Genomic DNA, 212,472 nt, shown 5'->3' with positions numbered 1-212,472 from the left:
CACGCAACCCGTCGACCCGACGACGAGCAGCGAGCTCGTGCTCTTCCAGCAGTCCGACGACCGACGGCATCCGCAACCTCCCGGGGAGCGACGACACAACACGCCACCACTCCCACCGATTCACCGGCCCTATGCCTGACCAGCGAAAACACCGCCCTCAGATTCGGAACGACAACAGCTACTGAGAACACTGGTCGATCTGGCTGGCTATCTTCTCGACCGCTGACGGACCGGCCAAGGCAACTTCGATCCATGCCTCTCGCACCTGATATGCGGTCTCTCCGAGCCTCACCGCATAGTGATCCATGACCTCTGGATCGTCTTCAGGCTGGTCGATCAGGGACCCGGGCCGCGTGTGATGCTCCATATCCCTGGCAGCGTCGATGAATCTCTTGTAGATATCGCTTCGCGGTTCTCGCCTCTGACGCCGGTGTTCGGCCCGAGCAGTGATCTTCGCTTGCTCGCGCATGGCCCATCCGGTGGCCAAAGCAGCACCCGTCGTTGCCAAGGCGCCAGCCACCGCTCCCAGCACCGCAGCTAGCCCTGCGTCCATGGTGCCTACCTTCCGCGCGAGTGTGTCGGAGGTGTGTCGCGAACGCTGAGAGACAACGAGAGAGAGCGGGAGTCAGTGAGACTGACTCCCGCTCTTCCAAGTCGGCATTCGCGCTGGTCAGAGCTTGATTGTTGCTGGCTGACTGGCGAGTGCCCCCGGCAGGATTCGAACCTGCGCACACGGCTCCGGAGGCCGTTGCTCTATCCCCTGAGCTACGGGGGCGTGTCGGGCGCGGTGTGCGCGGCGACGGGTAGAACCCTACCAGCTTGGTCGGGGTGGTCATGAACTGGTTTTGCGGGGTGCCTGCGGTGGCTAGACCGGCCCGGTTCTGGTGCGTCGGAGGTGAAGGGGTGGCTCAGTGGCTGGGGCTGCTGGTGTTGTCTTATGGGTTTGGGGTTCTCGCGGGGGTTCGAGGGTGGGGGGTGACCTGCAAGCGGGGCTCCGCCGTTCGGGGGGTTCGGTTTGTGGAGGCTTGCGCTCCTCCTTGCGGGGTGGAAGTGGGGAAAAGCCGGACGCGGTCGCGGGTGCCGACCTACTCTCGAGTTGTGCCAGGCGCGTCCGGCCGGGTGCTTGTTGTGGACGACAACAAGGTCATCCGGCAGCTGATCAGGGTCAACCTCGAGCTGGAGGGCATCGAGGTCGTGACCGCGGCCGACGGTGCCGAATGTCTGGAAATCGTTCACCAGGTGCGGCCTGATGTGATCACCCTCGACGTGGTCATGCCTCAGCTCGACGGAGTCCGGACCGCGGCACGGTTGCGGGCCGATCAGCTGACCCGGCATCTGCCCATCGCCATCATCAGCGCCTGTAACCAGTCCGAGGTCGAGAGCGGGCTCGAGGTCGGTGTCGACGCCTTTCTCGCCAAGCCCTTCGAACCCGCCGAACTGGTGCGACTAGTACGGCAGTTGATGCAGCCGCGGGAGCGCCGCGGGAGCGGTGTTCCCTTCGGGGCGCTCGGTGGGTCCTACGGAGCCGCCGGGGAGGCCGAGCGGGCCGGGTGGGCCGGCGGGGCGGCCGGCGGCTGAGCCGCGGCGGGCCGCATGGGCTGTTTGCAGGCCGCGGGTGGCGCATGGGTAAGTGGTTGCTGGGCGGCTTTCGGGTGCGGGTGCCTGTGCCGGTACCGGGCTTGGGCTGCCGGTGATTGGTGACCGGCTTGCGGCTGCCGGTGACATTTGGGTGCCACTTCGGGTCCCACCCCGTACACGAGCCGGGCGCCGGCCAACGACCGCAGCGGGTCCAGCCGCCTCCGGCGCCATCCCAAATCCCGGAATCCAGCCCAAACCCGTTCGCTTACCCACCCCCCACCTCCCATACGCTTGTCCCGTGACCCCCGCCGAGCTCAGCCGCACCGTTCTGCACGCCGTGCGTCGGGCTGTCGCGGATGGCGAGCTGAGCGTGGTCGTGCCCGCACGGGTCGTGGTCGAGCGGCCGGGGGCCGGGGGCAGTGGGGACTACGCCAGCACCATCGCCCTGCAGCTGGCCAAGCCCGCGGGGCAGCCGCCTCGTCGTGTCGCCGAGATCCTGAGTGCCCGTATCGCCGAGGCGCCCGGTGTCGACGGCGTCGAGATCACTGGGCCCGGGTTCCTCAACATCCGGATCGCCGACGCGGGGCCCACCCTCGTCGAGGAGATCCTGACGGCCGGGGCGGGCTACGGGGCCACCGAAGCCCTCGCCGGGCAGGTCGTCCATTTGCGGATTCCGTATGACCTGCGGGCCGAGGTCGTCGCCGACGCGCTCGTCCGGATCGTCGCCACCCAGGGTGGGCGGGTGGAGGTCGACCATGCCGAGCCCGTGAACCTGCGGCCCGTACCCGCTCCGGAGGACCCTGCCCCGCTCGGCCTCGACGCCGCCCGCTGGGCCCTGCTCCACCCGGCCGCCCATGACCGGCCCCGGATCACCGCCGACCACCTCGTCAGGCGGGAGCACAATCCACTCTTCCGCGTTCAGTACGCGTACGCCCGCGCCCGCGCCCTCACCCGCAACGCCGCCTCCCTCGGATTCAGCAGTGATCCTGCTTCCGGGGGTGCTTCCGGTCGTTCCGGGGGTGCCTCCGTTCGTTCCGGGGGCGACCATTGCGTTCCCGGGGGTGTTCCCGGCCGTTCCCGTGGTGCTCCCGGCGCTTCCGGAGGTGCTCGTTGCGCTCCCGGCGCTCTCGATGAGCTGCCCGCCGGCATCGGCGAACCCGCCGGCATCGGCGAACCCATCGGCGTCCAAGAACCCATCGGCGTCGGCGGCCCCTCCGCGTCGGCTGCCGGAACCCCCGTAGAAAACGCCGCACCCGCCGGGCCCACCGGACGAGGCCTCGAGCCCCCCGCCAGGCCCGCCCGGGAGAACCCCGCTTCCGCCAGGCCCGCCCGGGAGAACCCCGCCCCCGCCAGGCCCACCCGGCAAAACCCCCCACCCCCCGAGGCCCCGCTCCTCACCGCGCTAGCCCACTACCCGGCCGTCCTCACCGTCGCCGCCAGGCGGCGTGCCCCCGACCGGCTGGCGCGGCATCTTGTCGTCGTCGCCGACGCCTTTTTCCGCTATCACGACACCGTCCGCATCCTGCCGCTCGGCGAGGAGAAACCCTCGGCCGCCCACCGGGCCCGGCTGGCGCTCGCCGAAGCCGTCGGGACGGTGCTCGCCGGTGGCCTGTTCCTGCTCGGCATCGACGCGCCCGAACACCTCTGAGAAAGCCACGTACCGACATGAGCCGTTCCGCACACCCCGCCGGGCCCCGCCACGGAGACGTCCTGCCTGAGGGGCACTACACAGCACCGCCCGCCGACCTCAACGCCCTCGACCCCAAGGTGTGGGCCCGTACCGTCACCCGCACCCCCGAGGGTGTCCTCAGCGTCGGTGGGCTCGACGTGACGCGGCTCGCCGAGGAGTTCGGCACCCCCGGTTACTTCATCGACGAGTCCGACTTCCGTGCGCGCGCCCGTGCCTGGCGCACTGCCTTCGGTCCGGACGCCGACGTCTTTTACGCCGGCAAGGCCTTCCTCTCCCGCGCCGTCGTGCGCTGGCTGCACGAGGAGGGGCTCAACCTCGATGTCTGCTCCGGGGGCGAGCTCGCCACCGCGCTGTCCGCGGGCATGCCCGCCGACCGCATCGCCTTCCACGGCAACAACAAGTCCGTCGACGAGATCCGGACCGCCGTCGAGGCGGGGGTCGGGCGGATCGTCCTCGACTCCTTCCAGGAGATCGTGCGGGTCGCCCATGTCGCCGACGGTCTCGGGAAGCGGCAGCGTGTGCAGATCCGGGTGACGGTCGGGGTGGAGGCGCACACCCACGAGTTCATCGCCACCGCGCACGAGGACCAGAAGTTCGGTATCCCGCTGGCCGGCGGGCAGGCCGCCGAGGCCGTGCGGCGGGCGTTGAAGCTCGACGGGCTGGAGCTCATCGGCATCCACTCCCACATCGGCTCGCAGATCTTCGACACCTCCGGCTTCGAGGTCGCCGCCCACCGGGTGGTCGGGCTGCTGAAGCAGATCCGCGACGAGCACGGGGTCGAACTGCCCGAGATCGACCTCGGTGGCGGGCTCGGTATCGCGTACACCAGTGACGACGACCCGCGTGAGCCGCACGAGATCGCCAAGGCGCTGAACGAGATCGTCACGCGTGAATGCGAGGCAGCCCGGCTGCGGACTCCGCGGATCTCCGTCGAGCCGGGGCGGGCCATCGTCGGGCCCACCGCGTTCACCCTCTACGAGGTGGGGACGATCAAGCCGCTGGACGGGCTGCGCACCTATGTCTCCGTCGACGGCGGGATGTCCGACAACATCCGCACCGCGCTGTACGACGCCGAGTACAGCGTCGCCCTCGCCTCGCGCACCAGCGACGCCGAGCCCATGCTCGTGCGCGTGGTCGGCAAGCACTGCGAGAGCGGTGACATCGTGGTGCGGGACGCGTTCCTGCCGGCCGACGTCGCGCCCGGCGATCTCATCGCCGTGCCCGCCACCGGTGCCTACTGCCGCTCCATGGCCAGCAACTACAACCACGCCCTGCGTCCGCCCGTCGTCGCGGTGAACGACGGTGAGGCCCGGGTGATCGTCCGCCGTGAGACGGAGGAGGACATCCTGCGCCTCGATGTCGGGTGAAGGACGATCGATCTGCGCACCGAAACGAATGATCTGCGTACGGAAACGAACGGCGGAAGATCTTCGGTCTTCTGCCGTTGAAGAAATGAAATAGACGTCTCACGATCCGGACCGGGGACTGGAAACTCCGGTCCGGTGAGTGAAACTGGCCCAACCGTATTCGGTATGAGGAAACGAGGTCGGATGATGCGTACGCGTCCGCTGAAGGTGGCGCTGCTGGGCTGTGGAGTTGTCGGCTCAGAGGTGGCGCGCATCATGACGACGCACGCCGACGACCTCGCGGCACGGATCGGAGCCCCGGTGGAGCTCGCGGGGGTGGCCGTGCGGCGGCCCTCCAAGGTGCGTGAGGGCATCTCCGCCGACCTCGTCACCACCGACGCAACCGCCCTCGTCAAACGCGGCGACATCGACGTCGTCGTCGAGGTCATCGGTGGTATCGAGCCCGCGCGCACCCTCATCACCACCGCCTTCGAGCACGGCGCCTCCGTCGTCTCCGCCAACAAGGCGCTGCTCGCGCAGGACGGGGCGGCCCTGCACGCCGCCGCCGAGGAGCACGGCCGCGACCTCTACTACGAGGCCGCCGTCGCCGGTGCCATCCCGCTGATCCGGCCGCTGCGCGAGTCCCTCGCCGGCGACAAGGTCAACCGGGTGCTCGGGATCGTCAACGGGACGACGAACTTCATCCTCGACAAGATGGACTCCACCGGGGCCGGCTACCAGGAGGCCCTCGACGAGGCCACCGCGCTCGGGTACGCGGAGGCCGATCCGACGGCCGATGTCGAGGGGTTCGACGCCGCGGCCAAGGCGGCCATCCTCGCGGGGATCGCCTTCCACACGCGCGTGCGGCTCGACGACGTCTACCGCGAGGGCATGACCGAGGTCACCGCCGCCGACTTCGCCTCCGCGAGGGAGATGGGGTGCACCATCAAGCTGCTCGCGATCTGCGAGCGGGCGGCGGACGGGGAGTCCGTAACGGCGCGCGTGCACCCGGCGATGATCCCGCTCAGCCATCCGCTGGCCTCGGTCCGGGGCGCGTACAACGCCGTGTTCGTGGAGTCGGACGCGTCCGGGCAGCTGATGTTCTACGGGCCGGGCGCCGGTGGCGCGCCCACCGCCTCCGCGGTCCTCGGCGACCTGGTGGCCGTGTGCCGCAACCGGCTCAGCGGGGCGACGGGGCCCGGCGAGTCCGCCTACGCCCAACTGCCCGTGTCCCCGATGGGGGAGGTCGTCACGTGTTATCACATCAGCCTCGACGTGGCGGACAAACCGGGTGTTCTCGCCCAGGTCGCCACCGTTTTCGCGGAGCACGGTGTCTCGATCGATACGGTGCGCCAGCAGGGCAAAGACGGCGAGGCCTCTCTTGTCGTCGTCACCCACCGCGCGTCCGACGCCGCCCTGAGCGGGACCGTCGAGGCGCTGCGCAAGCTCGACACCGTGCGGGGTGTCGCCAGCATCATGCGGGTTGAAGGAGAGTAACGAGCAATGACCCACCAGTGGCGCGGAATCATCGAGGAGTACCGGGACAGGCTGCCCGTCTCCGACAGCACGCCGGTAGTGACGCTCCGCGAGGGCGGTACGCCGCTCGTGCCCGCGCAGGTGCTCTCCGAGCGCACCGGCTGTGACGTCCACCTCAAGGTCGAGGGCGCCAACCCCACCGGGTCCTTCAAGGACCGCGGTATGACCATGGCCATCAGCAGGGCCAAGGAGGAGGGCGCCAAGGCGGTCATCTGCGCCTCGACGGGCAACACCTCCGCCTCCGCCGCCGCCTACGCCGTGAAGGCCGGCATGGTTTCCGCCGTGCTCGTGCCGCGGGGCAAGATCGCGCTGGGCAAGATGGGCCAGGCGCTGGTGCACGGCGCCAAGATCCTCCAGGTCGACGGCAACTTCGACGACTGCCTCACGCTGGCCCGCGAACTCTCCGACAACTACCCCGTGGCGCTGGTCAATTCGGTCAATCCCGTCCGGATCGAGGGTCAGAAGACGGCCTCCTTCGAAATCGTGGACATGCTCGGCGACGCGCCCGACGTCCATGTCCTCCCGGTGGGCAACGCGGGCAACATCACGGCCTATTGGAAGGGCTACAAGGAGTACGCGGCGGACGGGATTTCGTCTCGGACGCCACGCATGTGGGGCTTCCAGGCCTCCGGCAGCGCGCCCATCGTGCGCGGTGACGTGGTGAAGGACCCGCAGACCATCGCCACCGCGATTCGCATCGGCAACCCCGCCTCGTGGCAGCACGCGCTCGCCGCGCGCGATGAATCCGGCGGTTTCATCGACGAGGTGACGGACCGTGAGATCCTGCGCGCCTACCGGATGTTGGCCGCTCAGGAGGGTGTCTTCGTGGAGCCGGCCTCGGCCGCCTCGGTCGCCGGTCTGCTGAAGGCCGCCGAACAGGGCAAGGTCGATCCGGGCCAGACGATCGTCTGCACGGTGACCGGGAACGGGCTCAAGGACCCGGACTGGGCCGTCGCGGGCGCGCCGCAGCCGGTCACCGTCCCCGTCGACGCGCCCACGGCCGCGGAGCGGCTCGGCCTGTCATAGGCGGTGCGGCGCGGCGAGTCGACGCGCCGCGCACCCTCGGTGCGTACCGGCGGCGCGCGCTCCGCATGCGCAGCCGCAACGCACACGCTGGACGCGCCGGCCGCCACGTGGAGGGTGTCGCCGCGCCGTAGTTGCACCGCCGACGGCGCGATGGTGCACCGCCGACGGCGCGATGGTGCACCATCGAACGCGCGATGGTGCACTACCGACGGCACGACGGTGCGTGTCCACGGCGCGGCGGCCACCAGTGCGCGTCACCGCCGGGCGTGCGCGCCCATCGTTGCGGCACATGCGCGGGAGAGCGCTTAACCTGGCTCCAACGCGGCAACAATGACCAACAATGACAGTGGGTGCACTGGGGGCTTACGACACGCATCGTGCGCCTCCTGTGCGCCCTATGTCGCCACAGAACCTGTCTTCGATAGGCTGTGGTGAACCCGCCCCGCGCATATGCCGCCCGTGCTTATGCTGCGGTGCCGCCTTCGTCGCGGCCTTCGGGTATTTGCCCCACCTGTCGCAATTCTTTGTAGAACTCGCATAAGAACTCGCAGCTCAAGGAGAGTCATCGAGCGATGGCCGGTCCAGCGTTCCGCGCCGCCGCCGTCAGGGTGCGCGTCCCCGCCACCAGCGCCAACCTCGGCCCGGGCTTCGACGCCTTCGGGCTGTCGCTGGGGCTGTACGACGACGTCGTCGTCCGGGTCGCCGACTCCGGGCTGCACATCGACATCGCCGGTGAGGGCAGCGAAACCCTGCCGCGTGACGAGAGTCATCTCCTCGTACGCTCCCTGCGCACCGCCTTCGACCTGCTGGGCGGACAGCCGCGCGGGCTGGAGATCGTCTGCGCCAACCGCATCCCGCACGGCCGCGGCCTCGGCTCGTCGTCGGCCGCCATCTGCGCCGGAATCGTCGCCGCCCGCGCCGTGACCATAGGCGGCGACGCCAAGCTCGACGACACGGCCCTGCTGGAGCTCGCCACCGAGATCGAGGGCCACCCCGACAACGTTGCGGCCTGTCTGCTCGGCGGGTTCACGCTCTCGTGGATGGAGGGCGGCGCCGCCCGGGCGATCAGGATGGATCCCGCCGATTCCATCGTTCCGGTGGTTTTCGTTCCCGGAAAGCCAGTACTCACCGAGACCGCGCGCGGACTGCTCCCGCGCGCCGTCCCGCACGTCGACGCCGCCGCCAACGCCGGCCGGGCCGCCCTGCTCGTCGAGGCCCTGACCCGGCGCCCCGAACTGCTGCTGCCCGCCACCGAGGACCGGCTCCACCAGGAGTACCGCGCCCCGGCCATGCCGGAGAGCGCGGCGCTGGTGGAGCGGCTGCGGGCGGACGGAATTCCCGCGGTGATCTCCGGCGCGGGACCCACCGTGCTCGCGCTGGCCAAGGGCGACGCGGCCGACAAGGTCGCCCGGCTCGCGGGCGAGGGCTGGGCGGCCAACCGCCTCGCCCTCGACGCCCAGGGAGCGAGCGTGCTGCCGCTTGCGCCCTGAGACACGGTTACCGGATTTCGAGAGGGGGAATGTTTGTTGGATCCGGTAGTGTTAACCTCAAGTCTGCACCCGACCCCACCATGGCGAGGTGCTTCACGTCCCCGTCCGGGACAACACTTCTTCCGGGAGCCTCCCAAACTGCTTAGTGCCATTGCCGCGAGTGCCATGCGCTGAGCAGTGCCGAGCACGCTCCGGAACCGGCGTGACCGAGCCCTGTGACACATCAAGCCAGTGGCACGGCCGAGGGAAACGCCATCACCAGATATGTCTTCCGCCGCTGTAGGCGGACCACCGCCCCGGTCCGGTCCACACAAAAGGACCAAAGCCGGACAGCACAACCGGTCGCCGAGCCAGACAGGCCGACGTCCGCTCCAGGGAAGGACCCTTCGTGAGCGACACCACCGATCTGATGGGCGCACGTGTCGAGGAGACCGCTGCCGCGCCCGCCACGGACGCCTCAGCCGCGCCTGCCACTGGTGCCGGCTCCCGGCGGCGCCGCGGTACCGGCCTCGAGGGCATGGTGCTGGCCGAGCTGCAGCAGGTCGCATCCGGCCTCGGCATCCGGGGCACCGCGCGCATGCGCAAGAGCCAGCTGATCGAGGTCATCAAGGAAGCGCAGGCCTCCGGTGGCGCCCCGGCGAAGGCGGCAGCCACCGCCGGTGAAGCCGCCACCGAGACCAAGCCGAAGCGCCGCGCCACCTCGAAGGCGCGTACGGGCGAGGACGCCCCCGCCGAGAAGAAGGCCGAGGCGCCTGCCGAGCAGGCCGTGGCCCAGCAGCAGATCGAGATCCCGGGACAGCCGTCCCCCAAGGCCTCCGCCCCCGCCGAGCAGGGAGCCACCGTCACCGACGAGGCTTCCGTCGGCGAGCGCCGTCGGCGCCGGGCCACCGCCGAGGCGGGCAGCCCCGAGACCGTCACCGCCGAGGCGAAGAGCGAGCCCAAGGCCGAGACCCCGGTCCAGGGCGAGGCCAAGGACGCCGACGGCGGCGAGGGCCGCCAGGGCCGCCGCGACCGCCGGGACCGCGGCCGTGACCGCGGCGAGCGCGGTGACCGTGGTGACCGTGGTGACCGCCGCGGCAAGGGCGACGACCAGCAGGGCGGCCAGAGCGGTCAGCAGCAGCGCGGTCAGCAGAACCAGCAGCAGGGCGGCGGCCGGCAGGACCGCCAGCAGGACGACGGCTACGACGACGAGGGCGGCCGCCGGGGCCGTCGCGGCCGCTACCGCGACCGCCGGGGCCGTCGCGGCCGTGACGAGATCGCCGAGCCGCAGCTCGCCGAGGACGACGTCCTGATCCCGGTCGCGGGCATCCTGGACATCCTCGACAACTACGCGTTCATCCGCACGTCCGGCTACCTGCCGGGTCCGAACGACGTGTACGTCTCCCTCGCCCAGGTCCGCAAGAACGGCCTGCGCAAGGGTGACCACATCACCGGTGCGGTTCGCCAGCCCAAGGAGGGCGAGCGTCGCGAGAAGTTCAACGCGCTGGTCCGCCTGGACTCCGTCAACGGCATGGCGCCCGAACTCGGCCGTGGCCGCCCGGAGTTCAACAAGCTGACCCCGCTGTACCCGCAGGACCGGCTCCGTCTGGAGACCGACCCGGGCGTGCTGACCACCCGCATCATCGACCTGGTGTCGCCGATCGGTAAGGGCCAGCGCGGTCTGATCGTGGCCCCGCCGAAGACCGGCAAGACCATGATCATGCAGGCGGTCGCCAACGCGATCACCCACAACAACCCCGAGTGCCACCTGATGGTCGTCCTGGTCGACGAGCGTCCGGAAGAGGTCACCGACATGCAGCGGTCGGTGAAGGGCGAGGTCATCTCCTCGACCTTCGACCGCCCCGCCGAGGACCACACCACGGTCGCCGAGCTCGCCATCGAGCGCGCCAAGCGCCTCGTGGAGCTGGGCCACGACGTCGTCGTCCTGCTCGACTCGATCACGCGTCTGGGCCGTGCCTACAACCTCGCGGCACCGGCCTCCGGACGCATCCTGTCCGGTGGTGTCGACTCGACCGCGCTGTACCCGCCGAAGAGGTTCTTCGGCGCCGCGCGCAACATCGAGGACGGCGGCTCGCTGACCATCCTGGCGACCGCGCTCGTCGACACCGGGTCCCGCATGGACGAGGTGATCTTCGAGGAGTTCAAGGGCACCGGCAACATGGAGCTCAAGCTCGACCGGAAGCTCGCCGACAAGCGCATCTTCCCGGCGGTGGACGTCGACGCGTCCGGCACCCGCAAGGAGGAGATCCTGCTCTCCGGTGAGGAACTCAACATCGTCTGGAAGCTGCGCCGGGTGCTGCACGCGCTCGACCAGCAGCAGGCGATCGAGCTGCTCCTCGACAAGATGAAGCAGACCAAGTCGAACGCCGAGTTCCTGCTCCAGATCCAGAAGACGACGCCCGCGCCGGGGAACGGTGACTGAGGTTTCGTGGGGCCGGCCGGGATCCCTTAGCGGGCTCCCGTGGGGCTCGCCGTAGTACCGCAAGCAGGAACAGGGCCGCTCCCGTCGCGAAGGTGACGGGGGCGGTCCTTTTCGTGCGCTCGTCCGCTGCCCTCTTCCCGGCCCGTCCGTCGCCCTCTTCCCGGGCCTCGTCCGCGGCTTCTTCCCGGGGCTTGTCCGCAACTCCTGCCCAGGCCTCGTCCGCTGCCCTCTTCCCGGCCCGTCCGTCGCCCTCTTCCCGGGCCTCGTCCGCGGCTTCTTCCCCGGGACCGTCCGCCGCCCTTTTCCTGGGCGCGCTCGTTGCCGCGCCACGCCGGACGCAGAAATCTTCGAGATGTTCGCCACACCTGTCCGGATCGCCAACGTCGCCCGGTCCTTGGTCGACATGGCTGGAAACCGCTGGTGAACAGGGCTGTTGGCCGCGGCGGCCGTGACGCTCCGTACGCCCAATGCACACGTAACAGCCACAGGGCGACATGCAACCCTTTCCCCGATACGACCGTCTGACCGAACGAGTCGCGACAAAACAGGCCTTGCCCTGGAAGCAGGGGGTAACCGACCGACAAGGACTTGAGGAGCCGATGTCAGCCGAGAGCATGCCAGAGGATTCCAGCGCCACCGGAGCGCGTCGTCGCGGAAAGGGGCGCCGTCGCAAGCCCCCCAGCAGGGGACGCAAGGCCCTCGTCGTGACGGCCTGGGCGGCGGCGGGTGTGATCGTCCTCGGTGGTGCCGGGCTCGGGTACACGTACTTCAAGCTCAACGGCAACATCAAGAGCGTCGACATCGACCAGGCCCTCGGCAGTGACCGGCCCGAGAAGGTCGACAACGGCTCCCAGAACATCCTGGTCCTGGGTTCGGACACGCGGTCCGGCAGCAACAAGAAGCTGGGCGGTGGCACGGACGACGGCACCGCCCGCTCCGACACCGCGATGGTCGTGCACGTCTACGAGGGCCACAAGAAGGCCAGCGTGGTCTCCATACCGCGCGACACGCTGATCAACCGGCCCTCCTGCACCGACACCAAGGGCGTCAAGCACGCCGCGGCGTCCGGGGTGATGTTCAACTCCGCGTACTCGACCGGGGGAGCGGCCTGCGCCGTGAAGACCGTCGAGTCCATCAGCGGCATCCGCATGGACCACTACATCGAGGTCGACTTCAGCGGATTCCAGGAGCTGATCGACGAACTCGGCGGGGTGGACGTCACCACGACCAAGGACATCAAGGACACCGAGAGCCATCTGGACCTCAAGGCCGGGACGCACACACTGACCGGGCAGCAGGCGCTCGGACTGGTCCGCACCCGGCACGGGGTCGGTGACGGGTCCGACCTCGGCCGTATCCAGCTCCAGCAGGCCTTCATCAAGGCGCTCGTCGACCAGGTCAACCAGCTGGGAGTGCTGAGCAGCCCCAAGAAGCTGTTCGATCTCGCGGACACCGCGACCAAGTCCATCACCACCGACTCCGCACTGGCCTCGGTCAAGGATCTGGCGTCCTTCGCGGCCGGGCTGAAGGGCATCAGCTCGTCGAACATGAAGATGGTGACGATGCCGGTGCAGTACGACCCGGCGAACGCCAACCGTGTGATCGTCGAGAAGCCGAAGGCCCGGCTGGTGTGGGCGGCGATCGAGGACGACCGGGCGATTCCGGCGAGCGCGACGAAGGGTACGGCCACCGGGGAGGCGAAGGGCGTGGTGGCCTCGGGCTGAGGCGTGCCCGCGCCACCCCCTCGCTTGTCCCCGGGGGCTGCCGCCCCCGGCCCCCTGAATCGGCCTGCGGCCTCGTCCTCAGGCGCCGGACGGGCTGAAAACGCTCGGTCGCCCCGCGCCCTGCCGGCCCCTGCCCCGGAAAGCTCCATCCTCGGTAACCAGGGGCCACTCCGCCCCGGGCCCGCGCTGGCAACCCCACCTCCGGAGCAGAGCGCCACGGGGCACCCCACCCGCCGGACCGGCGCAGGCGAAGGCGGATGTGGTGAAAACCGGCGTGAGGGGGCGTGGTGGGTGGAAGGGCGGGTGCGGTGGGGAATAGAAAGCGGCAGACCCCGGTTTTGGGGGATGCGCCCAGTCCTGGCAGACTGGTACGTCGGCTCCGGTTCACGCACCGCATCCCGCGGCTGCGACCCGGCGCCCTCCCGAAACTAGGAGACACCTTGAAGCGCGACATCCACCCCGAGTACGTCGAGACGCAGGTCAGCTGCACCTGTGGCGCGTCGTTCACCACCCGTAGCACCATCTCCGGCGGCACCATCCGCGCCGAGGTCTGCTCCGAGTGCCACCCGTTCTACACGGGCAAGCAGAAGATCCTCGACACCGGTGGCCGAGTGGCCCGCTTCGAGGCCCGCTTCGGCAAGGCCGCTGCCGGCTCCAAGAAGTAGCGAGCCACCCGCGCCGGTCCTCGGGCGCCCCGCACCACGGGGTGTCCGGGGCCGGCGCTTTTGGCGTCAGAGTCTCTTTCGTAGGAAATCAGGAGCAGGAGCCCGGAGATGTTCGAGGCGGTCGAGGACCTGGTCGGCGAGCACGCCGACCTGGAGAAGAAGCTCGCGGACCCCTCAGTCCACGCGGATCAGGCCAACGCGCGCAAGCTCAACAAGCGTTACGCCGAGCTGACCCCGATCGTCGCCACGTACCGGTCCTGGAAGCAGACCGGCGACGACATCGAGACCGCGCGCGAACTCGCCGCCGACGACCCGGACTTCGCCGCCGAGGCCAAGGAACTCACCGAGCGGCGCGAGGGACTCACCGAGAAGCTGCGGCTGCTGCTGGTCCCGCGCGACCCCAGCGACGACAAGGACGTCATCCTCGAGATCAAGGCGGGCGCGGGGGGCGACGAGTCGGCCCTGTTCGCCGGGGACCTGCTGCGCATGTACCTGCGCTACGCCGAACGCGTCGGCTGGAAGACCGAGATCATCGACTCCACCGAGTCCGAGCTGGGCGGCTACAAGGACGTCCAGGTCGCGGTGAAGGCGCGCGGACAGATCGAGCCCGGTCAGGGCGTATGGGCGCGGCTGAAGTACGAGGGCGGGGTGCACCGCGTGCAGCGGGTGCCCGCGACCGAGTCCCAGGGGCGCATCCACACCTCCGCGGCCGGTGTGCTCGTCACTCCCGAGGCCGAGGAGGTGGATGTGGAGATCAACCCGAACGATCTGCGCATCGACGTGTACCGGTCCTCCGGCCCTGGTGGCCAGTCCGTCAACACCACCGACTCCGCCGTCAGGATCACGCACATCCCCACCGGTGTCGTCGCCTCCTGCCAGAACGAGAAGAGCCAGTTGCAGAACAAGGAGCAGGCGATGCGTATCCTGCGCTCCAGGCTCCTCGCCGCGGCCCAGGAGGAGGCGGAGAAGGAGGCGGCGGACGCCCGTCGCAGCCAGGTCCGCACCGTCGACCGCTCCGAGAAGATCCGTACCTACAACTTCCCGGAGAACCGAATCTCCGATCACCGCGTCGGTTTCAAGGCGTACAACCTGGACCAGGTCCTGGACGGCGACCTCGACACGGTGATCCAGGCCTGCGTCGACGCCGACTCGGCGGCGAAGCTCGCCGCCGCGTAAGCCGCGGCCCCACACAACAGCACACGACCACAGCTTTCGTCCGGAGGACCAGCGTGCAGCGACATTTTGGGGGGCGGCCCCCAAGTCCCCGCAGCGTGCTGCTCGCGGAGGTGGCCCAGGCCACCCAGCGGCTGGCCGACGCCGGTGTGCCCTCGCCACGCAACGACGCGGAGGAGCTCGCCGCTTTCGTACACGGTGTGAAGCGGGGCGAGCTCCACTCGGTCAAGGACGCCGACTTCGACGCCCGCTACTGGGAGGTCGTCGCCCGCCGCGAGGCCCGCGAGCCGCTGCAGCACATCACCGGGCGCGCCTTCTTCCGCTATCTGGAACTCCAGGTGGGGCCGGGGGTGTTCGTGCCGCGGCCGGAGACCGAGTCGGTGGTGGGCTGGGCCATAGACGCCGTGCGCGCCATGGACGTCGTGGAGCCGCTGATCGTCGATCTGTGCACCGGGTCCGGCGCGATCGCGCTCGCCCTGGCGCAGGAGGTGCCGCGCTCGCGCGTGCACGCCGTGGAACTGTCCGAGGACGCGTTGCGGTGGACCCGCAAGAACGTCGAGGGATCCCGGGTCGACCTGCGCCAGGGAGACGCCCGGGACGCCTTCCACGACCTCGACGGCCAGGTGGACCTGGTCATCTCCAACCCTCCGTACATCCCGCTCACCGAGTGGGAGTACGTGGCCCCCGAGGCCCGCGACCACGACCCGGAGATGTCCCTGTTCTCCGGTGAGGACGGGCTGGATCTCATCCGCGGCCTCGAACGCACCGCGCACCGGCTGTTGCGCCCCGGCGGCGTCGTCGTCATCGAGCACGCCGACACCCAGGGCGGCCAGGTGCCGTGGATCTTCACCGAGGAGCGGGGCTGGGCCGACGCCGCCGACCACCCCGACCTCAACAACCGGCCGCGCTTCGCCACCGCCCGCAGGGCGCTGCCGTGACCATGCGCACCAACACGCGCACCAGCACTTTCAGCCAGCAGTACGTGTACGAGGAGGCTCGTTAGATGGCTCGGCGATACGACACCAACGACGCGACCGACCGCATCACCGGTCTGCGCGAGGCAGCGTCCGCCGTCCGTCGTGGCGAGCTGGTGGTGCTGCCGACCGACACCGTCTACGGCATCGGTGCCGACGCGTTCAGCTCCGAGGCCGTCGCCGATCTGCTGGAGGCCAAGGGCCGGGGCCGCAACATGCCCACCCCCGTGCTCATCGGCTCTCCGAACACGCTGCACGGCCTGGTCACCGACTTCTCCGAGCTGGCCTGGGAACTCGTCGACGCGTTCTGGCCGGGTGCGCTGACCATCGTCGCCAAGCACCAGCCGTCCCTGCAGTGGGACCTCGGCGACACCCGGGGCACGGTCGCCGTGCGCATGCCGCTGCACCCGGTCGCCATCGAGCTGCTCACCGAGGTCGGGCCGATGGCGGTCTCGTCGGCGAACCTCACCGGCCATCCCGCGCCGGAGGACTGTGACGCCGCGCAGGAGATGCTCGGCGACGCCGTCTCGGTGTACCTGGACGGCGGCCCGACGCCCGGGAACGTGCCGTCGTCGATCGTGGACGTGACCGGCCGGGTGCCCGTACTGCTGCGTGAGGGAGCGCTCTCCCCCGACGAGCTGCGGAAGGTCGTCCCCGACCTCGAGGTGGCGAATTGACGGCCCCTGAAGCGGGGCGTGGCATAGGCAACGGGGACGAGACGGGGACCTTCACGGGGCTTCCCCGGGACACCTTCCGCATCCTCCACGTCAGCACCGGCAACGTGTGCCGCTCGCCGATCACCGAGCGGCTGACCCGTCATGCCCTGGCGGACCGGCTGGGTGATCCGCTGTGGGGCGGGCTGATCGTGGAGAGCGCGGGGACCTGGGGGCACGAGGGGGCGCCCATGGAGGCCAACGCGGAGACCGTCCTCGCGGACTTCGGGGCGGACGCCTCCGGCTTCGTCGGCCGTGAACTGCTCGACGAACACGTCATCCGGGCCGATCTGGTGCTCACGGCGACCCGTGACCACCGGGCCCAGGTCATCTCCATGGGGCACTCGGCGGGGCTGCGCACCTTCACCCTCAAGGAGTTCACGCGCCTGGTGAAGGCGATCGACCCGGCGACGCTGCCTCCGTTGGAGGACGGGGTGGTGGAACGCGCACGGGCCCTGGTGCGTGCCGCCGCGGCTCTACGCGGGTGGCTGCTGGCGCCGACCGCTGAGGCGGACGAGGTGTACGACCCGTACGGGGCGCCGCTCACCTTCTTCCGGTCCATAGGGGACGAGATCCAGCAGGCGCTGGACCCGGTGGTGACCGCGCTCACCGGGGTGCCGGCCCGCGCCTGACCTGCCGCGGGCCGCCCGGCGGCGGTGCGGCTGCGTGTCCGGCCGGATCACGAGGGCCGAAATCACACGCCTGGTGTCGCCGAAGAGGGGTAGGCGGGTCGGGCATTCCCTACAGCGAAACGTTTCCGCCCGGCGGAATGCCGGTCCCGGACAACGCCGGGCGCCCCAAACGCCACGGTCCTACGCTGGAACCCAGTGCATCCCCACCCAGGCGAGTGAGCCGAAGGGGCGACACAAGCGTCCCGGAGGCGAACCGAGCCCGAAGAAGCGCCCGGAGCCCCCATGCCGGTCACACAGACGCTTGACGCCGACGTACTGCGCCGGCAGGACCCCGAGCTCGCCGACGTCCTCCTCGGAGAGCTGACCCGTCAGTCGACGACACTGCAGCTCAGCGCCGCGGAGAACTTCACCTCTCGCGCGGTCCTCACCGCACTCGGCTCCCCGCTCGCCAACAAGTACGCCGAGGGCTACCCGGGAGCGCGCCACCACGGCGGCTGCGAGATCGCCGACGTCGCCGAACGGCTGGCCGTGGACCGCGCGACGGCCCTGTTCGGCGCCGAGCACGCCAACGTGCAGTCGCACTCCGGCTCTTCGGCCGTCCTCGCCGCGTACGCGGCCCTGCTGCGCCCCGGCGACACGGTCCTGGCGCTGGGGCTGCCGTACGGCGGCCACCTCACCCACGGCTCGCCCTCGAACTTCTCGGGCCGCTGGTTCGACTTCATCGGCTACGGCGTCGACACCGAGTCGGGGCTCATCGACTACGACCAGTTGCGCGTCCTCGCCCGCACCCACCGGCCCAAGGCGATCGTCTGCGGGTCCATCTGTTATCCGCGGCACATCGACTACGCCCTCTTCCGCGAGGTCGCCGACGAGGTCGGCGCCTATCTGATCGCCGACGCCGCCCACCCCATCGGGCTGGTCGCCGGGGGAGCGGCGCCGAACCCGGTCCCGTACGCCGACGTCGTGTGCGCCACCACGCACAAGGTGCTGCGCGGGCCCCGCGGCGGAATGATCCTCTGCGGGAGCGAACTGGCCCAGCGGGTGGACCGGGCGGTGTTCCCGTTCACCCAGGGCGGTGCGCAGATGCACACCATCGCCGCCAAGGCCGTCGCGTTCGGCGAGGCGGCCACCCCGGCCTTCGCCGAGTACGCCCAACGGGTCGTCGTCAACGCGCGGGTACTGGCGGAAGCGCTGGCCGCCGAGGGACTGAGCATCACGACCGGCGGCACCGACACCCATCTGCTGGTCGCCGACCCGGCCCCGCTCGGCGTGGACGGCCGCACCGCCCGCGGCCGGCTCAACGCCGCCGGCCTCGTGCTGGACACCTGCGCGCTGCCGCACGGGGACCGCGGACTGCGGCTGGGCACGGCCGCCCTGACCACCCAGGGCATGGGCGAGACCGAGATGGCGCGGATCGCGGTGCTCCTGGCGGGCGTGCTCAGGGATGGACCCGCGGCGCAGCAGGCGCGTCAGGAAGTACAGGAACTGGCGGAGGGATTCCCGCCGTATCCGGACTAGAGCGGGGTAGGCGCTCCCCGCTCGCGCTGCGCTCGAGCGGGGCAACCCGTCCGTTCACAGCCACTCGTGCAACCATGCTCGCTACCCGAAAGTCCCTTCCGATATGCGCGCACAGCTAGTGTGTGGGGCTGAGACGACCAGCGATACCTGTGGGGAAGCCCGTGCGTGAATACCTGCTGACGCTCTGCATCACGGCCGCGGTGACGTACCTCCTGACCGGTCCGGTAAGGAAGTTCGCCATCGTGGCCGGCGCGATGCCGGAGATCCGGGCGCGCGACGTGCACCGAGAACCCACGCCGCGGCTCGGCGGTATCGCGATGTTCTTCGGGCTGTGCGCCGGGCTGCTGGTCGCCAACCACCTGCCGAACCTCAGCGAGGTCTACGAACGGTCCAACGAGCCCCGCGCACTGCTCTCCGGAGCCGCCCTGATCTGGCTGATCGGTGTCCTGGACGACAAGTTCGAGATCGACGCGCTGATCAAGCTGGGCGCCCAGATGATCGCCGCCGGCGTCATGGTCATGCAGGGCCTGACGATCCTGTGGCTGCCCATCCCGGGCGTGGGCTCGGTCTCGCTGACCCAGGGGCAGGGCACGCTGCTGACGGTGGCGCTGGTGGTCATCACGATCAACGCGGTCAACTTCGTCGACGGTCTCGACGGTCTCGCAGCCGGAATGGTGTGCATCGCGTCCGCCGCGTTCTTCCTGTACGCGTACCGGATCTGGTACGGCTACGGGCTCGAGGCCGCGGCCCCCGCGACGCTGTTCGCGGCGATCCTGATGGGTATGTGCCTCGGCTTCCTGCCGCACAACATCCACCCGGCGCGGATCTTCATGGGCGACTCCGGCTCCATGCTGATCGGACTGGTGCTGGCCGCCGGAGCCGTGTCCATCACGGGGCAGATCGACCCGGACGCGATGAACCTCTTCACGGGTTCGACGCGCGACACCGTGCACCAGATGGTGCCCGCCTACATCCCCCTGCTGCTGCCCCTGACGATCATCGCGATCCCGGCCGCCGACCTGATCCTGGCCGTCGTGCGCCGCACCTGGCGCGGCCAGTCGCCGTTCGCGGCCGACCGCGGACATCTGCACCACCGACTGCTGGAGGTCGGGCACTCGCACAGCCGGGCGGTCCTGATCATGTACTTCTGGGCCGCGCTGATCTCCAACGGGGCCCTGACCTATTCCGCGAACTCCTCGTCCAGTGCGGCCAAGTGGGTCGTGCTCGGCATGATGATCCTGAGTGCGATCGGCCTGGTGCTTCTCCTGCTGCCCCGGTTCACCCCCCACGCACCGCGCTGGGCCGCGCGGTTCGTGCCGCCGCGCTACCGCCGTCCGGTGGCGCGGACGGATGCCGCGCCGCCCCCCGTCGACGCCGAGCCGGCGCCGGCCGCCCGCGCACCGGCCGCCGCCGTGGCCCGTCCGGCCCTCTCGAACGGTGCGGCGCGCGAGCAGGGCGGCAGGCACGCGCACGGCAGCACCGCACTGTCGGCGCTGTCGGAGAGTTCCGCGCGCTTCAGGGCGCACGAGAAGGAACGGGCGTAGGGCGAAGGGCTGTGTCGCAGGTGTCGGTGCTGCGCGCCCCGCGCTCGTCGGAAATCAGCGGCGTCAGTGACCACACACGGCCGTACGCCGCCGGGCGAGTCGGTCCGCGACCGGGGCGCTCGGTCGCGGGCTGTTGGTCCGGCTCCGAGACAGCGAGGGGCACTGTGTCCGCCGAGGGGCGACAGAGCAAACGTCGCTATACCAGACAATCGGGCCCGGATCTCGCACAGGCGTGCAGCATCACTCTCATGTGTGACGGCGGGCACACCCACTAGGTAAAGACTGCATCAAATAGTTTGTGATACGGTTCACGAGAACCCGGGATATATTTGGTGTGGCCCCAGTGATCTGGGCTGCCCGGGCGGGGCACGCCTCGCCGTCCCCGGGCTAGTGTCGTCCCCGACGACCGAAACGATCCCCCAAGATTTCGCCGGAGGAGCTGCCGCCATGCAGTCCAACGACGCCCGAACGCTCCTGCACTGCGTTCTGCCGACCGCCGCCGCGGGCGTGGTCGGAGTCGCGGTCAGTGCCGCCGTGGCCGGTGGCAAGGGTGCGCTCGGCGCCGGGTTCGGCACCGTTCTCGTCCTGGTGTTCATGTGCAGTGGCCTCTTGGTGCTGTTGCGGACCGCTCGCACGCTGCCGCACCTGTTCCAGATGATGGGGCTGCTGCTCTACACCACGCAGATCCTGCTGCTCATGGTGGTGCTGACGATCTTCCGGGGCACCTCGGCGTTCAACCCCAAGTGCTTCGCCTTCACCCTGCTCGCTGCCACCCTCGTGTGGATCGCGGCCCAGGTGCGTTCCCATATGAAGGCCAAAGTCCTTTACGTGGAGCCGGATTCCGCCCGGACTCCGTCGTGACCTGTAGGGCCGGTGTAAAAGGTCTTCCACGCACTTGCTATCGTCTCGCCACAACTGCGGCAGAGTTGGCGCGGGCGGCAGAGTTGCCTGTGACGCCTCACGGCTCGGAGCCCAGTCGCCGCCCCCATACCCGTAAGTCCAGTCCAGTGCCGTTCCGCGGTCGCAGGCCGCGCCGACACATCGAGGTTGCCGTACCCATGCGCCACGCTGAAGGAGCTCGCGGTGAGTGACGCCAAGATGCTCGCCTTCGAGACCGATTGTCATATTTTCGAAGGGTGCGGTTTCCCGACCCCCGGCCTGCACTCCTTCCTCTTCGAGCCGATGTTCACGGTCGGCGGCATCGAGTTCAACAAGCCGATACTGCTGGCCCTGTTGAGCACGGTCGTCGTTCTCGGGTTCTTCTGGGCCGCGTTCCGCAACCCGAAGTTGATCCCCGGCAAACTCCAGATGATCGGCGAGGCGGGTTACGACTTCGTCCGCCGTGGAGTCGTCTACGAGACGATCGGCAAGCGGGAGGGCGAGAAGTACGTCCCGCTCATGGTCTCGCTGTTCTTCTTCATCTGGATCATGAACCTGTGGGCGATCATCCCGCTCGCCCAGTTCCCGGTCACCTCGGTCATCGCCTTCCCGGCCGGCCTCGCCGCCCTCGTGTACATCCTGTGGGTCAGCCTGACCTTCCAACGGCACGGCTTCGTCGGGGGCTGGAAGAACATCACCGGCTACGACAGGTCGCTCGGCCCGGTCTTCCCGATGGTCATGTTCTTCGAGTTCCTGTCGAACCTGTTCATCCGGCCGTTCACGCACGCGGTCCGACTGTTCGCCAACATGTTCGCCGGGCACGTTCTGCTGCTGATCTTCACCATCGGCACCTGGTACCTGCTCAACGGCATCGGCATCGCCTACTCGGCCGTCTCGTTCCTCATGGTCATCGTGATGACGGTGTTCGAGCTGTTCATCCAGGCTCTGCAGGCCTACGTCTTCATCCTCCTGTCCTGCAGCTACATCCAGGGCGCGCTCGCCGAGCACCACTGAGCACGACCGAACCACCTCCCATAACCTCCGGTGGCCAACCCCCACCGGCCTGTGAAAAAGAAGGAAGAATCGGCATGTCCGCTCTCCAGACCCTCGCCGTGACCAACATCCAGGGCAACTTCGCAGCGATCGGCTACGGCCTGGCCGCCATCGGCCCCGGCATCGGTGTGGGCGTCATCTTCGGTAACGGCACGCAGGCCCTCGCCCGGCAGCCTGAGGCCGCCGGTCTGATCCGTCAGAACCAGATCCTCGGCTTCGTGCTCTGTGAGGCGCTCGCCCTGATCGGTCTGGTCATGGGCTTTGTCTACCCGGTGCCTTCCTGATCCGGTCCTGGCCGACGAGAAATTTCGACGGAAGGAACTGATGTGATCTCGCCCTTGGTGGTACAGCTGGCGGAGGAAGAGGCCCAGAATCCTCTGATCCCGGAGATCCCCGAGCTCGTCATCGGTCTGATCGCCTTCGCGATCGTCTTCTTCGTCCTGGGCAAGAAGCTCCTTCCGAACATCAACACGGTTCTGGAGCAGCGTCGCGAGGCCATCGAGGGCGGTATCGAGAAGGCCGAGGCAGCGCGTACCGAAGCCCAGAGCGTGCTCGAGCAGTACAAGGCCCAGCTCCAGGAAGCCCGCCACGAGGCCGCGCGACTTCGCCAGGAGGCGCAGGAGCAGGGTGCCACGCTCATCGCAGAGATGCGTGCGGAAGGCCAGCGGCAGCGTGAGGAGATCATCGCTGCCGGTCACGCCCAGATCGAGGCCGACCGCAAGGCCGCCGCGGCGGTGCTGCGCCAGGACGTCGGCAAGCTCGCCACCGACCTGGCCGGCAAGCTCGTCGGTGAGTCCCTCGAGGACCACGCCCGCCAGAGCCGCGTCATCGACCGCTTCCTCGACGAGCTCGAGGAGAAGGCCGAGGCCGCGCGATGAACGGAGCGAGCCGCGAGGCCCTGGCAGCCGCACGTGAGCGTCTCGACGCGCTGACGGACTCCACGTCCGTGGACGCGGGCGCGCTCGCCGACGAGCTGGCCGCCGTCACCGCGCTGCTCGACCGCGAGGTCGGCTTGCGTCGGGTCCTCACCGACCCGGCGCAGTCCGCCGACCGCAAGGCGGAACTGGCCGGACGGCTGCTCGGCGGCCAGGTGAGCGGCCCCGCCGTGGACCTGGTCTCCGGCATGGTCCGTTCCCGCTGGTCGCAGACGCGTGACCTGGTCGACGCCATCGAGGTGCTGGCGAGCGTCGCCGACCTCACCGGTGCCCAGCGCGCCGGGGTGCTCGACGACGTCGAGGACGAGCTGTTCCGGTTCGCCCGGATCATCTCCTCCAGCTCCGAGCTGCGCGCCGCCCTGACCAGCCGCTCCGCCGGCACCGACGCCAAGGTCGCGCTGCTGCGCAGGCTGCTCGGCGGCCGGGCCAAGGCCCAGACCGAACGACTGGTCGTGCGCCTTGTTACCGCGCCGCGGGGTCGTAGCCTGGAAGCGGGACTGGAGTCCCTGTCCAAACTGGCTGCGGAGCGTCGCAACCGGCTGGTCGCCGTCGTCACCTCGGCGGTACCGCTGAGCGACACCCAGAAGCGGCGCCTCGGTGCCGTCCTGGCGAAGGTCTACGGCCACCAGATGCACCTCAACCTCGACGTGGACCCCGAGGTCGTGGGCGGCATCCGGGTGCAGGTCGGCGACGAGGTCATCAACGGCTCCATCGCGGACCGGCTGGAAGACGCGAGCCGCCGCCTGGCGAGCTGAGCGCAGAACTCAAAACGTAGTTATACGGCCCGAGTTGGGCCGTGCAGAGGATTCACCTCGTTCAGGGGGGAGTCCCACACCCCCCGCAAGTGAAACTTCGGGCCCAACAAGGAGAGCAGGGAACCCAGATGGCGGAGCTCACGATCCGGCCGGAGGAGATCCGGGACGCGCTGGAGAACTTCGTCCAGTCGTACAAGCCGGACGCGGCCTCGCGCGAGGAGGTCGGTACGGTCACCCTTGCCGGTGACGGCATCGCGAAGGTCGAGGGCCTTCCCTCGGCCATGGCCAACGAACTGCTGAAGTTCGAGGACGGCACCCTCGGCCTCGCGCTGAACCTGGAAGAGCGCGAGATCGGCGCCATCGTCCTCGGTGAGTTCAGCGGCATCGAGGAGGGTCAGCCGGTGCAGCGCACCGGTGAGGTCCTGTCGGTCGCCGTGGGCGAGGGCTACCTCGGCCGCGTCGTCGACCCGCTCGGCACCCCGATCGACGGACTCGGCGAGATCGAGACCGACGGCCGCCGCGCCCTCGAACTGCAGGCCCCGGGCGTCATGGTCCGTAAGTCGGTGCACGAGCCGATGGAGACCGGCTACAAGGCCGTCGACGCGATGACCCCGATCGGCCGCGGCCAGCGCCAGCTGATCATCGGTGACCGTCAGACCGGCAAGACCGCCCTGGCCGTCGACACGATCATCAACCAGCGCGACAACTGGCGCTCGGGCGACCCGAACAAGCAGGTCCGCTGCATCTACGTCGCCATCGGCCAGAAGGGCTCCACCATCGCGTCCGTGCGCGGCGCCCTGGAGGAGGCCGGCGCGCTCGAGTACACGACGATCGTCGCAGCCCCGGCGTCCGACCCGGCCGGCTTCAAGTACCTGGCCCCGTACACCGGTTCGGCCATCGGCCAGCACTGGATGTACCAGGGCAAGCACGTCCTGATCATCTTCGACGACCTCTCGAAGCAGGCCGACGCCTACCGCGCCGTGTCCCTGCTGCTGCGCCGCCCGCCGGGCCGTGAGGCCTACCCGGGTGACGTCTTCTACCTGCACTCCCGTCTGCTGGAGCGTTGCGCCAAGCTGTCGGACGACATGGGTGCCGGCTCGATGACCGGTCTGCCGATCGTCGAGACCAAGGCCAACGACGTCTCGGCGTTCATCCCGACCAACGTCATCTCCATCACCGACGGCCAGTGCTTCCTGGAGTCCGACCTGTTCAACGCCGGTCAGCGCCCGGCCCTGAACGTCGGTATCTCGGTCTCCCGCGTGGGTGGTTCCGCCCAGCACAAGGCGATGCGCCAGGTGTCCGGCCGTCTGCGCGTGGACCTCGCCCAGTTCCGTGAGCTGGAGGCGTTCGCCGCCTTCGGTTCCGACCTGGACGCCGCGTCCAAGGCGCAGCTGGAGCGTGGTCAGCGCATGGTCGAGCTGCTGAAGCAGCCGCAGTACCAGCCGATGGCCACCGAGGACCAGGTCGTCTCCATCTGGGCCGGCACCAACGGCAAGATGGACGACGTCCCCGTCGCCGACATCCGCCGCTTCGAGAAGGAGCTCCACGAGTACCTGCACCGCAAGGAGCAGGGCCTCATGACCTCCATCAAGGAGGGCGGCAAGATGTCCGACGACACGATCCAGGCGATCACCGACGCCGTCGCGGAGTTCAAGAAGCAGTTCGAGACTTCGGACGGCAAGCTGCTCGGCGAGGACGTCCCGGCCGCTGCCGCCAAGTGACGTAAGGAAGGGACCTGACTCATGGGAGCTCAGCTCCGGGTCTACAAGCGTCGCATCCGATCCGTCACCGCGACCAAGAAGATCACCAAGGCGATGGAGATGATCGCCGCCTCGCGCGTCGTCAAGGCGCAGCGCAAGGTGGCGGCCTCCACGCCCTACGCGACCGAGCTGACACGCGCGGTCACGGCGGTGGGCACGGGTTCGAACACCAAGCACCCGCTGACCACGGAGGCGGACAACCCGACCCGCGCCGCGGTGCTGCTCCTCACGAGCGACCGCGGTCTGGCCGGCGCCTTCAACTCCAACGCCATCAAGGGTGCGGAGCAGCTCACCGAGCGCCTCGAGCGCGAGGGCAAGGAGGTCGACATGTACATCGTCGGCCGCCGCGGTGTCGCCCACTACAACTTCCGTGAGCGGAAGATCGCGGAACAGTGGACCGGCTTCACCGACGAGCCCACGTACGCGGACGCCAAGAAGGTTGCCGGCCCCCTGATCGAGGCCATCGAGAAGGACACGGCGGACGGCGGAGTGGACGAACTCCACATCGTCTACACCGAGTTCGTGTCGATGATGACGCAGACGGCGATCGACGCCCGTCTGCTGCCGCTCCGCCTCGAAGAGGTCGCCGAGGAGGCCCCGCCGAAGGGCGAGATTCTCCCGCTGTACGACTTCGAGCCCTCGGCGGAGGACGTCCTCGACGCCCTGCTGCCGCGGTACGTCGAGAGCCGCATCTACAACGCGCTGCTCCAGTCGGCGGCGTCGAAGCACGCCGCCACCCGGCGCGCGATGAAGTCGGCGACCGACAACGCGGGAGAGCTCATCGAGACGCTCACCCGGCTTGCCAACCAGGCCCGCCAGGCCGAAATCACCCAGGAAATCAGCGAGATCGTCGGTGGCGCGAGCGCCCTCGCCGACGCGACCGCGGGGAGTGACAGGTAATGACGACGACAGTTGAGACGGCCGTTGCCACGGGCCGCGTCGCCCGGGTCATCGGCCCGGTCGTCGACGTGGAGTTCCCCGTCGACGCGATGCCGGAGATTTACAACGCCCTTCACGTCGAGGTCTCCGACCCGGCCAAGGCGGGCGAGAAGAAGACGCTGACCCTCGAGGTCGCCCAGCACCTGGGTGACGGCCTGGTCCGCACGATCTCCATGCAGCCCACCGACGGCCTGGTACGCCAGTCCCCGGTCACCGACACCGGCACGGGAATCAGCGTCCCGGTCGGCGACTTCACCAAGGGCAAGGTGTTCAACACCCTCGGTGAGGTGCTGAACGTCGACGAGTCCTACGAGGGTGAGCGCTGGCCGATCCACCGCAAGGCCCCCGACTTCGACCAGCTCGAGTCCAAGACCGAGATGTTCGAGACCGGCCTGAAGGTCGTCGACCTTCTCACCCCCTACGTCAGGGGCGGCAAGATCGGTCTGTTCGGTGGTGCCGGCGTCGGCAAGACCGTGCTGATCCAGGAAATGATCATGCGTGTCGCCAACCTCCACGAGGGCGTCTCCGTCTTCGCGGGCGTCGGTGAGCGCACCCGTGAGGGCAACGACCTCATCGCGGAGATGGAAGAGTCCGGCGTTCTGGACAAGACCGCCCTCGTCTTCGGTCAGATGGACGAGCCCCCGGGCACCCGTCTGCGCGTCGCCCTGGCCGGCCTGACCATGGCGGAGTACTTCCGCGATGTGCAGAAGCAGGACGTGCTGTTCTTCATCGACAACATCTTCCGCTTCACCCAGGCCGGTTCCGAGGTGTCCACCCTGCTCGGCCGTATGCCGTCCGCGGTGGGATACCAGCCGAACCTGGCCGACGAGATGGGTCTCCTCCAGGAGCGCATCACCTCGACGCGCGGTCACTCGATCACCTCGATGCAGGCGATCTACGTCCCCGCCGACGACCTGACCGACCCGGCCCCGGCCACCACCTTCGCCCACCTCGACGCGACGACGGTTCTGTCCCGTCCGATCTCCGAGAAGGGCATCTACCCGGCTGTCGACCCGCTGGACTCCACGTCCCGCATCCTCGACCCGCGGTACATCTCGCAGGACCACTACGACTGCGCGATGCGGGTGAAGAACATCCTGCAGAAGAACAAGGACCTGCAGGACATCATCGCGATCCTCGGTATCGACGAGCTCGGCGAGGAGGACAAGCTCGTCGTCCACCGGGCCCGTCGCGTGGAGCGCTTCCTGTCCCAGAACACCCACGCCGCGAAGCAGTTCACCGGTGTGGACGGTTCGGACGTACCGCTGGACGAGTCGGTCGCCGCGTTCAACGCGATCTGCGACGGCGAGTACGACCACTTCCCGGAGCAGGCGTTCTTCATGTGCGGTGGTCTTGAGGACCTGAAGAAGAACGCGAAGGAGCTGGGCGTCTCCTAACGCCCCGTGTTCCGGTTCTTGACCGGAGCGCTTGACTCCAGTGAGCCTCGTGCTCTTGAAGGGGGGCGGGGTGCGTCCCGCCCCCCTTCGTACGCCTACTAGACTTTGACCCAACACCCGGTGGCCATCATCGGGTGGTGACCCGAGGAGCCCACCTTGGCTGCTGAGCTGCACGTCGAGCTCGTCGCCGCGGACCGCAGTGTCTGGTCCGGCGAGGCCACCCTGGTCGTCGCGCGCACCACGTCCGGCGACATCGGCGTCATGGCCGGACACCAGCCGCTGCTCGGTGTGCTGGAGTCGGGCCCGGTGACCATCCGTACGAGCGAGGGAGGGACGGTCGTCGCCGCGGTGCACGGCGGTTTCGTCTCGTTCGCGGACAACAAGCTGTCGCTGCTGGCCGAGATCGCCGAGCTGTCGGACGAGATCGACATCGAGCGTGCGGAGCGGGCGCTCGAGCGCGCGAAGGGGGAGGACGATGCCTCCGCCGAGCGTCGCGCGGACGTTCGTCTGCGAGCGGTGGCGGCGCGCTGAAACCGGCGCGCCCGAGGGAAGTGACTCAGCCGCGGCCAGGACCGGAGGTTCCTCCGGACCGGGTCGCGGCTGAGGCAATGCGGGTGCTGTTTTCCGTTCCGTTACCTAGGAGACGAGGAGGTCGGTGTCGATGGTCCTCGCTCTGACTGTGTGCGGCTTGGTGATCGTGCTCGTAGCGGTGGGGCTGTTCGTCTTCGGCCTGCGCCGCAGACTGATCCAGCGCTCCGGAGGCACCTTCGACTGCAGTCTGCGCTGGAACGCCCCGGAGAAGAGCGACACCAGCGGCAAGGGCTGGGGCTACGGCATCGCCCGCTACAACGGTGACCGCATCGAGTGGTTCCGGGTCTTCTCCTACGCACCCCGCCCCCGCCGCATCCTGGAACGCTCGGCCATCGAGGTGGCCGGCCGCCGGGCCCCGGAGGGCGAGGAGGAACTGGCGCTGCTCTCCGACGCGATCATCCTCGCCTGTCAGCACCGCGGCACCCGACTGGAGCTGGCGATGAGCGAGGACGCGCTGACCGGCTTCCTCGCCTGGCTGGAGGCGGCCCCGCCCGGGCAGCGAGTGAACGTGGCGTGACGTGCGGTCCCGTGCGGTGACGATGCCCGTGCGGTGACGACGAGTGGCCCAGCGGTGGCGAGCGGTCCCGTGCGGTGACGAGCGTCCTGCGATGGCAGCGCCCATACTGTGGCGAGTGCCCGTGCCATGACGAGTGCCCCGTGCGGTGGCGAGTGCCTGCGCGGTGGCGAGCGGCCCCGTGCGGTGGCGAGCAGTCCTCTTCGGTGACCGGCGATCCCGTGGCGTGACGAGCGGCACCCGCTCCGAGACATGAGACAGGGGCCCTGTCCCGGAGAGAAATCCCAGGACAGGGCCCCTGCTACTTCGTGTGACGCTTACCGGTCCGGTTACTTCACTGGTCCGGTCACTTCAGAGATCCGGTCACTTCAGTCCGGTGTTGATCGCGCTCACCAGGTCGCCGTCGCTGGTGTCACCGCTGAACTCCCAGAAGAACGCACCGCCCAGGTCCTGCGACCTGGCCCACTTCATCTTGCCGAGGATCGTGGCCGGGGTGTCGTAGGACCACCAGTCGCTGCCGCAGTGCGCGTACGCAGTGCCACCGACCGTGCCGGTCGCGGGGCAGATGGTCTCCAGGACCTTGTAGTCCTCGAAGCCGTTCTCCCAGATGCCCGTTGCCGCTCCCGTGGCCGTGCCGCCCGGCGCCGCCTGGGTGACACCCGTCCAGCCGCGGCCGTAGAAGCCGATGCCGAGCAGGAGCTTCTTCGAGGGGACGCCCTGCTTCTTGTACGCGGCGATCGCCTCGGCGGAGGTGAAGCCCTTCTGCGGGATGCCCGCGTAGGGGAAGAGCGGGGAGTGCGGGGCGGTCGGGCCTGCCGCGGCCCAGGCGCCGAAGAAGTCGTAGGTCATGACGTTGTACCAGTTGAGGTACTTGGCCGCGCCCGCGTAGTCGACGGCGCTGATCTTGCCGCCGCTGGAGGCGTCGGCGGTGACCGCGGCGGTGACGAGGTAGCGCGAACCGAACTTGGCGCGCAGGGCCTTCATCATGTCCCGGTAGGCCGTCGGACCGCTGGTGTCGCAGGTCAGACCGCAGGCGTTCGGGTACTCCCAGTCGATGTCGATGCCGTCGAACACATCGGCCCAGCGCGGGTCCTCGACCAGGTCGTAGCAGGACTGGGCGAAGGCAGCCGGGTCCTTGGCGGCCTCACCGAAACCGCCGGACCAGGTCCAACCGCCGAACGACCAGAGGATCTTGATGTTCGGGTACTTGGCCTTCAGTTCGCGAAGTTGGTTGAAGTTGCCCTTCAGTGCCTGGTCATCGGTGTCGGCGACCCCGTCCACCGAGTTCTCGGCGGAGACCGGCATCTCGTAGTCGGCCCACGAGTCGCCGATGGCGCACTTGCCGTCGGTGACGTTGCCGAACGCGTAGTTGATGTGCGTGATCTTCTCGGCGGAGCCGGAGGTCACCAGGTTCTTGACGTTGTAGTTGCGGCCGTAGACGCCCCACTCGATGAAGTAGCCGAGCTTGACCTGCTCGGACGGGGCCGGGGACACCGGGATGTCGGCGGCCGCCGCGGAGGCGGCGGACGCTGCCGGTTGGGCGCTCGCGTGGCCTGCGAGGCCGGCGAGCGGAAGCAGCAGGGTGGCGACTCCTGCCGCGACGAAATGTCTGAAGCGCATGCTGCGCCTCCTTGGGTCTCGGTGCATGCGGTGAGCGCGAGTGCGATGCATGAGCGCAGTGCGGCGAGAATAGAAAGGTCTGGACCACCGGTCAATAGGTCTGGACCAGTGAACGATGCTGATACGTGGGTTACAGGGGTAAACGGGATTGACCGGCGAGTCGCGGCCCGGGTGGCTGGTTGGCCCTATTGGGGCGGAGACATGCCTGGGCCGGGGTGCGGTCTGACGAAGGCCGCGCGTGCCGCCGTGCCTCGGTGCTGTGCATGCCTTGCGCGCTGTGGGTGCCTTGTGTGCTGCGCGTGTTGGCGCCCCGTGCGGCACGCGCCTGTGGGCCGCGCGGGCTTCTGATGGTGTGGCGGGGCGGGAACGCCGGCTCGCGGCGTGAGCTGTGATCGTGTGGCGGGGCGGGAACGCCGGCTCGCGGCGGAAGCCCCCCGTTCACGCCCGCCCCGCGCTCACACTCCCAACTCCTGTGCCAACACCGCCGCCTGCACCCGGCTGCGCAGCTCCAGCTTGCCGAGGAGCCTGCTGACATGGGTTTTCACGGTTGCCTCGGCCATGTCGAGACGAGCTGCGATCTCCGCGTTGGAGAGTCCATCGCCGAGGCACGACAGCACTTCGCGCTCGCGGCGGGTGAGGGCGTCGAGCACCGCCGGGTCCGGCCCCGGCTCCGCCACCGGCTTCGCCGCGAACTCCGCGATCAGCCGCCGGGTCACCGAGGGCGAGATCAGCCCCTCGCCACGCGCCACCGTGCGCACGGCCGTGAGCAGCTCCTTCGCCTCCGTGTTCTTCAGCAGGAACCCGGAGGCACCGGCCCGCAGTGCGCCGAAGACGTATTCGTCGAGGTCGAAGGTGGTGAGTACAAGGACATCGGCGAGTTGTTCGGCGACGACCTGGCGGGTGGCCGACACCCCGTCCAGACGCGGCATCTGAATGTCCATCAGGACGACGTCCGGTTTCAGCTCGCGGGCCAGGGTCACCGCCTGCTCGCCGTCCGCGGCCTCCCCGACCACCTCGATGTCGGGCGCACTGCGCAGGATGAGGACGAGCCCGGCGCGCACGGCGGACTGGTCCTCGGCGACGAGCACTCGGATCACGCGCTCTCTCCTTCGCTGATCGGGAGGATCGGCAGGGTCACGGACACCGTCCATACCTTGCCGTCCGGGGAGTCCTCCGGACCGGCCGTGAAGGTGCCCTGCAGCAGGGCCACCCGCTCGCGCATCCCGACCAGGCCCGCACCCGAACCGGGGGCGCGCGGGCCGGTGTCCACCACCCCGTCGAACGGACTGGTCACCCGCACGACGAGCGCGCCGTCGAGCTGGGTGAGGGCGACGGTGACCCGGCCGGGGGAGGCGTGCTTCAGGGCGTTGGTCAGGGATTCCTGCACGATGCGGTACGCGGCCAGTTCGACCGGGGCGGGCAGTGCCCCGTGTGTGCTGTCGAGTACGACGTCGAGGCCGTTGGTGCGGGCGCCGTCGACCAGGGCGCCGAGCCCGTCGAGCGTGGGTGCCGCGGCCGGCTCGAGGTCCCCACTGCCGTCCCGGAGGATCCCGATCAACCGGCGCATCTCGGCGAGTCCCTCGACGCTGTTCTCGCGGATGACCGTGAGGGCGTCCTGGGAGGTCACGGGATCGTTCAGGGAGAGCGCGGCCGTGGAGTGGATGGCGATCGCGGACAGGTGGTTGGCGACCAGGTCGTGCAACTCCCGTGCCATCCTCGCCCGTTCGGCGGTGACAGCCTGGACGCGGTCCATCTCGGCGAGCAGGGCGGTCTGTTCGGCGCGCAGCCGGGCGGCCTCGGCGGCGTCGCGGTGGTCGCGGACGATCAGGCCGGTGACGGCGGGACCGAACGTCACGGCACCGATGATCACACCGATCAGCAGCCCCTCCGGCCTCCGCGACACCGCGAACGGCACCACCGTGCCGGCCACCGTGAGCAGCCCGGTGATCCAGGGGATGCGACGCGCCGAGGCGGGCGGCCCGTACAGGACGGCCGCGTACACCAGGTCCGTGTACATCAGCAGGGTGACAAGGTTGCCCTGGGTCATGACGTCGGCGGTCAACGCCGCGGTGCCGATCAGCAGGACCGCCCGCGGCGTGGTCCGGCGCAGCACCTCGCAGCAGGCCATCACGGCGAGCGGCAGGAGGACCGGCCAGCGGCCCGGCCAGAGCACGTACGATTCCTCCGCCGGGCGCATGCCCAGGCCTATGCCCCACAGCAGCAGCCCGCCGAGCAGTCCGGCGAGCGCCGCGCACACGTCGAAGCGGTGTGGGCGGGGGAGTCGTACGGCCATGCCACCATCCAACACGGCACACGGCCCGCCTGCCTGCTCCCCGGGAAGGGTCCCGGACTGCATCTTTCGATGTACCGCGAGTTCGTCTGTGGTGACGACGCTTCACGCCCTCGTGCCCGGGAGTCTGGATGGGTGACAGAGGGGAGCGAGTCGTGATCCTGGCGTTGATCATCGCCTGCGAGGTCGGCTTCTGGGTGCTGCTGGCGCTTGGCCTGGGCGCGCGCTATCTGCTCAAGTGGCGCCGCACGAGCGTGGTCCTGCTGCTCGGCGAGCCGGTGCTGGAGCTGGTCCTGTTCGTGGTGACGGCGGTCGACCTGAAGAACGGTGCCGAGCCGAGCTGGGAGCACGGCGTGGCGGCGCTGTACATCGGTTACACGGTCGCGTACGGCCACTACACGATCCGCTGGCTCGACGGCCACGCCGCCCACCGGCTGTCGGGGGCGCCGAAACCGGTGGGACCCCCGCGCTACGGCATGGCCCGGGCCCGGCACGAGGGTCGCCTGTGGCTGCGTACGGTTCTGGCGGCAGCGGTGGCCTGCGCACTGCTGCAGGGCGCCGTCTGGTACGTCGGCGACAGCGGCGACGTCTCCTCCCTGCGGTCCTTCCAGGGGACGGCGCTGAGGGCCGCCGGGATCCACGGCCTCGTCGCCCTCGCGTACCTGATCTGGCCGAAGAAGGCACCGAAGGACGAGCCGGACCCGTCCACGGAACGGAAGGAGAGTGTCCGCCGATGAGCCGGGCGCGCAAGAACCTGCTGGAGGGCACCGTCACCCTCGCGATCGGTCTGGTGCTGTGGATGTTCACCGGCGGAGTGGAGGTCCCGGTCGTCACGCTGACGAAGGCCGGTGTGGTCCTGATGTGCGTCGGTGGCCTGCAGGTCACCGTGGGCGCGTACCAGACGGTGCGCACATCGGTACGGTAGCGCTGCTCAGCGCTCCCCGCCCGGCACCCACAGCACGTCCCCGACACCCCTGTTGGCGGTGCGGGCCAGGATGAACAGCAGGTCCGACAGCCGGTTGAGATAGGTCGCCGTCAGGGGGTTCATCGTCTCGCCGTGCACCTCCAGCGCTGCCCACGTCGAACGCTCCGCCCGCCGGACCACGGTGCACGCCTGGTGCAGCAGGGCCGCGCCGGGAGTGCCGCCGGGGAGGATGAAGGAGCGCAGCTTCTCCAACTCGGCGTTGAAGCGGTCGCAGTCCGCCTCGAGTTTGTCGATGTAGAACTGTTCGACGCGCAGCGGCGGGAACTCGGGGTTCTCGACCACGGGTGTCGACAGGTCCGCGCCCACGTCGAACAGGTCGTTCTGCACGCGGGTGAGGACCTTGACGACCTCCTCGTGGAGACTGCCCAGCGCGATCGCCGTGCCGATCACCGCGTTCGCCTCGTTGGCGTCCGCGTACGCCGTGATGCGCGGATCGGTCTTGGGGACGCGGCTCATGTCACCGAGATGGGTCGTGCCCGTGTCGCCGGTCCGCGTGTAGATGCGTGTCAGATTGACCATGTGACCAGCCTAATTAGGCTCCGGCCGTCCGGAACACCCGTGTGCCCACTGTCACCGCCAGCACCGTGAGGCCGAGCGCGACGACGACGCCGTACAGCATGCTGCTCGTCGTGTACGAACCCACGTACGCGTCCCGCACCGCGTCCACCAGGTAGCGGAACGGCATGAAGTGCGAGAGCATGTCCAGCCAGCCGGGTGCCAGCGACATCGGGAGCATCAGGCCGGACAGGAGCATCGCCGGCATGCTGACCGCGTTGATCGTCGGACCGAATTCCTGGGGCGTACGGACCTTCATGGCCAGCGCGTACGACAGCGACGCCAGCGACAGCGTCAGCAGCGCCACGAACGCGAAGCCGATGAGGATGCCGCCGAGCGGTGCGCGCAGGCCCAGGGCCACGGCGGCGAGCACCAGCAGCACCGCCTGGAAGACGAAGAGCGCGGCGTCCCGCAGCACCCGGCCGAGCAGCAGCGCGAGCCGGCTGACGGGGGTGACCCGCATCCGCTCCACGATCCCCGCGCCGTTCTCGATGATGATGCTGAAGCCCGCGAACGAGGCCCCGAACAGCCCGAGTTGGAGTAACAAGCCGGGGACGAGGACCTGCCAGGAACTGCCCCGGGCACCGAGCGGCAGATCGGTGAGCAGCGGACCGAAGAAGATCAGGTACAGCAGCGGCATCAGTACGCCGAAGAGCATCGCGAAGCGGGAGCGCAGGGTCTGGCGGGCGTAGCGCCCGAAGATGATCGCGGTGTCGTGGAGAAGCATGGGTGTCCTCGGTGTTTGGCGGGTCTGGTGCCGGGGCGAACGTTGCCTGTCGGGGCACTAGACGGCTACGGGAGTGGTGTCCGCCGGTGCCGGGCCGCGCCCGGTGACGGCGAGGAAGGTGTCCTGGAGCGTGGCGTCGATCGAACCGCCGTACCGCAGCTTGAGCGCGCTCGGCGTGCCCTCGGCCACGACGACGCCGGCATCGACGATGACGAGCCGGTCGGAGAGCGCGTCCGCCTCGTCGAGGTAGTGCGTCGTGAGGAAGACGGTCGTGCCGTGCTCGTCGCGCAGCCGTCGCACCAGGTCCCACAGGTCGGCCCGGCTGCCGGGGTCCAGACCGGTCGTGGGCTCGTCCAGGAACAGCACGCGGGGGCGGTGGGTGAGGGCCATCGCGATGTCGAGGCGGCGCCGCTGGCCGCCGGAGAGCGCGGCCGTCTTGCGGTCGAGCAGTTCGGCGAGGCCGAGGTCGTCGGCAAGTTCCAGGGCACGTTCGATGGCCTGACTCTTCGTCAGACGGTACAGCCGTCCCTGGGTCACGAGTTCCTCCCGCACGGTCACGTGCGGGTCGACGCCGCCGGACTGTGCGACGTAGCCGCTGGCGCGGCGCACCCCGGCGGGATCGGTGGCGAGGTCGTGGCCGGCGATGGTGGCCGCGCCGCCGGTGGGTTTGAGCAGGGTCGTGAGCATCCGGAGCGTGGTCGTCTTGCCCGCTCCGTTCGGGCCGAGGAAGCCGAGGATCTCGCCGGCCTCGATGGTGAGGTCGATACCGCGCACGGCCTGAACCGGGCCGTGTTTCGTCTGGAAGGTACGGGCCAGTCGGGCCGCACTGATGATTGCCATGCCGCAAGGAAAACAGAGTCACTGAAATTTTGCAACGGCACCAAAATTTGAGAGGCCCCAAGATTGGAGTCTTCGGCCTACGATGACGTCATGACAGAGGGGCTCAGGGAGCGGAAGAAGCGCGAGACGAGGCAGCGCATTTCGGACATCGCCACGAGTCTTTTTATGGAGCACGGCTTTGTGACGGTGACCATCGCCGAGGTCGCGGACGCCGCGGACGTCTCCGTCAACACGGTCTACAACTACTTCCCCGCCAAGGAAGACCTCTTCCTCGACCGCAGCAAGGGCGTCGTCGACCGGCTCGCCCGCTGGGTGCGCGGCCGCGACATCGGGGAGTCGGCCGCCGCGGCCGTCCTGCGTGAACTGCGCGACGAGGTCGAGGCCGTGTCGCCGCGCGTCGGACTGATGTCGGGGTACGACCGCTTCATGAAGGTCATCCACGAGGCGCCGCCCCTGCGCTCCCGGCTGTGGAGCATCCAGCAGGAGGTGCAGGACAACCTCGAGGCGACCCTGCGCGAGGAGACCGGTGCCACGGCCGACGACCCGATGCCCACGCTGATCGCCGGCCAGATCAACTGGCTCCACCAGACCGTGATGGCCGTCATCGGGCGCGAGATGATCGCCGGACGCGACCCCGAAGAGGTGTCGCGGGAGGTGCTGGTACTGCTCGACGAGATGGAGGGCCTGTTGAGCGAGAAGGTCGCCAACTACGCCGTCCGCCCCGCCGTGTGAGCCGCTCGATGTGATGTCCGTCAGATGAGACGTGACGCGCATTACTTACCGGTCACAGCGGGCACTCTCGGGCGCTAGTGTCCGCCGCAGGGGCGATTTGAGCGGCGTGTAAGGGGGGCGTGATGGGTGTGGTGGACCTCGTACGAGAACCTCGTCCGGCGCCGGTTGGTGCGCCGGACGGCTGACACCGGTGACATCGACGCCGGGAGCGGGCAGGGCTTTTACACGCACGACACCGTGAGCGCCAACTGGCGTGCACCCCATCGGGTGATTTCGGTATCGGTTCGCTTACAAGGAGCAACTCTGCTCCCCTTCGCGCCGTCAGACGTTGCACAGCCGTCGGCCCGCAACGGCCGGGCCGTGACGCGCGGGCGGCGCGGCCGGCGCAAACGGACAGCAGCACAGACAGCACAGACAGCACAGACAGCACAAGCAGACGCAGAGCACGTGACGCACTCACGGGGAGCGCATATGCACATCAGGGGCGACCACGCCGAACTGGTCGTCGGGGGCCGCCTCGATGTCCGCAGTGCGGCGGACGCCCGTACGGTCCTGCACTCGGCAGTCGACGACGGAGCCGGCGATCTGGTGCTCGACCTGTCCGAGCTGGACTCCTGGGACGCCACCGGACTCGGGGTGATCATGGGGGCCCACCGACGCGCCGGGCGGTGCGGCAGACGACTTGTCCTGCGCGCGGTGCCGCCGCAGATGCAACGTCTGCTGGTGGCGACCCGGTTGCACCGCATCCTGGCGATCGAAGGCGGAATCGGCGTCGAATCCCTGCCCCGCGTTTGAGTGCGCCGGGTCCGCCGGCCGTATTCGTAGACGCAGGGGTGCCTGCTGCCGCCGGACCGCCGCAGGAAACGTACGTCACGCGCAATCCTCACGAGACTGTGACGTCCAGGACGGCGCGGTACCCCGCATGTTCGGCGATACTGTGCAAAGGTTTAGGGTTCGGTCGCCCGAAGCATCACGAACCCACGACAGAGCGGGCAACCGGACCAGAAGCGACAGCGCGGTGTGCGACAAGGCCGGGAGGGGCTCGGCACACGACGCTTTTGGGGGGCTTGGATCTATGGACCCGACGAATCACGGGGCCGGCGAGTACGGTCACGACAGCGAGGAGTTGGCGCCCGCGCGCCTGTCGCGCGAAGCTCTGACTCCTGATTTCGGCCAGCACACACCCATGGTCGCCCGCACGGTTCAGCTCGTGTCCGGCGACTTCCTGCTGACCGTCAACCCCGTCGACGGCAGCGAGATAGAACCCTGCCCGCCGGGCGAACATCCGCCGCCGCCGGTCAAGTACACCGCCGCGGAGCGCGCCGAGCGGGAACGCGGCGCGCGGCCGCCGGTGCCGCCCGGACCCGCGTCGGCGCCCCTGCTGCCGCTGATCCAGCGCCAGGAGGAACGCGAGCGGCTGGTGCACCTGGTGGCGCGGGGACGTTCGGTGCGGCTCACCGGACCCGCCGGTTCCGGCCGCACCGCGCTGCTGGACGCCGTCGCCGAGGACTGCGCGGACCTCGCGCCGGACGGGGTGGTCCGGCTCACCGGCTACCGCCGTACGGCGAGCGATCTGCTGTTCGACCTCTTCTCCGCGGTTTACAAATGCGAGCTCCACCGGCCGGACGACGCCGTCATGGCGACCCTCGTCCGCGAGATCGGCGCCGTCGTCGTGGTCGACGACCTGGAACTCGGGGGCGGAGCCCTCGACGAACTCCTCGACGCCACGCCCGAATGCGCCTTCCTGCTGTCCGCGACGCCCGACGTGCCCGCCCCGTCCCCCGAGACGCACCTCGAGGAGATCTTCCTCGCGGGTCTCGACCGGGTCGGCAGCGTGCAGTTGCTGGAGTCCTGCGTCGGACGCGCTCTGACGGAGGACGAGTCGAACTGGGCGGGCGACCTGTGGTTCGAGTCCGAAGGCCTGCCCATCAGATTCATGCAGGCCGGAGCCCTGCTGCGGCAGCGCGACGAACTGCGCGCCGACCCGGACGCCTTCGACGAGTTCGGCTACTACGAAGACGCTCCCGTGGACGCGCCCCTCGATGTCGAGGACGTCCAGGACGTCCCGCTGCCCTCGCTCGCCGAGGGCGCCGCCCCCGCCGAACTGCTGGCCTCGCGCCTCAGCGAGTCGGCGCGCGTCACCCTGCGCTTCGCGGTCGCACTCGGCGGCGAGGTGCCGCACCAGGCGCATCTGCCGGCCCTGGTGGGCGACACCCACGCCGACGCGGCCCTCGCCGAACTTGCGGGCTGCTCGCTGCTCTCCCCGGTCGGTTCCCGCTACCGGCTCGCGGCCGGGATGCAGAACCAACTGCTGGACGCCGGATACGGGTCCGACGCCGAGGAGCGGGCCCTGACCGCCGCCCGGCACTACGCGTGGTGGGCCGGGCACCCGTCGGTCACCCCGGAGCGGGTCACCGCCGAGGCGGACGCCGTGCTCGCCGCGCTGACCGCCCTGGTGCCGGTCACCACGACCACCGACGGCGCGGAGCAGAGCGCGGCCGTGATGCTGGCCCGGGCCGCCGCGCCCGCGTTCGCCGCCGGACTCGACTGGAGCGCCTGGGAACGGGCCCTGCGGGCCGGTGCCGAGGCCTCCCGGATGTCCGGCGAAGTCACCGACCAGGCCTACTTCCACCATGAGCTGGGCATCCTCGCGCTTTGCGCGAGGCAGCTGGACCGGTCCCGCGCGGAGTTGGAGGCCTCCATCGGGCTGCGCGGGGCCCTCGCCGACAAGCGTGGCACGGTCGCCGGCCGACGCGCCCTCGCCCTGGTCGCCGACCGCTCCGGTGGCACCCCGCCCGGCGGACGCACCGCCGCCGGCGAGGAGGTGCCGGACGCGCGGCACGAGGAGTCGGCGTCGCCGCCCGGCGGCGTACCGTCCTTCCTCGAGCTGCCGCCCGCTGACCCCTCTCCCGTGCTCACCTACCGCCCGCCCGCCCCGGCGGGCAAGGACGGGAGCGCCCGGCGGCTGCTGCTGACCGCGGGACGGCGCAATCTGGCCGCCGCGAGCGCGGGCGTCGTCCTGGCGGCGGTGCTCGGCACGGTGGTCACGCTCGGCGCGACCTCCGACAGCAGCAACGGCAACGCCCCCTCGGACCGGGTCGGCGTCAACCCGTCGGCCAGCGCGGGCGGCGGAGAGGGCGGGCTCGGCGCGGACGCCCCGAAGCGCGACGACGGCACCGGCTCGACGGCCCGTCCGCTGGACCCCGGTCAGGACGGCATCCTGGGCACCTCGGACGACCCCGAGCCGCCGCCGAGCGACGACGAGGCGACACCCGGTGAGACCGACGACGAGGGCGGCGTCAGCGCCAAGCCGTCCGAGAGCGGCAAGCCGTCGTCGCCGAAGCCGTCGGTCAGCAAGCCGCCGACGACGGAGGAGCCGCCGCCCACGACGGAGGAGCCTCCGCCGCCCACTACGGAGGAGCCTCCGCCGCCTACGACGGAGGAGCCTCCGCCGCCCACCACGGAGGAGCCTCCGCCGCTGCCCCCCACGGACGACCCCGAGCCGCCGGCCACGGCCAGCGGCCCCGCGGACCCCGTCACCAGCGATCCGCCCCCCGCCGACCCGGTCGAGAGCACCTCGGTCGCTCCGTCGGACGCGGGCACTTCCTCGGTGATCTGACGGGAGGCGGGCAACCGCGTCCGGATACGGCACAGGGCCAGGTCCGTTCGGGACCTGGCCCTGTGCCGTATCCGAAACCGGCCGGACGGTGATGAGACAGGTTCAGAACAGCCGCAGCTTGTCGTCCTCGATACCGCGCAGGGCGTCGTAGTCGAGGACCGTGCAGCCGATGCCGCGGTCGGTGGCGAGCACCCGTGCCTGGGGCTTGATCTCCTGGGCGGCGAAGATGCCGCGCACCGGTGCGAGATGCGGGTCGCGGTTCAACAGTTCCAGGTAGCGGGTGAGTTGCTCGACTCCGTCGATCTCGCCGCGCCGTTTGATCTCCACGGCGACGGTCTGCCCCTCGGCGTCCCGGCACAGGATGTCCACCGGGCCGATCGCGGTCATGTACTCACGGCGGATCAGCGTGTAGCCCTCACCGAGCGTCTCGATGCGGTCCGCGAGCAGTTCCTGCAGGTGGGCTTCCACGCCGTCCTTGATCAGGCCGGGATCCACACCGAGGTCGTGCGAGGAGTCGTGCAGTATCTCCTCCATTGTGATGATCAGCTTTTCGCCGCCTTTGTTGACGACGGTCCAGACCCCTTCCTCGTCGCCGGAACCCTCCTTCAAAGTGCAGGGCGGCGACATCCAGTTGAGGGGCTTGTAGGCCCGGTCGTCGGCATGGATGGAGACACTGCCGTCCGCCTTCACCAGGATGAGGCGGGGCGCCGACGGGAGGTGGGCGGTGAGCCGGCCGGCGTAGTCGACGGAGCAGCGGGCGATGACGAGACGCATGGTCGGCAACGCTACTCGACACTGCTCGACGGACGCGATTCGACCTCGGGGACGCCCCTTTTTCCCTGTTAACCCCTGTTCGTTGTTGGCCGGTTGTGTGTCCAAAGAGGGGGCGCCGTGTGGCCATTCTCCTGGCACGGGTCCGTGCACTTGCCTACCGTATAAGCGGGAGGTCGCGACGCGTGCACTCTGCGTGTTCGCTGTCGAGGGCTCCCACCCCGTCCGTCAACCCCCGCGTGTCCGGGGGTGCGAGAGGAGAACCCATGTCGCTCGACGTCTCACCGGCCCTACTCGAACAGGCCGAGCGAGGCGAGGTCGACGAAGCTGCCTTCGTCGACTGCGTCCGGACCTCCCTGCCCTACGCATGGGAGATGATCAGCTCCCTGGTGGCCCAGCTGAAGGTCGACGGCGGCGCCTTCGCCGACAACCAGACGCCTCCGCCGGACGAGCAGGCACGGGGCCAGCTGCTGCGTGCGCTCGCGAGTGACGCGATACGCGGCGCGCTGCAGCGGCACTTCGGAGTGCGCCTCGCCTTCCAGAACTGCCACAGGGTGGCGGTGTTCCCGCTGGACCCCTCTGCGGACGACACCCTGACACGTTTCACTTCGGTGCGCAGCCAACTGCTGAACCAGTCACCCGAGTTCCGCGACTGCTGAAGCCCCGTTGGTTGAGGCTCGGTTCGCCTCCGGGGCGCCTCAGCCGGTGTCGAGAGCCCGATCGTGCTCGGTCCCTCGTTCGTCGGGACCTCCGCGCGTTCGGTCTCTCGACACCGACGCGCCCCTTCGGCTCACTCGCCGGTCGTGGCTTGCCGCTCTTCACCCAGGAGGTGCACATGTACTGGGGCGGCAGGCTCGCGGCCAGGCCGGTCCGGGCGGCGATGGCGACCGGTCGTGGCAGCGGGCCGCGACGGGCCGTCCGTCAGGTGAGCAACGGCAGTACTTCGGTCCCCAGCCGACGTACGTTCTCCTCCGTCGCCGCGAGGTCCCCGGACCCTTCGACGAGCAGTGCGAAGCGGGAGATGCCGGTGCGCTCCGAGGTCGCCGCGAGCCGGTCCGCGCACAGCCGGGGGGTGCCCACCGGGTGCAGCCCACAGAGGAGTTCCGTGTACGCCAGCGGGTCGCGCATCGGGCGGGGGCGGTCGTCCACCGTCATATGCGCGTCGAGTCCCTGGCGCAGCCAGCCCGGCATCGCCTTGGTCAGGGTCTCCACCGCGTCGGTGCGCCGGTCCGCGATCTGGGCGACCCCGGCCGAGACGTGCGCGGCGGTCTCGACCTCCTCGGCGGACCGGCCCGCGGCCCGGGCGCAGGTGCGCCACAGGGCGACCATCTCCGCCTTCTCCTCGTCCCCGACGTGCATTCCGAGGAGCATCGGCAGTCCCCGCTCGGCCGCCAGCCGGACGCTCGACGGTGAGGTGCAGGCGACGATCACCTCCGGTCCCGGCCCGCCGATGAGGGCCTCCGACGGCCGGGGAACCACGGGTACCTCGCGGAATATGAAGCGCTCCCCGTCACTCGACACCGAGGGCTCCGTCAGCCAGCGCACCAGCAGGTCGAGTGATTCCGGGAACCCCTGCTCGTAGGCTTCCAGGCCGGTGCCGAACACCTCCAGGTCGACCCAGGGGCCGCCGCGTCCGACCCCCAGCGAGAACCGGCCGCCGGACGTCATGTGCAGCAGCGCGGCCTGCTCGCCGAGCGCCACGGGATGCGCGGTGGGCAGGACGCTCACCGCCGTGCCCACCCGGATGCGACGGGTCCGGCCGAGCAGGAGCGCGGCGAGCGTGACGGCGGACGGGCAGGTGCCGTACGGCACGAAGTGGTGCTCGGCCAGCCACACCGAGTCCAGGCCGGCCCGCTCGGCGGCGTCGGCGGTCCGTACCGCCCGGTGCAGCGCCTCCCCGTGGCCCTGGCCCGGAAACTGGGCCGCCAGTACAAAACTTCCTACGCGCATCGCACTCCTGCCTCCCTGGCAACCGACGCGTCTCCCCCTACGTGGCAATAACGCCTGACAAGTGCCAAGGGCACGGCCTGTCATAGAGATTGGCGGATTGTCTACAGAACGGGCTCAATGTACGGGGGATTGGTGGGGGGTTGGTGAGGTACGCGTGCCCTCGACATTGCCGCGTAGGCTGGGCACGGTCCCTGTTCTTCGTATACCCAGAGGTGTGCCGTGTCCCCGCGCCGCAATCGACCCAAGGCCGCCGGCTCGTCCGGTCGCAGTGCGGACGAGGACCGCTCGGACCGGTACGGCGGCTGGCAGTCCACCGAGACCTGGCAGGGCGAGGAGTGGAGCGTGCGCCATGTGGCGGGCGCGAGTTCCGAGGGCAAGACCTACCGCTGCCCCGGGTGCGACCAGCAGATCCCCTCGGGGGTACCGCACGTGGTGGCCTGGGCACAGCACACGGGCGTCGACGACCGCAGGCACTGGCACAAGGCGTGCTGGAACGCGAAGGACCGCCGCACCACACGGGTGCAGCGGTCCCGGAACGCGCCCAGACACTGAGGTCCGCGAGTCTGAGGCCTGGGCGTCAGTACGCCTGTGCGTCTGTACGCCTGGGCGTCTGAGGCCTACACGTCGCGCCGGTCCAGCAGCAGGAAGGCCCCCGCCACGGCCGCGGCGGTGACGCCCACGAGGAAGAGCAGCTGCGGATTGCCGGTGTTGTTGTCGGAGTCGATGCCGAAGAGATACGCCAGCGCGTTGGGCGCGGCGTACTCCTGCATGGTGTTGCCGATCGATCGCAGGGTGGCCGAGAGCATCAGGAACGCGGGCAGGATCGCGGGCACCAGCACCACGGCCAGCATGGTGGCGATCGCGCCCGCCGAGTGGCGCAGCATCGCGCCGACGGCCAGCGACAGCACACCGAGCAGGGACACGTACAGCCCGCCCTTGAAGACCGTGCCGCCCCAGGAGACGCTGGACTCGCCCCCGTGCAGGCTCTGGGTGATCAGGCCCACGAGCGTGATGGCCAAGACGGAGAACGAGAAGGCGACCGCGAAGAAGACGATGAACTTCGCGGCCAGTACCCGGTGGCGCTGCGGCGAGGCGGTGAAGGTGGTGCGGATCATGCCCGTGCCGTATTCGGAGGCGATCACCAGCACGCCCAGGGTGATCAGGCAGATCTGCCCGAGGATCAGCCCGAAGAAGGCCGGGATGGTGTACGGGACGTCCCCGTACTCGGTGTCCGAGGTGTTCACGGCGACCAGGAAGCCGATCCCGACCACCAGCAACAGGAAGATGCCGAGGGTCCACATCGTGGAGCGCACCGACTTGATCTTCGTCCACTCCGAGGCGATGGCATGCCCCAGGTTGGTCTTCTTGACCGGGATCGGCGATGTGTACGCGTGCCCGGGCGGCGTCTGCCAGGTGGGAGCCGCGGCGTGCTGCGGGGGCTGGGGCGTGCTCATCGGTGGTCCTCGCTGTCGCTCTCGGTCGGGGCGGGGGCTGCCGGTGCGGCGGGGGCCTGCGCGGCCGGCTGGGCGTAGGGATTGGCCGCTGCGCCGCCCGGAGCGGCGGGGGCCGCCGGAGCCGCGTACGGGCCCGCCGGAGGCCCTCCCTGGGGCAGGCCGGGCTGCCCCGGCGGCACGGGCCCCTGCGGCATGGTGCCTGGCGGCATCGGGTAGGGCTGCCCGCCCTGCTGGGGCGGCGGCGGGGCGTACCAGCCCGGCTGGCCCTGTCCCGGCACCGGCGGCGGCGGCAGCGCGCCCGGCGGCAGCGGCTGCTGGAGCCCCGCCTTCTGGTCGGTGGACGAGCGGTAGTCCACGGCGCCCTGCGTCATCCGCATGTACGCCTCCTCCAGGGAGGCCTGGTGCGGCGAGAGCTCCCACAGCCGTACGTCGGCACCGTGCGCCAGATCGCTGATGTGCGGCAGCGGCAGCCCGGTCACGCGCAGCGCGCCGTCCGGCTCGGACATCACATGCCCGCCCGCCTCGGTCAGCGCCGCGGTCAGTTTCTCGCGCTGCTGCGGCTCGGTGTCCGGGGTGCGCACCCGGGCGAAGCCCGCGGAGTTGGCGGCGATGAAGGCCTGCACGCTCATGTCGGCGAGCAGTTGACCGCGGCCGATGACGATCAGATGGTCGGCGGTGAGCGCCATCTCGCTCATCAGGTGGGAGGAGACGAAGACCGTCCGGCCCTCCGCCGCGAGCCCCTTCATCAGATTGCGCACCCACAGGATGCCCTCGGGGTCGAGGCCGTTGACCGGCTCGTCGAAGAGCAGCACCTGGGGGTCGCCGAGCAGGGCGGCGGCGATGCCCAGCCGCTGCCCCATGCCGAGGGAGAAGCCCTTGGACCGCTTCCTCGCCACGTCCTGCAGACCGACCACGCCCAGCACCTCGTCGACCCGCCGGGCGGGGATACCGGACAGCTGGGCGAGGCACAGCAGGTGGTTGCGGGCGTGCCGGCCGCCGTGCACGGCCTTGGCGTCCAGCAACGCGCCCACCTGGCGCGGGGCGTTGGGCAGCTTGCGATAGGGGTAGCCGCCGATGGTCACCTGTCCCGCGGTGGGGTTGTCGAGCCCGAGGATCATGCGCATGGTCGTCGACTTGCCCGAACCGTTGGGCCCGAGGAAGCCGGTCACGGAACCCGGCCGCACCTGGAAGGAAAGGTTGTCCACGGCCGTTTTGTCGCCATAGCGCTTCGTCAGGCCGACTGCCTCGATCATTCGCTCCAGCCCCATCGACAGATCAGATCGTCGAGCCACGCGCCGAAACCGGTCACATGTCCCCGTAAGAGCTAGGAGGATATCCAGGCGTTGACGGTTCCGGCCAAGCAAGGGAATGTGACCCGCCGCCGAGCAGCGCCGCGCGGCACCGCGGCACGGTGGGCGTCGTCCCTGGTCAGCCCTTTGCCAGCCCGGTCGGTGCGGTGTCCGTGCGGGCGGGCCGGGGCTCGTGCACGGCGTCGGCGGCACCGCCGGTCTTCCGCAGGGCGTATCCCCGGTTGGTCAGGGTCTGGGCGCGGAAGGCGTCGGGCAGGTCGGGCATGGCCAGCAGACGGTCGCACGCCTCCAGCGAGATCTCGGGGTGGCCGGCCCAGTAGGAGCTGATCGAGTACTCGAAGAGGATGCCCCAGCGGTACACCCAGGGCTGTACGAACAGGATGTCCTCCGGCAGCGGACGGTCCAGGACGGAGTTGAGGATGGCGTGGGCCGTGCGGTGCCGGCCCAGCCGGCGCAGGCGCACCGCCATCTCGTAGCAGGCCTCGAGGCGTTCGGGACGGGTCTCCCAGGCCCGGCTGAAGGCGTCCATGGCGCCCGGCCAGTCGCCGAGGGCGTCCTTGAGCAGCCCGACCTGCAGCAGCGCGTAGTAGACCTCCTCGGCCCACTGGCCCATCGCGGCCCGCCGCTCGTACAACTCGATCGCTCTGGCCGTCTGCCCCATGTCGCGCATGGTCTGGGCGAGGTAGAAGACCGTACGGGTGTTGCGGGGGTCGCGCTCGAGGTCCTCGCCGAGCAGCCGGGCGTCGCGCTCGAGCTTGTCGGAGCGGGAGCCGCCGTCGGCGAAGTGCTCGATGGCCAGGGCGCCGAGGTTGGCCTGGGTGGTCGGGGAGTCCGCTGTCAGGTACTCGTGCGTCACGCCCTCGTAGCGCCAGTCGATGTCCGCCCTGACCAGCCGCTTGATCCAGTACTCCGGTTCGCCGACGTGCCGCAGCAGATAGGAGTCGGCCGTGAGCCGGGGCAGCGTCCCGTCGCGGCGGACGACCATGTCGGCGTCGACGAGCAGCAGGTATCCGGCCTTCCCGCGGGCGTGCCGGATGTTCAGCGACCGGTTGTGCCCGAAGTTCACCCAGGGCTCCTCGTGGAGCTCCCCGGGAATCCCTTTGAGCGTCCTGCGGATCAGGTCCTGGGTGCCGTCGGTGGATCCCGTGTCGGAGATGACCCAGTGGTCGATGAGGTCGAGCACCGAGGAGAGGCAGCGCTCGATCACCCGGGACTCGTTCTTCACGATCATGCACAGGCAGATGGACGGCTTCACGTTGTCGCTCTCTTGTTGTCTCTGTTGTTGTCTCTGTGTGGTGTCCGCCGCGGTGTCAGCGGGCGTGTTCGCTGCTGTGTCCGCACAGGCGAAAGCGGTCCGTGCCGCCCGCCCCGAGGGGCGGACGGCACGGACCGTGAGGTGGAGAAAGGCCTTCGGCCGGGGCCGAGCCGGTCGGCCGGGGCCTTCCGCGGGGATCAGGTGACGGGGGCGCAGACCGCCTGGACCGTGACGACCGCGTCGTCGGGTCCGGGGTTGGTGACGACGATGCTCCAGGTCGCCCCGGAGTCGAAGGACTCGTCGATGGTGATCTGGCCCGATCCGCCGATCTGGGTCCCACCGCCGCCGATCGCCCCGAAGTTCGGGCCGACGACAGTGGCGCACGACGGGCTCGTGAGCGTCACGGTGGCTCCGGCCGCCACCGTTTCGTCGGCGGAGATGGTCTGGATCAGCGTGGTGCCGGCCGGTCCCTCGGGTCCAGCCGGGCCTGCCGGTCCGGCCGGGCCTGCCGGTCCAGCCGGGCCTGCCGGTCCAGCCGGTCCCTCAGGGCCTGCCGGTCCAGCCGGTCCCTCAGGGCCAGCCGGTCCCTCAGGGCCTGCCGGTCCAGCCGGTCCCTCAGGGCCAGCCGGTCCCTCAGGGCCAGCCGGTCCCTCAGGGCCAGCCGGTCCAGCCGGGCCGGGGGCGCCATCAGCGCCGGCAGGTCCAGCCGGGCCCTCGGGTCCAGCCGGTCCCTCGGGTCCAGCCGGTCCTTCAGGGCCTGCCGGTCCCTCGGGGCCTGCCGGTCCCTCGGGGCCTGCCGGTCCCTCAGGCCCGGCCGGACCCTCGGGGCCCTCCGGTCCGGCCGGACCCGTGGGCCCGGTCGGCCCGGTCGGTCCGGTCGGACCGATCAACCCGAAGTCCGCGCAGTTCGGCACGGTGCCCGTCAGGGTGACCCAGCGGGCGGCGACCCAGCCGCTGCGGTTCGCCAGCTTGTACCACCTGGTGTTGCCGTCGACCGACGAGCCGGTCGTCCAGCACAGCACCTTGATCTTGTCGCCGTACCGGTAGGTGCCCAGGACCGCGGACGAGGTCGTCGGGTACTGACGGATGTTCAGGAGCTGGGCGATGACCCGTCCGTTGTACGAGCTGTTGTTGTCGCCGCCACCGCCACCGCCGCCGCGGAGCAGCTGCTCCGCCTGTGCGGCGGCCGCGCGGGCCTGCGCCTTGGCTTCGACGCCCTGTGCCTGTGCGGCCTGCGCCGGGCTGACCAGTCCCCAGGTCACTCCGAGGCTGACTGCCCCCAGAACCAGCGACGACAGGCCGCGGTTCCCGACAGTTCCATGCACCAATCCCACCACGCTTTCACGCAAATGTGGCCAATGAGGTGGTGGCAGAAAAACACATATGACGTTGGCAAACCGCGTGACACGTGTGAAATAGGCTGAAATGGGTACAAGAAGCCGCTCGCATGGCGCTCGCATGGGCTTGTGCCGGGTTCCCCGCGCGGCAGGCATGACGAAGGGGGACGCCGTCGAGGCGTCCCCCTTCGTCAGGGAGGTACTGGAGCGCTGTTCGAGGAACCCGCTCCGGTCACGCTCTGCTCAACGGGCCCTGGTGAGGGAACCCGTTGTGTTCAGCGCGACTGCTGGGCCGGAACCCCGCGCGAGATGGGCTCGTCGTCGGCCGGCGAACCGGCCGCGGCAACCGCGGCGCCCGTGAGCGTCGCGAGCATCTCGCGGACGTTCGTGAGCTGCGCGTTGATGGAGTCGCGGCGGTTGGTGAGGGCAGCCAGCTCGCGCTCGGACTCCGAACGGATGCGGTCGGCCTTGGCATTGGCGTCGGCCACGATGTCCTCGGCCTGGCGCTGGGCCGTCTCCACCGTCTGACGGGCGCGGCGCTCGGCGTCCGTGCGCAGCTTCTCCGCCTCCAGGCGCAGCTGCTCGGCGCGGTGCTCGATCTCCGCCAGCCGCTTCTCCGCCTTGGCCTGACGCGAGGCCAGGTCGCGCTCGGACTGCTCACGCCGCTTGGCGAGATTCGTCTCGAAGTCGGCGGCGGCCTGCGCGGCCTTGGCGCGGGTCTCCTCGAAGAGGGCGTCCGCCTCCTCGCGCTTGGACTGCGCGTCCTTCTGCGCCTCGGCACGCAGCTGCGAGGCGTCCGACTTGGCCTTTTCGACGATCCGTACGCCCTCGTCCTCGGCCTTGGCCTTGCGGTCGGCAGCGAACGATTCTGCGTCGTTGCGCACCTGCTGGGCGGCGGACTCGGCGAGCTCGCGGTGCTGCTCGGCCGCGCGGCGGGCCTCCTCGCGCAGATCCTTCGCCTCTTCCTCGGCGAGGCGCAGGATCTTCTCGACGCGCGCGCCGAGACCCGCGTACGACGGCTCCGCGTCGTTCACCTGAGCCTGGGCGTTCTGCGTCTCGAGGTGGAGCTCCTCGATGCGCTTTTCCAGAGCAGTGATACGGGTCAGAGCGCTGTCGCGGTCGGAGACGAGCTTGGAAATGCGTTCGTCCACCTGAGCGCGGTCGTATCCACGCCGCACAAGCTCGAAGCCGTAGGGGGAAGTGTCGCTCATGGGGTTCCTGTCGAATGAGACCGGTGAGGTGATAGGGGGAATCCTAGGGGCAGAAGCGGTGTGTCATCGAGCGGATACGGGTTTGATCTGGAGAATGACACCCCTTTTGAGTCCTCTTTGAATCCCCTACGAGTTCCCGGCCGGCGCGAAGTCGACAGCACGCCGACCGAGCCGACACGGAAGGACCCCATTAACCACACAAGTTGGTCTTCGCGCTAGCCCTCTGAGGACTTGGCACCCGAACGGGTAATCCCCGCGGCGGCCCCCGCCTTGACTCCGTCCTTGCCGCTGGATGGTGCCTCGAAGGATTCCAAAGCCTCCAGGACGTCCTGGACACGGGAGATCTCGGCGTTGATGTCCTCGCGGCGCCGGATCAGCACCTCCAGCTCGCGCTTCCCCTCCTCGACCGCGGCCCGCGCCTCGCGGATCGCCTCTGCCTTGATCTCCTCGGCCTCCTTGATGAGCGTGGCCTTCTTCTGCTCGGCCTCCTTCAGCAGCCCCTCGGCCTTCTTCACCGCGGCGATCCGGACCTTGCCCGCCTCGGAGTTGGCCTCCGACACCAGGTCCTTCGCCCTGGCCTCCGCCTCGGCCAGCTGGTCCTCGGCCGCCTTCACCAGGGCGTCGCACCGCTCGCCCGCGGCCTTCATCGTCTCCGCGGACTCCCGCCGCGCCCGCTCGTGCAGCTCCTCGATCTCGGTGGTGATGCGGTCGCGCAGTTCCTCCGCCCGCGCCCGGATCGCCGTCGCGTCCCGGCGCGCGCCGACCAGCAGGTCGTCCGCGTCCGTACGGGCCCGCTCCACCAGCGAGTTGCTGTCGACCCGCGCCTCCGACAGCAGGCGCTCGGCCTCGTTGCGTGCGGCGCCCACCATCGTGTCGGCCTGCGCCTCGGCCTCCGCGGTGGTCTTCTGTGCCTTCTGCTGCGCCTCGGTGGTGAGCTTCTCGGCCTCGTTGACCGACTCCGTGATGAGCTTGTCGACCTGCTCGGCCGCCTCGGAACGCCGTTTGTTGGCGTCCTTGCGGGCCTCGTCGAGCATGGTGTCGGCCTCGTCGCGGGCCACCGCCATCAGCCGGTCCGCCTCGGCCGCCGCCTCCGCCCTGACCCGCTCCGACTCGGTACGGATCCGCTCGGCCTGCCGCTGTGCCGAGCCGACCGTCTCCGCGGCCTCGGCACGCAGCCGCTCCGCCTCCCCGGTCGCGTCCCCGACCAGCTTCTCGGCCTTGGCGACGGACTCCGCGCGGACCCGCTCGGCCTCCGCGTTCGTCTCCGTCGTCAGGCGCTCCGCCTCGGCCGTCACCTCGGCGATCAGCGTGTCCGCCTGCGTCGCCGCGTCCGAACGCAGCCGGTTGGCGGCCTCGCGCGCGTCCGTGCGCAGCCGGTCCGCCTCTTCGATGGCCTCCGACACCGTCCGCTCGGCGAGGGCCTTGGCGGCCTCCGAGGCCTCCGCGGCCTCGCGCCGGATCCGGCTGGCGTCCTCGGAGGCCCGCTCCCGCTCCGCGTGCGCGTCGGAGCGCACCCGGTCGGCCTCCGCCTGTGCCTCCGAGCGCATCCGCTCCGCGACGTGCTCGGCCGCCGACCGCAGCCCGGCGATCTCCTCCTGCGCCTGCTCGTGCAGCCCCGCCACCGAGTCGCGCACCTGCTGCGCGGTCTGCTCGGCGCTGGTGATCATCTCGTTGGCGCGGCGGTCGGCCTCCTCGACCAGCCGTACCGCCTCCGCCTGCGCCTCCTCGACGCGGCTGCGGGCGACGGCGAGGAGTTCCTCGCTCTGCTCGCGGGCCCGCTCGCGCTCCTGGTCCGCCTCCTGGCGCGCCGAACCGAGCAGTTCCTCGGCCTCGCGGCGGCGCCGGGCGGCCTCCTCCTGGGCGGCGGCCAGCGTCTCCGTGGCCTCCGTGCTCAGCCGCTCCGCGGCGGCCTGCGCCTCCGCACGGACCCGGTCGGCGGTGTCCTGGGCCTCGGACTTCAGCCGCTCGGCCTCCGTCGCGGCTTCCGTCCTCAGGCGTACGGCGATGGCCTCGCCCTCGGCCCGGGACGCCGAGGCGTCCGAGGCGGCCTCGTTGCGCAGCCGATCGGCCTCCGCCTCCGCCTGCGCGCGCAGCGTACGCAGCCGTTCCGCGGCCTCGTTGCGCAGCCGCTCTGCTTCTTCCGCGGCCTCACGGCGGATCCGCTCCGCCTCCGCGCGGGCGTCCGCCAGCGCCTGTTCGGCCGAGGCGTGCCGCTGTTCGGCCTCCGACTGCAGCCGGGCCAGCTCCTCGGCCGCCTCCGTCTGCCGGGCCGCTATGGCGCGCTCGACGTCCTCCCGCAGCTGCCGCGCAGTCTCCTCGGCCTCGCTGCGGATGGTCTCCGCGAGCTCGACCGCCTCGGCGCGGTTCTGCTCCGCCTCGTCGCGGGTGCGCTGCAGCACCTCCTCGGCCTGCCGGCGCAGCGTCGAGGCGCGCTCGATCGCCTCGGTGCGCACCCGCTCGCTGTCGGTGGTGGCGGTGGTGCGCAGTTCGTCCGCGTCGGCCTTCGCCTTGGCCAGCAGTTCCTCGGCGGTCTTGGCCGCCTCCTCGATCTGCTGGACCGCCTCGCGGCGGGCCTCGGCGCGGATCCGCTCGCCCTCGGCGACCGCGTCCGCGCGCAGCGTCTCGGCCTCGCCGCGCAGCCGGCGGGCCTCCTCCTGCAGCTCGACCGTCTTGGCGCGGTAGTCCTTGGTGTCGTCCTTCGCCGCGCCCTTGAGCTGCTCGGCGATGTCGTGCGCCTCGGCGCGCAGCCGGTCCGCCTCGGTCTCCGCCTCGCGGCGGATCCGCTCGGCCTCCTCGGCGGCGGCCTTGGTGGTCTGCTTGGCCTCCTCCGACGCCTTGTTCAGCACGTCCTCGGCGGTCCGGGCGACCTTGGCGAGCTGGGAGGCGGTCTCCTCGGCCGTGACGCTGCGGGCCTGGTCGCCCGCCTCCGACAGGATCCGCTCGGCCTCGGCCCGGGCGTCCGCGATGACCCGCTCGGCGTCCGCCTTGGTGGCCTCGGCCTCCTTGGTGGCCTCGCTGACCAGCCGGGCGACCTGCTCCTTGGCGGTGCGGGTGCGCTGTTCGTTGGCGGACTCGGCGCTGGAGAGGGCCTTGGCCGCGGCTTCCTTGGCCTCCGCGACGACCTTGTCGGCCTCGGTGCGCGCCTCGCGCAGCGCGGCCTCCGCCTCGGCCATCCGCTGCTCGGCGGCGCGGCTGAGCTCACCCGCCTGGCGGCGCGCGGAGTCCGACTCGTTCGCGGAGGAGCTGCGCAGCCGCTCGGCGTGCTCGGTGGCCTCCTGGGCCTGGTTGGACGCCTCGTTCAGCAGCCGCTCGGCGTCGGCGCGGGCCCGGCGCAGGATCTGCTCGGCCTCCGCACGCGCCGCCTCGGCCTCGCTGCTGAGGCGCTGCCGGGCCTCGGTGACGACCCGCTCGGCCTCCGCGCGGGCCGCGGCGAGGGCCTGCTCGGCCTCGCCGCGGGACTCGTCGAGGAGTCGGCGGGCCTGCTGCTCGGAGCGGGCCCGCAGCTGTTCGGCCCAGGCCACGTTCTCGTTGACGTGAGACTCGACGGTCTGCCGGCGCTCCGACAGCTCCTGGTCGAGCTGCTGGCGGCGGGCGACGGCCTCGGCGTGCAACTCGGCCTGGAGCCGGGCGGCCTGCTCGGCGTGCTCCTGCAGCAGCCGCTGCCGCTGGGCCTGGACCTCGCGCAGCTCCCGCTCGGCGTCCTGGCGCAGCTGGTCGGCCTGCATCTGGGCGTTGCGGAGCATCTGCTCCGCCTGATAGCCGATGTCGTGACCGTCGTAGGCGGGCCGGGACATGAGGGTGCGGCGCGCCTCGTGCAGCTTGGCGCGCAGCACCTCGACCTGGTAGCCGAGGTCGTCGGCGTGCTGGATCGCCTTTTCCCGCTCGGTCTTCAGCCGCTCCATCTCGGCCTCGAACCGAGAGAGGTGGTCGACGTCAGCCGCCGGCTCTCGCTCCTGGCGTTCGTAGCCCCGCACTGCGCGGTCCCATCCGTCCCCTGGTCGCAAGCTTCTCCAAACGAGCTCCGTCCATCCGCCGAACGGTGCCCCCGGGGAATGGTGTCAGATCAACGACGGAGCACGGGCTGCCGCCCCGGCGCTCGCCCCCGAAACCTGGACCCCGGCCTCGAACTCCCGCAGCGCGGGAGCACGGACCGCCCCGATGGTGGCAGCGGCCGTCCCCAACCCTACCGGCCCAGGTATACGGGCATCAGTGCTCAGGTGACTCAACAGGTGCCGAAGTGACCAGTTCTGTCAGTACGCCGTGGCAGTCCTTGGGGTGCAGGAAGGTGATCCGGGAGCCCATCGAGCCACGTCGTGGCTCGTCGTACAGGACGCGTACGCCCTTGTCCCTGATGTCCGCGGCTTCCGTGTCCACATCCGCCGTACCGAAAGCGATGTGATGCACGCCCTCGCCGTTCTTGGCCAGCCATTTGGCGACCGTGGAGTCCTCGCGGGTGGGTTCCAGCAGTTGGAGGTAGGAGGCGCCGCCGTCGGACGTCTCGTTGATCTTGAGCATGGCCTCCCGGACGCCCTGCTCCTCGTTGACCTCGGTGTGGAACACCTCGAAGCCGTAGGTCGCGCGATAGAACTCCACGGTCTTGTCGAGGTCGAAGCAGGCGATCCCGATGTGGTCGATTCGCGTCAGCATGGAATCAGTGCAGCGCTCCTCGGATGGTTACGCAACGTGCGCGCGATCACACTCGCTGCCGGATGACGGGGTGCCGTACTGCTCAGTACATTCGAAGTAAACCCTCGTTCACTTCTCATCCAAGGGGCAGTGCCTCATGTCAGGAACGACCGGTATCACCTCAGTGATCGTCGCGGGCGCGCGTACGCCCATGGGACGGCTGCTGGGCTCCCTGAAGTCCTTCTCCGGAGCCGACCTCGGCGGCTTCGCGATCAAGGCCGCCCTCGACCGTGCGGGGATCGGTGGCGACCAGGTGCAGTACGTGATCATGGGCCAGGTTCTGCAGGCCGGGGCGGGGCAGATTCCGGCGCGCCAGGCCGCCGTCAAGGCCGGTATCCCGATGGGCGTCCCGGCCCTCACCGTCAACAAGGTCTGTCTCTCCGGGCTCGACGCCATCGCCCTCGCCGACCAGTTGATCCGCGCGGGTGAATTCGACGTGATCGTCGCGGGCGGCCAGGAGTCGATGACCAACGCTCCGCACCTGCTGCCGAAGTCCCGTGAGGGCTACAAGTACGGCGCGGTCCAGATGCTCGACGCGATGGCGTACGACGGCCTGACCGACGCCTTCGAGGGCGTCGCCATGGGTGAGTCCACGGAGAAGCACAACACGCGCCTCGCGATCGGCCGCGAGGAGCAGGACGAGATCGCCGCCCTCTCCCACCAGCGGGCCGCCGCCGCGCAGAAGAACGGGATCTTCGAGGCCGAGATCACCCCGGTGGAGATCCCGCAGCGCAAGGGCGAACCGGTTGTTTTCAGCCAGGACGAGGGGATCCGCGGCGAGACCACGGCGGAGTCCCTCGGCAAGCTGCGCCCGGCCTTCACCAAGGACGGCACGATCACCGCCGGCTCCTCCTCGCAGATCTCGGACGGTGCGGCGGCCGTGGTCGTGATGAGCAAGGCCAAGGCGGAGGAACTGGGCCTCGAGTGGATCGCGGAGATCGGGGCGCACGGGAACGTGGCCGGGCCCGACAACTCCCTGCAGTCGCAACCCTCCAACGCCATCCAGCACGCCCTGAAGAAGGACGGGCTGTCGGTGGAGGACCTCGACCTGATCGAGATCAACGAGGCGTTCGCCGCGGTGGCCGTTCAGTCAATGAAGGACCTCGGTGTTTCCGCCGAAAAGGTGAACGTCAATGGTGGCGCGATCGCTCTCGGCCACCCGATCGGGATGTCCGGCGCCCGGCTCGTGCTGCACCTCGCCCTGGAGCTGAAGCGGCGGGGCGGTGGCGTGGGCGCCGCCGCGCTGTGCGGTGGCGGTGGGCAGGGTGACGCGCTGATCGTCCGGGTACCCAAGGGCTGACGGGGCGGGCAGGAGCAAGGCCCCCGGCCGAAGCCGTATGTCGTTTTGTGAGTGATTCGGAACGGAGCTGTGATGCAGGACGTCTCCTCGCTGGTGGCCCAGGCCAGGGAAGGGCGGCCGCGGGCCGTCGCCCGGCTGATCTCGCTGGTCGAGGGGGCGTCCCCGCAGCTCCGTGAGGTCATGGCGGCGCTGGCCCCGCTCACGGGCGGGGCGTACGTGGTCGGCCTTACGGGATCGCCCGGCGTCGGCAAGTCCACGTCGACGTCCGCGCTGGTGACCGCGTACCGCAAGCAGGGCAAGCGGGTCGGCGTGCTCGCCGTCGACCCGTCCTCGCCGTTCTCCGGGGGCGCGCTGCTCGGTGACCGGGTACGGATGTCGGAGCACGCGTCGGACCCGGGCGTCTACATCCGCTCCATGGCCACCCGCGGGCATCTGGGCGGGCTGGCGTGGGCCGCTCCGCAGGCGATCCGGGTGCTGGACGCGGCGGGGTGCGACGTCGTCCTGGTCGAGACGGTCGGGGTCGGCCAGTCGGAGGTCGAGATCGCCTCGCAGGCGGACACGTCCGTGGTGCTGCTGGCGCCCGGGATGGGCGACGGTATCCAGGCGGCGAAGGCCGGAATCCTGGAGATCGGCGATGTGTACGTGGTCAACAAGGCCGACCGGGACGGCGCGGACGCGACCGCGCGCGAGCTGAACCACATGCTCGGCCTCGGTGAGTCCCGTGGACCGGGGGACTGGCGCCCGCCGATCGTGAAGACGGTCGCGGCGCGCGGGGAGGGCGTCGACGAGGTCGTGGAGGCCCTGGAGAAGCACCGCGCGTGGATGGAGGAGCGCGGGGTGCTGGCCGAGCGGAGACTGGCGCGGGCGTCCCTGGAGGTCGAGACGATCGCGGTGACGGCGCTCCGGGAGCGGATCGGGGATCTGCACGGGGACCGGCGGCTCGGCGCGCTGGCGGAGCGGATCGTATCGGGGGAGCTGGATCCCTATCGGGCCGCGGACGAGCTGGTGGCGGGGCTTACCGAGGGGTGAGCCCGAGGGCGCCGACTCGCTCTCGCCGAGGCACTGCACGGCGGCCTCCGGTCCGGTGCCGTGGCCGGAAAGGTTCACCGGCTCACGACGCCCGGCACGGCTCCCCAACGCTCGGCTTCGCTCGCGGGGAGGGGCCCCACCGCCGCGTTGTCGCAGCACCCGAGTGCATCCGGTACGCCAGTACGCGGGTGATCCTCCGCCGTGCGATGCACCGCTCCCACACACAAGCTCTCGGGGCGCGTCACTTCACGGCTCACGGGGCGGCCTCCGCTTCCCGCGGCCCCGGGGCGGCGTCGCGTACGCGAGCGACGCCCGGCCGGGGGGCCTGCCGGGCGTCGCTCGTCCCGCCGGTTGGTCAGTCGTCGTCCGACGCGTCCGCGTCGTCCGAGCGGTCGTTGTCCTGGTCGTCGCCCGAGCGGTCGTCGCCGGAGCGGCCGTCCTCCGAGCGGTCGGCGGTGACCTTGCCCGTCTTCGGGTCGACGGTCCAGTCCTTCTCCTTGCCCTGGGCGGCGGCCGTCTCCGCCTCCCACGTGCCGTCCTCGTCGTCGAGGCCGACCGATGTCACCGTGCCGTTGGCGGCGGCGGCCCGGGCGGCGTCCTTGGCGGAGACCGAAGCCCCCTTCAGGGCGTTCCGTACCTGGGCGGTGTCGTCCTCCTGCTCGGTGTGCGCGCCCAGGATGCGGCCGGTGGCCGGCTCGACCTGGATGCTCTTCCAGGTGTTGTCCCGGGTCAGCATGTCCACGTCCCAGATGACCTTGCCGGCTTCGTCGTCGAGGTCGGCGGAGACGACGGTGCCGCGGGGGGTGTGGTTCAGGGCGGCGGCGATCGCCGCCTCGGCGGTGATGCGGTCCTTGCTCTGCCCGGTGGCCCGCTCAGCGGCGTCACTCCGGTCGTCCTGGTCCCGGACGGCGTCGTCCCGGTCGTCGTCCTGGTCGTCGTCCCGGTCGGCGCCGACCCGGCCGGCGTCGTCACCCAGCCGCACGCTCGACCGCTGCGCCGTCGCGTCGTCGCCCGAGACGGCCAGGGCCGTCGCCGTACCTCCGCCGACCAGGGCCGCGGCGGCGACGGTGGCGATGACGAGCTTGCGCTTCATGGGATTCCTCCTGAGTACGTCGGTCACGTCCGTACGTCGGTTGCGGACAGGACCAACACTCGCTCGGCGACCCTGAAGCCAGGCTGAAGCAAGCTGAAGATCACTTCAGGTTCGGTCTGAAAAGCTTGTGCCCATGCGCCTGTTGATCGTGGAGGACGAAAAGCGGCTCGCCCTGTCCCTCGCCAAGGGCCTGGCGGCCGAGGGCTACGCCGTGGACGTCGTGCACGACGGCCGCGAGGGTCTGCACCGTGCCTCCGAGGGCGGTTACGACCTCGTCGTCCTCGACATCATGCTGCCCGGGCTGAACGGTTACCGCGTCTGCGCCGCCCTGCGCGCGGCAGGCCACGACGTGCCGATCCTGATGCTCACCGCCAAGGACGGCGAGTACGACGAGGCCGAGGGTCTCGACACGGGCGCCGACGACTACCTCACCAAGCCGTTCTCGTACGTGGTCCTGGTCGCCCGGGTGAAGGCGCTGCTGCGCCGCCGCGGTCCGTCCGGAGGGTCGCCGGTACTCAACGTGGGCGACCTGCGCCTGGACACCGCCGCCCGCCGCGTCCACGTCGACGGGACGGAAGTCGCCCTGACCGCGAAGGAGTTCGCCGTACTGGAACACCTGGCGGTGCGGTCCGGGGAGCTCGTCTCCAAGGCCGACATCCTCGAACACGTCTGGGACTTCGCGTACGACGGCGACCCCAACATCGTCGAGGTGTACATCAGCGCACTGCGCCGCAAGCTGGGCGCCGGCTTCATCCGGACCGTGCGCGGCGCCGGTTACCGGCTGGAGGCGAGATGAGACGGCCTTTCGGCTCGGTACGGGCCCGGGCGACGCTCGGCGCGACCCTGGTCGTCGCGGTCGCCCTGGTCGCCGCGGGTGCCGCCCTGCTGCTCGCGCTGCGCGTCAGCCTCACGGACCAGGCCGACGCCGAGGCCGGTGCGGAGGCCCGCAACGTCGCGTCGCAACTGGCCGCCCCCCGCGTCTCGTTCGACGCGCTCGACCTGCCCGACGCCGAGGACCATCCGGTGCAGGTCGTCGACGAGAAGGGGCGGCTGCTCGCGGTGAGCGAGGGCCTGCAGGCCATCAGCGGCACGGGAGTCACGGCCCTGCGACCGCAGCCGGCCCAGCCCCGGCCGACGGCCACGCCGGGACGGGGCCCCGGTACGGACGCCGACCAGGACGCGGACGACGCCGACGACGGCGACCACGACGTGGACAGCGACGACAGTGCCGACGACACGGATGCCTCGGACGCACCCGACGCGGGCGAGATCTCCGACACCGCCCGGCCCACGCAGGGGACCGCGACCGCCGACGGGGAGACCAAGGAGTACCGGTTCGCCGCGGTCAAGGTGACCACGGCCCGGTACGGCACGCTGACGGTCCACGCGGGCTCGCCACTCGACGCCGAACAGGGCGCCGTCGGGACGGCGCGGACGTCCATGCTGATCGGGCTGCCGGTGCTGTTGCTGACGGTGGCCGGGGTGACCTGGCTGGTGACCCGGCGGGCGCTCAGGCCGGTCGAGGGGATCCGCGGCGAGATGGCCGCCATCACCGCCTCCCAGGACCTCGCCCGGCGGGTGCCCGAGCCGGACACCCATGACGAGGTGGCCCGCCTCGCCCGTACCACGAACGAGACCCTCGCCGCGCTCCAGGCCGCCGTGGAACGCCAGCGGCGCTTCGTCGCCGACGCCTCGCACGAACTGCGCAGCCCCATCGCGTCGCTGCGCACCCAGTTGGAGGTGGGCGCGGCGCACCGTGAGCTGCTGGATCTGGAGGGTGCGGTCGCCGACACCGTACGACTGCAGGCACTGGCCGCCGATCTGCTGCTGCTGGCGCGGCTGGACGCGGGGGAGCGGCCGGGTGGGACACGGCTCGACCTGGCCGCGCTGGTGGGCGAGGAGGCGGCGCAGCGCACGGGTGACCGGCTTGAGGTGACGGTCGACGTGAAGGACGGCGCCGGCCCCGTGGAAGTGGCCGGATCACGTGGTCAGCTGGCCCGGATCCTGGCCAATCTGCTGGACAACGCGCAGCGGCACGCCCGGACGGGCGTCGGGGTGACGGTGCGGCGCGACGGACCGTGGGTCGTGCTGGAGGTCGCCGACGACGGGGAAGGCGTACCCGCCCCGGAACGCGAGCGGATCTTCGAGCGGTTCGTGCGTCTCGACGACGCCCGCAGCCGCGACGACGGCGGAGCGGGCCTGGGCCTCGCCATCGCCCGGGACGTCGCCGTACGACACGGTGGAACGCTCGTCGTACGGGACGCCCCGGCCGGCGGAGCCCTCTTCGAACTCAGGCTGCCGCCGGCTGGTGGCTAGTGCTGTGGCCGGAAAGGTTCACCGGCTCGCGAGTCACAGCACTAGTGCCGCGGCAGGCAACGTTTGCCCGTCAAGGAGCGGCGTCCGGGGCGTCCTCTGGGGGGACCCCCTGCTCGAAGAGCTTGGGGGAGCGTGCCGGGCGTCGCGACGGGGCGAACGTTGCCTGTCGGGGCACTAGCTAGGGCCTGCCCCGCTGTGTGCGCAGGTGTTCGGCGATCGGTGACAGCGACTTGTGCAGTTCCTCCATGGCCTCCGGGGACAGCAGGTCCATGAAGTGGCGCCGCACCGACGCCACGTGGTGCGGTGCGACCCGCCGCATGGTCTCCCGGCCGTGCTCCGTCAGCACGGCGTACAGACCCCGGCGGTCCGACTCGCAGTTCTCCCGGCGGACCAGGTCCGCGTTCTCCATGCGGGTGATCTGGTGCGAGAGCCGGCTCTTGGACTGGAGGGTGGCGGAGGCGAGGTCGCTCATCCGCATCCGCACGCCCTCGGCCTCCGAGAGGTTCACCAGGATCTCGTAGTCGTTCATCGTCAGGCCGAACGGCTGCAGATCCTTTTCCAGCTGGTAGGTCAACAGCCTGTTGACCTCCAGGTGGGTGCGCCAGGCGCACTGCTCCGCATCGGTCAGCCAGCGCGTGGCCGTCTCGGTCTCCATGAATTAATTCTACCTAAGAGGTTGAAAGGCGGACTAGGTGAACTGGCGGTCCTGCCGGTGACTGCGCGCACGCGTTCGACGTCACCCTCCGCAGACTACCGTTCACAGCCCGAAGCGGCGCTGGAGGTCCCCGAGCTGTCCGGGAAGGCGTGGTACGCCGGGCTGTTGCCCGTGCGAGCCGGGTACCCCCTGGCCGCCGGGCACTCCCGGTTCGTGCGGAACCACCCCCGTGGCCTGCTCCGCCATCAGCGTCTCGGACGACTGCAGCAGCACCGTGCCGGCCCCGACGAACTCGAACTGGTGCTCCTCGCCGGAGGCCCCGCCGATGCCCGTCAGCGCACGTAGACCGCCCATGACGCCGGTCATATAGGCGTGGTCGTAGTGGTGGCACGGCGAGGGGCAGTCCGCCCAGCCCACCAGGGCCTGCGGGTCGACCCGGATGGGCGGTTCCATGAACACCACCGGGCCGTTCGACGCGGCCACGAACTTGCCCGTGCCGATCAGCGTCAGAAAGCCCGGGACGATCGACTGCTTGAGTGCGAGACTTGGCTGAAAAGCGAGCAGATTGCCGGAGCGAATGGTCAGGTTGCCCTCGTCCAGGTCATACGAATTCACGTCGAAGGCCCGGTCGGCGAGGAGCATCTTGCCCGAGCCGGAGGCCACCACCCAGTCGCTAGCGTGCAGAGGCGAATGGAAACTCGTCCGCACCAACCGGTCCAGCCGCCCCTGCCCGATGCCGTTGAACTCCATCGAGCCGTAGTAGGCGATCATCTTGCCCTTCTGCAGGAACCACTCGCTCCCCTTGAGCTCCACACAGAAGGTGTAATTGTTGACGTTGTCGTCGGACGGCAGGGTCATGGGGTCGTGGACCACCGGGCCCGGGGCCCCGTAAGCGCTCAAAGCTTCTCCTCCGATGCCTGGACGTACACCGCACCACTGCCGCTCAGCTCCAGCTGGAACGCCTCGCCCGAGCCGCGCCCGACCATGTCCCGCCAGCCCAGCGCCGTGGACAGCTTGTTGCGTACGTCACCGTGGTGCGCCACGTACGCCTGCGGGTCGACGTGCACCGGGCGCTGCGGGGTGATCGGCACCTCGATGACCCCGCCGTGCGCCATCACGGCGACCGAGCCGTGCCCCTGGAGTGTGGTGGTGAACAGCCCCTGCCCGGAGACCTGCCCCCGGACCATGCCCATGACCCCGCCCTGGGCGCCCATGAACATCGTGCCCTGCTGGAGCGTGCCGTCGAAGGCCAGCAGCCGGTCCGCCTCCACGTAGAGGGTGTCCCCGGTGAGGCCGATCACCTGGATGTGGTGGCCGCCGTGACCGAAGAGCACGGTGCCGCTGCCCTCCACGGTCATCAACGGGGTGGCCTCGTTCGCGACCCGGCGACCGATCATGGACATCAGCCCGCCCTGGCCGCCCTGGATGTTCGGGGTGAAGGAGACGTCACCCTTGTAGGCGAGCATCGCTCCGCGCTGGCTGAACAGCCGCTGCCCGGGCATGACCGTCGCCTCGATCATCTTCGAGTTGATCTCACGGAACGGCATCAGACATCCCCCGCGATCGTGTTGCGCTCGCTGGGCTGCACATAGACGAGTCCGTCGCCCTCGAAGCGGATCTGGAACGCCTCGCCGCCGCCCTCGCCCATGAACGTCCGGAACGTCACACCGGACTGGAAGGACTGCCGCACATTGCCCTGGTGGGCGATGTACGCCCCCGGGTCGACGGTCAGCGGGTACTGCGCGCTCACCCGGAGCACCACGGCCGGACCGTCGGACATGATCGCCGCCTGGCCGTGCCCCTCGATCGTCGTCGTGAACAGCCCGTTTCCCTGCGATGCGCCGCGCAGCCCCGTGAAGGACGTGCCCGTGCGCAGTCCGGAGTCCGTCGCGAGGAGGTTGCTGGACTCCACATACAGCTTGTCGCCCTGGAGGGCCACGAGGTTGATCTCGCTCGCCCGGTCGGCGAACCAGCAGGTCCCGTGTCCCTTCACCTCCATCAGCGTCATCTGCTCACCGGTGAGCCGGCGCGTGACCATGCCGCGCAGGCCCTCCCCGCCACCGCTGAGTTTCTTGAAGTCCATCTGTCCGTCGTACGCGACCATCGAGCCGTTCTTCGCCTTCACGGCGTCGCCGGCCATGTCTACGGCCAGCACTTTGCTGCCCTGGAGTCGGAAGGTTGCCACGCGGTGACGTTAGCGGTCGGAAGCCGTCCTAGAACAGATACTCCGGGATGATCCGGACCCCGAGATCGGCGAGGGCCCGACCCTGAGGCGGCCCGGGGCGAGCGTGATGCCACAATGGGAGAGCGCTTGTGCGCGCATTCACAAGGCGCCTGAGGGTGCCCTGCGTGCGTCCGGCGCACAGAACGGCAACCACAGCCCCTCCCACCGAAGGTGACCCGTGGACATCAAGACCGCCTCCGCCCTCCGCCGCCTCCGCCTGGTCTCCACCCCCGAGGCCGTGTCCTTCCTGCTCCTGCTCGTCTGCTCGGTGCTGAAGCGGACCACGGACTTCAACGCGGTGCCCGTGATGGGCGCGGTCCACGGCTTCCTGTTCATCCTGTACGTGATCTTCTGGGCGGACGCCTGGAACCGGGCGAAGTGGTCGCTGAAGACCGCGGCGCTCTACTTCGTCCTCTCCGTCCTGCCGGCCGGCGGCTTCTTCGCCGACCGCAAGCTGCGGCGCGAGTCCGAGGACGCGGTGATCGCCTCCCGCGCCCGTAAGGAAGGGGTCGTGAGCGCATGATCGTCGCCTTTTCCGTGACCCCGCTCGGGGTCGGTGAGGACGTCGGGGAGTACGTCGCCGCTGCCGTACGTGTCGTCCGTGAGTCCGGGCTGCCGAACCGCACGGACGCGATGTTCACCTCGGTCGAGGGGGAGTGGGACGAGGTGATGGACGTGGTCAAGCGCGCGGTCGCCGCCGTGGAGGAGCGCGCTCCCCGGGTCTCCCTCGTCCTCAAGGCAGACATCCGGCCCGGGGTGACGGACGGGCTCACGTCCAAGGTGGAGACGGTGGAGCGGCACCTTTCGTCGTGAGGCTCGCGGGTGCCGGTGGGGGTGCGCGCCTCGGGGTTTCGCCCCCGCTGCCCCTACCCTTCCCGTCCCGTCCCGTCCCGTCCCATCCCGTCCTTCAGGGGCTGTCGCCCCTTCCACCCCGCCAGCGCGCCTGCCCCTTGCCCCTCGGGTGGCGTCTGCGGGATGTGTGTGGCTGGTCGCGCAGTTCCCCGCGCCCCTGACGGGGCGCGCAACCCGCCACGACCCGCCAGGATTTCCCGTCGGCGCGGTCCCTCTACCCCCGCACTACCCCCGCACTGCCCCCGCACTACCCCCGCACCGCCCGCCGCAGGCGATGCCGAACCGCCCGCTGAGCCACCGGCCCCAGGTCCTCCAGGGCCGCGAGGAGCGCGCCCAGCTGTTCCAGGGCGTCCAGCGCGGCCGTGGCGCCCGCCGGGTCCACGCCCTCGTACAACTCGATGCCCACGAACGACGCGGCCACCGCTCGGGCCAGTCCGGCGGGATCGGTGAGGTCCGCGAACGGTGTGGGCCCGAGGACCCGGCGCAGGACCGTTTCTATCTCGGCGATCCAGAGGTCCAGGCCCGCCGCCGTGGCGGGGGCCAGGGCCGGGTGCGTCTGGGCGCCGGCCAGCAACTGGCCCAGCACGGCCACGTGTCCCGCCGCCCGCTCCTCCTGGTGCATCTCCCGCCCGAAGTCGAGCAGCTCGGTGAGGCTCCCGATCGCCGCCAGCCGGTCCCGGTAGCGGGCGACACGCTGTTCGGCCCCGTGCCGGCAGGCCGCCGCGAGGAGTTCGTCGACCGAGCCGAAGTGGTAGAAGACCAGCGCCTGGTTGACCCCGGCCGACGCCGCCACCGTGCGTGCCGACGTCTTGGCGATCCCGTGCTCGGTGAGCGTCCGCAGCGCCCCTTCCAGCAGTTTGACCTTGGTCTCCTGCGCCTTCGCGGTGTCCGGGCTCATGCGCGTGCCTCTTCGCGGACCGGGCGCAGACCGGCTCGCACGCCGCGCTCCCGCGCGTCCTCGTACGAGGCCGTGAACGACCCCTCGTACCCGAAGAGCGGCCCGAAGCGCCGGTTCACCACCCGCACCCGTACCCGGAAGCAGCCGTGCGCGTCGTCGAAGGACTCCCGCACCTCCGCCTCACCGCCCACCAGCTCCGGCACCCGGACGTCCACGGGCCCCTCCCGGAACCGGTGTTCACCGGAACGGATGAGCAACGAGCCGTCGGGTTCCGCCCGGAAGTGAAGATCGCTGGCGAGGTGCTGGTGGGTGCCCAGGTAGTCGAGGACGCGGTCGCCCCGCGGATCGAGCACCATCTGGGCATCGAACCGGTACGAGCGGCCGGGGAAGTCGAAGGTGCGCACGAAGCTCACCGTCTCACGGCCGTACGAGTCCTCGTACGGCACGTTCTCGATGGTGAAGGGGATGTCACGGCCGGCACGTGGGAGAAGGATGTGGCGTGTCGCGCCGAGCGCCAGGAACGGCCTCACGAAACCACGGCCGTGCCACACACGGTCCATCACACCGCGGCCGGTGCACGCCTCCCCGCTCGCCAGGCCGACGGAGAACCTGCGCCGCAGCTCGGGGTGCAGACGCCCGAAGTCCCGCCCCATGGCCGTCCGGAAGATCGATGTCATGACTGCTCCAAGGTGCGGAGAACGCGCGGGGCCCGTGCGCGGGACGGGGTCGTGCGCCGGCAGCGGCGCGCGGCGGGTGTGCCGGACCGCGGCGGGGCCAGCAGGGCCACCAGCACCGTGAGCACCGTGAGCACCGGCATCCAGTAGGAGAGGAACGAGGCCGACGGGCCCGCGGCGGGGAGGTGCCCCACCCAGACCACACCGGAGCAGGCCACGGCGATCACCGCGCCCCGCATCAGCAGCTCCACGAGCCAGTTGAGCCGCGCGCGCTCCGGAGTGATCCCGTGTTCCAGCCAGATCCGCAGCCGGTCGAAGGACCAGGCCGTGGCCCAGCCCATCAGCGGACGGAAGAGCAGCCGGTCGGCGACCACGCCGCAGCGGCCCCAGCGCGGGCGGTAGTCGTACCCGGTGAGGAAGCGGACCCCGTCGCCGTCCGGCACGTAGCGCCAGTAGCCGCTGCCCTCGGCGAGCAGCGACAGGGGGTGCGGGGATGTGAAGCGCAGGGCCGAGGTGCGGGTGCCGTCCGGTCTCTCCCGCTCGCCCGCCGAGACCCCCGTACCGGCGACCGTCAGGAACGGCAGCACGCGGGTGGCGTACCTGAACTTCCGCGGTTCGCCCTCCGCGCCCGCGGGTTCGCCCTCCGCGCGCGGGAGGTGGTCGATCTCGGTGAACCGCACGTCCCAGCGCTGGTGCTGGGCCGGCTCCTGGGTGCGGGCCCACAGCTCCTCCAGGCCGGTGCCCCTGATCCGGGTCTCCACATACACGCTCGTCGGACTCCTCGACTTCACCGTGACCTCCCGTTTTGAGCGACTGCTCAAATCGCTGGGAAGGAAGTTACCCGGTTTTGAGCGATCGCTCAATCCCTGCCCGGGGAGGGTGGGGCAGGGCAGCAGGACGGACGCGTCGGTCGCGACTCGGGCGATGTCAGCCGGGACTTAGGGCGTCGCCGCCCGACGCGAGCGCGATGCCCAGCGGTGTCCGCTCGTACAGGACCTGGTGCCCGTACCGGCGGCGGGTGAGCAGCCCCGCGTCGTGGAGGGCCGCCAGGTGGTGGGAGACCGATGACTGGGCCAGGGAGAGGCGGTGGGACAGTGCCGTCGTCGACGCCGGCTCGTCCAGGGCCGTGAGGACGGCGGCGCGGCCGCGCCCGAGGAGCCGTACGAGCGCCTCCGGCGTACGGTCCCCCGGCCCGCTCCACAGTCCGCCGATGCCCCGCGCCGGATACACCAGCGTCGGCTGCCACGGGGGCTCGAACCCGCTCACCACGTCCGGCCAGGAGAAGACGCACCCCCTCGACCGGAACGCCCCGGCCGCCCGGCTACACCGCCCTCTTCCGAGTCCCCGAGTTCCGCCACGTCTTCGCGGCCCACGCCCTCTCCCTCCTCGGCGTCGTCGTCAGCGAGATCGCCCTCGCGGTGCTCGTCTACGACCTGACCGGTTCGCCGCTGCTGAGCGCGCTCGCGTTCGCGCTGGGTTTCCTGCCTTACCTGATCGGCGGGACCCTGCTCGCGGGCGTGGCCGACCGCTTTCCGGCGCGGCGGGTCCTCGTGGTCTGTGACCTGCTGTGCGCCCTGTGCGTGGCACCGATGGCGCTGCCCGGCGTGCCCGTCGCCGCACTGCTCGCCCTGCGGTGCGCGGTCGCGGTGGTCTCGCCCGTGTTCCAGGGCACGCGCACGGCGACCCTCGCGGACGTCCTCGGCGAGGGGGACCTGTTCGTGCTCGGCCGGTCCCTCCTGCGGATCGTCTCGCAGAGCGCGCTCCTCGTCGGCTACGCCTGCGGCGGGGTGCTGCTCACCGTGGTGTCGCCGCGCCACGCGCTGCTCGTCACCGTGGGAACCTTCCTGGCCTCGGCGGCGCTGCTGCGGTTCGGCACCCGCCGCCGGCCCGCCCGGGCCGGCGCGGGCGGCACCCTCGTCGCGGACTCGCTGCGGGGCGCCCGGCAGGTGCTGGGCGACCGCAGGACGCGGGTGCTGCTCCTGCTGTTCTGGGTGCCGCCCATGTTCTCCGTCGTCCCCGAGGCCCTCGCCGCCCCCTACGCCGACGAACTCGGCACCGGGCCGGCCGGGCTCGGCCTGCTGATGTGCGCGCTGCCCGTCGGGGCCATCGCGGGTGAACTGTGCGCGGGCTCCCTGCTGCGGCCCGCGACCCGCGGCCGCGTCGCCCTCCCGCTCGTCTGTCTGACCCTGCTGCCGTACCTCGGTTACGCCCTGCGCCCCGGCCTCGGCTGGACGCTGCTCCTGCTGGCGCTCTCCGGGGCCGGGGCCGCCTACACACTGGGGCTCGACCAGTGGTTCGTGCGGGCCGTTCCCGAGGAACTGCGCGGACGGGCGATGACGCTCAACACGGCCGGACTGATGACCTTCCAGGGGGTGGGCATGGCCCTCGCGGGGGTCGTGGCGGAGTTCGCCGGGGTCACCGAGACCGTGGTGGGCGCGGGAGCCGTCGGCACGGTGTGCTGCGTCCTGCTCGCGCTGCGTGCGCGGCGCACGCAGCGCGAGGCCCTGCGCCTGCTGTCCGAAGCCATGCGCCCGCTGTCCGAAAAGGCTCGCGTGATCGAACAGCGAGACGGGGCTGACCACCATGTGACCGGCCGGTAAGGTCGAGGCGTGCCGAAGCCGCTCAGTCTTGCCTTCGATCCCATCGCCCGCGCCGACGAACTGTGGAAGCAGCGCTGGGGGTCCGTGCCGTCCATGGTCGCCATCACCTCGATCATGCGCGCGCAACAGATCCTCCTGGCGGAGGTCGACGCGGTCGTCAAGCCGTACGGCCTGACCTTCGCGCGTTACGAGGCGCTGGTGCTGCTCACCTTCTCCAAGGCAGGCGAGCTGCCCATGTCGAAGATCGGCGAGCGTTTGATGGTCCACCCGACGTCGGTGACCAACACCGTGGACCGCCTGGTCAAGTCGGGTCTGGTCGCCAAGCGTCCCAACCCCAACGACGGACGCGGCACGCTCGCCACCATCACCGAGAAGGGCCGCGAGGTGGTGGACGCCGCCACCCGTGACCTGATGGCGATGGACTTCGGGCTCGGTGTGTACGACGCGGAGGAATGCGCGGAGATCTTCGCGATGCTGCGGCCGCTGCGGATCGCGGCGCGGGACTTCGTGGAGGAGTAGGCGGGCGGAGCGGTAGGCCGTCCGGGGTCGCCCGAAGGGAGCGGGAATCCGGCGGTTACGCTCGGACCCATGAAAAAGAGCGTGCTGACCCGCTACCGCGTGATGGCCTACGTCACCGGCGTGCTCCTGGTCCTCCTCACCCTCGGCGTCATCGCCAAGTACATCCTCGACATCAACGGTGCCGCCGACTTCACCCGGATCGTGGGCATCGCGCACGGCTGGCTGTACGTGCTCTACCTGGTCTTCGCGTTCGACCTCGGCTCCAAGGCGAAGTGGCCGGTCGGCAAGCAGCTGTGGGTGCTCCTGGCCGGGACCATCCCGACCGCCGCCTTCATCGTGGAGCGCAGGATCAGCCGGGAGCTCGAGGCCAAGGTGGCCGACGACGCTCCCGCCGTGGCCAAGGCCTGACACCGGCGCGGCAGCACCCCCGGACGGGAAACACCACCGCCGCACGCGAACGTGCGGCGGTCTCGCGTCGACATTTACTTGGACGTCCTAGTAAATTCGATGGTATGGACGCTGACGCCATCCAGGAGGGCCGCCGTCGCTGGCAGGCCCGCTACGACGCTTCGCGCAAGCGCGACGCGGACTTCACCACGCTCTCCGGCGACGCCGTGGAGCCGGTGTACGGTCCGCGGGCCGGGGACACCTACGAGGGCTTCGAGCGCATCGGCTGGCCGGGGGAGTACCCCTTCACCAGAGGGCTGTACGCCACCGGCTACCGGGGACGGACGTGGACCATCCGGCAGTTCGCCGGCTTCGGCAACGCAGAGCAGACCAACGAGCGCTACAAGATGATCCTGGCCGCCGGCGGCGGAGGCCTGAGCGTCGCCTTCGACATGCCGACGCTCATGGGCCGTGACTCCGACGACCCGCGCTCGCTCGGCGAGGTGGGGCACTGCGGGGTGGCGATCGACTCGGCGGCGGACATGGAGGTCCTGTTCAAGGACATCCCGCTGGGTGACGTCACGACGTCCATGACCATCAGCGGACCGGCCGTTCCGGTCTTCTGCATGTACCTGGTGGCGGCCGAACGGTCGGGCGTGGACCCCTCCGTCCTCAACGGCACGCTGCAGACGGACATCTTCAAGGAGTACATCGCGCAGAAGGAGTGGCTCTTCCAGCCCGAGCCCCATCTGCGCCTGATCGGCGACCTGATGGAGCACTGCGCGGCCGGCATCCCCGCCTACAAGCCGCTGTCGGTCTCCGGCTACCACATCCGGGAGGCCGGGGCGACGGCCGCGCAGGAGCTCGCCTACACGCTGGCGGACGGGTTCGGGTACGTGGAACTGGGCCTGTCCCGGGGCCTGGACGTGGACGTCTTCGCCCCCGGTCTGTCGTTCTTCTTCGACGCGCACGTCGATTTCTTCGAGGAGATCGCCAAGTTCCGCGCGGCCCGCCGCATCTGGGCGCGCTGGATGCGGGACGTGTACGGCGCGACGTCGGAGAAGGCCCAGTGGCTGCGCTTCCACACCCAGACGGCAGGGGTCTCGCTGACCGCGCAGCAGCCGTACAACAACGTGGTACGCACGGCGGTGGAGGCGCTCGCGGCGGTGCTCGGCGGCACCAACTCCCTGCACACCAACGCCCTGGACGAGACGCTGGCACTGCCCTCCGAGCAGGCCGCGGAGATCGCGCTGCGCACGCAGCAGGTCCTCATGGAGGAGACCGGCGTCGCCAATGTGGCGGACCCGCTGGGCGGTTCCTGGTACGTGGAGCAGCTCACGGACCGCATCGAGGCCGACGCGGAGAAGATCTTCGACCGGATCAAGGAGCGGGGCCTCAGGGCGCACCCCGACGGGCAGCACCCGATCGGCCCGATCACGTCCGGGATCCTGCGGGGCATCGAGGACGGCTGGTTCACCGGGGAGATCGCCGAGTCGGCGTTCCAGTACCAGCGGGCCCTGGAGAAGGGTGACAAGAAGGTGGTGGGCGTCAACGTCCACACCGGCTCCGTCACCGGGGATCTGGAGATCCTCCGGGTGAGTCATGAGGTGGAGCGGGAGCAGGTGCGGGTGCTGGCGGCCCGCAAGGCCGCGCGGGACGACGCCCGGGTCCGCGCTTCCCTGGACGCCATGCTGACGGCCGCCCGGTCCGGGGCCAACATGATCGAGCCCATGCTGGACGCGGTGCGCGCGGAGGCGACGCTGGGGGAGATCTGCGACGTCCTCCGGGAGGAGTGGGGGGTGTACACGGAGCCGCCGGGGTTCTGAGGCGGCCGTGGGGTTCGCCGAACCGGTTCTCTCCGCCCTCTCGCGCTCTCCGCCCGCTCTGCCCTCTCCGCCCTGTCCTCTCGGCCCTCTTGTCCCTCCGCCCCTACCCGTCCCGGATCCGGGGCCTCCGCCCCGGATCCGGGAAACCCCTCAGACAGTGCTCCCCAGCCCGGACAGCAGCACCCGCGCAAGGCGGCGAGCCCACTCCGTGTCCACCGCCTCCCCGCTCACCAGCGTGCGATGGACCACCGCCCCCGCCACCACGTCGAAGATCAGGTCCGCGGTGCGGGACGCCGAGGAGGGGTCCGACTCCTGGGGGAGTTCGCCGCGGGCCTGGGCGCGGGAGCGGCCCTCCAGGACCAGGCGCTTCTGGCGGTCCACGATCGAGACGCGGATGCGCTCACGCAGCGCGTCGTCGCGCGTGGACTCGGCCACCACGGCCATCAGCCCGCTCCTCGCCTCCGGGCGCGCCAGGATCGTCGCGAACTGGAGCACCACGCCCTCGATGTCGTCGGCGAGGCTGCCGCTGTCGGGCAGCCGAAGCTCGTCGAAGAGGACCGCCACCGCGTCCACGACGAGTTCGTTCTTGCCCGCCCAGCGCCGGTAGAGCGTCGTCTTGGCGACTCCGGCGCGGGTCGCCACGTCCCCCAACGTCAACTTGGACCAGCCCAGTTCGACCAGTGCCGCACGGGTCGCCGCAAGGATCGCGGCGTCCGCGGCGGCACTGCGCGGCCGTCCGGTGCGGGCGGCGGGCGTGCGGCTCTGCATGCCGGTGACCCTATCCGGCCATGGCTCGTGTTCGCCCCTGCGGAACGCCCGCCGAGGCCGGTGAGGAAGATCACCGAGGCCCTGTTCCCCGTACCGTCGGGAGCCAGTTACGCTACGGGTCGTATCGAAAGCGGGGCCGGGCGACTCCCGCTTTCACAGCGCTTTTCACAGGTGCGCGAGGAAGGGGGAGGATGTACTCATGCAGCCACGGAACATGTCCATGAGCGGAGTCGTCGACCTCGCCGCGGTGAAGGCGGCCCAGGAGGCCAAGGCAAAGGCGGAGCAGGCGCGCGCCGAAGCGGCACGGCAGGGCGGAGGCGGGGCCGTGTCCCCGTCGAGCCTGGTCATCGATGTCGACGAGGCGGGTTTTGAACGAGAGGTCCTGCAGCGGTCCACCGAGGTCCCGGTGGTCATCGACTTCTGGGCCGAGTGGTGCCAGCCCTGCAAGCAGCTGAGCCCGATTCTGGAGCGGCTCGCCGTCGAGTACAACGGCAAGTTCGTCCTCGCCAAGATCGACGTCGACGCCAACCAGATGCTGATGCAGCAGTTCGGCGTCCAGGGGATCCCGGCCGTGTTCGCCGTCGTCGCCGGGCAGGCGCTGCCCCTCTTCCAGGGTGCCGCCCCGGAGGCGCAGATCCGCGCCACCCTGGACCAGTTGGTGCAGGTCGCCGAGCAGCGCTTCGGTCTGACGGGCCTGACGGTCGACCCGGACGCCGAACCGGGTGCGGGCGAGGCCCCTGCGCCCCAGGTTCCCGCCGGTCCTTACGACGCGCTCCTCGAGGCGGCCGTCGAGGCCCTGGACGCGGGCGACTTGGGCGGTGCCATCCAGGCCTACAAGAACGTGCTGACCGACGACCCGGGCAACACCGAGGCCCAACTCGGCCTCGCACAGGCCGAGTTGCTGCGCCGGGTGCAGGACATGGACCCGCAGCAGGTGCGCAAGGAGGCCGCCGAGAAGCCGGGCGACGCGCAGGCGCAGATCGCGGCGGCCGACCTGGATCTGGTCGGAGGACATGTCGAGGACGCCTTCGGCCGCCTTGTCGACACGGTGCGGCGCACCACCGGGGATGACCGGGATGCCGTACGGGTAAGGCTGCTTGAGCTGTTCGACGTGGTCGGCGCCGACGACCTGAGGGTGACGCAGGCACGCAGAGCTCTGGCGCGGGCGCTGTTCTGACACTTCGTCGGGTCCGCGGCCTGACCTGTCGCTAAACACCAGGGCCTGTGGTGCCCGAGTGAAAGATTTGGCGACAGAGCGACACCGTGGCCGCGCTTTACCAAATCTTGGTAATCGCGGCTGCGGTTACTGCGGGTAAGTCGGGGGCGCTGTTCTGTCGGTTTCTGTCCGCTCATTTCCCGTTCTGTCAACCCGGTGAGTAACACCGAGCGTTGCCGGTCGATGCCGAGGGGTCGTTGCGCGGTTATCCGGCCGTTACCCGCGAGTAACGATCCCCCTTGTGCGGGCGGCGAGAATGCACCACGATCGGCCACGCTCGGTCCATTCCCCCACCCCGACAGCCAATCGGGGTCAACGGGTTTTCTGGGTCCCCACCGAGCAGGGCCGGCGGCAGTGGCGCCGGCCCTGGACAGGGGGGTCTCCACCGGTCCGGTGGAGCCTGTCCGGAGGTTGTGCGTGAAGTGTTCAGGCGCGACCAGTGGTTGTCGCTCGGGGGTGATCGCCGGTGATTCGGGCGCGGTTGGCGCCTGACGAGTACGGGCGCTCTCCTTCCCGAGGACGTAGCACTTCTCCCATCCCTGCCCGGCTGAGCCGCAGCGACGACCAGTCGGGGGCAGGCGATGTACGTCCGAGAAGGAGGAAATATGGAGTCCCAGGTGCGTGGCGGGACCAGATGGAAGCGGTTCGCTGTGGTCATGGTGCCCAGCGTCGCCGCCACGGCTGCGATAGGTGTCGCCCTCGCGCAGGGCGCTCTGGCCGCGTCGTTCAGCGTTTCCGGTCAGTCTTTCAAGGTGACTGCCGACAGGCTCGACGGTACGGGCTTCGCACAGTACGGCGCGCTTGACCAGGGTTACACCCTCAAGGGCGAGAAGGCGGTTCACCCCGTCGCGGTCTCCGCGTTCGAGACCGCGAAGATCACGAACATGTGCCAGTCCGTCGTCACGCCGGGCATCCCGGTGCTCGGCAACGTCAGCCTGATGCTGACCGCCGGCACCGGCGGCACTCCGGTCGAGGCCAAGAACCTCTACATCGACGTCGAGGATCTCAGCGCCAACGCCACGTTCGAGAACATCGACATCGGCGTCGCCGCCAAGGACCTGAAGGGTCCGGGCATGAAGGGCGGCGGCGAGCAGTCCAACCCGTTCGGGTTCGGCCAGCAGGCCGAGGTGGCCACGCTGACCGACGTGAAGCAGACGGCGTGGGCCACCACCGCCGGAACCTTCAAGCTCAGCAATCTGAAGATGAAGCTGTCGACCGGCGTCAAGGAGTGCTACTAAGCACATCCGTGCCGGGTGGGCCGACCGCTGTCGGTCCGCCCGGCACCCCCTTCTTCTTCGTCTCGCCGTGAACCCCCCACTCACAGCAAGCCGTACTTACCGCAAAGCCGTTCCAGGGAGCCGTTGTCCATGAGCGCCGAGTCACCCGCTCAGAGTGAGCACTATCTCCGAGTCTTTCGGCGGAACTTCCGCGCATGGAGGGGCACCCGGCCGTTCTGGGCGGGCCTGTTCGTCCTGCTCTCCGGGTTCCCCATCGGGTACTTTCCGTACGCGAACCTCCAGCTCGGCCACCTGACCCTCACGATGGCGACCACCGCGGGGGCTGGTTCCCTGATCATCGGTGTACTGCTGGTCGTGCTCGGTGTGAGCCTGTGGTTCCAGAAGCACGTCCGTGTCTTCGCCGGTGTCGCCGCGATCCTGCTGGGGCTGGTCTCCCTCCCCGTCTCCAATATCGGTGGCTTCCTCATCGGCTTCCTGTTCGCCCTCGTGGGCGGAGCGATGGCCGTGTCGTGGGCGCCCGGTGTGCCCCCTGCGGACGCTCCCACCGAGGCGGGGCCCGCCGTCGGTGACGCGCCGCAGAGCGCGACCCCGCCTTCCGCGGACACAGAGGCACTGCCTGTCGTGGACATGGCGAAGCGGCCGAACGATCTGTCAGGAGCCGGCCCGCTGAACGGCGCGAACGGCGCGAACGGGAGGACCAGTGCCGGCTGACGAGGCGATCCACGGGGCGGAGGCGCAGCAGCCCCGTGCGAGAACCGGACCGCGGCACGCGGCTCCGAAGAAGCCGCTGTTCACCAGGATCCATATGCCGGCGGGCAAGGCGATGGCCATCGCCTCCATGCCGACGGCGATCATCATGGGGATGGGCTTCTCCACGCTGGCCCGTGCCGACGACAAGCCGTCGTCGTCGCCGAGCCTGTCCATCGACGAGTACCAGGACTGCGTCGAGGCCCTGGACGGCACCGAGGACGGCAAGGACGCGTCGGCCACGCCCTCGCCCTCCGCCTCGGCGAGCGAGTCCGCGTCCGAGGACTCCAAGGACTCCGACAAGGACAAGGACAAGGACGAGGACGCGGCGGATTCCCCGGACACCCCGACGGAGCCCGCGCCGTCCGCGAGCAGTGGCGCGGACTCCGGTTCGGGTTCGGACGCCGCGGACGACTCCGGCTCCTCCGAGGACAAGACCGAGCCCGCGCCGTCGGCGACCCAGGGGTCATCGGCCGCGAGCGAACCGACGGCCGAGGCCAACCCCGCGCCGGCCGAGGGCAGCGGCAACGTCCTCGAGGACATAGGCAAGGGGCTCGAGGAACTCGGCAAGGCGATCGAGGACGCCTTCACGCCCGGAGACAGCGAGACCGCGAGCGCGTCCCCCACGCCCTCGCCGTCCGCCTCCGCGGCCGAGGAAGCCGCCGAGAAGGCCGAGGACGCCGAGGACACGGCCGAGGACGCCAAGGACACGGCGAAGGACGCCGCGGACGAGCCCCAGAAGTCCATCGAGAACGAGCCGGACAAGGCCGCTTCGGCGGCGGCGGAGGAAGCGGAGGAGGAAGCCGAGGCCACTCCCTCCCCGAGCGCGTCCACGTCCGCGTCCCCCAGCCCTTCCGAGAGCGCCGGGATCGACCCGGACGACTGCCCGGCCGCCACGGACGAGGAGGGCGGCGTCGAGAAGATCGTCGCCCTGCCGGACGACCCCTGGTACCTGGACGCCAGCTCACTGCTGCTGAAGGGCGCCGACTACAAGGGCGTCGTCAAGGTGAAGACCGCCAACGGCACGGTCAAGGAGGCACTGAAGTTCGTGATCTCCGGCGGCACCGACATCGGTGACCTGCACCAGACGGTCAAGGACCCGATGTCCGGCAAGACCCACCACGTGCAGGCGGCCAAGGGCTCGACGTCCACGATCACCGACGGCGACACGGTCATGTACACCGAGAAGATCTCGGGCAACCTGTTCGGCCTGATCCCCGTCACCTTCAGCCCGGAGCATCCCCCGCCGCTGAACATCCCGCTGATCTACTTCACCAATGTGAAGGTCACCCAGGCCGGACAGTTCGGCGGCACGCTGCACGTACCGGGGCTGCACCAGTTCACGTCCGGCTGAGGGCGGGCCGGCAGGGCGAGTGCGAGGTGTGGGAGCGCCTGGCCGAACACCTGCCGTAGTGAACGAAGCGCCGAGGGCGCCCCCTGCCTCGCAGGGGGCGCCCTCAGCGGCTTACACGGGCCGGGCTCAGTGGTCCTTGGTCTCGCCCAAGTGGTGGACCCGCACCATGTTGGTGGTGCCGGGGACCCCGGGCGGCGAGCCGGCCGTCATCACCACGATGTCGCCCTCGTTGAAGCGCGCCATCTTGCGCAGTTCGCGGTCGACCAGGTCGACCATCTCGTCGGTGCTGTGCACGAACGGGACGACGTGCGAGTCCACGCCCCAGCTCAGCGTCAGCTGGTTGCGGGTGCCCTCGTCGGTGGTGAAGGCCTGGATCGGCTGGGCCGCGCGGTAGCGGGAGAGACGGCGGGCGGTGTCACCGGACTTGGTGAAGGCGACCAGGCCCTTGCCGCCGAGGAAGTCGGCGATCTCGCAGGCCGCGCGGGCCACCGAGCCGCCCTGGGTGCGGGGCTTCTTGCCGGGGACCAGGGGCTGCAGGCCCTTGGAGAGGAGTTCCTCCTCCGCGGCCTGGACGATCTTCGACATCGTCTTCACGGTCTCGACGGGGTACGCGCCCACCGACGACTCGGCGGACAGCATCACCGCGTCGGCGCCGTCCAGGATCGCGTTCGCCACGTCGGAGGCCTCGGCGCGCGTCGGGCGGGAGTTGGTGATCATCGACTCCATCATCTGGGTCGCCACGATCACCGGCTTGGCGTTGCGGCGGCACAGCTCGATGAGGCGCTTCTGCACCATCGGGACCCGCTCGAGGGGGTACTCGACGGCCAGGTCGCCGCGGGCCACCATCACACCGTCGAACGCCATCACGACGTCCTCCATGTTGGCGACGGCCTGCGGCTTCTCCACCTTGGCGATGACCGGGACCCGCCGGCCCTCCTCGTCCATCACCTTGTGGACGTCCTTGACGTCGTTCGCGTCCCGCACGAAGGACAGCGCCACCAGGTCGCAGCCCATCCTGAGGGCGAAGCGGAGGTCCTCGACGTCCTTCTCGGACAGCGCGGGCACGTTGACGGCCGCGCCGGGCAGGTTGATGCCCTTGTGGTCGGAGATGACGCCGCCCTCGACGACGATGGTCTTCACCCGGGTGCCGTCGACCTCGACCACCTTGAGCTCGACGTTGCCGTCGTTGATCAGGATCGGGTCGCCCTTGGAGACGTCACCGGGCAGACCCTTGTACGTCGTCCCGCAGATGTGCTTGTCGCCGGGGACGTCCTCGGTGGTGATGACGAACTCGTCACCGCGCTCCAGCTCGACCGGTCCCTCGGCGAAGGTCGCCAGCCGGATCTTGGGGCCCTGCAGGTCGGCGAGCACGCCGATGGCCTTGCCGGTCTCGTTGGCGGCGGCGCGGACCCGGTCGTAGCGGCCCTGGTGCTCGGCGTGGGTGCCGTGGCTGAAGTTGAAGCGGGCCACGTTCATGCCGGCTTCGATCATCGCGAGGAGCTTCTCGTGCGAGTCGACGGCGGGGCCCAGCGTGCAGACGATTTTGGAACGGCGCATGGGGCGATCCTATCGGTTTGTTTCGCTACGGAATATTCCGTCTAGCGGAAGATACAAAAGGGCGGGATGCCGCTCAGCTGAGGTTTATCCGAGTCCTGGAACCGAATCCCGGGATATCCCGCGGCCATTTCTCGGATCTCATTCGGCCGAGGTGTGCCGGCTTTCACCGCTGACCAGTGCGTACGTCTGTGTGGCGATCTCCAGTTCCTCGTCGGTCGGCACCACGGCCACCGCCACCCGCGCGCCGGCGGGGGAGATGAGTCTGGGCCCGTCCGCCCGTACGGCGTTCAGCTCCGGGTCGACCGCGAGCCCCAGCTCCTCGAGGCCCGCCAGCGCCGCCTCGCGCACCGGTGCCGCGTTCTCCCCGACCCCCGCGGTGAACGCCACCGCGTCCACCCGGCCGAGCACCGCGTAGTAGGCGCCGATGTATTTCCTCAGCCTGTGGATGTAGATGTCGAAGGCCAGCGCGGCCTGTTCGTCGCCCGCGTCGACCCGGCGGCGGATCTCCCGCATGTCGTTGTCGCCGCACAGACCGATCAGACCGCTCTTCTTGTTCAGCAGGACGTCGATGTCGTCCGCGGACATCCCGGCCACCCGCATCAGATGGAAGATGACCGCGGGGTCCAGGTCACCGGAGCGCGTACCCATCACGAGCCCCTCCAAGGGGGTCAGGCCCATCGAGGTCTCCACGCACCGCCCGCCCCGGACGGCCGAGGCGGACGCGCCGTTGCCCAGGTGCAGCACGATGACGTTCACCTCCCGCGGGTCCCTGCCCAGCAGCTTCGCCGTCGCACGGGAGACGTACGCGTGCGAGGTGCCGTGGAAACCGTAGCGGCGGATGCGGTGCTCGTCGGCCGTCCGCACGTCGATGGCGTAGCGCGCCGCGGACTCCGGCATCGTGGTGTGGAAGGCGGTGTCGAAGACGGCGACCTGCGGCAGGTCCGGGCGCAGTGACATGGCCGTGCGGATCCCGGTGAGGTTGGCCGGGTTGTGCAGCGGCGCCACCGGGACCAGCCGCTCGATCTCGGCGAGCACGGCGTCGTCGATCACGGTCGGCTCGGTGAAGGACATGCCCCCGTGCACCACGCGGTGGCCGATCGCCGCCAGATCCGGGGAGTCCAGGCCCAGCCCGTCCCGCTTCAGTTCCCCGGCGACCGCCTTCAGCGCGGCCTCGTGATCGGGGACCGCCCCGCCGGTCTCCCGCGGCTCGCCGCCGCCCGCCAGCGGGGTGTGCTTGAGCCGGCCGGACTCCTCCCCGATCCGCTCGACGAGGCCCACGGCCAGCCGACTGCGGTCGCGCATGTCGAGGAGCTGGTACTTCACCGACGACGAGCCGGAGTTGAGGACGAGAACGCGGGTGGGACTCACGGGATGGGTGCCTTCTGGGTCGGGTTACGGGGGCGGCCCGGCGGACGCGGGGCGGGCGGGACGGCGTCGTCAGGTGCCGGCGGGGACGTCCGCCGACGAGTGGTCCTGGGCCTGGATCGCCGTGATGGCGACGGTGTTGACGATGTCCCCGACGAGGGCACCGCGGCTCAGGTCGTTGACCGGCTTGCGCAGCCCCTGCAGGACCGGACCGACGGCGATCGCGCCGGCCGACCGCTGCACGGCCTTGTAGGTGTTGTTGCCGGTGTTGAGGTCGGGGAAGATCAGCACGCTGGCCTGACCCGCCACCTCGGAGTCCGGCAGCTTGGTGGCCGCGACGGACGGTTCGACGGCGGCGTCGTACTGGATCGGCCCCTCGATCTTCAGATCGCCGTGGCGCGCCCGCACCAGCTCGGTGGCCTGCCGCACCTTGTCGACGTCCGCGCCCGTGCCGGAGGTGCCGGTCGAGTACGAGAGCATCGCGATCCGCGGCTCGACCCCGAACTTCCGTGCCGTCGCGGCCGACTGGACGGCGACGTCGGCGAGCTGCTCCGCGTCCGGATCCGGGTTGACGGCGCAGTCCCCGTAGACGAGGACCTTGTCGGCCAGGCACATGAAGAAGACGGAACTCACGATCTTCGCGTCCGGCTTGGTCTTGATGATCTCGAATGCCGGGCGGATGGTCGCGGCCGTGGAGTGCACCGAGCCCGACACCATGCCGTCGGCGAGCCCCTCCTGGACCATCAGCGTGCCGAAGTAGTTGACGTCGGAGACGATGTCGTACGCCAGCTCCTCCGTGACGCCCTTGTGGGAGCGCAACTGGGAGTAGATCAGGGCGAACTGGTCGCGCAGCTCCGAGGTCCGCGGGTCGATGAGCTGGGCGTCCGCGAGGTCGACACCGAGGTCCGCGGCCTTCTTGCGGATCTGCTCGACGGGGCCGAGCAGGGTGAGGTCGCAGACCCCGCGGCGCAGCAGGACGTCGGCGGCCCGCAACACCCGTTCCTCGGTGCCCTCCGGCAGCACCACCCGGCGCTTGTCGGCCCGTGCCCGCTCCAGCAGCTTGTGCTCGAACATCATCGGGGTGACCCGGTCGCTGCTGGGCGCCGAGACCCTGCGCAGCAGCTCGGCGGTGTCCGCGTGCCGCTCGAACAGGCCCAGCGCGGTCTCCGCCTTGCGGGGCGTCGCCGCGCTCAACTTGCCCTCGAGGGTGAGGATCTCGGCCGCGGTCGGAAAGCTGTTGCCGGCCACGGAGACCACCGGGGTGCCGGGGGCGAGCCGGGCGGCGAGGGTGAGGATCTCGTCGCTGGGACGCTCGTCGAGGGTGAGCAGGACGCCCGCGATGGGCGGGGTGCCGGCGCTGTGCGCGGCCATCGCGCCCACCACCAGGTCGGCCCGGTCGCCCGGGGTCACCACCAGACAGCCCGGGGTCAGCGCACCCAGGAAGGTCGGCAGCATCGCACCGCCGAAGACGAAGTCCAGGGCGTCCCGGGCGAGGCCCGAGTCGTCGCCCAGCAGCACCTTGCCGTCGAGCGCGTGGGTGATCTGGGCGACGGTCGGGGCGCCCAGCGCGGGCTCGTCCGGCAGGACGTAACAGGGCACCGGGAGCAGCGCGCCCAGCCCCTCCGCCAGCTCGGCGCGGTCACCGGGGTCCACCCGGTTGACCACCATCGCCAGGACGTCGCAGCCGAGACCCTCGTAAGCGCGGAACGCGTTGCGGGTCTCGGCGCGCACGGAATCGGGGCTCTGCCGACGGCCGCCCACGACCGTGATCACCGAGGCGCCGAACTCGTTCGCCAGCCGGGCGTTGAGCGCCAGTTCGTCCGGGAACTGGGTGTCGGCGTAGTCGGTGCCGAGGACGAGGACGACCTCGTAGTCGCGGGCCACCCGGTGGAAGCGGTCGACCAGCTCGGAGACCAGTTCGTCGGTGCCGCGCTCGGCCTGCAGCGCGGACGCCTCGTGGTAGTCCAGGCCGTAGACCGTCGCCGGATCCTGCGCCAGCCGATAGCGGGAGCGCAGCAGCTCGAACAGCCGGTCGGGGGTGTCGTGCACCAGTGGTCGGAACACCCCCACACGGTCGACCTGGCGGGTCAGGAGCTCCATGACCCCCAGATCGATGACCTGGCGGCCGTCGCCCCGGTCGATCCCGGTCACGTACACGCTGCGCGTCACGCCGTGCTCTCCGTTTCGTCGCTGTCATCGGTGCTGCGCCGGGATCCGGTGCGCCGCCCGGATCCGAATCGCGTCCGGGTCCGGATCCGACGTGGACCGGGCCGGATCCGAAAGGGTCCGGGTCCGACGTGCCGGATCCGACATGGGTCCGGGACCGCCATGGGTCCGGGCCCGGGTTCGCCGTGGCCGGATCCGGTGGGCCGCCGACCGGTCGCGGGATCCAGTGTGCCGCCGAACCTCGGGCGGCGTCGCTCGACGCGGTGGCTCGATAAATTACCCAGCTGGGTGAGCTGTTCCCTCTTGACAATACCCTTGCGAGGGGCTAGCACACCCGTCGGTCGGGGTCCGGAACCGTCCGTGCCGGTGTCCGGGGCCCTGGAACGGACGGGAGTGGGTACTCGCGGGGCTTCCCGGCCCTGAAACGGGGGGCCTGTGGGCCATGGAACAATCGGATTGACTCACTCTTATCAGCCCACTCGTCACAGCACCGAGCAGGAGACACAGCACGATGCGCATCGGAGTCCTCACCGCGGGCGGCGACTGCCCGGGCCTGAACGCAGTGATCCGGTCCGTCGTCCACCGGGCGGTGGCCCACTACGGCGACGAGGTCATCGGTTTCGAGGACGGCTACGCCGGCCTGCTCGAAGGCCGCTACCAGAACCTCGACCTCGACGCGGTCGGCGGCATCCTGGCGCGCGGTGGCACCATCCTCGGCTCCTCCCGGCTGCAGCGTGACCGGCTCCGTGAGGCCTGCGACAACGCCCAGGACATGGCGCGGGAGTTCGGTATCGACGCGCTGATCCCGATCGGCGGCGAGGGCACGCTGACCGCGGCGCGGATGCTCTCCGACGCCGGTCTCCCGGTCGTCGGCGTCCCCAAGACGATCGACAACGACATCTCCTCGACGGACCGCACCTTCGGATTCGACACGGCCGTCGGGGTCGCCACGGAGGCGATGGACCGCCTGAAGACGACCGCCGAGTCACACCAGCGGGTGATGGTCGTCGAGGTCATGGGCCGGCACGCGGGCTGGATCGCGCTGGAGTCCGGTATGGCCGCCGGCGCCCACGGCATCTGCCTGCCCGAGCGCCCCTTCGACCCGGGCGATCTGGTCAAGATGGTCGAGGAGCGTTTCGCCCGCGGCAAGAAGTTCGCGGTCGTCTGCGTCGCGGAGGGCGCCCACCCCGTCGAGGGCAGCATGGACTACGGCCACGGTGAGATCGACCAGTTCGGCCACGAGCGCTTCCAGGGCATCGGCACGGCCCTCGCGTACGAGCTGGAGCGGCGGCTCGGCAAGGAGGCCAAGCCGGTCATCCTCGGCCACGTCCAGCGCGGTGGCACCCCCACCGCCTACGACCGCGTTCTCGCCACCCGCTTCGGCTGGCACGCCGTCGAGGCCGCCCACCGCGGCGACTTCGGCAGGATGACGGCACTGCGCGGCACGGACATCGTCATGGTGCCGCTGGCGGAGGCGGTCACGGAGCTGAAGACGGTGCCCAAGGACCGGATGGACGAGGCGGAGTCGGTCTTCTAGAGCTTCGACCCCGAGGCCAGGCTTCGGCTGCGCGCGGACGTCCTTGGGCCCCGAGGCGCCCGAGGCCTCCGAGGCGCCCGAAGTGGCCGAGGTGGCCGAATACACACTGTTGACAGGTCGTCATCGCAACCCAGGATGGCCAGGGACGAGCGTGGTCTCTGCCCGGTGGAGGAGCGATGACGGCTGTGAACAGGATTGACGGGCAGGTCCGCGAACGGCTGCTGGCTCCCAACTTCTGGCACATGGCGACCGTGGACGCGGACGGGGCGCCGCAGGTGGCGCCGATGTGGGCCGACCTCGAGGGCGAGTACGTCATGGTCAACACATCGGTGGGCCGGGTGAAGGCGGACAACCTCCGGCGCAACCCGAACGTCTCGCTCTCCCACCACGACACCGAGAACCCCTACGACCGGGTGGAGATCCGCGGCCGGGTCGTGCGGTTCGTGGAGGGCGAGGAGGCCGAGCGGTCGATGGACCGCCTGGCGAAGAAGTACATCGACGAGGACCGCTATCCCTGGCTGCTCCCCGGCGAGCGCCGCCTGATGATCCTGATCGAGCCGACCCGGGTGCGGCACGTGGTGGGAGTGGAGCCTTTCCGGCCGGGCATCCTCGCCCCCTGATGCTCCTCGCCTCTTGGCGGCTCCTTGCCTTTGTGGCGGCCTTCGTTGCTCGGCGCCTCCTTGCCTTTGGCGGCCCTCGTCGCTTTTCGGCTCATCGCCTCTTGGCGGCCCTCGCCCCCTTGACTGCCCTCGTTCCCTGGCGGCCGTCACTTCTTGACGGCCCTCGCCTCATAGCGGCCGTCAACCCTTGGCAGGTCCTCGCCCCTTGACGACCCCGCCCAGCGCGAACCCCCTCCCCGCCTGCGCGAGCAAGGCCGACGGGTGTAGGTGCGCCGAGTTGCATCCGCCTGGCCGACAGCGTGGTTGATGGGGCGTCACGCTGTTCGCGGGGCGCCACGGCGGCCCTGGGGGCCTTCCGCTACTGCCCCGTCACCCACCGGTAGTGCAACTCGGGCCTGCCCACCTGTCCGTACTGCGGGCTGCGCGCCGCCCGCCCCGCGTCCACGAGGTGTTCGAGGTACCGCCGCGCCGTGATCCGTGAGATGCCAACCGCCTCGGCCACGCCGGTGGCCGTCAGCCCGTCCTCCGCGTCGCGCAGCGTCCGCGTGACCCGTTCCAGCGTCGGCGCGCTCAGGCCCTTGGGCAGTGCCGCCGGTCCCGGCGCGCGGAGCGTGGCGAGCGCGCGGTCCACCTCGTCCTGGCCGCTCGCCTCGCCCGCCGCCGCGTGGAACTCCGCGTAGCGGATCAGCCGGTCGCGCAGTGTCGCGAAGGTGAAGGGTTTCAGCACGTACTGGACCACTCCCAGCGAGACCCCTTCCCGTACCACGGTGAGGTCCCGTGCCGACGTCACCGCGATCACGTCCGTCTGATGGCCGGCGGCCCGCAGTGAGCGCGCCAGCTGCAGACCGTGCACATCGGGCAGGTGCAGGTCCAGCAGCAGAAGGTCCACCTTCATCCGGTCCAGCGCCCGCCGCGCCTCCGCCCCGGTGTGCGCCTTGCCCACCGCAGTGAACCCGGGCACCCGCCCGACGTACAGGACGTGCGCGTCGGCCGCCACGGGGTCGTCCTCCACCACCAGCACGCGGATCGGATCGGTCATGCGTCGCCTCCGGAGAACTGGGCGGAGCCGCCCCTGTGCGGCTGCCACGCTGGGCGGGGTCTCATACAACGCCTCCGGAGGACTGTGCGGGCGCCGGGCCGGCGGCGGCCCCGGACGGCTCGGGCGAGGACACCGTAGGCAAGGGCAGCCGGGCCTCGAACTCCGCCCCGCCCCCGGCCGCCTCCGCCACCGTCAGCGAACCCTCGTGCCGGGCGACGGTCTGCCGGACCAGGGCCAGTCCCAGGCCCCGGCCGGCGGGCCCGGCCGGCTTCGTCGACCAGCCCCGCTCGAAGACCGCCTCGGCATGCGAAGGATCCACCCCGGGGCCGGTGTCGGCCACCCGCAGCACCAGCCCTGCGTCGTCGGTGAGCGCCGTGACGGTGACCCGGGCGCCGACCGTGCCCTGCGCCGCGTCCATCGCGTTGTCGATCAGATTGCCCAGTACGGTCACCAGATCGCGGGCGGGCAGCGCGTCGGGCAGCATGCCGTCGTCGATGCTGCTGTCCGGGGAGACCACCAGCTCCACGCCCCGCTCGTTGGCCTGCGCGGCCTTGCCCAGCAGCAGAGCCGCCAGCACCGGCTCGTTCACCGCCGCGACCACCTGGTCGGTGAGCGCCTGCGCCAGTTCCAGCTCGGCGGTGGCGAAGTCGATCGCCTCCTCGGCGCGGCCCAGCTCGATCAGGGACACCACTGTGTGCAGCCGGTTCGCGGCCTCGTGGGCCTGGGAACGCAGCGCCTGCGTGAAGCCGCGCTCGGAGTCCAGCTCGCCCATCAGCGACTGCAGCTCGGTCACATCTCGCAGAGTCACGACCGTGCCCCGGCGTTCGCCGCCCGACACCGGCGAGGTGTTCACCACCAGCACCCGGGTGCCGCTGAGATGGACCTCGTCCACCCGCGGCTCGGACGCCAGCAGCGCCCCGGTGAGCGGCTTGGGCAGCCCCAGCTCGGCCACGGACCGGCCCACCACGTCGTCGGACACTCCGAGCAGTTCCCGGGCGCCGTCGTTGATCAGCGCCACCCGGAACTGCCCGTCCAGCATCAGCAGCCCCTCCCGCACGGCGTGCAGCGCGGCCTGGTGGTAGTCGTGCTGCATGCTCAGCTCGGCCGCGTTCATGCCGTGCGTGTGGCGGCGCAGGCGCGCGTTGACGACGTACGTTCCCGCGCCCCCCAGGGCCAGTGCCCCGGCGGCCACCCCGAACAGCGCGGTCAGCTGGTCCTGCACACGGTCGGTTATGGCCTGCACCTTTATCCCCGCGCTGACCAGCCCCACGATCTTCCTGCCGTCCCGGATGGGTGTCACGGCCCGCACCGACCGACCGAGGGTGCCCTCGTACTCCTCCGTGAACGACTCACCCCGCAGGGCCGGCTTCGTGTGCCCCAGGAAGTGCTCGCCGATGCGCTCGGGATTGGGGTGGGTCCAGCGGATGCCCTTCGTGTTCATGATCGTGACGAAGTCGACCTCCGTGTCCCGCTGGACCTTGCTCGCGTACGGCTGGAGGGTCGCCGTCGGGTCGTCGGTGCGGATGGACGCCACCACGGAAGGGGCGTCCGCCACCGAGCGGGCGACGGCCATCGCCTGCCGGCGCGCCGCCTGGTTCGCCTGACTCTGGTCGCTCACATAGGTGAAGAGGGCGCATCCGGCCACCACGACGGCGATCAGCACGGCCTGCACGGCGAAGAGCTGACCTGCCAGGCTGCGGGGTTTGGGGACACCGGGCAAACGCATGTCCACAGTCTGCCTCGCCGTTGGCCGTATCCCGCCCCATGTTTCGTACAAGCGTGAACCGATTGTCGACCTCTCACTCGAATATGACGAATTTTGAGATTTGCCCGAATTGGGAGGGTCGCGAAGTGGCCATGCGGTTTCCCTCCGCCGCCTCCATTGATTACAAGTGAGCATCCGATGGCCTGGAGATGAGCGCGGAGTTCGGGAGACGGTGTCCTGGTCATCGGCGGTGGGACCGGCGTTCGTCCTGCCGTTTTGTGCGGTCTTGGCCGACCGTCACCGACTGCCGCCCGATGTACTAAATGAACGGAAGGGTGACGGCCCTCACAAGGCGGGAGATAGTCACCGTCAGTTCGGTTGCGCGTTTCCGAGCCGATCGATCGCCCTCGATCAGGGAACGCGACCCCCGGACTCCCCATTTCCCCCCGGACGTGAGCCGCACGCCGGTGACGCCGACGAAGACGTCAAGGAGGCAGCCGTGACGAGCACGCCAACGGCACCTGCCGCGCCCGCAGCAAAGCGGGACCGCACCCACTACCTTTACATCGCGGTGATCATCGCGGTGGTGCTCGGCATCGCCGTGGGCCTGATCTCCCCGGACCTCGGAGTCGAGCTGAAGCCGCTCGGCACGGGCTTCGTGAACCTGATCAAGATGATGATCTCGCCGATCATCTTCTGCACGATCGTGCTGGGCATCGGCTCCGTACGGAAGGCCGCCAAGGTCGGCGCCGTGGGCGGTATCGCCCTCGTCTACTTCCTGATCATGTCCCTGGTCGCCCTCGGCATCGGCCTGGTCGTCGGCAACATCGTGGAGCCCGGCACGGGTCTCGCGGTCACCGACGCCGTCAAGGAGACCGGCCAGGCCCAGGTCGACGCGGAGGCCAAGGACACCGTCGAGTTCCTGCTCGGCATCGTCCCCACCACGATCGTCTCCGCCTTCACCGGCGGTGAGGTCCTCCAGACACTGCTCGTCGCGCTGCTCGCCGGGTTCGCCCTGCAGGCGATGGGTGACGCCGGACAGCCCGTCCTGCGCGGCATCGAGCACATCCAGCGCCTCGTCTTCCGCATCCTCGCCATGGTGATGTGGGCCGCCCCGATCGGTGCCTTCGGCGCCATCGCCGCCGTCACCGGGTCCGCCGGACTGGACGCGCTCAAGAGCCTCGCGGTGCTGATGCTCGGCTTCTACGTCACCTGCTTCCTGTTCGTCTTCGTCGTGCTCGCCACGCTCCTGCGGATCATCGCGGGCCTGAACATCCTGACCCTCTTCAAGTACCTGGGCCGGGAGTTCCTGCTGATCCTGTCCACCTCCTCCTCCGAGTCCGCGCTGCCGCGCCTCATCGCGAAGATGGAGCACCTGGGCGTCAGCAAGCCGGTGGTCGGCATCACCGTCCCGACCGGCTACTCCTTCAACCTCGACGGCACCATGATCTACATGACCATGGCGTCCCTGTTCATCGCCGACGCCATGGGTACGCCAATGTCCGTCGGCGAGCAGATCTCGCTGCTGCTCTTCCTGCTGGTCGCCTCGAAGGGCGCGGCCGGTGTCACCGGTGCGGGTCTCGCGACCCTGGCCGGCGGTCTCCAGTCGCACAAGCCGGCCCTGGTGGACGGCATCGGCCTCATCGTCGGTATCGACCGCTTCATGAGCGAGGCGCGCGCCCTGACCAACTTCGCCGGCAACGCCGTGGCCACCGTGCTGATCGGCACCTGGACGAAGGAGATCGACAAGGAGCGCGTCGGTCAGGTACTGGCCGGCGAGCTGCCCTTCGACGAGAAGACCCTGCTGGACGAGGACGGCGACGGTCAGGCCGAACTGCCCGAGCAGGGCACCGAGAAGGAACTGGCGAAGGCCTAGTCCCGGACCGGTCGGACCGGCCGAACGGTCGAGGCCGGCCATGGGCCGGGTCCCACAAGACCGAGGGGCGGATGCGTCGGCGGACGCACCCGCCCCTCACCATGGGCCGGGACCGGACTCAGGGCTTGCGGGCCACCGCCCCGTACATCGCGATGTCCTCGTCGCGGATGTTCTGCTCGCCGGTGCCGTCCGGGCGCCACTTGTGGACCTGGACGATGCCGGGCTCGACGAGTTCGAGGCCCTCGAAGAACTCGTGGGCCTCGTCGATGGTGCGCAGCCGCATCGGCATGTTGCGGGCCGCGTACTCGCGGGCGACGCGTCCCACCTCCTCGGGGGCGAACTCGGCGGTGCCGATGGTCATCGCGAGGTAGCTGCCCGAGGGGAGGGGCTCCAGCAGCCGGCGGACGATGCCGACGGCGTCGTCCTCGTCCAGGACGAAGTGCACGATCGCGATCACGGTCAGCGCGACCGGCTTGCTCAGGTCGAGCGTGTCGCGGAACTCCTGCGAGTCGAGGATGGCCTCCGGGTGCTGGAAGTCGGCCTCGATGTACGCCGTCTTCCCCTCGGGCTTGCTGGACAGCAGGCCCTGGGAGAGGGTGAGGACGATCGGGTCGTTGTCCACGTAGACGACCCGGGACTCCGGGGCCACCGACTGGGCTATCTCATGGAGGTTCGGCGACGTGGGGATGCCGGTGCCGATGTCGAGGAACTGGCGCATGCCCGCCTCCTCGGCCAGCCAGCGCACCGCGCGGTTCATCCAGTCGCGGTTGGCCCGCATGTGGATGGGCAGCGCGGGCCACTCCCGCGACATGGCGTCGCCCGCTTCCTTGTCGGCGGGATAGAAGTCCTTCCCGCCGAGGATGTAGTCGTAGATCCGCGCGGAGTGCGCGTTCTCGGTGTCGATTCTGTCGGCCGGCCATCCGTTGTCGGGCAAGATCGCCCCTCCCATCGTCGTCGCTCACACCCGGCAGTCGAGCCGGGAAGCAGGTGTCGGCAGCAACTGCCGGGCAGTAGGTGTCAAGCAGTACAGAAAAAGGCCCCCGTTGTCACAACGGGCCTGTCAGAGAAGGAAGTCGGCAGCTCCCGCCTTGACTCCCCTGAGGAAGCTGGTCATTTCCGTCGGAGTGAAAACCAGGGCCGGGCCGTCGGGGTCGGTGGACTGCCGCAGCGCCACCCGGCCGTCGGTGAGCTTCTTCGCCTCGACGCAGGCGCCACCGGCGTCGTCGCTCCAGGGCTTGAACCAGCCCTGTGCGCCCAGGTCGCGGGACGGCATGCCGCTGCGGATGTGGAGGTGGTCTCGGATGTCGGCTACGTGGGGTTCGCGTTTGTGGGGGTCGCCAGTGGCGTCGTGCACTTCAGAGCTCCTTGCGTATTGCGCCGAGGAGGGCCTCGGTCTTTCTGGCGGGCGCCGACTGGGCGCCCAACCGGTCCAGGGCCTCGCGGTACACCAGCACGTCGTCGCCCTTGTCCAGATAGACCGCGCCGACGAGGCCGCTGAGGTAGACGATGTCCGGCAGTTCGGCGGCCCGGAACCGGAAGAGATGGAAGGCGCCGGCCCGCATCGCCGGATGCGGTCCGTTCCCGAACGGCATGACCTGCACGGTCACATGGGGCAGTCGGTTGAGCTCGATGAGATGGTCGATCTGGGCCCGCATCACCTCGGCGCCACCGACCGGCCAGCGCAGCACCGTCTCGTCCATCACCACCCACAACCGGGGCGGCGCCTCGCGGCACAGCAACTCCTGGCGGCGCATGCGCAGCGCTACCCGGCGTTCGGTGGCCTCGCTCGGCGCGTGCGGGTTGCCTGCGCCCAGCAGGGCCCGTGCGTACTCCTCGGTCTGCAGCAGGCCGTGGACGAACTGCGCCTCGTACGCGCGGATCTGCAGCGCCGCCTGTTCCAGGCTCAGATAGGCGGCGAACCAGTCCGGCATGACGTCGCGGTAGGTGTGCCACCAGCCGCGCTTGCTGGCCTCGCGGACCGACTTCAGGAAGGTGTCGATCTCCTGCTGGTCGCGCACGCCGTACGTGTGCAGGAGCTTCTCGACCTCCGCCGGTCTCAGACGGGCCACCTTGGCGGCTTCCATCCGGCGGATCGTCGAGTGACTGACGCCGATCGCCTGACCGGCCTCCTCGTACGTCAGGCCGGCCCGGGTGCGCAGCTCCTCCAGCTGCTTGCCGAGGATCATGCGCAGAACGGAGGGAGCGTCGCCCCAGGGGGTCTCCGTGGTCACGCGCTGCCTCCTCACGCCGGGCTCGACGGTTGCAGTCTGTCACGATCACCTGAAGGCGTGGCCAGAATGCACCCGGCGAATTGCAATTTTCAACTTGTTGGTTGCGAGGCGCTGTTGGCAGGTGACACAGTTGACCTACTGGCACCGCTCGGTGAACGAGACGACCCCCCAGGCCAGTTGAGAAGTGGTGGCCCGAACTCCGGCTTTCCGGCGGGGGTCAGGGCACCGAGCGGTGCTACACCGGCACCCTTCTGGTGCGAAGGCAGACGAAAGGCAACGGCCATGGCTCCGCCCTCTCCCCTCCTGCCTTCGGATTCCTCCCCCCTCCTGCCGTCGGATCCGCCGCCACTGGAGAAGTCCCCACAGCCGGCCGGGACGTTCGTACTGCCTGCGGCTCCGGCCTCGGTGGCCGTCGCGCGCAGGAACGTTCGCGCGCTACTGGGCGACTGGGGAGTACCCGAGGACGTCAGCGACGACGCGCTTCTGGTGGTCTCCGAACTCGTCACCAACGCCATCAGATACGCCGGCGGTGACGAAATAGCGTGCACGCTCCGTCACTCTCCGCAACGGCTGCGGATCGAGGTGGAGGACCAGATCCAGGGCTGCACCCGCCCGACCCGACTGTGTCCGTCCCCCGACGACCAGAGCGGCCGGGGCCTGCTGCTGGTGGGCGGGGTGAGCACCGACTGGGGCGTCAGGGAGACCGCCGAGGGGGCGGGCCGCGTGGTGTGGGCGGACCTGTCGACGACGGAACACCCGGAGTCGGATGCGGACGCGGAGCCGGATGCACGGCCGGCGCCCGCGTCGGCGGTGGAGTCAGCGGCGGAGCCGGACGCACGGCCGGCGCCCGAGTCGGCGGGGGAGCCGGAGTCGGAGTTGTTCGGTGTCGTGCCGGGCGTGCGTGTCCGGGAGTCGGCGCAGGGGTCTTTGCCGGGGGCGGCGGCCCCCGCGGAGTCGTCCTGGCCGGAGCCCCGTGCGGAGTCGTCAGGGGCGGCGGTGGGCGCGGAGTCGTCCGCCGAGGCGTCCCGGGCGGTGCCGCCCGCGGCGGCCGTCGGCGGGGAGGGCCGTTCCCTTGAGGGGGAGGGCCTGTCCGCTGAAGGGGAGGGCCAGTCCCCCGACGGGAAGGGCCAGGAAGGGTTACCCGCGCACAGAGGATTCGTGGCCTCGGTGCCCGCGCAGGTCTCGCGCGCGGCCCGGCCCCTGACGACCGGTACCGCTCCGCTGCTCTGGCCTCCGGCCGAGGTGCCGGTGCTCCGTTGCCCCGCCGAGGTGCCGGTGCTCCGTCCCCATGCCGAGACGCCGGTGCGTCGTCCCCCGGCCGAGGAGGCCGTGACGCATGCACACCGCTGACGCCGACACGCGGTCGCCGTCCGACGGCACCGTCTCAGGAGCCAGTCGGCTGGTACTGCCGGCCGGGATGCCCGCGGGACTCGGCTACGACGCCGTGGGCACGCCCCTGGAGTACGGGGAGCGCATTCTGGCGTGTCTGCCCCGCGCGGGCTGCGTCTTCGCGGACAGCCGGTGGTGGTGGTGGATCGTCCCCGCCGGCTCGAACATCGACGTCGACTGGCCCGCCGCCGCGCACTACGCGGTCGACGCGCGGGTGCCCGACGCGTCCTGGGGGACCGTGCGCCGACGGCTGATCCACCGTCCCGGCGGCGATTCCCCCTACACCCCGCCCATCCCCCTCTACTTCATGGTCTGCCACATCGCGGGCGTGCGGCCCCACTGGTTCGTCCAGCCCTGACCGGCCCGCCCGCACGGCCCCTCACCGCTCCCTGCCTGCTGCCTTACCTTTTGGTGAGTATCTGAGCAAATAGTCGGTACTTGTGGGGAGTTGGGCGGCGCATCAGCATGGTCGGCATGACCAACGATCTTGCGAACACCGCGACCACTCCCGTATCCGTCCTCGGCCTCGGCGCCATGGGCCAGGCGCTCGCCGCCGCGTTCCTGCGGGCCGGCCACCCCACCACCGTCTGGAACCGCACCCCGGGCAAGGACGGCGAACTGACCGCCCGCGGCGCCGTCCGCGCCACGACGGCCCAGGAGGCCGTAAAGGCTGCCGAGTTGGTGGTGATCTGTGTGGTCGACTACGCGGCGGCCCGCGCCATCATGGAAACGGTCGCCGGTGAACTGCCCGGCCGTCTCCTGGTCAACCTCACCTCCGACACCCCGGAACGCGCCCGTGCCGCCGCCGACTGGGCGCAGCAGCACGGTATCGAATGTCTGAACGGCTCGATCATGGTGCCCGTGCCGGTGATCGGATCGCCCGAGGCGCTGTTCTTCTACAGCGGCCCGCGCGCCGTCTACGACAAGTACGAGACGGCGCTGAAGGCGCTCGGCGGACGCCCCGCCCACGTCGGCGAGGACCACGGCCTCGCCGCCGTCTACGACATGGCACTGCTCGACTACTTCTACGGCGCCATGGGCGGACTGGTGCACGCCTTCGCGCTGGCCGGCGCTGACGGGGTGCGCGCGGGCGACCTCGCTCCGTACCTCGACACCATCACCGCCATCATGCCGCCCATCGTGGCAGGCACCGCCCAGGACATCGACGCGGGCCACTACCCGGGCGAGGCCGCCAACCTCGCCATGATGGCGGCGGGCTCCGGCCACGTCCTGGAGACCGCCGAACACCGTGGCCTCGACGTCGGCGTCCTGCGCTCGGTGAAGGCGCTCGCGGACCGGGCCGTCGCACGCGGCCACGGGGCCGACAGCTGGGCGAGCATCTTCGAGGTGCTGCACAAGCCCTGAACTCCGGCCTGCGAAGGGATCGTTCGGGGCTGCGGTGGTGAAACCCTTTGACCGACCCGCTCATCCGGCACCAGTCTGGAGGCCGTACCAGTCCGGGAGCCGGCACCGGCCTGGGAGCCGGACCAGTCCGGGAGCCGGCACCGGTCCGGGAGGCCGGACGACGGGGGAGGCGTGTCATGGGGGACCAGTACGAGACCACGGACCGGACCACGGGTGAGACATCCGGCGAGACCACCGTTGAGACGACCGGTGTGCCGTCGGGTGGGGCCCCGGGCCAGACCTCGGGCCAGACCTCGGTCGGGGCCGAAGGCAGGGCGGCCCTGCCGCTCGACCGCGTCAGCGAGCTCTTCTTCGAGTTCCTCCAGGCGGTGGCGCATCCCAGGAACCAGGACGCCGCGGCCGGCCGCAACCTCGCCGAGCGGCTGAAGGCCCATCTCGGCGCCGGGTTCCGCGACAAGCCCGTGGTCAAGGCCGCCTACCCGCCGTACGACCTGCCCAATGTGCATCTCGCGCTGGAGCGCTGGTTCGCCGCCGAGGGCAGATCGCATGAGCTGATCGGAATGACCGGGGCGACGCACCGCGGTGACTTCACGCTCGGCGAGATCATCGAATCCTCGGAACGTTACGACCGGTTCGTGCTCGGCGCCGTCGACTACGCGCTGCTGCCCGTCTCGCCCGACGCCGAACTCGCCTGCGTCTCCTTCGGGTTCTACCTCGGTGAGGAAGGCGACGAGCGGTTCGCGGTACTGCTGCGCGGACCGGCGGACGAATACGGGCGCAACAAGGTCGAGATCGAAGTCCTCGCCCGGCGAAAGGAGTTCGCGGACCGGCTGCTCGCCGAGATCGACGAACTGGTGCGCGAGCACAACATCTTCCGCGGTCAGGTGCTGTCCTTCGAGGGCTCCGAGTTCGGTCACGGCCTCGGTCCGTTCCGCTTCCACCGCCGCCCCGGGCTCAGCCGGGACGACATCGTGCTGCCGGCCGGGCTGCTGGAGCGCGTCGAGCGGCAGGTGGTCGGCGTCGCCCGGCGCCGTGAACGGCTGCTCGCGGCGGGCCAGCACCTGCGCCGAGGACTCCTCCTCTACGGCCCGCCCGGTACCGGCAAGACGCACACCATCCGCTATCTCCTCTCGCATCTCCCGGAGTTCACGGTCGTCCTGCTCGCCGGGACCACCATCGAGGCGATAGCCCCGGCCTGTGCGCTCGCCCGGATGCTCCAGCCCGCGCTCGTCGTGCTGGAGGACTGCGACCTGGTCGCGGAGTCGCGTGACTTCGGCGGCGGCGAGGAGCCGCTGCTCTTCCAGGTGCTGAACGAGATGGACGGTCTCGGCGACGACGCCGACGTGGCGTTCCTGCTCACCACCAACCGAGCCGACCTGCTGGAGCCCGCGCTCGCCCAGCGGCCCGGCCGGGTGGACCTCGCGGTCGAGATCCCGCTCCCGGACGCCGCGGGACGCGCCCGGCTGCTGGGCCTGTACGGTGCCGGACTCGGCCTCGGCAAGGAGATCACCGACGAACTCGTCGTCCGCACCGAGGGCACGACGGCGTCCTTCACCAAGGAACTGGTGCGGCGCGCTGTCCTGCTCTCCGCCGAACGCGAGGCGGAGCGCACGGAACCGGAGGACTTCCGGGCGGCCGTCGACGAACTCCTCTCGGACCGGGACCGGCTGACGCGGCGCCTGCTCGGAGTACGGGACGCGGACGGCGACGAGCGGGATGCCAGGGACCAGGGCGAGGACGAAGGCGAGGGAGAGCAGGGGGACTCGGCCGCCGACACGGCCGAGGACGACGGCTACTGGTTCGCGGGCCCCCGGCCCTCGGCCTCCCGAGGCCCATGGGCCGCACCGGTCCCATCACCCCGCCCGCGCCCCATACCGCCGACGGGGCCCTCGCCGGGCGTTCAAGGTGGTGCCTGACGTCGGTTGCCTTGACGTCGGCGTCAAGCCCTACCGTCGTCGTATGCGAATCGGCGAGCTGGCGGAACGCGCCGGGACCACCACGCGGGCGCTGCGGTACTACGAGGCGCGGGGGCTGTTGCCCGCGCGGCGGAACAGCAACGGGTACCGGACCTATGACGAGCACGACCTGAAGCTGCTGCGGCAGATACGGACGTTGCAGGACTGCGGGTTCGACCTGGAGGAGACCCGGCCCTTCGTCGAGTGTCTGCGGGCGGGGCACCCGGAGGGCGACTCGTGTCCCGCCTCGCTCGCGGTCTACCGGCGCAAGCTGAGCGAACTCGACGCGCTGATCGGGGAGTTGCAGGCCGTACGGGCCACGGTCGGGGCGCAGTTGGCGAGGGCCGAGAGGGCGCGGGACGCGCTGGCCGCCGAGGCGGAGGTTCCGGGGGGTCCGGAGCCCGGGTGCGAGCTGGGAGGGCAGGGGCTGTGATCAGGGCGGCAGGAGTGGCCGAGGTGACGGATGCCGATTTCGAGGCGGAGGTGATGTGCTCCGAGTTGCCCGTGCTGGTGGAGTTCACCGCCGACTGGTGCCCGCCGTGCCGGCAGATGGGACCGGTGCTGAGTGATCTCGCGGCCGAGCAGAGCGGCCGGCTGAAGGTGGTGCAGCTGGACGTGGACACCAATCCGGAGACGACCAACGCCTTCCGGGTGCTGTCCATGCCGACGTTCATGGTGTTCCGCGGTGGCGAGCCGGTGAAGTCGATGGTGGGCGCCCGGCCCAAGCGCCGGCTCCTTGAGGAGTTGTCCGACGTGCTGTGATCGGCCGGTTCGTGCCGACGTGACCGGGCCCGTTCAGGCGATGCGTGCACAAAAAATCCCCCGAGCAATTGCGCTCGGGGGATTTTCGTGCGTATATTCAATGGTTCGCGACTTACGCTAATTCAGTCGCGGAGAAGTGCAGTGAACACAGTATATCCGGGCGGGAGCGGAATTGTCAAACAGCGGCGCACACAAAGAATTCCCCGACGTTGAATTGCGGCATGAGCAGGAATTCATCGACGGGCTGTACGCGCGCGTCGACGCTCTGCGTGGCGGCACCGAGACCTCCGTCGCGGACGCGCTCGCGCAGGGCCACACGCCCAGGCAGGCCCGCCTGGAGCGGGACATCCTGGTCGCGGAGCGCTCCGGTCTGCTCGCCGCGCTGAACGCCGTCGAGGGATCCCTCTGCTTCGGCCGGATCGATCTCACCGACGGCGTCCACCACCACATCGGCCGGATCGGGATCCGCGCCGACGACACCGAGCACACCCCGATCCTCATCGACTGGCGGGCCCCGGTCGCCCGCCCCTTCTACCTGGCCACCGGCCACACCCCGATGGGTCTGCGCCGCCGCCGGCACATCACCACCGACGGCCGCCGGGTCACCGCCCTGCACGACGAGATCCTCGACCTCGGCGACCGGGAACGCACCGGCCACGAAGACCCCAGCGGAGACGCCGTCCTGCTCGCCGCGCTCGACTCCGCCCGCACCGGCCGCATGCACGACATCGTGCAGACGATCCAGGCCGACCAGGACCGCATCATCCGCGCCCCGCACGAGGGCGTCCTGGTCGTCGAGGGCGGCCCCGGCACCGGCAAGACGGCCGTGGCGCTGCACCGGGCCGCCTACCTCCTCTACGAACACCGCGAACTGCTCGCCAAGCGGGCCGTCCTGATCGTCGGCCCCAACCCCGCCTTCCTCGGCTACATCGGCGAGGTACTGCCCTCCCTCGGCGAGACCGGGGTTCTCCTCGCGACCGTCGGCGAACTGTTCCCCGGCGTGAAGGCGACCGCGACCGACACCCCGGAGGCGGCCCGGGTCAAGGGCCGCGCCGACATGGCCGACGTACTCGCCGCCGTCGTACGCGACCGGCAGGCGCTGCCCGACCCGGTGATCGCCATCGAGCACGACCGGGAGGTCCTGATGCTCGACGACGACCTCGTACGTGTCGCCCGGGACCGCACCCGCGAGGCGGAGCTCCCGCACAACGCGGCCCGCGAGTACTTCGAGGGCTACATCCTCAACACGCTCACCGACATGGTCGCCGAACGCATCGGCACCGACCCGTACGACGGCAGCAACCTGCTCGACGCGAGCGACATCACCCAGATCCGCGACGAACTGGACGAGAACCCCGAAGTCTGGTCGGCCATCGACCAGTTGTGGCCGCGGCTGACCCCGCGACGCCTCGTCGCCGACTTCCTCGCCGAACCCGAGGGATACCTCTGCGACGAGGACGCCGCCGCCGTCCGCCGCCCGGTCACCCGCGCCTGGACCCCCGCCGACATCCCCCTCCTCGACGAGGCCGCCGAACTCCTCGGCGAGGACGACCGGGTGGCCCGCGCCCGCGCGGACCGCGAGCGGGAGGCCCAGATCGCCTACGCGCAGGGCGTGCTCGACGTCTCCTACGCCTCCCGCACCTACGAGTTCGAGGACAAGGAGGACGGCGACCCCGACGCCTCCGAGGTCCTCTCCGCACACGACATCATCGACGCCGAACGGTTCGCCGAGCGGCAGGAGGAGGCGGACCACCGCAGCGCCGCCGAACGCGCGGCGGCCGACCGCACCTGGACGTTCGGGCACATCGTCGTGGACGAGGCGCAGGAGCTCTCCGCGATGGCCTGGCGGCTGCTCATGCGGCGGATCCCGACCCGGTCGATGACCCTCGTGGGCGACCCGGCGCAGACCGCCGAGGAGGCCGGCGTCGGCGCCTGGGCGGACATCCTCGCGCCCTACGTGGAGGACCGCTGGAAGCACACCCGGCTCGGCGTCAACTACCGCACCCCGGCGGAGATCATGGAGCTGGCGGCCGAGGTGCTGCGCGCGGAGAACCCGGACTTCGAACCGCCGAGTTCGGTCCGCTCCACGGGTGTTCGCCCCTGGATCCGTGCGACGGACGACCTCCCCGGCGCCGTGGCGAAGGCGGTCGCGGAACTGACCCCGACCGAGGGCCGGCTCGCCGTGATCGCCCCGCGCGAGCTGCACCGGAGGCTGGCCGCACGGCTCGACGGGGTCACCGCGGACGCGGAACCGGACCTGACGCACACGGTCGTCCTCCTAGACCCCCGGCAGTCCAAGGGGCTGGAGTTCGACTCGGTCCTGGTGGTCGAGCCCGCACGGTTCGGCACGAGCGATCTGTACGTGGCGCTGACCCGGGCGACCCAGCGGCTGGGGGTGTTGCACACGGGAGAGCCGGGGCCACTGGGGCGCGGACGATTGGCGGACCCGGATTCGCCACTTCTCTCCCGGTGATCTCCGCGTCCCTCCGCGTGATCACCAACGCGTAACAGTTGTCGTCCCGGTCACTGCACGTGAGCGCGCGATACGGTATCCGTGGTCACTATGGACCCTCACCCGTTCGCCACGGCCCCCGCGGACAGCCCACCGCTCGAGTCACTGCCTGTGGAACCGTTGCTGACGGCGGAGTTCGACACCGACCCCGGCGGGGTCTACGAACGGCTCCGGCGCCGGTACGGCCCGGTGGCACCGGTGGGCCTGTTCGGGGTGCCGGCGTGGCTCGTCCTGGACTACCGCGAAGTCCTGGAGGTGCTGCGCAACGAAAGCGTGTGGCGCCGGGACGTGAAGCACTGGAGGGCGCGGGCGGAGGGCCGGCTGCCGCCGGACTGGCCCCTGCTGGCCGGGTACGAGGTCCGGCAGATGATGTTCTTCGACGACGACGAACACCGGCACGCCCGGCAGACGTACCACACCGCCGTCCGCCCCTTCCAGGACGGCAGCACCCGGCAGGGGTACGAGCTGCGGTCGGCCGTCGCCCGGTACACCGACGAACTGGTGGGGATGCTGGCGGCGGAGTCCGGACAGGCCGGGTTCGCGGACCTCGCCGCCCAGTACACCCGCCCGCTGCTGCTGATGATCACCACCCGGCTCTTCGGCTGCCCCGTCGAGCTGGGCGACGAACTCGTCATGGACCTCTGGCGGATGCTCGACGGCGGCGCCGACGCCGGGCCCGCCACCGGGCGGGCACTGGCGGCCATGACCCGGCTCGCCGCGCACCGGCGGGCACTGCCCGGTGACGACGTCACCTCCTACATGCTGCTCGCCGACCCCACCCTCTCCGACGAACAGCTCGGCCGGGAGCTGTTCATGAACGCCGTCTACCTCAACGACATCACCGGCAACATGGTGTGCAACACCCTGGTGGAGGTGCTGCGCGGCAACGCGACCGTGCGGCGGAGCCTGTCGGCCGGGATGATCGGCGAGACGGTCAACCGCGCGGCGCTCGCCAATCCGCCGGTGGCCAATCTGTGCTTCCGGTTCGCGGCGCGGGACGTGCGGCTGGGCCGCTTCTGGATCAGGGCCGGCGACATCGTCTCCCCGTCGGCCGCGGCCGCGCACCGCGATCTCCTGGCGATCGACTCCCACATCGTCGACTCCACGGTCAGTACGCGGGCGCACCTCGGATGGGGGGCGGGGCCGCACCAGTGCCCCGCCGCGGCCCGCGAACTGTCGAACATGATCGTGTCCACCGCGGTGGGGCGCGTCTTCGACCACTTCACCAGGGTCGAACTGACCTTGCCGCACGACCAGTTGCCCTGGCGGTCGGGCCCGGTCGTGCGCGGGCTCCGCCTGCTTCCGGTCCGCTACGAGCTCGGCGACAGCCACCCCGTGCACATCCCCGAGGCCCCGGCTTCGGGGCTGCTGTCCCACGCCCCGGCGCATGCGGCGCCGGGGCGGCCCGGTGGGTTACTGGGGGCTTTGCGCAGGTTCATGTTCGGGACGCGGAAGCCGCACCATCCGTAGCGGCGGCCCAGGGGGGCGTTCGACTTCGAGCGCCCCCTGGGCCGGGCGGAGCGCCCCCTGGGCCGGGCGGAGCGCCCCCTGGGCCGGGCGGAGCGCCCCCTGGGCCGGGCGGAGCGCCCCCTACGCCGGGCGGAGCGCCCCCTACGCCGGGCGGAGCCAGACCGTGGCGAGAGGAGGCAGCGTCAGCTGGATGCTCGCCGGGCGGCCGTGCCACGGGTGTGGTTCCGGTTTCACCGCGTCGGGGTTCAGGACGTCACTCCCGCCGTACCGTCCGGCATCCGTGTTCAGCACCTCGTGCCACGCCGGCACCTCCTCCGGCACCCCCAGCCGATAGCCGTGCCGCACCACCGGCGAGAAGTTGCTGACCGCCAGCAACGGCGAACCCTCCGCGTCGAACCGCAGGAACGCGAAGACGTTGTCCTCGGCCGCGTCCCCCGCGATCCAGCCGAACCCGGCGGGGTCGGTGTCCCGCTCCCACAGGGCCGCCTCCCGCCTGTACACCGCGTTGAGGTCGCGCACGAGATCCCGTACACCCCGGTGATCGGCCTCCGCCCCGTACGCCGGGTCGAGCAGCCACCAGTCCGGGCCGTGCGCCTCGGACCACTCCGCGCCCTGCGCGAACTCCTGGCCCATGAAGAGCAGTTGCTTCCCGGGGTGGGCCCACATGAAGCCCAGGTACGCCCGGAGGTTGGCCCGCTGCTGCCACCAGTCGCCCGGCATCTTCGACACCAGCGACCGCTTGCCGTGCACCACTTCGTCGTGCGAGATCGGCAGGACGTAGTTCTCGCTGTACGCGTACACCATCGAGAAGGTCATCTCGTTGTGGTGGTACTTGCGGTGCACCGGCTCGTGCGAGACGTAGTCCAGCGAGTCGTGCATCCAGCCCATGTTCCACTTCAGCCCGAACCCGAGCCCGCCGAAGCCACCGGGGCCCACATGGTGGGTGGCACGGGTGACGCCGTCCCAGGCCGTCGACTCCTCCGCGACCGTCACCACACCCGGCTCCCGCCGGTACACCGTGGCGTTCATCTCCTGGAGGAAGGCCACCGCGTCCAGGTTCTCCCGGCCGCCGTACTCGTTGGGGACCCACTGCCCGGGCTCGCGCGAGTAGTCGAGGTAGAGCATCGAGGCGACGGCGTCCACGCGCAGGCCGTCGATGTGGAACTCCTCGCACCAGTACACGGCGTTGGCGACGAGGAAGTTGCGCACCTCACGGCGGCCGTAGTCGAACTCGAGGGTGCCCCAGTCGGGGTGGGCGGCCCGCAGCGGGTCCTCGTGCTCGTACAGCGGACGGCCGTCGAACTCGGCGAGTGCCCAGTCGTCGCGCGGGAAGTGCGCCGGGACCCAGTCCATGATGACGCCGATGCCGGCGCGGTGCAGTGCGTCGACGAGGTGCTTGAAGTCGTCGGGGGTGCCGAGGCGGGCCGTGGGCGCGTAGAAGCCGGTGACCTGATAACCCCAGGAGCCACCGAAGGGGTGCTCGGCGACCGGCATCAGCTCGACGTGCGTGAAACCGAGGTCCTTCACGTACTCCGGGAGCTGCTCGGCGAGTTGACGGTATGTCAGACCAGGTCGCCATGACGCGAGATGGATCTCGTAGACGGAGAAGGGCGCCTCGTGCGCGGGGCGGTCCGCGCGCCGGGCCATCCAGTCCTCGTCCTGCCACTCGTAGCGCGACCGGTGCACGATGGAGGCGGTCTCGGGCGGGGCCTGGGTCCGCCGCGCCATCGGGTCGGCCCGCACGGTCCTGCTGCCGTCCGGCCGGGTGATCTCGAACTTGTACAGCTCGCCCTCGCCGATCGCGGGCACGAACAGCTCCCACACACCACCCGACCCCAGCGAACGCATCGGGTGACCGGTGCCGTCCCAGAAGTTGAAGGTCCCGGTGAGCCGCACCCCGCGCGCGTTCGGCGCCCACACGGTGAACCGGGTGCCCTCCACCCCCTGGTGGACCATCGGCTCGGCGCCGAGCGCCTTCCACAGCTGCTCGTGCCGCCCCTCGCCGAAGAGGTGCAGATCGAACTCGCCGACGGCGGGCAGGAAGCGGTACGCGTCCTCGGTCTCGAGCGTGGTTCCCTCGTACGAGACGACCAGCCGGTAGGCCGGGACCTCCCGCAGCGGCAGCACCCCGGAGAAGAAACCGTCGCCGTCGTCGTGCAGCTCGGCCCGCAGCTCGCCCACGACGACGGCCACGGCGAGCGCGTACGGCCGCAGCACCCGGAAGGCCACCCCGCCGGGCACGGGATGGGCCCCGAGCACGCCGTGCGGATCATGATGGGTGCCGCCGAGCAGCCGGTCCCGGTCGTCCCCGGGCACGGGCCCGAAGGCGGGGTCGGGCGCGGCGGCGGGCTCCGCCCCGAGCGGGGTGTCGGCGGGCTCCGGCGGCCCGGACGGGTAGGCGACGGGCTCCGGCCCGACGGCACCCGACTCCGGCTCCGGTACGACGCCGGCCGCCACCGCGGCCTGCACCTCGGGCCCGGCCGTCAGATCATCCGAACCGGCCACCCCGGCGAAGGGCTCCGCCCCGGAAACCACTCCCGGCCGGGGCTCCGCCCCGGAAACCACTCCCGGCCGGGGCTCCGCCCCGGAAACCACTCCCGGCCGGGGCTCCGCCCCGGAAACCGCTCCCGGCCGGGGCTCCGCCCCGGAAACCGCTCCCGGCCGGGGCTCCGCCCCGGAAACCGCGTCGGTCGCGCCGGTCGCGCCCGAGAGGTCGGGCGCCTCCTCCGCGCCCAGGCCCGCGCCCGCCTCCGGTCCTGCCCCTGCCCCTGCCCCTGCCGGGGCCGTGCCGCCCTGGGGCGCGGCGGCGCCACTGCCCGGCGATGCCGGGTCGGGTTCCGCGCCTGCTCCTGCTCCTGCCGGGGCCGTGCCGCCCCGAGGCGCGGCGGCCCCACTGCCCCGCGATGCCGCTCTGGGTCCGCCGGACGCGGCGGGAAGCGGCGTGCCCGAACGGCCGACCGGCCCCGCCTTCCGCGGCGGGACTTCAGGGGCCGGCCGGGACGCGGACGGCTGGAAGTCGGCTGCCGAGGACGCGGCCATAGCGGACGCGACCGCGGCGGCCCCCGGCTCCGTCTCGACCGCGGCGGCCGTCGGCTCCGGCGCGGGCGCCCCGGCCTCCGGCTCGGCAGCCCCGGGGGCCGGTTGCCCGGACGTGTTGCCGATGGCCCGGGGCTCCGGCGTGGCAGCCTTGGGCTCGCGCTTCGCGGCGGACTCCGGCTCGGCGGTCCCACGGGCCGGGGCCGAAGTCTCCGGCTGGGCGGCGGCGGCCCCCGGCTCCGGCTTGGCCGCACCGGACCTCGGTTCCGGCTCGGCGGCAGCCTTGGGCACCGGTCCCGGGGCCTTCTTCGCGGTCTTGGACCCCGGTTTGCCGGGTGACTTCCCCGCCGTCTTCTTTTTCGCAGCCTTCTTCGGGTCCTTGGGGGGCGGGGTCACGAGCGGGGCCTCCTCGGCGGATGGGACGGATCAGGTGGCGTCGGCGTCGGCGTCGGCCAGGCGGTGCACCGCCGACAGCGGGACCGGCAGCCAGTCGGGGCGGTGGCGGGCCTCGTAGACGACCTCGTACACCGCCTTGTCGGTCTCGTAGGCCCGCAGCAGCACGGGCTCGGTACGCGGGTCCCGGCCGGTCGCGTCGGCGTACCCGGTGCAGTATGCGGCCCGGCACGCGGCGGCCCAGTCGGGGGAGTAGGGCGCATGGGAGTGCGCAGCGTAGTCGAAGGAGCGCAGCATCCCGGCGACGTCCCGCACCGCCGGCTGCGGCAGCCGGCGCTCGGCCAGCGGCTTGGACGGCTCACCCTCGAAATCTATGATCGACCATTCCCCGGCGGCGGAGCGCAGGCACTGGCCCAGGTGCAGATCGCCGTGGACGCGCTGCGCCGTCCAGTGGTGGCCCTCGGAGGCCAGGTCGGCCAGTGCCTGGTAGGCCGTGCGCAGGCCTCCTTCGTAGGGGTGCAGGGCGGGCACCGCCTGGACGGCCGCCTCCAGGCGCTCGGTCATCCCCTCGACCAGCAGTTCCATCTGCTGCCGCCCCAGCGTCACCGTCGGCAGTGCCCGTGCCAGCGCCGCGTGCACCTCGCCGGTCGCCCGGCCGAGAGCCCGTGCCTCCGCGGTGAAGTCCTCGCCCTTGGCCAGCTCGCGCAGCGCCAGCTCCCAGCCGTCCGTGGCGCCTTGCAGATAGGGCTGCAGCACGCCGAGGACATAGGTCTCGTCGGCGACCTCCGTGGTCATCCAGCCCACCGGCGCCGGCACCCGCGGGCAGCCCTCGTGGGCGAGCGCCAGCGGCAGCTCCAGATCGGGGTTGATACCGGGGACCAGTCGCCGCAGCAGCTTGAGGATGAACGTATCTCCGTAGACGAGTGAGGAATTCGACTGTTCGGCGGTCATCCGCCGTGGCACCAGGTCGGTGCGTATCCGCCGGCCGGGGTCGCCGTCGAAGCGCAGCGAGCCCACCCGGGCCCGGGTGCGCAGCGCGTCGAGCAGCAGATCGGCGGGCCGGGTGTCGTAGAGCGCCTCGTAGATCGTCCGTCCGGCCAGCGGGCCCTCCGCGACGTGACCGATCAGCGCGGGAGCCAGATGCGGCGGCAGCGCCTCCCGCACGCCGAGGAGCAACTGGTAGCAGTCACCGGGGTTGCCCGGCTGGTGTGCACGCAGCAGCAGGTGCAGCAGACCCACCGGACCCTTCGCCGGCAGGAGCTCGGCGGACGACAGCAGGGTGAAGCCGGTGATCGGCCGGCCCTTGCCGGCGAACCAGCGCTGCCGTGGCAGCCACTCGCGCAGCAGTGGATCGAGGGACGCAAGGAGGCCGGTGCTGGTGGTGGCGGGACGGGTGACGGCTTCCGACATGGTCGCGTCCTTTCCCCGGGAGGCGGGGTGCTACTGATGCGTGCCCAGGTCGGGGCGGCGGAAACCGCCCCGCCGGGTGCGGGCGCTGGTGCGCCCAGGCTCCTACGCGTCGTCCTTTCGCAGCCTGAACCAGTAAAAGCCATGCCCCGCGAGTGTCAGCAAGTAGGGGAGTTCCCCGATGGCGGGAAACCTCACCCCTCCGATCAGTTCGACGGGGTGCCTGCCGCTGAACGCCTGCAGGTCCAGTTCGGTCGGCTGTGCGAACCGTGAGAAGTTGTGCACGCACAGCACGAGGTCGTCCCCGTTCTCCTCGGTCGAGGGGGCCTCGCGCAGGAAGGCGAGGACCGCCGGGTTGCTCGACGGTAGCTCGGTGTACGAGCCGAGGCCGAACGCCGGGTTCTGCTTGCGGATCTCGATCATCCGCCGTGTCCAGTGCAGCAGCGAGGACGGCGACGACATGGACGCCTCGACGTTGGTGACCTGGTAGCCGTAGACGGGATCCATGATCGTCGGCAGGAAGAGCCGCCCGGGGTCGGAGGACGAGAAGCCCGCGTTGCGGTCCGGTGTCCACTGCATCGGGGTCCGTACGGCGTCCCGGTCGCCGAGCCAGATGTTGTCGCCCATGCCGATCTCGTCCCCGTAGTAGAGGATCGGCGAGCCGGGCAGCGACAGCAGCAGGGCCGTGAACAGCTCGATCTGGTTGCGGTCGTTGTCGAGCAGCGGGGCGAGCCTGCGCCGGATGCCGATGTTGGCGCGCATCCGCGGGTCCTTGGCGTACTCCGCGTACATGTAGTCGCGCTCTTCGTCGGTGACCATCTCGAGGGTCAGCTCGTCGTGGTTGCGCAGGAAGATCCCCCACTGGCAGCCCGCCGGGATGGCCGGCGTCTTCTGCAGGATCTCCGACACCGGGTAGCGGGACTCGCGCCGCACGGCCATGAAGATGCGCGGCATCACAGGGAAGTGGAACGCCATGTGGCACTCGTCGCCGCCGGTGGCGTAGTCACCGAAGTAGTCGACCACGTCCTCCGGCCACTGGTTCGCCTCGGCGAGCAGCACGGTGTCCGGGTAGTGCTCGTCGATCTCCTTGCGCACCCGCTTCAGGAACTGGTGCGTGGCGGGCAGGTTCTCGCAGTTGGTGCCCTCCTCGGCGTACAGGTAGGGCACCGCGTCCAGCCGGAAGCCGTCGATGCCGAGGTCCAGCCAGAACCTCAGCGCGGCGAGGATCTCCTCCTGCACGGCCGGGTTCTCGTAGTTGAGGTCCGGCTGGTGCGAGAAGAAGCGGTGGAAGAAGTACTGCTTGCGGACCGGGTCGAAGGTCCAGTTGGACGCCTCGGTGTCGACGAAGATGATCCGGGCGTCCTCGTACTGCTTGTCGTCGTCGGCCCACATGTAGTAGTCGCCGTAGGGGCCTTCGGGGTCGTTCCTGGACTCCTGGAACCACGGGTGCTGGTCGCTGGTGTGGTTCATCACGAAGTCGATGATCACGCGCATGCCGCGCTGGTGGGCGGCGTCCACGAACTCCACGAAGTCGGCCAGGTCGCCGAACTCGGGCAGCACGGCGGTGTAGTCGGAGACGTCGTAACCGCCGTCGCGCAGGGGGGACTTGAAGAACGGCGGCAGCCACAGGCAGTCCACGCCCAGCCACTGCAGATAGTCGAGCTTGGCCGTCAGGCCCTTGAGGTCGCCGACCCCGTCGCCGTTGCTGTCCTGGAAGGAGCGGACGAGGACCTCGTAGAAGACGGCCCGTTTGAACCAGTCTGGATCCCGGTCCTTTTGAGGCGTGTCCTCGAAGGTGTCCGGGACGGGCTCATTGACGATCATTGTGTGGGTGACCCTCCGATCTGCGGTGAGGACGGTCGCAGGACGGTGAGGATGTGCGCGGGACGACTGCCCGGTTCCAGGCGCACATAGTTGGCCCTGCCCCAGTGGTAGGTCTCGCCGGTGAGCTCGTCGCGTACTGCCACGGACTCATGCCAGTCCAGACCGAGTTGTGGCATGTCCAACGAGACCGTCGCCTCCTGGGTGTGGTGAGGGTCGAGGTTGGCGACCACCAGAACCGTGTTCGAGCCACTGCGTTTCGAATACGCGATCACCGAATCCTGGTCGGCATGGTGGAAATGCAGGTCGCGCAGTTGCCGCAACGCCGGACTGCTGCGCCTGATCTCGTTCAGCCTGCCGATCAGGGGTGCGATGCTCCGTCCTTCGCGCTCCGCCGACTCCCAGTCGCGCGGACGCAGTTGGTATTTCTCCGAATCCAGATACTCCTCGCTCCCGGCCCGCAGCGGGACGTTTTCGCAGAGTTCGTAACCGCTGTAGACGCCCCACGTCGGCACCATCGTGGCCGCCAGCACGGCCCTGACCTCGAAGGCCGGACGCCCTCCGTGCTGCAGGAAATCATGCAGGATGTCCGGGGTGTTGACGAAGAAATTGGGCCGCATGTACGTCGCGGCCTCGCCCGACAGTTCGGTGAGATAGTCGGTGAGTTCCTGCTTGGAGTTACGCCAGGTGAAGTAGGTGTACGACTGCTGGAAGCCGATGGCGCCCAGCGTGTGCATCATCGCGGGCCGGGTGAACGCCTCCGCCAGGAAGATCACATCGGGGTCGGTGCGGTTGATGTCCGCGATGACCATCTCCCAGAACACCACCGGCTTGGTGTGCGGGTTGTCCACCCGGAAGATCCGTACGCCGTGGCTCATCCAGTGCCGCAGGACGCGCAGGGTCTCGGCCACCAGCCCCGGCATGTCCCGGTCGAAGGCGATCGGGTAGATGTCCTGGTACTTCTTCGGCGGGTTCTCGGCGTACGCGATCGTGCCGTCCGGACGGTGGTGGAACCACTCCGGGTGCTCCTTCACCCAGGGGTGGTCGGGGGAGCACTGGAGCGCGAAGTCGAGCGCGATCTCCAGGCCCAGCTCCCTCGCCCGGCCGACGAAGTGGTCGAAGTCCTCGATGGTGCCGAGATCCGGGTGGATCGCGTCGTGGCCGCCCTCCGGCGAACCGATCGCCCAGGGCACGCCCACGTCGTCCGGTTCCGGGGAGAGCGTGTTGTTGCGGCCCTTGCGGAAGGTTCTGCCGATCGGGTGGATCGGCGGCAGGTACACCACGTCGAAGCCCATCCCCGCGATGGCGGGAAGCCGTTCGGCTGCCGTGCGGAAGGTGCCGTGCGGCTGCTCCGCGGTGCCCTCGGAGCGCGGGAAGAACTCGTACCAGGAGCCGTACAGGGCCCGCTCGCGCTCCACGAGCAGTTCGAGCTCCTCGGAGGCGGTGACCAGGTCGCGCAGGGGATGCCGGGCGAGGACCGCGTCGACGTCCGGGGTCAGGGCCGCGGCCAGCCGGGACGCGGCCGGACGCGCGGTGTCCCGCAGCGCTTCGACGGCGGCGAGGACCGGCTCGCTCTCCTCCTTGGGGATGTCGGTGGCCGCCCGCTCGTAGAGCCGGGCGCCCTCCTCCAGCACCAGCTCGGTGTCCATCCCCGCCGGGATCTTGATCCGGGCGTGGTGGCGCCAGGTACTGACCGGGTCGCTCCAGGCCTCGACGCGGTACGTCCAGCGGCCCTCCCGGTCGGCGGCGACCGTGGCGCCCCAGCGGTCGGTGCCGGGGGCCAGCTCCCGCATCGGGGTCCACGGTCCGCTCCGGCCGGACGGGTCCGTCAGGAACACGTTGGCGGCGACCGCGTCATGGCCCTCGCGGAACACGGTGGCCGAGATCTGGAACTCCTCGCCCACGACGGATTTGGCCGGACGCCGGCCGTTCAGCACGCGGGGGTGTACGTCCAGGACCGGGATACGGCCGACCGAGGTGGCGGGACCGGTGGGGTCCGGGCCGCTCGTGGGCGGCGTCTGCTGCGGGGTCCGTGCGCTGCCGGACGACGGGCTTGGTGTGCCCGAGGTGCTCGATGTGGCTGAGGTCGATGTGCCGGATGTGCTCGGCGATGTGCTGGACGCGCTCGGTGCACTCGACGCGCTCGGACCTGCGCCCTCCCCGCGTATGGGAGGTGCGGCGGACCGCGATGTCGGGGGTGGTGACGAGTGGTGCCTGGCGGGCATGACCGCTCCTGTCCGCGTCAACGTCTGGTGGGCGGAATGGGGTGTGGGGAGGTGGTCCTGCGGGGGTGTACCGGTGGAGCCTTCCACCCTATTCAGGTGGGCAATCCGGCGCCTTGTTAACTACCCGGGCGTGTGTCGGCACACAAGACCGGCCTCGCCTGGTGGGACGGGACTGGTCTGAGCGTGATGGTACGACTACGGGCGGTGTGCAGGGGAGGGCAGGGGCGAAGGGGGGCGAAAACGCACCCCCCGGGTCCCCGGCTGGCCCAGCTCGTGCCCCCGCCCCGCCTCGGCCCGTCGCTAGGGCCCTGTCTGGAGGAGTCTGTTCGGCGAGCCGGACCCCGCGGAGCGCACCTTGCCGGTGGCCGCCCGCGTCACCAGCGCCTTGCTCACCTGCGCGGGCGAGGCCGTGGGATGACCGGCCAGATACAGTGCCGCCGCCCCCGCGACGTGCGGCGATGCCATCGACGTACCGGACTGGACGACCCGGTCGGTGTTGCTCCGGTGGAAGGCCGAGGTGATGCCGACGCCCGGCGCGAAGAGATCGACGCCGGTGCCGTAGTTCGAGAAAGCGGCCCGGGTATCCGTGCGGTCCGTCGCACCGACGGTGATGGCCTCCTTCACCCGGGCGGGTGAGTACCGGGCGGCCGGCCGCCCGTAGTTCCCGGCGGCCAGCGTGTACGTCACACCGGAGGCGACGGACGCGCGCACGGCCGCGTCGAGCTGGGCGTTCGGGTATCCGCCCAGACTCAGATTGGCGACCGCGGGCTTGCGCGCGTGCTGGGTCACCCAGTCGATGCCCGCGATGACCCGCGAGGTGGTGCCGGCGCCGGCGTCGTCCAGCACCCTCACGGCGACGACCTTGGCCTTCTTCGCGACACCGAAGCCGGCGCCCGCGACGGTGCCCGCCACATGGGTGCCGTGGCCGTTGCCGTCCTGGGCCACGGCGTCACCGTCGACGAAGTCCCAGCCGGAGCTCGACCGCCCGCCGAAGTCCTTGTGCGTGGTGCGGATGCCTGTGTCGATCACGTACACCGTCACGCCCCGTCCGCCCGTCTCCGGCCAGGCGTAGCGCTTGTCCAGAGGCAGGTTGCGCTGGTCGACGCGGTCCAGGCCCCAGGACGGCGGGTTCCTCTGCACGGTCCGGGCCCCTTGGGTCACCCTGGTGTCCTGGACGACCGACGCCACCCGCGGGTCGGCGGCGAGGCGCCGGGCCTGCCGCTCGCCGGCCTTGATCGAGAAGCCGTTGAGCGCCGTTCCGTAAATGTGGCTGATTTTCGCCCCGTAGCGGGTGGCGAGCTCCTCGCTCACCGCCGACCGGGCCTTCCCGTCCCCTCCCGGCTTGCCCTTCCGCTCGCCGTTCAGCTCCTCCTTCAGCGTCACGATGTAGCTTCCGCCCACCGCTCCGGGTGCTCCGGCACCGATGACCAGCCCCTCCGGGGCGGCCTGCGCGGGCAGTGTGACGGCCGCGAGCACCGCGGCCGTGGTTACGGTGAGAAGACCGACGGCTAAGCGCGTCTGCGGCGCTCTGTCCGTGGACGTCCCCCTCCGAGTCCTCACGTGAGTCCCCTCCTCGACTCGGCGTGCGCCGACCGGTCGGTGCCCCCTGCACCCCGGCGGCCCAGATGTGCATTTGGGCAGCTTCTCGTGCGGTGTGAACCGCCACAAGGACGCCCGACGGTACGGAATCGGCCATACCGGACGTGGTGTTTCCGTGCCATGGGGGTGGGAACCCCGCGAGCACCACGGCACCACGGCACCACGGCGAGTACGGCACCACAGCGCTCACGGCGACCACGGGGATTACTGCATGCAACCACGGCGCCTCCTGCGGCCGAGGCCATCGCGGCCGTTCGCGGCGATCGGGGCCATCGCGGCCATCGCGGCGAGCGGGCCATCAGGGCGATCACGGCGCACGAAGGCCGACGGATGCGCCGTCCCGCGAGACGCGCGACCATGGGGAGTACACGGCCGCACAGCGCGCGGCGCGCGGCGTGCGGCACGACCCGTGCGACGCTCCGTGATGCGTGTGCGGCGGCCTCCGCGGGACGCGGTGCGACCACCGTACGGCGACCTGTCGGGGGATGCCGTGGTTGCGGGGGCGGCTGCGCCGCTACCGTCTTGGGTGACGACGAGGCGCACACCGATGTGCGCCTCACCACGTACGTCCTTGTAGAGGTGGAACGCGTGAAGGCCATCCGTCGATTCACCGTCCGTCCCGTCCTCCCCGAAGCCCTCGCCCCGCTGAGCGATCTCGCGCGCAATCTGCGCTGGTCCTGGCATGTCGAGACGCGTGACCTGTTCCAGTCCGTGGACCCCGAGCGCTGGGCCGGGTCGGGGTGCGACCCGGTACGGCTCCTCGGCAGCGTGCCGCCGGCGCGGCTGGCCGAACTGGCGGAGGACCCTGACTTCCTGCGCCGCCTCGCCGATGTCACCGACGATCTGCGCGAATACGCCACCGGCGACCGCTGGTACCAGTCCCAGCCCGGCGAACTCCCCGCCGCCATCGCCTACTTCTCACCGGAGTTCGGCATAACGGCGGCCCTGCCCCAGTACTCCGGCGGCCTCGGCATCCTGGCCGGCGACCATCTGAAGTCCGCCAGCGACCTGGGTGTCCCCCTGATCGGCGTGGGCCTGCTGTACCGGCACGGCTACTTCCGCCAGTCGCTGTCCCGCGACGGATGGCAGCAGGAGCACTATCCGGTACTGGACCCCCACGAACTGCCCGTGACACCACTCAGCGAGCCCGACGGCACACCCGCCCAGGTCTCCCTCGCCCTGCCCGGCGGCAAGCGGCTGCACGCCCGGATCTGGCTGGCCCAGGTCGGTCGGGTCCCGCTGCTGATGCTCGACTCCGACGTCGAGGAGAACGACCCCGGCGAGCGCCAGGTCACCGACCGGCTCTACGGCGGCGGCAGCGAACACCGGCTGCTGCAGGAGATGCTGCTGGGCATCGGGGGCGTGCGGGCGGTCCGCGCGTACTGCCGGCTGACCGGCCACCCGGCCCCCGAGGTCTTCCACACCAACGAGGGTCACGCGGGCTTCCTGGGCCTGGAACGGATCGCCGAGCTGGTGTCGGCCGAGGGACTGGACTTCGACGCCGCGCTGGAGGCGGTGCGCGCCGGCACGGTCTTCACCACCCACACCCCGGTCCCGGCCGGCATCGACCGCTTCGGCCGCGACCTGGTGGCCGGCCACTTCGGCCCCGGCGCAGAACTCCCGGGCATCGACGTCGAGCGGATCCTGCGGCTGGGCGAGGAGACCTACCCCGGCGGTGACCCGCACGTGTTCAACATGGCGGTGATGGGCCTCCGGCTCGGTCAGCGCGCCAACGGCGTGTCGCTGCTGCACGGACAGGTCAGCCGGGAGATGTTCGCGGGCCTGTGGCCGGGCTTCGACCCGGAGGAGGTGCCGATCACCTCCGTGACCAACGGGGTGCACGCGCCGACCTGGGTGGCGCCGGAGGTCTTCGCGCTGGGCGCCCGGGAGATAGGCGCGCAGCGTACCGAGGACGCGCTGACGGTCGGCGGTTCCGGCGGCTCGGACCGCTGGGACGCCGTCGCGGACATCCCCGACCAGGACATCTGGGAGCTGCGGCGGGTACTGCGCGAGCAACTGGTGGGGGAGGTGCGGCAGCGGCTGTACGCGTCCTGGCGGCAGCGCGGCGCGGGCGAAGCGGAGTTGGGCTGGATCGACGACGTACTCGACCCGGACGTGCTGACGATCGGCTTCGCCCGCCGGGTCCCCTCGTACAAGCGCCTGACGCTGATGCTGCGGGACCGGGAACGTCTGACGAACCTCCTGCTGCACCCCGAACGCCCCATCCAGCTCGTGGTGGCGGGCAAGGCGCACCCCGCGGACGACGGCGGCAAACGCCTGATCCAGGAGCTCGTCCGGTTCGCGGACGATCCCCGGGTGCGGCACCGGATCGTCTTCCTCCCGGACTACGGCATGGCGATGGCGACGAAGCTCTACCCGGGGTGCGACATCTGGCTGAACAACCCGCTGCGCCCCCTGGAGGCCTGTGGCACGTCCGGCATGAAGGCGGCGCTCAACGGCTGCCTCAACCTCTCGGTGCTCGACGGCTGGTGGGACGAGTGGTACCAGCCGGACTTCGGCTGGGCCATCCCCACGGCGGACGGCGGGGAGATGGACCCGGACCGCCGTGACGAACTGGAGGCGGCGGCGCTGTACGACCTCCTCGAACAACGCGTGACCCCGCGCTTCTACGAGCGCGGCTCCGGCGGACTGCCCGACCGCTGGATAGAGATGGTCCGGCAGACCCTGACCCACCTGGGCCCGAAGGTCCTCGCGGGCCGTATGGTCCGCGACTACGTGGAACGCCTGTACACCCCCGCGGCCCACGCGCACCGCGAACTGCTCCCGGACTCCGCCCGCGAACTGGCGGTCTGGAAGTCGAGGGTGCGCGAGGCGTGGCCGCAGGTGACGGTGGACCACGTGGAGGTGTCGACGACCTCGGCCACCGCCGAACTCGGCACGACGCTCGCCCTCCGCGTCCGTGTCGGCCTCGGTGCCCTGGCCCCCGACGACGTCGAGGTCCAGGCGGTCGCGGGCCGCGTCGACTCGGAGGACGGCATCACCGACGCCACGACGGTCCCCCTCAAACCGACGGCCGGCCCCGACGACGACGGCCGCTGGCTCTACGAGGGCCCCCTCTCCCTGGACCGCACGGGCCCCTTCGGCTACACGGTCCGCATCCTCCCGACCCACCGCCTGCTCGCCACGGCCGCGGAACTCGGCCTGATGACGGTGCCTTCGGAGGAGTCGGCGGAAGGGGCGGGGGTTTTGATGCGCTGAGCCCGGCTGGACGGCGTCTGCACGCCCGGATGCCCCAGAGACCTAGAAACCTTCTGGGCATCCGGGCAGCCCGTCACCGGCCCCGCGTCTACGGCTCCGCGAGGCCGGGCCCGTCGTCCGTGGGATCGGCAGGGATGCTGAACTCGGACGTCCAGATCGAAGTCGAAGGGCGCGGGTACATACAGGACGCGGCCGAAGGGGATGTTCGTCCGAGACCTGTACCCCTTCGGTGACGGGTCCCAAAAGGCGCTGATTTCCTGGACCTTCATGTCGAGCAGGAGATGGACGGGCACGACTCGACCGTATGTGTCGAGCTTGTCCAGCCAGTCGACGTCCTTGGCCGAATCCGACGTGAGTTCGGCGACGAGGGAGAGCGCCGTACCGTCGGCGTGTCGGCCTTCGGCGTCGAAGGCGGCTTCATCGGCGAACGTGCAGGTCGGGGCCGAAGCCACGCTCGGAGCCGGGGGGTGAAGACGTGGGCGGCCAAGGGCAACGCCATCAACTCCGTGGGCCTGCGCGCCTCCGACGAGTCCGACCGTACGGCTGGAAGCGGTTCAACTCGGGCAACGCAGCCTCCAACGCGCCGTCGGGTTAACGGGCGCAAGCGCACCTGGGGTGGTTACTATGCCGCATCGTGGCGAGCCGCAGCCTGGGGGGCGGAGGCGGTGTCTTGGCCGAACCGCGCACTGGGTTGGAAGGGTCCAACACATCCGCAGAAGCGGGAGAACGGACCACTCGGTTCGCACTTGGGGGAGAATTTCCCGGCGGCGCTGACAGTACGAGTAGTGACGATGTCGGCGAGCTAGTCGTCGCAATCCACGTGAGTTTCCTGGACGCAAAACGCACCGGTCAAACTCCCGAGATCCGAATGCGATCCGCGAATGCGGGAAAACTCACCTAGGTAGATCGAAAGCAGGGAGGATACGGGGCTTCATTGAAAGCCTCGCATCCGCGGATAAATGACGGGCAGGTAATAAAGAACCTGGGGATCGGCATGATAGTCGCAGGATTGACTGTCGCTGTTATTACTCACGGCGTTGAATCAAGAACGCGAACGTCAGAGGTGACATCTGGGGTGGCGCTGAAGTTTGCGCTGACTTATGCCATGTGTACCGCATCAATCTTTGCCGGCTTGGTCATTGTTGGATGACTGCGACAACTATTTGCCATTCCCTGGCCAACTGACTGGCTTTTGGGAGACGGGGTCCAGTCGGGGTGAATTTCTGCTGAAGCATTACAGTAACCGCGGCAGGCGTCGGTAATCAACGATTATTTATGGAGCCGGTACTTCCGCTGGAATCGATCGAGGTAACTGATGCCTGATAAGCGTCGCGATGCCGTCCGCCGGCAGTGCGCCCGACACCCAGTCCTAGCCGGCCTGGTGGCGGGTACGCTCTGGGCGCTCCTGTTCTGGGTCTTCCTGCATCCAGGAGTAAGCGACCTTGCGCTCATTTTCACAGCTTTCGCAGTCCTTTTCACACTTGTCGGGCTCAGCGAGCGTCGGCGAAGGAAGCGGTCGGTCTGAAGCTGTAGGACACGGAGCACTCCGGCGCGCCGCTGTCGACTCATGCCCTGTCGATCGCCCTGCATGGAACAAAAGAGGTCCTGCCCGATCCAACGGTCGGACAGGACCTCTTGTACCTCTCTGCGACCTGCCGTATTGGCTGCTTTCAGATCAATCGGCGGCCGAACCGATTACTGTACTGGTGGGCGCTTGTGGTGGAAGGGACCGTGGCTTCCTGGCGCTGGGTTTCCGCTGGCGGCTTCTCCTTTGGCGCGGCCCTCGTTTATGTCATCCGGCCGATGGTGGGCCGACACATCGGCCGCCACGGTTTTGGGTAGCCTCCCGGCATACGATGTGAAAACGGGGTGAAGCCATGGAACCAACGGTTTGGACCATTGTCGCGGCGATCGTCGTCCTGAACGTGGTGGGTTTCCTCGGCGCCGCGCTGTTCATCAAGGTGCACCGGGGGTGGAAACGCCGCCGTGGGTGAAGACCACGACGAAACGGTTACAGGTGCGCGCGGCGAAAATGAGCACAGGCTCGTGCGGGTGCTCTGGAAAGGTCGCCGAACGCCACTTCGCTGTCGCCAGGGCCTGGACCGAAAACGCCTACAGGACCAAAGCCGTCGAACACGCCGGCCGGCTCGGGATCGACCTGGGCATCGTCCAGCGCCCCCCGTTCGCGGCTTACGCGTTACGGCATGAGGTGGATCCCGCGACGGCGCCGATGAACTCCGCCCACGCCACCGCACCGACCACCAGTACCGGCCCGTCCGGGATCTTGCTGTCCCGGACGGGGACCAGGCCGGGGACGCCGTCGGCCACCTCGACGCAGCTGCCGCCGTTGTCGTCGCTGTAGCTGCTCTTGCGCCACTGGACAGAGCTCAGGTCGAACTCGCGCATCGTCTGTGGTCCTCCGCCGCCGACTCGATTACAACCAAGGACACCGCGGGCGACATGGCGGCGGCCCTGAGCAGATCGTATGCCTCCTGCACTCGCTTCACCAGGGCCGGATCATCCAGCAGGTTCCCGGAATACACCGCTTCTGTATAGGCGGTTGGCGGGGCGTCGTCGAACTCCATGAGCTGCAGCATCCGGCCCATGAGCGGATACGCGCCCGCCGCATACGGCAGCACCTGCACCAGCACCCTCCGCCTGCGTGCCAACTCCGTGATGTGGTCGAGTTGCTCGGCCATCGCCGCCGGGCCGCCGACCGGAACGCGCAACACGTGCTCGTGCAGGATCGCCCAGTACACGGGCCTTGTAGCGTCGTCGAGGATGTGTGCCCGCTCCCTGCGAGCCGTGACCTTCTCGTGGATGTACTCCTCCGTGAGGAACGGGTTGCCCGCCAGCATCACCGAGCGCGCGTAGGTCGCCGTCTGCAACAGGCCCGGGACGAGCGCGGGGGCGAACTCCGCGATCTTCGTGGCGTGCCGTTCCAGTTCCACGACCTCCGCGAAATAGTCCGCATACCGCTTGTCGTCGATCAGTTTGTGCCACGTTCGCTCGAAAAAACCGTCGGTTTGCAGGACCTCGTCGATCCTCTGGGCCACATCCAACTGTGGTTTTCTGATCGCCTGTTCGAACTGGCCGATGTAGCCGCCCGAGACGAAAACACGGGCACCCAGCTCGACCTGGGTGTATCCCGCTCCCTCCCGCAGTCGTTTCAGTTCGGCTCCGAAGAATTCCCAAGCCGCCTGACGTGAACCCTTGGCCATGGCCAACCCCCTTGCGCAGCCTCACCCTTGTAGAGCTTGGAGTTCTTCCCACCGTACGCGGCGGGCATCACCGTGGAGACGTGGAACTCGAAACCCGGACGAAGGAAAACGACGTGAAAGCCGGCCATGGCTCAGCTGTACGGCATTCGGAGATCTGCATCGATGAGGCGCAGGAAATCGTGCGGGAATTGCGCGCCGTCCTCGCCCGGGGCGGAATTGTGCTGCCCTCGTTGGGACTGGATCAGGTGGCTCTGGCGCGGGAAGCGCCCTGCCCGCTCGTCGAGTTGGGCAGATGCTCCGTCGAGACGGCCGCTCGCCTCGCGGCGGTGCTTCGGTGAAGCCGGCCGTCGGGACGTACGTCGTGGACACCCGGAACGGGGAAGTCGGAGAGGTGATGGGGCACGAGGGGCCCTACGTGCAGTTGCGGCCCCTCGGTGGAGGGCGCGAGTGGGACTGCGCGCCTGAGGCCGTTCGGGTCGCCACGACCATCGAGCGGCTGAGCGCGGCCACCGCTTACGCAAATGCCCGCAGCCGCGGCGAGGTTCTCTGAGTCGTAGGCGGGACCGGTCACCCAGTATCCGTGCCGGCGCTCACTCCTCGATCACCCCGCAGTCACCTGAGGTGGATTCCGGATGGCGTGGCACGGCCCGCATCAAGCGTCCGCCCACCCGACGATGACCGCACGCACTTCGTCGTCCCGCAGGTGTCGTGCCCAGGGAAAGGCTTCTGGCGAGACGTTGGAGAGGATCAGTCCCCCTTTCCCTCCGTGCACAACCTCCGCAGCACGACGCCGCACCTCCGTGCGTAAGCGTGCTGCAGCCCCCGCGTCGCCGCGCCGCCCGCCCGGGCGTACCACTTGGCCGGGCGGCTGAAGGCGGTGATCGTGAGCCAGACCGTGCCGTCGCCCGTGCGTTGGACCAGGAAGGCCTCCTCGCCGCACTCGGGGTGGCCTTCGAGGGTGCCGTAGGCCCAGCCGGCGCGGCGGGGCTCGTTGAGGGTCCAGACGATCTGGCAGGGGGCCTTGATCAGGCCCAGGCCCACGGTGACGTCGACTCCCGGGGCCGCCTCGGGGGCGTCGGTCCTGACGGAGACGCCTATCGCGCGGTGCAGTTCCCAGGTCAGCACCGCCCGTGCCGCGCGGTGGAAGAGCTCTTCGCCCTCGCCCAGGCGCGTCCTGACCTCCATGGGGTGGAACCCCTCCGGGCAGCGGCCGTCCAGTGTCGCGCCGACGTCGTCGTATGTGAAGGGCATGGGGCAAGAGTAGGGCGGGCCCGGAGACCACTGTGGTCCGGGCCCGCCCCTGTGTCGCTACCGCAAATTCGATGGCTACGTCAGTTCACGTTCACTGCCGCCCAGGCCGCCTGCACCGCCTTGTACTCCGTGCTCGTCGAGCCGTACAGCGCCGAGGCCGCGTTCAGGGTGGCCGTGCGGGCGCCCGCGTACCTCGTCGTGGACGTCATGTACGTGGTGAGCGCCTTGTACCAGATCTGCACGGCCTTGTCGCGGCCTATGCCGGTGACCGTGGAGCCGTTCGACGTGGGCGAGTTGTAGGTGACGCCGTTGATCGTCTTCGTTCCGCTGCCCTCGGCGAGCAGGTAGAAGAAGTGGTTCGCCGGGCCCGAGGAGTAGTGCACGTCGATCGAGCCGAGGTTGGAGGACCAGGCGTCGCGGGACGAGCCGTCCTTGCTCGGCTTGTCCATGTAACGCAGCGGGGTGCCGTTGCCGTTGATGTCGATCTTCTCGCCGATGAGGTAGTCCCCGACGTCCGAGGAGTTCGCCGCGTAGAACTCGACCGCCGTGCCCAGGATGTCCGAGGTGGCCTCGTTCAGGCCGCCGGACTCGCCCGAGTAGTTCAGGCCCGCCGTGTTGGAGGTGACGCCGTGCGTCATCTCGTGGCCGGCCACGTCCAGCGAGGTGAGCGGCTTGTTGTTGCCCGAGCCGTCGCCGTATGTCATGCAGAAGCAGCTGTCGGACCAGAAGGCGTTGACGTAGGCGTTGCCGTAGTGGACGCGGGAGTAGGCGGCGACACCGTTGTTCTTGATGCCGTTGCGGCCGAGCACGTTCTTGTAGAAGTCCCAGGTGACCTGGGCGCCGTAGTGGGCGTCCACGGCGGCGGTCTGGGTGTTGGAGGCGGCGCCGGTGCCCCAGGTGTCGTCGGCGTCGGTGAAGAGCGTGCCGGTGCCGGAGGTGCCGCGGTTGAGGTTGTAGGTCTTGGCGGCGCCGCGGGTCGGGTCGTTGAGCTGGTACGTCGAGCCGGACAGCGAGGTGCCGATGGTGACCTTGCCGCTGTACTGGCTGTTGCCGGTACCGGTCTGGACGGCCTCCCACTCGTACAGCTTCTTGCCCGACTCGGCGTCGGTGATGACGTGCAGTTCCTGCGGGGTGCCGTCGTGCTGGAAGCCGCCGACGACCGTCTCGTACGCGAGGACGGGCGTGCCGTTCGCGGCCCAGACGACCTTGCGGGGCGCCCGGTCGGCCTCCGACTTGGTGCTGCCCTCGGCCTTCGCGACGGTGAGCGCCTGCTTCTCGGCGGTGGCCTTGGCGATCGTGGGGGTGGTGTCGGGGACCTTGATGGTGGCCTTCGTCGCCTTGGTCACGCCCTGGACGTCACCCGACTTGCTCTCGTGCACCACGAGGTCGCCGCCGAGGACGGGCAGACCGTCGTAGGTGCGCTCGTAGCGGGTGTGCACCGAGCCGTCGGCGTCCTTGACGACGTCTCTGACGACCAGTTTCTCCTTGGCGCCGAGCCCGAGTTCGTCGGCCGTGTCGGCCTTGGCGGCGTCCGCCTGCTTGATCAGGGTGGTGCGGGCCGCGGGCGTCAGCTGGAGGGGGGCCGCGGCGAGGGTCGACTTGCCGGAGGGCTCCACCGGGGTCTGCGCGGTGGCACCGGTGGTCAGACCGGTGGTCACGAGGGCGCCGGCCGCCACTGCGGTGGCGATGGCCAGCGTGGTGCGCTTGTGACGCGCGTAGAGGGGGGTCACACATGCTCCTTATGTGGGGGTGTCCGGGCAACCTGGGGAGGATGACCGGCCGGTTAAGTTGCGGTGCGCTGTGTCGTGCGGTGGAAGAGTGCCACCTGGGTCGCGTACATGTCAGGACCTCTCAGGAACCTTGGCTGGAAAGCGCTGGTTGGTCGAGGCGTCAGGTACGTTGCAGGCCTGTGAACTTTGTCCAAGACAACGCAAAATCGGCGGCACGGCACGAGAAAGTGCGCCCTGTGCAGGGGAGTTGCTCACGGTGGGGCCCAACGGCGAAAGCGCCGCTCCGCAAATCGGAGCGGCGCCCTTGAGCCAGAGGTTACGGGAAGGTCAGCTTCCAGCCGTTGATGGTTCCGACGTCCTGCGCCGCCTGGTCCTGCACCTTCAAGGTCCAGGTACCGTTGGCGGTTTCGGAGGACGCGTCGACCACGAAGGGCTCGGTGACGTCGTCCCCGGAGTCGGAGGAGCTGAAGCTCTTCAGGCGGTAGCTGGTGCCGTCCGGGGCCAGCAGGTCGATGACCAGGTCACCGCGCCAGGTGTGGCTGATGTCCGGCGTCACGATCAGGTTCGACGGCGCGTTGCCGGTCTGGCCCGTGACGGTGATCGTCGAGGTCACCGCGGCGCCGTTGTCCGGAATCGCCACGTCGGTCGTGCTCTCGAACGAGGTGCCGGTCTCGCCGCCGCCGTCGCCGGGCCGGGTGCCGACGTTGATGCCCGCCCAGGCGTTGGCCACGGCCGTGTACTCGGTGCTGTCCGCGCCGTACAGCTCGGCGGCCACCTCCAGCGTGCCGGTGCGCGCCCGGGCGTAGTTGGTGGTCGAGGTGAACTTCGTGGTGAGCGCCTTGAACCAGATCAGCGCGGCCTTCTCACGGCCGATTCCGGTCACCGGCCGGCCGTCCGAGGTCGGGGAGTCGTAGTCGACGCCGTTGACCGTCTTCTTCCCGCTGCCCTCGGACAGCAGGTAGAACCAGTGGTTGGCCGGGCCCGAGGAGTAGTGGACGTCGATCGAGCCGAGGCCGGAGTACCAGCTGTCCTTCGACACGCCGTCCTTGCTCGGCTTGTCCATGTAACGCAACGGCGTGCCGTCGCCGTTGATGTCGATCTTCTCGCCGACCAGGTAGTCGCCCGGGTCGCTCGCGTTGCCACCGTAGAACTCCACGGCCGCCGCGAAGATGTCGGAGGTCGCCTCGTTCAACCCGCCCGACTCGCCGGAGTAGTTGAGGCCCGCGGTGACCGAGGTGACGCCGTGCGTCATCTCGTGCGCGGCCACGTCGATGGAGGTGAGCGGCTTGTTGTTGCCCTCGCCGTCGCCGTAGGTCATGCAGAAGCAGGAGTCCTGCCAGAAGGCGTTGACGTAGGCGTTGCCGTAGTGGACCCGGGAGTACGCGCCCACGCCGTCACCGCGGATGCCCGCGCGGCCGTGCACGTTCTTGTAGTAGTCCCAGGTGAGCCCGACGCCGTAGGCCGCGTCGGCGCCCGCGGTCTCCGCGTTCGCGGGAAGGCCGTTGCCCCAGAGGTCGTCGGGGCCGGAGAAGAGGGTGCCGGTGCCGGAGGAGCCGCGGTTGAGGTTGTACGTCTTGTGGTTGCCGCGCTCGCCGTCGGTCAGGTTGTACGTCGACCCCGACTGCGTGCTGCCGAGCGTCACCGTGCCGCTGTACTGGGTGTTGCCGGTGCCGGTCTCCACACCCTGGTACTCGTAGAGCTTCTTGCCGGTGGTGGCGTCGGTGATGACGTGCAGCTCGTTCGGGGTGCCGTCGTGCTGCAGACCGCCGACGACCGTCTCGTACGCGAGGGTCGGCTTGCCGGTGGCGGCCCAGATCACCTTGCGCGGGGCGCGGTCGGCCTCGGTGCGGCTGGAGCCGTCGCCCTTGGCGAGCTTCACCGCCTGCTGCTCGGCCTTCGCGGCGGCCAGCTTCGGTGTGGTCGAGGCGACCTTGATGGTGGTCTTGGTCGCCTTGGTGACGTCCTCCGTCTTCCCCGCCTTGCCGGTCTCGACGACAAGGTCGCCGCCGAGGACCGGCAGGCCCTCGTAGGTGCGCTCGTAGCGGGTGTGGACGGTGCCGTCGGCGTCCTTCACGACATCGCGGACGACGAGCTTCTCCTTGGCGCCGAGGCCGAGTTCCTTCGCCGTGCCGGCCTTCGCGGCGTCGGCGTCACGGATCAGCTCGGCGCGCTGGGAGGGGGTGAGCTGCGTGGTGAGGGCGCCCTTGCGGACCTTGCCGAGCTCGGCGGCACTGGACTTGGCGGCGCCGGCCTCGATCGCGGAGTTGTCGGCGCTGGCCGCCCCGCTCTGCACGGCGGCGGCCAGCAAGGCGGTGACGGCGACGAGCGCGCCGGCGGCGGCGCGGCGCGCCGTGCGGGTGCGGGTGATGGAGCGCTCTGCGGGGGAGTGGGGGGTGCGTCTGTGAGAGGTGCTTCTCAACACTGACTCCTTCTGCGTGGCCGCGGGTCGCGCGGCCCCTGGGAAGACCGGCGGGTCGGGGTGCCCGTCGGGCAGAACAAGACGTTGCTCAGAACCAGTTGGTGAGACCGCGGCTCAGCAGGAGAGCTGTGGAGAAACTGTGCGGCGGACGAGGGAAGAGTGACAGGACTGATCAGGTTTTGTCAGGAGCGCATCAAGAAGTTGGCTGAAACGGTGTGTTGCCCCGGAGTTCGGCTTCGGTATACGGACTCTTCGCGGGTTGAGCGCACAGAGGCGGGCAAATCGTCCGGGACGCTCGGCTCAGCTGCCCGGCCCGTGAGTGTCAACTCCTCGTAAACTCCTGGGCATTGAGGATTACTGGGGCCCGGGTCGGAGCGGTGTCCGGGGGCGCTCATGGTGCGGGTGGCCATGTGTGTCCAGGGGGCTTTGGCGGGTGTTACGACGGCGTGGGCTCGCGGTTGCGGTCGGCTCGGCGCCGGGCCCAGCGGTTTTTCGCCTCCTCCGCCCCTGCCCTCACTGAGCTCTCGGCTCCTCCCGCACTCTCGGTTTCGCTCAAGCGGGGGACCCCCGTGAGCAGGGGCCGCATCTCCCCGGGGCGCTGCCCCGGACCCCGCTCCTCAAGCGCCGGAGCGGCTGAAAAACGTGCACCTGGGGCCTGAACGTCCCTGGGAGGCAAACCCCGAAGCTGTCAGCGCGCCGCGTCGCGGCGCCGGTACTCACTCACGCGCGCCGATCCGCGCTCGCGCGAGTGCCCCGCAGGCAACGTTCGCCCGTCAAGGAGCGGCGTCATGGGAGTCCCCCCTGCTCATGGGGGTCCCCCCGCTCGAGCGCAGCCGAGAGTGGGGGAGAAGTCGAGAGCTTGGGTGAGCGTGCGGGGCGTCGCGACGGGGCGAACGTTGCCTGCGGGGCACTAGGTCGAACGGCAGCAGTACGAACCCGGAGCGGGGAGGAGAACCCCAGGTACGGGACGGAACCTCGCTCACCCTGCCGAGGGCCGGGTCTCGTCGTCCCCGTGCCAGGAGCTCCACAGCGCCGCGTACGCGCCCCCGGCCGCCACCAGGGAATCGTGGGTGCCGAGTTCGGTCAGTCGGCCGTTCTCCATGACCGCCACACGGTCCGCGTCGTGTGCGGTGTGCAGGCGGTGGGCGATGGCGATGACCGTGCGGCCCTCGAGTACGGCGGCCAGCGCGCGTTCCGTGTGGCGTGCGGTCGTCGGGTCCAGGAGCGCGGTGGCCTCGTCGAGGATCAGCGTGTGTGGATCCGCCAGGACGACGCGGGCCAGGGCGAGTTGCTGGGAACGGGAGCCGTCCATGACGGGGGTCCCCCCTTGCCGAGCGGAGTCGAGGCCTTGGGGGAGCCCGCCGGACGCGGTACCGGACCCGGTACCGGCCCCGGGGCCCAGTTCGGTGTCCAGGCCGTTCGGCAGCCCGGCCACCCAGTCGTCGGCGCCTACTGCCGCGAGAGCCGCCCACAACTCGGCGTCCCCGGCGGACGGGTCGGCGATCAGCAGGTTGTCGCGGACCGTGCCGAGGAACACGTGGTGCTCCTGGGTGACCAGGACGACCTGGCGCCGCAACTGCTCGGGACCGAGCGCGGCGATCGGCACGCCGCCCACCGACACGGTGCCCGACCGCGGCTCGTCGATTCCCGCGAGCAGCCTGCTCAGCGTGGTCTTGCCGGCGCCGGAGGGCCCGACGACGGCCAATCGCTCCCCGGGCCGCACGGTCAGGTCGACACCGCGCAGCACCTCGCCGCCGCGGTCGTAGGAGTAACGGACCCCGGTCACGTCGATGCGGTCGTCCGCCGGGGTCGGAGAGTCGGCCGACACCGCCTGCGGTGCCCGCGCCAGACCCTCCACCCGGGCGAACGAGGCGCCGCTGCTCTGCAGTTGCTCGACCCGCATCAGGATCTGGTCGAGCGGTTCGGACAGCCGCAGCAGATACAGGGAAGCCGCCACGACCGCACCCAGGCTGATCCTCCCGTGCTCGTGCAACGCGCTGCCGACGAGCAGCACACCGACCACGGGGACGATGTACGACACCTCCACGATCGGGAAGAACACGGTGCGCAGGTACAGCGTGTGCATCCGGGTGCGGCGGGACGTCTCGAGCGCGTCCCGGCTCGCGGTGATCCGGCGGCGGCGCAGCCCGAAGGCCTCGACCGTGCGGGCGCCGACCGCGGTGGCCGCGAGGATCTCGGCGACGTCCGAGGTGGCCGCGCCCTCGGCGAGATACGCGGTGCGCGCTCGGCGCAGATACCAGCGCAGGGCACCCCAGATGCCGAGCAGACCTACCACCGAGCAGGCGCCGAGCAGCGGGTCGAGGGCGAAGACCGCACCGAGCACGAACAGCGCCTGCACCGAGGCGATCAGCAGTTCCGGACCGACGTCGCGCAGGGTCGTGCCGACCGCCGTGACATCGGCGGTGCCCCGAGCCGTCAGATCGCCCGTGCCGGCCCGCTCCACGACCGAGGAGGGCAGGGCCAGTGTGCGGTCCACGAACTCCTCGCGCACCCGGGCCAGCGTCCGCTCACCGAACCGGAACCCCACGTACCGGGCCCAGCGTGCCAGCAGCAACTGCGCCAAGGCGCACACCAGGATCGCGAGCGCCAGCCGGTCCACGGCCCGCACCCCACCGCCACCGCGGACCTCGTCGATGATGCGGCCCAGCAGCCACGGTCCGGCCAGCCCGGCGACCGCGGCCAGCGCGTTGAGGGCGAGCACGGCGGCGAAGGCGCGCCCGTCGACCCGGATCAACCGCCACGCCGCCCGGCGCACGTCCGCCGGTTCGGCAACGGGCAGGTGTCCCGAGGCATCGGTGGCCGTCACTGTACGAACTCCTCTGGGTTATGGGCGATTTGGGAGATTCAGGCGGTTCTACGCGATTCAGATGGTGCAGATGGTTCAGGCGAGCGGGCGAGCGGGCGAGCAGGCGAGCAGGCGAGCGGGCGAGTGGGCGGGCAGGCGAGTGGGCGGGCAGGCGAGTGGGCGGGCAGGCGAGCGGGCGGGTTCGGCGGTCACTGCGCGGCCTCCACGGCGTCCACGGCGTCCGCGCGGTCCATGGTGTCCGAGCGGTCCGCGGTGTCCGAGCGGTCCGCGGTGTGATCCGCGGTGTCCTCTGCGTCCGTGTCGCGGGCGACCAGGGCGCGGTAGCCGGGCTCCCCGGCGAGGAGCGCCAAATGGCTGCCGTCGGCCGCGACCTTGCCGTCGACCAGGTAGTAGACGGTGTCCGCACGGTCGAGCAGAAGCGGAGAGGTGGTGGTGAGCACCGTCGTACGGCCGGTGCGCGCGGTGCGCAGCCGGTCCGCGACGGCGGCCTCCGTGTGGGCGTCCAGCGCCGACGTCGGCTCGTGGGCGAGCAGCACCTCCGGATCGGCCAGCAGGGCCCGCGCGAGCCGTACGCGCTGCCGCTGCCCGCCGGAGAGGTTGCGGCCCTGTCCGTCGATCGCCGAGTCCAGCCCGTTCGGCAGTCCCCGGACGATGTCGTCGGCCACCGCCGCGTGCAGGGCCCGGTCGACGGCGTCGTCGTCCCGGCCGTCCGGCCCCCACCGGCCGCAGACGAGTTCGCGCAGCGTGCCCGCGAACAGGTCGGCCTCGTGGTCCGCGAGCAGGATCCGCTCGCGGACCTGCGCCAGAGCGATCTCGTCGAGCCGCACGCCGCCCCAGGTCACCGAGGACGGGGCGTACCGGCCCAGCCGGTCGAGCACGGCCGCCAGATCGGCGGGCCTGGCCCCGGCCAGCGCCGTCAGCCGCCCGGGCACCACCCTGACACCGGACTGAGGATCGACCAGCACCGAGGGTTCCGAGGGCGCGTCGCACCTGGCGACGTCCGGCGCCGGTGCCAGCGACAGGAAACGTGCGACCCGCCGGGCGGCGACCACGGCCCGGCTGAGCTGGTAGCCGCACTCGATGAAGAAGGACACCGGCATCACCATGACCGCGACATAGCCGTACACCGACACCAACTCGCCCACGGTGATGGACCCCTGCGCCGCCAGCCGCGCCGCGAGCCAGGTCACCACGGCCAGGAACAGCGTCGGCAGCCCGATGCCGAGCGCCTGGATCCAGCTGGTCACCGCGCCCACCCGGTATCCCTGCCGGCGCAGTCGCGCCGAGTCGCGGCGGAAACCGTCGGCGATCAGGCCCTTGCCGCCGAGGCCGTTGAGGATCCGCAGCCCGCCCGCCAGATCACCGATCCGGGCGGTCAGCATCCCCTGCCGCTCGCGGTACGCGGTCTCCGTGCCCTGCAGTCGCCCCATCAGCGGACCGACGATCACGGCGATCACCGGCAGGCCGAGCAGCACCACCCCGGCCAGCAGCGGCGAGACGGCGAGCAGCAGCCCGGCCACCACCAGATAGGCGATGATCGCGCCCACGCCGGGGCCGACGACGGTCAGGGACTGGCTGATCGTGTGGACGTCGCCCACACCGATGGTGACGACCTCGCCGGTACCCGTCCGGCGCGACAGCGTGGCACCCAGCCTGACCGCCTGGTCCATCACCACTTTGACCGTGCGGAAGTTGGCGTCCATCCGCACCCTGGTCATCGTGCGGTGCCGCATGACGCCCACCCAGGCGTTCAAGGCGCCGACGCCGAACAGGGCGGCCGTCCAGCCCACCAGCGCCGCACGGTCGCCCGGTAAGAGCCCGTCGTCGATCGCCCGGGACAGCAGGTACGGCGTCACCGCCATGAGGACCATCCACACGCTGCCCAGCAGCGCCCCGGCGGCGGACCGGCCCGGCTGTCTGCGGACCAGCCACCACAGGTACCGGCCGCCGCCACGGCAGTCCGGCGTTCCGGGATCCCCATGAGCGTCGATCATCCGCACCCTCTTTCCCACACTTCGGACAACCCTTGCGGTCACGCGAGGCTCTCGCGCCACGCCTTGTGCAACTCCGCGAACTCGCCCGAGCCCGCGATCAGCCGGTCAGGAGAACCGTCCTCCACGATGCGCCCGTCGGCCATCACCAGGACCCGGTCGGCGATCTCCACCGTCGACAGACGGTGGGCGATGACCACCGCGGTACGGCCCCGCAGGACCGTCGACATGGCGCGCTGGACGGCGCGTTCGCCGGGGATGTCCAGGGAACTGGTGGCCTCGTCCAGGATCAGTACCGCCGGGTCGGCGAGCAGGGCGCGGGCGAACGCCACCAACTGCCGCTGGCCGGCCGAGATACGGCCGCCGCGCTTGCGGACGTCGGTGTCGTAGCCGTCGGGGAGCGCGGTGATGAAGTCGTGGGCGCCGATGGCCTTCGCGGCCTGCTCGATCTCCTCGCGGGTGGCGTCCGGCCGGCCGATCGCGATGTTCTCCGCGACCGTCCCCGAGAACAGGAACGACTCCTGCGTCACCATCACCACACCCCGGCGCAGTTCGGGCACCGCCAGCTCGCGCAGGTCCACGCCGTCCAGCAGCACGCGCCCGTCCGACGGGTCGTAGAAGCGTGCCAGCAGTTTCGCCAGCGTCGACTTGCCCGCGCCCGTCGAGCCGACCACGGCCACCGTCTGCCCGGCCGGCAATGTCAGCGAGAAGCGCGGCAGGACCTCCCCGCCCGTGCGGTACGCGAACCGTACGTCCTCGAAGACCACCTCGCGGCCGGGGTGTTCGGACTCCTGCACGGGCAGCGACCGCGGCTTGGCCGGCTCCGGCACCGAGGGCACCTGGGCCAGCAGCCCCGCGATCTTCTCCAGCGAAGCCGCCGCGGACTGGTAGGAGTTGAGGAACATCCCGAGCCGGTCGATCGGGTCGTACAGCCGTCGCAGATACAGCACCGCGGCGGCGAGCACCCCGAGCGCCAGCGATCCGTCCGCGACCCGGTACGCGCCCCACAGCACGATCCCCGCCACCGCCGTGTTGGCCACCAGCCGCGACCCCACCACATAACGGGCCATCTCCAGAATGGCGTCGCCGTTGGCGCGTTCGTGGTGACGGTTCAGCACCCGGAAGTCGTCGTCGTTGACCCGTTCCCGACGGAACGCCCGTACCGGGCGGATGCCGTTCATCGTCTCCACGAACTTCACGATCACCGCCGCGATCGCCGTGGACCGCACGGAGTAGATCCGTGCCGCGCGCCGCCGGTAGAGCCGTACGAGCAGGTAGAGCGGTACGAACGACGCCACCGCGACCGCGCCGAGGCCCATGTCCAGCCAGAGCAGCATCGCCGAGATGTAGACGAAGGACAGGATGACCGTGATCAGCTCCTGCAGTCCCTCGTCGAGGAGTTCCCGCAGCGACTCCACGTCCGTGGTGGAGCGGGAGATCAGCCGGCCCGACGTGTAGCGCTCGTGGAAGTCGACGCTGAGGGCCTGGGCGTGGCGGAAGATCCGGCCGCGCAGATCGAGCAGGACGTCCTGGTTGACCCGGGCGGAGGCGCGGATGAAGGCGTACTGGAGGATCCCGGACACCGATGCGCACAGGGCGTAGCCCACGGCCACGGCGATCAGCGGACCGTGCCGGCCGTCCTGGAAGGCGGGGACGGCGGAGTCGATGGCGTACGCGACCAGCAGCGGTCCCGCCTGCACGGCCGCCTGCTGGAGCAGCAGCAGGACGGCCACCACGGCGACCCGAGCCCGCATCGGTGCGAGCAGGGAGCGCAGGAGGGCGCCGGTCGCGCCGGGGGCGGCCGGGAGGGCGTCCCGGTCGAAGGGGTCGTCCTTCGGCCGGACGGGTTCCCGGTCGTCGGCGGGCGGCGCGGTGGTCGTCGGCGCCGTCATCGGTCCTCGCTTTCCGTTCCTGACATCAGATGGGCGTACTCGGGGTTCGTACGCAGCAGTTCCTGGTGGGTGCCGACCGCGGTGATCCGTCCGCCGGAGAGCACGGCGACCCGGTCGGCGAGCAGGACCGTGGACGGCCGGTGGGCCACCACCAAGGCGGTGGTATCCGCGAGCACCTGGCGCAGCGCGGCCTCCACCAGCGCTTCGGTGTGGACGTCGAGGGCGGACAGCGGGTCGTCCAGGACGAGGAAACGGGGCCGGCCGACGACCGCCCGCGCCAGGGCGAGCCGCTGGCGCTGACCACCGGACAGGCTCAGGCCCTGCTCACCGACCTGGGTGCCGCTGCCCTGCGGCAGGGAGTGCGCGAAGTCGGCCTGGGCGACGGACAGCGCGCGCTCGAGCTCCCTCTCGCCGGCGTCGGCCGGGGCACCCATGAGGACGTTGTCGGCGACGGTGGCGGAGAAGAGGGTGGGCTCTTCGAAGGCGACCGAGACGAGGGAGCGGAGTCTCTCCCGGGGCATGGCCGTGATGTCCTCGCCGTCCAGGGTGATCCGGCCCGCGGTTGCCTCGTGCAGCCTGGGCACGAGGGCGGTGAGCGTGGTCTTGCCGCTGCCGGTGGCGCCGACGAGGGCCATGGTCTCGCCCGAGCGGATGTGCAGGTCGATGCGGTCCAGGACCGGGGCCGCGTCCGCCGGGGCGTCCGGGTAGCGGAACCGGACGTCGTGGAACCGCAGCCCGTTCGAGTCACCCGGGGGCGGTGCGTCCCCCGTACCGGGCGCCGTCGTCCTCGGCACGGATTCCTTCTCGGTCTCCGTCGACTCGGGCAGCTCGTCCAGCACCTCGAAATAGCGTTCCGTCGCCGTCGCCGCCTCCTGGCTCATCGCCAGCAGGAAACCGATCGAGTCGACGGGCCAGCGCAGCGCCAGGGCCGTGGACAGGACCGCCACCAGCGTCCCCGGGGAGAGGGAACCGTCCGCCACCTGGATCGCGCCCCACGTCAGCGCGGCACCGATGGCCAGCTCCGGCAGGGTGACGATCACCGCCCAGATGGTGGCCAGCAGACGGGCCTTGCGCAGTTCCGTGCCGCGCAGGGTGCGGGACAGCTCCCGGAAGGCGCGGGCCTGGCTGCGATGCCGCCCGAAGCCCTTGATGATGCGGATGCCGAGCACGCTCTCCTCGACCACCGTCGTCAGATCGCCCACCTGGTCCTGCGCGAGCCGCGCCACCCTCGCGTACCGTCTCTCGAAGACCGAGCACATGATCACGACCGGCACGGCGGGCACCAGCAGCATCAGCCCCAGCGTCCACTCCTGGATCAGCATGATGGTCATGCCGACAGCGATCGTGGCCGCGTTGACCAGCAGGAACGTCAGCGGGAAGGCCAGGAACATCCGCAGCAGCATCAGATCGGTCGTGCCGCGCGACAGCAACTGACCGGAGGCCCAGCGGTCGTGGAAGGCGACGGGCAGCCGTTGGAGGTGGCCGTAGAGAACGGCCCGCATCTCCGCCTCGACCCCGGCCAGCGGCCGTGCCACCAGCCAGCGCCGCAGCCCGAACAGCAATGCCTCGGCGAACCCGAGCAGCAGCAGGTACAGCGCCCCGAGCCACACCCCGCGCGGATCCCGGTCGGCCACCGGCCCGTCCACCATCCATTTCAGGACCAGCGGGAAGACCAGCCCGGTGCAGGACGCCAGCACGGCGACGAACGCCGCGGTGAACAAGCGTGCGCGGACGGGACGCACGAACGGCCACAGACGCAGCAGGGTTCGTACGGCGGAACGGTCGTGGGGCTCCGAAGCTGGGTTCGCGACTGTGGTGGACATCAAAGTGAGCCTACGGATCGGCACTGACAACGCCCACCGAGTTTCGGCCCGACCTGGGTCATCCGGTGGACCTAGGACCGGCCCGACCTGCGCCGGGGCACGCCCAGGGGACGTTTGCGCTCCGGTGCGGCGCAGCATTCAGCCCCTCACGGGGTCCCCCTGCTCGAGCGAAGCGTGTGTCACCCCCACCACCCGCGGCAGCGTCCCCCCACCACTCGCGGCAGCGTCACCCCATCACGCGCAGCAGCAGCACCGCCCGGGCCGGAACGGTGATCGTCGACCCGGCGCGGTGCACCACCGCGGGCGCCCCCGCCTGGTCCTCCCGCGAGGTGTCGACCATGACCTCGTACCGCTCGGCCCACGGCGGCCCCGGCAACACGAAGCTCACCGGCCGGTCCCCCGCGTGCAACACCGCCAGGAAACTGTCGTCCACCACCGGGACCCCCCGCGCGTCCCGGCCCGGGATGTCCCGACCCGACAGATACATCCCCAGCGTCGCCGCGGGCGCGTACCAGTCCCGCTCCGTCATCTCCGTCCCGCGCTCGGTGAACCACGCCAGGTCCCGCAGCCCGTCCGCCGAGTGCGCCCGCCCGGAGAAGAAGGCGCGCCGCCGCAGCACCGGATGGCGGTGGCGGAGCGCGATCAGCCGGGAGGTGAGGTCGAACAGTGCCCGCCAGCCCGGCTCCTCCAGCAGGCTCCAGTCGATCCAGCCGATCTCGTTGTCCTGGCAGTAGGCGTTGTTGTTGCCGCCCTGGGTGCGCCCCAGCTCGTCGCCCGCCACCAGCATCGGCACACCCGTCGACAGCAGCAGGGTGGTCAGCAGGTTCCGCAGCTGACGGCGGCGCAGCGCTCGTATGCGCTCGTCGTCGGTCTCGCCCTCCGTCCCGCAGTTCCACGCCCGGTTGTCGTCCGTGCCGTCCCGGTTGCCCTCGCCGTTCGCCTCGTTGTGCTTGCGCTCGTAGGACACCAGGTCGCGGAGGGTGAAACCGTCGTGGGCGGTGATGAAGTTGACCGACGCGTAGGGCCGGCGTCCGCCCCAGGCGTACAGGTCGCTCGAACCCGACAGCCGGTACCCCAGGTCCCGCACGTCCGGCAGCGCACCGCGCCAGTAGTCCCGTACCGCGTTTCGGTAACGGTCGTTCCACTCCGTCCACAGGGGCGGGAAGGCGCCCACCTGGTAGCCGCCGGAGCCGACGTCCCAGGGCTCCGCGATCAGTTTCACCCGGCGCAGCACCGGATCCTGGGCGATCACCGCCAGGAACGGCGAGAGCATGTCGACGTCGTGCATGGAGCGGGCGAGCGCCGCCGCCAGGTCGAAGCGGAAGCCGTCCACCCCCATCTCCGTCACCCAGTAACGGAGCGAGTCCGTGATCAGACGCAGGACGTGCGGCTGGACCACGTGGAGCGTGTTGCCGCAGCCGGTGTAGTCGGCGTAGCGGCGGGCGTCGGACTGGAGCCGGTAGTAGCCGCGGTTGTCGATGCCCTTCAGCGACAGCGTCGGCCCCAGCTCGCTCGCCTCCGCCGTGTGGTTGTAGACCACGTCGAGGATGACCTCGATACCGGCCGCGTGCAGCGCCCGCACCATCCCCTTGAACTCGCCGACCTGCTGCCCCGTCGTCCCCGACGCCGCGTACGCCGCGTGCGGGGCGAAGTAGCCGATCGAGTTGTAGCCCCAGTAGTTGCGCAGTCCCCGGCGCAGCAGATGGTCCTCGTGCGCGAACTGGTGCACCGGCAGCAGCTCCACCGCCGTCACACCCAGCTTCACCAGGTGCTCGATCGCCGCCGGGTGCCCGAGGCCCGCGTAGGTGCCGCGCAGCTCCTCCGGGATGCCCGGGTGCAGCTTGGTGAAGCCCTTGACGTGCAGTTCGTAGATGACCGAGTCCGCCCACGGCGTCTTCGGGCGGCGGTCGTACATCCATTCGTCGTCGGGTGCGCCGTCGTGGACGACCACGCCCTTGGGGACGAACGGTGCCGAGTCCCGGTCGTCACGCACCGTGTCGGCGACGCGCTGCTCGGGCCAGTCGCGGACGTGCCCGTACACCTCCGGAGGCAGCCCGAACTCGCCGTCCACGGCACGCGCGTACGGATCCAGCAGCAGCTTCGCCGGGTTCCAGCGGGCCCCGGTCCACGGGTCCCAGCGGCCGTGGACCCGGTAGCCGTAGCGCTGCCCGGGCTGCACACCGGGCACGAAACCGTGCCAAATCTCGTGCGTCAGCTCGGTCAGCGGGGCGCGCGTCTCGCCGCCGTCCTCGTCGAACAGGCATACCTCCACGGCCTCCGCGCCCCCCGCCCACAGGGCGAAGTTGGTGCCCGCCACACCGTCCGGTCCGACCCGGAAACGCGCACCGAGTGGGGTCGGCGCGCCCGGCCACACCGGCACGGTCGGCGGCACCGGCTCCCGGTCGCGCCGCGTCGCGGGCACGACCGCCGACCGTCCGTTGCCGCCGGTACCGCCGGCGCTGCTGCTGATGCTGCCGGCGCGCCCGTTGTGGACGGCCTCCTGCTCCGGTGCGCTCGACACCGCCTGCCTCCCCGCGGCTCGGTGGAACGACCCCGTGAGTGGGGGGTGCGGCGTCCCGGCCGCTGCCCGTGTCGTGTCGTCCTCCCCACTGTTCTGCCCACCGCATGGCTCGCACTCACGTGCCCCTCCCCTGCCCTGCGTCGTTGGGCGCGGTGTGATGCACGCACAGAGGCGCGCGGGGCGCGCAGGGGCCGCACTGGCCGCCGTACTGACATGGGCAGGACTACTCGCCGGATGCGGCGCGGGCGTACCGGCCGAGGAACCTCCCGGCCGGCCCGGCCGGCCGCTTTCGGCCGGTGACATCATCCGCGTGTCACCGGAGGACGGGCGAAGGAACGTGCCTGCGGACGAGCCGCTGGTGGTCCGGGTGCCCGAAGGGCGACTGGAGACCGTGCGGGTGATCAGGACGCAGGACGCGCAGGAGGTCCTGGTGCCCGGGGCCGTCGACGAGGACGGACTCACCTGGCGGCCCCACACCCGGCGGCTCGCGCTCGCCGCGAAGTACACCGTCGACGTGGTCGCCCTCGACGCCCACGGCCGCCGCTCGGCACGGCACACCACCTTCCGGACGTACGTCCCCGACGAACGCTTCATCGCCTACGTCACACCCGAGCACCGCTCCACCGTGGGCACCGGCATGATCGTCTCGCTGGAGTTCAACCGGGAGATCGAGAACCGGGCGGACGTGGAGCGGGCGATCAGGGTGACGGCCCGGCCCGCCGTGGAGATCCGCCCGCACTGGTTCGGCACGCACCGCGTCGACTTCCGGCCCGAGCGGTACTGGAAGCCGGGCACCGAGGTGACGGTCGACCTGAGGCTGCGCGACGTGGAATCGGCGCCCGGGGTGTACGGGCTGCAGACGAAGACGTTCTCCTTCACCGTCGGACGCGACCAGCACAGCCTCGTCGACGCCTCCCGGCACACGATGGAGGTCCGCCGCGACGGGGCGCTGCTCGCCACGGTGCCGATCACCGCGGGCGCGCCTGAGACCACCACCTACAACGGGAAGATGGTGGTCAGCGAGATGCTCGAGGTCACCCGCATGAACAGCCGAACGGTCGGTTTCGGCGGCGAGTACGACATCCCGGACGTCCCGCACGCCATGCGCCTCACCGAATCCGGCACCTTCCTGCACGGCAACTACTGGGCGCCCGACGTTTTCGGCGAGGCCAACGTCAGCCACGGCTGCATCGGCCTGCGTGACGTCAAGGGCGGTGGCTCCGACACCCCGGCGGCCTGGTTCTTCGACCGCAGCCTGATCGGCGACGTGGTGGAGGTCGTGGGCAGCAACGACAAGCAGGTGGCTCCGGACAACGGCCTGGGCGGCTGGAACATGGGGTGGGCGGAGTGGGGGACGGGGGGTGCGGCTCGGTGATGTGAGCCGAGCGGCGGCCTCAGCCGGGCCGGTGCCAGCCGCACCCCTTGGCCGTTGGCGCGGGCAGTGGGCACCGCCGCTTCGGGGCGGGGCCCGTCTTTTCAGTCCGTCCGGCCTTTGACGAGCGCGGGGCCCAGAGGGCAGAGCCCCCTGGGCGGCTGGGCCCGGGCGGAGCCCCGGGCAGGGGCGGAGGGGGCGAACACAAGCCCTGGCCGGGACCCCGGGCCCCGCGCGGGAAGGGGCGTGCGCCGCCCCGCCCCGCGCGGGATCCGGCGTGCCCCGCCCTGAACGGGGCGCACGCCGGACCGATATCAGGGTGGGGAAGAGTCCGCGTCGGGGCTTGGTAGAACCCGCGCCGGGGTGGGGAAGGGTCCGCGCCGGGAAGGGGGAAGGGACCGCGTCAAGGTGGGGAAGGGTCCGCGCCGGGACGGGGGAAGGGACCGCGTCAAGGTGGGGAAGGGTCCGCGCCGGGGCGGAGAAGGGACCGCGTCAGGGCGGGGAAGGGGCCCGCGCCGGGGCCTGAATGGAACGCGAACGGGACTCGGATGAGACACGAACGGGGCGTGGACCGGGGGGCGTACGGGTCCGTGCACCGGCCCATGGGCCGGGGCCCCGCGCGCGGCCGCAGTTGGGACTGAACAGTGACAATGACCGGCCGTCATGAGTGTCGGCCGTGTGATTAATTAGCCCCCAAGCTGTTCGGCCGTGCGTCGACACGCCGCAGCGAGGGGAGAAGTGCGGGCCTCATCAGGCCGTGCGAGGGGAGAAACAACTTGAACGGGCGACCGCTATCGGGGGAGTCGGCCGGCCTGCGGCGGGGCGGGGGCAAGGGGCTGTTGGCCCTGCTGCTCGGCGTCCTCCTGCTCGCCGTGACGGCGTGTGGAGGCGGCGGAGGGGGCGGTGGCTCCGACGCCGGGAACGCCAAGAACGGGGCCGGTGGCAAGGCCGCGGACAAGACCGCCACCGAGCAGTCCGAGGCGGTGGTGACCATAGCCCCCAAGAACGGCGCGAAGTCCGTCGACACCCAGGGCGCCCTGAAGATATCCGCGGCCAAGGGCAAGCTGACCGAGGTCACCGTCGAGGACACCAAGGGCAACCCGGTGGCGGGCAGGGTCACCGACGGCGGGTCCACCTGGACGCCGTCCACCCACCTGGCCGCCTCCACCCAGTACAAGGTGCACGCCACCGCGGAGGACTCCGAGGGCCGCAAGGCCGCCGAGGACTCCAGTTTCACCACGCTGACCCCGAAGAACACGTTCGTCGGCACCTTCACCCCCGAGGACGGCTCCAAGGTCGGCGTCGGAATGCCCTTCTCCGTCCGCTTCACCCGCGGGATCACCAACCCCGAGGACGTGGAGAAGGCGATCATCATCAAGACCGAGCCCGCCGTCGACGTCCGCGGCCACTGGTTCGGCAACGACCGGCTCGACTTCCGGCCCGAGGAGTACTGGAAGCCCGGTACGAAGGTCTCCGTCCGGCTGAACCTGGACGGAGTGGAGGGCCGCCCCGGCGTCTACGGCGAACAGGCCAAGACGGTCGACTTCACCATCGGCCGCAGCCAGGTCTCCACCGTCGACGTCAAGACCCTCAAGATGACGGTCAAGCGGGACGGCAAGGTCATCAAGACCATCCCCGTCACCACGGGCAAGCCCGGCTACGACACCTGGAACGGCCAGATGGTGATCACCGAGCGGCTCGCGGTGACCCGGATGAACGGCGACACGGTCGGCTACGGCGGCGAGTACGACATCAAGGACGTCCCGCACGCCCAGCGCCTGACCACCTCCGGCACCTTCATCCACGGCAACTACTGGGGCGGCGGCGCCTTCGGAAACTACAACGCCAGCCATGGCTGCATCGGCCTGCGCGACGTGAAGGGCGGCTACGACAAGAACGTCTCCGCGGCCTGGTTCTTCAACAACTCGATGATCGGCGACGTGGTGATCGTGAAGAACTCCAACGACCGGATCGTCGACCCGGACAACGGGCTCAACGCCTGGAACATGTCCTGGGAGAAGTGGATCGCCTAGATCCACTTCTCCCAGGACAAGCGGATCGGCTGGATCCCGGGGAGCCCCGAGGGCCCGGTGTGCTGTGACCGAGCACACCGGGCCTTTTGTCGTTAACGCCCACTAACCTGCTGCCATGACTGTGCATCTCGAAGTGGCCGACGGTATCGGCACCATCCGCCTGGACCGCCCGCCGATGAACGCGCTGGACATCGCCGTCCAGGACCGGCTCAAGGAGCTGGCCGAGGAGGCCACGCGCCGGGAGGACGTACGCGCCGTGATCCTCTACGGCGGCGAGAAGGTGTTCGCGGCCGGCGCGGACATCAAGGAGATGCAGGCCATGGACCATACGGCGATGGTCGTACGCTCCCGGGCCCTGCAGGACTCCTTCACGGCCGTGGCCCGTATCCCCAAGCCGGTGGTCGCGGCGGTCACCGGGTACGCGCTGGGCGGCGGCTGCGAGTTGGCGCTGTGCGCGGACTACCGGATCGCGGCGGACGACGCGAAGCTGGGGCAGCCGGAGATCCTGCTGGGCCTGATCCCCGGCGCCGGCGGCACCCAGCGCCTCTCCCGGCTGATCGGCCCCTCGAAGGCGAAGGACCTCATCTTCACCGGCCGCATGGTGAAGGCCGATGAGGCGCTGACGCTCGGCCTGGTGGACCGGGTGGTACCGGCGGCGGAGGTCTACGAGACGGCGCGTGCGTGGGCGGCGAAGCTGGTCAAGGGCCCGGCGCTCGCGCTCCGCGCGGCCAAGGAGTCGATCGACGCGGGACTGGAGACTGACCTCGACACCGGGCTCGCGATCGAACGGAACTGGTTCGCGGGACTGTTCGCCACCGAAGACCGGGAGCGGGGGATGCGCAGCTTCGTGGAGGAGGGACCGGGGAAGGCCAAGTTCCTCTGAATTCCGTCCTGTTGGCCGTGGCCGTCTCGGTGGGGCGGCCACGGTGACACGACCGGGCACGGGCAAGGCGGGCCGTTCGGGCGGCCGTTCGGCTGGATGCCGGGGTGACCGGGCGGGCGGCCGGCGCCCGGCCGTGTGTGGCGTACGTCCAAGTCGAGGCGTTCCGCTTGCAGTTGACGAGAAGTCTCATCATTGCGTCCCCCGAAGGAGCGCATTATCTGAGCCTTAAGGCAGCCTTAAGACTGTGTGGGCCCGGTGCGTCGGCAATCGCCCCCGGTCATCCCGTCGTCCCAGGTGAAACCCCAGGTAAGGGCTGTTCCGCTGCTCTTGGCATATGCATTCTGTGCTTATCAACTTGGTAGGTTCCAGGTGCCTGATTCAGCCGGAACCGCCCCGGAGCCCGTCCAGGACGGCCATGATGGGGGGCATGGCGGGGCTGGAGGGTGTGGAACAGCCGAGGCGGCACGGCAGTGCGACCGCGGCGCGCTGGTCGCCGGCGGTCGAGGACGAACAGGCGGCGAGGGCAGTCGAGTTGTTCGGGAACCCGGCCGATCGGGAGGTACACCTGCCTTCGCGTCCGGAGTCCGCGGCCACCGCACGCCGACTGACCCAGGTCGTCGTCCTCCGCCACTGGGGGCTCACCCCGAAGACGACCGAGGACGCCGTGTTGCTCGTCTCCGAACTCGTGGGCAATGCCGTACGCCACACCGGAGCCCGCGTCTTCGGCCTCCGGATGCGCCGCCGCCGGGGCTGGATCCGCATCGAGGTCCGTGACCCCTCCCGAGGGCTGCCCTGCCTGATGCCCGTCCAGGAGCTGGACCTCAGCGGACGAGGACTCTTCCTCGTGGACAAGCTGTCCGACCGCTGGGGAGTGGACCTCTTGCCGCGCGGCAAGACGACGTGGTTCGAAATGCGGGTGGTCGACCGCTGACGAGCGGGCCGGACCCCCCACGCCTCAGCGGGCGATCAGGAGGGCCTCCGCTCCGACCGGGCGGTAGCCCGCCGCCTGGAACGCCCGCATGCTGCGGGCGTTCCCCGCCGCGACCTGGGCCCACACCGGCTCGCCCCGGCTCAACTGCCGCGCCGCCGTGGCCAGGGCGCGGCCGAGCCCCCGGTGTCGTACTCCCTCATCCACCTCGATCGCCGCCTCCAGCCGCCCCGCGACCCCGCGCCCCAGCACCAGGACCCCGCCGTCCGCGGCCCATACGCGGACGTCGTCCCGCCGTTTGCGGGAGCTGAGAACCCGCGGATGGTCCGGGTCTGCCACCTCGGTCAGGGCGAGCGGCGGCGCGCCGGGGAGCGGGTCGCCGACGGAGAGCACGTCGATCGTGTCGGTCGACCGCCCCGTACGCGCCAAGAGGGCTGACAGGAAAAGGGGGTTCATGGTCGCGGCGAGCCCGTCGCAGTCGATGCCCTCCAGCGTCTCGCGCACCCACCGTGGTTCCTCGTCCGTGAAGACCACCGAGTGCGCGGTGAAGGCGATGACCCCGGCGTCCCGGTGGGCGTGCTGGCGCACGACGGTGGTGCCGCCGTCGGCCGGCGGGAAGACCCCGCGAGCCGCCTCGTCCAGAATGTCCCGCAGAGTGCCCGCCACCACCACGCTCCTCGCTTCCCCATGACGCGTTTTCGCGTTCCCGGTTCCTGGTTCCCGCTTGCCGGTTACCGCTTCCCTTCCCTTGAGCGGGCTTGGGTCTCCACCCCCTGGGAGGCCCACACTCGCAGACATGATCGACGACGGGGGGTCGCTCGCTGCCGCGAGCTGCCGGCCGGTGTGAAGGGGCGCCCAGCCGCGAGCGCCCACCGCGAGGTGTCCGCTTGGGTGGTCGCCGCGCTGCGCGCACGCGTCGACCGTTAATCTGACCCCGTCAGTTGAGCACCAAGAAGGGGCGGACCGGTGGCGGACATCGAGGAAGCACGCAAGCACTTCGAGCGGATCGATTCGGATGGCGACGGTTTCATCACCGCCGCCGAGTTCAAGACCGCCCTGGCCCAGGAGGGCGACTGGAACGTCACCGAGTCGGTGGCCGAGTCCGTCATCGCCGCCCGGGACCTCAACGGCGACAAGCTGCTGTCGTTCGACGAGTTCTGGTCCTACCTGGGCAAGTGAAGTCCGCGAAGGGGGGCGCCCACCGGAAACGACCGGTGGGCGCCCCCCTTCGGTGTGTCAGTCCTCCAACGTCGCGTAGACGATGAGGTTGTTCACCGGGTGGCCCTCGGCGTCGAAGCCGCCGTCACAGGTGATCAGCCGCAGGGCCCGGTCCTCTGTCGGGCCGTAGACCTTCTCGGTGGGGAACGCGTTCTTGCTGACGCTCTCGACGGCCGTGACGGTGAAGTCCGCCGACTCTCCCCGGCCGTTGGTGACGGTGATCTCCGCGCCCTTGTCGATCTTCCTGAGGTCGCGGAAGACGGCCTTGCCGAAACGGGTGTTGTTGTGGCCGATGATGACGGCGGCTCCGGCTTCACCGGGCACGGACCCACCCGTGTACCAGCCCGCGGTCATACCCTTCTCCGGCGGCGGGACCTCGACGGTTCCGTCCGCGTTGAGACCGAGCTCCATCAGGGAACTTGTGACCCCGATCGAGGGGATGGCGACCTCGGCGGGCGCCGCCCGCCGCTCGGCCTGAGGAGCGTCGGCGGAGGGGCCTCGGGACGCGGGGGCGCCGGCTGCCGTTCGGCCGGCCGGGGCGGCCGTGCCGGTGCCGGACGAGCAGCCGGTGAGCACGGTGAGGACCGCCGGGATGACGAGGGCGAGGCCGGCACGCGCACGACGGGTGCCGATGCGCCGTACCGGACGGTGTGCAGGGGGCATTACGGGCTCCAGGACGGGACTGGGTGAACACGCGTGGCGCCGCCCCGCGAAGGGCGGCGCCACCGTCGTGCCGGGTCGGAGACGTTCCGCCGGTCAGCCTTCGCGTCGGTGGGCCGAGCGGCGGCGCAGTACGAAGGTTCCGGCGCCGGCGAGCAGCAGGGCGCCGGTGGCCGAACCGGCGATGGTCATGGTGCTGCCGGAGTTCTCAGCCGTGGACTCACCCGCGGCGACGCCGCCCCGCGGAAGCCTCTGGGTGTCCTTCGCCTTCCTGGCCTCCTCGAGCTTCCTGGTCTTGGCCTCCTCCGGGGAGAGGCTCTCCGACCCCGCCTTCTTGGCGGCCTCGGCCTTCTTGGCGGCGGCCTCCTTCTCGGCGATGGCCTCCCTGTCGGCCGGGGTCGGATTGTCGGTCGTCGTGCTCGGCACCGCAGTCGGGTCGGCGGCGACGGCCGCGCCGGCGGGGACGAGCAGCGCGCCGGCCGCGACGGCGGTCAGAACGGCGAGACGCAGGGTGCGATGGCGGGACATGTATGGCTCCAGTTCCAGCCCGGCCTTGGTGGTACCTGGTTGCCGAGTCGCACCAGGTTCCGGGCATGGCTCAAGACTGGCGAGCACTTATGAAGAAGCTGTCAAAAGCTCATGGTCATCCGATCAGGGCCCGGCGGTGCCGGCCGGCAGCCTCAGCGTGAAGACCGAGCCCTGGCCCTCGGTACTCGTCACGCTCGCCGTGCCACCGTGCGCCTCGGCGAGTTTGAGGACGATCGCCAGCCCGAGGCCGCTGCCGCCGGTGCTCCGGTTGCGGGACTTCTCCGCGCGCCAGAACCGGTCGAACACATGGGGAACGTCGTCCGCCGCGATACCGCTGCCGGTGTCGGCCACCTCCACGGCCACCTCGTCCCCGGAATCGGTGACATACGATCGCAGGGTCACCCGGCCCCCGGGCGGTGTGTGGCGTACCGCGTTGGAGAGCAGGTTGCTGAGGGCCTGGCGAAGCCGTACGGGATCGGCCTCGAGCAGTGGCGGACGAGGCGTGCCGGGCGGACCCGCGGAGACCGTCAGGGTGACGCCCGCGGTCTCGGCCAGACCCTGGTGTGCCGCGGCTACCTGGCCGAGCAGGTCGTCGATGCGTACCGGCTCCGGGTGCAGCCGCAGTTCGCCCGCGTCGGCCGCCCCGAGGTCCTGCAGATCGCTGATGAGGTGCTGAAGCTGCACCGCCTCCTCGAGGAGCGAGGAGACGAACGCCGGGTCCGGCTTGGCCACACCGTCATGTGCCGCCTCCAGCCAGCCACGGATGTTGCTCAGCGGGGTACGCAGCTCATGGGCGACGTCGCTGACCATCACCTTGCGCTGTTCCTCGAGCCGGGCACGGTGTGCGGCCATGTCGTTGAAGGCCTCGGCCAGCCGTCCGATCTCGTTGTCCGAGCCGACCGGCACGGGCGCCGAGTCCAAGCCGTCCCGCATCCGCTGGGCGGCGCCGGTGAGCGCGTGCAACGGGCGTACGAGCCGGGCTCCGGCGATCATCGAGGCGCCGACGGTGAGGGCGAGGACGAGGGCCGTGACTCCTGCGATACGCGCGGTGTTGGCCGGCGAGAGATCGAAACCGGGGACGCTGACGGCTTTGGGACCGTCGATGAACAGCAGCGCGGGAGCGGCGACATAGGCCGTGAGCTGTTCGCGGCGGGCGCTGCCGACGCAGGCGGCCACGGCCCGGTCGTACCCGCTGCTGCGGGCCTCGGACGGGCGGGCGGCGCGCCCGTCGACCGCGGCCTCCTTCTCCCGGATCGTTCGAGCCAGGGCCGCCTTCTCCTCGGCTGCCTGCCGCTCGGCCGCCTCTCGCTTGGAGATGCCGGCCTCGGGGACGGGGATCGCCGCCGGATCGCCGACGTCCGTGCCGTTCTGCCCGTATCCCCGGTCCCAGGACAGGTCCAGGTTCAGCTTCACGCCCGTGCGGCCCTGCCGCTTCAGGCAGGCGTCGGCCAGCTGGTTGAGCGCGCGGAGGGCCTTCTTCTCGGTCGCGGTGGGACCGACCGCTCCGCTCGTCAGACACTTCAGCTCCATGGAGCGGTCGGTGTCGTTGCTGACGAACTGCACCCGGGGCCGCCCGCTCGGGCTGTCGACGATGTCCGCGGCGATGCCCGCACCGGCGAGGCACTCCACGCTCGATGCGGTGGCCTTCCGCAGGACCGCACGTTCCTCCGCGGGCAGCAGGAACGGCCCCACGGCGCGTGGGTCGACGCGGTCCGCGCCGACCGGGACGGCGTCGGAGACCAGCACGGTGTCGACCGCCAGTGGGTCGACGACCGCCGAGGCCTGCGGTGGCAGTGCGGCGGCGGACGAGCCGTCGTCGGCGGAGTCGGAGAGCGGCCGCCGGTCCTCGGTGGTCAGCACGATCCGGCGCCCGGACTGCCGGGCCAGTTCGCGCACGGTGCCGTCGACGCCCTCCCAGTCCCGATGGGTGGCCGCGTAGCCCAGCAGGGTGTCGTAGATCTTCGCGCCGGACGCGAGGTTCTGCCCCTGCTCCTGGCGGATCGCGACGGAGGTCGTCTGCACGGCGAGCCAGGCGGTGGCGGCCACCGAGCACGAGGCCACCAGCGCGGACACGGTCAGCAGCCGGCCGAGCAGGCTCTTTCGGAGCGGCAGCCGCGCCCGCTCGTCACGACGACGCATGACGTATGTCCTTCGCAGGGTCCGTCAGCTTGTAGCCGACGCCGAAAACGGTGAGCAGCCGGGCCGGTCGCCGGGGGTTGCGCTCGATCTTCTTGCGCAGATGCATGATGTGCACGTCGACGGTGCGGCCGCCGATGTACTTGTCGAAGCCGTGCAGCTCCTCCAGGAGCCGCTGCCTGGTGAAGACCCGGTCGGGCTGCGCCGCCATCGCGGCGAGGATACGGAACTCACCGGGTGTGCACACCACTTGCGTCCCCTCGACCGACACCTCGTGCCGGGCCGGATCCACCCGGAGGGAGCCGACGGACAGCGCATCGTCCTGGACGGCGTCGGGCTCGGGCCCGGGGCCGGCCTCGGGTCCGCCGGAACGCCGGGTGCGGCGCAGCAGCGTACGTACCCGCGCCATCAGCTCGCGAGGGCTGAACGGCTTGGTCATGTAGTCGTCGGCGCCGAGGTCCAGGCCGAGCAGCAGATCGTCCTCGGTGCTCCGGGCCGTCAGCATCAGCACCGGCAACTCCCGGCACTCGGCGCGCAGGATCCGCACCACGTCGAGGCCGTCCGCCCGGGGCATCATCACATCGAGGACGAGCAGGTCGGGTTCCTCGTGCCGGACTTCCTCGAGAGCCGCACGGCCGTCCTCCACGACCGTGACCGTGTGCCCCTCGTGCTCCAGGTAACGGCGCACCAACTCGGCCTGCTTCGTGTCGTCTTCGGCGACGATGATGTTTGCACACACGCTGTGGATCGTAGCGAGCGGCCTTCCTCAGCACTCGATGATGTTGACCGCCAGCCCGCCCCGAGCCGTCTCCTTGTACTTCACGCTCATGTCCGCCCCGGTGTCCTTCATCGTCTTGATGACCTTGTCCAGGGAGACCTTGTGGGAGCCGTCGCCGCGCATCGCCATGCGGGCCGCCGTGACCGCCTTGACCGCGGCCATGCCGTTGCGTTCGATGCACGGGATCTGGACCAGGCCGCCGACCGGGTCGCAGGTCAGGCCGAGGTTGTGTTCCATGCCGATCTCTGCGGCGTTCTCGACCTGTTCGGGGGTTCCGCCGAGCACCTCGGCCAGCGCGCCCGCCGCCATCGAGCAGGCGGAGCCGACCTCGCCCTGGCAGCCCACCTCCGCGCCGGAGATCGACGCGTTCTCCTTGAAGAGCATCCCGATCGCGCCGGCGGCGAGCAGGAAGCGGACCACGCCGTCCTCCTTCTCTCCTTCGGAGGCCCCACCGGCCGCGAAGTTGATGTAGTAGTGCAGGACCGCCGGGATGATGCCCGCGGCGCCGTTGGTGGGGGCGGTCACCACCCGGCCGCCGGCCGCGTTCTCCTCGTTCACGGCCATCGCGTACAGCGTGATCCACTCCATCGAGCGGGCCATGGGGTCGCCCTCGGCGCGCAGTTGGCGTGCCGTGACGGCCGCGCGGCGGCGCACCCTCAGCCCGCCCGGCAGGATGCCCTCGCGTGACATGCCGCGGGACACGCAGGCCTGCATCACGCGCCAGATGTCCAGCAGACCGGAGCGGATCTCCTCCTCCGTGCGCCACGCCCGCTCGTTCTCCAGCATCAGCGAGGAGATCGACAGGCCCGTGTCCCGGGTCAGCCGCAGCAGTTCGTCGCCCGTGCGGAAGGGGTACTTCAGCGCGGTGTCGTCCAGCTTGATCCGGTCCGCGCCGACCGCGTCCTCGTCGACGACGAATCCGCCGCCGACCGAGTAGTAAGTCTTCGACAGCAGCTCGCTCCCCGAGGCGTCGTACGCCCACAGGGTCATGCCGTTCGCGTGGTACGGCAGGGTCTTGCGGCGGTGCAGGACCAGGTCGGCGTCGAAGTCGAAGGCGATCTCGTGCTCGCCGAGCAGGGCCAGCCGGCCGTCCGTGCGGATGGTCTCCACCCGGTCGTCCGCCGTTTCCACGTCGACGGTCCGCGGGGAGGCGCCCTCCAGTCCGAGCAGCACCGCCTTCGGTGTGCCGTGCCCGTGCCCGGTCGCGCCCAGCGAGCCGTACAGCTCGGCACGGACCGAGGCCACCCGGCCGAGCACCTCCTCGCTCCGCAGCCGCCGGGCGAACATCCGGGCCGCGCGCATAGGACCCACCGTGTGGGAACTGGACGGGCCTATGCCGATCGAGAACAGGTCGAAGACGGAGATGGCCACGGGGACTCCTCACTACGGGGGTGGTGCTGGGTGCGGTGCCGTGCGCACCGGTCGTCGGTGCGCACGGCAGCGCCGCGGCCTACAGGCCCGGGTACAGCGGGTGCTTCTCGGTGAGCGCGGTGACCCGGGCCCTGAGTTCCGCCGCGTCGGCCGCGCCGAAGGGGGAGGGCGCCTTCAGCGCCGCCGCGATCACGTCGGCGACCTCGGCGAAGTCCTCGGTGGTGAAGCCGCGGGTGGCCAGGGCCGGTGTGCCGATCCTGAGACCCGAGGTCACCATCGGCGGGCGCGGGTCGTTCGGGACGGCGTTGCGGTTGACGGTGATGCCGATCTCGTGGAGGCGGTCCTCGGCCTGCTGCCCGTCCAGCTCGGAGTCGCGCAGGTCCACGAGGACCAGGTGGACGTCCGTGCCGCCGGACAGGACGCTCACCCCGGCCGCCCGTACGTCGTCCCGCACCAGCCGCTCGGCGAGGATCCGGGCGCCTTCCAGGGTCCGCGTCTGGCGCTCGCGGAACTCCTCGGACGCCGCGACCTTGAAGGCGACGGCCTTGGCGGCGATCACATGCTCGAGCGGACCGCCCTGCTGACCGGGGAAGACCGCGGAGTTGATCTTCTTGGCCAGCTCGGCCGTCGACAGGATCACGCCTCCGCGCGGACCGCCGAGCGTCTTGTGGGTCGTGGTGGTGACCACGTGCGCGTGCGGGACGGGGTTCGGGTGCAGCCCCGCCGCGACCAGACCCGCGAAGTGGGCCATGTCGACCATGAGGTAGGCGCCGACCTCGTCCGCGATCCGGCGGAACGCGGCGAAGTCCAGCTGCCGCGGGTACGCCGACCAGCCCGCCACGATCAGCTTCGGCCGCGACTCCTTGGCCAGCCGCTCGACCTCGGCCATGTCGACCTGTCCGGTGGCGTCGTCCACGTGGTAGGCGACCACGTCGTACAGCTTGCCGGAGAAGTTGATCTTCATGCCGTGGGTCAGGTGCCCGCCGTGGGCGAGGTTCAGACCCATGATCGTGTCGCCCGGCTGGAGCAGCGCGAACATGGCGGCGGCGTTGGCCTGGGCGCCCGAGTGCGGCTGCACGTTGGCGTGTTCGGCGCCGAAGAGCTCCTTGACGCGGTCGATCGCGATCTTCTCGACCACGTCGACGTGCTCACAGCCGCCGTAGTAGCGGCGGCCGGGATAGCCCTCGGCGTACTTGTTGGTGAGGACCGAGCCCTGTGCCTCCATGACCGCCACCGGGGCGAAGTTCTCGGAGGCGATCATCTCGAGGGTGGACTGCTGGCGGCTCAGCTCGGCGTCGACCGCGGCGGCCACGTCCGGGTCGAGCTCGTGCAGGGGCTTGTTCAGAAGCGACATGAGTGAAAGAGGTCCTTAGGGGACGGGGTCCTGGGGGGACGGGTCATGAGGAAGGCAGGCCTTCTCAGGACGGGGGCCGGCCAGGATGGGACTGGCGGACTAGTGCCGCGGCAGGCGACGTTTGCCCGGTAAGGAGCGGCGTCATGGGGGTCCCCCCTGCTCGAAGAGCTTGGGGGAGTGCCGGCCGGAAGTCCTCGTACTGGACGTACTTGGGCTTTCGGCCGGTGCGGCGAGTGGGGGTGCCCCCTGCTCGAAGAGCTTGGGGGAGCGTGCCGGGCGACGCGACGGGGCGAACGTTGCCTGTTGCGGCACTAGGAGCCGGAGAACTCGGTGTACTCGTCCGCGGAGAGCAGTTCCGCCGGCTCCTCGGCGACGCGCACCTTGAACAGCCAGCCACCCTCGAACGGGGCGGAGTTCACCAGTGCCGGGTCGTCCACGACGTCCTGGTTGATCTCGGTGACCTCACCGCTCACCGGCGAGTACAGGTCGCTCACCGACTTGGTCGACTCCAGCTCGCCGCAGGTCTCGCCCGCGGTCACGGTCTGGCCGACCTCCGGGAGCTGGGCGTAGACGACGTCGCCGAGCGCGTTGGCCGCGAACTCGGTGATGCCGACCGTCGCGACGCCGTCCTCGGCGGGCGACAGCCACTCGTGCTCCTTGCTGTAACGCAGCTGCTGGGGGTTGATGCTCATGGCGTGAATTCTCCTGTAGGCGGGGAAGCGCTGATGAACGTGGGTCGTCAGCAAAGGCGTGGGTCTGTCTGCTTCGGTGAGTCTGGTGGCTACTTCTGCCGCTTGTAGAACGGCAGCGCAACCACCTCGAACGGCTCGTGGCTGCCGCGGATGTCCACCGCCACCCCGGCCGTTCCCGGCGCGGAGTGCGCGGCGTCGACGTACGCCATCGCGATCGGCTTGCCGAGCGTGGGGGAGGGGGCCCCGGAGGTGATCTCCCCGATCACCTTGCCGTCCGCGACGACGGAGTACCCGGCGCGCGGCACCCGGCGGCCCTCGGCGACCAGCCCGACGAGGACGCGCGGCGGGTTCTCCGCGGCCCGGGAGGCAGACTCCGACAGGGCGGCGCGTCCGACGAAGTCGCCGCTCTTGTCGAACTTCACGACCCGGCCGAGCCCCGCGTCGAACGGTGTCAGGGAGGTGCTCAGCTCATGCCCGTACAGCGGCATGCCCGCCTCCAGCCGGAGGGTGTCCCGGCAGGAGAGACCGCACGGCACGAGGCCCGCGGGCGCGCCCGCCTCGGTGAGCGCCTGCCACAGCTTCTCCGCGTCGGCGGGGGCGACGAAGAGCTCGAAGCCGTCCTCGCCGGTGTAACCGGTGCGGGCGATGAGCGCGGCGACCCCGGCCACCGTGCCGGGCAGTCCGGCGTAGTACTTCAGGCCGTCGAGGTCGGCCTCGGTCAGCTGGGCGAGGATGCCGGGGGCGGCGGGGCCCTGGACGGCGAGCAGCGCGACCGTGTCGCTGTCGTCACGTACGACGGCGTCGAAACCGCCGGCCCGTTCCGTCAGCGCGTCGACCACTGTTCGTGCGTTCGAGGCGTTGGCTACGACCATGTACTCGGTCTCGTGCAGCCGGTAGACGATCAGGTCGTCGAGGATGCCGCCGTCCGCGGCGCAGATCATGGTGTAGCGGGCGCGGCCCGGCTTGACGCTCCCCATGTCGCCGACCAGCGCGTGGTCCAGGAGCGCTGCCGCCTCCGGTCCGGTGACGGTGATCTCGCCCATGTGGGAGAGGTCGAAGAGTCCGGCCCGGGTGCGTACGGCGGTGTGCTCGTCGCGCTCAGAGCCGTACCTGAGGGGCATGTCCCAGCCCGCGAAGTCGGTCATCGTGGCGCCGAGCGAACGGTGCAGGGCGTCGAGCGCGGTACGGCGAGGTGGGCTGCTGCTCATCGGTTTGCTCCCAGGGCATGAAAGGCGAGGTCGTTCCTCCCCATCTGTCATCGGAACCTGAGAGGTTCGCCATGACCGTCTCCGGTCCTGGCTTGCACCGTGGGTGGAGCCGTTCCCTTCGGACCTCCGGTGGAGGACGAGGGGGCGGCCCGCTTTTCAGATGTGCCTCGCCCGCGCGGTGACGGGGCCTGAGAGATTCAAGGGAGGGACTTGCTCCTTCGGCGTCCGGGTATTACGCACTCACCCGGAACTCTCCCGCGCGGATTCAAGCGGCCGGTATGCAGTTGGCGCGGACATCATCGCACGCATCCCTGGGGCACGGCATGCACAGTGAGTCACAGCTCGTTGTAACCGGTCTGTGGCAGTACAGGGACCGAACGATGAGCACGGCGTATTACCTTCTCTTTACACTCGATGGGGATGGTACTCCACACCCAAGGGGAGGACGATCACGGTGAACAGGACCACTGCGTACGCGACGAGCACGGTCACGGCGCTGCCCGAGCGGACCGCGACGGCGGCACCGGCCCGGAAGGCGTGCGCGGCCCTGCCCGTCGTCCGCGATCTGCGCGACCGTGGCGGCCACAGTCCGCACGGCCTCTCCTTCGCCTCCGCGGACCTGGCCGTCATCACGGGCCTGCCCGGCAGCGGCAAGTCCACCCTCATGCGGCGTGCGGTGCCGGGCATCCGTATCGACTCCCAGGACACGCGCGAGCGGTGGGCGGAGCGGGTTCCCCAGTTCCTGCCGTACGCGCTCTACCGGCCGCTCGTCCGCGTCGCCCACTACGCCGGACTGCGCCGTGCGCTGCGCACTGGCGAAGGGGTCGTCGTGCACGACTGCGGTACGCAGGCCTGGGTGCGCAACTGGCTCGCCCGCGAGGCCAGGCGCCGCGGCGGCACGCTCCACCTGCTGTTGCTCGACGTCGACCCGGACACGGCACTGGACGGCCAGCGCGAACGGGGCCGGGGCGTCTCCCGGTACGCCTTCCTCCGCCACCGCCGCTCGGTGGCGCGACTGCTGCGCGCCGTGGAGAAGGGTGAACTCCCGGGCGGCTGCGGTTCGGCGGTCCTCATCGACCGGGCGGCGGCGGACGTGCTGCGCCGCATCGACTTCGGGGAGTGAGGATCAGGTTCTTCGGCCGGCGGGGGAGGCAGACCCGCGAAGAGCGGGGACGGCGGACACGCGGAGAGCGGGGGAGGCGGCACGACAAGAGCCAGGCGGACACGAGAAGAAGAAGGCCGCCCGCGAGCGGGTGACGACCCGTACGGCCCAATGCTCCCGACACGTTAGGGTTCCAGCCGCAGCAACAGCGGTCCCGAGCAGGCGGTAGACACGATGGACATCCCGGCACAGGCGTATCCCCATCCGTACTCGCACGGAGGCTGGCCCGGCAACGAACTGGAGGAGGCGCTCTCCGCCTCCCTCGGGGTGCCGGGGGCCGGCGGCCGGATCGTGGAGGTCCTCGGCCGCAGCTATCTCTGGGTGCCGCTGCCCAACGGCGGCGGGCCCCACAGCGGCCCGCTGGATCTGCCCACGATGGAACTGGACGGCCAGGCGTACGTCCCGGTCTTCAGCTCCGAGCAGCAGTTCCGGTCGGTCGTCGGCGACCACATCTCGTACACCGTGGCACCCGCCGTCGAGTTCGCGCGCGGGCTGCCGCCGCAGGTCGGCATCGCGGTCAACCCGGACGGAACGGTCGGCATCCCGCTTCCCCCGCCCGCCGTGGCCGAGTTGTGCCGGGCCGGACGGACCCCGCTGGACGGACCGGCGAGCGGGGCGCGCGTGCGGCTGTTCGAACCCGACTGGCAGGACGACCCCGTGGACTTCCTGTCCGCCGCCTCGGCCGAGTTCGAGCAGGCCGGCGTCGTCCTGACCGCCCGGCGCTGTCTGGCGAGCATCGAGGGTGACGCTCCGGTGATGTTCATCGGAGTGGAGCTGGCCACCTGGGACGGGGACGTCCGCGCCCTCCCGATGGACGCCGTGGCACGCGCGCTCGGCCGGGTGCCGATGCCGCACGCGGTCAACGTGGTCTTCCTGGACGTGGCGCAGGACCCGGTGGGCGACTGGATGCGCGACCGTGTGAGGCCGTTCTACCGACGGGATCCCTGAGACCTCCCACCGGGGCCGAGGGCCCGGAACGCTGACGGGGAGTGTCCCTTCCGTCACGCCGTATCACGACTTACGCGTCAGTCAGGAAGACGTCGCCGGGCGTGCGTCAAGTCGCTGTCAGAATGGCCGCCTAAGCTGGTTTCATGGCTCGGCGGGGTTGGTGGACGGTACCCGTCTGCCACACCTCGGACGTATTGGATGAGTTTGTCGCGAAGGGGCGGTAGAGGGTGAGCGCGTCGGGCACGGCTGCGGCCGGGCAGGTCGAGCACATGCTGCGCCAGGTGACGCCCGGGCGTTACGACGCCTACGAGGCGTTGCTGCGCGCGCTCGCGACCCCGTCCTCCGGTCAGGTCTGGATGCTGCTGTGGCACGGCCAGGCCGGTTCGCCGGACGCCCAGTACGGAAACATGGAGGTGGAAGGCTTCAGCTACGCCCCCTGCGTCACCTCCGCCCAGGAACTCTCGGCCAGTGGCTGGAACCGAAGCTACGAGGTGGTCGACGGACTCGACGTCGCTCGCACCCTCTACCCCGACCACTACGGCCTCTGGCTCAACCCGCACGCGCCCGGCGGTGGCGTCGGCATCCCCTGGCTGGATCTACGTCGCATCGCCACCGGTCTGGAGCGCCAGCCCGCGGGCCCCCTGCGGCTGTCCGAACCCGGCATCGAAATCCCCCAGTTCTACGCCCTGCTGACGCAGAACGCCCACCGCACGTCGGTGGTGCGCTCGTTGCGCCGGGCCTGGGTGCAGCCCGCGCTGGGCGCTCCCTACCTCGCCATCGGGCTCGACGTGTACGACACCTCGCCGCCGGCCGTGGACTCCGTACGGGCGATGATGCAGCAGTCCGTCACCGTGGTGCCCGACGGCCTGCCGGTCTCCACGGTCGCCATGTCCGACGAGGACGACCCGGTGGCGATGTGGCTGCGGGCCAACGCCCGTCCGTTCTACGACCGGGAGGCGCACGCCGCCGCGGCTCCACCCGCGCCGGCGGGAGGGTACGGATACCCCCGGGCGTACTGATGGATTTTGACGACCTTTGAGGACACTTTGAAGAGTCTTTGACAAGCCCGGCGTCCCAGTCGGTGGACACTTCCAGCCATGCGTGACCGGATTTCCCGCCCTGAGGTCACCCTCCGCATCTACCCGCGTCACTCGGTGGAGTTGACCCTGCTCGTCGGGCTCTGACCTGGAGTCTCCGGCGACTTGGGAGTGATGTCCGGTTATGCAAAGGTAAGATCCACTTATGCCACTGTGGAGCTTGTGTCCCCAAGGATCCCGCGTCCGGACGGCGTTACCTGCCGTCCGGATAACGGAACCCCCCAGACAGCATCACGGTTAGGCATCCATTCACCTTCAAGACTTCCACCAGATCGCCGCGGCGTTGAAGACTCCCGCAGCAGGGGGGCGGTTCGCCCCTGTGTACGACGGATGAGAACGCCGCCACAGCGGCAAGCGCGGGCCGGCCACCGCCGGTTGAGAGGGGTCCCTGCCACGATGACGGCACCATTGCACGAGCCGACCGCCGAAGCGGCCCCGAACGCGGCCGAAGAAGCGGCGGTAGCCGGCGCCGAAGAGGCGAAGCAGGCGGTCCAGGGCCGGTCGCTCGGCCGGATCGCCTGGGAACGCCTCAAACGCGACAAACTCGCCCTCACGGGCGGCATCGTCGTTCTGGTGCTGATCGCGATCGCCCTCCTCGCGCCCGTGATCACCGGCCTTGTGGGGCAGGACCCGGAGACCCGCCACGAAGATCTGATCGACCCTCTGTTCGGCACGCCCACGGGGTCGTTGGGCGGAATCAGCGGTGACCACCTCTTCGGTGTGGAGCCGGTCAGCGGCCGCGACATCTTCGCCCGCATCGTCTACGGAGCCCAGATCTCGCTCCTCGTCGGCTTCCTGTCCGCCATCGTGGCGGTCATCCTCGGCACCGTCCTGGGCATCCTGGCCGGTTTCTTCGGAGGCTGGGTCGACTCCTTCATCAGCCGTGTGATGGACGGCCTGCTCGCCTTCCCCCAGCTGCTGTTCATCATCGCGCTGGTCTCCGTCATGCCGAACTCGATGCTCGGTCTCGAGGGCACGAGCGTGCGCGTGTTCGTGATGATCCTGGTGATCGGATTCTTCGGCTGGCCCTATGTCGGGCGTGTGGTGCGCGGGCAGACGCTCTCCCTGCGCGAGCGGGAGTACGTCGAGGCCGCCCGCAGCCTCGGCGCCGGCCGGTTCTACATCCTCTTCAAGGAACTGCTGCCCAACCTCGTCGCGCCGATCATCGTATACACGACCATGATGATCCCGACGAACATCCTCACCGAGGCCGCACTGAGCTTCCTCGGCGTGGGCGTCAAGCCGCCCACCGCCTCCTGGGGGCAGATGCTCTCCAGCGCGATCGACTACTACGACTCGGACCCGATGTACATGGTGATCCCGGGTGTGGCGATCTTCATCACCGTGCTTGCCTTCAACCTCTTCGGCGACGGCGTCCGAGACGCACTGGACCCGAAGGGTTCCCGCTGAACTGCTCCACCCCCAGGGACCCGTGGCCGATCCACGGGCCGCTTATCAATTCGGAGGATCCGAGATCGTGACTACCCAACGCACCTCAGGGCGGCGCAAGCAGGCCATGGCCGCTGCCGCAGTGGTCGCCGCGCTGCTGACCACAGCGGCGTGCGGCGGCGGTGGCAATGACAACGAGGGCTCGAAGGACGGCGCGGCCGGCTTCAACGCCGCCAACAACAAGGTCGCCCAGGCTTCCCTCGCCAAGAAGGGCGGCACCCTGAAGTTCGCCGGAGCCCAGGACGCCGACTCGTGGGACACCACGCGCGGCTACTACGGCTTCATGTGGAACTTCGCGCGCTACTACAGCCGTCAGCTCGTCACCAACAAGACGGAGCCCGGCGCGGCGGGTGCCGAGATCACGCCGGACCTCGCCACCAGCACGGCCAAGATCTCGCCCGACGGCAAGACCTACACGTACACCCTGCGTGACGGCATCACCTGGGAGGACGGCAAGCCGATCACCTCCAAGGACATCAAGTACGGCATCGAGCGCGTGTGGGCGCAGGACGTGCTGTCCGGTGGTCCGGTGTACCTGAAGGACATGCTCGACCCGAAGGGCGAGTACCAGGGCCCGTACAAGGACAAGTCGGCCGACAAGCTGGGTCTGAAGGCGATCGAGACGCCCGACGACAAGACCATCGTCTTCAAGCTGCCCCAGGCCAACTCCGACTTCGAGGAGGTCCTCGCGCTGGTCTCGGCGTCCCCGGTCCGCCAGGACAAGGACACCAAGTCCAAGTACGGCCTGCGTCCGTTCTCCTCCGGCCCGTACAAGTTCGAGTCGTACGACCCGGGCAAGTCGCTGACGCTGGTCCGCAACACCGAGTGGAAGCAGGACTCGGACCCGGTCCGCAAGGCGTACCCGGACAAGATCACGGTCAACTTCTTCACCAACGCCAATGACCTGGACCAGCGCCTGATCAAGGGCGACTTCCACCTGGACATCAACCAGACCGGTATGTCGCCGCAGGGCCGTACCGCGGCCCTGAAGCAGCACAAGGGCAACCTGGACAACCCGGTCTCCGGTTACATCCGCTACGCGGTCTTCCCGCAGAGCGTGAAGCCGTTCGACAACATCGAGTGCCGCAAGGCCGTGATCTACGGCGCGGACCACGTCTCGCTGCAGACCGCGCGCGGTGGCCCGGTCGCCGGTGGCGACATCGGCACCAACATGCTGCCGCCGTCCGTCCCGGGCGCCGAAGGCCAGAAGTACGACCCGTACGAGCTCGCCGGCGCCGACAAGAACGGCAACGTCGCCAAGGCCAAGGAAGCTCTGAAGGCCTGCGGTCAGCCGAACGGCTTCAAGACCACCATCGCGGTCCGCAACAACAAGCCCGCCGAGGTGGCCACCGCCGAGTCCCTGCAGGCGTCGCTGAAGAAGGTCGGCATCACCGCCGACATCGAGCAGTACGACGGCTCGCAGACCACCGGCATCATCGGCAGCCCTGCGAACGTGAAGAAGAAGGGCTTCGGCATCATCATCATGGGCTGGGGCCCGGACTTCCCGACCGTCCAGGGCTTCGGTCTGCCGCTGTGGGACAGCAAGTACATCCTCGACAGCGGTAACAGCAACTACGCCCTGATCAACGACAAGGCGATCGACGGCCTGTTCGACTCCTACGTCAAGGAGCTGGACGACGCGAAGAAGACCCAGATCGCCACGGACATCAACCACAAGGTCATGGAGGGCGGCTACTACCTGCCCTTCGTCTTCGAGAAGTTCATCAACTGGCGCTCGAGCGACCTGGCGAACGTCTACACGACCGACGGCTACAGCGGTATGTACGACTTCATCAACCTGGGTCTGAAGTCCCCGAAGTAAACCCGGCACACCCGCCGTACGGCACGAAAGGCAGGTGAAGGCCGGCGCGGCGTGACCGCGGGCCACCGGAAGACCTCCGGTGGCCCGTAGTCCGCAGCGGGCCGAGAGCTGTGCTCGCTTACCTCATCAGGCGGCTGTTCGCCGCCGCAGTGATGCTGGTGGTCATCATCGTGGTGGTCTTCGGCATCTTCTTCCTCGTCCCCAAGTGGGCGGGGGTCGACGTGGCCACGAGCTTCGTGGGCAAGCAGGCCGACCCCGCCGCCGTTGAGGCGGTGGCGCAGAAGCTGAAGCTGGACGAACCGATCATCGTCCAGGTCTGGGAGTTCTTCAAAGGCCTCTTCGTCGGCCGGACCTACGCGGGCGGCGGGGACGTCACCCAGTGTTCGGCCCCTTGCTTCGGCTACTCCTTCCGCAGCGAGCAGGCCATCTGGCCGGTGCTCACCGACCGCTTCCCGGTGACCCTGGCGCTGGCGCTCGGTGCGGCCGTGCTGTGGCTGATCTTCGGTGTCGCCGCCGGCGTGCTCTCCGCTCTCAAGCGCGGCAGCATCTGGGACCGCGGCGCGATGGTCGTCGCCCTCGGCGGCGTCTCGCTCCCCATCTACTTCACGGGCCTGCTCAGCCTGGCGATCTTCAGCTACGGACTGGGCTGGATCGACGCCCAGTACGTGCCCCTGGAGGACAGCTTCACCGGCTGGCTCGGCGGCATGATCCTGCCCTGGATCACCCTCGCCTTCCTCTATGCGGCGATGTACGCCCGGATCACCCGCGCCACCATGCTGGAGATCCTCGGCGAGGACTACATCCGCACCGCTCGCGCCAAGGGGCTGAAGGAACAGACCGTCATCGGCAAGCACGCCATGCGTTCCACGATGACGCCCATCCTGACCATGCTCGGTATGGACCTCGGCGCCCTGATCGGCGGTGCCATCCTCACCGAGACAACCTTCAGCCTGCCCGGCCTCGGCCAGGCGGTGCTCCAGGCAATCAAGAACCAGGACCTGCCGATCATCCTCGGCGTCACGCTGATCACCTCCCTCGCGGTGCTCCTCGCGAACCTGCTCGTGGACGTCCTGTACGCCGTGATCGACCCCCGAGTGAGGCTCGCATGACCGAACTCAGCAAGACGGGGGCGGCCGTGGGTGAGCCCGTCAGCGGCTCGCCCGCCCCCACCGCCTTCCTCGAAGTACGCGACCTGAAGGTGCACTTCCCCACCGACGACGGCCTGGTGAAGTCCGTCGACGGGCTCAGCTTCACGCTGGAGAAGGGCAAGACCCTCGGCATCGTGGGCGAGTCGGGCTCCGGCAAGTCGGTGACCTCGCTCGGCATCATGGGCCTGCACACCGCGGGCCAGTACGGCAAGCGCAAGGCGCAGATCTCCGGGGAGATCTGGCTGGACGGGACGGAGCTGCTGTCCGCCGACCCCGACCACGTGCGCAAGCTGCGCGGCCGTGAGATGGCGATGATCTTCCAGGACCCGCTGTCCGCGCTGCACCCGTACTACACGATCGGCCAGCAGATCGTGGAGGCGTACCGCATACACCACGACGTGGACAAGAAGACCGCCAAGCGCCGCGCCGTGGAGATGCTCGACCGGGTGGGCATCCCCCAGCCGGACAAGCGGGTGGACAACTACCCGCACGAGTTCTCCGGCGGTATGCGCCAGCGCGCGATGATCGCGATGTCGCTGGTGAACAATCCCGAGCTGCTGATCGCGGACGAGCCGACGACCGCCCTGGACGTGACCGTCCAGGCGCAGATCCTCGACCTCATCCGGGACCTGCAGAAGGAGTTCGGCTCCGCGGTCATCATCATCACCCACGACCTGGGTGTGGTCGCCGAGCTCTCCGACGACATCCTGGTGATGTACGGCGGCCGGTGCGTCGAGCGCGGCCCGGCCGAGAAGGTGTTCTACGAGCCCCGGCACCCCTACACCTGGGGCCTGCTCGGCTCGATGCCCCGTCTCGACCGTGACCAGCAGGAGCGGCTCATCCCGGTCAAGGGCTCCCCGCCCTCGCTGATCAACATCCCGTCCGGCTGCGCCTTCAACCCGCGCTGCCCGTACGCCGACCTGCCCAAGGACAACGTCACCCGCACGGTCCGCCCCGAGCTGACCGAGGTCGGCAGCAAGCACTGGGCGGCCTGCCACATGACCCAGGAGCAGCGGCAGCGGATCTGGACCGAAGAGATTGCGCCCAAGCTGTGAGCGAGAAACCCAAGGACACAGCCGTGACGAACCCCGCGCAGAGCCAGGGCGCCGCGACCCTCACCAAGGACCCCGCACCCGGCGAGACCCTGCTGAAGGTGACCGGGCTGCAGAAGCACTTCCCGATCCGCAAGGGCCTGCTCCAGCGGCAGGTCGGCGCGGTGCGGGCGGTCGACGGGCTCGACTTCGAGGTGCGCGCGGGCGAAACCCTGGGCGTCGTGGGCGAGTCGGGCTGCGGCAAGTCGACGATGGGCCGGCTGATCACCCGGCTGCTCGAACCGACCGCCGGCACGGTGGAGTTCGAGGGCAAGGACATCACGCACCTGAACGTGAGCGGGATGCGCCCGCTGCGCCGTGACGTCCAGATGATCTTCCAGGACCCGTACTCGTCGCTGAACCCGCGCCACACCATCGGCACCATCATCGGCGCACCCTTCAAGCTCCAGGGCGTCACGCCCGAGGGCGGCGTCAAGAAGGAAGTGCAGCGGCTGCTGTCGGTGGTCGGCCTCAACCCCGAGCACTACAACCGCTATCCGCACGAGTTCTCCGGCGGTCAGCGCCAGCGCATCGGCATCGCCCGCGCGCTCGCGCTCAACCCCAAGCTGGTCGTGGCGGACGAGCCGGTCTCCGCGCTGGACGTGTCGATCCAGGCGCAGGTGGTGAACCTGCTGGACGACCTCCAGCAGGAGCTGGGCCTGACGTATGTGATCATCGCCCACGACCTGTCCGTCGTGCGCCATGTATCGGACCGCATCGCGGTGATGTACCTCGGCAAGATCGTGGAACTCGCGGACCGCGACTCGCTGTACAAGGCGCCGATGCACCCGTACACCAAGGCCCTGATGTCGGCGGTGCCCATCCCGGACCCGGCGCGGCGGGGCGCCAAGAGCGAGCGCATCCTGCTCCAGGGTGACGTGCCCTCGCCGATCGCGCCGCCGAGCGGCTGCCGCTTCCACACCCGGTGCTGGAAGGCCACGCAGATCTGCAAGACCACCGAGCCGCCGATGCTGGAGCTGAAGCCGGGTCAGCGGGTCGCCTGCCACCACCCGGAGAACGCGGAGGACCAGGCACCGCAGGACACGGTGCTGCTGTCCGCGGCCAAGGAGGCGGGCGAACTGGTGCCGGACGCGGTGCTGGCGGAGTCGGCGCAGACCTCGCAGGCCGTGGCGAACGAGACCGCCGCCGCGAAGAAGCCGGCCGTGGCGGAGGAGACCGCTGCGGAGAACCCGGCCGTGGCGAAGGAGACCGCCGCGTCGGAGGAGTCCGCCGAGGACAAGTAGGACCGGGTCCTGGACCGGGTCGCACAACCACGGGGGTTCCGCACATCGCATGTGCGGAACCCCCGTGGTCTTTCTTTGTAAGGTTCAGCATCCTGCGTAGGTAAGAATGTAAGGGTGCTCCAGCAACTGTTCACCCCGACCGTTCAGCATGTCCTGGACCTGATCGGCATCTTCGTCTTCGCGATATCCGGCGCCCTGCTCGCGGTCCGCAAGAACTTCGACGTCTTCGGCATCGCCGTCCTCGCCGAGGTCACCGCGCTGGGCGGAGGGCTGCTGCGCGATCTCGTCATCGGGGCCGTACCGCCGGCCGCCTTCACCGACCTCGGCTACTTCCTCACCCCGCTGCTCGCCGCCGCGCTCGTCTTCTTCCTCCATCCGGAGGTGGAGCGCATCCAGACGGGCGTGAACGTCTTCGACGCGGCCGGGCTCGGCCTGTTCTGCGTCGCCGGCACCACCAAGGCGTACGAGTACGGGCTGAGCCTCACCTCGTCCGCCGTCCTCGGCCTCGCCACTGCGGTCGGCGGCGGTGTCCTGCGCGACGTACTGGCCAACGACGTACCGTCCCTGGTGCGCTGGGACCGCGATCTGTACGCGGTCCCGGCGATCGTCGGCTCCACGATGGTCGTGCTCTGCATCCACTACGACGCCCTGAACCCCCTCACCACGGCCCTCGCCGCGCTCAGCGCCTTCGTGCTGAGGCTGCTCGCGATGCGCTACCACTGGCGAGCACCGCGGGCCTGGAACCGGCGGTCGACGGTGGCGGAGGAGCAGACCCCGTAGTGCGACGCCCCTCGAGGGCGGGCCCCGGGGCGCAGTGCGCCCGGTCCGGCCGGCGGAGCACGGCCGGCGACCGGGGCCGCCCAGCCGCCGGAATGCACGGAAGGGCGCCGCCGACCGGTGAAAGCTACCGCTTAGTAATGTTACGGTTCACTCATGTCAGAAGCAGCTGCCGTGCAAGCCGCCATCGGGGACAGCGAATTCGACCGGGACACCGCGGTCACCCTCCGAGAACCCGGCGTCTACGACATCGACCTGTCCGCCGGCTGGACGATCCTCAACGCCGTCAACGGCGGGTACCTGCTGGCCGTCCTGGGCCGCACGCTCGCCGACGCCCTGCCGCACCGGGACCCGTTCACCGTCTCCGCGCACTATCTGACCGCCTCTCAGCCCGGCCCCGCGGTCGTACGCACCGAGTCCGTGCGCACCGGCCGCACCCTTTCGACCGGCCAGGCCTCCCTCTTCCAGCGCGACGACCAGGGCCGCGAGGTGGAGCGGATCCGGGTCCTCGCCTCCTACGGTGACCTCGACAGCCTTCCCGACGACGTCCGCACCACCGCCGAACCGCCCGCGATCCCGCCCATCGACGAGTGCTTCGGGCCCGAGGACGGCCCCGGCGAGGTCTCCGCCGCCTCGGCCATCGCCGGGCGGCTGATGCTCAAGCTGGACCCGGCCACGCTGGGCTGGGCCGTCGGGGCGCCGTCCGGCAAGGGGGAGATGCGGTCCTGGTTCGGCCTCGCCGACGGACGGGACCACGATCCCCTCTCCCTGCTGCTCGCGGTCGACGCGCTCCCGCCGACCGCCTTCGACCTCGGTCTGTCGGGCTGGGTTCCGACCGTGGAACTGACGGTGCACATCCGCTGCCGCCCGGCACCCGGCCCCCTCCGGGTCTCCATAACCACCCGCAACCTGGCGGGCGGCTTCCTGGAGGAGGACGCGGAGGTCTGGGACGCTGCCGGCCGACTGGTCGCGCAGTCCCGGCAGTTGGCCCGGGTCAGGCTCGCCTGAGTCCTGGTCCACGACTTCTGTCACAGGGCTGTACCAGCCAGTACGCGGCACGGTTGAGGAGAAGGGCCAGGTCAGGGCGGGTTTCTTGAGGTCTGTGGGGTCGTGGGCACAGCTTCGGCACAGCCGGGACAGAGCGGACCCCCAAGGGTGATTGGTTGCATTCCGGCCACCGATCCACTCGTCCCAGGGAGGCCTTCCATGAACCGCGCACGTCTCGTCCCCGCCGTCGCGCTCCTCGCCGTGGCGCCGCTGCTCGCGGCCTGCGGCTCCGGCGACTCGTCCACGTCCACGTCCACGTCCTCGTCCACGTCCGCGGGCAACGGCAACGCGGGCGGGCAGAGCTGCCGGCCACCGTCCGGGGCGCCGAGTGGTGCACCGTCCGACGCCCCGAGTGGGGCCCCGAGCGGCGCGCCGTCCGGAGCGCCCACCGGAGCGCCCACGGGTGAACCTCCGTCGGGTGCGCCGTCCGGGGATCCTTCGGGCGCTCCCGGCGGTGGCCCCGCCGGTGGCCCCGGCGGTGGCCCCGCCGGTGGCCCCGCCGGTGGCCCCGGCGGTGGCGGTCAGGGCGGTGGCCCCGGTGGCGGCCAGGGTGGCGGTGGCTGCGACATGGGTGGCGGCGGCCCGCAGAGTCAGGACCAGAGTCAGAGCCAAGGTCAGAGCCAGGGCCGGGGACAGCAGCAGAGTCAGAACCAGAGTCAGAGCCGGGGGCAGCGGCAGAGCCAGAGCCGGAGTGAGAGTCAGGCTCAGGGCTGACGCCGGCGGACTCCGGCAGGCCGGACCGCGCGGAGCCGAGTCACCCTCAGCATCGCGAAGGGCTCGTACGAGATCTCGTACGAGCCCTTCGCGGTGTACGGTCCGTCCGGAGCGGTGCAGGCGGCCCCGCGGGCCGTCAGGTCAGCCAGTGGCGGCGGCCGATGCCGATCAGCCGGAGCTGGCGGGCCGCCACCTGGGACACCCGCTCCCGCGCCTCCTCCGACGACGCCTCAAGGAACAGCGAGGCCGTCATCAGCATCTGATCGACGTAGAGTTCGGCGAGCATCAGCAGGTCCTCGTCGCTCCACCCGGCCGACTCCGGATACTCGACCAGCGCCGCCTTCACCTCCTCGGTGAACCGGGCCAGCTGGGCGCCGATCGCGGCCCGTACCGGCTGGACCCCACCGTGCCGTTCGCGGGCGATGAAGCGCACATGGGCCGGATATGCCTGGACGTGACGTGTGATCAGCCCGACCGCGCGGGCGATGCGCTCCTCGCTGTCGCCGGGGTCGACGACGGTGGCCCTGATCATCGGGTGCAGGCTGCCCAGCGCCTCCTCCACCAGTGCGACCCCGAGATCGGCCGTCGAGTGGAAGTGGCGGTAGAAGGCGGTAGGGGCGATGCCCGCCGCGCGGGTGACCTCACGCAGGCCGAGACTGCTCAGGCTCTGCTCCTCCAGCAACCCGAGAGCCGCGTCCAGCAACGCCTGCCGGGTCTTCTGTTTCTGTGCCTGCCGGAGGCCGAGCGGGGTGTGACTCATGCCATGCAGTCAACAACTGTTCTCTTTGGTTGGAAAGCCGGGAGCGCGCTAGACTCGCCAGTCAGTGAACAACTGTAAGCGCAACTGCTCGTCGAGTCGTCCGTCGCGCATCCGTCGCGACCCCCACCGAGCGAGACGCTCACCGAGTCTTCGCAGGTCCCGACGCCGTGACCGCCGCCAGACAGACCTTCCATGACTTCCATGAGAGGCACTCATGCTCTTCCTCGTCGCAGCACTGCTGCTCCTCGGCGTCCTCCTGGGGACGGTGGCCCACGCGCCGCTCTCCGTCAGCCTCGTCGCCGGGGCCGCCATCGCCCTGTGGCTGGCCGTCTTCGCGGTTCGCGAACGGCACGGCCGCCGTCGCCACACCACGGGCTGACCGGCGGCCACCGCCGACCACTGACCGGATCGCCCAACCCACTGTCGGAGTAACGCAACCATGCAGCTCACCACCACCGCACCGGACACCCGCACCAGCGTGCGCGACGCCGACGGCATGGCCGTCGCCTCCTTCGTCCTGGGCCTGCTGGGCCTGCTCGTCCTGAACGTCTTCCTGGGCCCGACCGCCGTCGTCCTGGCCTCCGCCGCCCTCTGGCGCGGCACCACCCGGCGGGGCAGGGCGCTGCTCGGCCTCGGCCTGGGCGTGGCCGACCTGGCCGTCCTGCTGGTCCTCATGCAGCTGGACAACACGCTGTCGTGGAGCTTCGGCGGCTGACCCGGGCCAGGGGTTACCCCGACGGCGCCTGAGGCGAGCCCGGGGGTGGCCCGTAGAATCGGCCTCACCATGGCTTACCTCGACCACGCCGCGACCACCCCGATGCTCCCGGAGGCGGTCGAGGCTATGACCGCCCAGTTGAGCGTCACCGGCAACGCCTCCTCGCTCCACGCGGCCGGCCGCCGTGCCCGGCGCACCGTGGAGGAGGCCAGGGAAACCCTCGCGGACGCCCTGGGCGCCCGCCCCAGCGAGGTCGTCCTCACCTCCGGCGGCACCGAGGCCGACAACCTCGCCGTGAAGGGCCTGTACTGGGCCCGCCGCGCCGCCGACCCGGCCCGCACCCGGGTCCTCGCGAGCCCCGTCGAGCACCACGCCGTCCTCGACGCCGTGCACTGGCTCGGCGAACACGAGGGAGCCACCGTCGAATACCTTCCGGTGGACCCTTACGGCCGCGTCCATCCCGAGGCGCTGACGGAGGCGATCGCCCGCAACCCCGACGACGTCGCCCTCGCCACGGTGATGTGGGCCAACAACGAGATCGGTACGGTCATGCGGGTCCGGGAACTCGCCGAGGCCGCACGCGAGTTCGGGGTCCCGCTGCACTCCGACGCCGTCCAGGCCTTCGGCCAGGTCCCGGTCGACTTCGGCGCCTCCGGACTGGCCGCGATGACCGTCTCCGGCCACAAGATCGGCGGCCCGTACGGCATCGGCGCGCTGCTGCTGGGCCGTGAGTACAGCCCCGTACCCGTGCTGCACGGCGGCGGACAGGAACGCCATGTCCGCTCCGGCACCCTCGACGTGCCCGCCGTGGCCGCCTTCGCCGTCGCCGCGCGGCTCGCCGCCGAACAGCGCGAGTGGTTCGCCCGGGAGATCGGCGCCCTGCGCGACGACCTGGTCGACGCCGTACGCAAGGCCGTCCCGGACGCAATCCTCGGCGGCGACCCGGCCGGCTCCGGACGACTGCCCGCCAACGCCCACTTCACCTTCCCCGGCTGCGAGGGCGACTCCCTGCTGCTCCTGCTGGACGCACAGGGCATCGAGTGCTCGACGGGTTCGGCCTGCACGGCCGGCGTGGCCCAGCCCAGCCATGTCCTCCTCGCCACCGGCACCGACCCCGACCTGGCCCGCGGCACCCTGCGCTTCTCCCTCGGCCACACCTCCACGGAGGCGGACGTCGAGGCGGTGGCCAAGGCGATCGGTCCGGCGGTGGAGCGGGCCCGGACGGCAGGGCTGACCTGACCCGGCAGTGCTTCGAGGCAGCTACGCGAACCGGCCCGCCCCGGTGCGCAGGCGATGCCGGAGAAACAACCCGGGCACGCGACGCCCGCCCGAGCCGGGGCGAGGCGGATTCAGGCCCCCCGCCACACTCACGCCGGAGTGGTCGCCCCCCTGGCCTCCCGCACCAGCCCCATGTACCGGTCCCAGTCCCAAAAGCGCCCCGGATCGGTGTGGTCCGTCCCCGGGACCTCCACATGGCCGATGATGTGCTCGCGGTCCACGGGAATCCCGTACCGCTCGCAGATCCCGGCCGTAAGCCGCGCCGACGACTCGTACATCTCGTCCGTGAACGACGAGGCACGCTCCACGAATCCCTCGTGCTCGATGCCGATGCTGCGTTCGTTGTACTCGCGGTTGCCCGCGTGGAACGCCACGTCCAGCTCGCGGATCATCTGAGTGACCCGCCCGTCCTTGCGGACGATGTAGTGCGCCGCGGCACCATGGCCCGGGTCCTGGAACACCTTCACCGCGCTGTCGAAGCTGCCCTGGGTGACATGGATGATCACCATGTCTATGCCGTAGTCGTCGGGCCGGTCCGCACGCCGCCAGTTCGCCGAGGAAGCCGCCACCCACCGCGCGCTGACGAAGTCGACCTCGCCCTCCTTGCGCGGCTTCTCCACACCGGGCATGCGCCACCACAGGCGCGACAACTCGTCCCGTGCGAGCGCGGCCGTGCCCGCGGCGGCGAGGGCGCCGCCGATCAACAGCGCCCGCCGCCCCATGCGCCCGTCCGCGTCCGCGGCCTTGTGGCCGTTCGTCTCGCCCATGCGATCTTCAACGGTTGGTCACGGGCCCCGGTTCCCGGGCCCGTGACACTGCACGGTTGCCCGTACTCTTGAAGAGTTATGACTGAGACTTCCGAGCGCCCCCGACCCCTTCGTGTACTGGCCGCCATGTCCGGCGGGGTGGACTCCGCCGTGGCCGCCGCCCGGGCGGCGGAAGCCGGCCACGACGTGACCGGTGTCCATCTCGCGCTCTCGGCGAACCCGCAGTCCTTCCGCACCGGCGCGCGGGGCTGCTGCACCATCGAGGACTCCCGCGACGCCCGCCGCGCCGCGGACGTCATCGGTATCCCGTTCTACGTCTGGGACCTCGCGGAGCGCTTCCGTGAGGATGTGGTGGAGGACTTCGTCGCCGAGTACGAGGCCGGCCGCACCCCGAACCCGTGCCTGCGCTGCAACGAGAAGATCAAGTTCGCGGCCCTGCTGGACAAGGCCCTGGCGCTGGGCTTCGACGCGGTCTGCACGGGCCACTACGCGAAGGTGCTCGTGAACGAGGACGGCACCCGCGAGCTGCACCGCGCCTCCGACATGGCGAAGGACCAGTCGTACGTGCTCGGGGTGCTGGACGACCGCCAGCTCGCCCACGCGATGTTCCCGCTCGGCGACACCGTGACCACGAAGGACGAGATCCGCGCGGAGGCCGAGCGGCGCGGCCTCGCCGTCGCGAAGAAGCCCGACTCGCACGACATCTGCTTCATCGCCGACGGCGACACCCAGGGCTTCCTCGCCGACCGCCTGGGCAGGGCGGAGGGCGACATCGTGGACGAGTCCGGCGCGGTCCTCGGCAAGCACGAGGGCGCGTTCGGCTTCACGATCGGGCAGCGCAAGGGCCTGCGCATCGGCACTCCCGCCGCGGACGGCAAGCCCCGCTACGTGCTCGACATCTCGCCGGTGAACAACACCGTGACGGTGGGCCCGGCCGCGTCCCTCGACGTCACGGCGCTGACCGCGATCAAGCCCCGCTGGTGCGGCGTGGCCCCCTCGGGCCCGGGCACGTACACGGCTCAGCTCAGGGCGCACGGGAGCGAGACCCCGGTCACCGCCGAACTCGTCGACGACCGCCTCGAGGTCACCTTCAGCGAGCCGGTCCGAGGCGTCGCCCCGGGCCAGGCGGTCGTGCTCTACGACGGGACGCGCGTGGTGGGTTCGGCGACGATCGCGTCGACCACGCGCGCGGAGACGGCGGTGGCGTAGTCCGCCAGACCGGCACGGGCGCCACACCGGCAACGGCGCCACACCGGCAACGGCGCCACACCGGCAACGGCGCCACACCGGCAACGGCGCCACACCGTCACCGGCGGGATCAAGCGGTCGCTCGAGTTCTACGACACCTCCACCTCGTAGAAGCACAGGTGGTCCTTGATCTGCGCCACCTCCGGCTTGGGCTCCGGGTAAGCCCACACCAGATCCGCGGTGTCCGGCAGGGACCAGTAGGAGGCCGTCCCCTTGAACGGGCAGTAGGTGTGGGTCTCCGAGGGAGTCAGCAGGTCCAGCCGTACGTCCTCGGGCGGGAGGTAGTAGCGCACCGGGCAGCCGGTCTCCCGCAGGAGGAGGGGCCGGTCGCTCTCCGCGAGGACCTGGTCCCCGTGGAGGACGCGTACGTGCTCGGTGCTCTGCTCGATGGTGATCGTGTGTCCTTCGGCCATACCTGAAGAAGCGCTCGCGGAGCGGAGGTTCTTCCCGCGTACGGTGGCGTCATGAATATCTGTGTCTTCCTCTCGTCCGCCGACCTCGACGACCGGTACACCCGTCCCGCACGGGAGTTCGCCGAACTGCTGGGCAAGGGAGGGCACACCCTCGTGTGGGGCGGTTCGGACGTCGGGCTGATGAAGGTGGTCGCGGACGGGGTGCACGAGGCAGGCGGGCGACTGCTGGGCGTCTCCGTGGAGTTCCTCTCCGCGCGGGTCCGCGCTCAGGCCGACGAGATGATCGTCGCGCGGGACCTGGCGGAGCGGAAGGCGCTGCTGCTGGAGAAGGCCGACGCGGTGGTCGTCATGGTGGGCGGCACCGGGACGCTGGACGAGGCGACCGAGATCCTGGAGCTGAAGAAGCACGGGCACAGCGACATGCCCGTGGTGCTGCTCAACACCGACGGCTTCTACGACGGCCTCAAGCAGCAGTTCCTGCGCATGGAGGACGAGGGGTTCCTGCCGCGGCCGCTCACGGACCTGGTGTTCTTCGCGGAGGAGCCGGTGGGAGCGCTGGCCTACCTGGAGGAGAGCCAGGGGATCGAGTGACGCGGGCGTTGAGCGGTGCCGGACGTCGCGAGCGGTTCCGGGTGTCGCGAGCGGTGCCGGGCGTTGAGCGGTGGCGGGCGCTGAGTGGTGCCGGGCGTCGCGCGGTGGCGGGCGTCGAGTGACTCGTGCGCGGCGGATGCGAGCATGGCGGGCATGGCTACTCATGTGATCACCGGGGCGGGCTCGGGCATCGGCGAGGCCGTGGCCCGCCGTCTGCACGAGCGTGGGGACGAACTCGTGCTGCACGCGCGCAACGCGGGCCGTGCGAAGGAGTTGGCGGCGGCCTTCCCCGGGTCGAAGACCCTGGTCGGCGACCTGGCGGACCCGGACCGGCTCTCCTGGGCCTTCTCGCACCAGTCCCTGCCCGACCGCGTCGACTCGTTGGTGCACAGCGCGGGCGTCATCGACCTGGGACCGGTGGGCGAGCTCACGCCGAGGTCCTGGCACCACCAGCTCAACGTCAACCTGATCGCCCCCGCCGAGCTGACCCGCCACTTCCTTCCCCAACTGCGCGCCGCACGCGGTCACGTGGTCTTCGTCAACTCCGGTTCGGGTCTGAACGCCCACGGCGAATGGTCCGCTTACGCCGCGTCGAAGCACGGCCTGCGGGCTCTGGCGAACTCCCTCCGTGAAGAGGAGCACGGCAACGGCGTCCGCGTCACCTCCGTCTACCCCGGCCGCACGGCCAGCCCCATGCAGGTCAGGGTCCACCAGCAGGAGGGCAAGGAGTACGACCCCGCGCACTGGATCACCCCGGAGTCGGTGGCGACGACGATCCTGATGGCCCTGGACCTGCCCCGCGACGCCGAGGTCCACGATCTGACGGTGCGGCCGGGACGTTGACCTCCGGGCGCCGGCGACGGACGTGAAGTCGTCCCCGCCCGGTTGCGTAGGCTTCGGGAGTGAGCGAAAACAGCGAGTTCAGCTTCGGCCCCGCCACCGGTGTCGGGTCCATGCCGGGCGGGGACGCCCGGGAGGCGGCCAAGACCGTCACCGGGTCCTTCGAGGACTTCCCGTTCCTCGCCGAGCTGCCGGCCCGGGGACCCGGGGCCGACATGATCGGACGGACCGCCGGAATGCTCGTCGAGCTGTACGCGCGCGTGGAGCCCAGCGGCTGGCGGATCGGGGACCGGCCGGGCCGGGACACCAAGCGGGCCAGGTCCTGGCTGGGGGAGGACCTCGACGCGTTGGAGGAGTTCACCCAGGGCTACGAGGGGCCGTTGAAGGTCCAGGCCGTGGGGCCGTGGACGCTGTCGGCCGCGCTGGAGCTGAAGAACGGCGAGGTGGCGCTCTCCGATCCCGGCGCCTGCCGGGACCTCGCCGGTTCCCTCGCCGAGGGGCTGCGGCTGCACCTCGACGAGGTGCGGCGGCGGATCCCCGGCGCCCGGATCGTGCTGCAACTCGACGAACCGTCCCTCGTCGCCGCACTGCGCGGACAGGTGCGCACGGCGAGCGGCTACCGCACCCACCGTGCCGTGGACCGGCAGGTCGTCGAGGCCACGCTGCGCGAGGTGATCGGGACGCACGCGGAGGGCCCGGTCGTCGTCCACTCCTGCGCACCGGACGTCCCCTTCGCCCTGCTGCGCCGGGCGGGCGCCGCGGGAATCTCCTTCGACTTCTCGCTGCTCACCGAGCGTGACGACGACATGATCGGAGAGGCGGTGGAGGGCGGCACCCGGCTCTTCGCCGGCGTCGTGCCGAGCACGGATACGCCATTGTCAGACCCTGCCGGTAGCGTCATGGGTGTCAGGACGCTGTGGCGCAGGCTGGGGCTGCATCCGGGACTTCTCGCGGAGGCGGTGACGGTCACTCCGTCGTGCGGACTCGCGGGGGCCTCTCCCGCGTACGCCCGCAATGCGCTGGGCCAGTGCGTCCGGGCGGCGAGGTCTCTCGCGGACAACCCTGAGTAACGGGAGGACAATACGGTGGCCGGCGACCAGGACGCACGGACGGACTCTCTGCCCGCCGAGGCGCGGGAGAAGCACGCGCAGCTCGCGGAGCAGATCGAGGAGCACCGCTTCCGGTACTACGTGAAGGACGCTCCCGTCATCAGTGACGCGGAGTTCGACAGGCTGCTGCGCTCGCTCGAGGCACTCGAGGACGAGTACCCGGAGCTTCGGACGCCCGACTCCCCGACCCAGAAGGTCGCGGGGGCGTACGAGACGGACCTCGCCGAGGTGGAGCACCGCGAGCGCATGCTCTCCCTCGACAACGCCTTCGACGACGCGGAGCTCGCGGCCTGGGCCGACCGCGTCGCCAAGGAGGTCGGCACGTCCGACCACCACTTCCTGTGCGAGCTCAAGGTCGACGGCCTCGCGGTGAACCTGACGTACGAGAACGGCCGGCTCACCCGCGCGGCCACCCGTGGTGACGGCCGCACCGGCGAGGACATCACCCCCAACGTCCGGACGATCGCGGAGATCCCGGAGCGGCTGCACGGCGACCGCGTCCCCGCTCTCGTGGAGATCCGCGGCGAGGTCTACTTCCCGATGGAGGCCTTCCAGGAGCTCAACGCGCGCCGTGTCGAGGCCGGCGAGAAGCCGTACGCCAACCCCCGCAACTCCGCCTCGGGTTCGCTGCGCCAGAAGGACCCCAAGGTCACGGCCACGCTGCCGCTGCACATGGTGGTGCACGGCATCGGCGCCCGCGAGGGCTTCGACATCGACCGCCTCTCGCAGGCGTACGAACTGCTGCGCGAATGGGGCCTGCCCACGACCACGCACGCGAAGGTCGTGGACTCCCTGGAGGGCGTACGGGAGTTCATCGCGTACTACGGCGAGAACCGCCACTCCGTGGAGCACGAGATCGACGGTGTGGTCGTCAAGCTCGACGAGATCCCGCTCCAGGGCCGCCTCGGTTCCACCGCGCGCGCCCCGCGCTGGGCCATCGCGTGGAAGTACGCGCCGGAGGAGGTCAACACCAAGCTCGTCAACATCCGGGTGGGCGTGGGCCGCACCGGCCGTGTCACTCCCTACGCGCAGGTCGAACCGGTCACGGTGGCCGGCTCGGAGGTCGAGTTCGCCACCCTGCACAACCAGGACGTGGTCAAGGCCAAGGGCGTCCTCATCGGCGACACCGTGGTGCTGCGCAAGGCCGGTGACGTCATCCCGGAGATCCTCGGCCCGGTCGCCGACCTGCGGGACGGCACCGAGCGGGAGTTCGAGATGCCCGCCGAGTGCCCCGAGTGCGGTACACCGCTCAAGCCGATGAAGGAGGGCGACGTAGACCTGCGCTGCCCGAACGCCCGCACCTGCCCGGCCCAGTTGCGTGAGCGCGTGTTCTATCTCGCGGGGCGCAAGGCGCTCGACATCGAGCACTTCGGGTACGTCGCCGCCGCGGCCCTGACCAAGCCGCTGGAACCCGCCGACCCACCGCTGGTGGACGAGGGCGAACTCTTCGACCTCACGATCGAGCAGTTGCTGCCCATCAAGGCGTACGTCCTCGACCAGGACAGCGGGTTGCCCAAGCGGGATCCGAAGACGGGCGAGGAGAAGATCGTCACGGTCTTCGCCAACCAGCAGGGCGAGCCCAAGAAGAACGCCGTCGCCATGCTGGAGAACATCCAAGCGGCCAAGGAACGCCCGCTGGCCAGGCAGCTGACCGGTCTGTCGATCCGCCATGTCGGTCCCGTCGCCGCCGAGGCGCTGGCGCGTGCGTTCCGCTCGATCGACCGCATCGACCAGGCCACCGAGGAGGAGTTGAGGAACACCGACGGCGTCGGGGAGATCGTGGCGCGCTCGGTGAAGGAGTGGTTCGCCGAGGACTGGCACCGCGAGATCATCCGCAAGTGGAAGGCCGCCGGAGTCCGCATGGAGGACGAGGGGGCGGGCGAGGACGAAGGGCCGCGCCCGCTCGAGGGACTCACCGTCGTCGTCACCGGAACGCTTCAGCGGTACACCCGGGACGGCGCGAAGGAGGCCCTGCAGAGCCAAGGCGCCAAAGTGACCGGATCGGTTTCGAAAAAGACCTCTTTTGTGGTGGTTGGTGACAACCCTGGTTCGAAGTATGACAAGGCTGTTCAGGCTAAAGTGCCAGTTCTGAACGAAGAAGGATTCACGGTTCTGCTCGAACAGGGGCCTGAAGCCGCCGCCGAAGTCGCGCTTCCGGCCGAGGAGTAGGGGTTGAAGGTGGGTTGAAGGCCACCCGTTCGGCGCATACCAGATGCATACGGGTGGCCGGGTCGCATTCGGGCAACCGTCGACGACCGGGGCCCGTAGACGCCTTCTGCGGCCTACTGTTGAGGTGTGCGCCTGCCGTGCCCGGATGCGGCTGGGGCATCCTCCTGCTCGTGGAGAGCAAGGGGAACGGTTTTCAGACGCGGTGTCGTTGATGGGTTGTTTCGGGCATCGGACCGCGTGGCGTGGGCACCGCCGGCTGTGAGAGGGACGGGAATGGAACCGACCGAGAGCGCCGCCTCGGACTCACGGCTGCGCCTGCGCGGGCTGTCCGGCGCGTGGCGACGCATCGGCCGGCGGTCGGCGCGACCGTCGGAGAACACCGAAGGAGAACAGCCGGCCGGTTCGGCGGCCCATGGGGTGCCCGGGGCCGCCGAGGGCGCACCCGGTGACAGCGGCGCGGTCCGCGGTCGGGGCCTCCTGGCCGCCGGAGACGGAACATACCGCGCGGGGCTCGGGTCCGGCACCGGTCGGGGCATCCCGGCCGCCGGTGACGGATCGTCCGGGACGAGCGGGCTCACGCTCGGCGGCGAACGCGGCGCCGGAAGCCGCGTCGGCCCACCCGCACTGCCGGCACTGCCCGCGCGGCCCGCTCGTCCCGCCCTTCCGCCGGCAACGGGCGACCGCGCGGCCAACTCCCCCTCCCAGGGGCGCGGTTCGGCCCGGCCCAGCTGGGCGGGCTCCGGGAACGCCTTCCGCCCTGGGAGCGGTTCCGAGCCGGCCGGGCACCACCCCGGCGGCGCGGGGTTCCCCGGCCACGGTCCCGGCCGCCCCAAGGCTCCGGCCGGTCACGTCACCGTCACCGGCGGCCCGGTGATGCCGACCGGGGGTGTGAACGTTCCCGGAATGCCGGGGAGCGAGCCCAAGTGGCGCCTGCCGTGGCCCCCGTTGCACACGACCGTCATCGGGGTCGCCGCCGTCGTCCTCGGCGCCGGGTTCTACCGAGCGTTCACCGGGAACCACGCGCTCTTCCCGTCCGGCACGGTCGGCTGGTCGCTGGCGGTGCTGACCGGCATCATCGTCGGCCATCTGGTGGCCCTCGGCCGCTCCCGCTGGTGGGGCGGTACCGGCTCGGGCGCCGCACTCACCCTCGCCGTCCTGCTGCTGTACGGGTGGGTGCCGGCCGGGATGGTCAGCCTCACCGTCGTCGTGCTTGTCGGCATCGCCCGGCGCAACCGCTGGCGGCAGGGCCTTCTCGGCGGCGCCGTCGACATCCTCGGCATCGGCGCCGGCGCACTGCTCCTCGCCGCTTTCGGCCGGGTGCCCTCGGTCGAATCGCCCTGGACACCCGAGTCCTGGACCGTCTACACCGGGCCTCAGGTGGCCCTGGTCGCCGCCGCCTATCTCGTGGCCACCCGCACCCTGTTGTGGTACCTCCACGCACCGCGCTCGGCGGGAGTGCCCACCGTCGCCCGCACCGCCCTGGTCAGACAGGGACTCGTCGCGGTGGCGCTGCTCGGCATCACACCGCTGGTGTGTGTGGTGGCCATCGCCCAGCCGATTCTGCTGCCCCTCTTCTCCGTTCCCCTCATCGCGCTCGACTCCACGCTGTGGATCGCGCGGGCGCGCGCCGAGGAGCAGTTGCGTGACCCGCTCACCGGACTGCCCAACCGGCAGTGGCTGCTCGAAAGGACCTGGACCGCACTGGACGACGCCGAGCGGATCGGTGCGCGTTCCGCACTGATGCTGATCGACCTGGACCGTTTCCGGTCCGTCAACGACACGTTGGGGCACCTCGCGGGAGACCGGCTGCTGCTGCAGATAGCGGACCGGTTGCGGGTGGCGCTGCCGCGCGGGGCGGAGGCCGCGCGGCTCGGCGGCGACGAGTTCGCCGTGCTGCTGCCGGTCGCCGACTCCACGACGTCCGCGACCCGGGTCGCCCGCAGCCTCGTCACGGCGCTCAGCTCACCGCTCGACCTCGACGGACTCACCCTCGTCCTGGAGGCCAGCGCCGGACTCGCGGTCTTCCCCGACCACGCCCTGGACGCCGAAGGGCTGCTGCGCCGGGCCGACGTGGCGATGTATCAGGCCAAACGGGACCGTACGGGGGTGGAGGTGTACGAGTCCAAGCGGGACTCCAACACGCCCGACCGGCTCGGCCTGCTCGGCGACCTGCGCCGCGCACTGGACGCGCACGAGGTCCAGCTCCACTACCAGCCGAAGGTCCGCTTCGACGGGCAGGTGGCCGGGCTCGAGGCGCTGGTCCGCTGGGTGCACCCCGAGCGCGGGAAGGTGCCGCCGGACGAGTTCATCGCCATCGCCGAGTCGTCGGGGCTGATGCCGCACCTCACCGAGTACGTCCTGGAGACCGCGCTCGCCCAGGTCGCGCGGTGGCGGGCGCAGGGCCTGCACGTACCGGTGGCGGTGAACGTCTCGCCGCGCGACGTCCACACCCCCGGTTTCGCCGGGTCGGTCGCGGCACGGCTCGCCCGGCACGGAGTCCCTGCCGGAGCGCTGCAGCTGGAGATAACGGAACACGTGCTCCTGGAGGACCCGCAGCGGGCCGCGGACACCTTGGCCGCGCTGACCGGGCACGGCGTGAAGATGTCCCTCGACGACTTCGGCACGGGCTACTCCTCGCTGGTGCACCTCAGACGGCTGCCGGTCAGCGAGCTGAAGATCGACCGCTCCTTCGTGGCACGGCTCGCCGTCGACCCGGAGGACGCGGAGATCGTCCGTTGCACGGTGGATCTCGCGCATTCCCTGGGACTGCTGGTGGTCGCCGAGGGCGTAGAGGACGACGAGACCTGGGAGCGGCTGCGGGACCTCGGGTGCGACGCGGTCCAGGGGTGGCTGGTCGCCGCGGCGATGCCGCCGGAGGAAACCACGGCCTGGCTGCGCGCCCGCGGATCCCGAGGCTGGCAGCGGGCCGCCGCGGCGCTGCCCGCGGCGGCGTCCGACGATCCGGGGCGGATGGTGTGACCGAGCCGCTGCGGGTGCTCTGACCCATGGGGTTCCTCGCCCCCGCCGCCCCTACCCTCCCCCCTGCTTGGCTTCGCTCGAGCTGGGGGGAGGGTAGGGGCGGCGGGGGCGAAACAAGCCTCTGCCCCAGCCCCCACGGCACGAGCCCGCGAAACCCGTGCGCGGGCACATGAGCGCTCCCCATAGGATTGGCCCCAAACCACACACACTCACCCCAGAGGATCGCTGCATGCCTGGCATCACGCGCGAGGAGGTCGCCCACCTCGCCCGGCTGGCGCGTCTGGAGCTGAAGCCCGAAGAACTCGACCACTTCGCCGGCCAGCTCGACGACATCATCGGCGCGGTCGCCCGCGTCAGTGAGGTCGCCGACCAAGACGTACCGCCGACCTCGCACCCGCTGCCGCTGACGAACGTCATGCGCGCGGACGAGGTCCGTCCTTCGCTCACCCCCGAGCAGGCTCTTTCCTGCGCCCCGGCCCAGGAGCAGCAGCGTTTCAAGGTGCCGCAGATCCTGGGGGAGGAGTAGGAATCCATGACGGACATCATCAAGCTCACCGCGGCCGAGATCGCGGAGAAGATCGCCTCCGGCGAGCTCACCGCGGTCGAGGTCACCGAGGCCCACCTCGCCCGCATCGACGCCGTCGACGAGAAGGTCCACGCCTTCCTCCACATCGACCGGGAGGGCGCCCTCGCCCAGGCCCGCGCCGTCGACGAGAAGAGGGAGCGGGGAGAGAAGCTCGGTCCGCTGGCTGGGGTCCCCCTCGCGCTCAAGGACATCTTCACCACCGAGGGGATCCCGACCACCGTCGGTTCCAAGATCCTCGAGGGGTGGATCCCTCCCTACGACGCGACCCTCACCAAGAAGCTCAAGGCCGCCGACGTCGTCATCCTCGGCAAGACCAACATGGACGAGTTCGCCATGGGCTCCTCCACCGAGAACAGCGCCTTCGGCCCCACCGGCAACCCCTGGGACCTCACCCGCATCCCCGGCGGCTCCGGCGGCGGATCGAGCGCGGCCCTCGCCTCGTACCAGGCCCCGCTCGCCATCGGCACCGACACCGGCGGCTCCATCCGCCAGCCCGCCGCCGTCACCGGCACGGTCGGCGTCAAGCCGACGTACGGCGGGGTCTCCCGTTACGGCATGGTGGCGTTCTCCAGTTCCCTGGACCAGGGCGGGCCGTGCGCCCGTACCGTCCTCGACGCCGCGCTCCTGCACGAGGTCATCGCCGGTCACGACCCCCTGGACTCCACCTCCATCGACGCCCCGGTACCGCCGGTCGTCGAGGCGGCCCGCAACGGCTCGGTCGCCGGGATGCGCGTCGGCGTGGTCAAGCAGTTCCGCGGCGAGGGCTACCAGGCCGGTGTGCTGCAGCGGTTCGACGAGGCGGTGACCCTGCTCAAGGAGCTCGGTGCCGAGATCGTCGAGCTGGACTGCCCGTCCTTCGACCTGGCACTGTCGGCGTACTACCTGATCGCGCCGAGCGAGTGCTCGTCCAACCTGGCGCGCTTCGACGGCCTGCGCTACGGCCTGCGCACCGGCGACGACGGCACCCGCTCCGCGGAGGAGGTCACCTCGCTCACCCGCGAGGAGGGCTTCGGCCCCGAGGTCAAGCGCCGCATCATGCTCGGCACGTACGCGCTCAGCTCCGGCTACTACGACGCGTACTACGGCTCCGCCCAGAAGGTCCGCACCCTCATCACGCGCGACTTCGAGAAGTCGTTCGAGAAGGTGGACGTGATCGTCTCGCCGACCACTCCCACCACCGCCTTCCCGATCGGCGAGCGCGCCGACGACCCGATGGCGATGTACCTTGCGGACCTGTGCACCATCCCGACCAACCTGGCGGGCAACGCGGCCATGTCGCTGCCCTGCGGCCTGGCGCCGGAGGACAACCTCCCGGTCGGCCTGCAGATCATCGCGCCCGCGATGCAGGACGACCGGCTGTACAAGGTGGGCGCCGCCGTCGAGGCCGCCTTCGTGGAAAAGTGGGGACACCCGCTGCTCGAGGAGGCTCCGTCACTGTGAGTAAGGCACTGACCAAGGCCAAGGGCTTCAAGAAGTCCAAGTCCGGTACGTACCTGTCCATGGCCGCCACCGCGTTCGGCGCGATCGGTGTCGCCAAGCGTCTGAAGAAGGCCCGGGCCGAGAACGACACGCTGGTGCTGATCGACGCCACCGTGTCCGCCGCCGCCATCGTCACCGGCCTCGCCATCCTCTACCGCGAGCTGAAGCGGCTGGGCGACGACGACGTCCTGCTGGGCTGAGAGGGAAGTTTCACCGTGACCACCACGACCGACCTGGTGTCGTACGAGGACGCGCTGGCGTCGTACGACCCCGTCATGGGCCTCGAGGTCCATGTCGAACTCGGCACCAAGACGAAGATGTTCTGCGGCTGTTCGACCGCGCTGGGCGCCGAGCCGAACACCCAGACCTGCCCGGTCTGCCTGGGCATGCCCGGCTCGCTCCCGGTCGTCAACGCGACCGGTGTCGAGTCCGCCGTCAGGATCGGCCTCGCGCTCAACTGCGAGATCGCCGAATGGTGCCGCTTCGCCCGGAAGAACTACTTCTATCCGGACATGCCGAAGAACTTCCAGACCTCCCAGTACGACGAGCCGATCGCCTTCAACGGCTACCTCGACGTCCAGCTGGAGGACGGCACGACCTTCCGTGTGGAGATCGAGCGCGCCCACATGGAGGAGGACACCGGCAAGTCGACGCACGTCGGCGGTGCCACCGGCCGTATCCACGGCGCCTCGCACTCCCTGCTCGACTACAACCGCGCCGGCATCCCGCTCATCGAGATCGTCACCAAGCCGATCGTCGGAGCCGGGGAGCGTGCGCCCGAGGTCGCCCGCGCGTATGTCGCCGAACTGCGCGAGCTCATCAAGGCGCTCGGGGTGTCCGAGGCCCGGATGGAGATGGGCCAGATGCGCTGCGACGTGAACCTGTCGCTGATGCCCAAGGGCAGTGACAAGTTCGGCACCCGGAGCGAGACCAAGAACGTCAACTCGCTGCGGTCCGTGGAGCGCGCCGCGCGCTTCGAGATCCAGCGTCACGCCGCCGTGCTGAGCGGTGGCGGGACGATCGTCCAGGAGACGCGTCACTTCCACGAGGACACCGGCTCGACGACGTCGGGCCGGGTCAAGGAGGAGGCCGAGGACTACCGCTACTTCCCCGAGCCCGACCTGGTGCCGGTGGCGCCGTCGCGCGAGTGGGTCGAACAGCTGCGCGCCGGTCTGCCGGAGCTGCCGCTGGCCCGCCGCAACCGGCTGCGTGAGGATTGGGACATCTCCGCCCACGACATGCAGGCCATCCTCAACGCCGGAGCCATCGAGCCGATCGTCGCCACCATCGACGCCGGCGCCGATGCCGCCTCCGCCCGCAAGTGGTGGATGGGCGAGCTGGCCCGCACGGCCAACGAGACGGGCACGTCGCTGGACGCGCTGCCCATCACGCCCGAGCAGGTCGCCCGGGTGACCGCGCTGGTCGCGGAGGGCTCCCTCAACGACAAGCTGGCCCGCCAGGTCATCGAGGGCGTCCTCAAGGGCGAGGGCACCCCGGATGAGGTCGTCGAGAAGCGCGGTCTGAAGGTCGTTTCCGACGAGGGCGCGCTGGGTGCCGCCGTCGACGAGGCCATCGCCGGCAACCCGGGCATCGCCGACAAGATCCGCGGCGGAAAGGTCCAGGCCGCCGGAGCCCTGGTCGGCGCCGTCATGAAGGCGACCCGGGGCCAGGCCGACGCCGCACGCGTGAAGGAGCTCATCCTGCAGAAGCTCGGCGTCGAGGGCTGATCCCCGAATTCCTCGGCGAAGCCGGATTCCTCAGCGAAAAGGGTGGCGCACCGTTACGGGTGCGCCACCCTTTTCTGCTGCCGCACGCCGGGGCGGGGCAGGATAAGGACGACGGCATAAAGGGGAGTTCAGATGAGGGGGAATTCACAGACGCAGGCTGTGAAGTGAGTCGCACTTACGCGTGAAACCCCGTCCGAAGAAGCAAACGATCTTTCCGCCTGTAACAGTATCTACACATTGCTCATGTGTTCTTTGCGGGCTGTTCCCGGTAAAGATCCACCCAACACCAGGGAGCACGTCCTTGAGGGCCCTTGCGCAGTGGTGTGTGAAACACCGGCTCGTCGTCGTACTCCTGTGGCTCCTCACCCTCGGCGGCGTCGCCGCGGGCGCGGCCGTGGCGGGATCCGCGTACTCGAACGACTACGAGGTCCCCGGCACCGAATCCGGCCGTGCGACCCAGCTGCTGCGGGAGGGCTTCAAGGACCTCGGCGGCGACAGCGACACCGTCGTCTGGCGCACCACGCCCGGCAAGGTCAGCGCCGCCGACGTCGAGCAGACCATGACCCGCACCCTCGACGAGATCGCCGAACTGCCCGGCGTCGCCGCGGTCACCAGCCCCTACGAGAACACGTTCGCGGGCCAGATCAGCGACGACGGCCGCACCGCCTACGCCACCGTCACCTTCGACGACCCGGCCGAGGACATCGACCAGGGCGAGGCACAGGCCGTCGTCGACACCGCGAAGGCCGCCGAGACCGAGGGGCTCCAGGTCGAACTGGGCGGCAGCGCCGTCGCCCTCACCGAGTCCTCCGAAGGCCATGTCGCCGAGATCGTCGGCGTGATCGTGGCCGCCGTCGTGCTCTTCCTCGCCTTCGGCTCGCTCGCCGCCTCACTGCTGCCCATCGCCACCGCACTGGTCGGCGTCGGAACCGCCTACTCAGCGATCGTGCTCCTCGGGCACGCCATGACCGTCGCCGACTTCGCCCCCATGCTCGGCATGCTCATCGGGCTCGGCGTCGGCATCGACTACGCGCTGTTCATCGTCACCCGGCACCGGCGCGGACTGAAACGCGGCCTGCCGGTCGCCCAGGCGGCCACCGAGGCGGTCGCCACCACCGGCCGCGCGGTCGTCTTCGCGGGTGCCACCGTTTGCATCGCCCTCCTGGGCATGCTCATCCTCCGGCTGAGCTTCCTCAACGGTGTGGCGATCGCCGCCTCACTGACCGTCGTCCTCACCGTCGCCGCCTCCGTCACCCTGCTCCCCGCCCTGCTCTCCTACATCGGCCCGCACGCCCTCAGCAGGCGCGAGCGGCGTCGGCTCGACGAACACGGCCCCGAGCCGGAGATACCCACCGGACTCGCCGCCCGCTGGTCCGCCTTCGTCGAGCGCCACCCCAAGCTGCTCGGCGCGGTCGCCCTGGTCGTCATGACCGTTCTCGCCCTCCCCACGTTCTTCCTCCACCTCGGCACCTCCGACCAGGGCAACAACCCCGAGTCGGCGACCACCCGACAGGCCTACGACCTGCTCGCCGACGGCTTCGGACCGGGCCTCAACGGCCCGCTCACCCTCGTCACCCCCGTCGACGGCGCCGACGACGAGGTCGCGCTCGACAACTTCGGTGCCACGCTCAAGCTGACCGACGGCGTCGCCTCGGTGAGTCCGGTGACCTACAACGCCGACAAGGACACCGCCTACCTCACCGTCGTCCCGGAGTCCTCCCCGCAGTCCCAGCAGACCAGCGACCTCGTGGAGCGGCTGCGCACCGACGTGCTGCCGCGCGCGGAGACGGGCACCTCGCTCGATCTGCACGTCGGCGGGGTCACCGCGAGCTACGACGACTTCGCCGACGTCATCATCGGCAAGCTGCCCCTCTTCGTGGGTGTCGTCATCGGCCTCGGCTGCGTCCTGCTGCTGCTCGCCTTCCGGTCCATCGGCATCCCGCTCAAGGCCGCCGCGATGAACGTGGCCGCCGTCGCCGCCGCCTTCGGTGTCGTCGTCGCGATCTTCCAGTGGGGCTGGGGAAGCGAACTCCTCGGCCTCGGCAGGGCCGGCCCGATCGAACCCTTCCTCCCCGTGATCATGGTGTCGGTCCTCTTCGGGCTCTCCATGGACTACCAGGTCTTCCTGGTCAGCCGGATGTACGAGGAATGGCTGGAGACCGGCGACAACCGGCGCGCCGTCCGTGTCGGCCTCGCCGAGACGAGCCGCGTGATCAACTCGGCGGCCGTCATCATGATCTCGGTCTTCCTCGCGTTCGTGCTCAGCGGGGACCGCGTCATCGCGATGTTCGGCATAGCGCTCGCCTCCGCCGTCGCCCTCGACGCCTTTGTCCTGCGGACGCTCCTGGTCCCGGCGCTGATGCACCTGCTCGGCGGCGCCAACTGGTGGCTGCCGCGCTGGCTCGACCGCCGCCTGCCGCGCATCAGCATCGAGCCGCCGGAATGCCGGACCACCATCCCCGCGCCCCGCGACGGCGTCCTCACGGAGAAGCTCGTCGAGCAGCCGCGCGTGACCTCCGACGACCACTGAGCACGACCGGCGACCACCGACGATCCCCGACGACCACCGGGCGATCATTACTTCGTTAAGAGAGTTCTCAGACTGCGTCCGTACGGTGCCGGGCATGGCTACGAAGACAGTTGACGAGACCGGAGCGAAGAGCGAAGAGGAGGGCGCAAAGGCCACGGAGGCGACCGAAGCCGCCGAGACCGCGGGGACTGCCGACACCGCCGAGGACGAAACGGCGGGGGCCGAGGCCCAGGACACCGTCGACGAAGACGACGAGTACTTCGAGGCCGGTGACGAGCAGCCCGAAGCGGCAGGGGCGCAGGCCGGTGTCGGCCAGGGTGCCGGCGCCGTCGTGTCCGTCGCGCTCGGGGTCGTCTCGCTGACCGGTAGCTGGCTCGGCACCGTGGCCTCCGCGCGCGAGACCCTCATCGGCCAGCTGCGGACCTCCTCCTCGGCGAGCGTCGCCCAGCAGATCAAGGAGGTCTACGGGGATGCCTGGCAGACAACCGCACTCATCGGCGGCGTCTTCGCACTGCTCGCGCTGATCGTCGGTGCTCTCGTGCTGATCCGGCCGCTGTTCGGCGCACCCGTACGTCCGCAGGCCGCCTGGATCAAGTCGGTCGCCTGGGCCGGCGTCTCGCTCGGTGCCCTCGGCCTGCTCCTGGCGGTCGCCAAGTACTCCGACATCCTGTTCGGACTTCCCTCCCCGAGCTGACAGCCGCGGGCCGCCCTCCGCGGCCCGGCACCACACCCACCCGGGCCTTAGGGGTCCTTTCACTATGCCCGCCCGGGTCGCGTGGTCTGGCACCGCTCCCCCAAGCTCTCGGCTGCGCTCGAGCAGGGGGCACCCCCATCGCCGCGTTGCCAAAAGGTCCTAGTAGCTCCGCTACGAGGACCTTCCGGCGCCTTGCGATGCACGGCACCAGACCACGCGACCTGATCGGACGCTCATAGTGCAAGGACCCCTTAGGGCTTGCCGGGATACAACTTGCGTGCTCCGGGTCTTGACACTGCAGCTCAGGACAGATGCTCGCCGACGATTTATTTCCCGGCAAGCCCTTAGGCCCGCCGGGCGCCTCAGTAAGCACCCTCTGAGGGGCCTCACGGCGGTTCTAAGGCCCCGTCGCATTGGGAAGATGCGGAAGTCTCCCGATGTGGCGGACCCCCCTTGGATACGAAGGTTGAGCCATCGCCGAAAGCGAGCGTGGATCCCTCGATGGATCGCCCGACGGACGCTCGGCGAAGTCAAGGAATCGCTCAACGAATCTCTCAAGGGGAACGAGATGTTCGAGTACGAACTCCACCAGATCCGCTCCGACGAACTGATCCGCCAGGCCGAGGACTACCGCATGGCCCGCAGAGCCCGAGAGGCCCGTCGCGCCCGCCGTTCCCGAATCCGCCGCGCACCGGAGCCACAGTCCCCGGAGGACCAGTCGCACACCACACGCCCACGCTGGCACCGACCGGCCCGTGCGGCATCGTGAAGACGCAGAACCCGCCCGGCCTGGAGGACCCGCCTGCCCTGGAGGAACGGGGCGGCCTGACGCGGGCCATCGCGCCGAAGAGCGCCCCGCCGCCGCGGGACAGCCGTACGGGGGCTGTCGCGCGGAGGCGGGGGGCGCGGACGTGTCCGCAGGACCCGCCCCATCCCCGCCCGTCCCCGCCGCGAGCCCCATCCCCGATTCCGCCGCGAGCCCTATTCCCGGTCCCGCCGCGAGCCCTATTCCCGGTCCCGCCGTGAGCGCGCCCGCGCAGCTGCCGAGCGCCGTGGCCGAGGTCCCCTCGGCAATAACCGGTGCCGTCATGTCAGCCCCCTGTGCGATGCTCGGGCCCGTGGAGACCAGGTCCGTCAGCCCCGTGTTCGTCGGCCGCACAGACGAGTTGGGAGTCTTGAACGACGCGCTCGCCCGCGCCGCCGGGCCGGGCGGAGAACCGCAGGCACTGCTCGTCGGCGGTGAGGCCGGCGTCGGCAAGACCCGGCTGATCGAGGAGTTCGCCACCACGGCCTGTCGCGAGGGGGCCGTCGTCGCGCTCGGCGGCTGTGTCGAGATCGGCGCCGACGGTCTGCCGTTCGCTCCCTTCTCCACCGCCCTGCGCGCGCTGCGGCGCATGCTCCCCGACGAGCTGGCCGCCGCGTCCGAGGGACAGGAGGGGGAGCTCGCCCGGCTCCTGCCCGAACTCGGCGACACCCCCCGCGGGCGCTACGACGAGGAAGGCATGGCGCGCCTCTTCGAGCTCACCGCCCGCCTCCTGGAACGAGTCGCCGCAGACCGCACCGTGGTCCTTGTCCTCGAGGACCTGCACTGGGCCGACGCCTCCACCCGCCATCTCCTCGCCTATCTCTTCCGCACCCTGCGCCGGGGCCGCCTCGTCGTCGTCGCCACCTACCGTTCCGACGACATCCACCGCCGCCACCCGCTGCGCCCCCTCCTCGCCGAACTCGACCGCCTCCGCACGGTCCGCCGCATCGAACTCGGCCGTTTCAACCGCGCGGAAGTGGCCCGCCAGATCGCCGGAATCCTCGCCCGGCAACCCGACCCGGACCAGGTCGACGAGATCTTCCAACGCTCCGACGGCAACGCCTTCTTCGTCGAGGAACTCGCCGTCGCCGCCCACGAGGGGTGCTGCACCGGGCTCACCGACTCCCTGCGCGACCTGCTCCTCGTCCGCGTCGAAGCCCTGCCCGAGGACTCCCAGCGGGTCGCCCGCGTCGTTGCCGAGGGCGGTTCCACCGTCGAGTACGACCTGCTCGCCGCCGTCGCCGGACTCGCCGAGGACGACCTCATCGAGGCGCTCCGGGTCGCCGTCGGCGCCCACATCCTGCTCGCCGCGCCGAGCGGTGACGGGTACCGCTTCCGGCACTCCCTGGTCCGCGAGGCCGTCAGCGACGACCTGCTGCCCGGCGAGCGCTCCCGGCTCAACCGCCGCTTCGCCGAGGCCCTGGAAGCCGACCCGGCTCTCGTCCCCGGCGACGAACGTGCCACCCGCCTGGCCAGTTACTGGTACCACGCCCACGACGCGGCCAAGGCCCTGCCCGCCGTGCTCGAGGCCTCCGTCGCCGCCCGCCGCCGGCACGCCCACTCCGAGCAACTGCGGCTCCTGGAGCGGGCCATGGAACTGTGGGACGCCACCCCCGCCGAGGTCCGCGCCGCACTGCGCCCTGCCGACTACGCAGAGGTCTACCCTCCCTGCGGCTGCGACCCCGCCACCACGGCGCTGAGCTACCTCGACCTGATGGCCGAAGCCGCCGTCGCGGGCCGGCTCTGTGGAGACCGCGAACGCGCGGGGCAACCTCGGCGAGTCGCTGATCTCCCTGGGCCGCTGGGACGAGGCCGCCGAAGCCGCGGCCAACGCGCAGAAGACCGGCCAGGACGCCAAGCCCCGCGGCAGCGGCGCCCTCAGTCTGGCCGCGCTCGCGCTGTGCCGGGGTGACGCCGCCGCTGCCGCGCGCCACCTCGCCGACGCCCGTCACTATTACGGCACCCATGACCCGATGCCGCAGACCACCCTGCCGATGGCAGCGCTGAGCATCGGAGTCGCCGCGGCCGAGGACCGGCTTCTCGACGCCCGCGCCGAACTCGAACGCGCCCTCGACACCGGCCTCCCGCCCGGCACCCAGCGCTACGGCTGGCCACTGCTGCTCACCGCCGCTATCGCAGAGTCGGAGGCACGCGGGCTGCCGGTGGCCGAGCAGGGCCGGGACGAAGTCCTCGGGCGAATCCGCGGGGCCGCCAAGCCCCTCGCCACAGCCGTGCCGTTGTGGGAGGCGTACGCCCTGTGGGTGCGCGCCGAGCTGCTGCGAGCCGAGGGCCGGGACACCCCGCTCGACTGGTCCGAGACCGTCGCCGCCTTCGAACCTCTGGCGCGGCCCTACGATCTCGCCCGCGTCCGGCACCGTCTCGCCGAAGCCCTGCTCGGCTCCGGCGGCGGCGAGCCGGAACGCGACCGGGCCACGGATCTGCTGCGGCTGGCCCACACGGTCGCCGGCCACCTCGGCGCGCGTCCCCTCGCCGACGCGACCGCCCTGCTCGCCCAGCGCGCCCGCCTCACCCTCACCTGTACTCCCGCACCGCCCGCCGCCGACCCCGCCGAGACCCTCGGCCTCACCAGCCGCGAACGCGACGTCCTCCGCCTGGTCGCCGCCGGCCGCAGCAACCGTCAGATAGCCGAGGAACTCTTCATCTCCCCGAAGACGGCCAGCGTCCACGTCTCCAACATCCTCGCCAAACTCGCCGTCTCGGGCCGCGGCGAGGCAGCCGCCCTCGCCCACCGGCTGCGCCTGTTCCCACCAGGACCGCAGGACCGGCGGGCCGGATAGGGCCACCCGGCCCCGAGACCCGGGGAGGCGAACGGATCCGTCCCACCCTGGACCTTCAGCAGTGCCTGACCGACCATGAACAAGGAGGGCCGGAGCCGCCGGTCCGGGGGAGGCGCCGTGTTCAACGTGTTCGAGGAGATCTTCTCTCCCGGCCGCAAGCACACCAACGACGAGAAGAAACGACTGGCGACGACCCGGGTGGACATCGGTGACAACGACCCGGGGCGGGGCCCGATAGACCTCGCGTCCGGCAAGGTGGTCATGCGGTTACCCGCGCAACGGCCCACCGAGCCGGACGAGCGGCCCGGCGAGCGCTGACCCCGCCCCGGCGCACCCACCGTCAGCTCACGCGCAACTCCAGTATTCGGTCGTCGCCCTGCTCCGGGGTGCCGCGGCCGTCCGTCTCGCTCGTCATCAGCCACAGCCTGTCGCCGCCCGCCGCGACCACCGTGCGCAGCCGGCCGTACTCCTCCGTCAGGAAGGCCTGCGGGTCGGCCGACACCTCCGTGCCCTCGAGGGGGATCCGCCACAGGCGCTTGCCCCTCAGTCCCGCCATCCAGATCGAGCCCTCGGCGTAGGCGATACCGCTCGGCGACGCCTCGTCCGTCCTCCACTGGGCGACCGGGTTGTGGTACCCGGAGTCGTCGCTCCGGCCCTCCGCCTCCGGCCAGCCGTAGTTGTCGCCCGGCTTGATCTGGTTCAGCTCGTCCCAGGTGTCCTGGCCGAACTCCGCTGCCCACAGCCGCTGCTTGTCGTCCCACGCCAGGCCCTGGACATTGCGGTGACCGTACGAATACACCACCGAGTCACCGAACGGGTTGCCCGGAGCGGGATCACCCTCCGGGGTCATCCGAAGGATCTTGCCGCCCAGCGACTCCTTGTCCTGCGACAGGCCCCGCTCACCCGACTCGCCCGTCCCCGCGTACAGCATCTTGTCCGGACCGAAGGCGATCCGGCCGCCGTTGTGGATGAAGCCCTTCGGGATGCCCTTGAGGATCGTGTCCGGCGCGCCCAACTGCTCGCCCGACGGCTTCTGCTCGTCGTAGATCATGCGGACGATGCGGTTGTCCGACTCCGTCGTGAAGTAGGCGTACACCTGGTGGTCCGAGGCGTAGGCAGGCGAGAGCGCGATGCCGAGCAGGCCGCCCTCGCCTTCCGGGGAGACGCCCGGCACGGTGCCCAGCTCCGTCTTCTTGCCGCTGTTCGCGTCGACCCGGACGATCGTGCCCTCGTCGCGCGAGGAGACCAGCAGGTCGCCGTCCGGCAGCGGGGCCAGGCCCCACGGTGACTTCAGGCCCTCGGTGACGGTCCGCACGACCTTCACCGAGCCCTTGGCCGGAGGCGCCGACTCCCGTGCCTGTTGTGTGGGGGACGAGCCGGTATCCGTCCGGCTCGGAGTGGGGGTGGTGCCCGAGGCGCCCTCGTCGCCCGAGGAGCAGCCGGCCGTGAGCAGGAGGGCGGCCGCGGCCAGCACGGCCGTCACAGCTCGACGTTGCACGATCAAGTCCCTTCGACGCGAGCGGTCCTACTGTTCTTACACCGCCGCCGCCCCGCGAGTTCCCAATCCCCGCCACCACGATCAGCCCTCGCCGCCGGCATCCCACCCACGCGCCTGCCCGCACCCACGCCGACTCATGACCGCTTCCTTCTTCATCCCGCCCCTGCACCGCGCGGCTTCGGCCCCTCCGGCGGGCGGAACGGACGGCCGCAAGCCACCGGCAGGCATCGGGCGCCCGCTCAGTCCCAGGACCCCTGCGCCGCCGGCAACGCCGCCACCTCCGCCAGATCCGCAGCCGTGAGTGCCAGCCCCGCCGCAGCGGCGTTCTCCACCGCCCACCGTTCCCGCTTGGCGCCCGGCACCGGGACCACGTGACGCCCCTGGGCCAGTACCCACGCCAGCGCCACCTGGGCGGGCGTGACCCCTTCGCCGTGGCGTCCTGCGACGCGGCGCAGGCCGGCCACGATCGGCTGGTTCGCCGCCATCATCTCGGCGGTGAAGCGCGGGTGCCGGGCCCGGACGTCGTCCGGTTCGAAGCCCTCGCCGGGCGTCAGCGTCCCGGTGAGGAAACCGTTGCCGAGCGGCATCGCGGCGAGGAAGCCGATGCCGCGCGCCTCGCACCAGGGCAGCAGCGTCAGCAGCGCCTCCGGCGACCACACCGACAGCTCGGCCTGCACCGCGCTCACCGGGAAGACCTGCTGGACCCGTTCCAGCTGCCGGATCGTCGCGTCGTACAGGCGCGATCCGGCCGTCCGCCGGGTCGAGCGCGCGCCCACCGCGCACAGCCCCAGCGCCCGTACCTTTCCGGCCGTCACCAGCTCGGCCATCGCTCCCCAGGTCTCCTCCACCGGCACTTCCGGATCGGCCCGGTGCAGCTGGTAGAGATCGATGACGTCCGTCTGGAGACGCCGCAGCGAGGCATCGCAGGCCCGCTTCACATATCCGGGCCGGCCGTTGGCCACGATGTGCTGCTCGCCCACCAGGAGCCCGCACTTGGTGGAGACGAAGGCGTCCCGGCGCCGCTCCTTCAGGACGCGGCCGACCAGGAGCTCGTTGGTGAAGGGTCCGTACATGTCGGCGGTGTCGAGGAGCGTGGACCCCCGGTCCAGGGCGGTGTGCACAGTACGCACCGACTCCTCGCCATGCTGCCGGGACGCGGTGTACGCCCAGCTCATCGGCATGCAACCCAGTCCGACAGCTCCCACTTCGAGCGCCGCCGCGCCGATCGTCCTGCGCTCCACCTGGCCGTGCCCTCCCTCTCCCGGCCCCCAACCTAACCTCTGCATGGCGGGCCGCTTCGCATAGCCTCCAGAGCATGACCTTCGATGTATGGCTTCCTTTCCGCGCGGACGAGCTCGACGGACTCCCCGGCAAGTTCACCTATCGCTACTGGGACGGCGGGGCGGACTTCCCCGCGGATCCGGCCGACTGCGCGTTCTACGTCGTGCCGTACATGAAGAGCAGTGACATATCGATCCGTCCCATGGCCGAAATGACCTCCGTACGGGTGGTTCAGACGCTCTCGGCCGGTATCGACCACGTCCAGCCGGGTCTCGAACTCCTGCCGGAGGGAGTTCAGTTGTGCAACGCGCGCGGCGTGCACGACGCCAGCACCGCCGAACTCACCCTGACCCTGATCCTCGCCTCGCTGCGCGGCATCCCCGACTTCGTCCGCGGCCAGGACCGCGAGGAGTGGCGTTCCGGGTTCCGCCCGGCGCTCGCCGACAAGTCCGTGCTGATCATCGGCTACGGCTCGGTCGGTGCCGCCATCGAGGACCGGCTCGCGCCGTTCGAGCTCACGCGGGTGACGCGCGTCGCGCGCTCCGCACGCGAGACGGAGCGCGGTCCCGTGCATCCGATTTCCGAGCTGCCCTCGCTGCTCCCGGACGCCGACGTGGTGGTCCTCATCACGCCGCTCACGGAGCAGACGAAGCACCTGGTCAACGCTGATTTCCTGACGCGGATGAAGGACGGCGCGCTGCTGGTGAACGTGGCCCGCGGCGGTGTCGTCGACACCAAGGCGCTGCTGACCGAGCTGGAGAGCGGCCGGATCATGGCGGCCCTGGACGTCACCGACCCCGAACCGCTGCCTCCGGGCCACCCGTTGTGGCACGCGCCCGGTGTGCTCATCAGCCCGCACGCCGGCGGCCCCACATCCGCGTACTTGCCGCGCGCGAAGCGACTCCTGGTGGCGCAGTTGAACCGGTTCGCGCAAGGGGAGCCTCTGGCCAACGAGGTGCTCAGGACCGGCGCCTAGCCGTCGCGCACACCCTCCGCAGTCCTCCGTATGCGCCGCGTGCCCGCATCCTCGCTGGTCGTCACGGAGAGTAGAGGAACTATGTCCCTGAGTGACGATCCTGGTGTATCGTCCACGGCAGGGGCAGCGCCGCGCACCGTTCGGCGCCGGGGACGGAAGATCAGGACTGCGAGGGGGGCGACGGGCGATGCACGGCCTAGGGACGAACGATCCGACGCGACGGGTCCGCGGGCGACGACCCTGGCGGACTCCGGCACGCAGCCGAGGCCTCGATGGCCGGAACGGCCACACCGGCGGGCACGGTCACGGGCACCAAGGTCATCTCTGTCACCACGGCCATGGCGCCCGCCACGGCCACGGCGGCCAGCACCACCGCAGGCCCGGTGGTCGCAGGCGGCACACCCACCCAGCACACCGGGACCGCAGGGACGCCACAGCGGCGCGGACCCGGGAGGCACGGTGAGCTCCCCGGTGGCGCTGATGACCCGCCGACCGGTCTCCGGCGGCAGCACGAATCTGGTGCCCCAACTCGGGCTGGCCCTCGTGTGCGCGGGATACGCCGTGGGCTCCGCGCTCGGCTGGGGCTCGCCCCGACTCGCCCTGATCATGGGCGACTTCGGGCTCGCCGCAGCGGCAGCCGCGGCGGCGATCTCCTGTTTCCATTACGCCCGCGGGCAGCACAACCGCCTTCGGCCGGCCTGGTTGCTGTTCGCGATCTCCTCCACGATGGCAGCTCTGGGCAACGGGGTCTGGGGCTGGTACGAGGTGGTCCTCGACCGCAGTGTGCCCAAACCGAGCTACGCCGACCTGTTCTTCCTGTGCTTCGCGCCGCCGGCCATCGTCGGTCTGCTCGTGCTGGCCAAACGCCCGGCGACGAAGGCGGGTTGGGTCTGTCTGGCGCTGGACTCCTGGCTGATCGGCGGCTCGCTGCTGACGCTCTCCTGGAGCCTCGCACTGGCCCAGACGGCGAAGTCCGGCGGACCGAGCGTCGCACACACGGCGCTCTCGCTCGCCTACCCCCTGCTGGACATCGCCCTGGTCAGCATGGTGCTGGCCCTGCACTTCCGGCGCTCCTCGGAAAGCCGATCGGCAGTGAACACGGCGATCGGGGCACTCGCTGTCACCGTGATGTGCGACGCGCTGTTCACCTCGCCCCTGCTGCACAGTACCTACCACTCCGGGCAGCTGCTCGACGCCGGCTGGTTCGCCGGATCGCTGCTGCTCGCCTATGCCCCCTGGGTGGGTGCCCGCACCGGCCCGAAGGCCGACGAGGAAAACACGCGGGATGAACACACGCGCGAGGAGCACAGCCGGGCACCGGACTTCCAGGACGGCCGTTTGCCCGGCCCCCGATCGGGAGAACCGTCCGCGGTGCCCCTTGCCGAAGGAGACCGCGGCCTCGCGCCGACCCGGCCCATCGCGGGATCGCTCGCCGCGCTCACGCCGTATCTGGCCGCCGCCGTCTGCACGTTGGGGATCCTCTACAACGTCCTCGACGGCCGCAGCCCCGACCGCGTGGTCCTCATCACCGCCGGAGCCGTCGTCCTCGCCCTCGTCGTGCGCCAGGGCATCATGCTGCTCGACAACATCACGCTCACCCAGGAACTCGCCCAGAAGGAGAACTACTTCCGCTCCCTGGTGCAGGACTCCAGCGACGTCATCATGATCGCCGCGCCCAACGGCATCCTGCGGTACGTGAGCCCGGCCGCCGCCGGGGTCTACGGCCGGGACGCCGAGGACCTCGTCGGAACCGAACTCGCCTCGCTGATCCACCCGGAGGACCTCGGCTGCGTGGTGCACGAGGTGCGCCGGTTCCTGGCCGCCGGCCACGCCGAGGAACCCACCACCCGCATCGAGTGCCGCTTCAAGTCGGGCGACGGCGGCTGGCTCAATGTGGAGTCCACCATCAACCGGCACCACGGCGGCCTCATCCTCAACAGCCGCGACGTCACCGAACGGGTGAGACTGCAGGCCCAGTTGCAGCACAACGCCGAGCACGACCCGCTCACCGACCTGCCCAACCGCGCCCTGTTCACCCAGCGCGTCCAGCAGGCGATCTCCGGCCGCCGCGCGACGGACCGCGGCACCGCCGTGCTCTTCATCGACCTCGACGGCTTCAAGGCCGTCAACGACACCATCGGCCACCAGGCGGGCGACGAACTGCTGGTCGAGGCCGCGCGCAGACTCGAGGCGTCCGTCCGGCACGGCGACACGGCAGCACGCCTGGGCGGCGACGAGTTCGCGGCCCTGATCGTCGGGGACGGCACCCGCGACCGCACCGCCCGGGAACGCCATATCTTCGAGCTGGCCGACCGGTTGAGAGTCACGCTCTCGCAGCCGTACGACATCGAGGGCAACGATGTCCGGGTCGCAGCCTCCATCGGCGTCGCCTTCGCCGAGCCGGGCCTCGGCGCCGGTGAGCTGCTGCGCAACGCGGACCTGGCGATGTACCGCGCCAAGGCGGCGGGCAAGGGGCGCGTGGAGCTGTACGCGCCGCAGATGCAGCAGGACGTCGTCCGCAAGGCCGAACTCGCCACCCGGCTGCGCGCCGCCCTGCACGACGGCGAGTTCGCGCTGCTGCACCAGCCCGTGGTGAGTCTGGGGACCGGCCGGATCACCGCGGTCGAGGCCCAGCCGCGCTGGCGCTCGGCACAGGGCGTGCTGTTCACCCCGGCCGAGTTCATGCGCGTCGCCGAGGACGGCGACCGTACGGCCGAACTGGGCCGCTGGACGCTGGAGGAGGCCGTCTCCCAGGCAGCCGACCGGGCACAGTCCGGGCTCACCGCGCCGGTCGCCGTACGCATGAGCGCCCGCAGACTGCTGGACCGTTCGATGCCGCTGAGCTCCATCGAGGCCCTGCTCACCCGGCACGGCCTGCCCTCCGGCGGCCTGGTCATCGAACTGGCCGAAACGGACCCCAAGGTCTCCCTGGACGAGCTGGAGCGCAGGCTGAACGCCCTGCGCAGACTGGGTGTCCGGATCGCGCTCGACGGATTCGGCAGCGGCTACGCGGCCATCACGGTCCTACGGCGTCTCCCCGTCGACGTGCTCAAACTCGACCGAGGGCTGGTCGAGGGCGTGGTGGAGTCGGCGCGGCTGCACAAGATCACCAGCGGGCTGCTGCGCATCGCGAGTGATCTGGGGCTGCAGTCGGTCGCGGACGGCGTGGATCTGCCGGAGCAGGTCAGCGCCCTGCGCGAAATGGGCTGCACCCACGGCCAGGGCATGGCGTTCTCCGGCCCGCTGGACGAGTACCGGCTGCGCCGCGCGCTGTCCTCCGGGCACTACGCCGTACCGCACGGCGGCCCCGCCGAGCCGGTTCTGACGGGCGGCGGCGCAGGACTTGCGAGCGGCGGCGTGGGACTGACCGGCAGCGGCGCACTGACGGGCACCGGCTCGGGTCTGGCGGGCGGGGGCGCGGGAGTGTACACAGGAGGCCTTCCCGCCGTCTACGGAGGAAGCATGGTACTGCGCTCACATAATGAGACTCCCGTCCCACCCACTTGACATTGACAGTGTGCCGGGGGGAGGGTCAGTCCCATGCGCACCCGAATTCTCGTACTTGGACAGCGCGTCGGCTGACGCTGGGCCCTCCGGAGGACGATCCGGAACACCCGGCGACCGCACCCGGCGCGCTCCCCTCGCTTGCCTCACGGCACGAGGGGTTTTTTGTTGCACGAGTGCCAGTCGAACCCAGTACAAAATTCGCAAAAACCCTCAGCATCGAGAAGAGAATGCCGATGACCGAGCAGGCCACCGGGGCCCACCATCCGCAGCCGCGGCCCCGTTCCTCTGGGCAGCAGTCCGCTCCCGAGCACGTCACGGGTGCGCAGTCCCTCATCCGTTCGCTCGAGGAGGTCGGCGCCGAGACGGTATTCGGCATTCCCGGGGGCACCATCCTCCCCGCCTACGACCCGATGATGGACTCCACGCGGGTGCGCCACGTGCTGGTCCGCCACGAGCAGGGCGCCGGCCACGCGGCCACCGGCTACGCGCAGGCCACCGGCAAGGTCGGGGTGTGCATGGCGACGTCCGGGCCGGGCGCCACCAACCTGGTCACCCCGATCGCGGACGCGCACATGGACTCCGTGCCGCTGGTCGCGATCACCGGGCAGGTCGTGTCCAAGTCGATCGGTACGGACGCCTTCCAGGAGGCGGACATCGTCGGCATCACCATGCCGATCACCAAGCACAGCTTCCTGGTCACCAAGGCGGAGGACATCCCGCGGGCGATCGCGCAGGCGTTCCACATCGCCTCCACCGGCCGCCCGGGACCGGTCCTGGTCGACATCCCCAAGGACATCCTCCAGGCGAAGACGACCTTCACCTGGCCGCCGACCATGGACCTGCCCGGCTACCGGCCCGTCACCAAGCCGCACGCCAAGCAGATCCGCGAGGCCGCCAAGCTGATCACCGCGGCCAAGCGGCCGGTGCTGTATGTCGGCGGCGGTGTCCTCAAGGCCCGCGCCACCGCCGAGCTGAAGGTCCTGGCGGAGCTGACCGGGGCGCCGGTCACCACCACGCTGATGGCGCTGGGAGCGTTCCCCGACAGCCACCCGCAGCACCTCGGCATGCCCGGTATGCACGGCTCGGTGGCCGCCGTCACCTCGTTGCAGAAGGCCGACCTGATCGTCGCGCTCGGCGCCCGCTTCGACGACCGCGTCACCGGGAAGCTGGACAGCTTCGCCCCGTTCGCCAAGATCGTCCACGCGGACATCGACCCGGCCGAGATCGGCAAGAACCGCGCCGCCGACGTGCCGATCGTCGGTGACGCCCGCGAGGTCATCGCCGACCTGATCCAGGCCGTGCAGAAGGAGCACAGCGAGGGCAGCACCGGCGACTACGCCGCCTGGTGGAAGGACCTGAACCGCTGGCGCGAGACCTACCCGCTCGGCTACGACCAGCCCGAGGACGGCTCACTCTCCCCGCAGCAGGTCATCGAGCGCATCGGACAGCTCGCACCGGAGGGGACGATCTTCACGGCGGGCGTCGGCCAGCACCAGATGTGGGCCGCCCACTTCATCGAGTACGACAAGCCGGCCACCTGGCTGAACTCCGGTGGCGCCGGGACGATGGGCTACGCGGTCCCGGCCGCGATGGGCGCCAAGGCCGGAGCCCCCGAAAGGACCGTCTGGGCGATCGACGGTGACGGCTGCTTCCAGATGACCAACCAGGAGCTCACCACCTGCGCCCTGAACAACATCCCGATCAAGGTCGCCATCATCAACAACGGCGCCCTCGGGATGGTCCGCCAGTGGCAGACCCTGTTCTACAACCAGCGCTACTCCAACACGGTCCTGCACTCCGGTCCCGACGACGTCAACCCGGAGGCCAGGGGCACCCGCGTCCCCGACTTCGTGAAGCTGTCGGAGGCCATGGGCTGCCACGCCCTCCGCTGCGAGTCCCCCGACGAGCTGGACAAGGTCATCGCCGAGGCCAACGCGATCAACGACCGGCCGGTGGTCATCGACTTCATCGTGCACGAGGACGCGATGGTGTGGCCGATGGTCGCCGCCGGCACCTCGAACGACACGATCATGGCCGCCCGGGACGTCCGTCCCGACTTCGGCGACAACGACGACTGAGAGCACGGGCTCAGGGACCCAAGGGACTCAAGGAAGAGGAAGACCAACCATGTCCAGCAAGCACACGCTCTCGGTCCTCGTCGAGAACACGCCGGGCATCCTCGCCCGGATCGCCGCGCTGTTCTCCCGCCGCGGCTTCAACATCGACTCGCTCGCCGTCGGCGTCACCGAGCACCCCGACATCTCCCGCATCACCATCGTGGTGAATGTCGAGGACCTGCCGCTCGAACAGGTCACCAAGCAGCTCAACAAGCTCGTCAACGTCCTGAAGATCGTCGAACTCGAACCGGGTTCGGCCGTTCAGCGGGAACTCGTTCTGGTGAAGGTGCGTGCGGACAACGAGACGCGCTCCCAGATCATCGAGATCGTCCAGCTGTTCCGCGCCAAGACCGTGGACGTCTCTCCCGAGGCCGTCACCATCGAGGCGACCGGCAGCAGCGACAAGCTGTCCGCCATGCTCAAGATGCTGGAGCCGTACGGGATCAAGGAACTGGTTCAGTCCGGCACCATCGCGATCGGCCGTGGCGCCCGTTCCATCACCGACCGGTCGCTGCGGGCGCTGGACCGCTCCGCGTAACAAGCACATCGGGGGGCCGGCACACGCCGGCCCCCCGATTCACTCGCCCGTATGGCGAGACCCCGAAACTTTCCCCTGCCTCACCGCCGTACGGTGGGACGCAACACCTGCACACCAAGGAGAGAACCCAAAGTGGCCGAGCTGTTCTACGACGCCGACGCCGACCTGTCCATCATCCAGGGCCGCAAGGTCGCGGTCATCGGGTACGGCAGCCAGGGCCACGCCCACGCGCTGTCGCTGCGCGACTCGGGTGTCGACGTTCGGGTCGGTCTGCACGAGGGCTCCAAGTCCAAGGCCAAGGCCGAGGAGCAGGGCCTGCGCGTGGTGACCCCGGCGGAGGCCGCCGCCGAGGCCGACGTGATCATGATCCTGGTGCCGGACCCGATCCAGGCCCAGGTCTACGAGGAGCACATCAAGGACAACCTCGACGACGGCGACGCGCTGTTCTTCGGCCACGGCCTGAACATCCGCTTCGGCTTCATCAAGCCCCCGGCCGGCGTCGACGTCTGCATGGTCGCCCCCAAGGGCCCGGGCCACCTGGTGCGCCGCCAGTACGAGGAGGGCCGCGGCGTTCCCTGCATCGCCGCCGTCGAGCAGGACGCCACCGGAGGCGCCTTCGCGCTGGCGCTGTCGTACGCCAAGGGCATCGGCGGCACCCGGGCCGGCGTCATCAAGACCACCTTCACCGAGGAGACCGAGACCGACCTGTTCGGTGAGCAGACTGTGCTCTGCGGTGGCACGTCCGCGCTGGTCAAGGCGGGCTTCGAGACTCTGGTCGAGGCCGGCTACCAGCCGGAGATCGCCTACTTCGAGTGCCTGCACGAGCTGAAGCTGATCGTGGACCTCATGTACGAGGGCGGCCTGGAGAAGATGCGCTGGTCGGTCTCCGAGACCGCCGAGTGGGGCGACTACGTCACCGGCCCGCGGATCATCACCGAGGCCACCAAGGCCGAGATGAAGAAGGTCCTCGCGGAGATCCAGGACGGCACCTTCGCCCAGGCCTGGATGGACGAGTACCACGGCGGTCTGAAGAAGTACAACGAGTACAAGACCCAGGACTCCGAGCACCTGCTGGAGACCACCGGCAAGGAGCTGCGCAAGCTCATGAGCTGGGTGAACGAGGAGGCGTAAGTCCTCTCGCGGTGATGGCGCCCCCCGCGTGGGGGCGCCGTCCCGGGGCTCCGTACCGGACCCCGTTCCCCGAACTCCGGAGGGGCTGGTTGCCGGTTGGGAGCTCGTCCGAGTGATCCTTCCGCTCGGACGGGCGAGGGGCGCCATCGCCCCACTACACTGCTGCACAACATACGCGTCAGGCCCACAGCGTCGTGCGTCTTCCACGCGGCCCAAGCGACACCGAGGAACCGCAGGTGCCGCTCCCCTCCACCGCATGCGGCCGTCGGGACGGCCGTCCGCATTGGACTTGTGAGGACTCACGTGAGCTCGAAACCCGTCGTACTCATCGCTGAAGAGCTGTCTCCCGCCACCGTCGATGCGCTGGGCCCGGACTTCGAGATCCGGCAGTGCAACGGAGCAGACCGTGCCGAGCTGCTCCCGGCCATCGCAGACGTCGACGCCATCCTGATCCGTTCCGCCACCAAGGTCGACGCGGAGGCCATCGCCGCCGCGAACAAGCTCAAGGTCGTCGCACGAGCCGGCGTCGGCCTGGACAACGTCGACGTCTCCGCCGCCACCAAGGCCGGCGTGATGGTCGTCAACGCCCCCACCTCCAACATCGTCACCGCGGCCGAGCTGGCCTGCGGTCTGCTCCTGGCCACCGCGCGCAACATCCCGCAGGCCAACTCCGCTCTGAAGAACGGCGAGTGGAAGCGCAGCAAGTACACGGGTGTGGAGCTCGCGGAGAAGACCCTCGGTGTCGTGGGTCTGGGCCGCATCGGTGCGCTCGTCGCGCAGCGCATGTCCGCGTTCGGGATGAAGGTCGTCGCCTACGACCCCTACGTCCAGCCGGCGCGGGCCGCGCAGATGGGCGTGAAGGTCCTCTCGCTGGACGAGCTGCTCGAGGTCTCCGACTTCATCACCGTCCACCTGCCCAAGACCCCGGAGACCCTCGGTCTCATCGGCAACGAGGCGCTGCACAAGGTCAAGCCGTCGGTGCGGATCGTCAACGCCGCGCGCGGCGGGATCGTCGACGAGGAGGCCCTGTACTCGGCCCTCAAGGAGGGCCGCGTCGCGGGCGCCGGACTGGACGTGTACGCGAAGGAGCCGTGCACGGACTCCCCGCTGTTCCAGTTCGACCAGGTCGTGTGCACCCCCCACCTCGGTGCGTCCACGGACGAGGCCCAGGAGAAGGCGGGCATCGCGGTCGCCAGGTCGGTGCGGCTCGCGCTCGCGGGTGAACTGGTGCCGGACGCCGTGAACGTCCAGGGCGGCGTGATCGCCGAGGACGTCAAGCCGGGTCTGCCGCTCGCCGAGAAGCTCGGCCGGATCTTCACCGCCCTCGCGGGCGAGGTCGCCGTCCGGCTGGACGTCGAGGTGTACGGCGAGATCACTCAGCACGATGTGAAGGTGCTCGAACTCTCCGCGCTGAAGGGCGTGTTCGAGGACGTCGTCGACGAGACCGTGTCCTACGTCAACGCCCCGCTGTTCGCGCAGGAGCGCGGTGTCGAGGTGCGGCTGACGACCAGCTCGGAGTCGGCGGACCACCGAAACGTCGTGACGGTGCGGGGCACGCTCGGTGACGGCGAGGAGGTGTCGGTCTCCGGCACGCTGGCCGGTCCCAAGCACCACCAGAAGATCGTGGCCGTCGGTGAGTACGACGTCGATCTGTCGCTCGCCGACCACATGATCGTGCTCCGCTACACCGACCGTCCCGGTGTGGTCGGCACGGTGGGTCGCATCCTCGGTGAGGCCGGGATCAACATCGCCGGTATGCAGGTGTCCCGGCTGGCCGCCGGGGGCGAGGCCCTGGCGGTGCTCACGGTCGACGACACGGTTCCGCAGAACGTGGTGGCCGAGGTGGGTGCCGAGATCGGGGCCACCTCGGTGCGGTCGGTCAACCTGGCCTGAGCCGAGCCGTTTCCCAGGCTTTCGGGCCCGGTCACCCCGAAGTGGGGTGACCGGGCCCTTGGCTTGCGGGGACCGCGTCAGGACAGACTCTTCTCGGACGCGTACGAGGGCGCGGGCGCGTACGAGGGCGCGGGCGCGTACGAGGGTGCGGACGCGGGCGAGGGGCACCTCACGCTGACCGCAATCGAGTCCACGCACAGCCACCCAGCGCCGAGTCACCGTGGCCATGTCGTGGCGGTCGCGGCTGCGGGCACGGTGGACGTTCGATCCGGCGACCGCACTCGACGGGGATCAGCTCACCGAGGGACTGAAACAGGTGATCGCGGCGGCTACGCGGTCGTGAGCCTGCCGTCCCTCATCTCCAGCACCCGGTGCGCGAAATGCCGTACCACCGCCCGGTCGTGGCAGACGAACAGATACGCCATGCCCAACTCCTCCTGCAGTTCCGCCAGCAGGTGCAGGATGCCGGCCCGGACCGACGGGTCCAGCGCCGAGACCGGTTCGTCCAGGGCCGGCAGACGGGGCTCACAGGCGAGGGCCCGGGCGATTCCCGCGCGCTGGCACCGACCGCCGGAGAGCTCGTGCGGGAACCGGTCGCCGTGGGACGGGAGCAGGCCGACCCGTTCGAGGAGTCCGGCCACCCGGGCCGGTCCCGTGACGTCCCAGCGACCCTGTACGCGCAGTGGTTCGGCTATGGCGTCCCGGATGCGGTGGCGTGGGCTGAGCGAGCCGTACGGGTCCTGCAACACGGGCTGCATCCGCGGGCGCAGCCCCCGCAGCTCGCTTTCCGGGAGTGTCGTCAGCTCCCGGCCTTCGAAGCGGACCCGACCGCCGTCGGGTCCCCGCAGCTGGAGCACGGCGGCGACCGTGGACGACTTGCCGCAGCCGGAGGGGCCGTCCAGTGCGAGTGTCTCACCGGCGTACAGGTCGAAGGAGACGCCGCCCACGGCCGGGCGTCCGGCGCCGCACAAGGGATGGTCAAGGAGCGGCCGTGCGCCGACCGCAGAATGACGACAATCGTTTTCAATAGCTGGAGTGGGTCCGGCCGGCCCGGTGGCCGGTTCTACAGCCGCGCCGCCTTCAGCGCCATGTGCAGCAGCAGCCGGTCCTCGCCGTCGTCGAGGTCAAGGCCCGTGAGCTGTTCGACGCGGGAGAGGCGGTAGTAGAGGGTCTGGCGGTGGATACCGAGTTCGGCGGCCGTGCGGCCGGCCTGGCCCGCGCAGTCGAGGAACACCTCGGCCGTGCGGGCGAGGTCCCGGTGGGACGGTTCGAGGAGGGCGCGTACGGCGGGATCCTGCGCCGCCTGCGGGGGCAGGGCCGTCAGCAGCCGGTACGGCCCCACCGCCGACCACTCGGCGACCGGCCCGAGACGCGGTTCCGCGAGCACGGCACGCGCGGCCGCCGACGCCTCCCGCCACGCGGAGCCGAGCTCGGCGAGACCACCGCGGGCACCGGAGACCCCGGCGGCGGGGGTGCCCCGGCCCGTCGCGCCGCCGGGAGTGCCACCGGCCGCGGTCCGCGTCTCCTCCGCCTCCCGCAGCAACCGCACCGCGGCCGAAGTCGCCGGGGACAGCGCGTCCGTCGCCCGTAGCCGCACCAGCAGGGCCAGGGCCTGGCCGGACGCGCCCCACGGGAGCGTGCACAACGCGGTGGCGCCCGGCACCGTCCGTACCGACGGCGCGTCGTCCGGATCCGCCGAGGGCCACGGGGCCACGCACACCACCGCGTGCGGCCCCTCGCCCCGCGGGCCCAGCTCCGTGCGCAGTTCCGCCACCGCCATGTCCTGCTGCCAGCCGCGCTCGGCGGTCAGCACCGCGCGGAACTCACGGGAGAGGTCCGCCCCGACCTGCGCCTCGTCCGCCAGCAGGGCGCCGATGCGGGAGGCGACCTCCATCGCGGCGGCCAGCTGTTCGTCCGTGGGGCCCGGCTCGCCCGCCAGCAGCCAGACATAGCCGAGGACCACCCCGCGATGGCGTACCGGCAGACAGATGCGGGCCCGGTAGACGCCGGCCTCCGGAGTGCGGGGGATGCGCACCGGGCCCGTCGCCCGCGTGATGCCGAACCCCTCGAACCAGGCGCGGACCGCCGGCGTCGAGCGCCGGGTCAGGATCGACCGGGTGCGCACCGGGTCGAGGGACGCCTCGTCCAGCTCGCTCTCGCTGTCGTACGCGCCGAACGCGATCAGCTCGAAGTCGCGGTTCTCCAGCGTCGCGGGGGCCCCGAGCAGCGCGGAGATCTCGTCGATCAGCTCCTGGTAGTCCTCCGTCATCGGGGCATTCTCCCGCAGCACCCGGGGGCCTTCATACATCTGTCTGAGATCCAGGGCACGGATGCGTGACAGCTGTCGATGGCCCACGATCGGAGGGATCCTTAAGTTTCACGGTGGTTCTCGGTGCCGTAACACCGGCTTCCGGCTTCGACTCCCGTGGAGGTGCCCCGTGCTGGGTCCCCTGATCCTGGCCGCGTCGCGCAGTGACACCCTGCGCCGTCTGGTCTCGGCGGCGCCGGTGACCAAACCGGTGGTCGACCGGTTCATCGCCGGGGAGACGGTCGACGACGTCGTACCGGTCGTCAAGGAGACGGTCGACAGGGGACTGGAGGTCACCCTGGACGTCGTCGGCGAGGACATCACCACACCGGAGCAGGCCGCCGCCGCGCGTGACGCCTACCTCGCGCTGATCGAACGTCTCGACGGGCTGGGGCTCGGCACCAAGGCCGAGGCGTCGGTCAAGCTGTCGATGTTCGGCCAGGCGCTCCCGGGCGGCCACGAGCTGGCGCTCGCCAACGTCCGGCCCGTCGTCGAGGCCGCCGCCCGCATCGGGACCACCGTCACCCTGGACGCCGAGGACCACACCACCCTCGACTCGATGTTCGCCATCCACGAGGAGCTGCGGCAGGACTTCCCCGACACCGGCTGCGTCATCCAGGCCTATCTCTTCCGCACCGCGGCCGACGCCCGGCGGCTCGCCGCCTCCGGCAGCCGGGTGCGTCTGGTGAAGGGCGCTTACGACGAGCCCGCCTCCGTGGCGCACCAGAACAGGGCGGACGTCGACAGGGCGTACGTCCGCGTCCTGCGCACCCTCATGGAGGGCGACGGCTACCCGATGATCGGTACCCACGACCCCCGGCTGATCGCCATCGGCCGGGAACTCGCCCACCGGGCCGGCCGCGGCCCGGACGACTACGAGTTCCAGATGCTGTACGGCATCCGCGCCGACGAGCAGCTGCGGCTGGCCGCCGAGGGCCACCGGGTGCGCGTCTACACCGCGTACGGCACCGACTGGTACGGCTACTTCATGCGCCGTCTGGCGGAGAGGCCGGCGAACCTGCGTTTCTTTGCCCGAAGTCTGCTTTCCCGGGGCTGAGTGATGGCCGTTGGACCGATTCTGCCGGGGGTCCGGGGATTGTCCCCCGGGTTGGCGCGGCATGCGCCGTCTGGCGGAGAGGCCGGCGAATCTGCGTTTCTTTGCCCGAAGTTTCCGCTCGATCCTCACTCAGGGCGGAGCCCACACGGTTCCCGCCAGTCCCGCCCGCACCCGCTCACGTAAGGAGCACACCGATCCCATGGACGCTGTGACCCAGGTCCCCACCCCCGTCAACGAGCCCGTGCACGGTTACGCGTCCGGCTCGCCCGAGCGGGCCCGGCTGGAGGCCAAGCTCAAGGAGCTGGCCGAGAATCCGATCGATCTTCCGATGACCATCGGCGGTGAGCGGCGGATGGGCGGCGGGGAGGCCTTCCAGGTAGTGCAGCCGCACAACCACAAGGCCGTGCTCGGCACCTACCGCAACGCCACGCAGGCGGACGCCCGGGACGCCATCGACGCGGCCCTCGCCGCCGCTCCCGGGTGGCGCGCGATGTCCTTCGACGACCGCGCGGCGATCATCCTGCGCGCCGCCGAGCTGCTGGCCGGCCCGTGGCGGGAGACCCTGGCCGCCTCCACCATGCTGGGCCAGTCGAAGACTGCGCAGCAGGCCGAGATCGACTGTCCGTGCGAGCTGGTCGACTTCTGGCGGTTCAACGTCGCCTACGCCCGGCAGCTGCTGGCCGAGCAGCCGGTGGCCAACGCCCCGGGCGTCTGGAACCGCCTGGACCACCGCCCGCTGGAGGGCTTCGTCTACGCGATCACCCCGTTCAACTTCACGGCGATCGCGGGCAATCTGCCCACCGCGCCCGCGCTGATGGGCAACGTCGTGGTCTGGAAGCCGTCGCCGACCCAGACCCACGCCGCCGTGCTGCTGATGCGGCTGCTGGAGGAGGCCGGCCTGCCGAAGGGCGTGATCAACCTCGTCACCGGCGACGGCATCGAGGTGTCCAAGGTGGCGCTGGAGCACCGCGACCTCGCGGGCATCCACTTCACCGGCTCGACGAAGACCTTCCAGTACTTGTGGAAGACGGTCGGCAACAACATCGAGAAGTACCGCTCGTACCCGCGGCTGGTCGGCGAGACCGGCGGCAAGGACTTCGTGGTAGCCCACCCGAGCGCCGACCGCGCGGTGCTGAAGACGGCCCTGACCCGGGGCGCCTTCGAATACCAGGGCCAGAAGTGCAGCGCCACCTCCCGCGCGTACATCCCGGCCTCCATCTGGAACTCCGGCTTCAAGGAGGAGTTCGCGGCTGAGGTCGAGGGCATCGCGATGGGCGACGTCACGGACCTCGGCAACTTCATCGGCGCGGTGATCGACGAGCGCGCCTTCGCCAAGAACAAGGCGGCGATCGACCGGGCGAAGCAGGACCCGGCGTGCACGATCGTCGCGGGCGGCTCGTACGACGACTCCGTCGGCTACTTCGTCCGCCCGACGGTCGTGGAGTGCTCGGACCCGGTCAACGAGGTCTTCACGACCGAGTACTTCGGGCCGTTCCTCGCCGTCCACGTCTACGACGACGAGAAGTACGAGGAGATGCTGACTCAGATGGAGTCGGTGTCGGACTACGCGCTCACCGGCTCGGTCATCGCGAACGACCGCGCCGCGGCGGCGTACACGGCCGAGAGGCTGCGCTACGCGGCCGGAAACTTCTACATCAACGACAAGTCGACCGGCGCGGTCGTCGGCCAGCAGCCCTTCGGCGGCGGCCGGGCCTCCGGCACCAACGACAAGGCCGGCGCGCCGCAGAACCTGATGCGCTGGACGCTCACCCGTTCCATCAAGGAGACGCTGGTCCCGCCGACGGACTACACGTACCCGCACATGGGCTGAGGCCCCCGCACATGGGCTGAGGCCCCCGCACATGGGGGAGCGCCGGACCCGTCGGGTCCGGCGCTCCCGCGTCTCGGTGGGTCAACGGTCGCAGGTCGTGCGGCCCGGGAACCAGCGGCAGGCGAGCGCCGCGAAGCCGCCGTCCGCCACGACCGGGACGGTCAGGGTGTCGCCGCCCCGTACGACGTGCGGCTCGCGCACGAGACCCGACGGGCCGTCCGTCACCGTCTCCACCAGCCAGCGGCCCGCGCCCAGGCGCAGCGGTACGTCCACGGACTGCGCCGCCCCGGCGAAGGTGCCGCCGATGAACCAGCGGCCGTCCTGGGCGAGTCGGGCCAGGACCGCGGAGCGGCCCGGGTCACCGGTGAGCAGCCGGGTTTCTTTCCAGCTCGCGGGCACCTGCTCGAGGTAGCGGCGGGCCTCCGGGCGGGCGTCGTAGGACTCGGGGGTACCGGCGAGGTTCTGGATGCCGGACTCGTACAGGACGGAGAGCCCCAACTCACCCGCGTCCGAGGCCACGTTCGGGCGGAACGGGCGGTGGAACGCGCCGGGCGTGAAGTCCATCGAGCCGAGCACGTTACGGGTGAAGGGGAGGGACGCCAGGTGCTCGGCGGTGTTGGTGCGCTTCTCCTCGCCACCGACGCCCTCGAAGGTCATGACCTGGGGCCAGGTGCGCTGCATGCCCTTGGGGATCGTCGAACCGTGGAAGTTGACGAGCAGACGGTGGTCGGCGGTGGCCTTCAGCACGTCGTCGTACCAGCGCATCCGGTCCTGGGACTCGGAGTCCATGAAGTCGATCTTCACGCCCTTGACGCCCCAACGCTCCAGCGTCCCGAGCCACTTCTCACGTTCCACCGGGTCGGTGAGCAGGGTCCAGTGCAGCCAGACGTGGATGCCGACCTTCTTCTTCGCGGCGTAGCGGACCAGTTCGGGCATCCAGTTGTCGGTCTGCCAGTTCGGGTCGATGACCTCCCACTCGCCGGGCTTGAAGTACCAGCCGGCGTCCACGACCTCGTAGGGCCAGCCGCGCTCGGCCGCGTAGTCGACGTACTTCTTCTGCGCCTCGAGGCTCTGTCCGGCCTCCCTGCCGCCCGCCAGCCAGGTCCACAAGGCCGTGCCCGGCTTGATCCACGAGGTGTCGCGGACCCGGGAGGGCGCGGCGATGTCGTCGATGAAGGTCGACTCGGTGACCGTCGCCAGATCACCGGTGATCACGGCGCGCCACGGGGTGGTGAGCCGGCCGCCGGTCACCTGCACAGGCTCGTTGTTCCACAGGCCGACCTGATACGTCGACGAGTTGGCCTCGTGCGTGAGATGCGCGCCCGAGTAGGAGCCGTTCAGGTCGGACTCCGCGACGAAGGCGTAGCCGCCGCCCGTCCTGAACAGCGCCTGCATCATGTACGAGCCCGCGGGCGCCGCTCCCGCCTCGTAGCGCTTGAACTGGAGCTCGTTGTCGGACCGGTACGCGCCGAGGACGGCGTCCGAGCCGGCGGGCAGGGTGAACGCGGAGGTCTCGCGCAGGACGTTGCCGGTGTCACCGGGCAGGACGTAGCGGTACGCGACACCGTCCTTGGCCACCCGGGTCAGCAGGTCGAGGCGGGCGCCGCTCGCGGTGCGGAACCGGAAGCGGGTCTCGGTCATCAGGGAGGACCGCTTCTCCCGCTTGCCCGACGAGGCGGTGTAGTGCTCGGCGACCGTGCGGGTGGAGCGGCCCGTGAAGGTCAGGCCCTTGGAGAAGTCGGCCCGTTCGGTGACCAGGCCGACGGGGGAGGGCTCCAGGACCGTGCGGCCGCCCCGTCTGATCGTGAGGGTGGGATGTCCGTCGGCCGGATCGAGGGCGACGGTGGCGGTGGGAGAACCCAGCGGGCCGCGCACCTCCCAGGACTTGGACTGGCCTGATAACCGCTCGGGACGGTCGGCCGAGGCCGGATCGGCCTGGGCCGGGAGCGCCGCCACGGCCGTGGCGAGGAGGGTGGAACAGAGTGTCAACACCGTGCTGCGGATCCGGCGTTGGACCGCCATGGGGTCAGCCTCCTGTTGAGTCATCGGATGATTGTGAGGGTGTAGGGGCCCATGGGGGCTGTCAAGGCCTTTGACGCTGATATACATCGGATTGCTCTTCCTGGGCTCAGGTCGACGGGTGGTTTACTGACCGGATGACCGCCCGTCTGCGCACCGCTCACACCGCCGACCTCGTCCCCGCCGAGCTCCGTGCCGTGCGCGCGTTCCTGGAGGCCGCCTTCGAGGGCGACTTCAGCGCCGACGACTGGGACCACACCCTCGGCGGCGTCCACGCCCTCGTCCACGACGACGCGGGGCTGGCGGCCCACGGCTCGGTCGTCCAGCGCCGCGTACGGCACGCCGGGCGCTCGCTGCGCACCGGCTACGTCGAGGGGGTCGCGGTCCGCCCGGACGTGCGGCGGACCGGGCTCGGCGGACGGGTGATGGACGCGCTGGAACGGGTGCTCGACGGCGCCTACGTGCTCGGCGCCCTGTCCGCCACCGACGAGGGTGCCCTGCTGTACGTGGCCCGGGGCTGGCACCGCTGGCCCGGCGGGATCGCCGCCCTCGGTCCGTCCGGGGTGGTGCCGCTGCCGGAGGAGGAGGGTGCGACCTTCGTCCGTCCCGGCTCCGCAGGCCCTCTGGACCCGGCCCATCCGCTCCTGTTCGACTGGCGCGACGGCGATCTGCTGTGACCGGGCAGGGTCGGGCCTCGGGCCCCGTCCACCATTTACGGTTCGGGTGGGTTCGGAGGAGGCGGAAAACCACCCCTGCCGCCCCGTTGGGTGCGGGCGCACAACGGCGCGCGCCCGCCCTCCGCGAAACAGTGTTTCCCCAGGTCAGGCGCATGTGATGCAATCGACCGTCTCAGATAGTAGGAAGTCCGAGTAATCGTGGAGACAGATGCTCGGTCCTCGCTTAGCTTTGTAGGAGCCGAACGTCTCGCTCGATCAAGCGAATGGCGGTCGTGAGCCGGGCCCCGGCAGGCAACCCCTGCGGCTCCGCTCCCCGCCCCACCCGGCGTCTCGTTTCCCCCACCTTCCGTACTCCCTGATGCCGAGGAGTCGATCATCATGGCCGAGACGACCGTCCGCCGCCGAGTCCGTCACATCTCCCGTTCGAGCGAATCCGACCGCAAGAACGCCGCAGCCGCCCTCCAGCGCGCCCTCGACCGCAGGGACAACGGCGGCGAGACCGGGCACTCCTGAGCTGGCGAGACCGGGCACTCCTGAGCTAGTGCCGCGGCAGGCAATTTGCCCGTCAAGGAGCGGCGTCCGGGGCGAACGTTGCCTGTTGCGGCACCAGTTCCCGACAGGCATCGTTGGCGCCGTCGGGGCCCGCAGGGACACCCCCTAAGCGCCGCGCCTGATCTCGAAGTGATCGACGCGCTCGCCGTCCGAGGCGAGCGCCGACACCTTCAGGCGTGCCTTCGCGCCGGTCTCCGCCTCCACCGAGAGGAGGGAGAACCCGGTGTAGCGCACCCGGGACCACTCCACGGTCTCCTCCTTCTTGTCCCGCGACTTCGTCCAGTGGAAGGATTCGACGGAGTCGTGGTTGCGGACACGTTTCTCGTAGCTGTCCTTCACCCCGTCGGGGAAGCCGTACAGGTCCTTGCCGCCCCCGCCCGCCGTGACGTACACGATCCCGTCCCGCGTCGGATCCGTCGACCCGCCGACCGGCACCGCCCTGCCCACCCCGCCGTCCTTGACGGCGTCGGTCCGCTCGTACACGTGGTTGTGCCCGTTGATCACCAGGTCCACCTGGTGCTTGGCGAAGAGCGGCACCCACTTGTCGCGCACACCGCCGTCGGAGGCGTGCTTCGACGTCGAGTAGGCGCAGTGGTGGAAGAAGGCGACGATGAAGTCCACCGATGCCGACGCGCGCAGTTCCCCGAGCCTGCGGTCCAGCCAGGCCGTCTGCCTCCCGTCCGTGTAGCCCAGGTTGGCGGGGATCTCGTAGGAGACGTCGTTCGCGTCCAGCGCCACCACGCCGACGTTGCCGTAGACGAACGAGTACACGCCCGGTGCCCCGCCCGGGTCGAAGCCGCTGTCCGGGAACGAGAAGCGGGCCAGCTGGCCGCCGTAGCCGTCCGACGAGTACACGGCCTCCATGTCGTGGTTCCCGGTCGTCACCATCCACGGCACCGACTTCGCCACCGGCTCGGTCTGCTTGAGGAAGTAGTCCCACAGGTCCGGGACGAACAGGTCCGACTTCTCGCCGTGCCCGGTGGGGTTGGCGTAGCAGATGTCGCCGGCGTGGAGGTGGAAGGCCGGGTTCTGACGCAGCAGCACCTTGTCGGTGGCGCGCGCGTTGCGGTTGACGCCCTGGTCGCCGAAGGCGGTGAACACGAACCGCTCCGGGCTCGCGGGGGCCGTACGGAACGAGCCGATCGTCGACCGGTGCCGGGGCGACGCCGGGTCGAAGCCCTCGTGGCCGATGCCGTAGTAGTACGTGGTGCCCGGCTTGAGACCGTCCAGAGCCGCGTGCACGTAGTACTGGTCGTACGCCATCCGGACCCCCTCCACACCCGGCGTGTGCAGGTCACGGAGCTCGGCCTCGATCCGCCTGCTCAGGTCCTCGGGCCGCAGACCCACCCGGACGAAAGGCTTCTTGACCGCGAACGGCACCTGCCAGGAGATCCGCATCTGCGTCTTCGGGTCGGCCCCGAAGGCGAGATGGCGGCCGAACGGGGTGACCGCGGAACCGGGCACCCGCCCCGTCGCCGTGGCGGAGGGCGTCGGCGACCGGTCCCGGGCGGCCGAGTCCGACCCCGAGCACCCGGTCAGCAGCCCGCCCGCCACCGCGCCCGCGGTCACCAGCGTGCGGCGCCGGGACAGTCTGGCGCGCAGGTACTCGTACTGTTCCGCCATGCTCATCCGGCGTACGAGCTGCTCGGGAATGCCGAAATCGGGAGTTTCCATGTGGTTGAACTTCCCAGCGATTCCCAACTCAGGGCAAACGCAGGGGTGAACGCCGGTCAACGGATGGATGCCCTCCGGGCCTCGCGGTCACCGGGCGGTGTGCCGCCGACACCTCGGTGTCCAGATCCCGGACGGTGCATGTCATCCCATGGGACAAGGAGTACGGTGCCGTCATGTCTCGAACCATCAGTCTCGCAGTGATCCCCGGTGACGGTATCGGCCAGGAGGTCGTGGCGCAGGGCCTCAAGGTCCTGGGCGTCGTCCTTCCGCAGGACGTGAAGCTGCAGACCGAGGAGTTCGACTTCGGCGCCAAGCGTTACCACGCCACCGGTGAGACGCTCACCGACGCCGACCTGGACGCCCTGAAGAAGCACGACGCGATCCTGCTCGGCGCGATCGGCGACCCCTCGGTCCCGTCCGGCGTCCTGGAGCGCGGGTTCCTGCTGAAGCTCCGCTTCGCCTTCGACCACCACGTCAACCTGCGGCCGTCGAAGCTGCTGCCGGGAGTCGCCACCCCGCTCGCCGGCCAGCCGGAGATCGATTTCGTCGTCGTCCGCGAGGGCACCGAGGGCCCCTACACCGGCAACGGCGGCACCATCCGTACCGGCACCCCGCACGCGGTCGCCACCGAGGTCTCGCTGAACACCGCCTTCGGCATCGAGCGCGTCGTGCGTGACGCCTACGCCCGCGCCCAGGCCCGCCCCCGCAAGAAGCTCGCCCTCATCCACAAGAACAACGTGCTGGTGCACGCCGGCCACCTGTGGACGGAGATCTTCAACAAGGTGGGCGAGGAGTTCCCCGAGGTCACCACCGAGTACATGCACGTCGACGCGGCGACGATCTACCTCGTCACGCAGCCCGAGCGGTTCGACGTGATCGTCACCGACAACCTCTTCGGCGACATCATCACCGACCTCGCCGCGGCCGTCTCCGGCGGCATCGGCGTCGCCGCCTCCGGCAACATCAACCCCTCCGGTGAGTTCCCGTCGATGTTCGAGCCCGTGCACGGCTCGGCGCCCGACATCGCGGGCCAGGGCAAGGCCGACCCCAGCGCCACCGTCCTGTCCGTCGCCCTCCTGCTGCGCCACCTCGGCTACGAGGCCGAGGCGGTCCGCATCGAGGAGGCCGTCTCCGCCGACCTCGCGGAGCGCGGCACCACCGCCCGCACCACTGACCAGATCGGCGACGCGCTCGCCGCCCGAGTAGCCGGCTGACCCGCCGCGCTCCTCACCTGCTCAGGAAGCTCTCACAAGCTGCTGAGGAAGCCGCCGGGTCGCATCCGCACCCGGCGGCTTCTCCTATGCTCCGCCGGGTGTCACCATCAACCATGGGCCGCGGTTCACACCGTTTTCTTCCCCGGTCTCCGTCACGAGACATGCGAGATAATCGGACACGGAGCCGCCGAATGAGGGAATGCTCGGACGTCCTATGACCGGCCACCGGCCGTACGGGCGTGAGCGCGGCCCGTCACAAACACACGGTGAAGGACAAACCAACGATGACGACGCCCACGATCGAGCTCAAGCCCTCCGCCAACCCGCTCTCCGACGCGGAGCGTGAGGCGATCCTCGCCAACCCCGGCTTCGGCCGCCACTTCACCGACCACATGGTGACCGTGAAGTGGACCGAGGGCCGCGGATGGCACGACGGTCAGCTCGTTCCGTACGGCCCGCTCTCCCTCGACCCCGCCAACATGACCCTGCACTACGCGCAGGAGATCTTCGAAGGGCTGAAGGCCTACCGCCGCCCCGACGGCACGGTCGCCACCTTCCGTCCGGAGATGAACGCCCGGCGCTTCCAGCGGTCCGCCCGCCGGCTCGCCATGCCGGAGCTGCCCGAGGAGACCTTCATCGAGGCCATCGAAGCGCTCGTGAAGCAGGACCAGGCCTGGGTGCCCGCGCACGGCGGCGAGGAGTCCCTCTACCTGCGCCCGTTCATGATCGCCACCGAGGTCGGGCTGGGCGTGCGGCCGGCCAACGAGTACCTCTTCCTCGTCATCGCCTCTCCGGCGGGCGCGTACTTCGCGGGTGGCGTCAAGCCGGTGTCCATCTGGCTGTCGGAGGACCGGGTCCGTGCCGTCCCCGGCGGCATGGGCGACGCCAAGACCGGTGGCAACTACGCCGCGTCGCTGCTCGCGCAGGCCGAGGCGGCCACCCAGGGCTGCGAGCAGGTCTGCTACCTCGACGCCGTGGAGCACAAGTGGATCGAGGAACTCGGCGGTATGAACCTGTACTTCGTGTACGGCGACCGTCTCGTCACCCCCTCGCTCACCGGCTCCATCCTCGAAGGCGTCACGCGTGACTCGCTGCTGACCGTCGCCCGGGACCTCGGCTACACCGCCGAGGAGGGCCGGATCTCCATCGATCAGTGGCAGCGCGACGCCGAGAACGGCAGCCTCACGGAGGTCTTCGCCTGCGGCACCGCCGCGGTGATCACCCCCGTCGGAACGGTCAAGCGCACCGGCGCCGCGTGGAGCCACGCCGACGGCGGCACCGGCGAGGTCACCCTGAGGCTCCGCGAGGCACTGCTGGACATCCAGCGGGGCACGGCCGAGGACAAGCACGGCTGGATGCACGACCTGGGCTGAGTCCGCCCTGGGCCGAGTGCCCGCTCTGCGTCGACTGCCGGTCCGCCAACCAGCTTTGGGGGACCGGCAGTTCGTGCGAGGACCTGCCACGGACAGAGCCACCTCCGCTGAACAACTGTGGCACACGTCACCGTCAGCCCGTCGCCCGCATCGTGAGATGTGCGCGGGGGCAGTCCGCCGCCTGTGGCAGACTGCCCCCGTGCTCTCGTTCGCCACGATTATTGGCAGCAGGCGCGCCGGTCCGCAGTGACCGCCACGTACGACCACGTACGGGCGGGCATCGTCGTCTCGACCCGCGCGCAGACCTCTCGCACCCGCGAGAGGTTTTTCGCTTTTCTGGCCCACCTCAAGCCGGAAAGGGAGCGCGAGGGATGATGGGGGACGGTGGAGCCGGTCATTCCGGTAGACCGAGATCCAATACAGGAGCCGAACACCCATGACGGAAACCAGCGAACTCGACGATTCTTTCCATGTCTTCGACACGACGCTGCGCGACGGGGCGCAACGCGAGGGCATCAACCTCACGGTCGCGGACAAGCTGGCCATCGCACGGCACCTGGACGACTTCGGCGTCGGCTTCATCGAGGGCGGATGGCCCGGCGCCAACCCCCGGGACACCGAGTTCTTCGCCCGCGCCCGGCAGGAGATCGACTTCAAGCACGCCCAGCTCGTCGCCTTCGGCGCCACCCGTCGCGCCGGCGGCAAGGCTGCCGAGGACCCGCAGGTGGGCGCCCTCCTCGACTCCGGCGCCCAGGTGATCACCCTGGTCGCCAAGTCCCATGACCGGCACGTCGAGCTCGCCCTGCGCACGACCCTCGAGGAGAACCTCGAGATGGTCCGCGACACCGTCTCCTACCTGCGCGAGCAGGGCCGCCGGGTGTTCGTCGACTGCGAGCACTTCTTCGACGGCTACCGCGCCAATCCGGAGTACGCCAAGGCTGTCGTACGCGCCGCCGCGGAGGCCGGCGCCGACGTGGTCGTCCTGTGCGACACCAACGGCGGCATGCTCCCCGCCCAGGTGCAGGCGGTCGTCGGCACCGTCCTCGCGGACACCGGTGCCCGGCTCGGCATCCACGCCCAGGACGACACGGGCTGCGCCGTCGCCAACACCCTCGCCGCCGTGGACGCCGGCGCCACCCACGTCCAGTGCACGGCCAACGGCTACGGCGAACGCGTCGGCAACTCCAACCTCTTCCCCGTCGTTGCGGCCCTGGAGCTGAAGTACGGCAAGAAGGTCCTCCCCGAGGGCAAGCTGCGCGAGATGACGCGGATCTCGCACGCCATCGCCGAGGTCGTCAACCTCACGCCGTCCACGCACCAGCCCTATGTGGGTGTTTCCGCCTTCGCGCACAAGGCGGGCCTCCACGCCTCCGCGATCAAGGTCGACCCGGACCTGTACCAGCACACCGACCCGGCACTGGTCGGCAACACCATGCGGATGCTCGTCTCCGACATGGCGGGTCGCGCCTCGATCGAGCTCAAGGGCAAGGAACTTGGCGTCGAGCTCGGTGACGACCGGGAGCTGGTCGGCCGCGTCGTCGAGCGGGTCAAGGAACGCGAACTCAAGGGCTACACGTACGAGGCCGCGGACGCCTCCTTCGAACTGCTGCTGCGCGCCGAGGTCGAGGGCAAGGTCCGCAGATACTTCGAGGTGGAGTCCTGGCGCGCGATCGTCGAGGACCGCCCCGACGGCAGCCACGCCAACGAGGCCACCGTGAAGCTCTTCGCCAAGGGCGAGCGGATCGTCGCCACCGCCGAGGGCAACGGCCCGGTCAACGCACTCGACCGCGCGCTGCGCGTGGCCCTGGAGAAGATCTACCCGCAGCTCGCCAAGCTGGACCTCGTCGACTACAAGGTCCGCATCCTGGAAGGCAAGCACGGCACGGAGTCCACGACCCGGGTGCTGATCTCCACGTCGGACGGCGCGGGGGAGTGGTCGACGGTGGGCGTGGCGGACAACGTGATCGCGGCCTCGTGGCAGGCGCTGGAGGACGCCTACACGTACGGGCTGATGCGCGCGGGCGTCGAACCGGCGGAGTAGCCCTCGCGGGTCACTGGCACCCGCGCGGTCAGCATGAGTCCTCGGCGAGCTCCTCGAACTCGCCGAGGGTCATCGCCCGGTCGTCGGCCCAGACCCGGCCCGGGCGGAGCCGCTCGATGTCGGCCGCCCGGAACTTGACCAGGCCGGAGTAGTAGGGTTCCCCGTCCTTGCCGAAGCCGAGGGTGTAGGTGTACTCCTCCGTCAGCTCCTGTGCCCCAACGGGCCGGCTGCGCCAGGCGGCGGGCGGCGAGAAGAGCGGGAAGTCGGCGTCGGTGAGAGTCCGCTGACCGTGGGCCTCCCAGCCGGAGAAGTTGCGCTCGGGGTCCGCGTCGGCCGCCTCCTCGTCGGTCGGTGTGGCCCTCAGCCCGAGGCCGTAGATGCGGTCGTCTCCGCACGGCCGCAACAGCGCCTTCAGATGCCCGTCGGAATCCCGGTGCACGGCGGCCAGCGGAAGGATCTCCGCCCCGCACCCGCTCAGCAACGCCACCCCGGCAACCGCCCCCACCACCGCGAGCAAACTCCGCCGCACCCGTCCGCCTCCGTCCCCCGCGCGCCGTGTGACCAGGGCGCTCACCGCTCGGTTGTACCGGAGTCTCGGCGCTCCCCCAAGCCGCCAGTTGACTCCGACCAAGTCACAGAAGAGACACGGGAGTTCAGCGCGGCGAGTGTTCCTTGAGCCCGGCGAAGGGGAAACCCGATGCGGTTCGCGACGGCAAGCCCACACCGTCCTTACGATCCCGGCGGCCCCGGCGGCCCGGCGGCCCCGGCGGCCCGGCGGCCCCGGCGGCCCGGCGGCCCGGCGGCTCGGCGGCCCGCGGTCC

173 protein-coding genes, 1 tRNA gene, 5 pseudogenes and 1 riboswitch are annotated in these 212,472 nt (G+C 70.4%); of the genes and pseudogenes, 108 read left to right on the top strand and 71 right to left on the bottom strand.

Going from position 1 to position 212,472, the window contains the following annotated elements; all coding sequences use genetic code 11:
- Window positions 1-178 precede the first annotated feature (178 nt).
- Both EF387_RS32535 and EF387_RS32530 read right to left on the bottom strand, forming a co-directional pair.
- Window positions 179-553 (bottom strand): hypothetical protein, encoded by a 375-nt coding sequence (locus tag EF387_RS32535; protein WP_128380239.1) that lies wholly within the window; start codon window positions 551-553, stop codon window positions 179-181.
- 150 nt (window positions 554-703) lie between these two features.
- Window positions 704-775 (bottom strand) — tRNA-Arg (locus EF387_RS32530).
- Between the two features lie 269 nt (window positions 776-1,044).
- Between EF387_RS32530 and EF387_RS32525 the strand changes: the two genes are divergently transcribed.
- The 25 genes from EF387_RS32525 to EF387_RS32400 all read left to right on the top strand — a co-directional run bounded on the left by EF387_RS32525 (window position 1,045) and on the right by EF387_RS32400 (window position 28,857).
- Complete coding sequence (locus EF387_RS32525; protein WP_128380238.1) at window positions 1,045-1,578, top strand: response regulator; 534 nt, start codon at window positions 1,045-1,047, stop codon at window positions 1,576-1,578.
- Between the two features lie 298 nt (window positions 1,579-1,876).
- The gene (nrtL, locus tag EF387_RS32520) at window positions 1,877-3,226 is read left to right on the top strand and encodes an ArgS-related anticodon-binding protein NrtL (RefSeq protein ID WP_128380237.1); all 1,350 of its coding nucleotides are present in this window, start codon (window positions 1,877-1,879) and stop codon (window positions 3,224-3,226) included.
- Window positions 3,227-3,243: 17 nt separating this feature from the next.
- Window positions 3,244-4,635 carry a diaminopimelate decarboxylase gene (gene lysA / locus EF387_RS32515; protein WP_128380236.1) on the top strand — a complete coding sequence of 464 codons (1,392 nt, stop codon included), beginning with the start codon at window positions 3,244-3,246 and terminating at the stop codon, window positions 4,633-4,635.
- Window positions 4,636-4,818: 183 nt separating this feature from the next.
- Entirely contained in the window at window positions 4,819-6,111 is a 1,293-nt protein-coding gene (locus EF387_RS32510; protein ID WP_162467244.1) for a homoserine dehydrogenase, read from the top strand.
- A 6-nt stretch (window positions 6,112-6,117) separates the two neighbouring features.
- Complete coding sequence (gene thrC, locus EF387_RS32505; protein ID WP_128380235.1) at window positions 6,118-7,176, top strand: threonine synthase; 1,059 nt, start codon at window positions 6,118-6,120, stop codon at window positions 7,174-7,176.
- A 572-nt stretch (window positions 7,177-7,748) separates the two neighbouring features.
- Complete coding sequence (thrB, locus tag EF387_RS32500; RefSeq protein WP_128380234.1) at window positions 7,749-8,666, top strand: homoserine kinase; 918 nt, start codon at window positions 7,749-7,751, stop codon at window positions 8,664-8,666.
- Between the two features lie 388 nt (window positions 8,667-9,054).
- The gene (gene rho, locus EF387_RS32495) at window positions 9,055-11,088 is read left to right on the top strand and encodes a transcription termination factor Rho (protein ID WP_128380233.1); all 2,034 of its coding nucleotides are present in this window, start codon (window positions 9,055-9,057) and stop codon (window positions 11,086-11,088) included.
- A gap of 599 nt (window positions 11,089-11,687) precedes the next feature.
- Window positions 11,688-12,812 (top strand): LCP family protein, encoded by a 1,125-nt coding sequence (locus tag EF387_RS32485; protein ID WP_128380232.1) that lies wholly within the window; start codon window positions 11,688-11,690, stop codon window positions 12,810-12,812.
- 440 nt (window positions 12,813-13,252) lie between these two features.
- Entirely contained in the window at window positions 13,253-13,477 is a 225-nt protein-coding gene (gene rpmE / locus EF387_RS32480; protein WP_128380231.1) for a 50S ribosomal protein L31, read from the top strand.
- A gap of 108 nt (window positions 13,478-13,585) precedes the next feature.
- Complete coding sequence (prfA, locus tag EF387_RS32475; protein WP_128380230.1) at window positions 13,586-14,653, top strand: peptide chain release factor 1; 1,068 nt, start codon at window positions 13,586-13,588, stop codon at window positions 14,651-14,653.
- 95 nt (window positions 14,654-14,748) lie between these two features.
- Window positions 14,749-15,588, top strand: coding sequence for a peptide chain release factor N(5)-glutamine methyltransferase (gene prmC, locus EF387_RS32470; protein ID WP_128380229.1), 840 nt, complete (start codon window positions 14,749-14,751; stop codon window positions 15,586-15,588).
- A 65-nt stretch (window positions 15,589-15,653) separates the two neighbouring features.
- Complete coding sequence (locus EF387_RS32465; protein WP_128380228.1) at window positions 15,654-16,301, top strand: L-threonylcarbamoyladenylate synthase; 648 nt, start codon at window positions 15,654-15,656, stop codon at window positions 16,299-16,301.
- Complete coding sequence (locus tag EF387_RS32460) at window positions 16,298-16,969, top strand: arsenate reductase/protein-tyrosine-phosphatase family protein (protein WP_128380227.1); 672 nt, start codon at window positions 16,298-16,300, stop codon at window positions 16,967-16,969. The genes EF387_RS32465 and EF387_RS32460 overlap by 4 nt, the downstream gene beginning before the upstream one ends.
- Before the next feature lie 282 nt (window positions 16,970-17,251).
- A complete protein-coding gene (locus tag EF387_RS32455) occupies window positions 17,252-18,487 on the top strand; it encodes a serine hydroxymethyltransferase (protein ID WP_128380226.1) in 1,236 nt (411 codons plus the stop codon).
- 161 nt (window positions 18,488-18,648) lie between these two features.
- A complete protein-coding gene (locus EF387_RS32450) occupies window positions 18,649-20,031 on the top strand; it encodes an MraY family glycosyltransferase (RefSeq protein WP_128380225.1) in 1,383 nt (460 codons plus the stop codon).
- A gap of 447 nt (window positions 20,032-20,478) precedes the next feature.
- The gene (locus EF387_RS32445; RefSeq protein WP_128380224.1) at window positions 20,479-20,892 is read left to right on the top strand and encodes a Cg1360 family ATP-synthase-associated protein; all 414 of its coding nucleotides are present in this window, start codon (window positions 20,479-20,481) and stop codon (window positions 20,890-20,892) included.
- A 237-nt stretch (window positions 20,893-21,129) separates the two neighbouring features.
- Window positions 21,130-21,924 (top strand): F0F1 ATP synthase subunit A, encoded by a 795-nt coding sequence (gene atpB / locus EF387_RS32440; protein ID WP_128380252.1) that lies wholly within the window; start codon window positions 21,130-21,132, stop codon window positions 21,922-21,924.
- Between the two features lie 74 nt (window positions 21,925-21,998).
- Window positions 21,999-22,247, top strand: a complete 249-nt coding sequence (locus EF387_RS32435) for an ATP synthase subunit c family protein (protein WP_128380223.1) — start codon at window positions 21,999-22,001, stop codon at window positions 22,245-22,247.
- A 42-nt stretch (window positions 22,248-22,289) separates the two neighbouring features.
- The gene (locus EF387_RS32430) at window positions 22,290-22,841 is read left to right on the top strand and encodes a F0F1 ATP synthase subunit B (RefSeq protein ID WP_128380222.1); all 552 of its coding nucleotides are present in this window, start codon (window positions 22,290-22,292) and stop codon (window positions 22,839-22,841) included.
- Window positions 22,838-23,653 carry a F0F1 ATP synthase subunit delta gene (locus EF387_RS32425; RefSeq protein WP_128380221.1) on the top strand — a complete coding sequence of 272 codons (816 nt, stop codon included), beginning with the start codon at window positions 22,838-22,840 and terminating at the stop codon, window positions 23,651-23,653. The genes EF387_RS32430 and EF387_RS32425 overlap by 4 nt, the downstream gene beginning before the upstream one ends.
- 128 nt (window positions 23,654-23,781) lie before the next feature.
- A complete protein-coding gene (atpA, locus tag EF387_RS32420; protein WP_128380220.1) occupies window positions 23,782-25,374 on the top strand; it encodes a F0F1 ATP synthase subunit alpha in 1,593 nt (530 codons plus the stop codon).
- A gap of 21 nt (window positions 25,375-25,395) precedes the next feature.
- Window positions 25,396-26,313 carry a F0F1 ATP synthase subunit gamma gene (locus EF387_RS32415; RefSeq protein ID WP_128380219.1) on the top strand — a complete coding sequence of 306 codons (918 nt, stop codon included), beginning with the start codon at window positions 25,396-25,398 and terminating at the stop codon, window positions 26,311-26,313.
- Entirely contained in the window at window positions 26,313-27,749 is a 1,437-nt protein-coding gene (atpD, locus tag EF387_RS32410; protein WP_128380218.1) for a F0F1 ATP synthase subunit beta, read from the top strand. The genes EF387_RS32415 and atpD overlap by 1 nt, the downstream gene beginning before the upstream one ends.
- A 156-nt stretch (window positions 27,750-27,905) precedes the next feature.
- A complete protein-coding gene (locus EF387_RS32405; RefSeq protein ID WP_128380217.1) occupies window positions 27,906-28,280 on the top strand; it encodes a F0F1 ATP synthase subunit epsilon in 375 nt (124 codons plus the stop codon).
- A gap of 130 nt (window positions 28,281-28,410) precedes the next feature.
- The gene (locus EF387_RS32400; protein WP_128380216.1) at window positions 28,411-28,857 is read left to right on the top strand and encodes a DUF2550 domain-containing protein; all 447 of its coding nucleotides are present in this window, start codon (window positions 28,411-28,413) and stop codon (window positions 28,855-28,857) included.
- Window positions 28,858-29,217: 360 nt separating this feature from the next.
- Here the strand turns inward: EF387_RS32400 and EF387_RS32395 are convergent, their stop codons facing one another.
- The 3 genes from EF387_RS32395 to EF387_RS32385 all read right to left on the bottom strand — a co-directional run bounded on the left by EF387_RS32395 (window position 29,218) and on the right by EF387_RS32385 (window position 32,767).
- Entirely contained in the window at window positions 29,218-30,474 is a 1,257-nt protein-coding gene (locus EF387_RS32395) for a glycoside hydrolase family 18 protein (RefSeq protein ID WP_476691251.1), read from the bottom strand.
- A 455-nt stretch (window positions 30,475-30,929) separates the two neighbouring features.
- The gene (locus EF387_RS32390; protein WP_128380214.1) at window positions 30,930-31,571 is read right to left on the bottom strand and encodes a response regulator; all 642 of its coding nucleotides are present in this window, start codon (window positions 31,569-31,571) and stop codon (window positions 30,930-30,932) included.
- Window positions 31,568-32,767: a sensor histidine kinase gene (locus EF387_RS32385; protein ID WP_238431828.1), complete on the bottom strand. Its 1,200-nt coding sequence runs from the start codon at window positions 32,765-32,767 to the stop codon at window positions 31,568-31,570. Before EF387_RS32385 ends, EF387_RS32390 begins: the two co-directional genes overlap by 4 nt.
- Before the next feature lie 152 nt (window positions 32,768-32,919).
- Between EF387_RS32385 and EF387_RS32380 the strand changes: the two genes are divergently transcribed.
- Together EF387_RS32380 and EF387_RS32375 are read left to right on the top strand one after the other, a co-directional pair.
- Window positions 32,920-33,501, top strand: coding sequence for a hypothetical protein (locus EF387_RS32380; protein ID WP_128380251.1), 582 nt, complete (start codon window positions 32,920-32,922; stop codon window positions 33,499-33,501).
- The gene (locus EF387_RS32375; RefSeq protein ID WP_128380212.1) at window positions 33,498-33,689 is read left to right on the top strand and encodes a DUF5708 family protein; all 192 of its coding nucleotides are present in this window, start codon (window positions 33,498-33,500) and stop codon (window positions 33,687-33,689) included. The genes EF387_RS32380 and EF387_RS32375 overlap by 4 nt, the downstream gene beginning before the upstream one ends.
- 6 nt (window positions 33,690-33,695) lie before the next feature.
- Here the strand turns inward: EF387_RS32375 and EF387_RS32370 are convergent, their stop codons facing one another.
- From EF387_RS32370 to EF387_RS32360, 3 genes are read right to left on the bottom strand one after another with little or no spacing between them, the layout of a single operon-like run.
- Window positions 33,696-34,268 carry a cob(I)yrinic acid a,c-diamide adenosyltransferase gene (locus EF387_RS32370; RefSeq protein WP_128380211.1) on the bottom strand — a complete coding sequence of 191 codons (573 nt, stop codon included), beginning with the start codon at window positions 34,266-34,268 and terminating at the stop codon, window positions 33,696-33,698.
- A gap of 13 nt (window positions 34,269-34,281) precedes the next feature.
- The gene (locus tag EF387_RS32365; RefSeq protein ID WP_128380210.1) at window positions 34,282-35,031 is read right to left on the bottom strand and encodes an ABC transporter permease; all 750 of its coding nucleotides are present in this window, start codon (window positions 35,029-35,031) and stop codon (window positions 34,282-34,284) included.
- Window positions 35,032-35,088: 57 nt separating this feature from the next.
- On the bottom strand, window positions 35,089-35,871 hold the full coding sequence (locus tag EF387_RS32360) for an ABC transporter ATP-binding protein (RefSeq protein ID WP_128380209.1): 783 nt from the start codon (window positions 35,869-35,871) through the stop codon (window positions 35,089-35,091).
- A 90-nt stretch (window positions 35,872-35,961) separates the two neighbouring features.
- Between EF387_RS32360 and EF387_RS32355 the strand changes: the two genes are divergently transcribed.
- The 3 genes from EF387_RS32355 (at window position 35,962) to EF387_RS32345 (ending at window position 40,222) form a co-directional block, all read left to right on the top strand.
- On the top strand, window positions 35,962-36,603 hold the full coding sequence (locus tag EF387_RS32355; protein WP_128380208.1) for a TetR/AcrR family transcriptional regulator: 642 nt from the start codon (window positions 35,962-35,964) through the stop codon (window positions 36,601-36,603).
- Window positions 36,604-37,074: 471 nt separating this feature from the next.
- Complete coding sequence (locus tag EF387_RS32350; protein ID WP_128380207.1) at window positions 37,075-37,398, top strand: STAS domain-containing protein; 324 nt, start codon at window positions 37,075-37,077, stop codon at window positions 37,396-37,398.
- Window positions 37,399-37,678: 280 nt separating this feature from the next.
- Window positions 37,679-40,222: an ATP-binding protein gene (locus EF387_RS32345; protein ID WP_128380206.1), complete on the top strand. Its 2,544-nt coding sequence runs from the start codon at window positions 37,679-37,681 to the stop codon at window positions 40,220-40,222.
- Between the two features lie 102 nt (window positions 40,223-40,324).
- On the opposite strand, the gene nucS is transcribed toward EF387_RS32345, so the two are convergent.
- The gene (nucS, locus tag EF387_RS32340; protein WP_128380205.1) at window positions 40,325-40,996 is read right to left on the bottom strand and encodes an endonuclease NucS; all 672 of its coding nucleotides are present in this window, start codon (window positions 40,994-40,996) and stop codon (window positions 40,325-40,327) included.
- 263 nt (window positions 40,997-41,259) lie between these two features.
- Here nucS and EF387_RS32335 point away from each other — a divergent pair, with 263 nt between their 5' ends.
- Entirely contained in the window at window positions 41,260-41,652 is a 393-nt protein-coding gene (locus EF387_RS32335; RefSeq protein ID WP_128380204.1) for an SCO5389 family protein, read from the top strand.
- Between the two features lie 262 nt (window positions 41,653-41,914).
- Here the strand turns inward: EF387_RS32335 and EF387_RS32330 are convergent, their stop codons facing one another.
- On the bottom strand, window positions 41,915-42,943 hold the full coding sequence (locus EF387_RS32330) for an LLM class flavin-dependent oxidoreductase (RefSeq protein WP_128380203.1): 1,029 nt from the start codon (window positions 42,941-42,943) through the stop codon (window positions 41,915-41,917).
- A gap of 219 nt (window positions 42,944-43,162) precedes the next feature.
- On the opposite strand from EF387_RS32330, the gene EF387_RS32325 reads away from it, so the two are divergent.
- The gene (locus tag EF387_RS32325) at window positions 43,163-43,495 is read left to right on the top strand and encodes an ATP/GTP-binding protein (RefSeq protein ID WP_128380202.1); all 333 of its coding nucleotides are present in this window, start codon (window positions 43,163-43,165) and stop codon (window positions 43,493-43,495) included.
- A gap of 65 nt (window positions 43,496-43,560) precedes the next feature.
- Here EF387_RS32325 and EF387_RS32320 read toward each other — a convergent pair whose 3' ends face one another.
- The 9 genes and pseudogenes from EF387_RS32320 to mce form a co-directional block, all read right to left on the bottom strand.
- Window positions 43,561-44,397 carry an ABC transporter permease gene (locus EF387_RS32320; RefSeq protein ID WP_128380201.1) on the bottom strand — a complete coding sequence of 279 codons (837 nt, stop codon included), beginning with the start codon at window positions 44,395-44,397 and terminating at the stop codon, window positions 43,561-43,563.
- Window positions 44,394-45,650, bottom strand: a complete 1,257-nt coding sequence (locus EF387_RS32315; protein ID WP_128380200.1) for an ABC transporter ATP-binding protein — start codon at window positions 45,648-45,650, stop codon at window positions 44,394-44,396. The genes EF387_RS32320 and EF387_RS32315 overlap by 4 nt, the downstream gene beginning before the upstream one ends.
- Window positions 45,651-45,825: 175 nt before the next feature.
- Window positions 45,826-46,962, bottom strand: a complete 1,137-nt coding sequence (locus EF387_RS32310; protein WP_238431827.1) for a glycosyltransferase — start codon at window positions 46,960-46,962, stop codon at window positions 45,826-45,828.
- Between the two features lie 197 nt (window positions 46,963-47,159).
- Window positions 47,160-47,366 (bottom strand): hypothetical protein, encoded by a 207-nt coding sequence (locus tag EF387_RS48695; protein ID WP_238431826.1) that lies wholly within the window; start codon window positions 47,364-47,366, stop codon window positions 47,160-47,162.
- A 44-nt stretch (window positions 47,367-47,410) separates the two neighbouring features.
- Window positions 47,411-47,650: a hypothetical protein gene (locus EF387_RS48690; RefSeq protein WP_238431825.1), complete on the bottom strand. Its 240-nt coding sequence runs from the start codon at window positions 47,648-47,650 to the stop codon at window positions 47,411-47,413.
- A 253-nt stretch (window positions 47,651-47,903) separates the two neighbouring features.
- A pseudogene (locus EF387_RS50155) lies at window positions 47,904-48,422 on the bottom strand (SH3 domain-containing protein); the annotation flags it as partial.
- A gap of 152 nt (window positions 48,423-48,574) precedes the next feature.
- Window positions 48,575-49,510 (bottom strand): coiled-coil domain-containing protein, encoded by a 936-nt coding sequence (locus EF387_RS32300; protein WP_128380198.1) that lies wholly within the window; start codon window positions 49,508-49,510, stop codon window positions 48,575-48,577.
- A 215-nt stretch (window positions 49,511-49,725) separates the two neighbouring features.
- On the bottom strand, window positions 49,726-53,484 hold the full coding sequence (scy, locus tag EF387_RS32295) for a polarized growth protein Scy (protein WP_128380197.1): 3,759 nt from the start codon (window positions 53,482-53,484) through the stop codon (window positions 49,726-49,728).
- A gap of 232 nt (window positions 53,485-53,716) precedes the next feature.
- Window positions 53,717-54,157, bottom strand: coding sequence for a methylmalonyl-CoA epimerase (gene mce / locus EF387_RS32290; protein WP_128380196.1), 441 nt, complete (start codon window positions 54,155-54,157; stop codon window positions 53,717-53,719).
- A gap of 136 nt (window positions 54,158-54,293) precedes the next feature.
- On the opposite strand from mce, the gene EF387_RS32285 reads away from it, so the two are divergent.
- Entirely contained in the window at window positions 54,294-55,496 is a 1,203-nt protein-coding gene (locus EF387_RS32285; RefSeq protein ID WP_128380195.1) for an acetyl-CoA C-acetyltransferase, read from the top strand.
- A 72-nt stretch (window positions 55,497-55,568) separates the two neighbouring features.
- Entirely contained in the window at window positions 55,569-56,525 is a 957-nt protein-coding gene (meaB, locus tag EF387_RS32280; RefSeq protein ID WP_128380194.1) for a methylmalonyl Co-A mutase-associated GTPase MeaB, read from the top strand.
- A 355-nt stretch (window positions 56,526-56,880) separates the two neighbouring features.
- Here meaB and EF387_RS32275 read toward each other — a convergent pair whose 3' ends face one another.
- On the bottom strand, window positions 56,881-57,618 hold the full coding sequence (locus tag EF387_RS32275) for a PepSY domain-containing protein (protein WP_128380193.1): 738 nt from the start codon (window positions 57,616-57,618) through the stop codon (window positions 56,881-56,883).
- Between the two features lie 133 nt (window positions 57,619-57,751).
- On the opposite strand from EF387_RS32275, the gene EF387_RS32270 reads away from it, so the two are divergent.
- Together EF387_RS32270 and EF387_RS32265 are read left to right on the top strand one after the other, a co-directional pair.
- Window positions 57,752-58,414 carry a response regulator transcription factor gene (locus EF387_RS32270; RefSeq protein ID WP_128380192.1) on the top strand — a complete coding sequence of 221 codons (663 nt, stop codon included), beginning with the start codon at window positions 57,752-57,754 and terminating at the stop codon, window positions 58,412-58,414.
- The gene (locus tag EF387_RS32265; protein WP_128380191.1) at window positions 58,411-59,934 is read left to right on the top strand and encodes a sensor histidine kinase; all 1,524 of its coding nucleotides are present in this window, start codon (window positions 58,411-58,413) and stop codon (window positions 59,932-59,934) included. The genes EF387_RS32270 and EF387_RS32265 overlap by 4 nt, the downstream gene beginning before the upstream one ends.
- 178 nt (window positions 59,935-60,112) lie before the next feature.
- Here the strand turns inward: EF387_RS32265 and EF387_RS32255 are convergent, their stop codons facing one another.
- The 4 genes from EF387_RS32255 to EF387_RS32240 form a co-directional block, all read right to left on the bottom strand.
- Complete coding sequence (locus EF387_RS32255) at window positions 60,113-60,589, bottom strand: MarR family winged helix-turn-helix transcriptional regulator (RefSeq protein WP_128380189.1); 477 nt, start codon at window positions 60,587-60,589, stop codon at window positions 60,113-60,115.
- A 102-nt stretch (window positions 60,590-60,691) separates the two neighbouring features.
- Window positions 60,692-61,489, bottom strand: a complete 798-nt coding sequence (locus EF387_RS32250; protein WP_128380188.1) for an AIM24 family protein — start codon at window positions 61,487-61,489, stop codon at window positions 60,692-60,694.
- Window positions 61,486-62,136, bottom strand: coding sequence for an AIM24 family protein (locus EF387_RS32245; RefSeq protein WP_128380187.1), 651 nt, complete (start codon window positions 62,134-62,136; stop codon window positions 61,486-61,488). The genes EF387_RS32250 and EF387_RS32245 overlap by 4 nt, the downstream gene beginning before the upstream one ends.
- On the bottom strand, window positions 62,136-62,774 hold the full coding sequence (locus tag EF387_RS32240) for an AIM24 family protein (protein ID WP_128380186.1): 639 nt from the start codon (window positions 62,772-62,774) through the stop codon (window positions 62,136-62,138). Before EF387_RS32240 ends, EF387_RS32245 begins: the two co-directional genes overlap by 1 nt.
- 217 nt (window positions 62,775-62,991) lie before the next feature.
- On the opposite strand from EF387_RS32240, the gene EF387_RS32235 reads away from it, so the two are divergent.
- Together EF387_RS32235 and EF387_RS32230 are read left to right on the top strand one after the other, a co-directional pair.
- Window positions 62,992-63,336: a DUF3817 domain-containing protein gene (locus EF387_RS32235; RefSeq protein WP_128380185.1), complete on the top strand. Its 345-nt coding sequence runs from the start codon at window positions 62,992-62,994 to the stop codon at window positions 63,334-63,336.
- Window positions 63,333-63,626, top strand: a complete 294-nt coding sequence (locus tag EF387_RS32230) for an MTH1187 family thiamine-binding protein (protein WP_128380184.1) — start codon at window positions 63,333-63,335, stop codon at window positions 63,624-63,626. Before EF387_RS32235 ends, EF387_RS32230 begins: the two co-directional genes overlap by 4 nt.
- A gap of 286 nt (window positions 63,627-63,912) precedes the next feature.
- On the opposite strand, the gene EF387_RS32225 is transcribed toward EF387_RS32230, so the two are convergent.
- The 4 genes and pseudogenes from EF387_RS32225 to EF387_RS32210 all read right to left on the bottom strand — a co-directional run.
- The gene (locus tag EF387_RS32225; protein ID WP_128380183.1) at window positions 63,913-64,563 is read right to left on the bottom strand and encodes a TetR/AcrR family transcriptional regulator; all 651 of its coding nucleotides are present in this window, start codon (window positions 64,561-64,563) and stop codon (window positions 63,913-63,915) included.
- The gene (locus tag EF387_RS32220; RefSeq protein WP_128380182.1) at window positions 64,560-65,240 is read right to left on the bottom strand and encodes a DUF4166 domain-containing protein; all 681 of its coding nucleotides are present in this window, start codon (window positions 65,238-65,240) and stop codon (window positions 64,560-64,562) included. The genes EF387_RS32225 and EF387_RS32220 overlap by 4 nt, the downstream gene beginning before the upstream one ends.
- The gene (locus EF387_RS32215; protein WP_128380249.1) at window positions 65,237-66,004 is read right to left on the bottom strand and encodes a hypothetical protein; all 768 of its coding nucleotides are present in this window, start codon (window positions 66,002-66,004) and stop codon (window positions 65,237-65,239) included. Before EF387_RS32215 ends, EF387_RS32220 begins: the two co-directional genes overlap by 4 nt.
- Before the next feature lie 160 nt (window positions 66,005-66,164).
- Window positions 66,165-66,524: pseudogene (locus EF387_RS32210) on the bottom strand (ArsR/SmtB family transcription factor); the annotation flags it as partial.
- Between EF387_RS32210 and EF387_RS32205 the strand changes: the two are divergent.
- From EF387_RS32205 to EF387_RS32190, 4 genes and pseudogenes are all read left to right on the top strand, one after another.
- A pseudogene (locus tag EF387_RS32205) lies at window positions 66,422-67,837 on the top strand (MFS transporter); the annotation flags it as partial. The pseudogenes EF387_RS32210 and EF387_RS32205 overlap by 103 nt on opposite strands.
- Before the next feature lie 9 nt (window positions 67,838-67,846).
- Complete coding sequence (locus EF387_RS32200) at window positions 67,847-68,356, top strand: MarR family winged helix-turn-helix transcriptional regulator (RefSeq protein ID WP_128380181.1); 510 nt, start codon at window positions 67,847-67,849, stop codon at window positions 68,354-68,356.
- A 69-nt stretch (window positions 68,357-68,425) separates the two neighbouring features.
- The gene (locus EF387_RS32195) at window positions 68,426-68,764 is read left to right on the top strand and encodes a DUF3817 domain-containing protein (protein ID WP_128380180.1); all 339 of its coding nucleotides are present in this window, start codon (window positions 68,426-68,428) and stop codon (window positions 68,762-68,764) included.
- Between the two features lie 104 nt (window positions 68,765-68,868).
- Complete coding sequence (locus EF387_RS32190) at window positions 68,869-70,569, top strand: coenzyme B12-dependent isobutyryl-CoA mutase large subunit (protein WP_128380179.1); 1,701 nt, start codon at window positions 68,869-68,871, stop codon at window positions 70,567-70,569.
- A gap of 150 nt (window positions 70,570-70,719) precedes the next feature.
- Here the strand turns inward: EF387_RS32190 and EF387_RS32185 are convergent, their stop codons facing one another.
- Complete coding sequence (locus EF387_RS32185) at window positions 70,720-71,337, bottom strand: TetR/AcrR family transcriptional regulator (protein WP_128380178.1); 618 nt, start codon at window positions 71,335-71,337, stop codon at window positions 70,720-70,722.
- A 199-nt stretch (window positions 71,338-71,536) separates the two neighbouring features.
- On the opposite strand from EF387_RS32185, the gene EF387_RS32180 reads away from it, so the two are divergent.
- From EF387_RS32180 to EF387_RS32160, 4 genes are all read left to right on the top strand, one after another.
- Window positions 71,537-72,514, top strand: coding sequence for a tetratricopeptide repeat protein (locus EF387_RS32180; protein ID WP_128380177.1), 978 nt, complete (start codon window positions 71,537-71,539; stop codon window positions 72,512-72,514).
- Between the two features lie 644 nt (window positions 72,515-73,158).
- A complete protein-coding gene (locus EF387_RS32170; RefSeq protein WP_128380176.1) occupies window positions 73,159-73,791 on the top strand; it encodes a DUF6230 family protein in 633 nt (210 codons plus the stop codon).
- A gap of 129 nt (window positions 73,792-73,920) precedes the next feature.
- On the top strand, window positions 73,921-74,502 hold the full coding sequence (locus tag EF387_RS32165; RefSeq protein WP_128380175.1) for a DUF6114 domain-containing protein: 582 nt from the start codon (window positions 73,921-73,923) through the stop codon (window positions 74,500-74,502).
- Window positions 74,492-75,892, top strand: coding sequence for a hypothetical protein (locus EF387_RS32160; RefSeq protein WP_128380174.1), 1,401 nt, complete (start codon window positions 74,492-74,494; stop codon window positions 75,890-75,892). The genes EF387_RS32165 and EF387_RS32160 overlap by 11 nt, the downstream gene beginning before the upstream one ends.
- A 126-nt stretch (window positions 75,893-76,018) precedes the next feature.
- Here the strand turns inward: EF387_RS32160 and pyk are convergent, their stop codons facing one another.
- The 3 genes from pyk to pta form a co-directional block, all read right to left on the bottom strand.
- Window positions 76,019-77,449, bottom strand: a complete 1,431-nt coding sequence (gene pyk, locus EF387_RS32155; RefSeq protein WP_128380173.1) for a pyruvate kinase — start codon at window positions 77,447-77,449, stop codon at window positions 76,019-76,021.
- A 138-nt stretch (window positions 77,450-77,587) separates the two neighbouring features.
- A complete protein-coding gene (locus EF387_RS32150) occupies window positions 77,588-78,817 on the bottom strand; it encodes an acetate kinase (protein WP_128380172.1) in 1,230 nt (409 codons plus the stop codon).
- 69 nt (window positions 78,818-78,886) lie between these two features.
- On the bottom strand, window positions 78,887-80,983 hold the full coding sequence (gene pta / locus EF387_RS32145) for a phosphate acetyltransferase (protein ID WP_128380171.1): 2,097 nt from the start codon (window positions 80,981-80,983) through the stop codon (window positions 78,887-78,889).
- Window positions 80,984-81,491: 508 nt separating this feature from the next.
- Here pta and EF387_RS32140 point away from each other — a divergent pair.
- Both EF387_RS32140 and EF387_RS32135 read left to right on the top strand, forming a co-directional pair.
- Complete coding sequence (locus tag EF387_RS32140; protein WP_128380170.1) at window positions 81,492-82,517, top strand: ATP-dependent 6-phosphofructokinase; 1,026 nt, start codon at window positions 81,492-81,494, stop codon at window positions 82,515-82,517.
- 185 nt (window positions 82,518-82,702) lie between these two features.
- Window positions 82,703-83,137: a PPOX class F420-dependent oxidoreductase gene (locus EF387_RS32135; protein WP_128380169.1), complete on the top strand. Its 435-nt coding sequence runs from the start codon at window positions 82,703-82,705 to the stop codon at window positions 83,135-83,137.
- Between the two features lie 358 nt (window positions 83,138-83,495).
- On the opposite strand, the gene EF387_RS32130 is transcribed toward EF387_RS32135, so the two are convergent.
- Window positions 83,496-84,176 carry a response regulator gene (locus tag EF387_RS32130; RefSeq protein WP_128380168.1) on the bottom strand — a complete coding sequence of 227 codons (681 nt, stop codon included), beginning with the start codon at window positions 84,174-84,176 and terminating at the stop codon, window positions 83,496-83,498.
- A 61-nt stretch (window positions 84,177-84,237) separates the two neighbouring features.
- Window positions 84,238-85,902, bottom strand: a complete 1,665-nt coding sequence (locus EF387_RS32125; RefSeq protein ID WP_128380167.1) for a sensor histidine kinase — start codon at window positions 85,900-85,902, stop codon at window positions 84,238-84,240.
- 478 nt (window positions 85,903-86,380) lie between these two features.
- Between EF387_RS32125 and EF387_RS32120 the strand changes: the two genes are divergently transcribed.
- Window positions 86,381-87,757 carry a cation:dicarboxylate symporter family transporter gene (locus EF387_RS32120; RefSeq protein WP_128380166.1) on the top strand — a complete coding sequence of 459 codons (1,377 nt, stop codon included), beginning with the start codon at window positions 86,381-86,383 and terminating at the stop codon, window positions 87,755-87,757.
- Window positions 87,758-87,875: 118 nt separating this feature from the next.
- Here EF387_RS32120 and EF387_RS32115 read toward each other — a convergent pair whose 3' ends face one another.
- The 3 genes from EF387_RS32115 to EF387_RS32105 all read right to left on the bottom strand — a co-directional run bounded on the left by EF387_RS32115 (window position 87,876) and on the right by EF387_RS32105 (window position 89,988).
- A complete protein-coding gene (locus EF387_RS32115; RefSeq protein ID WP_128380165.1) occupies window positions 87,876-88,691 on the bottom strand; it encodes an SAM-dependent methyltransferase in 816 nt (271 codons plus the stop codon).
- A 126-nt stretch (window positions 88,692-88,817) separates the two neighbouring features.
- Window positions 88,818-89,030: a DUF397 domain-containing protein gene (locus EF387_RS32110; protein ID WP_128380248.1), complete on the bottom strand. Its 213-nt coding sequence runs from the start codon at window positions 89,028-89,030 to the stop codon at window positions 88,818-88,820.
- An 82-nt stretch (window positions 89,031-89,112) separates the two neighbouring features.
- Window positions 89,113-89,988 carry a helix-turn-helix domain-containing protein gene (locus EF387_RS32105; protein WP_128380164.1) on the bottom strand — a complete coding sequence of 292 codons (876 nt, stop codon included), beginning with the start codon at window positions 89,986-89,988 and terminating at the stop codon, window positions 89,113-89,115.
- 282 nt (window positions 89,989-90,270) lie between these two features.
- Between EF387_RS32105 and EF387_RS32100 the strand changes: the two genes are divergently transcribed.
- The 8 genes from EF387_RS32100 (at window position 90,271) to EF387_RS32065 (ending at window position 99,441) form a co-directional block, all read left to right on the top strand.
- Complete coding sequence (locus EF387_RS32100; protein ID WP_162467242.1) at window positions 90,271-91,338, top strand: ATP-binding protein; 1,068 nt, start codon at window positions 90,271-90,273, stop codon at window positions 91,336-91,338.
- Window positions 91,325-91,735: a hypothetical protein gene (locus EF387_RS32095; RefSeq protein ID WP_128380162.1), complete on the top strand. Its 411-nt coding sequence runs from the start codon at window positions 91,325-91,327 to the stop codon at window positions 91,733-91,735. The genes EF387_RS32100 and EF387_RS32095 overlap by 14 nt, the downstream gene beginning before the upstream one ends.
- 116 nt (window positions 91,736-91,851) lie before the next feature.
- On the top strand, window positions 91,852-92,742 hold the full coding sequence (locus EF387_RS32090; protein ID WP_238431824.1) for an NAD(P)-dependent oxidoreductase: 891 nt from the start codon (window positions 91,852-91,854) through the stop codon (window positions 92,740-92,742).
- Between the two features lie 176 nt (window positions 92,743-92,918).
- Window positions 92,919-94,658 carry an AAA family ATPase gene (locus EF387_RS32085; protein ID WP_128380160.1) on the top strand — a complete coding sequence of 580 codons (1,740 nt, stop codon included), beginning with the start codon at window positions 92,919-92,921 and terminating at the stop codon, window positions 94,656-94,658.
- A gap of 43 nt (window positions 94,659-94,701) precedes the next feature.
- On the top strand, window positions 94,702-95,130 hold the full coding sequence (locus EF387_RS32080) for a MerR family transcriptional regulator (protein WP_128380159.1): 429 nt from the start codon (window positions 94,702-94,704) through the stop codon (window positions 95,128-95,130).
- Between the two features lie 14 nt (window positions 95,131-95,144).
- The gene (locus tag EF387_RS32075; protein ID WP_162467245.1) at window positions 95,145-95,459 is read left to right on the top strand and encodes a thioredoxin family protein; all 315 of its coding nucleotides are present in this window, start codon (window positions 95,145-95,147) and stop codon (window positions 95,457-95,459) included.
- A 154-nt stretch (window positions 95,460-95,613) separates the two neighbouring features.
- Entirely contained in the window at window positions 95,614-97,932 is a 2,319-nt protein-coding gene (locus EF387_RS32070) for a HelD family protein (RefSeq protein WP_128380157.1), read from the top strand.
- 90 nt (window positions 97,933-98,022) lie between these two features.
- Complete coding sequence (locus EF387_RS32065) at window positions 98,023-99,441, top strand: cytochrome P450 family protein (protein ID WP_128380156.1); 1,419 nt, start codon at window positions 98,023-98,025, stop codon at window positions 99,439-99,441.
- A 141-nt stretch (window positions 99,442-99,582) separates the two neighbouring features.
- On the opposite strand, the gene glgB is transcribed toward EF387_RS32065, so the two are convergent.
- From glgB to EF387_RS32035, 5 genes are all read right to left on the bottom strand, one after another.
- The gene (glgB, locus tag EF387_RS32055) at window positions 99,583-102,873 is read right to left on the bottom strand and encodes a 1,4-alpha-glucan branching enzyme (protein ID WP_202918430.1); all 3,291 of its coding nucleotides are present in this window, start codon (window positions 102,871-102,873) and stop codon (window positions 99,583-99,585) included.
- A 30-nt stretch (window positions 102,874-102,903) separates the two neighbouring features.
- A complete protein-coding gene (locus EF387_RS32050) occupies window positions 102,904-104,280 on the bottom strand; it encodes a maltokinase N-terminal cap-like domain-containing protein (protein ID WP_128380154.1) in 1,377 nt (458 codons plus the stop codon).
- A gap of 102 nt (window positions 104,281-104,382) precedes the next feature.
- Window positions 104,383-106,101 carry a maltose alpha-D-glucosyltransferase gene (treS, locus tag EF387_RS32045; RefSeq protein ID WP_128380153.1) on the bottom strand — a complete coding sequence of 573 codons (1,719 nt, stop codon included), beginning with the start codon at window positions 106,099-106,101 and terminating at the stop codon, window positions 104,383-104,385.
- Window positions 106,098-108,323, bottom strand: coding sequence for an alpha-1,4-glucan--maltose-1-phosphate maltosyltransferase (locus EF387_RS32040; RefSeq protein ID WP_128380152.1), 2,226 nt, complete (start codon window positions 108,321-108,323; stop codon window positions 106,098-106,100). The genes treS and EF387_RS32040 overlap by 4 nt, the downstream gene beginning before the upstream one ends.
- A gap of 300 nt (window positions 108,324-108,623) precedes the next feature.
- A complete protein-coding gene (locus EF387_RS32035; RefSeq protein WP_238431823.1) occupies window positions 108,624-109,799 on the bottom strand; it encodes a S8 family peptidase in 1,176 nt (391 codons plus the stop codon).
- Window positions 109,800-110,510: 711 nt separating this feature from the next.
- Between EF387_RS32035 and EF387_RS32030 the strand changes: the two genes are divergently transcribed.
- Window positions 110,511-113,141 (top strand): glycosyltransferase family 1 protein, encoded by a 2,631-nt coding sequence (locus EF387_RS32030; RefSeq protein WP_128380246.1) that lies wholly within the window; start codon window positions 110,511-110,513, stop codon window positions 113,139-113,141.
- Window positions 113,142-115,331: 2,190 nt separating this feature from the next.
- Here the strand turns inward: EF387_RS32030 and EF387_RS32025 are convergent.
- Window positions 115,332-115,547 carry a DUF397 domain-containing protein gene (locus tag EF387_RS32025; protein ID WP_128380150.1) on the bottom strand — a complete coding sequence of 72 codons (216 nt, stop codon included), beginning with the start codon at window positions 115,545-115,547 and terminating at the stop codon, window positions 115,332-115,334.
- Complete coding sequence (locus EF387_RS32020; RefSeq protein ID WP_128380245.1) at window positions 115,529-116,362, bottom strand: helix-turn-helix domain-containing protein; 834 nt, start codon at window positions 116,360-116,362, stop codon at window positions 115,529-115,531. The genes EF387_RS32025 and EF387_RS32020 overlap by 19 nt, the downstream gene beginning before the upstream one ends.
- 80 nt (window positions 116,363-116,442) lie before the next feature.
- Here EF387_RS32020 and EF387_RS32015 point away from each other — a divergent pair, with 80 nt between their 5' ends.
- Entirely contained in the window at window positions 116,443-116,700 is a 258-nt protein-coding gene (locus EF387_RS32015) for a hypothetical protein (RefSeq protein WP_202918437.1), read from the top strand.
- Window positions 116,697-116,912 (top strand): hypothetical protein, encoded by a 216-nt coding sequence (locus tag EF387_RS32010; RefSeq protein WP_128380149.1) that lies wholly within the window; start codon window positions 116,697-116,699, stop codon window positions 116,910-116,912. The genes EF387_RS32015 and EF387_RS32010 overlap by 4 nt, the downstream gene beginning before the upstream one ends.
- A gap of 197 nt (window positions 116,913-117,109) precedes the next feature.
- Here the strand turns inward: EF387_RS32010 and EF387_RS32005 are convergent, their stop codons facing one another.
- From EF387_RS32005 to glgX, 8 genes are all read right to left on the bottom strand, one after another.
- Window positions 117,110-117,613, bottom strand: coding sequence for a DUF1990 family protein (locus EF387_RS32005; protein WP_128380148.1), 504 nt, complete (start codon window positions 117,611-117,613; stop codon window positions 117,110-117,112).
- Between the two features lie 80 nt (window positions 117,614-117,693).
- On the bottom strand, window positions 117,694-119,343 hold the full coding sequence (locus EF387_RS32000) for a M4 family metallopeptidase (RefSeq protein ID WP_128380147.1): 1,650 nt from the start codon (window positions 119,341-119,343) through the stop codon (window positions 117,694-117,696).
- A 316-nt stretch (window positions 119,344-119,659) separates the two neighbouring features.
- Window positions 119,660-121,765 (bottom strand): M4 family metallopeptidase, encoded by a 2,106-nt coding sequence (locus EF387_RS31995; protein ID WP_128380146.1) that lies wholly within the window; start codon window positions 121,763-121,765, stop codon window positions 119,660-119,662.
- Between the two features lie 976 nt (window positions 121,766-122,741).
- Entirely contained in the window at window positions 122,742-124,589 is a 1,848-nt protein-coding gene (locus EF387_RS31990) for an ABC transporter ATP-binding protein (RefSeq protein WP_128380145.1), read from the bottom strand.
- A gap of 188 nt (window positions 124,590-124,777) precedes the next feature.
- A complete protein-coding gene (locus EF387_RS31985; protein ID WP_128380144.1) occupies window positions 124,778-126,583 on the bottom strand; it encodes an ABC transporter transmembrane domain-containing protein in 1,806 nt (601 codons plus the stop codon).
- Between the two features lie 38 nt (window positions 126,584-126,621).
- Window positions 126,622-128,472 (bottom strand): ABC transporter ATP-binding protein, encoded by a 1,851-nt coding sequence (locus EF387_RS31980; RefSeq protein ID WP_128380143.1) that lies wholly within the window; start codon window positions 128,470-128,472, stop codon window positions 126,622-126,624.
- The gene (locus EF387_RS31975; protein WP_128380142.1) at window positions 128,469-130,295 is read right to left on the bottom strand and encodes an ABC transporter ATP-binding protein; all 1,827 of its coding nucleotides are present in this window, start codon (window positions 130,293-130,295) and stop codon (window positions 128,469-128,471) included. The genes EF387_RS31980 and EF387_RS31975 overlap by 4 nt, the downstream gene beginning before the upstream one ends.
- A gap of 226 nt (window positions 130,296-130,521) precedes the next feature.
- Complete coding sequence (gene glgX / locus EF387_RS31970; RefSeq protein ID WP_128380141.1) at window positions 130,522-132,816, bottom strand: glycogen debranching protein GlgX; 2,295 nt, start codon at window positions 132,814-132,816, stop codon at window positions 130,522-130,524.
- 157 nt (window positions 132,817-132,973) lie between these two features.
- Between glgX and EF387_RS31965 the strand changes: the two genes are divergently transcribed.
- From EF387_RS31965 to EF387_RS31950, 4 genes are all read left to right on the top strand, one after another.
- Window positions 132,974-134,191 (top strand): L,D-transpeptidase, encoded by a 1,218-nt coding sequence (locus EF387_RS31965; RefSeq protein ID WP_128380140.1) that lies wholly within the window; start codon window positions 132,974-132,976, stop codon window positions 134,189-134,191.
- 773 nt (window positions 134,192-134,964) lie between these two features.
- A complete protein-coding gene (locus EF387_RS31960; RefSeq protein WP_128380139.1) occupies window positions 134,965-136,221 on the top strand; it encodes a L,D-transpeptidase in 1,257 nt (418 codons plus the stop codon).
- Between the two features lie 115 nt (window positions 136,222-136,336).
- Complete coding sequence (locus EF387_RS31955; RefSeq protein ID WP_128380138.1) at window positions 136,337-137,104, top strand: enoyl-CoA hydratase/isomerase family protein; 768 nt, start codon at window positions 136,337-136,339, stop codon at window positions 137,102-137,104.
- A 427-nt stretch (window positions 137,105-137,531) separates the two neighbouring features.
- Window positions 137,532-138,035: an ATP-binding protein gene (locus EF387_RS31950; protein WP_128380137.1), complete on the top strand. Its 504-nt coding sequence runs from the start codon at window positions 137,532-137,534 to the stop codon at window positions 138,033-138,035.
- Between the two features lie 24 nt (window positions 138,036-138,059).
- Here the strand turns inward: EF387_RS31950 and EF387_RS31945 are convergent, their stop codons facing one another.
- Window positions 138,060-138,698 (bottom strand): GNAT family N-acetyltransferase, encoded by a 639-nt coding sequence (locus tag EF387_RS31945; RefSeq protein ID WP_128380136.1) that lies wholly within the window; start codon window positions 138,696-138,698, stop codon window positions 138,060-138,062.
- Between the two features lie 300 nt (window positions 138,699-138,998).
- Here EF387_RS31945 and EF387_RS31935 point away from each other — a divergent pair, with 300 nt between their 5' ends.
- A complete protein-coding gene (locus EF387_RS31935; protein ID WP_128380135.1) occupies window positions 138,999-139,211 on the top strand; it encodes an EF-hand domain-containing protein in 213 nt (70 codons plus the stop codon).
- Window positions 139,212-139,268: 57 nt separating this feature from the next.
- Here the strand turns inward: EF387_RS31935 and EF387_RS31930 are convergent, their stop codons facing one another.
- The 8 genes from EF387_RS31930 to gcvT all read right to left on the bottom strand — a co-directional run bounded on the left by EF387_RS31930 (window position 139,269) and on the right by gcvT (window position 147,977).
- The gene (locus tag EF387_RS31930) at window positions 139,269-139,913 is read right to left on the bottom strand and encodes a class F sortase (protein WP_128380134.1); all 645 of its coding nucleotides are present in this window, start codon (window positions 139,911-139,913) and stop codon (window positions 139,269-139,271) included.
- Window positions 139,914-140,006: 93 nt separating this feature from the next.
- Window positions 140,007-140,438 carry a hypothetical protein gene (locus EF387_RS31925; protein ID WP_128380133.1) on the bottom strand — a complete coding sequence of 144 codons (432 nt, stop codon included), beginning with the start codon at window positions 140,436-140,438 and terminating at the stop codon, window positions 140,007-140,009.
- Window positions 140,439-140,561: 123 nt separating this feature from the next.
- On the bottom strand, window positions 140,562-142,577 hold the full coding sequence (locus tag EF387_RS31920; RefSeq protein ID WP_128380132.1) for a sensor histidine kinase: 2,016 nt from the start codon (window positions 142,575-142,577) through the stop codon (window positions 140,562-140,564).
- Complete coding sequence (locus EF387_RS31915) at window positions 142,564-143,313, bottom strand: response regulator transcription factor (RefSeq protein WP_128380131.1); 750 nt, start codon at window positions 143,311-143,313, stop codon at window positions 142,564-142,566. Before EF387_RS31915 ends, EF387_RS31920 begins: the two co-directional genes overlap by 14 nt.
- A gap of 27 nt (window positions 143,314-143,340) precedes the next feature.
- The gene (locus EF387_RS31910; protein ID WP_128380130.1) at window positions 143,341-144,723 is read right to left on the bottom strand and encodes an L-serine ammonia-lyase; all 1,383 of its coding nucleotides are present in this window, start codon (window positions 144,721-144,723) and stop codon (window positions 143,341-143,343) included.
- A 79-nt stretch (window positions 144,724-144,802) separates the two neighbouring features.
- Window positions 144,803-146,077 carry a serine hydroxymethyltransferase gene (glyA, locus tag EF387_RS31905; protein WP_128380129.1) on the bottom strand — a complete coding sequence of 425 codons (1,275 nt, stop codon included), beginning with the start codon at window positions 146,075-146,077 and terminating at the stop codon, window positions 144,803-144,805.
- A gap of 311 nt (window positions 146,078-146,388) precedes the next feature.
- A complete protein-coding gene (gene gcvH, locus EF387_RS31900; RefSeq protein WP_128380128.1) occupies window positions 146,389-146,769 on the bottom strand; it encodes a glycine cleavage system protein GcvH in 381 nt (126 codons plus the stop codon).
- 89 nt (window positions 146,770-146,858) lie between these two features.
- The gene (gcvT, locus tag EF387_RS31895) at window positions 146,859-147,977 is read right to left on the bottom strand and encodes a glycine cleavage system aminomethyltransferase GcvT (protein ID WP_128380127.1); all 1,119 of its coding nucleotides are present in this window, start codon (window positions 147,975-147,977) and stop codon (window positions 146,859-146,861) included.
- Window positions 147,978-148,143: 166 nt separating this feature from the next.
- A riboswitch (glycine riboswitch) is annotated at window positions 148,144-148,245 on the bottom strand.
- Window positions 148,246-148,425: 180 nt separating this feature from the next.
- Here gcvT and EF387_RS31890 point away from each other — a divergent pair.
- From EF387_RS31890 to EF387_RS31845, 10 genes are all read left to right on the top strand, one after another.
- Entirely contained in the window at window positions 148,426-149,100 is a 675-nt protein-coding gene (locus EF387_RS31890) for an AAA family ATPase (RefSeq protein ID WP_128380243.1), read from the top strand.
- Between the two features lie 213 nt (window positions 149,101-149,313).
- Complete coding sequence (locus tag EF387_RS31885; protein WP_128380126.1) at window positions 149,314-150,087, top strand: enhanced serine sensitivity protein SseB; 774 nt, start codon at window positions 149,314-149,316, stop codon at window positions 150,085-150,087.
- Window positions 150,088-150,314: 227 nt separating this feature from the next.
- Window positions 150,315-151,106 (top strand): enhanced serine sensitivity protein SseB C-terminal domain-containing protein, encoded by a 792-nt coding sequence (locus tag EF387_RS31880; RefSeq protein WP_128380125.1) that lies wholly within the window; start codon window positions 150,315-150,317, stop codon window positions 151,104-151,106.
- A 474-nt stretch (window positions 151,107-151,580) separates the two neighbouring features.
- Window positions 151,581-152,594 (top strand): ABC transporter permease, encoded by a 1,014-nt coding sequence (locus tag EF387_RS31875; RefSeq protein WP_128380124.1) that lies wholly within the window; start codon window positions 151,581-151,583, stop codon window positions 152,592-152,594.
- Window positions 152,595-152,661: 67 nt separating this feature from the next.
- Window positions 152,662-154,455, top strand: coding sequence for an ABC transporter substrate-binding protein (locus tag EF387_RS31870; protein WP_128380123.1), 1,794 nt, complete (start codon window positions 152,662-152,664; stop codon window positions 154,453-154,455).
- Between the two features lie 110 nt (window positions 154,456-154,565).
- Window positions 154,566-155,564: an ABC transporter permease gene (locus EF387_RS31865; protein ID WP_128380122.1), complete on the top strand. Its 999-nt coding sequence runs from the start codon at window positions 154,566-154,568 to the stop codon at window positions 155,562-155,564.
- Window positions 155,561-156,658 (top strand): ABC transporter ATP-binding protein, encoded by a 1,098-nt coding sequence (locus EF387_RS31860; RefSeq protein WP_128380121.1) that lies wholly within the window; start codon window positions 155,561-155,563, stop codon window positions 156,656-156,658. Before EF387_RS31865 ends, EF387_RS31860 begins: the two co-directional genes overlap by 4 nt.
- A 23-nt stretch (window positions 156,659-156,681) precedes the next feature.
- A complete protein-coding gene (locus tag EF387_RS31855) occupies window positions 156,682-157,938 on the top strand; it encodes a dipeptide ABC transporter ATP-binding protein (RefSeq protein WP_238431822.1) in 1,257 nt (418 codons plus the stop codon).
- Between the two features lie 114 nt (window positions 157,939-158,052).
- A complete protein-coding gene (locus EF387_RS31850) occupies window positions 158,053-158,718 on the top strand; it encodes a trimeric intracellular cation channel family protein (protein WP_128380119.1) in 666 nt (221 codons plus the stop codon).
- A 153-nt stretch (window positions 158,719-158,871) separates the two neighbouring features.
- Window positions 158,872-159,723: a thioesterase family protein gene (locus EF387_RS31845; protein ID WP_128380118.1), complete on the top strand. Its 852-nt coding sequence runs from the start codon at window positions 158,872-158,874 to the stop codon at window positions 159,721-159,723.
- Between the two features lie 889 nt (window positions 159,724-160,612).
- Here the strand turns inward: EF387_RS31845 and EF387_RS31830 are convergent.
- A complete protein-coding gene (locus EF387_RS31830) occupies window positions 160,613-161,236 on the bottom strand; it encodes a TetR family transcriptional regulator (RefSeq protein ID WP_128380117.1) in 624 nt (207 codons plus the stop codon).
- A 214-nt stretch (window positions 161,237-161,450) separates the two neighbouring features.
- Here EF387_RS31830 and EF387_RS47595 point away from each other — a divergent pair, with 214 nt between their 5' ends.
- The 3 genes from EF387_RS47595 to EF387_RS31820 all read left to right on the top strand — a co-directional run bounded on the left by EF387_RS47595 (window position 161,451) and on the right by EF387_RS31820 (window position 163,190).
- Window positions 161,451-161,615 (top strand): hypothetical protein, encoded by a 165-nt coding sequence (locus EF387_RS47595; protein ID WP_202918427.1) that lies wholly within the window; start codon window positions 161,451-161,453, stop codon window positions 161,613-161,615.
- A 60-nt stretch (window positions 161,616-161,675) separates the two neighbouring features.
- On the top strand, window positions 161,676-161,951 hold the full coding sequence (locus EF387_RS31825; protein ID WP_128380116.1) for a DUF4190 domain-containing protein: 276 nt from the start codon (window positions 161,676-161,678) through the stop codon (window positions 161,949-161,951).
- Between the two features lie 69 nt (window positions 161,952-162,020).
- Window positions 162,021-163,190 carry a cysteine desulfurase family protein gene (locus EF387_RS31820; protein WP_128380115.1) on the top strand — a complete coding sequence of 390 codons (1,170 nt, stop codon included), beginning with the start codon at window positions 162,021-162,023 and terminating at the stop codon, window positions 163,188-163,190.
- Window positions 163,191-163,318: 128 nt separating this feature from the next.
- On the opposite strand, the gene EF387_RS31815 is transcribed toward EF387_RS31820, so the two are convergent.
- Window positions 163,319-163,996: an N-acetylmuramoyl-L-alanine amidase gene (locus tag EF387_RS31815; RefSeq protein WP_128380114.1), complete on the bottom strand. Its 678-nt coding sequence runs from the start codon at window positions 163,994-163,996 to the stop codon at window positions 163,319-163,321.
- Window positions 163,997-164,074: 78 nt separating this feature from the next.
- Between EF387_RS31815 and mnmA the strand changes: the two genes are divergently transcribed.
- Entirely contained in the window at window positions 164,075-165,205 is a 1,131-nt protein-coding gene (gene mnmA / locus EF387_RS31810; protein ID WP_128380113.1) for a tRNA 2-thiouridine(34) synthase MnmA, read from the top strand.
- A 128-nt stretch (window positions 165,206-165,333) separates the two neighbouring features.
- Here the strand turns inward: mnmA and EF387_RS31805 are convergent, their stop codons facing one another.
- Window positions 165,334-165,657: a DUF427 domain-containing protein gene (locus tag EF387_RS31805; protein WP_128380112.1), complete on the bottom strand. Its 324-nt coding sequence runs from the start codon at window positions 165,655-165,657 to the stop codon at window positions 165,334-165,336.
- Window positions 165,658-165,708: 51 nt separating this feature from the next.
- Here EF387_RS31805 and EF387_RS31800 point away from each other — a divergent pair, with 51 nt between their 5' ends.
- From EF387_RS31800 to EF387_RS31730, 15 genes and pseudogenes are all read left to right on the top strand, one after another.
- A complete protein-coding gene (locus EF387_RS31800; RefSeq protein WP_128380111.1) occupies window positions 165,709-166,248 on the top strand; it encodes an LOG family protein in 540 nt (179 codons plus the stop codon).
- A gap of 144 nt (window positions 166,249-166,392) precedes the next feature.
- On the top strand, window positions 166,393-167,091 hold the full coding sequence (locus EF387_RS31795; protein ID WP_128380110.1) for an SDR family oxidoreductase: 699 nt from the start codon (window positions 166,393-166,395) through the stop codon (window positions 167,089-167,091).
- Window positions 167,092-167,150: 59 nt separating this feature from the next.
- A complete protein-coding gene (locus EF387_RS31790) occupies window positions 167,151-168,158 on the top strand; it encodes a methionine synthase (protein ID WP_128380109.1) in 1,008 nt (335 codons plus the stop codon).
- A gap of 15 nt (window positions 168,159-168,173) precedes the next feature.
- Window positions 168,174-170,366: an NAD-dependent DNA ligase LigA gene (gene ligA, locus EF387_RS31785; RefSeq protein ID WP_128380108.1), complete on the top strand. Its 2,193-nt coding sequence runs from the start codon at window positions 168,174-168,176 to the stop codon at window positions 170,364-170,366.
- 930 nt (window positions 170,367-171,296) lie between these two features.
- Window positions 171,297-173,345 (top strand): annotated as a pseudogene (locus EF387_RS31780) (putative bifunctional diguanylate cyclase/phosphodiesterase); the annotation flags it as partial.
- Window positions 173,346-173,574: 229 nt separating this feature from the next.
- On the top strand, window positions 173,575-173,871 hold the full coding sequence (gatC, locus tag EF387_RS31775) for an Asp-tRNA(Asn)/Glu-tRNA(Gln) amidotransferase subunit GatC (protein ID WP_128380107.1): 297 nt from the start codon (window positions 173,575-173,577) through the stop codon (window positions 173,869-173,871).
- 6 nt (window positions 173,872-173,877) lie between these two features.
- On the top strand, window positions 173,878-175,371 hold the full coding sequence (gene gatA, locus EF387_RS31770) for an Asp-tRNA(Asn)/Glu-tRNA(Gln) amidotransferase subunit GatA (protein ID WP_128380106.1): 1,494 nt from the start codon (window positions 173,878-173,880) through the stop codon (window positions 175,369-175,371).
- On the top strand, window positions 175,368-175,610 hold the full coding sequence (locus tag EF387_RS31765) for a hypothetical protein (protein WP_128380105.1): 243 nt from the start codon (window positions 175,368-175,370) through the stop codon (window positions 175,608-175,610). Before gatA ends, EF387_RS31765 begins: the two co-directional genes overlap by 4 nt.
- Before the next feature lie 15 nt (window positions 175,611-175,625).
- Window positions 175,626-177,137: an Asp-tRNA(Asn)/Glu-tRNA(Gln) amidotransferase subunit GatB gene (gatB, locus tag EF387_RS31760; RefSeq protein ID WP_128380104.1), complete on the top strand. Its 1,512-nt coding sequence runs from the start codon at window positions 175,626-175,628 to the stop codon at window positions 177,135-177,137.
- Between the two features lie 301 nt (window positions 177,138-177,438).
- Window positions 177,439-179,667, top strand: coding sequence for an MMPL family transporter (locus EF387_RS31755; protein ID WP_128380103.1), 2,229 nt, complete (start codon window positions 177,439-177,441; stop codon window positions 179,665-179,667).
- A gap of 94 nt (window positions 179,668-179,761) precedes the next feature.
- A complete protein-coding gene (locus EF387_RS31750; RefSeq protein ID WP_128380102.1) occupies window positions 179,762-180,361 on the top strand; it encodes a hypothetical protein in 600 nt (199 codons plus the stop codon).
- A gap of 568 nt (window positions 180,362-180,929) precedes the next feature.
- A complete protein-coding gene (locus EF387_RS31745) occupies window positions 180,930-181,130 on the top strand; it encodes a hypothetical protein (RefSeq protein ID WP_128380101.1) in 201 nt (66 codons plus the stop codon).
- 337 nt (window positions 181,131-181,467) lie between these two features.
- A pseudogene (locus EF387_RS48685) lies at window positions 181,468-183,415 on the top strand (ATP-binding protein); the annotation flags it as partial.
- Complete coding sequence (locus EF387_RS50150) at window positions 183,398-183,964, top strand: helix-turn-helix transcriptional regulator (protein ID WP_420802649.1); 567 nt, start codon at window positions 183,398-183,400, stop codon at window positions 183,962-183,964. The pseudogene EF387_RS48685 and the gene EF387_RS50150, both read left to right, overlap by 18 nt.
- A 117-nt stretch (window positions 183,965-184,081) precedes the next feature.
- Entirely contained in the window at window positions 184,082-184,282 is a 201-nt protein-coding gene (locus EF387_RS31730; protein WP_128380100.1) for a DUF6191 domain-containing protein, read from the top strand.
- Between the two features lie 22 nt (window positions 184,283-184,304).
- Here EF387_RS31730 and EF387_RS31725 read toward each other — a convergent pair whose 3' ends face one another.
- Complete coding sequence (locus EF387_RS31725) at window positions 184,305-185,468, bottom strand: PQQ-dependent sugar dehydrogenase (protein WP_128380099.1); 1,164 nt, start codon at window positions 185,466-185,468, stop codon at window positions 184,305-184,307.
- Window positions 185,469-185,701: 233 nt separating this feature from the next.
- On the bottom strand, window positions 185,702-186,703 hold the full coding sequence (locus tag EF387_RS31720) for an aldo/keto reductase (protein WP_128380098.1): 1,002 nt from the start codon (window positions 186,701-186,703) through the stop codon (window positions 185,702-185,704).
- A 74-nt stretch (window positions 186,704-186,777) separates the two neighbouring features.
- On the opposite strand from EF387_RS31720, the gene EF387_RS31715 reads away from it, so the two are divergent.
- The 6 genes from EF387_RS31715 (at window position 186,778) to serA (ending at window position 196,905) form a co-directional block, all read left to right on the top strand.
- Entirely contained in the window at window positions 186,778-187,719 is a 942-nt protein-coding gene (locus EF387_RS31715; protein WP_128380097.1) for a 2-hydroxyacid dehydrogenase, read from the top strand.
- A gap of 480 nt (window positions 187,720-188,199) precedes the next feature.
- On the top strand, window positions 188,200-191,226 hold the full coding sequence (locus tag EF387_RS31710; RefSeq protein WP_128380242.1) for a putative bifunctional diguanylate cyclase/phosphodiesterase: 3,027 nt from the start codon (window positions 188,200-188,202) through the stop codon (window positions 191,224-191,226).
- Between the two features lie 233 nt (window positions 191,227-191,459).
- Complete coding sequence (locus EF387_RS31705) at window positions 191,460-193,304, top strand: acetolactate synthase large subunit (protein ID WP_202918425.1); 1,845 nt, start codon at window positions 191,460-191,462, stop codon at window positions 193,302-193,304.
- 49 nt (window positions 193,305-193,353) lie between these two features.
- Complete coding sequence (gene ilvN, locus EF387_RS31700) at window positions 193,354-193,881, top strand: acetolactate synthase small subunit (protein WP_128380095.1); 528 nt, start codon at window positions 193,354-193,356, stop codon at window positions 193,879-193,881.
- A gap of 132 nt (window positions 193,882-194,013) precedes the next feature.
- Window positions 194,014-195,012: a ketol-acid reductoisomerase gene (gene ilvC / locus EF387_RS31695; RefSeq protein ID WP_128380094.1), complete on the top strand. Its 999-nt coding sequence runs from the start codon at window positions 194,014-194,016 to the stop codon at window positions 195,010-195,012.
- Window positions 195,013-195,315: 303 nt separating this feature from the next.
- Entirely contained in the window at window positions 195,316-196,905 is a 1,590-nt protein-coding gene (gene serA, locus EF387_RS31690) for a phosphoglycerate dehydrogenase (RefSeq protein WP_128380093.1), read from the top strand.
- 329 nt (window positions 196,906-197,234) lie between these two features.
- Here the strand turns inward: serA and EF387_RS31685 are convergent, their stop codons facing one another.
- Entirely contained in the window at window positions 197,235-197,852 is a 618-nt protein-coding gene (locus EF387_RS31685; protein ID WP_238431820.1) for an ATP-binding cassette domain-containing protein, read from the bottom strand.
- Between the two features lie 116 nt (window positions 197,853-197,968).
- Complete coding sequence (locus tag EF387_RS31680) at window positions 197,969-199,213, bottom strand: PucR family transcriptional regulator (protein ID WP_202918432.1); 1,245 nt, start codon at window positions 199,211-199,213, stop codon at window positions 197,969-197,971.
- 130 nt (window positions 199,214-199,343) lie between these two features.
- Here EF387_RS31680 and EF387_RS31675 point away from each other — a divergent pair, with 130 nt between their 5' ends.
- Window positions 199,344-200,270: a proline dehydrogenase family protein gene (locus tag EF387_RS31675; RefSeq protein ID WP_128380090.1), complete on the top strand. Its 927-nt coding sequence runs from the start codon at window positions 199,344-199,346 to the stop codon at window positions 200,268-200,270.
- Window positions 200,271-200,469: 199 nt separating this feature from the next.
- On the top strand, window positions 200,470-202,101 hold the full coding sequence (gene pruA, locus EF387_RS31670) for an L-glutamate gamma-semialdehyde dehydrogenase (RefSeq protein ID WP_128380089.1): 1,632 nt from the start codon (window positions 200,470-200,472) through the stop codon (window positions 202,099-202,101).
- An 81-nt stretch (window positions 202,102-202,182) separates the two neighbouring features.
- On the opposite strand, the gene EF387_RS31665 is transcribed toward pruA, so the two are convergent.
- Window positions 202,183-204,147 (bottom strand): glycoside hydrolase family 97 catalytic domain-containing protein, encoded by a 1,965-nt coding sequence (locus tag EF387_RS31665; RefSeq protein WP_238431819.1) that lies wholly within the window; start codon window positions 204,145-204,147, stop codon window positions 202,183-202,185.
- Between the two features lie 110 nt (window positions 204,148-204,257).
- On the opposite strand from EF387_RS31665, the gene EF387_RS31660 reads away from it, so the two are divergent.
- Together EF387_RS31660 and EF387_RS49495 are read left to right on the top strand one after the other, a co-directional pair.
- The gene (locus tag EF387_RS31660) at window positions 204,258-204,797 is read left to right on the top strand and encodes a GNAT family N-acetyltransferase (RefSeq protein ID WP_128380088.1); all 540 of its coding nucleotides are present in this window, start codon (window positions 204,258-204,260) and stop codon (window positions 204,795-204,797) included.
- Window positions 204,798-205,175: 378 nt separating this feature from the next.
- Window positions 205,176-205,310 carry a hypothetical protein gene (locus tag EF387_RS49495; RefSeq protein WP_128380087.1) on the top strand — a complete coding sequence of 45 codons (135 nt, stop codon included), beginning with the start codon at window positions 205,176-205,178 and terminating at the stop codon, window positions 205,308-205,310.
- A 144-nt stretch (window positions 205,311-205,454) separates the two neighbouring features.
- On the opposite strand, the gene EF387_RS31650 is transcribed toward EF387_RS49495, so the two are convergent.
- Window positions 205,455-207,023, bottom strand: a complete 1,569-nt coding sequence (locus tag EF387_RS31650) for a purple acid phosphatase family protein (protein ID WP_128380086.1) — start codon at window positions 207,021-207,023, stop codon at window positions 205,455-205,457.
- Window positions 207,024-207,196: 173 nt separating this feature from the next.
- Between EF387_RS31650 and EF387_RS31645 the strand changes: the two genes are divergently transcribed.
- The 4 genes from EF387_RS31645 to cimA all read left to right on the top strand — a co-directional run bounded on the left by EF387_RS31645 (window position 207,197) and on the right by cimA (window position 211,651).
- A complete protein-coding gene (locus EF387_RS31645) occupies window positions 207,197-208,237 on the top strand; it encodes a 3-isopropylmalate dehydrogenase (protein WP_128380085.1) in 1,041 nt (346 codons plus the stop codon).
- 284 nt (window positions 208,238-208,521) lie between these two features.
- Entirely contained in the window at window positions 208,522-209,610 is a 1,089-nt protein-coding gene (locus EF387_RS31640; RefSeq protein ID WP_128380084.1) for a branched-chain amino acid aminotransferase, read from the top strand.
- Window positions 209,611-209,856: 246 nt separating this feature from the next.
- The gene (locus tag EF387_RS49490) at window positions 209,857-209,985 is read left to right on the top strand and encodes a hypothetical protein (RefSeq protein WP_274388966.1); all 129 of its coding nucleotides are present in this window, start codon (window positions 209,857-209,859) and stop codon (window positions 209,983-209,985) included.
- 61 nt (window positions 209,986-210,046) lie between these two features.
- Entirely contained in the window at window positions 210,047-211,651 is a 1,605-nt protein-coding gene (cimA, locus tag EF387_RS31635) for a citramalate synthase (protein WP_128380083.1), read from the top strand.
- A gap of 28 nt (window positions 211,652-211,679) precedes the next feature.
- On the opposite strand, the gene EF387_RS31630 is transcribed toward cimA, so the two are convergent.
- Window positions 211,680-212,225, bottom strand: coding sequence for a hypothetical protein (locus tag EF387_RS31630; protein WP_238431818.1), 546 nt, complete (start codon window positions 212,223-212,225; stop codon window positions 211,680-211,682).
- Window positions 212,226-212,472 lie beyond the last annotated feature (247 nt).

This window comes from Streptomyces cavernae (assembly GCF_004023625.1).
Lineage (GTDB): Bacteria > Actinomycetota > Actinomycetes > Streptomycetales > Streptomycetaceae > Streptomyces > Streptomyces cavernae.
This window is presented reverse-complemented; position numbering and strand designations above follow the sequence as displayed.

Coding starts and splice junctions, on each gene's coding strand:
- EF387_RS32255 (WP_128380189.1), bottom strand. CDS start 60,589: ATGGAGACCGAGACGGCCACGCGCTGGCTGACCGATGCGGAGCAGTGC.
- EF387_RS31875 (WP_128380124.1), top strand. CDS start 151,581: ATGACGGCACCATTGCACGAGCCGACCGCCGAAGCGGCCCCGAACGCG.
- EF387_RS31925 (WP_128380133.1), bottom strand. CDS start 140,438: ATGTCCCGCCATCGCACCCTGCGTCTCGCCGTTCTGACCGCCGTCGCG.
- atpA (WP_128380220.1), top strand. CDS start 23,782: ATGGCGGAGCTCACGATCCGGCCGGAGGAGATCCGGGACGCGCTGGAG.
- EF387_RS32415 (WP_128380219.1), top strand. CDS start 25,396: ATGGGAGCTCAGCTCCGGGTCTACAAGCGTCGCATCCGATCCGTCACC.
- EF387_RS32400 (WP_128380216.1), top strand. CDS start 28,411: ATGGTCCTCGCTCTGACTGTGTGCGGCTTGGTGATCGTGCTCGTAGCG.
- EF387_RS49495 (WP_128380087.1), top strand. CDS start 205,176: ATGGCCGAGACGACCGTCCGCCGCCGAGTCCGTCACATCTCCCGTTCG.
- atpB (WP_128380252.1), top strand. CDS start 21,130: ATGCTCGCCTTCGAGACCGATTGTCATATTTTCGAAGGGTGCGGTTTC.
- EF387_RS32355 (WP_128380208.1), top strand. CDS start 35,962: ATGACAGAGGGGCTCAGGGAGCGGAAGAAGCGCGAGACGAGGCAGCGC.
- EF387_RS32315 (WP_128380200.1), bottom strand. CDS start 45,650: ATGATCGAGGCAGTCGGCCTGACGAAGCGCTATGGCGACAAAACGGCC.
- EF387_RS32025 (WP_128380150.1), bottom strand. CDS start 115,547: ATGCGCGAGTTCGACCTGAGCTCTGTCCAGTGGCGCAAGAGCAGCTAC.
- EF387_RS32230 (WP_128380184.1), top strand. CDS start 63,333: ATGATCGTCGCCTTTTCCGTGACCCCGCTCGGGGTCGGTGAGGACGTC.
- EF387_RS32455 (WP_128380226.1), top strand. CDS start 17,252: ATGCCGGTCACACAGACGCTTGACGCCGACGTACTGCGCCGGCAGGAC.
- EF387_RS32465 (WP_128380228.1), top strand. CDS start 15,654: ATGGCTCGGCGATACGACACCAACGACGCGACCGACCGCATCACCGGT.
- EF387_RS31650 (WP_128380086.1), bottom strand. CDS start 207,023: ATGGAAACTCCCGATTTCGGCATTCCCGAGCAGCTCGTACGCCGGATG.
- EF387_RS32180 (WP_128380177.1), top strand. CDS start 71,537: ATGCAGCCACGGAACATGTCCATGAGCGGAGTCGTCGACCTCGCCGCG.
- EF387_RS31645 (WP_128380085.1), top strand. CDS start 207,197: ATGTCTCGAACCATCAGTCTCGCAGTGATCCCCGGTGACGGTATCGGC.
- EF387_RS32510 (WP_162467244.1), top strand. CDS start 4,819: ATGATGCGTACGCGTCCGCTGAAGGTGGCGCTGCTGGGCTGTGGAGTT.
- mce (WP_128380196.1), bottom strand. CDS start 54,157: ATGCTGACGCGAATCGACCACATCGGGATCGCCTGCTTCGACCTCGAC.
- EF387_RS32270 (WP_128380192.1), top strand. CDS start 57,752: ATGCGCCTGTTGATCGTGGAGGACGAAAAGCGGCTCGCCCTGTCCCTC.
- gcvH (WP_128380128.1), bottom strand. CDS start 146,769: ATGAGCATCAACCCCCAGCAGCTGCGTTACAGCAAGGAGCACGAGTGG.
- EF387_RS32005 (WP_128380148.1), bottom strand. CDS start 117,613: ATGCCCTTCACATACGACGACGTCGGCGCGACACTGGACGGCCGCTGC.
- EF387_RS47595 (WP_202918427.1), top strand. CDS start 161,451: ATGCTCTTCCTCGTCGCAGCACTGCTGCTCCTCGGCGTCCTCCTGGGG.
- EF387_RS32020 (WP_128380245.1), bottom strand. CDS start 116,362: ATGGCCAAGGGTTCACGTCAGGCGGCTTGGGAATTCTTCGGAGCCGAA.
- EF387_RS32265 (WP_128380191.1), top strand. CDS start 58,411: ATGAGACGGCCTTTCGGCTCGGTACGGGCCCGGGCGACGCTCGGCGCG.
- EF387_RS32425 (WP_128380221.1), top strand. CDS start 22,838: ATGAACGGAGCGAGCCGCGAGGCCCTGGCAGCCGCACGTGAGCGTCTC.
- EF387_RS31640 (WP_128380084.1), top strand. CDS start 208,522: ATGACGACGCCCACGATCGAGCTCAAGCCCTCCGCCAACCCGCTCTCC.
- EF387_RS31710 (WP_128380242.1), top strand. CDS start 188,200: ATGACCCGCCGACCGGTCTCCGGCGGCAGCACGAATCTGGTGCCCCAA.
- mnmA (WP_128380113.1), top strand. CDS start 164,075: ATGACTGAGACTTCCGAGCGCCCCCGACCCCTTCGTGTACTGGCCGCC.
- pyk (WP_128380173.1), bottom strand. CDS start 77,449: ATGCGCCGTTCCAAAATCGTCTGCACGCTGGGCCCCGCCGTCGACTCG.
- nucS (WP_128380205.1), bottom strand. CDS start 40,996: ATGCGTCTCGTCATCGCCCGCTGCTCCGTCGACTACGCCGGCCGGCTC.
- ilvN (WP_128380095.1), top strand. CDS start 193,354: ATGTCCAGCAAGCACACGCTCTCGGTCCTCGTCGAGAACACGCCGGGC.
- EF387_RS32195 (WP_128380180.1), top strand. CDS start 68,426: ATGAAAAAGAGCGTGCTGACCCGCTACCGCGTGATGGCCTACGTCACC.
- EF387_RS32100 (WP_162467242.1), top strand. CDS start 90,271: ATGGCTCCGCCCTCTCCCCTCCTGCCTTCGGATTCCTCCCCCCTCCTG.
- EF387_RS31815 (WP_128380114.1), bottom strand. CDS start 163,996: ATGGGCGAGACGAACGGCCACAAGGCCGCGGACGCGGACGGGCGCATG.
- EF387_RS32345 (WP_128380206.1), top strand. CDS start 37,679: ATGGACCCGACGAATCACGGGGCCGGCGAGTACGGTCACGACAGCGAG.
- atpD (WP_128380218.1), top strand. CDS start 26,313: ATGACGACGACAGTTGAGACGGCCGTTGCCACGGGCCGCGTCGCCCGG.
- EF387_RS32095 (WP_128380162.1), top strand. CDS start 91,325: ATGCACACCGCTGACGCCGACACGCGGTCGCCGTCCGACGGCACCGTC.
- EF387_RS31745 (WP_128380101.1), top strand. CDS start 180,930: ATGTTCGAGTACGAACTCCACCAGATCCGCTCCGACGAACTGATCCGC.
- cimA (WP_128380083.1), top strand. CDS start 210,047: ATGACGGAAACCAGCGAACTCGACGATTCTTTCCATGTCTTCGACACG.
- EF387_RS31965 (WP_128380140.1), top strand. CDS start 132,974: ATGCACGCACAGAGGCGCGCGGGGCGCGCAGGGGCCGCACTGGCCGCC.
- EF387_RS32360 (WP_128380209.1), bottom strand. CDS start 35,871: ATGGCAATCATCAGTGCGGCCCGACTGGCCCGTACCTTCCAGACGAAA.
- EF387_RS31795 (WP_128380110.1), top strand. CDS start 166,393: ATGGCGGGCATGGCTACTCATGTGATCACCGGGGCGGGCTCGGGCATC.
- thrB (WP_128380234.1), top strand. CDS start 7,749: ATGGCCGGTCCAGCGTTCCGCGCCGCCGCCGTCAGGGTGCGCGTCCCC.
- EF387_RS32300 (WP_128380198.1), bottom strand. CDS start 49,510: ATGAGCGACACTTCCCCCTACGGCTTCGAGCTTGTGCGGCGTGGATAC.
- EF387_RS32165 (WP_128380175.1), top strand. CDS start 73,921: ATGAGCGCCGAGTCACCCGCTCAGAGTGAGCACTATCTCCGAGTCTTT.
- EF387_RS31660 (WP_128380088.1), top strand. CDS start 204,258: ATGACCGCCCGTCTGCGCACCGCTCACACCGCCGACCTCGTCCCCGCC.
- EF387_RS32320 (WP_128380201.1), bottom strand. CDS start 44,397: ATGAGCACGCCCCAGCCCCCGCAGCACGCCGCGGCTCCCACCTGGCAG.
- meaB (WP_128380194.1), top strand. CDS start 55,569: ATGCAGGACGTCTCCTCGCTGGTGGCCCAGGCCAGGGAAGGGCGGCCG.
- EF387_RS31805 (WP_128380112.1), bottom strand. CDS start 165,657: ATGGCCGAAGGACACACGATCACCATCGAGCAGAGCACCGAGCACGTA.
- EF387_RS31985 (WP_128380144.1), bottom strand. CDS start 126,583: ATGATCGACGCTCATGGGGATCCCGGAACGCCGGACTGCCGTGGCGGC.
- EF387_RS31680 (WP_202918432.1), bottom strand. CDS start 199,213: ATGTATGAAGGCCCCCGGGTGCTGCGGGAGAATGCCCCGATGACGGAG.
- EF387_RS32065 (WP_128380156.1), top strand. CDS start 98,023: ATGGACCCTCACCCGTTCGCCACGGCCCCCGCGGACAGCCCACCGCTC.
- EF387_RS32275 (WP_128380193.1), bottom strand. CDS start 57,618: ATGAAGCGCAAGCTCGTCATCGCCACCGTCGCCGCCGCGGCCCTGGTC.
- EF387_RS31930 (WP_128380134.1), bottom strand. CDS start 139,913: ATGCCCCCTGCACACCGTCCGGTACGGCGCATCGGCACCCGTCGTGCG.
- EF387_RS32245 (WP_128380187.1), bottom strand. CDS start 62,136: ATGCCGTTCCGTGAGATCAACTCGAAGATGATCGAGGCGACGGTCATG.
- EF387_RS31955 (WP_128380138.1), top strand. CDS start 136,337: ATGACTGTGCATCTCGAAGTGGCCGACGGTATCGGCACCATCCGCCTG.
- EF387_RS32350 (WP_128380207.1), top strand. CDS start 37,075: ATGCACATCAGGGGCGACCACGCCGAACTGGTCGTCGGGGGCCGCCTC.
- EF387_RS32125 (WP_128380167.1), bottom strand. CDS start 85,902: ATGCGTTTGCCCGGTGTCCCCAAACCCCGCAGCCTGGCAGGTCAGCTC.
- EF387_RS32365 (WP_128380210.1), bottom strand. CDS start 35,031: ATGCTTCTCCACGACACCGCGATCATCTTCGGGCGCTACGCCCGCCAG.
- EF387_RS31825 (WP_128380116.1), top strand. CDS start 161,676: ATGCAGCTCACCACCACCGCACCGGACACCCGCACCAGCGTGCGCGAC.
- EF387_RS32385 (WP_238431828.1), bottom strand. CDS start 32,767: ATGGCCGTACGACTCCCCCGCCCACACCGCTTCGACGTGTGCGCGGCG.
- EF387_RS32080 (WP_128380159.1), top strand. CDS start 94,702: ATGCGAATCGGCGAGCTGGCGGAACGCGCCGGGACCACCACGCGGGCG.
- EF387_RS32445 (WP_128380224.1), top strand. CDS start 20,479: ATGCAGTCCAACGACGCCCGAACGCTCCTGCACTGCGTTCTGCCGACC.
- EF387_RS31820 (WP_128380115.1), top strand. CDS start 162,021: ATGGCTTACCTCGACCACGCCGCGACCACCCCGATGCTCCCGGAGGCG.
- thrC (WP_128380235.1), top strand. CDS start 6,118: ATGACCCACCAGTGGCGCGGAATCATCGAGGAGTACCGGGACAGGCTG.
- EF387_RS32085 (WP_128380160.1), top strand. CDS start 92,919: ATGGGGGACCAGTACGAGACCACGGACCGGACCACGGGTGAGACATCC.
- EF387_RS32170 (WP_128380176.1), top strand. CDS start 73,159: ATGGAGTCCCAGGTGCGTGGCGGGACCAGATGGAAGCGGTTCGCTGTG.
- EF387_RS32220 (WP_128380182.1), bottom strand. CDS start 65,240: ATGACATCGATCTTCCGGACGGCCATGGGGCGGGACTTCGGGCGTCTG.
- EF387_RS31750 (WP_128380102.1), top strand. CDS start 179,762: ATGGCTACGAAGACAGTTGACGAGACCGGAGCGAAGAGCGAAGAGGAG.
- EF387_RS31860 (WP_128380121.1), top strand. CDS start 155,561: ATGACCGAACTCAGCAAGACGGGGGCGGCCGTGGGTGAGCCCGTCAGC.
- EF387_RS31975 (WP_128380142.1), bottom strand. CDS start 130,295: ATGTCCACCACAGTCGCGAACCCAGCTTCGGAGCCCCACGACCGTTCC.
- EF387_RS32050 (WP_128380154.1), bottom strand. CDS start 104,280: ATGTCGGAAGCCGTCACCCGTCCCGCCACCACCAGCACCGGCCTCCTT.
- EF387_RS32285 (WP_128380195.1), top strand. CDS start 54,294: ATGTCAGGAACGACCGGTATCACCTCAGTGATCGTCGCGGGCGCGCGT.
- EF387_RS31920 (WP_128380132.1), bottom strand. CDS start 142,577: ATGCGTCGTCGTGACGAGCGGGCGCGGCTGCCGCTCCGAAAGAGCCTG.
- EF387_RS32130 (WP_128380168.1), bottom strand. CDS start 84,176: ATGACCGATCCGATCCGCGTGCTGGTGGTGGAGGACGACCCCGTGGCG.
- EF387_RS32375 (WP_128380212.1), top strand. CDS start 33,498: ATGAGCCGGGCGCGCAAGAACCTGCTGGAGGGCACCGTCACCCTCGCG.
- EF387_RS31715 (WP_128380097.1), top strand. CDS start 186,778: ATGACCTTCGATGTATGGCTTCCTTTCCGCGCGGACGAGCTCGACGGA.
- EF387_RS31845 (WP_128380118.1), top strand. CDS start 158,872: ATGTCAGAAGCAGCTGCCGTGCAAGCCGCCATCGGGGACAGCGAATTC.
- gcvT (WP_128380127.1), bottom strand. CDS start 147,977: ATGAGCAGCAGCCCACCTCGCCGTACCGCGCTCGACGCCCTGCACCGT.
- gatA (WP_128380106.1), top strand. CDS start 173,878: ATGACGGACATCATCAAGCTCACCGCGGCCGAGATCGCGGAGAAGATC.
- EF387_RS48690 (WP_238431825.1), bottom strand. CDS start 47,650: ATGGCGCCCCCGGCCCGGCTGGACCGGCTGGCCCTGAGGGACCGGCTG.
- EF387_RS32140 (WP_128380170.1), top strand. CDS start 81,492: ATGCGCATCGGAGTCCTCACCGCGGGCGGCGACTGCCCGGGCCTGAAC.
- EF387_RS32535 (WP_128380239.1), bottom strand. CDS start 553: ATGGACGCAGGGCTAGCTGCGGTGCTGGGAGCGGTGGCTGGCGCCTTG.
- pruA (WP_128380089.1), top strand. CDS start 200,470: ATGGACGCTGTGACCCAGGTCCCCACCCCCGTCAACGAGCCCGTGCAC.
- EF387_RS32090 (WP_238431824.1), top strand. CDS start 91,852: ATGACCAACGATCTTGCGAACACCGCGACCACTCCCGTATCCGTCCTC.
- EF387_RS32485 (WP_128380232.1), top strand. CDS start 11,688: ATGTCAGCCGAGAGCATGCCAGAGGATTCCAGCGCCACCGGAGCGCGT.
- gatC (WP_128380107.1), top strand. CDS start 173,575: ATGCCTGGCATCACGCGCGAGGAGGTCGCCCACCTCGCCCGGCTGGCG.
- EF387_RS32185 (WP_128380178.1), bottom strand. CDS start 71,337: ATGCAGAGCCGCACGCCCGCCGCCCGCACCGGACGGCCGCGCAGTGCC.
- EF387_RS31980 (WP_128380143.1), bottom strand. CDS start 128,472: ATGACGGCGCCGACGACCACCGCGCCGCCCGCCGACGACCGGGAACCC.
- EF387_RS32335 (WP_128380204.1), top strand. CDS start 41,260: ATGTCGCTCGACGTCTCACCGGCCCTACTCGAACAGGCCGAGCGAGGC.
- EF387_RS32330 (WP_128380203.1), bottom strand. CDS start 42,943: ATGCGCGTAGGAAGTTTTGTACTGGCGGCCCAGTTTCCGGGCCAGGGC.
- EF387_RS32040 (WP_128380152.1), bottom strand. CDS start 108,323: ATGCCCGCCAGGCACCACTCGTCACCACCCCCGACATCGCGGTCCGCC.
- EF387_RS31705 (WP_202918425.1), top strand. CDS start 191,460: ATGACCGAGCAGGCCACCGGGGCCCACCATCCGCAGCCGCGGCCCCGT.
- lysA (WP_128380236.1), top strand. CDS start 3,244: ATGAGCCGTTCCGCACACCCCGCCGGGCCCCGCCACGGAGACGTCCTG.
- EF387_RS32370 (WP_128380211.1), bottom strand. CDS start 34,268: ATGGTCAATCTGACACGCATCTACACGCGGACCGGCGACACGGGCACG.
- EF387_RS31800 (WP_128380111.1), top strand. CDS start 165,709: ATGAATATCTGTGTCTTCCTCTCGTCCGCCGACCTCGACGACCGGTAC.
- EF387_RS31830 (WP_128380117.1), bottom strand. CDS start 161,236: ATGAGTCACACCCCGCTCGGCCTCCGGCAGGCACAGAAACAGAAGACC.
- EF387_RS32435 (WP_128380223.1), top strand. CDS start 21,999: ATGTCCGCTCTCCAGACCCTCGCCGTGACCAACATCCAGGGCAACTTC.
- glyA (WP_128380129.1), bottom strand. CDS start 146,077: ATGTCGCTTCTGAACAAGCCCCTGCACGAGCTCGACCCGGACGTGGCC.
- prfA (WP_128380230.1), top strand. CDS start 13,586: ATGTTCGAGGCGGTCGAGGACCTGGTCGGCGAGCACGCCGACCTGGAG.
- treS (WP_128380153.1), bottom strand. CDS start 106,101: ATGATCGTCAATGAGCCCGTCCCGGACACCTTCGAGGACACGCCTCAA.
- EF387_RS32190 (WP_128380179.1), top strand. CDS start 68,869: ATGGACGCTGACGCCATCCAGGAGGGCCGCCGTCGCTGGCAGGCCCGC.
- EF387_RS31885 (WP_128380126.1), top strand. CDS start 149,314: ATGGACATCCCGGCACAGGCGTATCCCCATCCGTACTCGCACGGAGGC.
- EF387_RS31665 (WP_238431819.1), bottom strand. CDS start 204,147: ATGACTCAACAGGAGGCTGACCCCATGGCGGTCCAACGCCGGATCCGC.
- EF387_RS32395 (WP_476691251.1), bottom strand. CDS start 30,474: ATGCGCTTCAGACATTTCGTCGCGGCAGGAGTCGCCACCCTGCTGCTT.
- EF387_RS32110 (WP_128380248.1), bottom strand. CDS start 89,030: ATGCCGTCCCGCGACCTGGGCGCACAGGGCTGGTTCAAGCCCTGGAGC.
- EF387_RS32225 (WP_128380183.1), bottom strand. CDS start 64,563: ATGAGCCCGGACACCGCGAAGGCGCAGGAGACCAAGGTCAAACTGCTG.
- EF387_RS31950 (WP_128380137.1), top strand. CDS start 137,532: ATGGCGGGGCTGGAGGGTGTGGAACAGCCGAGGCGGCACGGCAGTGCG.